Source organism: Paenibacillus sp. WLX1005 (assembly GCF_046603685.1).
In the GTDB taxonomy this organism is placed as follows: Bacteria; Bacillota; Bacilli; order Paenibacillales; family Paenibacillaceae; genus Saccharibacillus.
Genome location: NZ_CP176756.1, coordinates 2,439,359 through 2,670,044 on the forward strand (window position 1 = coordinate 2,439,359; position 230,686 = coordinate 2,670,044).

The window sequence follows — 230,686 nt, forward strand, 5'->3', positions numbered from 1 at the left end:
GACAGATCACACAGATTATTCAGGAAAATGGTACGTATCAGGTGCAATTGAAATCGCAACAGGGAACGTACCTACTCACAATGGACGGACGTAGTGGAGAGATGCAGACGATCAAGCAACTCGAAGCTGCTTCAACACCAGTAGCCGCTGACGCTAATGCAAACAGCAATAACGATACAACAGCGTCTGCTAATACAGATACGAATGGAAATGACAATACTGATGCGACTGGGCAATCAGGTACAACGGGGCAAACTAGCAATCCATCATCTTCGGATTCATCTGCCAAGGATACCAATGAATCAAGCTCATCGCAGGATGATTCCACATCCAGTACATCTTCCAATACAAATGGCAGCACAACTAGCAATTCCAACTCATCCGATTCCACAGATAGCCAGGATTCTAATTCTAAGCCATCCAGTAATACAGGAAGTAGCTCTAATCCACAGGGTTCATCAGGAACGAATACATCCAACAGTTCTCAAGAGGGTAGCAATTCCAAAGGCAATAGCAGTTCAGCAGCGAGTCCGACTCCGTCCGGTTCCAACAATTCAGCAAATCAGTCCAGTTCGTCAAGCAGTCCTGCAAAGGGCAATGCGGATAAAGGAAATTCGTCTAATTCATCCAGTTCCCAATCACCTACTGCCATTTCTGTAACTGAGGCACAAGCAAAACAAATCGCACTGAGTCAGGTGAAAGGCGAAGTGGATGATGTAAAATATGAACACAATTCCAAAAACGGTCAACAATATTATCTGGTCGAAATCGATACACCAGATGATCGCGAAGCTGTCATCCAAATCAATTCCATCACCGGCGCCGTCATGTCAGTTACTTGGGATGATGAAGACGATGATGATGATAAACAAGAATGATCGTGATGAATGAGTCATGATAAGTAGACCACAACTCAGTTGTATTGAAACCAGCTTGTATGACGTCATGTCAGCAGGCTGGTTTTTGATATTTAGCGCATAATCGCAATAGACAATAGTTGACTTCAAGTATGTAACCCACTGTATACACGTATAGGCAAGTATTACATCAAGGGGAGAATTAACGCTTTTCTAATGCTACTCACAATGCATGTAATCTTTCTCATCAATTTCTAATCTGATTATCAGAGTCATCTCATTTGCAGACTTTATATTTATATCATAGCCCGGCAGGCACAACCGGAACACACATCACTTCGGTTGCAGCCAGGCAGATCCAGGCAATAACTTGCAGCGTAACATGGCAGCATAGATAGGGACTTTATTTTACCAGCTTACAGAACATATCGGGTTCCATCGCTGGAGCAACATAAAGATACCATAACATCACGAACTGCCTGGTACAGCCATCAGACCGGCTGGAAAATCAAAAAAATTTAGAAGAATTTAGAGGAGGAACTACACAATGATGAACAAATGGATGAACCGCAAAGCAGGAATTGGCGTACTTACCGCAGCGATTACACTCGGTACAGCAGGTACTGTAGTTGCCGCAACGAATAATAACAATACATCAGGCACAACGCCTACGAACAGCAGTAACTCCACTAGCGTAATTGGCATTCAGCGTGCAGAATCAATCGCTCTGCAACGCGTACCGGGCGGTGTGGTAGACAGCATTGAATTGGAGCGCGACAACGGCAAACTGTACTATGAAGTAGACGTGGATCGCACGAATGCTTCTGATGTAGATGTGCATATTGATGCGCTGACAGGCAGTGTTATCCGTTCGGTAAATGACGATAACGACGATGATGATGCGTATGATCGCAATAACAGCAACTCGTCTGCTACAACAACCAACAATAGCAACCTGAAAATCAAAACTGCTGAGCAAGCCATTGCTGTTGCCAAAACAGCCGTGAATGGTACAGTAACCGATGTAGAGCGTGACCGTGAAAATGGACGCATTCAATACGAAGTAGAACTGAAATTCACTGGTGGTGAAGCAACGGTTGAAGTAGATGCTGCTACTGGTAAAGTCGTAACCGTCGATAAAGACTATGACGATCGTGATGACGACGATAACGACAACGATTAATAACAGTTAATCAAAATCGTATCTTGAGGTAAACATATCAGAGCCGTTGGGGTAACGGCTCTGATGTGCTGGAAGAAACGATACAGGGTACATCGTGAAATCATAAAAGCCAACATGTCGCTGGCAATATACAACAAACCCTCCATCATTGATGGAGGGTTATTTTAATATAACATCAGCAGATGATTATCGAAGGGAATGGTGTTCCAGCAAATCATAACGATTGCGCAACTCAAGGTGGAAACGAATACTTTCCAATAGCAACGGATTGTGTTCCTGTTCTGCTTCGGTCAGACGTTCTTCCTTGATGGAATCGGGGCTGCACAAAAATTGCGTCATCCACAGGGATAAATCAGTATCCTTTTTCATGATGGAGCCCTCCTCGTGATCAGAATCAATGCCGGTAGCGAATATCGCATAAGCAACCGGTACAGTATAGTTACAGATAGGGAACTAGTTGTAAAGGTTGAGGTGTCTGCCTGTCTGTTATTTGTATTGTAGCGCCTGATCTTTAATACAATGTGATGTACTGCTTAAAATTACATTAAAATATACGCATTTTTTTGTAAAATGGTATAGATCTATTGTTTTTGTTTCTATGTATATTGCTTTACGATACTAATCATGCAATCGAAATACATACAAAAGCATAAGAAGATCAAGAAGGAAATAACGAAAAAGCGTTCGCTTCTGTCTGAAAATTCAGAAGAAGCGAACGCTTAGAGATTGTAAGGTTAAGCAGTGTATATAATTCTTATTTCAATACATGTATTACAAATAGCTTAATGAGAATGTACCACTGCTATTACTAGATGTTACCTGAACTGTATAATTGCCTAACCAGCCAGTATTGTTATTGAAGAAGGTATATGAGCTGCTACCGCTATACACTTGATTAGCAACTCTATTTCCTGCACTATCAAATACTCGCAGATAGAATGTACCATAGCTGGATGGATTAACAGTAACAGCAAGTTCTCCACGCAATGTGACTGGAACTAATGCACCATTGACATTTCCTGTAGCCGAACCATTAACCGAAACAGAATCTTGTGAAGTGACCGGAGGGTTGTTTACAGTAACATTAGGTGATTCGGAACTAGCAAAACCTGTAGGTGCTGCGGTCAGAGTGACAGCCAAGGACAGAGCTGATAATAGTGCGATGTTTCTAGTTTTCATAATCATGTCTCCTTCATGTTAGATTTACAACCAACCCCATAATAACTTTAAATTTCATTAAATTCCACTAAATGGAATAATGTTCACATAATAGACAAAATTTTACAATGTGCATAAATGCGTCTATATATGAAGGGATTAACGTATACATTATATAAAAAATCAAATACCCTGATTCATATCCAACTCATAATTTGATAATTGGAATGCAATCAGGGTATGCACATAATCGCTAAATGATTGAAAAAATATTTTACGAAGATGGTTTTGTATCTGATGGAGAATAGATAGACGATTCGCGCAAAACGAGACGATGTGGCACAATATGACGTTGATATACGCGCTCAACATCATCCTTATGCTTGTCTTGAATCGCCTGAATGAGCGCCTGCGAAGCGGTATAACCAAGATGGTAAATACCGATATCGATACTCGTCAGCGGTGGTGAGGACAGCTCAGACAGTGCGATATTGTTAAAGCTTGTAATCGCAATATCTTCCGGTACTTTATACCCCAGCTCATGCAGTCCACGCAAAATACCAAAACTGACCACATCATCGACCACCACGAGTGCAGTGGGGCGTTCCGGTAAATTCATGAAAAAGGACATGGCCCGATAACCGCTTTCTTGCAGAAATTCGCCTTCCACGATCCAATCCTGACGGAATTCCAATCCGGCTGTCTGTAATGCGCGCTTGAAGCCTTCCATTCGGTCAAGCGACACGACCAGTTCCGGTGGTCCACTTACAAAGCCGATCCGTCGATGCCCCATCTGGATCAGATGGCGAGTAGCATCTTCAGCTGCCTGCACATTATCTGTATCGACAGTAATGATATTGTCATGCTGCTCACTGCGTCCGACCAATACCGCTGGAAACTGATTTCGACTTAAAAAGTCGACTACTGGATCGTTTTTACGTGAATACAGCAAGATCGCGCCGTCAATCCGTCCGCCATATACGAGCCGAGACACCGCATCTACTTCTTCCTGCTCGCTGGAGCCGGAGCTGAGAACCACATCATAGCCACTCCGATTCGCCTGCGCCACAATTCCACGAATCAATTCCATAAAGAATGTATTCAAAAATAGTTCTTCCGCCGGTTTTGGCAAAATAACACCCAAACTGTTGGTCGTTTTGGAAACGAGGCTTTTCGCCATAATATTCGGATGGTAGCCCATCTCTTCCATGATCGCCTTCACTTTCTCGGAAGTGGCATGGCTAATGCGTGGATGGTTGGACAACACACGCGATACAGTAGAAGGAGATACGCCCGCTCGTTTGGCAACATCTTTGATTGTAACTGACATATGTACCTCCTTGAATGATCATCTATCGTACATAGAGGATGCGAAGGAGCACACTCTACAACGGATTTGATATGCAAAAACCAACATGAACGTCTATCTTATTATCCTCATTTGACGCCAGTTCTGCAATTCATAATCTGCGAAAAGGGTGCGGGATGTGTTTATATGGTAATCGAAATTCCGTACAGGTGTAAACCTTCCATTTATCATAACCGGAATGCCGTAAAATGAAAATATATTGTATGCGAAGCAGATAGACAGAGCATAGTAGCGATTATCTGTATAAAATGAACATAAATCGCTATAAATGATTTGTGCAAACGTTTTAACAAAAATGAATTATGAGTTATGATGAATTTGCTTGATTAAGCGCTTCCAAAGCGGGATATACATATTTTAATTGGTATAAATGGAATTTTGTTGTCGGTTATAACAGGATACTTTTATTAAAATGAACAAACGTTTGCGCAAATGCTGACATAGACTTGGCTGGCAACGGTTTTGTGAGTCTAAAGCAGTAGCACAGCTTGTTCATTTATACTGATTTGTTCTGGAGTGCGTCAACATGTATACTCGCCATCTACCTGTGAGATACATGTTGCTGCAACGTATAACTGTATTCCATTTGCCGATTATCATCAAGATCATTGCTGGACTGCATACGTGGAAGCGCTACATCGATTACATAATGGAAGGATGAATGAATATGTTACGTCAAAAGTATGGTGCTCTGTTCAGTGCACTTCTCGTTCTGGTGTTGTTATTGTCTGCATGCAGTAGTGGAGGGAGTGGAAGTAGTACAACGTCCGATCCAGCGGCAGCGCCGGCAACAGGTGAGGATATGCAGGAGCTATTGCCTGAGGATGGAGCTAAGTTAACGGTATGGGATAGTGGGGATCAGAAAGCATTTATTGAAGAAGCGGCGAAGGCGTTTAAGGAAAAATACAATGTGGATGTCACGTTCGCGGAACTAGGACCGGACAAGTCGATGGGACAGATGGTTACGGACGGTCCGGCAGGTGTAGGTGCTGATGTATTCGCTGGTGTACATGACCAGATCGGACAAGGGGAATCGGCAGGTATCATCTTACCGAATGACTGGTTCGAGGAAGAGACACGTTCCCGCAATAGTGATCTGGCAATTCAAGCGCTGACGTACAATGATATTCTGTACGGATATCCGAAGTCGGTTGAGACGACAGCTGTATTTTATAACAAAGATCTGATCGACAGTGTGCCGGCAGATTGGGATGGCGTTATCAAATTCGCCGATACATTCAATGATGCCAAAGCGAACAAATTCGCAATCATGTGGGAAGTGGGCAACGGTTATTATGTATTCCCATTCTTGGGTGGATATGGAGCCTATGTGTTTGGCAGCAATGGTACAGATGCCAATGATATCGGTTTGAACAGTGAACAGGCGGTAGAAGGAGCGACCTTCATTCAAGGTTTGAATAAAATATTGCCACTCAAAACGTCCGACATTAACGCTGATATCAAAAAATCGCTGTTCACGTCGAACAAGCTGGCGATGAATATTAGCGGACCGTGGGATACCGGTTCACTCAAAGAAGGCGTGAAAAACCTAGGCGTAGGCATGTATCCGAATTTGCCAAACGGCAAGCCGATGACGCCATTCTCTGGTATTAAAGCGTACTTTGTTAACGCCTATACAAAATATCCGAATGCGTCCAAGCTGTTTGCCGATTTTATTACATCGGAAGAATGGCAGTTAAAAAACTTTGAGATGAACGGTGCGTTGCCTTCCAACAAAGAAGCTGCTGCCAGCAAAACGGTTCAGAGCGATCCGGTTGCATCCGTATTCCTGAAGCAATTTGAAAATTCCGTTCCGATGCCGTCGATCCCAGCAATGGCACAATTCTGGTCGCCGATGGAAGCAGCGATGTCGTCGATCTGGAACGATAACAAAGATCCCAAAGAAGCGCTGGACAACCTAGTCAATCAGATGAAAAGTAACATTACAACAGGGCAATAACGATGAATAAGGCAGCCATTCATTCAAAAGAAACTGCTGGAATGGGGAGCGCAGCGACAGCCGCTGTGCTCTCCGCTGTCATGATGGGTGCTGGGCAGATGTACAACCGACAGTGGATCAAGGGCGGACTGTTTCTGCTCGCTGGTCTAGTGAGTCTGTATCTCATTCTGAACGGGCTTGCCACCAATCTGTGGGGACTCGTTACACTGGGCGAACAGCCTGCTCATCTGGAAAAGGTCGGTCGATTGTATCGCAATGTGCCGGGTGACCATTCCATCTTTATGATGATCTACGGTCTGGTGGCGCTACTGTATATCGTGCTGCTGGCGTGCTTTTATGTCGCTAATATTAAAGACGCATATACCATTGGCAAAAAGCGGGAACGCGGCATACACGTCAACGGCTTTCGTCAGACGTGGCGGATGCTGGGCGATCAAGGCTTTCCGTATGTGCTGTTAGCGCTACCGACAATTGGGGTGCTGGTATTTACGATTTTGCCGATTATTTTTATGGTATTGATGGCATTTACGAATTACTCGGCACCAGATCATATTCCGCCCAAAAATCTGGTCGATTGGGTCGGGCTTCGTACATTTACCAATCTGGTGACGCTAGAAGCGTGGAGTCATACGTTTGTCGGTGTACTGACATGGACGGTGATCTGGGCAGTTGTAGCGACCGTTACGACTTACTTTGGCGGGATTCTGGTGGCATTGCTCATTGAGCAGCAGGGCATTAGGTTCAAGGGCTTCTGGCGGACACTGTTTATTTTGCCGTATGCGATTCCGCAATTTATTTCGCTGCTCATTATGCGCAATCTACTGAATTATCAGTTTGGTCCGGTCAATCAGTATTTGCGTATGCTTGGACTGGGTGGTGTGCCTTGGCTGAACGATGCCTTCTGGGCAAAAGTGACGGTCATTCTCGTGAATATGTGGATCGGAATTCCGGTATCGATGATTCTAGTACTGGGCGTATTGACGGCGATTCCGCGTGATCTGTATGAAGCGGCAGAAGTGGATGGGGCGACCGGTTTTCAGAAATTCCGTAACATTACGATGCCGTTCGTGTTGTTCCAGACTGCACCGATTCTCATTATGCAGTTTGCGGGCAATATCAATAACTTTAACGTGATCTTCCTGCTCACGAATGGCTTGCCAGCGAACGGGGATTATGCGTACGCAGGCAGTACGGATTTGCTAGTTACATGGCTGTATAAGCTAACGCTAGACAATCAGCGCTATAACTTCGCTTCGGCGATTGGCATTATTATCTTTATCATTATTGCGGCATTCTCTCTGTACAATTACCGACGTAGCCGCTCCTTCAAAGAGGAGGATATGATCCAATGAAGCAGAACAAACGTTTCAAGCTCGCGATCAGCTATATGTTGCTTGGATTGATCGCTATTGCCTGTGTATATCCAGCGATGTGGATCATTTTATCCTCATTTAAGGAAGGCGACTCACTCTACAGTGAAACGCTCATTCCGCAAAAGCTGACGCTTCAGCATTATGCCGATCTGTTCCGTACGCAATCGGATAAGGACTTGCCGTATGTGCAGTGGTATTGGAATACGCTGAAAGTGGCGGTTAGCAGTATGGTACTCGGTACGCTGGTGCAGATTTTGACCGCGTATGCGATGTCGCGTTTTCGGTTCAAAGGTAGACAGACGATGATGTCGGTCATTCTTATTCTCGGCATGTTTCCGGGCTTTATGAGCATGATCGCAGTATATGTCATCCTGCTGCAAATGAATCTGCTGAACTCGCCGTGGGCGCTTGTGTTAGTATACACATCAGGAGCGGCACTGGGGATGTTTGTCGCGAAAGGCTTTTTTGATACGATTCCGCGTGCGTTAGAGGAATCAGCGCTGCTCGATGGGGCGAGTCATTTTCAGATTTTCCGGAGAATCATTTTGCCGTTGTCTACGCCGATTATTACGTATATTGCGATTACGACCTTCACCGGGGCGTGGGTTGATTTTATTTTCGCCCGACTGATCTTGCGTTCGCGGGAAAATTGGACGCTTGCGGTAGGATTGTATGAGCTGGTAAGCAGTTATTCGAGTACGGAATTTACACTGTTTGCTGCGGGGTCGGTGCTGGTGGCGCTGCCGATCACAGTGCTGTATATGTTCTTGCAGCGATTCCTTGTGCATGGACTGACGGCTGGGGCGACGAAGGGATAAGCGAAGCCAAGCAAGCAGAGGTTAGAAGAAATCATAAGAAGTAAGAACAGGAAGAACGTTGTTTGTATGAAGCGGATCGTCAATATATTGGATGTTTGACAGTAATCCGTATCGAATGCAAAATAATAAATCGAAACTGTCTTTACATTGGAATCATACGATATACGATCGTTTTAAGCTTTTTTTGAAAAAGAAAACAAGCCTGCTCACAGCTGGAGGAGAGTATATCCTGTAGCTGTTGGAGCAGGCTTGTTTGTTTACTATTTACTTTGGTGGGCTGATACTTATGCTAGCAATCAGCATTTGCTAACGATTTTGTCCACTAGACCGTATTCGACTGCTTCTTCGGCACTAAAATAGAAATCGCGGTCGGTGTCTTTTTCGATCTTGGTAATCGGTTGACCGGTGCGGTCGGACAGCAGTTCATTTAACTTTTTGCGGCTGCGCAGTAAGCGCTCTGCATAGATCAACACGTCGGAAGCTTGCCCTTTTGCCCCGCCAAGCGGCTGATGAATCATAATCTCGCTGTTGGGCAGCGCTAGCCGTTTGCCTTTGGTACCACCAACGAGCAAGATAGTGCCAAAGCTTGCTGCCATACCTGTGCAAATAGTGGAGATGTCCGGTTTGACGAACTGCATCGTATCATAAATGGCAAAGCCCGCACTAACCGAGCCACCCGGGCTATTGATGTACATATGGATATCCTTTTTGTCATCCTCAGCTGCCAGATGTAGCAGCTGGGCGACGATCAGATTCGCCATCTGGTCTTCAATTTCACCGTTGATCATAATGATACGGTCTTTTAACAGGCGGGAATAAATATCATAGCTGCGTTCACCACGGTCGGTTTGTTCAATAACATAAGGGATCGTTGCCATATTGTTCAGCTCCTGATCTGCCTGTTATAGGCATGAAATGGGAAATGAACCATTCAGCAGATAATGCACATTTTATGAGTATCCTGTCTGTATTCGTACTTATGATAGCGAGGAGCCGTATAAGCAGTCAGATGATTCTATGCGGAATAGCGATAGTCGGTATGCTCAGCTCGAGTATAAACAGATTGCAAACGCATGGATGGAGTAGAGTCAAGGGCATTGCTGGATGGCGTAGGACCAAGAACACTACCCGACGGCGTACGTGTCAGTTGTCCAATCACAACTGGTGCGAGTGCGGCTGGATCGGCGGTTGTGCTCAGAATGAGCTGAATCAGTTCAGCCGTCTGTCCATTGCGAAAAGCAGCCAGATAATCGCGCAGTAGCTTGCCATTATGCGGTTGGACGTGTACGCTCGCGGCAGAAGAGGCAGGCTTCTTAGAAGATTGTTGCACCTCATCGTTACGTTGACTGTCGGCTGTAACATCCGTATCGTGGGCAGAACTGGATGCTTCGTTTCCGATAGCTTGCCGATTGCGCTCAAGTGTCATGCGTGCGCGCTTGAGTGCCGATTTGACTGCGCCTTCGCTTGTGTTCAACAACTGTGCTGTTTCTGCTGCGGTATAATTCAGCAGCTCACGTAGCACATATGCAACATGTTGAAGTGGAGAGAGCACATTCAGCAATTGCTGTACAGCCAGCTCTGCTTCCAGCTGCTGCTCAGCAACGTTGCCAGTTTCTGTCTGCTCTAGCGTTCCACCTAGCAGCTGCAACTTATGCTGCAATACGGTGCGACGTCGTATCGTATCTGTCCACAGATTGCGTGCAATTCGGATCAGATAGGCTTCCTGATACTGTGAAATGTCGCGACAATCGGACTTCTGACGTAACCAGGCACGCAGTAGCGTATCTTGCATCAGATCCTGTGCATCCCATTCGGAACGTGTCAGACTGAGGCAATAACGATACAGTGGTCTGATCATATCATTCAGCTCATCTTCTATAGATGTGGAACCGTCAGAAGATACAGCGACTTCGCCATACTGCTCATCTGTCATCGACACGCTGTAAGACATATGCTGCTCGCTATATTCAGCATTGGATACATCATTATGTGCATTCTGCTGATGGTTATCATAAGCAATAGCTTGTTCATGAATAGGGATAAGCAGCTCGTTATTGGGATTCTTTTCAACATACGATTGTGCATGTGACGAGGAAAAGGTTATCTTTTCCTGTATGATTTGCTTTTGCCTGAATATATCGCTGCGATCAATGATTACGGAGTTCACAAAGGCCATAGAGGGGGCCCTCCTTTGTTGATTCCGGTTACGGAATACGTAGTTGTATGCATCATAGCACGTTCAGCCGGCTGATACTCTGTAAACGAATAAATGTTGCAAAAGGATACGCCTGTGCCGATTGAATTGTTGTAATCGTTCTTCGCGCATATTTCCTTCCACACGACAGTTCTGGTAGTATGATAACAGATCAGCTGACGACTTGTTGGCTCAGGTAAGCGGCGAGATGTTGCAGGCTTGCTTATGACGGGTTAATGATAGGATAAGAACGTATTTGGCTGCAAACATACTAATACGATACACACCAATGTCTGTTATGATCCAGCATGGTGCAAGCGCTCCGAACAAGAGCGCTGAATGAGGAGGTCGTCGTCATGCCATCGTCCAAAAGAATACATATTGTCGGCGCACCTGGAAGCGGCAAAACTGAGCTGGCGATCCGCTTGTCGGATAAGCTGGGCATTCCATTTTACTCGCTGGAATCACTGCTGTGGACAAGAGACGGCAGGCGCAGACGCCGCAATACTCCGGCAGTACGACAGCGATTGTTAATGGATATCATTGCACAGGAAACGTGGATTGTGGAAGGGAATCTGATGGAGTGGCTTATTCCTAGCTTCGCGCTGGCAGATCAGATCATTTTCCTGACACCGTCACCATTTGTGCGAGACGGTCGGATGCTGCAACGCTTTTTACGGCAAAAAATCGGAACCGATCCAGATCGTGAACGAATCAATTTGCTGGAATTGATGGATCGATTGTACTGGAATCATCGGTTTGAGCGTGAATCCAAACCAGCTATTTTAAAAGTGGCTGAGCCGTACAAGCATAAGCTTGTTGTAACCCGGCAAGTCGACTGATGCAGCACAAAGCAGATAGCAACGCATAAGGCTGTACTGTTTATCGTGACAGGCATTGATTCCCCAATAGTATATCTGGATAGACAATCGTAACTGGATCAACAAGCAAAACGGTATGAATACATTCATACCGTTTTTGTTATGTCTATACAATTATTGTTCATACGCTTTGAGCACAATGACCGCATTGTGACCACCGAAGCCGAATGAATTAGACAGTCCAATCTTCACATCTGCGTGACGTGCAGTATTGGGCACATAGTCCAGATCACATGCTTCATCTCGGTGCTCCAGATTGATCGTAGGCGGAATCAATCCATGACGCAGTGTTTGTACAAGTGCAATCGCTTCTGCACCACCTGCGGCGCCTAGCATATGCCCAGTGATCGATTTGTTTGCGGTAACCGGAATAGTATAGGCGCGCTCGCCAAACAGTTCTTTGATCGCTTTGGTTTCTGAAATGTCACCCACGGATGTGCTGGTCGCATGAGCGCTGATTACATCAACTTCGTCTGGCGTAATACCGGCGTTTTTCAGTGCTTGGCGCATCGCTTGTACGGCACCGCGTCCTTCTGGATGAGTAGCTACCATATGGTATGCGTCTGAACTGGCGCCATAACCGATCACTTCCGCATAAATATGTGCTTGCCGAGCCTGCGCATGACGTAGTGATTCCAGTACGACGATCCCCGCACCTTCCGCCATCACAAAGCCGTCACGTTCCGCATCAAATGGTCGGCTGGCGCCAGCCGGATTATCATTGCGCTCGGACAATGCGGTAGCGTTGCTGAATCCGGCAAGAGCGACTTCATTGATCGCCGCTTCTGCACCCCCCGCAATGACCACATCGGCATCACCTGAGCGAATGAGTCGAAGCGCTTCGCCAATAGCGGTATTACCGATGGAACAGGCGGTGACCGGACAGAGCGTCGGACCCCAGCTTCCCAATCGAATGCTGATCGTCGCTGCTGCACTGTTCGCAATCATCACCGGCACTAGCAGAGGGCTGATACGTTGCGGTCCGCGTTGGGAGAGAATCGTTTGCTGGTCGATCAGTGTATCAATGCCACCGATTCCTGAACCTACATATACAGCGACCCGTTCACGATCGACTGATTCCATATCCAGCCCCGCATCTTGTACTGCCTGTTCAGCTGCCGCTACCGCAAATTTGGCGAATCGATCCATCCGACGTGCATCCTTGCGACCGAATAACGCATCCGCATCAAAGTCCCGTACAATGCCAGCAAATTTCGTTTTGAATCGTGCTGTATCAAAAACATCGATAGCAGAAATGCCGGACTGCCCGCTGCTCAATGCCTGCCAAAATGTATCCACATCGTTTCCAATAGGAGAGATGACCCCCATACCTGTGATGACTACCCGTTCCATATAACGTCCTCCTTGTATCGTACTAATGATGTCATCATGACATGTAAAATATCCTAGTACAAGTTATCGTTTATACTGGTATAATTTATAACAGGCTAACAGGCTAACAGGCTAACAGGCTAACAGGAGGCGTTATGAATCAGCAGGCAAGATTGCACGCACTATCCGACTTTTTAAAAGCAAGGCGTGCGCGGATTACACCACAATCGGTCGGACTGAGCGCAGGCTTACGACGACGCACGCCTGGACTTAGGCGAGAAGAAGTAGCGCAGCTCGCCGGAGTTAGTACGACTTGGTACACATGGCTGGAGCAGGGAAGAGACATTCAGGCATCTGCCTCTGTACTAGAAAATATCTCGTCCGCATTACAATTGACGAACGATGAGCGCAAATATTTGTTTTCACTAGCGATGGATAAGAGCGCTAGTATGGTGCCCGCTGTAGAGGAGATTCCGCAGATCAGCCCTTCGCTAGCAAAGATTTTGGAACAACTGCGGTACTGTCCAGCGATTATTTCCGACCGTCATTGCAATATCGTTGGTTGGAATGAAGCTGCCCGGCATGTATTTCTTGATTTTGAAAAGGTGCCGGAAGCGCAGCGCAATATGATTAGTTTGTTGTTTGAACGAAAGGAATTTCGCCGTCTGGCAGTGAATTGGAATGATTTTGCTGGTGATTTTCTATCGATTTTCCGAGCATATTATGGGCAATATGTTGATGATGAATGGTATGAGCGTTTTTTGGAAACGATGAAGGAGACGTATCCCGATTTCCATCCATTGTGGGAAGAGAGTAAGGTGAGTTCGGCGCCGCATGTTGTGTTGGAGTTCCGGCATGCTCGTGGTGGCAAAATGCTGTTTGAGCTTAGCTCGTTCATCGTACAGGGCAGTAGCGATCTGCGTTGCAGCATTTATACTCCTGTGCAGGATTCGGCAACAGAAGTCAAACTGATGGCGCTAATGGAGCGGGCAAGAGAATAAGTACAAGATAGTTTAGAAAATGGACGGTTGTTCTTATGTATATGTTCATACAGGGCGACGTTTGGGCGAACGCCGATTCGTGTAGTACAATAGAGAGATGCACCATACTATCTAAATGATGGATATGCACAACGACAACAAGCAAGATGAATCATTGTCGACATATCAGCACACTGTCGATGTTCATCGGAACAGGAGCAAGAACCTATGCAAATTATGCAGCATCTATCTTCGCATATTCATTATTTAACCCCTTATCAGGAAACAGATCGACCGATTCTCGCAGCGGTCACTGGTACGAAATCTACATTGCTAATTGATGCGGGCAATTCATCCGCACATATTCAATATTTTATCGATCAATTGGTCAAGCTGGATATATCGCCACGCTGTCTCGTATTGACGCACTGGCACTGGGATCATGTCTTCGGTATGAATCAGGCGAACACAACGATCATTGCACAGACGATGACGACCGAAGCGATCAAACAGATGCAGCAATGGAGTTGGAGTGACGAAGCGCTGGATCAGCGGGTGGAGGACGGCAGTGAGATTGCCTTTTGCGCCGATGCGATCAAGAAGGAGCATGTCGAGACTCGAGATATTTTATTGCCAACACCGGATATTACCTTTGAACGCAAACTGGAGATCGATCTGGGGCGTGTTCATTGTATTATCGAGCATGTAGGTGGCGATCATTCCGCAGATTCCACCATCGTATATGTAAAAGAAGATAAAATGCTGTTTCTCGGCGATTGCATCTATCCGAATATTCATGTAACCCCGAACGAATATACAGCCGAAGGTGCATTGCAGCTTGTACAGGCGTTGCGACAATATGATGTAGATACTGCTTTGCGGTCGCATCATACCGAGACGTGGGATGGCGAACAATTCCGCCATCAGCTGGGTATACTGGAAACGGTTGCTTTATTGGTGCGCGATGAGGACAACGATGAGGTATTCATACGTCGGCAACTACAATCCAAGCTAGAGCGTGAGCTGAACGAGGAAGAATTGGAGATCATTGAACAGTTTATAAACGGACGAAACCGTCAGCAGCACAACGGCTAATAGTAAGCGGCTCAGGTATTCTTTTGCCGTACTCTTTGCCGCCGTACTGCTTCAGCTTCATGATCGCGAAACAGATGCAGCTTGCCATTCTCAACCATTCGCATACGCGGACCGGTAAATCCGCGCTTGATCAGCTGCTTACGCATATACAGCATAAGTGCCCAATGGCTGACAATGAGAATATGCTCCGCTTCGGATGCGAGAATAACATCCAGCGCCCGATCGATTCGTGCGTTCGCTTCGGCAACCATACGCTTGTACCGTCTGCTTAATAACGGCGCGATACGAGCGAAAGCAGCCCAGCCGATAAATGGAAAACGCAGCTCGGTATTAAACGTAGGCGGTGTAATCTCACGCAGCTCTGGCATAATGATAATCTCGCCAGAATAAATAGACTGCGCTGTCTTGATTGCACGCGGCAGATCGCTGGCAAAGCATAGTTCCCAGTTCAGCCCGCGTAGATCCGTCGTGCCCAATTCGATCTCGGCTACATCATATTCTTCAAGCCAAGTGACCAGTTCGCTGACGGTGACCATCTGCCGGATCGGAAACTCCTTATTCACTTTGAAATGTCGGACAAGTCCAATAGTCTTCATTAGGGGTCGTGTGTAACTCCTTATTCGTAATATGCTACAATAATGATTATACCCATTTCCGATAGGAACCGTATAATTGCTTCAGAAAGGAAGATCATAACATGAGTCAATGGGAATATAAAACGATAAAATTGGAACCGGGTGGTTTTCTTGGTGGCAAAGTCGATATGGACGATCTGCAAGGAACGTTGAACGACCTCGGCTTTGACGGCTGGGAGCTGGTGTCTTCCTTTGATACAACCATTTCGCAAGGCAGCTCGCGTGAAGTTATTCTAATCTTCAAACGCAGTGCACTGCTGGATTAACTCTCGATAACGGTTACATAACCATATGGGACCTGTTAAAAACGTTAAAACGAAACATGACAACTGCGTTTGGCAATGACAAACGCCATACAGAGGAGGCAATCGCATGATCGGAACATGGATGGAAGAGATCAAATCCATTTTACGTACCGAGTTAAGCAGCCTGGAAGATTTTTTGCTGCCGCCTGCTGGCGATGTGGAAATTGCTCAAGTAGAGCAAGCGATGAATATTACATTTCCAGATGAATGGAAGCAGCTATATCATACGCATAACGGTGAATCCCGCAGCGGTCCAGGATTGTTTTTTGGGCTGCAATTTCTGAGCTTGAACGAAATGCTCAGCGAGTGGAAAATTTGGTCTGATTTGGAGAGTGATTATCAGGAGCTTGGTGATCATTATTCGATTCCTTCCGGTTGGGTCAAGGAGCAATATATTAACCGCAAATGGATTCCATTTTGCCATGATGGTGGTGGGAATCATCTTGGTATTGATCTGGACCCTGATGAGAACGGAGTTGTCGGTCAGGTAATTAACTTTGGGCGTGATGAAGAAACGAAATTTGTCATCGCTCATAATTTGGGTGAATTTATCCATTTCATGCGCAACACAGTGCGTGAAGGTAATTATACAGTCGAGCAAGAAGATGGCATGGGATACTGGATGTATGGACGCAATGATCAGGCGCGACTGTTGCGGGATGCTCAGCAGTTTGCACTGGGCGACGTAGTATCCTCGACATCTGTTCCTGCCTCGGCGACGGAATTTGCAGATTGGATGGGGCGCTTGTCTTTGCCATGGCAGGATTTGATTCGTATGGAAAATGCAGCTCCAGAAGACTTTGAACGTCAGTATCGCATCTATTTGACCGATGAAAATTTGACCGATGTAAGTGGATTGGAACGATGCAAGGAAGTACGTGAGCTGAGTTTGTCACGCAATCAGGTGACGGATATCCAGCCGCTTGTTCATTGCCGGGAATTGAAGAATCTGTATTTGATCAAAAATCCGATTAGCGATCTGCGTCCATTGTCTCGGTTGCCTTATTTGTATTATTTGAACATTTCGGGCACAGCAGTGAGTGATCTAAGCCCTCTGGCTGAACTGCCACGTCTTACGCAACTGGATTGTAGCGATACCCCTGTTGAAGACTATCGTCCGTTAACAGGGATCGCTACATTGACCGATTTGACAATCTCATCACCTTCGCACGAGACGGCGCAGATCATCAGTAGCATGCGTCAATTACGTCATTTAACGGTGAACGAAGCCTATGCCTGGCGATTGCAGGACTGGCAGCAGATTGCCACCTTACCGTTAACTTCCTTGAAGGTCAACGGTGCTGCTTGGAACGATGTCGAGCATCTACGTGCATTGGATCAATTACAGGAACTATCGTTACAAAATGTACGTCTGGATGACGCTTCTGCGTTGGCACATTTGCCATCTTTGCAAAAGTTAAGTCTGTTGCAAAATACGGATATAGGGGAATTGGTGAACATCACCTCCTCGCCGACACTGCGCAGTTTTCTCGGTAGCTTTGTACAATTCGATCAGGTAAAAGATGGCTTTGTGCAGAATGTCGATTTTTCCAGTTTGATTGGTGATGTAACCGATGAGCAGAGAGAAGTCTGGTCGAATTACAACCGCCGCTAAGTAAACAAATACCTGCCGGAGCACTCATTGTGCTTCGGTTTTTTGGCGTGTCTATCATATCCACGCAGAGTAGTATTTATGAATACATAGGCTTACAAATGACATTGAAAATAATGACATATCTTGTTTCATTCAGTTACGAAAACGATGCGTGATATGTTGAAACAAAATGTAAAAAGTGAGCAAACGCGAGCAAAACAGAGGAAAAACTAGCCTGCGATAGGTAGCAATTTACTAAAGTTTTAAAAATCAAACTTGCGGGCAAAAAGGGCTTTTTTTGCCTTTTTGATCCACTTTACTCTTGGGTGCGACAGGCGTAATATACATTTCAGGATTTAGAGATTCACCGGTAACGGGAATCGCTATTGTTCAGAATAAACCAACGTATAACAATGTTTCTTGTTCTTGTATTGCTGAGTTTCCGGTCATGCCGGAAAACGGGGGAACCAATCTGTAGTATGACGGAGGTGTGAGAGCCGCCGTTAGACTGCACGGGGTGAATCCGTCAGCACCGGTAACCATGGGACCGGCGCTGATGGTAGGGCGACTCTCACCGCCCGAATCCGACAGCTAACCTCGTAAGCAGAAGTCGAGAGAGGAGTGTGGAACTTGTGCCTACATGACACAGGGTAAACAAAGCTCTGTGTTTTCTTGTGCTCTTTTGGGAACATTCTGAACCTTGTACAATCAATTGCGCTTAATTTCCGAATGGTGGGCAGCTTCATCGTCTATCCGCCGGAAAGCGGGGGAACCAATCGTCACGCTGTATAGGCTGGTATTGCTTAGGCAACCGCTTTGTACAGTATAGACATGGGGTGAATTCCGGTAGTGACCGGAACGGGCAATCTTCCAGCCCGAACCCGACAGCTAACCTCGTCAGCGAATCAGGGAGAACTTATATCCGGCTTGAACCGGCGAAACGATTGCAGTCATCATGTTATGACTGTGCAGGTTTCGTGCGGTCCATAGGAGAAGCCCGGTGAAAAGTTCCATTTTACCGAGGCTTCTTTTTTTGCGCCCAATTTCCGGATATATACGATATTAACAAGTAATTAATTTGGATTGAAGGAGTTACGTACCATGCTAGATTTAATCATGATTGTGTTGATACTACTCATTGCATTCGCGCTTGGAGGACTGGGAGAATGGTCGTCCAGAGTGATCGGGGAAAGAGGGAAGGAACAATGACCTGGTTATTATGGATTATCATTGCAGGCGTACTGTTGTATCTATGTTATGCCCTGATCTATCCCGAGAAATTCTAAACCGAAACCAACAGAAGAGAGTGGAGTGAGTATGTTAGCATACATCGGAGTTGCTGTTACTTTATTAATCGCGCTGTTACTGGCTCGTCCAATGGGCTTGTATATGGCTCGCGTATTTGATTATAATCCGGGGCGTCTGGATCGCTGGTTCGGACCACTGGAGAAATTGATTTTTAAAATAGGCGGTATTCGCCAGAGCAACCAAACGTGGAAACAATACGCCGCAGCGTTGCTAGTGAGCAATACAATTCTGATTTTGATTGTATATATCGTTTTTCGATTGCAGGACAAGCTGCCGATGAATCCTGCGGGGATCGCAGCGATGAGCCCGGACTTAGCGTTTAACACGGCAATCAGTTTTATGACAAATACAAATTTGCAGCATTATAGCGGAGAAAGTGGATTGTCGCTGTTCTCGCAAATGACAGCGATCATTCTAATGATGTTCATGTCACCAGCTACTGGTATTGCTGTAGCAATCGCATTTATTCGTGGGCTGGCAGGCAAGCCACTTGGTAACTTTTTCGTCGATCTGACACGGGCAATTACACGCATTTTGTTACCACTGGCAATTGTGGCTGCGCTGGTATTTATCAGTCTGGGCGTACCGCAAACGATGCAAACGTCGGTTACTGCCAATACGATGCAGGGTGCACAGCAAGAGATTGGTATGGGACCAATCGGCAGCTTCCTAGCGATCAAAGAACTGGGCAACAACGGCGGTGGCTTCTTCGGTGCCAACTCCGCACATCCATTTGAGAATCCGAACGGTTTTAGTAATATGCTGCAAATGCTGTTGATGCTGCTTGTACCGATGTCGCTGCCTTTTACGTATGGACGTATGGTGAATAATCTGAAGCAGGGACGCGTATTGTTCGTTTCGATGGCGATGATGTTTATCGTTATGCTGAGCGTATCGCTATACGCCGAGCATCAGGGCAATCCGCTGATCAATCAGCTTGGATTGCAGCAAAGTGCAGGTTCGATGGAAGGGAAAGAAGTACGCTTTGGCGTAGAGCAATCATCATTGTATTCGGTCGTAACGACTGCTTCTGAAACAGGCGCAATCAATACGATGCACGATACGTTGACACCGCTTGGCGGCATGGTCACGATCAGCAATATGATGCTGAATACAGTCTTCGGTGGCTCTGGGGTCGGTATGATGAACGTACTCATGTATGCGATTATATCAGTCTTTCTGTCCGGTCTGATGGTTGGGCGTACACCAGAATTCCTCGGTCGTAAGATTGAAGGAAAAGAGATGAAGCTGATTGCGGTTACGCTATTAATTCAGCCACTACTCATTCTGGCACCTACGGCGCTGGCACTAACGTATTATCCAGATACAATCTCCAATCCGAGCTTCCATGGATTGACGCAGGCATTGTACGAATTTACATCTTCTGCGGCTAACAACGGATCAGGGTTCGAGGGATTGGGCGATAATACGCCATTCTGGAATATTTCGACTGGTGCAGTCATGTTTATAGCACGCTTCTTTTCGATGGTAACTCTGCTTGCCGTTGCTGGTTCGTTGCTCGCCAAGACGCCAGTTCCAGAAAGCAGCGGTACACTGCGTACCGATCAAGCGATATTTGGTGGTGTGTTCGTTGTGATCGTCGTGTTGGTTGGCGCATTGACCTTCTTCCCGGCGCTCGTACTGGGGCCGATTGCAGAACAATTGACCCTGTAATCTCATAACATGCTATATATCGCGCTGTATCCCACAAGCGATATCGTGATATCACCAACGTCGTTATATCATTAACGACATAGGCTGCGCCATGAATCCAAACATCAATACGTGTACATTCAGGTATGTCCATACAATAGAAATAAGTGACAATCAGGTGGAGGAATCAGCAATGAAAAATCAAGCTTCCGTGATGAACCGGGAACTGATAACGAAAGCATTACAGCAGTCGTTTGTAAAATTAAACCCGCTGCTTATGATCAAAAATCCGGTCATGTTTGTCGTCGAGGTTGGATTGGTGATCAGCATTCTGCTGATCTTCGTTCCAAACGCATTTGGCGAATCGGTATCGACTGGTTTCAATATTACCGTTTCTCTGATCCTGCTACTGACGATACTATTCGCCAATTTTGCCGAAGCACTCGCAGAAGGACGCGGTAAAGCACAAGCAGATTCACTCAAAAAAACGAAAAAAGAAATTACCGCCCACAAAGTCGATGGGGAACGCATCATCGAAGTACCGTCCACCGATCTGCGCAAAGGCGATATCGTCAAAATAACGCAGGGTGAAATGATCCCCGGTGACGGTGAAGTGATCAAAGGTCTGGCCTCTGTAGATGAATCCGCCATTACCGGTGAATCAGCACCTGTGATCAAAGAAGCCGGTGGCGACTTTAGCGCTGTGACTGGCGGTACCATGGTCATCAGTGACGAGATCATCGTGCGCATTACTAGCGATCCCGGTGAATCGTTTATGGATCGTATGATCAGTCTCGTGGAAGGTGCTGAACGTCAGAAGACGCCGAATGAGATTGCGCTCAATACCGTACTGATCAGCTTGACCATCATCTTCCTGATGGTTGTTGTAACCTTGCCATTTATGGGCAACTATCTCGGCATCAATCTGGCTGTACCGGTATTGATCTCACTGCTAGTCTGTCTAATCCCGACAACAATCGGTGGGCTGCTATCTGCAATCGGGATCGCCGGGATGGACCGGGTTACCCGCTTCAATGTACTGGCAATGTCTGGTAAAGCAGTCGAAGCATCCGGTGATATCAATACGATCATTCTCGATAAAACAGGTACCATCACCTACGGTAACCGGATGGCGAGCGAATTCGTTCCAACCGACGGTCATACCGCTGAAGAAGTCGGACAATGGGCAGCGATCAGCTCCGCCTACGATGAGACACCAGAAGGACGTTCCGTACTGGAATTGATGAAAAAGCAAGGCTGGACGTTTGATCAGGATGCATCTGTCGGTGCCGATGTGATTGAGTTTAAAGCTGAGACGCGCATGAGCGGTCTGGATTTAAACAATGGACGCAAAGTACGTAAGGGCGCTGTTGATGCAGTCCGTAACTGGGTGACCGCTCAGGGCGGAACGATCCCGCCATCGCTGCAAGCAAGCAATGACAAGATTGCTTCTGCGGGCGGTACACCACTCGCTGTTGCTGTCGATAACGAAATCTACGGATTGATTTATTTAAAAGATACCGTCAAAGCAGGCATGCGCGAACGGTTTGAACAAATGCGCAGTATGGGGATCAAAACGATCATGTGTACCGGTGATAACCCGCTGACCGCTGCTACGATTGCTCGCGAAGCAGGGGTAGACGACTATATCGCCGAAAGTACACCAGAAGACAAAATCGCTGTTATTCGCCGTGAACAAGCACAGGGGAAACTGGTCGCCATGACCGGTGACGGTACGAACGATGCACCTGCACTGGCACAAGCGGATGTAGGTATTGCGATGAACAGTGGTACAGTGGCAGCGAAGGAAGCTGCCAATATGATCGACTTGGATTCCGACCCATCCAAAATTATCGAAGTCGTCGCGATTGGTAAACAATTGCTTATGACTCGCGGCAGTCTGACGACCTTCAGTATCGCCAATGACGTCGCCAAATATTTTGCCATTATCCCGGCAATGTTTATGGTCGCTATTCCTCAAATGCAGCTGCTGAACGTCATGAATCTGCATTCACCAGCATCAGCGATCCTGTCCGCTCTGATCTTTAACGCGATCATTATTCCCATTCTGATTCCGCTGGCGATGAAAGGGGTCGCTTACAAACCGATGAGTTCCACCCGATTGTTGCGCCGCAATTTGCTCATGTACGGCGTGGGTGGTGTGGTCGTTCCATTTATCGGTATTAAGCTGATTGACCTTATCGTCCAATGGTTTGTCTAAACGACATCCTATCCAGCAAACCCCAATTTGAGAGGAAGACATTATCGTGAAAAATGTATGGATAACTTTGAGAACAACGGCGATCTTTTTCCTGATCTGTTGTGTCGGTTACCAGTTGATCGTGACTGGTATTGCCAGCGTCGCTCTGCCCAAGCAAGCGGCGGGCAGTCTCATTTACAACAAAGACAATCAAGTGATCGGATCCGAGCTGATTGGTCAATCCTTTACTGATCCACAGTACTTCCAAGGACGCGTATCCAGTGTGGAATACAATGCCAACGGTTCAGGCTCTTCCAACTTAGCGCCTTCCAATCCAGAGCTGATCAAACGGATGCAGGAGTCCATCGCTACTTGGCAGCAGCAAAATCCGAATGTACCGATATCTCAGCTGCCGATGGATCTGATCACCAACTCCGGTTCCGGTCTTGACCCGGATATTACCCCGCAGGCAGCACAGGCGCAGATTCCGCGCATTAGCAAGCTGACAGGCGTGTCAGAGCAACAATTGCAAAGTCTGATCACGCAACATACTACTTCGCCGCAACTGGGTATCTTCGGCGAACCGGCTGTGAATGTACTCAAGCTGAATATCGCACTGCAACAATTCAAAGCAGGTTCAGGATCATGAGTACCTTCCGGCGCAAAACGCCTGAAGAGCTGTTGCAGATGATCTCCAAGCTCAAACAGGGAAAACTAAAAATCTATATCGGAGCCGTTAGCGGCTCCGGTAAAACATACCATATGCTGCGTGAAGGCCAACTGCTCAAACAGGAAGGTCTTGACGTGGCATTATGTGCTGTCTCGACCTTACAGCGTCCAGAAACGGTGCAGCAATTGGGCGATCTGGAGCGTATTCCGAGTATCCACTGGATGAAGACGGACAAATCCGGTCAACCGGTCGAGCAAAAGGATCTGAATCTCGATGCTATTGTAGAGCGCAATCCAGAAGTATTGCTAGTCGATCATCTCGCTCATCGCAATCGTCCAGACGCAACTCATGAAACTCGCTGGGAGGATATCCAGTTCTTGTTGCAGCGCGGTATTAGCGTGATGGTTACGGTTAATGTGTATGAGCTGGAAGGAGCAGCGCAACTGGCACGGCATTATGTCGGTCGCGAAGTTGATTGTACTGTGCCGGAGGATGTGCTTGTGCAGGCGGACGAGGTACGATTGATTGACGTAACGCCGGAAGTGATCTTGCAACGTCATTCTGCCGGACATCTGTCAGGTAGCACAGATAGCGATTATTTTGAAAAAGGCAATCTGTCTGTATTACGCGAACTGGCACTGCGTACCGTAGCAGAAGGTGTGAGCGGTACATTGGAAAAGCATCGCGCCGAACAAGGCTTGAGCGGACCAACCGGTACAACAGAGCGGATTATGGTGCTGGTACAATATCATTGGAACGGTTCGATTTATATCCGGCGCGGGCAACAGATTGCGCGGCGTCTGAGCGGTGATCTGCTAGTCGTTTCCTTTCGCAATCGCGGAGTGAAACCAACGAATGAGGAAAGCACCTTTCGGCGATCTTTTCGCGATTTGACAGATCAGGTAGGAGGCGTATTTGAGGAGATTCTGATTCGCTCACGCTTTGATCTGTCCCGGCAAATGGTGCAATTCGCTCGTCAGCATCAGGTGACTCGCATCGTACTTGGTCATTCCCGGCAAAAGCGCTGGCAGGAGCTAATCAACAGTTCGGTGGTGAACGGATTGCTGCTGCATACACGGCATATCGATATTTTTCTGATGGCAGATCGTGCCGAACAGGAGGGAGAGCGCATTTTGCCAGCGCGCACTGCTGCTGTGAAAAAGCCGGAAAATTATCGTCGTCTGCCGTCCGATGAGATCAAACGCCAGATTGAGCACATTCAGCGTGGCACATTCAAAGTGTATGTAGGCGCAGCGCCCGGTGTCGGCAAGACATATACAATGTTACGTGAAGGCAGAGAACTGATGCGCCAAGGCATCGACGTAGTGATCGGTCTACTGGAAACGCATGGACGCAAAGAAACTGCTGAACAGGCAGAGACATTGCCCTTAGTACCACGTCAACAAATTCCATATGGTGAACGGATGCTGGAGGAAATGGATGTGGATGGTATTATCCGCCGCAATCCTGAGGTAGTACTAGTGGACGAACTTGCACACAGCAATGTACCGGGCAGCCGCAACAGTAAGCGGTACGAAGATATTCGCGAGCTACTGGATGCAGGGATTGCTGTGATTTCTACTGTGAACATTCAACATCTGGAAAGCTTGAACGATGCAGTAGAACAGATTACGGGGATCCGGGTGCGAGAAACGGTGCCGGATTATATTTTACATCTGGCAGACGAAGTGGAACTGATTGACGTAACACCGCAAACACTACGTCAACGGCTAAGTGAGGGCAAAATTTATGCCGCTACCAAGGTAGAACAGTCGCTGAACAACTTTTTCAAGCTAGGCAATCTGATTGCGCTGCGAGAATTGGCATTACGCGAAGTAGCGGATGATGTAGATGAACGTCTGGAGTCGTGGGAGCGCAGTGCATCATTACGTGGACCATGGCGCAGAGAGGAAGTGATCTTTGTCGGAGTGAAGCTGGATCATGAAGCCGAACGATTGATCCGCCGCGGATTCCGTACCGCCTACCGGTTAAAGGCAAAGCTGATCGTGACGTATATTCATACTGGTAGTGAACAGTCGCTGACTGAGGAGCAGCGAGTGAAAGCTGACAAATTCGGCAAATTAACCCGGCGACTGGGCGGACAATTTGAAGTACAATATCGCCCTCAATGCGTAGGCATGAAGCAGCTCGCACGCTGCATTAATGAAGAAGCAGTACGACACGAAGCGACCCAGATGCTACTCGGACAATCAAGCACACCACGCTGGAAACGGTGGGGTCGCGAATCGATTTTGAAAAAAGTACTGCGTGAATCGCGGAATATGGATGTGTTAGTCGTAGCCGACAGAGATTGAGTGCTCCTGTGCGGCTACGACTTTTTTGTGTTTTGTCTCTTCACAGTAGTATCGTTGTATACTCATGAACCGATACGGATATTCCCTGATGTCGAGCGGAGCTGAATCTCACTTTTGGGATTGATATTGTGCTGTGGAACCGTTACTGTACCGGATTCTGATTGTGCATCATATCCAGTAGAAGTAGCTGGAGGATGCGCAAGTGTAATATCGCCAGAATCAGTCGTAATCTGCAAGGATTTGTGTTTGGATGGATTCTCATTCTGATCAGTAAGCGTCATCTGATTAATGATAATGTCACCCGATTCCGATTGAAGATGAGCGGAACCATGCAACTGCTGTACATTCAGTTTGCCCGAGCCAGCGCTAGAAGTCAGTTCGCCTTGAATCGAACCGAGCTTCATATCACCGGAACCAGATTGTACATTTAGTGACGAGCCTTCCCATTGTTGCAATATCATATCGCCTGACGATGTTTTTAATGCTACATCACCATTCAGATGTTCTGCTTTGATTCGCCCAGACACGGACTGCACAGTGATCTGTTGTGCCTGTACATGATTCAGGTTCGTCTGCGCGGATGTAAGATGGAAATCGGCACTGTCCAGACTATCAGGATTGGCAAGTTGCACAGTAATATGCTGTACGTGCGGAGATAATTTGGGCGTTCGTAGCTGCCATGGCTTGCGCTGCAATTGCATCTCGATATTCAAAATTCCATTTTGCAGATTGGTTTGCTGCAAGTTGGTGCGAATAGCCGAGGTGACTTCACCTTCCAGCATAATATGATCCTGCTGATCTGGGCTGTCTGTAAATTGGACGGCAATCTCATAGCCGGATTGAACGCGTAAATGCTTGAACTCACCGCTCTTTGCTTGCCATTGCCGGGTATAGACTTCATTAGTTGGTGGACCATTCAGTTGTAGTGCATTCACGCCCCATATGCCTACTAATATGATCAGCAGCACGGGCACAAGTATGTAAATCCATCTATTTCGCATCGTTACCTCCTGCGGTGGATACGGGTTAGATTATCGTACCATTCCCGTTTTACGAAAGCAAAATGGACAAATAAAAACCGCTTCATGCCTGACTTGCAGACATGAAGCGGTGGAGTAAAGCGTCATATGTGGATCAATCATTGCAATGAGACGTAAATGAACTTAGTAATTAACGCGTGTACCGATACTGTTCAGCATCGCTTCGGTAAATTCACCAGTTGCTACATAGTTTACAGTTGTGATATCGGATTGAGTGCTATGCAGACCATTGTAGATTTGTACAGAAGCATCGTTAGTCAGACCTGCGCTCAGTGCTGGAATGATAGTTTGTTTGGTATCAACTGTATCACCAGCTTGTGCTTGGCTGATTACGCCGTCTTTGCTGTAAACCCAATCGATGTTGCGACCTAGTTGTTGATAATCAGCAACCGGAGTGATGAAGTTTACGGAAGAGCTGTAAGCTGCTACATTTGGCGTGGTACCTTCTGTGTTACTTACGTTGCTGTATACGCCAACAGTCAGATCTGGTTTGATTGTTTTGATGTCTGTGCTTACTTCTGTGATGTAGTTTGCCAGTTGATCGGATTTCCATTGATTCCATTGTGCAATTTTGGAGTTGCTGGAGCTTTTAGTGAAATCGATTTTTTTCGGATCAACATTGTTAGTGCTGCGGAACTGGCTGATCGTTGTTGTGTTCATATCAACACGATTCGTATCAAAGTCCATGCCGCTTAGTACAACACCGTCTACATTGTAGTTAGTAACTACTTCTTTGACGATGGAACGTTCGTAACTTTGAACATCAGCATCAAACGGATTTACATAGTAGCTGCTACCGTTTTGACCAGTGTAAGTGGAGATGTTGCCGTTATCGTTGATCGTACGCATTTGCCAAGAAGAGTTTACACCGATTGCGGCTTTATCTTGGAATTGTGGAATCCAAGCTTGTACTTTAATGCCATATTCATGTGCTTTTTCAATAACAGCTGCCAGAGCGTCAAAGTCAGTGTAACCTTCAGCTTCAGGAGCGATTTTGCTATCGTAGAACGCATAACCGGAAGAACCGTTTACGTCGCTATCTTGTTTTACGCTCATGTTGATGACGGATACGTGATTGCGAGCTGCTTGTATAACAAACGAGTTCACATCATCGGCATTTTTGAAATTGGCTTCGGTTTGGACGGTAACTTCTGTAGTGATTGGAGTGGTGGTTGTTACGACATCGGCTGCATTCGCAGTAGAGACTTGCCATGGCATAATAGTCAGGGCCAGCAGAGCGGCAGACAGGGAGTAAGCTAATTTTTTCATCATTGATCGCGATCCTTTCGTTATGAAAACATGGTGTATAAAAGTGGGCAAATTCTTAAAACGACACATTCTTACTTTTTACAACTGTATCATTATAATATGAATAAATAATGAACGGTAGCGACAGCAGAGCGTGTAACACAGAGCCAGCAGAAGAAAGACGGACGAAAGGTTGGAAACCTTACAATTTTGCCAGCAATAAACTTAATTTTAAAGAATTTTGCACTATTATATTAGGTATACTATATATTACGTAAGCTAAACAAAAAAAGTTGCATTTATTTTTAAAATATTTTGAAAAAAATAAATTTATTTTGAGAATCGGCATTTTATTAACGAAAGACAATTATTGGTTTACAAAATAGGTTGTTATTATTGGTTAGTTTGCAGATGATCGACAATGGGCAAAGTTTTAACTTGCCCGCTTTTCATGGTAAGGTAGAGAGGTGTCTCTATCAGAGGTATTATCCGTTTTATCGGCAGCGGTACAAAAGATTGAAGGGATTGGAACAACTTTTTGTAGAGATTCGCGTTTAACCACATAGAGACCAGATTATGAATGAATGCTCAAGTTTCTCCGCTGGAAGCTAAGCGGCTGTCTATTTGCTAGTGAACGGACAGTCCACCATCGCTGCATACATAAAGACAGACAGTGATATATCGGAATTCAATCGGTTATTGGCAGACATCAACTATCATTTTACGAACAGAAAGGATCGACATCATGAAGACATTCAAAACATTACTATCTCTTGGCTTGCTCGTAACTTCATTTACACCGGCATTGGCAGCACATGCAGAATCATCCACCACGACTCCGCAGGCAACGGTTCAGACAACGACTGCAACAACGGAATCAACCAATGATGCTTCAGCATCACAGAATACAGCACAGGAACAACCATCCATCAATTCGCAATTTTTTGCCAAGCAAAAAGCAGCAGTGTTACGCGATCTGGCTGGTAGCGATCCAGTAACAACTGCGGGTACGGAAGATCAGAGCACAACGAGCACAAGTCAACAATTGAAAAAAGCAGATTATACCTATATGACTGTTACCGGGGAAGTGTACAGTTCCCAGCGTGGTTATCTCGGTTCAGCGAAAAAGGATGACGAGACTGACAACTCACGTAGTGCCACCCAGTTTGATCCGAACAGTCCGATTTCGGTCAAAGATGTGAATGGTGGAACAACAGGTGCATTTGAACGTCGTCAGCTTGATTTTGAAGGCTTTGACAGTATTAACTCGGACATTACCTTGCCAACAGTAAGCGGATTGGGTGAAGGGGAGCAGCCGTGGGTATATTATGGTTTTGATTCGCAAAGCGGCAATGCGATCGAAGCCGGGTACGCATATCAAACGGGTACGCATCGCTGGTTGCCTTATATTCGATCCAATGGATTTTACTATGGTGATTCTACCGTACAGAAATACGACACCAACCAGATCAAAAATGTGAAATTCTATCTGGCAAAAACGGTTAGCTCGGATACGTATTACAGTGCCTATTTTGTCGTTGATAATGCGCAAATTCTGATCGCACCTACCAAATGGACAGATAGCGATACGAACTCGACTTCGGTCAAACGCGTAACGTCTATTGCCAAAAAAGCATTTGATGGCAGCAATATTCTAGGTCGTACGATGAATCAGCGTTACGAGAATGTACAGGTGTCTCGTTTTAATGAAGAACAGGCGTATCCATGGAGCCAGTACACCGAATATACGCAAAATCGTAACGGACGCTGGTACGGAACACTTGATAATTCACCGAAATATGTACATCGTGACTGGATTAATTCTTCTATTTATAGCGATAATTAAAAGACGCATCTACTATATGCTCCCAAATAAAACCAGCGTTTCCCTATATCTGCTAAGGGAAACGCTGGTTTTTCATGATGCTGCTCATTTTTAAGTGGAGTAGTGCAGTTAAATTTTCACGCTTGGCGCTACTTGTAACAGTTCCAGATGCACATCAACGGTATCTTCTTCATTTTCAAGCTTCGGCACCGAAGTGAAATAACTGTGTACCGTTGCTTGGAATGCAAGTTGACGGCCGGGCACCTGAACATTGATGACCGACTCATATAATGTAGAAGTGACATCATGATACTCCTGTTGACCTGTAATCACAAAGTCAAAAACAATCAGTGTACGTCCGGTTCCTCCATCTGCATCATTCAATTGGTCTTCCCGGTAATTCAAACCTTCTATTTGCAAATCGGCAATATGGATTAACGTGGATACGTCGGAAGTTGACATGGGATATCATCCTTTCTATGCACTACCTCATAATAAATGTTTGTAGTTCACGTTAACCGAATTGTTCATGATTCAATCAGTACTCATCCAATCTTCAGATATCTGCCATGGCAGTTAGAATAGATTATCGCTTGTGCTGAATTTCTTCCTGTGCGGCAGTGATCCATTCTTCGATTGCAATTGGCTGTTGCTCTGTCTCATTATAGCGGCGCACATTCACCAAACCGGATTGTTGTTCCTTTTCACCCACAACGAGAATGTAAGGAATCTTTTCCTGCTGTGCCTGACGCATTTTGTAGCCGAGCTTGTTGCCGGATAGATCGGCTTGTACACGAATATCGGCAGCTGCCAGCATTTGTTTCACCTCATGTGCATAATCGGCATAGTGAGGGGAGACAGGCAATACTTTGGCTTGGATCGGAGCAAGCCATAACGGAAAGGCACCTGCATAATGCTCAGTTAAAATGCCAAGAAAGCGGTCAATGGAACCATATACCGCACGGTGAATCACGACCGGACGATGCTTCATACTGTCTTCGCCGATGTAAGAAAGGTCAAATTTCTCTGGCATCTGAAAATCCAATTGAATCGTTCCACATTGCCAGCTTCGTTTTAGCGCATCCAGCACATGAAAGTCGATCTTCGGACCGTAAAAGGCACCGTCGCCTTCATTTAACCGATATGCCACTCTGCGTCGCTCCAGCACATTACGTAGCGCTTGCTCTGCCTGCTGCCACAGTTCCTCAGAACCCATAGAATCATCGGGACGTGTCGATAGCTCCACTTCATAATCAAAGCCAAACACTGCATACATCTCATCAATCAGATCCATCGCACGCCCAATCTCGTCTTCAATTTGCTTCGGCAATACATACAGATGCGCATCATCTTGGCAAAATGTCCGTACTCGCATCAGTCCGTTTAATGCCCCGGAAAATTCATGCCGATGCACCTGACCGAACTCCATCATCCGCATTGGTAGATCGCGATATGAACGCAGTTCGTTTTTATAAATTAACATATGCCCCGGACAGTTCATCGGTTTAAGGGCGAAGCTCTCCTGATCAACCTCGGAAAAATACATATTGTCCTTGTAATGATCCCAGTGACCAGATTGTTCCCACAACTCGCGATTCATCATAAACGGAGTACGCACTTCCTCATATCCGCGCCGCAGCTGAATATCACGTGAGAAAGATTCCAGCTGTGTACGCAGCGCCATACCTGCTGGCAAATAAAATGGCATGCCCGGCGCTTCTTCTGAGAACATAAACAACTTCAGCTCGCGACCAAGTTTACGATGATCACGTCGACGTGCTTCCTGCAACCATTGCAGATGCTCATCAAGCTGTGCCTTATGTGGGAAAACAACCCCGTATATGCGCTGCAAAACGGCATTGTCAGCATCACCACGCCAATACGCGCCAGCAACACTCATCAACTTGAAATGCTGCAATTTACCTGTCGATGGTAAATGTGGACCACGATCCAGATCGCTAAACTCTCCCTGTTCATAGATCACAAATTCATCATCCTGCTGATTATCCTCAATCATTTGCAATTTATAAGGCTCATCACGCTGACCGAAAAAGTCCAATGCTTCCTGCCGATTCAGTACACGGCGAGTGATAGGGAGCTGCTGCGAAGCAATGCGCCGCATCTGCTTTTCGATAGCGGCAAAGTCATGCTCTGACAATGGTTGCTCCAATGCAAAATCATAATAAAAGCCCTGATCTACAGACAGCCCGATCCCTAGCTTAACCTGCTGCTCGCCGTATAATTGCTTAACTGCCTGAGCGAGAATATGAGCGGCACTCACCTGATAAATCGGCAATGCGGCTGGATCGTCATCAGTGATAATTTCGAATGTGCCATTCGCGTGTACCGGAGTTTGCAGATCGACCATTTGCCCGTTCAACCAGGCAGCGACAGCACGTTTACCGAGTGAAGACTGGATAGAAGCAGCAATGTCATGCAGTGAAGTACCTTGTTCAACGATGCGTACTGAACCATTTGGTAATTTCAATTGAAGTGGATCTAACATAGTGAAAACCTCCCAATGAATACAATGATGAAAGCGCAAAAAAACACTCAATCCCAGTAGGGACGAGTGCGCTTAGCTCGTGGTTCCACCCTTGTTCGATCTGTTTCCGTAGTCACATGAAGTAATGATCCTGATAATTGCTTCCATGTCTGCCCGAAAGCAGATCCTCATTGGCATCCGTTAACGAGGATGAATCGGCAAAACCTAGACATACGCAGCGGACAGCGACAGGTAATGTTGCTTACTACAAACTGTCCGGCACATGTTCGGCATTGCAGCTACAGAGTGGTAATTCCTCAACCGTCGACTGGAGAAGTTCTCAGCAATCACTTCTCTCTCTGGACAGCGCATGAAGGGAATCCTGTCTCCGGTCATCGCCAAAATGTGTTATTGGTTCTCGATTATAGGAGTCGTTTGGAAAAAGGTCAAGAGGGGAATTGGAATTTATTTTTCAGAAGGAGTGTATGTGGAGATGAAAAGAGACAGGAATTTTCAAGAGAGATGATAACGTAAAAACGATTTTTCTGGTGAAGTTATAACAAGAGCAACAAGCGGAATTGTCCAGAAATGGTAAAGAAAAAAAGTAAGACATTACAATAAAGCAGGATATGAGAGTACAATATACAGATAAAAAGTTGTGAATTTCATGTTAAGCAAATTTTTTTGGAAAACAGCAAGTGAAATTACAGGGGTAGGCGATTTGTTTGCAGCAGGCTCCCAGCCGATGAGTGTAAGCAAGACAATATCCGCGCAAATAGCAAATAATTGAGATGTTGCTGAATTTCATGAGAAGGTCTATTATTCAGAAGAGATTGAGTCGATTCAAAATGATGCAATACGGCATATAGTTATTTGACAGTGATATTGATTATATTGATGAAGGAATGTCTGAAACTAGTAAATATAGTGCTGCTGCTATAGATCAACAAATGAACATGCATGGAAATTACTGAACTAGGAGAGGATACCAAATGACACTTCATTGCGCTATTTTGGATGATTATCAAAATGTTGCGTTTTCGATGGCGGATTGGTCTGTGCTGGACGATCAAGTGGAAGTCAGAAACTACAATCAGTATTTTCAATCCGCAGATGAACTTATCCATGCTGTGCAGGATTGCGAAATTCTAGTCATTATGCGTGAGCGAACCAAATTTCCAGCGGACGTGTTACAGCGTCTGTCCTCTCTAAAGCTTCTCGTGACGACCGGGATGCGCAATGCGTCTATCGATCTACAGGCAGCACACCAACTCGGCATCACAGTATGTGGAACAGGTGGCAAAGGTGCAGCACCAACTGAGCTGACATGGGCACTCATTCTCGGAATTACGCGTCATGTGGTGCAGGAAAATAACGCTTTTCGCCAAGGCGATGCATGGCAGAGTACCATCGGCATTGGTTTGTATGGGAAAACGCTCGGTTTGATTGGACTGGGCAAAATCGGTAAAGCTATGGCAACAATCGCGCAAGCGATGGGCATGTCTGTACTGGCATGGAGCCCCAATCTAACTGCTGAACGTGCGCAGAAAGCGGGTGTAACCTTGGCAACTTCCCTGCATGAATTGCTGCGTCAGAGTGATATTGTGTCAGTGCATATGGTGCTGAGTGAGACGACCCGGCATTTGCTTGGTAAGCAAGAGCTGGAGCAGATGAAACCAACCGCGTATTTGATCAATACTTCGCGATCTGGATTGGTTGACCAACAAGCGATGGTCGAAGCATTACAGCAGCACACAATCGCGGGTGCAGGATTGGATGTATTTGACGAGGAGCCTTTACCGCTGGATCATGTGCTACGGACATTACCTAATGTATTGGCAACACCGCATATTGGATATGTATCAGACGATAATTATCAGACATTTTATCAGGATGCGGTGGACGATATTGTGCAATTTTTGCAAGGAACGCCAGTAAGAGAGTTGAGGTAACTGCCAGAACATTGCCTGAATATCCAAACTTTGAATTTCAACCATTTGCCACATGCAGCTCGTATTCGTATGTGGCTTATATTCATATGTAGAACTCTTATTTACGTTTATACAACTCTCTACACTTTAATTAAAAAATCAATACGTGAAAAATTCATAATAGAAAACCACATATACAATATCTTGTTCATATGAACATTTGCACTGTATTGTGCACTCTACACCATAACAAAGTAACAATAGCGATAGTACTTCAAATGAAAAACAATACCAATCAATGCTATTTCCATCCAAGAACAATAGTATGCATTGAGTAAATGAACAGCGATACGATCCGTTGTTTGGAAGCAAGCCTTTATTGGCAAAATAACAACATGTATTCAACCTCTCCAATCGCAATTCCAGTTGAAATACATCAATATACAAAGAGCAGGACAGCTTCTAGTTCCAGAAACCATCCTGCTCTTTTATCAGGTTACGCCTGTGCGATATGCTGTTTAATAAACAATGCCGCCCGATCAAGTGCCTGATCCGCTTCGTCTAATATACCTGTGAACGCTTGAAACACATGTGGAACATCAGCGGTAATATCCAGAATCACATCGACACCTGCCGCGCGTGCACGCTCTGCAAGCATAGTCGAATCGTCCAGCAGCAATTCATTCGTGCCAACTTGAAGTAATAATGGTGGGAAGCCTTCGAGCTTGCCATACGTAGCCGGACTGACCCATTCATGACGAGGGTCTTGCCCTGCAAGAAACATAGCATCTGTATGATCAAAGTTCTCACGGGCGAAGAATGGATCGACATCTGCCTTGCTGCTCATGCTGGCACCAGAGTGCGTTTTATCCAACCCTGCCGAAAAGGTAATCACTGCCGCGGGTATCGGTAAACCAGCATCGCGAGCCATCATACATACAGCAACAGCAAGTCCACCCCCTGCCGAATCGCCAACCAATACGATATCAGTTGCATTCGTTCCGTTTGCCAGCAATTCGCGATAAGCCGCAAGACCATCTTCCATCGCTGCTGGAAAAGGATGCTCTGGTGCTAACCGATAATCGAGCGATACCGCACGAATACCGGTTCGGCTCACCAGACTACCTGTTAGCGACATTGCGGTAGTTGGAGAACCGACAACATAAGAACCGCCGTGAAAATACAGTATGATTCCGGCATGCGTATGTTGTTCATGATCCACCTGTATTGCCGGACTATTGCCAAGCGTAATCGGAGTTTGTGTAATCATAGTGGGCACATACATATTCGACATCAAAGCGGCGAATCCAGTACGCATTTGCTCTGGTGTTTGTGGGACGAAGGTGGCGGGGCGTTTTAGCTTTTGATTCAATTGGGTGCGTTGTTGTCGTGTCATGGATATACCTCCAGCATGAGTGATTTTGTACAATGCAGTATACTGCTTGTCATCTATATGCAGTATAGATCATAATAGTGACAGAAATTGTCGTAAATATTCATACATATAGAATCTATCCAGTTAACAGTGAAAGTGAAGTGAGCATATTGTCCAAATCAGATCTGTCCAAAGCACAGCGATTGATGCAATTGATGATGGCAGTCAATCGCAAGCGACAGTTCAAAGTTCGTGAGCTGGCAGAAGAATTTGAAGTGTCTACACGTACGATTTTGCGGGATTTGCAGGAATTGAGTGAACTGGGCGTTCCGCTGTATTCAGAGGTCGGTCCACATGGCGGCTACAAAGTACTGCGCGAACGTGTATTACCGCCTATTACGTTTACCGAAGTGGAAGCGGTAGCGATGTTTTTTGCTTCTCATGCGCTGCGTCACTATTCATCTCTACCATTTGAAGAGGAATCGGTGTCTGCACTGCGCAAGTTTTATTTACATTTACCTGGTGATGTACGAGACAGCATTGATCGTATGAAAAGTCGGCTTGATTTTACTGCGCCTACTAGGCGGCAAAATGCACCTTATTTGCCACTGCTGTTAGAGGCGGCAGTAGCGCAAAAAGTGCTAGATATTACTTATGAGCCAGAAGACCGTGCCAGTAGCCAACGAGCGATTCAACCGGTATTCATATATACCAATCAGGGATTTTGGTATTGCTCGGCGTATTGCTTTTTGCGTCAAGGGTATCGTCTATTTCGCTGTGATCGTATTCGAACGGCAGTGTATGATACATCCGGCTTGCAGCCATTGGAGTTAGAACCTTCGAGTAGTAGCGGCTGGTATGAGGAACCGTCTGTTCCACATTCATATCGTATTCAAGCCAAGCTGAGTCGACGGGCGGTGCAGCGTTGTGAAGCGGAGATGTGGATCTCACTAGATATACACGAAGATGGAAGCGGGCAATTGGATGCAATGGTGCCGGAAGAGGAATTGAGCTTTTATGCTAATTTTTTCATTGGTTTAGGTACAGAGGTGATAGTCGAACAACCAACAGAGTTAAAAGATGAGATTCGTCAACAGTTGTCTGATCTGGCTGCACATTACAAATAACCCCAGCATAACAGCGATAATACTGTTACACTGGGGCAGATTGGTATTATAAAATTGGGGATAACAGACGGGCGAACGATTCGACCACTTTGCGATACCATGGGCGATTCTCGTATGCTTCCAGTGTCAGCACATCACTATCACGAATATCTTGCAAGAACAATGCTTCCAATTGCTGTGCTGTCTCAGAATCGTATAACACCGCATTGATCTCAAAGTTCAGCTTGTAGCTACGAATATCCATATTGGCGGTTCCGACCGAGGCGATTTTACCGTCGATGACCATCGTTTTGGCATGTAAAAATCCTTTATTGTACAAATAGCAATGCGCATCCAATTCCAACAGCTCCTGCAAATAGGAGTACGAAGCCCAATACACCATCAGGTGATCCGGTCGTTTGGGAATCATCAGATACACTTCCACACCAGATAAAATCGCCGATTTGATCGCTGTAATCATACTCTCATCTGGGATAAAATACGGTGTTTGAATCATAACGCTACGTTTCGCTTCATAGATCATTTTAATATAGGAGTACTTGATCGTTTCCAGACTGCTATCCGGTCCGCTGGAAATAATCTGCATGCCGATATTACCGGAAAATGGCTTGGATACAGCAAACAACGAATAATCCTGATTCATATGCGTATTCAGTGCCAGATGCCAGTCACGTAGAAAATGCGCCTGCATTTGCAAAATCGCTGAGCCTTCTACCCGCAGATGCGTATCGCGCCAGTAGCCGAACTTTTTCACATGACCGAGGTATTCGTCACCAACGTTGAACCCGCCGATGTATGCGCACTCGCCGTCGATAATAACAACTTTGCGGTGATTGCGATAATTCATTTTGAAGTTGATCAACGGAATGCTAGGCGGGAAGAAGGCAGCTGCATGACCACCCGCATCTACAAAATCTTTGAGAAACTTCTTATTCACTTTGGAGCTGCCCCACGCATCATAGATCAGCCGCACGGTAATGCCCTGTTTAGCCTTTTCCGTCAGAGCAGCCAATAGCTGACGACCAAGATCATCGCGTTGAATGATGTAATACTGGATATGAATATATTCTTTGGCACGCGCGATATCACGGAACAGTGCATCGAACTTTTTCAATCCATCTGAGAAAATTTGTACACTGTTGTCCTGCGTATAGAGCGAGTAATTGCTGATTAGATGCATATGCACCAGTTCATGATACTTGTTGATCGACTTATCATTGAAGCTGAATGTGTAGTTATCAAATTCGGCAAGTTGATCATTAACTGCCGATTCAATAATAGAACGGAATTCCTTGCGTAGCCGAAAACGCTTGACCCGGCTCAGATTCTGACCGAGGAACAGATAAACGATAAAACCGACAATCGGGATAAATAGCAAGATCATCAGCCACGCCCATGTCGCTCCAATGTTGCGACGTTCCAGAAAGACGATAAATAGCGCCAGAAATAAGTTGATTACAAGTAATATCCAGGAAAAATGCGAGTAAAAGGTCAACATTCCCAGCTTCCCACCTTAATTAAATTGTCCATCATAAATAAGCACTTTACCAACAGCATACCAAAAAATACGAGATCACACACTACATGTTTATCATTCATATCACAAAATATGGTAAATAATATATTGACATCTTGAAATCATAACTTATTTGTCCATTTTTCATTGCATAAGCATCTATCGTAAACTATAATGATAATCATTATCAATTATGTTTTGCAGATATCATTTTACAACAAACTGCATGAGCAGTTATGTATACAGGGGGAGCTACATATGACACAACAAGGACAGCTGGAACTTTATGATGTAACGATTATTGGCGGTGGACCGGCAGGACTATACAGTGCCTTTTATAGCGGGATGCGTGATATGAAAACGAAGATTATTGAATTCAATCCGACACTCGGTGGCAAAATTCTACTGTATCCTGAGAAAATCATTTGGGATGTAGGCGGCGTGCCACCAATCAGCGGTGCCGGACTCATCCAGAATCTGACGGAACAGGCGATGATATTTGAACCTACGGTTGTGTTAAACCAGCAAATTACTGGTTTGGAGCGATTGGAAGATCAGACATTGCTGCTTACATCTAGCACAGGCGAACAGCATCATACCCGCACAGTTATTCTGGCGCTAGGTCATGGCATTCCGAAAATGCGCAAGCTTGAGATTGAAGGCGCTGATCGCTACGAAGTGACCAATCTGCACTACACTGTGCAGGAGCTGTCGATTTTCAAAGATAAGCATATCGTGATTTCCGGTGGTGGAGATTCTGCAGTGGATTGGGCGAATGCGCTGCATCCGCTGGCTGCGAGCGTAACCGTTGTACACCGCAGAGAAGAATTCGGTGGTCACGAACGTAACGTAATCAGTATGAAGCAAAATTGCAAAGAGATCATTACATCTTATGAACTGACAGGTCTGCAAGGTCAGGGCAGTCTGGTAGAGGAAATTACCATTTGTCATGTAGAAACGAAAGAAACACGTACACTTCCAGTAGATGCACTGATCGTCAATCACGGCATGACGAGCGATCTGAAACCGCTGCTGGATTGGGGTATGGAGCTGGGCGAATACAACAAGCCTGTCGTAGACGAACGTCGTCAAACGAGCATTCCGGGCGTCTTCGCCGCAGGAGACGTCGTTCAATATAACGGCAAATTGTATCTGATCAGTGGAGCACTCGTAGACGGTGCAACCGCAGTGAATAGCGCCAAGCAATATTTGGAGCCAGACGCTTATTCTCAGGCATATGTATCCTCTCACAACAAGAAATTTGAGGATAAAAACAAGGAACTGGAACAGCAAACAGCGCGCGTATAATATCGTTATTTGTAGATTGGTAATGACTGTAATGACTGTAATGACTGTAATGACGGTCATGAATCGCTAACAATGTTACTCGTTTAGAAATAATAAGGTCCGATGGCTCAGGTATATGCCTGAATCGCCGGACTTTTTTGTTGAAAATCAAGCACAATCTTCTCGGTTCAATGATCCTAAACCTTGTCATATAACCAAGTGAGTAGATAAGAATAATTGGCAAAATAAAACTAGACTGGTATGATACATACGAGTGTGATGAACAAAGTGAAAGCGGGGGATTCATGATGACCTATAGTTATGTATCGCATTTGCAATGTCCGGTTTGTCAAACACAGTATGATACGGAGCATATTCATCAGTTGTGCGCATGTGGTTCACCGCTGCTCGTAGAATACAATCTGGAACAGTTAAAACAAGAAGTAAAACGCGAAGACATTCAGCAGCGTAATCCGGATCTGTGGCGATATCATGAATTGCTCCCAGTGAGCAGTTCAGAACATGTTGTTACATTAGGTGAAGGGATGACACCATTATTGCATCTGCCTACACTTGGTGAGCGCTACGGCATCAACCATCTCTATATGAAAGATGAGAGCCTTGTTCCAAGCGGAAGCTTCAAGGCACGTGGTGCAGCTGTTGGTGTATCCAAAGCATTAGAGCTGGGCGTTGAGGAATTTGCGATGCCGACGAACGGTAATGCAGGTGCAGCATGGGCATTGTATGCTGCCCGTGCGGGTATTCGTGCGACGATTGTAATGCCGCAGGATGCGCCGCAGATTACACGTAGCGAGGTTGCTTTGGCAGGCGCGTCTCTTTTTCTAGTAGATGGATTGATCAGTGACGCTGGTAAAATGGTTGCCGAGAAAGTGAAGCAGGATGGCGTCTATGACGCTTCCACATTAAAAGAACCTTACCGAATCGAAGGCAAAAAAACGATGGGACTAGAAATTGCCGAGCAATTGGGCTGGCAAATGCCAGATGTGATTTTGTATCCAACTGGCGGTGGTGTAGGATTAATCGGTATTCACAAAGCATTGAAGGAATTGCAACAGCTTGGTTGGATTAGCGGTACATTGCCACGTCTTGTTGCGGTACAGGCAGAAGGCTGCGCACCTATCGTCAAGGCATGGGAGAATCGGCAAGAACGCTCGGAATTCTGGGAGCAGTCGACAACGATTGCGTTTGGTATTAATGTACCTAAAGCGCTGGGGGATTTTCTTGTGTTGCGTGCACTATACGAAACGAGTGGTGTTGGCATCGCAATATCTGATGCCGAGTTGTTAGAAGTACAGCGCGAAGTTGCTTCACTGGAAGGATCATTTGTCTGCCCGGAAGGTGCAGCCACCTTTGCAGCGGCGCGTAAGCTTGCCGCAGACGGCTGGATCAAACCTGATGAAACGGTTGTAGTACTCAACACGGGCGCAGGCATCAAATATCCAGACACTGTACAGACGGAAGCACCATTGCTGCAAATCGGGGACTCTATCGTTGGTCGCTAATTTTGTTCACTATTCGCAACATAACGGTGTGGAAATATCGTACACTCTATTTTTCATATCTCTGACATGGTACTCTAAAAGAACGAGAGCAGACACTGAAGCGGTACCATATATCATTCCGCGTTCAGATTTTCAACCTGCAAGATCGGCTGCTATCTAATATAATAGCCGATTTAGAGAGTATAGGAGGATTCATGTCCTGGAGTAAATTGAAGCAACAACTGGAAGGGTTTCTCAGCCCTGCATTGGTCGGCAAAGTAGAATACCGGGCGACCAGCTACCGATATTTGCCTGACAAAGCAGGGAACTGTTATATTGCCGTCAACAAAAAGAACGTATTGCAGATGAACGATGTGACTGGTCCGATTCGCTGGTATCAGTCAGAGCAAGAGATTAAGAGCGATCCTACTATTGATATTCCAGTTACAGCAGCGGACATCGAAGCTGTGCGTGTCACAATGGGCGAGAATGTTCCCGAAGATCGTTTACAGGTCATCGCACGCAATCGCAAATTAACGGAATATGCCAAAGAAATGATAGTGGTGCAGGCAGCATTGAGCAAATCGAACTTTACAACTGCTTCAACCCGCTTTCTAGCTACATCGATAGAAGAAAGTCTAGAAAGTAGCGATATGATGCTAAATATACTAGCTCTGATCGATCGTAGAGTAGGCAAAAAGCGGATTCTCAATATGAGTCAGACGATCAAGCTGAAGCATCCTGCTGTGCAATATTTTTACGAATTGCGGCGTAGTTATTCCTAAATCGTTGCCACAAGATACACATAGCCGCGTAAAATATTGTTGATGTTGATGTTGATGTTGATGTTAGTTTTAGTGATGGCGGTAGAATAAGAAGCGTTGTAGATGGCGCGTTTTATTTTATCGCCATCTTTTTGTTTTGCAAACTCGATGCATCTCTATGCCAGCAGAGTATCCACTCCACTTATTGACTCCACATCCAATCCCACTACATCATCTAATTCCTTGTTATAGAACGAAATAAATCGCTATCTATTATCATCTATGTAATTACATAACATCCATAGTATCCATACTCATTTCTATATTGACCTTAACGTTACGTCAATGATTATGCTGGTCATAGGCGGAACGGAAGATTGTCCATTCCGGTCATAATCATATTAAAACTAGAGGAGAATGCTGTGATGAGAATATGGATTAGAAATGCGATCATTATTACGATGGAAGACGGAGATACACCATTTAACGGCGACATAACGATTGAAGGCGATCGGATTACTGGATTGTATCGTGAAGAAGATGTTCATCAGCATCAACTAATTTCGCAACAGTTTGACCGCATGATTGATGCTAATCATATGATTGCAATGCCGGGGCTGATTAATGCGCATCAGCATAGTCCGATGAATCTGTTAAAAGCCTTTTCCGATGATCTGAAGCTGATGGATTGGTTGGAGCAGAAGATGTTTCCAGCCGAAGCACGTATGACCGCAGAAGATATTTACTGGGGTAGCAAAATGTCGATGGCAGAGATGATTCGTAGTGGTACAACGACATTTGCTGATATGTATATTCATATGAACGACATCGCTACTGCGGTAGAGGAGACGGGTATGAGAGCATCGCTGACGAGAGGGCTTGTATTTATCGACGATCAAGCAGAGCAGCGGCTTGTTGAAGCGGTAGATTTGGTTGAGAAATGGCATCATGCAGCTGACGGAAGAATCACAACTATGTTTGGACCGCATTCGCCGTATCTCTGCCCACCAGAACAATTGCGTCATGTGATTGAGCTGGCACAGCAATATAAGCGCCCGATTCATATTCATTTGGCTGAAACGAAGGAAGAGGTCGCTATTATGCGTGAACGTTACAATCAGACGCCAACGCAGTATTTGCATGAGCTGGGGCTATTTGAGAATGCACATGTCTTGCTGGCACATGGTATCCATTTGAATACCGAAGATATTCATGCGTTAACAGGTATGCGTGGAGGAGTGTCACACAATCCGGTTAGTAATCTGAAGCTAGGCTGCGGTATTGCCCCGGTCACGGAGTTGCAGCGTAACGGTATTACAGTTGGCTTGGGAACGGATGGTGCAGGGAGTGCAACGACGCTGGATATGTTTGCTGGTATCAAAACAGCGACATGGCTGCAAAAGCTGCATTACGGTGATCCCACTGTCCTACCAGCATACAAAGCAGTACAAATGGCGACACTAGACAGTGCGAGGTTGCTTAATATAGATCATGAGACTGGGTCATTGCAAGTTGGCAAAAAGGCGGATGTTATCTTGATTGATCTGGATAAGCCGCATGTACAGCCTGTACATGAACCAGTATCCTTACTTGCTTATGCGGTACAAGGAAGTGATGTGCATACAACGATTGTAAATGGACAGATTCTAATGGATAACCGTGAATTGGTCACGATGGATGAACAACTCGTGTTAGCGGAAGGAAAACAGCGGGCAAAGCGCATCGTAGAAGGTGTCTAATATTGGCGTGTGTGATTGTTGAAGCAGTCATGACATTTTACATTACATTTATACTGGTTTTACACAGAGTTGATATATGTCATGAACTGCTTTACAATTTTACAGGAAATCACACACGACAATACATACGCTGATTGCTTGATCAGCGGAGGGGAGTACATCATTGACTATGGAGCACATGGACGAATGGTTGTTTTTATGGATTAACGGTGGGGCAGAACAATTGGCATTTTTGAATCCGCTGATGATCTTTTTATCCAAATATGCGGTTCTGTTCTTTATGATCGGAGCGCTTGTATACTGGTTTACGAGAGCACGGGATAATCGGCGTATGATTGCGGAAGCGCTGCTGTCTGGGTTAATTGGAGTTACGGTAAACTGGATAATTGGAGAGATCATATACAGGGACAGGCCGTTTGTTACGCTGCACGCCATTCAACTGGTCGGTCATGAAGCCAATGCTTCGTTTCCCAGCACACATTCCCTTGGCGCATTTGTTGTTGCGATGACGATCTGGCAGTTCCGTCGTCGTGCAGGCTGGGTATGGCTGATTCTGGCTGCTGGTATCGCGCTCGGACGCGTCTGGACAGGTGTGCATTATCCAGGTGACGTGTTGGCAGGCGCATTGATCGGTATGCTGATCTCGGTGCTGGTGCATCGTTTGTTCACCCGCATCTCGCTGGCAAGCAATCTGATGGAGTTAGGCATTTATTGGTACGAACGAATGGAAAATAAAGTGTGGCCGCGTGCCAGCTACCGGAATCGCTAATTGAACGTATACAAAAAGAGCGCATCCTGCTATCAAAGCGGATGCGCTCTTTTGTATGTGATTGATTGGAATACAGGATTAACGTGCTTCCTGTGTATTTTTGACCATTTTAACAAGCATATGCGCCAGCTTGTGACGTTGTTCCTCGTCTCCCACTTTCCACAATTCATATAACAGTTTCTCTTCACTGTTTTGTGGCTGCTCATGGGTAGCAAGATAATCGGCGATTTTTTGTGTAAGCTTGGCAATATTTTCTTCACTTAATCCAATAATTTCTGCCATGTGGATACGTTTGCTCAGATACGAACGGAACGACTCAAAATCATCCAAGATCTGCTTTTTCTGCTCATCACTGATGCGGTTTAATGCCGCTTCGACTTTGTCTGGTTCGACCTGCCCCGATTTATTCACAATATGATCTTGTTCTGACATGATGTACTCCTCCTCGGTGTCTGTTAATGGCTTTGCTTCTACGTATTTAACCGAAAAAAATGAAATCAATCCTATATTTATCTTTGGATCAAATAAATATCGATTACACCATGTTATAAGCATTTTCAGACGTGTATCAATAGCACTTAATGATAGTTAGGGCTAGATTTTAGAACCTGGTATTAATTTTGTAAATGAGTATTAACATTATTGCAACCAATTCATCAAAAACAAGGTGTATAGTGAAGGAACAAAGCAAGCAATTCTACATCTTATCCGTTTCTGAACGACAAGATGTAAATACGAATTGGAAAATTTTTGAATGGTTCTTGCGTAAAGGTTTCTGGTTAATAACTTCTACACAGCAATCCATCATTGTACATATTGTACGGGGTGAATGCTGTAGGAAAGATCACAGAATATTGCCGGGCTTTGCAACAATTTGGGCGGACTCGTCGTTAGTAATAAGAACGACAATTCATCCGCACAGACAATGTCAACATAAGCACATTGCAAATGGTAAGCGAGTTTCCTGACATTTCGTCAGACCAACCGGCCATTTAGAGAAGGGGAGATGCAGCGATGATGAAAACAATGATGGGAATACTAGGAGCAGGTGCTGCTTCTTTAATCTTTCTGACCTCGGGAAGTCTGGCAACAGGGAATACCGTAGATTCCAGTACCAATGTCGCACAGGCGGCAACAGTAACAACCAGCGTTTACAAAGACACGTACAGCAGTACAACACCTGCTGACGGTACGTATACGGTATTTATTAATGATATCAAGCGTGATTCCAACGGTCAGTACAATCTAACCATTGATCCAATTAACTGGTACACTGGCGATGAAGCCAACAAAATCTTCGTCAAAGAAAATCCAGACAGTGGTCTGGACGGTGCACCAGATGGATATTACATCACGAATACAGATACCACCACATATCAATATGAAGCTCCAACCAGTGCTCAAGTATTGATGCAGATTTATGATCATACAGGCAACTGGGAAGACATCGACATCAATTGGAATGAGTCGATTACAATGTCCAAGTTGAATGCTATTTTCCAAAAACCGGATCTGCTTGATCCAACCGTTTTCCCTTATCATGTCACAGTGAAAAACGGTGAAATTGTCAAAGTCGTACAGCAATATATCCCTTAAATCACATTTATGACTGTACCGGGCATTATGCGTTATCAAAATAACCAACCATTGATCCAAGGGATTGCTGTTCCGGTGCAAGTTGCATGACCGGCGTAGCAGTCCCTTTTTGCATAGTGGCTATGTGTGAATCAAGGAAGAGCGGCGATATTTTATTCGCTGCTCATTATCTGGTATGATGCTAATGGATGTTGTTTTGCCTGGTTGCTGAATTTGAAGCAACTTTTGGCAATGTGATGCGTTACACTATTGAGGAGGTGCATTTACGATGCAACGAAATAACCAATCATGGATGAAACGGAGTCCACTGGCGATTCTGCTGCTGCTCGGGGTGATTCTGCTCGCGGCATGTGGCAACAATCAATCGCAGCAACCTGCGGCAGCACCTGCCGAGAATGGCAGTACGAGCACTGATACAGAAGTGACACAACCGCAGGATAACACAGAAACGACTCCTGCTGACAACGGTTCTACTGGAGAAGACAATATGGCATCTCCTGAAACGAATGAAGGTACGAGCAGTGAAGGTACAACCGAAGGCACTACAGATACCACTACTGGAGATGATCAAATGGCAACACAAGTCGCAACCGGTACATTCTCCGGTCTGGCTGATGAGCACTCCGCTGAAGTCATGGTAGACGGTAGCCCGGTTGTTTATCAACTCGATGACAGCGTCCGCGATGCTGCCAATAAGCTGAAAGAAGGCTCCGAGATTACGTTCAAGTATACCGAAAAAGCGATTCCTGGCGATGCTACAACTAAGCTGAGAACGATCGTTGAACTGGAAAGCAAATAATGAAGGCATAACAAAAGCCCGACTGCGGATCATAATGATTCGTAGTCGGGCTTTTTGCATACATGTTAGATTGAGTGTTGTAGGAAATAATGTTTTTATTACAAGCGAAGCGACAGATAAAATTTAGTTGATCTAGTTGATCTAGTTGATCTAGTTGATCTAGTTGATCTAGTTGATCTAGTTAAATCGTATGCTCCATTTTGCCAGGTTTACGCGATACGAGACGCACCAGATCGATCGTCAGGAACGGTAGCTGCATGCCTGCCGGGTAAGCGAGATAACGTGCTTCCCATTCGGGTGAGAATTTCTCTTTGTAGCGGCGTAGCCCTTCAAAGCCATACCAGTGTCCGCCGTATTGGAATACGAGTCGTGCAAGCTTTTCCTCGCGATGGGCATTGGCATTTTCACCAACGCTAGATAAAGGAGACATGCCCAGATTAAAGTAGGCATAGCCGGATTCTTTTGCCCATTCAATGAGGCGGACGAATAGTACATCCATCGTACCGTTTGGCGTTTCGTTCAGATGACGCATCAGATCAATCGAAACGATCCGGTTATTGTCGTATGCTGGTGCTAGTGTAGCAAAGGCGAGAATACGACCACTGGCTTCACGTAGCAGAGCAATCGGTGCGCGCTGGAGATACGATTCATGGAACCAGCCGAGAGAGTAGGCTTTTTCCTTGCGATCGCCCAGCCATTCGTTGGAGATTAATCGCAATTCGCTGATCAATTCAGCCGAGAATGGCGGTTGCAGAACCTCGAACAGCTGTCCTTCACGTTCAGATTTATTTTTGGCAGTACGTAGTCCTTGATTGCTTTTGCCAGATAGAGTGAATTTGTCTAGCGGCACCAAGGCTTCCTCACCAAGTTTGAAGAAGTTATAACCATTCTCATGGTAAATGGATAGATACTCTGGTGCTGCTTGGTAGAATACAACGGTTAGTGCAAAATGATCGGCATAGCGTTGAAACTCCTGAATGGCAGCGCCAGCCAGTGACTTGTCACCAATCGGATCGCCCAGCACGACCAGCTTATCACGGACACGGGAGTAAGGAATCAGAATCTTGCCTTCCTGTGCCCAGTATAATGTTTTGTCACCTAGATAGAGTAGGTGACTAAGCAGGTTCCCCTGTTGATTTTGCAAAAATTCATTTAATTTATCCAACTGCTCGGCATCTGGCAAATCTTCTACATGTCGGTTAGGACGAAGAGCAAAGATTGCTGCCAGTACGATCAGTGCACTAATAAAAGCAATCACTGCTGTTACGGCATACTCATGCGGATTAAGGAACCATTGCTGTGCTCGTGCAGGCAGATGGCGCAGCAGTGAAGGGTGAATCTGTGAACCAACGAGATAATAACACAGCGACGAGATAAAGGCGAGTATGACCCACACACCGATACTACGTGGCGACAAGCTGGCACTTTCCCGATTGAATTTGGCACGGGACACCCAGAGGATGATCGCGACGATCATCAGAATGATCGCTTCTTCATAATCAAAGCCCTTGGCAAACGTAAACACCGCGCCCGCAATGAGCAGCCCTGCCGTCCATACAAAGGCGCGGCGGATACGCAGCGAAATGCCGCGCGAAACGATAATTAGCATAATACCGATCACAACCGATAATTGCTCAGAAAGACGCATGATTGGCAAAGACAGAATATTTTCCATAAATCGCATACGTTCGATCAAGCCCGGCGTCGCTGCGGATAGCAGCAAGATGATTCCGCTCGCAAGTACAAGCTTGCCGAGCGCCCATGCACCCAGATCACCGAGCAGACCAAATTGCGAAGGCCAGCCCCAGAATTTGGTCCACGCATTACGCGATGAATCCAGTCCATTCGTAACCATATCCTTCATCTGTCGGCGGCTTGGAGTAATCTCGAAGGCTGCCAATACAAGACCGATCAACCAAGGAATCAAGAAGTAGAACATTCGGAACAATACGAGTGCCGTAATCGCGCGCGTTGAATCGACACCGATCGTTTGCAGACCGAGTAGCGCTGTCAAATCGAATGCGCCGATACCACCTGGCGCCATACTGATAATTCCGGCAATGGCAGCCACTACATAGATTCCGATTGCAGTTGCAAACGGCAGATGATCCAGATCATGATACAGAATTAGCCAGAATAATACAGCCGCACACGCCCATTCCAGAAACGACGCACCGACCGAAGCGATTACGATACTCCACGGCAGCTTGCCTTCGCCTTCTTTGTGGAACCATTTGGCGAATAAGGAGGAGCGCTGCATTAATAGGAAAAATGGCAAATACAGCGATACGCCCCAGACGGCAAATCGCAACCATGGATGTGCATCAAACATCGGCTCTACCGGGAAAATGCCGATAATCGTCAGCCAACCGAGTAGGGACAAACCAACCAGAATGATGGGTGATAGAAATAAAATGGCAGACCCCATCGTCTTGATCGGTACACCGCTCTTTTTGTATAGAATGGCACGTAGACCGACGCCAGTGAGACCAGCAAACCCAATCATATTGTTGAATGTATTGGCGATCCATGCGTAGCGGAAGGCAGCCTTCCATTCTACATCCAATTTAAAATGCTTACGTAGCAAATAATCATAAGTACTCATCGCCGAGACAGCGATGAAGGAAGCCAGTGAGATTTGAATAATTGCCGACACCGGCATACGGTGCAGCTCAAATAATACACGGCCCAGATTAATATGTTCAATTTCTTTGCGTCCTTGGATAATAATGATCACCAAAATAATAATGGGGATCAGAATTTTGATAATACGCGCTCTGAATAGAGCTGTCATCAGTTGAAGTATTTTAAGCTTGCGCAGCGTTTCTCTCATGTGATTATGAACTCCACCTTTGTCGATATAATGGGCGATTGCTGGATGATTCCATGATCGGAATTACGGTCTCTGCGTTGTCAAAAATCGCATTTACCCGGATCTGCTCAGATACTACATCGGTATATTGTGGAGCATTCATAAATGCTTTCCAAATAAATCCCATTACTATTGTATAACACCATTCCGATAAAGTTAAATGCGTTTACAGCAAAAAAGACGCCATCGCCGATAGAAATGCACATGCTCTATCATAAGGGAGGACGTCTTGTTATAGGATACAGGAATGTCATAAATGAGAATGCTGCGGCTAACTACGCTGTAAGTGAAGCTATTCAGAGATATTGTCGACCTTGGTATCAGGCTGATAGGACGTTTGAAAGTCTTCGTAATTGAAGTCAATCATCATGCCCATAGAAGCGTGGTGAAGCTCATGACAATGGAGCATCCAGTTGCCTGGATTGTTTGCGAGCAAGGCGATTTCGTACGTTTCTCCAGGTCGTACATTGAGTGTATCTTTCCATACTGGAGCACCGGAAGCCGCTTGGCCATTACGGGATAGCACCTGAAATACATGACCATGCAGATGCATCGGATGATCTTCATTACCGGAAGGAGCGGACAAGGTGATGTGTACCGTATCGCCCGTTTTGACAGTCAGTGCTTTGAGATGGTTGTAGGATTCGTCATTGATCGTATACGCCATTTTGCCATCGCTAACGCCCATAGACAACTTAAGATCGTAATTGCGATCATATTTCTGATTCCATGTAAATGTGGAAGCTGTTGGTTGTCCATAATTCATTAGATCCAGCTCTGACCAATGGGATGCGTTAGCTGCTGTTAGATTCTGTTGCTGACGCTTCACTTCATCAATGACTTGCTGCTGGTTAGGCTGCTGCCCACGATCAGATACCACAATCGGCAGACGCATGGAGCGTGCAAAGTCGGAATCGCCCACAGCTCCGATAGGAGTTACACCGTTGTCGGTAGCAGTAAAGGCGAGATCATACCGTTCGCCCGGAGCGATACGTAGCAGCCCTTTATTTAACGTCTGAGGCTGATAAATTTCTTCTCCATCTGTAGAGACGACGGTATAGGAAGATAGCGGAATGTACAACAATTGAGTCATATTACCTGCATTGACGAAGCGTAGACGTACATGCTGACCGTTGTTCACATATAGCGGATCAATCTGATCACCGCTGCGTCCATTAATCGTATACAGATTGTACGCACCCATATTGCTATTCAGCGCTGCCGTATTAGATTCCGTATTTGCCGGATGAGTATTAGGATCATTCCATTCGTCCAATACAAATGTTCGATCCACATCAGCAGTTGATGATTGTTTTGGATGAACAACAAATGTACCATATAATCCACGACCGATCTGATTCAGGCTATCCTGATGCGAATGATACCAATAGGTGCCAGCGTGTAGCGCTTGAAAAGTATACGTAAATGTTTGGCCCGGCTCAACAGCATCCTGCGTCACACCAGGAACACCATCCATATCGTTAGGTAGAACAACACCATGAAAATGAATCGATACCGGCACGTCCAGCTTGTTTTTCAAATGAACGGTAACGATATCGCCTTCTGTAACTTCGATTTGTGGACCAGGTACGGAGTTGTTGAATGTCCATACCGGCAAGTATTTTCCTTTTTCTACTTCCAGATACGAAGATTGCGCTGTTAATGTAACTTCCTTGCTATTCACAATCTGTTGATCTGTAGTAATGCTGTTCGGAATCGTAGACTGACTGCCTTCCGGTGCAGTCATATTGCTCATATCGCCATGATTCATCGTATGACCGGACGTTGCTGTGGCTGCATCCGTTTGTGTCATAGAAGAATCGCTTGAAGTCGTTGGCTGATGAGTATGACCGGTGTCGGCAGAGCTGGAAGATGATCCGCTGCATGCACTAAGAACCGCAATCATGCATAATCCTAGTACAACATATGAAAAATGAGAACAAAGCCGCAGTGGCTGAATGAATGTATATTTCAATGCAAATCTCTCCCAGATTCAGAATAAACAACAAAAAGGGACATAGAGTCTTATTTTATTATGCCGTAACCTGAGTGGATGTAGGTCTAATGGAATTGTCAGTTTGTTGACGATTGCATCTTATCGTCTATCTGCAATTGATGACAAAAATGTTATAATTTGAGCTTGGTAAGTGTTTTATTTGACATCGTACTGTTTAATAATGATGCACATGACTCAAACGTGAAGAGATTCACAGGATATGCATTTGTTTGCAAACGGTAATAATATACCAAACAAAGGAGGGAAAAGGTACACCCACACATAGAGTTCTGAGCCGAATACTTAGCAGCACGATTCAGCAACTAAGAACATATAACTAACACCCATATAAACGGAGGTAGATGATAATTATGATTACCATGTCCAAAAAAGCTTCATTCATGCTGGCTGCATCCATTCTGGCGAGTGGAGGTAGTCTGTTCGCTGCGCCAAGCGCACATGCAGCAATTCAGTCCAATGTGGTGACAAACGATATCGCGTGGACTAACACATCCGCACCGGCTGCACCTACGAATGTAGCTGCGCGTTCTGGTTCTAATCAAGTCGTATTGACTTGGTCTCCAGTTGAAAATGCAAGCAGTTATGAAGTACGACGTTATGATGTGATCAACAACACGTATAATAGCGTACAATCCAATACGTATACTGTACTGACTACAGGTGTCACAGATGCAGTATATGCGGATACATCTGTAACGAACGGCGAAGTGTACGGCTATGTAGTCAATGCAGTATTGGCTGATGGTCAAGTAACGCAAATGTCTTCACCTGTTGTAGGGACTCCAGTTACTCGCTCTGGCAATGTAAAACAGTCACTCATTTTGCAATACAAAGCTAACGGTAGCGGTTCCGGTGCGATTCGTCCAACGATCAACATCATGAACACTGGTACAGAAGATGTAAACTTGAGCGATATTCGTGTGCGTTATTACTTCACTGGCGGTAACGGTCTGACTGCACGTGATATATCGATAAACAGCGTACCATTCAGCACTAACAATGTAGAGGCTCATATCGTGAATATGGAGCAACCACAAGCTGGAGCAGATAGCTACGTAGAATTGATCTTCAATGCTGAAGCAGGTATTGTTCCTGCTGGTGGAGATAGCGGAGATATTAGCTTCACAGTACAGAGAACATCCGGCGGTAACTCCTCGTCCGATTACTCTTACAGCGACAACACATCTATGGCAGACAACAACAAAATCGTTGTTTACTATCAAGGTGGTCCAGTATGGGGCTCTGATCCGGGTGTAACCGAAGAACAATAATACGACCATCGGTACTATGCGAATGGTAATACACAAATCGTTGCATCATATAAGGATTCATGCGTAGCATAGTGGAAGATATAAAACGCAATACAACATGTAAACGAATCATAGAGCGGAAGTCGGATCACCATTGTAGCGGCAATGTTGATCCAACTTCTGCTTTTTGTATTCTAGATTTTACCGCTTGCATAGCTGCTTACAAAATGTTATTATAGTTACAAATAATAACTTAATTAACGAAAGGAACTTACCTTATGAGTACTTCCACCATTCATCCTGATCTTGAGATCGGACTTGTGAAAATTAAAGTGAGTCAATTGGAGCGTTCTGTTGCTTATTATTCTGACATCATTGGCTTGAAAGTATTAAATCAAACGGAAACTACTGCTGAAATGACGGCAGACGGTCAGAATCCGCTGCTTATTATAGAAGAAATTCCAAATGCAATCATCCCGCGCCGTCAATCCGTAGCTGGATTGTATCATTTTGCGATTCTGCTGCCTGATCGTACTAGCTTAGGATTAGCATTACGTAATCTGGCAGAGCATCGTCAGCCGATTGGACAGGGTGACCACCTTGTAAGTGAAGCGTTGTACCTATACGATCCTGATAATAACGGAATTGAAGTGTATGCCGACCGCCCACGTTCAACATGGCAAACAGATGAACAAGGCTACTACGTCATGGGTACTGAACCTGTCGATGTGGACGGGTTGTTAGAGCTGGCAGAAGGGAAACCATGGACTGGATTGCCTGCCGGCACCAAAATTGGACATGTGCATTTCCATGTATCCAATCTGGAAGAGGTGCGCAAATTTTATGTAGATATCCTTGGTTTCGAAATTGTCCTGACAGATAATCGTTCAGTGCTGTTCATTGCTGCTGGCGGATATCATCATCATATGGGGTTGAATATTTGGGCAGGTGAAGGTGCTCCCAAAGCGCCTGCTCACTCTACAGGCATCGATTATTACACGCTGCAATTGCCTGATCGTGCTGCGTTACAAGAAGTTGCTGACCGCATTACCGCAGCGGGCTTGCCTTTTGAACAAGGAACAGATGAATTATGGATTACTGATCCGTCCAATATTCGCGTTCGTCTGTATGTACCCGCATCATAATCTAGTAGTAGCTCATTCATTTGAATATGTACAAAAAAGGTTAGCGCCATACACGCCGGCGCTAACCTTTTTCTTGTGTGCTGCTATCATATGCTAGTATAGTACGCTATGTTTGTACTCATTTCATAAGGAAGCTAGAAATCTAATCAAGCTTTTGCAGTAGTCATACTGATGTTAGTAAAAGTCAGAAGTGCCGTCCTGCTGAAAAGTCGGTGCCCAAGAATCGGTGCCATTTTCTGAATATTCGCCCAATGATAACAGGATTGCAAAAACAATAAATACAATGACAGCCGTATGCAGCAGAAACCCGACGATGGCACAGATTAGTCCGCTAATTGCCATGCCTCTGCCGCCTTCCATGCGGCGGGGAATTTCTTTGAGAGAAAGAATACCAAAGATTACACCTAGTATGCCAAGAATGATACCAATGCCCGGTAAGAAGAAGAGCGTTACAATAGACGAAATACCCAGCACGAGTGCAGCAATGGCTTTGCCATTATTCGGTCGTGGAGCATAGGGATGGTAAGGATCATACTGACCGTAAGGCGGCTGTGAACCATACGGTGGCGGAGATTGATAGGGCGGGCGGTTCGGATCCATAGTTGTTCCTCCTTTATCGATATGTATATGCCGTAAGCGTGTTTGCTGCTATTCAGCTATATACTATGTATTCAACCATCTTTTCTATCATAGCAACATTTTTCAGAAAAAGCATAACAATAAATACCTTTTATTTAGTAAAAGGTTTCAAAAAAATCTGCATGGTAGGCATGATCAGGCGTAATGGTCATGCATGTACATAAAAACAGGACTTTCCGCAAAAGGGAAAGTCCTGTTGACAGCAGAGCGGTGCAAAGCGCGTCTGCCTGTGTAATCATTACATAGTGCTGGATACGGAACTTGGCAATGGACGAGTCATGTTCAGATAGGAAGCAGTCAATTCTTCGAACCATTGTTTGTCTTTGACGACCAGTGCCAGATCGATCATTGCTTTTAATTGCTCAGCTTCCAGCGCGACATGATCCTGGAACGAAATTTCAGCGGTGGCATACACTTCACCATCGGTATTTTGTTTCATGAATACGCGGATCGTGCTGTCCATATATTCTTGACGCAGGAAGTAGATTACTTCGCTCATGAGGATTGGACGGGAGTGAGTTGGATAGACGCAGTCCATTACTTTTACCCAGTAATGTTTGTTGGACAATTCGACTTCGCCTTCGGCATTGATGAGGCGGCTATCCGCTTCGATATGATAATTCAGTTCCATCGATTGTACTGGGAAGTTACGGTTCAATTGTTTATGGAGGACAGCATAAATTTGCTTTTCGTTTAATTGGATCATGCTAATCATTCCTTTTCTATATTATCGGATTATTCATTATGATGCCTGACGATTCATCGTGTGAGGCAGTGTCAGTCGCTGTCTGTCCATCAATCTCATTCAGCGTTTCAATTGTGAAGTGAATGTGTGTTTTACCTGTCGTTGAATAAATATATCGGTCAATAGTCACGGATATTGTATAGTGTTTATGTCGAAAAAGATAAAAAATTGCTGAAAATGTTAAATTTTATAGTACAAACCAATGGAGGAATCATCGTGCCCACTATTCCCGATCATCTGCAAAATCATCTTGATATCTTATTTGTCGGCTTTAATCCTAGTCTTCGTTCCGGGGAGGTGGGGCATCATTATGCGAATCCACGCAATCGGTTTTGGCAAATTCTATACCGTTCTGGTCTGACACCTCGTCTATACACGCCGGATGAAGATGGCGATCTACTGGAACTGAGTTATGGGTTTACGAATATCGTGTCTCGTCCAACGCGTGGTGTGGAGGATATTAAACCGGAAGAGTATGCACAAGGGCGAGTGGAGCTAAGAGCCAAGCTAACGGAATATCGCCCGCAGATTGCTTGTTTTGTTGGGAAAGGGGTATACACGCAGTACAGTAAAAAAGCAAAAGCACCGTGGGGATTTCAGGATGAATCCATTACAGAAGGTGTACGTGAATTTGTTGCGCCTTCGTCGAGCGGACTTGTACGTATGCCGCTGGACGATATCGTCGACATTTACCGTGAACTGAAAGAAGGATTGGATTTGTTAAGAGAGGGACAATCTTGAGAAGGTATCGTAAGTCTTGCTTGACGGCGGAGTTTACAGACATAAGATTCAAATTGACAATGGGATTATAATTTTCTGGTATAAGTTATGTATCGGTTTGCATGCAAGCATTTTAAATTGCAAATGAATTGACTTTTAAAATATTTTGCGTTTTAATTATATAGACCAATCGTTATAATTGGAGAGACGGAGAAAAAGGAGTGATTGGATTGGGCGAAAAGTCCAATGCAAAGGAGCAGATTGTTGATACGGCAGCGCGGTTGTTTTTCTCCCAAGGATATCATGCGACAGGACTCAGCCAGATTATCAAGGAGAGCGAAACGCCAAAAGGCTCGTTGTATCACTATTTTCCCAATGGCAAAGAACAGCTGGCCCTCGTGTGTATACAGGAGGCCAATAAGCATGTTACGGACAAGTTCCGGCGCACCTTTGGCAAGTATGACAAAACGGGTGACGCCGTTTATAACTTTGTGCATGATATGGCGTTGGAGACGGAAGCGTCTGGATATACCGGCTTTATTCCGTTTAGCTTCTGGGCAGCAGTAGAGACATCCTGCATTAGCGATACGCTGCGTACCGCGTGCAAGCAAGTATTTGCTGACTGGCAGCAAATTATTGCGGAACGTCTGCTGTTGGAAGGAGCAAGTGAGGAGCAGGCTCAGGATGGTGGACTGCTCACGCTGTCGATGATGGAAGGGGCGCTGATTATTAGCCTCACCAACCAGAACAACAAGCCGCTATTAACGGCTGCCAAATATTTGTCCATGGTTATGAAAAGCTATGGAAATCAGCCGGGTGAACAACAGGATTGATAACATAACGCCCGGCGACAAACAAACTACACATAGACAGAAAGATAGTCAAGGAGGATGGGCTCGTGGATGCTTCCATGAAAAATGATCCTGCACAGGGTCAACAAGAAACAACGCAATATAAGGTATTACCGATTTTGTTCGCTATGCTACTCAGTGGATTCATCGGTCTGTTCGGTGAAACTGCGCTGAACGTAGCGATTACACCGCTGATGGGTGTACTGGGCGTAGGCGCTACGACAATCCAGTGGCTAACGACGGGCTATTTGCTCGTTATGGGTATTCTCGTGCCTGTATCAGGCTTGTTGCTGCAATGGTTTTCAACGAGACAGCTGTTTACAACTTCGCTTCTATTCTCGATTGCAGGGACGATTGTAGCGGCGATGGCGCCAAGCTTTGAAATTTTGATGATTGCACGCTTATTGCAGGCAGTTGGTACAGCATTGCTGTTGCCGTTGATGTTTAATACGATTCTGGTTATTTTCCCAGTGGAGAAGCGTGGTTCGGCGATGGGATTGATTGGTCTCGTTATTATGTTTGCGCCAGCAAGTGGTCCGGCAATCTCTGGTTTGATTTTGGCGAATCTGACGTGGCACTGGATTTTCTGGATTTCGTTGCCGTTTTTCATTATCTCGTTGTTATTCGGTCTGAAATTCTTGCCTAACATCTCACGTTTGACTAAACCGAAGATTGATGCGCTATCGATTGTGTTATCGACGCTTGGGTTTGGCGGAATCGTGTATGGATTTAGTAGTGCTGGTGGACATGGCGATGCAGGCAGTGGTTGGAGCAATCCGATTGTTATTGCGACACTGGCAATCGGTATTATTGCGCTGGTATTGTTCAGTATCCGTCAATTGCGGATGGAGCAGCCGATGATGGATCTGCGTGCATTTAAGTATCCGATGTTTACGATTGGATTGATCCTTGTCTTTATTTGTATGATGATGATTCTGTCATCGATGCTGATATTGCCAATGTACTTGCAGCAAGGACTGGCGTTAACAGCGCTGGCAGCAGGTCTGATTCTGCTTCCAGGTAGTCTGCTTAACGGTTTCCTGTCGCCAGTTATGGGTCGTCTGTTTGATAAATTTGGACCCAAATGGCTCGTTACGATTGGTATGGCGCTGGTAGCGATTGTGCTATTTATTTATACAAGTATTGATGCGTCTACACCGGTTGGCTTGATCATTACGCTTCACATCTTTATGATGGTCGGCATTTCGATGATTATGATGCCTGCGCAGACGAACGGGCTGAATCAGCTGCCAAGTCACTTTTACCCGCATGGTACAGCGATTATGAACACGTTGCAACAAGTAGCAGGTGCGATTGGTACGGCACTGGCAGTGAGTATTCTGAGCGCTGGTCAAGCCAGCTATCTCAGCGGTGTTGCTGATCCGTCAAGTCAGGCGAATCAGGCAATGGCATTTACGACAGGTATTCAGCACTCCTTTATCTTCGCACTGGTATTGGCAGTGATTGGATTGGTATGCTCGTTCTTCGTTAAGCGTGTCATTGTGAGCAAGCAGGCAGGCGCGCAAGGTCCAATGCATTAATGAAATTGCAAATAGCCCCGGTCTTCAAATGATGAAGATCGGGGTTATTTTGTATGAAGATTGCAGTTATGTTTTGATATCAGCTTTTGTCTTGAAGCATAATGGGGAGAGTCTGCATTGATGCTTGCATCTAACGGTGATGGATAACCATTTCGCTGCACTCTGAATTCTGCTATGCTGAATCCACTTTTCCATTACAGGAGGTCTTCTTATGATTACGATTGATCCGCAATCTATTACCAGTGTCCAGAATTACAAGCTTGTGACCGGTGCTGTTATTCCGCGCCCGATCGCTTGGGTTAGTACGTTATCGGAAACTGGCGTGTATAATATTGCGCCGTTCAGTTATTTTAATATCGTCGCTTCTGATCCACCGATTGTATCGGTATCGGTTGCAAGACGTGAAGGTCAAATGAAAGACACAGCGCGCAATGTCATTGACAACGAAGAACTGGTCATTCATATTGTGAATGAAGAATTGACTGAGCAAATGAATATGACGGGCTCGACGCTGCCGCCGGATCAGAGTGAATTGGAATTAACGAATCTCACCACCGTACCAAGTGACAAGGTTGCTGTACCGGGGATCGCCGAGGCGCTTGTGCGATTTGAGTGCAAGCTGGAAAAGCATATTCCAATCAAAAACGATCAAGGCGAAATTGTACAGGATCTGCTGCTGGCGCGCATCATATGGTATCATTTTGATGAAAAGGTAATTCAAGCCGACAAGTTTTACATTCATGCCGCCGAACTGAAACCGGTAGCGCGTATTGCCGGGAATGAATATGCTCGTTTGACCGAGCCGTTTGTGGTGGAGCGTCCGCTATAATTCGTCAGGCAACAGGGCTACTGGAACCGTTTTGGCAAAACAGACAGAGGGGGAGCATGTTTTGGCCAGAGCAATGGAAGGAAAAACAATTGTTATCGCCGGTTCGCGTAAGCTGGACGAGATGACATCGCTGATTGCGAGACAGGGCGCACAGGTGGTCGTCCGCTCGCTTCAGGGAATGACTATGTTCAAAGAAGAAGAAATGGAGCAGGAGCTGCGCGAGGTTATCGCTCATCAGCCGGACTGGTTTGTATTTACAACAGGTATCGGTACTGCGGCATTGTTCGCAGCCGCTGATCGTCTCGGTATCGGGAAAGAGTTTCGTGAAACGGTACGAGGTGCGCGTATTGCGATTCGTGGCTACAAAACCTACAGTGCGCTCAAGTCTGAAGACCTTGCACCGGATGTGCGCGATTCCGACGGTACCGTCCGGGGACTAGAGGAACAACTGGAGGAAGTGAACCTACAAGGGGCGCGTATCTGGGTACAGCTACATGGTGAACCTGCGCCGAATCTTGTCTCTTTTCTAGAGCAAAAAGGGGCAGTCAGTGTGCATACACTGTTACCGTATCTGAGTGTTCCGCCTGAAATGGATACGTTGGAGCAATTGCAGCGAGAGATTGAACAGGAGACGGTGCATGCGATTTGCTTTACGACCGCGGTACAGGTACGACATCTGTTCGCTCATGCTAAGGAGCATAGTTACACAGAACAATTGCGTGAGAAGTTGCAAGGTCCGGTATTGGCAGTCTCTGTTGGTAAAGTAACTTCGGAAGCACTGCGCCAAGAACAAGTAACACGCATTGTTGCTCCAGAGAATGAACGGATGGGTGCAATGATTATCGAAATGACACGTTATTATGAGCAGCAGTCCTGATTTCCAGGGCTGCTGTTTGTTCATATTGTGCGAAATTGGGTTTTGCGGGTAAATGAAAGTATACTATACAGTAATGGAGCAATCTGCATTCGGTTCACACCAGAACGGATTGCAATCTGCCTTTCATCACAGTCAAATAGTAGCAGACATAATCACATGAGACGGGAGAGGATAGTATGAGTACACAATGGACAGCAAAGCAAATACCTGATCTTACAGATAAACAGGTGGTTATTACCGGTGGTAGCGGTGGGCTTGGACTGGAAACCGCAAAAGAACTTGCTGCACACGGAGCCAGCTTAGTGTTGGCTGTACGCAATCTTGAAAAAGGGCATCAGGCAGCAGCTGATCTGCTACGTCAATATCCACGCTCTAAAGTGGAAGTCATGCATCTTGACCTTGCTGATCTGCAAAGCGTGCATCAATTTAGCCAAACCTATATTCAGCGCCATACGTCACTCGACATCTTAATCAATAATGCAGGTGTTATGATTCCACCGCTGGGTCGAACCGTACAGGGCTTTGAGCTGCAATTTGGCAGTAATCATCTTGGTCACTTTGCATTGACTGGGGAACTTCTTCCTGTGCTGCTGGACACACCGGACTCGCGAGTCATCACTTTGAGTAGTATCGCTGCGCGTAGCGGATACATTTATTTCAATAATCTGAACGCCCAGATTGGCTACAGCGCGATGAAATTTTACGGTCAAAGTAAGCTGGCTAACCTGCTATTCGCGCGTGAACTGCAAAAACGTCTGCAAGCAACCGGCGCATCCACAATCAGCATCGCTGCTCATCCCGGTGTCGCCAACACCAACCTGATCTCCCGCGGCTCCGGTCAAAAAGCTGGCAAAGCTGCCAGCTTCATATGGAGCTTACTAAGCCAATCCGCCGAAATGGGCGCTTTGCCAACACTATACGCAGCTACCAATCCCTCTCTAAAAGGCGGCGAATACATCGGTCCTGACGGCAAAGGCAGCCGCAAAGGCTACCCACACATCGACCGTACATTTGATCACAAATACAACGCCAGCACCGCCGACAAACTCTGGAAACTCTCCGAAGACATGACCGGCGTCTACTACCAATTCCGCCAACCAGAAGCCATCGAAGAATAATTCCAAAGCCTACATTTCTACAAGCACCCATATAAAATATCAACAATGGCTGTACGATCAATTGAATCGTACAGCCATAAACTTTGCATCCTCAACTCTAGAGGGGCGGGAATCTTCATTCTTTCCTACATCCCAAAGATTCCCGCGGCTCCACCGGAGTCCCGTTGCCTAATCCCTTTCCGCAGCAAAGTACCTCCAACACGCCCTGCACCCAACCCACCCAGCATGAAAACAAATGGACTTTTCATGAAAACCTATATTCTCATGTCAGCTTGTGTTAAAATAAAGTCATATTAAGCGAAGGAGAATCACTCACATGACCATACCCAAAACGTTAACGATAGCTGGCTCGGATACGAGCGGCGGTGCAGGCATACAGGCGGACCTGAAAACTTTTCAAGAGCTGGGCGTATACGGCATGACTGTGCTGACTACTATTGTGTCGATGGAGCCGAAGACATGGAACCATCAAGTATTCCCGGTAGAGCTGGGCGTAGTAGAAGCTCAATTGCGGACTGTAATGGAAGGCATCGGTTTTGATGCAGTGAAGACAGGCATGCTCGGTTCGGTTGAAATTATTGAACTGGTAGCCAACTACCTGAAGCGTTTCCCACTGAACCGTATCGTCATCGATCCGGTTATGGTATGTAAAGGTACGGATGAAGTGCTGCAACCAGAAAATACAGAAGCGATGCTGGAGCTGCTGATCCCGGGTGCAGATCTGGTAACGCCAAACCTGTTTGAAGCATCTCAATTGGCGAAAACGCCATTGATTCGTACTGAGGATGAAATGAAGGAAGCAGCTGTGCGCATCTATGAGCGCGGTGCTAAGCATGTCTTGATCAAAACGCGCGGCAAAGTCAAAGCAGGCAAAGCACTGGATTTGCTATACGATGGTAAAGAGTTTGACTGGTTTGAAGTGGATGCAATCGCAACCGAGTTTACACATGGTGCAGGCTGTACGACATCCGCTGCGGTAACAGCAGGGCTAGCCAAAGGCTTGACTGTCAAAGAATCATACAGTGAAGCCAAAAACTTCATTACGCAAGCTATCGCAAACGGCTTCCGTCTGAATGAATTTGTCGGACCTACACTGCATGCGGCACATCGTCTGCAATTGAGCTAAAGATACGAAGTATCGATATGGCAACTGCAATCCTTTGAATCCTCCGAAGCAGGCTATATAGGCTGCTTTACCAAGATCACTTTTCGTTGAACGATGTGTTTAACATTCGCAAGCACTGGAAATGGAGGAACTCCGATGAATCGCTTAAATAAATGGGTGCTAGGGTCTGCGTTAGCGCTGATGATGATCATCGTCAGTGCATGTTCATCAGGCAATTCTGGTGAATCGGCACAGACACCACAGCAACCAACAACGAACAATGAATCTACCGGTACGACCGAGACCCCGGGAACGGACAATACGGGAACAGATGCAACTGGCGGTGGTGCAGGAGGTACGGACAATTCAACCGGCACCGACAATCAGGGATCAACTGAAGGTAATACTGGCAGCAACGAATCTGGTACTGGCACAACGCCGGGAACGGGAAATAGCGGTTCCGGCAATACGAATGGCGGCTCCGAAGTCAATAACAACGCAGATCCGGAATTAACTCCGCAAACGACAGAGCTGAAGATCAGCACAGTACAGCAAGGTCCGGGTCAAATGTTCCTGCGCGTGGAAAGCTTGCCGCAAGGGTACGGCGTTAGCCAGATGGAGTGGGAATCTAAAGGTTATACAGAATCAGCTACCTTTGATCAGGCAGTACAAAACGGAAAAAACGGCAAAGACGGTTTTTATGCAAGTAGTGACCAGCGTAATTTTGGTTTTATTTATAATCAGAGCCACAGTGGACAAACAGGCAAAATCACCCTGACGTTAAGCAATGCGTCAGGCGATGAATTAACCTGGTACGATGATGTGACCTTACAGTAAATAAAATGTCGAAACGCTCTTACCCGCACAAAAGCCTCTGCCGATAATAAAGGCAGGGGCTTTCCTACTGTATGGTAATATTTGTCGGAAATGATGATAAGAGCAAATCAATGATTGTAAACATTAAAATGTGGAAACAATGGAACATCGGTTGAAATTCTATACATGAACAAGGTATCATTTGCTTCGAAAAAAGGTAATGAATATCTATACCGCTTATTGAATATCGACACGTATCCATGATGAGAAAGGATATGAACAAAATGAGAGTACATCAATTTACGATTCAACACACCCTAGATCGCGCACATCTGCTGCGTATCGCCAATGAAGCATCCAGCTTCGCGTCCGATATCCGTATCGCTTTCGGTCCAGAACAAAGTCGTCGTGAAGTAGACGTGAAAAGCCTGCTAGGTATGATGCTGACTATTATTCATTCTGGCACGGAGCTGCTGTTGAGCACGCGCGGCAAAGATGAGCTGGAAGCACTGGAGCGCATCCAACTGCTGTTTGAACAACCAGTTATCGCACCAAGCATGTAGTTACAAGTAAAGTCATAGAGATGATGCTTCATGTATAGCATGGAGATCATTGCATAACATGGAATACAACAGCCCCTTTCGGTCTTACCACACAGTGTTTGTGCGGTGAGAGAGCGAAAGGGGCTTTTTGCTATTTTAGCGTTATGAATAGAATCAGCTATGATGATTACTATAGTTGCGAGAGTTCATTATATGATACAGACGTGCGTATACATTGCTTGATAGTCATCGCATTATAGCATTTGTAGCCGATATTTTTTGGGCGTAAAGCCACTATGCTTTTTGAACGCTTTGGAAAAGGAAAATACGTCTGGATAACCGATCGATTCGGCAATCTCGGATACGGGGTTGTTCGTATCAGTTAGCATGCGGCGTGCTTTTTCTAACTTGAGACTACGAATATATTCGGCGGGAGGGACTTTGTACTGCTGATGGAATTGTTTGCTGAAATGAGTGCGATGAATGCCGACGTGTTCAGCAACTTGATTCACGGTGATGCCCTGATGAAAGCGTGCATGAATATACTCAACCGCTTCTTCCATCCAGCTCTGTTCTTTCTTTTGCTCTGTATAATCGATCCGGCTACTTTCGTCGCTACACATCAGACTGAACAGGCGATAGATCATCTCCAAACGAGCAAGTTCGCAGCCGATCGTATCAACTTCCTGCTTTGTGTTTAATATAGTAGTGTAACAATGCAATAGCTTCTCAAACAGCTTGTCGCTGACTTCACTGTAACCATCGTGCATGCCGCTCTGACGAATCAATTCATCTGCCTGCGGACCGGTAAATCCAATGAAGAACGTTTCCAGCGGCTCATCGGTATTGTTAATATATTCAAGGGTGATGTGTGATGGCACACACCAGACGTTATTTTTGCCAAGTACATAATTTTGACCGTTTTTGATGATAATGCCATCCTGACGGGTGGCGACCCAGAAGGCAACATTGTTGCCGGAGAAAATGCGTCGGTTGTCGGGATTCAGCAGATAACGGCCTGCCTGCGTAATCCATAGACCACCGTTCTGGGTGAAGGCGGAAGGTGTCACAACGAAACGCTCTGCGCGTTCACGTTCTGTGACGATAGTTACGTCTCTGGTCATGCTTGAGAAATCATCCTTTCGTATTTGAGGGTACAGTTCCATTATACAACACATTTTGACAAATAAAAAAGAACACATATTGACATTGTTTGACAAAGTTAAAATTTGCTATGATTTAAATCACGGTATTCCCACTATAATAATAGGGATATGTTCGTGGATACACTCACTTGGCGGGTCTGGATTGTATCGCGGTAGAGTGGTGCAGTTATGAGTATGAATGTAGATAGCTAAGACATTCGTATCATGATAAGGAAACTGTCAGGCAATATGGCATGCCAACATATAATGGAGGATCGATCATGAGAACAATGACAACCAAATGGACATTTCTGCTAACGGCGGTACTGCTGTTATCTGGCGTACTCGCAGCGTGCGGCGGAGGCTCCGATAACGCAGCAGACGGCAAAGTTACGATCAGCTTCCTTCACTGGCGTGGAGAAGATACACAGGCATTCCAGAACATTATCGATCAATTTGAAGCAAAGAATCCGAATATCGTCGTTGATATGCAAACGCTGACGTCGGATCAGTATCAGACAACGGCACAGGCGAAGTTAACCGATGGCTCGGTCGGTGATGTATTTGCATCATTCCCGGGTTCCCAATTCGCAGCATTGTCCAAAGCAGGTCTGTTTACCGATCTGAGCAGTGAATCGTTTGTCAAAAACTACAACGAAAGTCTGATCGATGCAGGAAAGCAGGATGGCAAGCAGCTCGCTCTGCCATACCAGCTCGTATACAATCAGCCGATTTATAACAAAGCGATCTTTGAAAAATACAATCTGACACCGCCAAAAGATTGGGATGGCTTCCTGAAGCTGTGCCAGACGCTGAAGGATAACGGGATTATCCCGATTGCTTTTGCAGGTGGCGATATCGGTCCCGGTCAATTTATGAACACGATGGTGATGAACAATGAGCCAAGCGAAGATATTTTCACCAAAGTCGAAGCGGGACAGGCGAAGCTGACCGACGAATTCTGGGTGAAAACTTTGACACAGTTCCAAGAATTGAATGACAAAGGCTTCTTCCAATCCAACTCGCTCGGTACGAAAGATGCAGCAGCTGGTGCGCTATTCATTCAGGGCAAAGCAGCAATGCTGGCAAGCGGTTCGTACCAGCTGGCACAAAATGCAAAACAAAATCCAGAGCTGCAACAGGGCTTGCTGGCACCGATCACTGTTTCTGCTGATCAGGCAAAATATGAGGGCGTGCATACAAGTACATTTATGTTAGGCGTAAATAGCCGCTCCAAGCATCCAGAGGAAGCGAAGAAATTCCTTGAATTCCTGAGTCAGCCGGATATTGCAGCACAATATGCAAATGCTACTGGTCAGAATGTAACATTGAATGATGTAACGTATGACAGCCCGGAATTGAAAATTGTTCAAGAATGGGCAGATAAGAAGACGCTGTTCCAACCGCGTTTCACCATTCTGAATGCGGAAAATCAAAAAGCTGTAACCAACTCGATCCAAGCGGTACTCGGCGGTGCAACTCCAGAGCAAGCGGCTCAGGATGCACAGGCAATTGTGGATCAGCAGGTAGGTAAATAATTGAGCATTGCAGTACAAGGCAAATCCGGGACGGGCAATCATGCCGCCCGGAATTTTTGCCGCCAAGATGAAGTAAAGGGATACGGTAACGCTTATGATTAATCGTAAAATACTGTGGCTGTTCATGCTGCCAGGAATCGTACTGTACACAGGACTATTCGTATACCCGGCTTTATCGGGACTGTTTTATTCGTTTACGAACTGGGACGGGGTGTCCTCGGCGTATGATTTTGTCGGTATTTCCAATTACAAAGACAGCTTTGAGAGCATTACGTTCCGCAAAGCATTTGTAAACAATATTAAATTTATGGTCGTCGTCGTTGTGATCCAGACGGTCGTATCGCTTGTGCTGGCGCTGATTCTGGCACGTAATTCCAAGACACATGTCGTGTTCCGGGCGCTGTACTTTTTTCCGGCGATTCTGTCGTCAGTATCGGTCGGTCTGATCTGGTCATTTATCTATGATCCTTCGATTGGACTGCTGAATACTGCACTGCAACATGTCGGATTGGAGCAACTCGGCAAAAGCTGGATTGGTGACGCCAAGATTGCGCTCTACTCAATCGCCTTTGTACAAATCTGGGCGCATGCCGGTCAGATGATGATTATCTTCATCGCTGGTTTGCAGGCGATTCCGGGTGAACTGGTGGAAGCGGCGCGGATTGATGGTGCTACTCGCTTGCAAGTATTCCGCAAAATCACCTGGCCGTTGCTCGCACCATCCGCAGCAATCGTAATCTCGTATACGACCATTCAGTCGTTCAAAGCATTCGATCTGATCTTTGTCATGACGGATGGCGGACCGAACTACTCGACTGAAATCTTAACTACGTACATTTATCATCTGGCATTCTCGAATTATTCATTTGGACTGGCATCTGCTGGCTCAATGATCTTCCTAATTCTGCTCGGTATTCTGACCTTCTTCCAATTCCGGGCATTGCGCCGCGAAGGTGCACATGGATAATGTCAGTAAGATAACCAGTATGACCAATCTGATTAAACAAGCGGGGTGAATGGCTGCGATGAAATGGGTCGGACGCATCATTATGATTTTGTACGGGCTGCTAGTTGCAGCACCGCTCTACTTTGTTATTGTTTCTTCGTTTAAAACAAGTCAAGGATTTTACGCCAATCCACTCGGTTGGCCAGATCCATGGAGCTTTCAGAACTTTATTAATATTTTTGAAGCACAGCCGATGCTGCAATATTTCTGGAACAGTGCGCGTGTAACACTATTTACAGTAATACTGGTGCTGTTCTTAGGTAGTCTAATCTCGTATGGGATTGTACGGCTTGGTGGGCGACTTGGTAAATTTGCTTTTGCCTATTTTGTAGCTGGATTGATCATTCCGTCGCAGGTCATTATGCTGCCGCTCTATTCACTGGTGCGCAAGCTGGACTGGTCGGATAGCCTGACTGCGCTAATCTTCGTGACAGCAGCGGGGCTATTGCCATTGACGGTGTTTACGTTGACTGGCTTTATGGAGATGCTCAGTAAGGAAATGATGGAAGCAGGTAGTATGGATGGCGCAGGGGAATGGAAAATTTACTGGCGCCTCGTATTGCCACTATCTGGGCCATCATTGTCGGCGACGGCGGCATTCTTGTTCGTTATGGTGTGGAATGATCTGTTGATTCCGCTGCTTCTATTGAACAGTACTGATAAGCTGACTTTGCCGCTAGCACTGATGCAATTCCGCGGCGAGTATGTCACCGACTATACGATGCTGCTGACCGGAGTTATTATTACGGCATTGCCGATGGTTATCCTGTTCATGTTCCTGCAACGCTTCTTCGTAACCGGTCTGACGGCGGGTTCGGTGAAGGGTTGAGTAGGAAAGGATCTATGGAGGATGCCTAATAAGAATGGATTGAGGATTTAGATGATATGCGTTGAATAATAGATTGTGGAGTGGAAGAAACGACCTGCGGAAGTATACTTTTGCAGGTCGTTTTTTATAAAATAATACGTGGAGGATGGATGATGACAGATATGAAATCGAATCATTTGGAACAAGAGGTGTTCACGATTGATTGTGGTGAGATTATGTTGCGTGAATTTGTTAGTGCCGATCTGGATGAGTTTCATCGTCTGACCTGGCAACCGGACATTTATACTTACTTGCCGGGGTGGAATGTATCAAGAGAGCAGCGAGAAGAATGGTTTATCCATTATGAACTTCCTGAAAATCGGCAATTTTTAGAAGCAGTAGCAAATAACAACGATATAGGTGATCTTCGTTTGCGCTTGGCTATTATTCTTAAACAAACAGGAGCACTTATCGGCTGGTGTTGCTCGGGGATCAAGGAAGAATTGCCGGAGCCGAATCGGGAGATTATGTATGCCGTTTCCAAAGATTATCGAAGCAAAGGATATGCTACAACAGCATCGCAGGGGATGATTCGGTATTTATTTGACCATACCAGCATACATACACTCAGCGCTATTGCTCTGGTGGAAAACAATCCATCCAATCAAGTCATAACCAAGTGCGGATTTCAATTTCAATCTATCGTGAAGATAGATGAGGAGCAGTACCGTTACTACAAGCTAGATCGAGCACAATGGATACATAATGAGAAAGAACAGTAGTACAAGATAGGCAACAGCGTAAAATATAGAGTAGAAATGTAAAGTAGAAAAGTATACTATCTAACGTTCTTGGTTTCATCGTCTGACATTCTTAGCTGCATGTAGTACGATGGATGAGATGTAAAATGGATTATTTAGATATAGATGAAGAAAACGGAGAACACATATCATCTGTGTTCTCCGTTTTTAATTAGGAAATTAGCATGTTCAAGTGCCATCATAATACGGCAACCTGCACTTAGGCAGTTTGATCATTCACCATGCTGACTTATCGGGATGACGAATTATTTCACCATACCTTGACGAATCGCCACAACGGCTGCTTGCGTGCGGTCTTTGACACCGAGCTTCTGGATCAGATTGTGCACATGGGTTTTGACGGTGCTTTCGGATACATACAGTTCATCAGCAATCTCAAAATTTCGTTTCCCATAAGCGATCGCTTGTAATACTTCCAGTTCGCGCTCGGTCAGCGGTTCGATCAGCTCCAGTTGCGAACCTTGTGGTATACGGAAAGCGTTCGAATTCTCGCCTTGCAATGGCAGAGGACGACCGACCAGTTCGATTAGCGCGCTACCTGCATTGGTTGTATTGTACACGGCACCGCCTGCGCAGACGGAGCGAATGCCCTGAATCATCTCGCTCATATCGATATCTTTGAGCAAATACCCGGACGCACCGGCGCGGATACCTTCGATCACGTATTCTTGTACATCAAAGGTTGTCAGCAGCACGATCTTGGTATGGGGCAAGCGTTCCAGAATAGTACGTGTTGCTTCAATTCCTGTTTGACCGGGCATCTGGATATCCATCAGCATCAGATCGGGTTGGTATTGCTCTGCCAGCTGTACTGCTTGGTTACCATCGGAAGCTTCAGCTACTACTTGAATATCAGGCTGAAGATCAAGAATATAGCGGATGCCCTGCCGGATCAGCGCTTGATCGTCGGCAAGAATAATGCGAATCACAGAATCGGTTTCGTTCATAAGTGAACTCCTTTAGCGAGTAATGATCAATAGGTTACGAGGATGCTATCGCTGCGGGTGCAGTGAGCGGCAATTCTACTTCGACAGTCATGCCGCCGCCAGGTGTTTGCCGGAAGGAGCAGCTCCCATGTAATTCGGTACAGCGGCGGCTCATATTGTTTAGCCCGAATCCATGCGTTAACGTCTGTTCTTCACGATAGCTGCCATTGTCTACAACTGTCAACTGTACAGTTGTGTCGGATTGCTGGATGTTCACATCCACTTGCGTTGCATTGGCATGTCGTACAATATTCGTCAGCGACTCTTGCAATAACCGATATAACATACGCTCTATGATATCGCCCCAACTATCATGATCGCCTTCGGAATGAAAAGTTAGCTCCAATCCGGAACGCTCTGCCACCTGAGTAGCGAGCATTCGTAGCTCGTCATCCGTACGCTCACTGGCAGACCAATCCTTGACGACACTACGTACTTCAGCAAGACCTTGACGCGATACATCCAGCAGTTGATCGACCGTTTGCTCGGCTTGCTGTGGATTGGGACGGATCATCCATTTTAGTGCCTGTAGCTGCACAATAATAGAAGTAAAATGATGACCCAATCCATCGTGAATTTCACCAGCGATGCGCGTACGTTCAGTGAGTGCGGCGTAGCGGACGGATTGCAGTGCATTTTCCTGTAAAGCATCATGTGCGCTTTGCAGCTGGCTGTGTACTTTTTCCAATTCTTCTAGCTGTTCACGGTTGATGCGATTGATACGAATATAGCGGGAAAAGCTCGTAATCCCTACATACAGACTGACCAGCGAAATGCCCATACTATACGGCAAACTGCCATCATAGCTGAATATGAGCATAAGGATACCGGTAAGAATGAGCAGTACAGTTGCCAGATGCTGACGCATCGCAGAACGAACGGATAGAATCGAGAACCATGCCCAGAGTAGCGCAAAGTATTGATCAATCGCTGTATTCAAGTACTGACTGACACATGTCATCGTAAATAAGAAGAGACTAATGATGATCAGCATCCAGTTTTTCATTTGAAAACGCCACCAGAGAAAGGAAGCGAAAAAGCAAATCATGATCATATACACGACTGTGATCCAATCTGGATGCTGTATATAACTTTTGACCGCAAAATAGATCAAAATCAAGATGGCGCCTAACCGGAACCAAGGTCTGTTATTTTGAAGTCGTTCCAGCCGGGACGTATTCATGCACAACTTCCTTCTTTCGTATTCAGTAATGGATGCGTGGATCATGCATGGCAATGGATTAAAACGAACGACGATGTCGCACCAGTTGATTATATTGGATCAGTATAATGATGCGTGTGGTTACGATATTGGCAACGGCAGCTAGCAACAGTGCACCAGTCAACGCATTGCCGAGTGCAGCATGATGAGGCAACAGATAGCCTGCACCGATCATATACGATACGATGACGCGCAGTGCAATCAGAGCAACAATCGTTATGCGACTCATAATGGAAGCGCTAGTTACAATTTTACCACTGTCCGGGTCTTGATGAACAGTATGCCAGCGCGAACGGAACCAGCCCAGCATAATGCCGGCGATAGCTCCGCACAATAGCAGTAACTCAAGGACAATACTGCTCTGTAGTAGCGGCATAATTTGTGGAGATAGACCGATGATCAGAATAATAGGCAGAATGACTAGTGCGGTAGGGCGAACTTCTTTCGTTTTGGACATCATATTCACTCACTTTCCTGCGAATCCTAAGAACTCGCGGTTCGATTTGTTGGTTTTTTGAATTACATTCAGTATAGAAAAGATGGCATGACTCATCATCCGTATAGCGATGAAATATGCAGAAATGGTTCTCCATCCAGAGGTGGAGACGCGTGGAAAGAGCGTATGTATAGAACCTTTTAATACACATATAGAATTTATTGATTATCAGATGCGTTGACGCTGGTTCCTGCCGGATGCTAGACTGTATTCAAGTTTTAACCAACTTAAAAGGTCGGAATTATAAGATATTCAAAATTCCGCATGACACGGAACGCTAACGGTTATAACCAGACCTGATCATAAAGGAGTGTTGAACTATGATTACAGTAAAAGCACCAGCCGTATACCGGAATGAACGTGGACTGTTAAAACAAAGCGGTGAGCTAGTACACGCAATCGGGAACTATGCGCTAGTCATTGGAGGACGTAGAGCATTAGCAAGTGTCAGACCATCGCTATTGCCTTCATTGGAGCAGGCAGGTGTGCAGGTGCATGTGGAGACTTTTGACGGATATTCCACACGGCAGGAGATTGAGTCGTATACGAATATTGCTCGTCAACTTCAAGTGAATGTCATTATCGGTGTTGGCGGCGGGAAAGTACTGGATCTGTCCAAGGCAGTTGCGCAAGAGTCTGGTATTCCGATTGTATCGGTGCCGACGATTCCGGCAACATGCGCTGCGTGGTCGGCATTGACTGTACTGTACGATAGCGATGGTCAATCTGCTGGATACTTGCCGCTGAATCAATCACCTGTGCTTGTACTTGCTGATCCCGATGTGCTGTCACAAGCACCACGTCGTTATCTGGCAGCCGGAATCGGCGATACTCTAGTCAAATGGCATGAGTTTGCCGTCAACCTAAACGGGAATGCAGGTAGTCTTGCTTTGCGAAGCAGTGTAGGCACAGCCAAGCTCGCACTGGATATTTTGGAACGACACGCGCTTGAAGTATATGAGCAAGCAGGCAATGGACAGGTGACAGACGCTTTTACCGAAGTGACCGATTCGATTATCGTGCTTGCAGGGTTGGTCGGTACGATTCAGGATGGTTCCGCACATGCGGCGATTGCGCACGGATTGCATGATAGTTTGACCCGCTTGGAAGAAACGCATGACAGTCTGCACGGGGAAAAGGTGGCATTTGGACTGTTAACCCAGTGGGTACTGGAAGGCAAGGAGCCGCAAGAGCTGCACCGACTTGCTTCATGGCTGCATCAGTTGGATCTGCCAGTCACTCTGAATCAGCTAGGGATTGAGAGTGATCATGAGCAAGCGGCAACGATTATTGCGAATGGATTGGCACTGCGTGAAGGTGCAGCGCAAAATCTAGCTTTTGCCGTGGATGCTGGAAGTGTGAAGCAGGCAATTCTGCGAGCACATGAATTGGGACGCAGTTTACAGCAGCATGGAGATTATACAGCGGCTGAACAGGTGTTGCGCAGTATATCCAGCTCCCATTAAATGATCTGAATCGCTGTCGCTGTCGATCAATCCAGACAATCATTGTTACACGCCGCTACATAGCATGTAGATGCATATCTATTTTCAAAATCAGGCTTCACTATTAAAGGGGAAAAGGTGATGATTCATGAAACAACTGGTTAATCAGCGTAATTCAGCATTTGTAAGGCGCAAGTCCATATTCAAAATCGTTCCCGCACTGCTGCTTACTGTACTACTACTCGTAACAGCAGGCTGCTCCAAAGGCAGTCCAAACGCCGCTGCAGAATCGGCATCTGGCGGATCGGATAGTGGCGTTGTGCTGAAAGTCGGACAAACCGGATGGGGCAATCTGGAGCAAGGGCTGAAAGCAGCTGGACTCGATAATACGCCCTATAAGGTTGAATACAGCGTCTTCCAAGGTGGCAATCTGATTCTGGAAGCGATGGCTGCCAATCAGGTGGACTTTGGAACAACTAGCGAGATTCCGCCAATCTTCGCTTCACAGGCAGCGAATGGAGGCAATTTTAAAGTCGTTGCTGTGCAGGAAGGCAATACGCTGAATCAGGAAGTCGTCGTACCAAAAGATTCATCGATCCAAACGCCTGCTGATCTAAAAGGGAAAAAGATTGCATTTGTCAAAAATACGACCGCTCACTATTTCCTGTTAAAAATATTGCAGGATGCCGGGCTGACCTGGCAGGATATTCAGCCTGTTGAGTTGTCCACTGCGGATGGACTGAGCGCGCTGATCAGTGGCAAAGTTGATGCGCTGGCAAGCTATGGCAATGCGATTATCTCTGCGCACCAGAATGGAGCAACAACGCTGGCCAGCGCCAAGGACATTCTGTCCGGCAGCTTCCTCGTAACCGCTTCGGATAGCGCACTCGCCGATACCGCCAGAAAGGATGCGATCGCCGACTATCTTGATCGTTTGAACCAATTCTACGACTGGACACGCACACATCAGGAAGATTGGGCGAAGATCACTGCCGCAGCTACTCACCAGCCAGAAGATCAGGCATTAACGACGCTCAAAGAAGGCGAAGCACAACGCCCAAGCCATGTTGTCGCCACGTCCAAAGAAGCGATTGCTTCGGAGCAGGATGTCGCTGATACATTTACGGATGCAGGCGTATTATCTTCCAAAGTAGACGTATCCACTTTCTGGAGCGACGCGCTGAACGACAAGCTCAAAGCGCCGACAGCATCGAAATAAACGCGTGAATAAACATCGAAATAAACACACTGTACTCTGAATTACATTACAGCGATGGAATGATCATTGTAGGAGAATCTGCTCAGATTCTAGTCGAATCGCAAGGAACGGGAAATATAGTAGGGAGGTGGCACGAAGATGTCTTCCAAATTCATATCTTCAACTGCGTCTGCTCGTATGCAGGAACGTGCAGCAGCGCAGGACGCCGATGTTGAAGTTCAGCAATATCAAGCGGAAGCACCAGCCTCGTCGTCCGGTATTGTACAACAGCCGTCGACAGTCAGGACAACGACGAATGGTGGAACGGGTAGTCTGTTTCTACAGACGTGGGGCTCCCGTTTGCTACCATTCGGATTACCGGTACTGTTAATTATTGCATGGCAGTTGCTATCGACGACTGGCTGGATTACGAACAATATTTTGCCATCTCCAGCACAGGTGCTGGAAGCCTTCTTCCGGCTACTGGGTACAGGTGAATTGGTAGATAATATCGCTATCAGTACGCAGCGTGCCTTGAGTGGATTTGCCATTGGCGGTGGACTCGGCTTCTTGCTTGGTGCACTTAATGGCATCTCGCGCTTGTCGGAAAAGGTATCTGATTCATCGATTCAGATGATTCGCAATATCCCACATCTGTCGCTGATTCCTCTAGTCATCGTCTGGTTTGGAATCGGTGAAGAAGCGAAGCTATTTCTCGTCTCGCTAGGGGTATTTTTCCCAGTGTATCTGAATACGTTTCATGGCATTCGTTCCGTCGATCACAGTCTGATCGAGATGGGGCGTGTATATGGACTGAGCCGGTTTGCGCTGTATACGAATATTATTTTGCCGGGTGCCTTGCCATCCATTCTGGTCGGTATCCGCTATGCGCTAGGAATTATGTGGCTCACGCTCATCGTTGCCGAGACCGTTGCCGCTGACTCTGGGATCGGGTATATGGCGATGAATGCACGTGAATTTATGCAAATGGATGTGATCGTACTAAGTATTCTGCTATATGCACTGCTCGGCAAACTGTCCGACAGTATTGCGAAGCTGTTGGAAAAGCGCTGGTTGCGCTGGAATCCATCCTTATCACGCAAGTAAGCGTTACAGCAGATACGAAACGAAGAAACGCGTGCATACTATAAAATCCATACAGCAAGGAGGAAGTCAGATGACTGCATCTACAAGTGTCCCGTATTTGCATATCGACCGTATACAAAAGCAGTTCGGTGAGCGACTTATTTTGTCAGATATTGATGTACAGGTTCAAAAAGACGAATTTATCGCCATTGTCGGTCGCAGCGGCTGCGGCAAAAGTACATTGCTGCGTCTGATTGCCGGGTTAGAGCAGCCAACAAACGGGAACATCCATGTTCAGCAGGTATCCCAGTCTGCTGCCAAGGAACCGAAGCGGCAAGCTAAGCTGAGTTCGCGTCCCGGTGCGGACAGGCGGGGCAACATCAGTCGTCCGCGTCAAGTGGCGCGTCCGAATACCCGCTTCTTGTTTCAGGAGTCTCGATTGCTACCATGGAAAACGGTGCTGGATAACGTAAGGCTAGGCATTCCAGATAAAAACCGTGATACTGCCCGTGAAGCGCTGCAACAGGTCGGATTGGGTGATCGCGAAAAGGATTGGCCTGCTGTACTGTCTGGCGGTCAGAAGCAGCGTGTCGCTCTAGCACGCGCCCTTGCCAGTCATCCTGATCTGCTGCTGCTGGATGAACCGCTCGGTGCGTTGGATGCACTGACTCGCATTGAGATGCAGCAATTGATCGAACGGTTGTGGATTGAGCAGGAATTGACGATCGTACTCGTCACGCATGATGTGAGTGAAGCGGTCGCACTTGCCGACCGGGTGTTGTTGATCGAGAATGGGCAGATTGAGCTGGATGTGCGTATTACGCTGGATCGTCCGCGTGAGCGGGATAGCGGATTTGCTCATTTTGAAAATCTGATTTTACACCGTCTGCTGAAGCGTGAGGAGCATCCGCATCCATTGGAGCAGAAGCGCCAACCTAGCTTTTCGATCTGATATAGGCAGATGCCGTACGATACAGATGCAATGGATCAGGAACGATTCAACCTAGGAGGGGATACGATGGGTGATCTGTCATCTCGGGATTCGCAGCTTCCTGCAACCAGTCAGCTTGCCGATGGTGTGGGGAAGCATGCCGATCAGCAACTAACAGGGGATGGGCAATCGACGGAATTAGAACATCACCATCCGCTCGCGTATCGGCAGGCAATATTGGATGATACGGTTGAGCTGCATCAGGTGATCATCGATGCGTACGAACCGCTGCGACAACTACAGATTCCATTTCCGGCAGGCTATGCGACTGTAGAGGCGATTGAGCACAATATCGCTGCGCATGAGTGTTATGTGCTGCTGCGTGACGGTCAGATTGCAGCTACGGTCACACTGGATCGCGACGATCAGCCGCGCTTGAAGGCATTGAGCGATCTGCCATTTATTCGCTGGTTTGCTGTTGCTCCTCAGTTCAAAGGGCAAGGAGATGGCGCTCGTCTGCTAGATTGGGTTGAGCAGCAGATCATTCTGGGCAAACACAATCAGCCCGGCGTTATGCTGGCAACAGCATCGCGTCATCCGTGGCTGGCAGCAATGTATGAGCGCAAAGGGTATCGCATCTTTCACGATTATGTGAATAGTGGCGAGCATATTGTGTATATGGCAAAACAATTGAATCCTGAAGTGAATTTTCAATCCCTGCTGCATGTGTAGCAGAAGATAATGAGTATAGTAGAGTATCAGCAACGTCTGAAAGACAAATACATTTCATCTGTTTCCATTCCAAAGGAGGAACTTTATCATGTCCAATTCACATACTAACGCACAGGAATTTCAAGCAAACAACGGAAAAATCGTCGTCTGGAGCAAAACGGGTTGCCATTTCTGCCAGGAGATCAAAACGTATCTGGAAACAAACGGCTACGAGTACAGCAATCTGGAAGTAGCGGGCAACGATGTACTGCGCGATGTGCTGGATGCCAAATACGGTATTCGTCATGTGCCGGTCGTGGAAGTTGGTCATGGGGGCAGTTATACGGCGCTGCTGGAACCTGATCTTGAGAAGCTGCAACAATTGCTGCAACAACAGGCTCAAGTATCGGTGTAAGTAGAGGCTCGTTACCACGTACAATAGAGAGGATGAATGCAATGAGCAAGCGTCAATTGAAATTTGGAGCGATTATTCATGGCGTGGGCGGCAGTATGTCCACTTGGCGTCACCCGGAGGTGCTGTCGGATGCCAGCGTGAATTTTGACTTTTACAAGCGTCAGGCATTAAAGGCGGAAGAGGGCAAATTTGATCTGGTGTTCATCGCAGACGGTCTGTTTATTAATGAAAAATCGCTGCCGCATTTTCTCAATCGGTTTGAGCCGGTAACGATTCTGTCGGCGCTGGCGGGCGTCACATCCAAAATCGGTCTGGTTGGCACGATCTCAACTAGCTATAGCGAACCGTTTACGATCTCGCGTCAGCTGGCTTCGCTGGATCATATTAGCGGTGGACGTGCGGGCTGGAATGTGGTGACATCGCCGCTGGAAGGCACAGCGCTGAACTATAGCCGCGACCGTCATCCGTCTCATCCAGAGCGCTACAAGATCGCGTCTGAATATCTAGACGTTGCCAAAGGGCTGTGGGATTCGTGGGAAGAAGATGCGTTTGTGCGTGACAAAGAAAGCGGTGTGTTCTTTGACCCGGACAAGCTGCATACGCTGAATCATCAGGGAGAATACTTTTCCGTGCAGGGACCGCTGAATATCGCTCGTACGCCGCAGGGGCAGCCAGTGATTTTCCAAGCAGGTTCATCCGAAGATGGCAAAAACCTCGCTGCTCGCTCGGCGGATGCGATCTTCACTGGTCAGGAGACGCTGGCGGATGCACAGGCGTTCTATCAGGATGTGAAGACACGTGTAACCGGATATGGACGGGACGAGGAAGAAGTGAAGATTTTGCCGGGCATTACGCCTATTATTGGACGTACGGAGGAGGAGGCAGAGCAGAAGTATCAGGAGATCGCCAGTCTCGTGACGATCGACAAGGCGCTGCAATACTTGGGACGCTTCTTCGATCATCATGACTTCTCGCAGTATCCGCTGGATGAGCCATTCCCAGAGCTGAACGGCATCGGAAGTAACAGCTTCCGTAGCGGCACCGACAAGATCAAAAAGGATGCCAAAGAGCGCAATCTGACGCTGCGTGAAGTAGCACTGCAATCGGCAACGCCGCGCAGTAACTTTATCGGTACAGCCGAGCAGGTAGCTGACCGCATTCAAGAATGGTTTGAGCAAAAAGGGGCGGACGGATTCATTATTCATTCTGATCTGCCGTCGGGATTGCATGATTTTGTCGATCAAGTGGTGCCGATTTTGCAGGCGCGTGGCATCTATCGTGAAGACTATGAGCATACTACATTACGCGAGAATCTGGGTGTGCCCATTCCGCAAAATCGTTATGCTGCCAAGCCAGTGAACAGCTGAGCATAAGGTGATGACCAGAGTTGTATGATTTTCCCATTCTGGTGACAAGTGGCGAAAGTGCGCGTCCCGCCTGACTTTTTCTTTTCCAAAAGCTGGCGGAGCGCGTTCTGTACCCGCGAAACCCGTTGACAATGCACAGTTCACAACCTATGATACATAAAACCAAGTTAAATGATTGGTAAAATAAGATTTGGTGAATGCAAGCTATTTTCATACACTGATGAAAGGGGAATGCACCGTGAACATTGAGAATATGGAAGCTTTTGTGTACATCCATCATTACGGCAGCTTTAACAAGGCGGCAGAGATTCTGTTCCTGTCCCAGCCTTCCGTCACCGCGCGAATTCAATCGCTGGAGAGAGAACTGGGCTGCAAACTGTTCGAACGGCTTGGACGTCAGATTGTGCTGACCGAAGAAGGCAGACGCTTTTTGCCGTACGCTCAACAAGTATTGCAAGTGCTGCAAAAAGGTAGACAACGGATTCAAACGGTCAAGACAACACCAGAGGAGCTGACCATCGGATGCACCATTTCCGTATCCAATTATGTCATTCCGGAGCTGTTACCCCAATTGAAGTTGCAATATCCACAAACCAATTTTAAATTGATCACGGCAACGACCGACCAGCTCGTCAGCCGTCTATTGAATAAAGAAATTGATATTGGATTTGTACGCAAAATGATGCATCCGTCGATCCGTACCGTATCTTCCTACGAAGATCCGATTTCATTGTATGTGTATGCCGACCACCCGTTTGCGTATCGTCCGCCTACATCGATTGCCGCACTGGAACGCCAGCAGCTCGTCTTTTTCGAATGCGGCTCACTCGACTGGCTGCGCATCCACCGTGTATTCGAAGCGATGGAATCGCCACCAGAGATCGCATTTCAGGTTGATCACTCCGAAACCGCCAAGAAACTCGTTCTGCAAAAAGCCGGCATCGCCTTCTTACCCGGCTTGAGTGTACACGAAGAAGTCAAACAGGGTTTGCTCGTCCGTGTCCCATTACCGGAAATCGAAGGCATCTCCCTGCAAACGAGCCTGGTCACGCTAAAAGAACAACCTGCCCACATGACATCCATGATGGCTGACCTGCTGCGCGACGTCGACTACTTCCGCCGCCAAGAACAACCCGAAATCGCCGTCCCCGGTTAACGAGGACGACCATACCAAAGAGAAACATAATCACCAAGCTCAATAAAATAAACAAATCTATGCTACTGCACACCAGTCGACACATAACACCAACCCACCCATACATCACGCAACACCCGACAAACAAACTGCAACCCATACCAGCCAACGACACCACCAGCGGGGCGAGCCAACCAAAGCACGCCCCGTTTGGCATTGTAAAATCAATAGCTAACTAAATAACTAACTAACTAACTAGATATACCATTCACAACATCTTCCATATATATCAAAAGATTCACAAATAAATAGCTTGCATCAAATCGTCCAATAAAAAAAGCAAAGTAAAAATCAAGAACAGACACAGAAGAAACCAAAGAAATACTATAAACAAGAAATGAAATAGAGCAAATACAACACTATCAAAATGCCAAACCATGTTATATCATTTCATACCCTAATAACAAAAATAGAATTTGCCTATATCAACTCATAACAATTTTCTTAAAAAAATTCTATTGATTACTTGATACTCTATTAATCATTAAGGTTTCCATGTTTCCCACTGCCGCCTACCCAAAAGGTGGAGGTTGCACGGAACGGAGGGAAGGAAATAAGGGAAATGGAACGACCTTGGAGGTGCGAGAATCTACATGTAATCCTAATCCGTAGATTCTCGTGCCTCCACCGGAGTTCCATTCCCTTATTCCTTCCCGCAGTGGATTCAACCATCCACCTCCCAACCTATAGATTTGTTCAATACCCATATAGAATCTTTCGATTAAAACCTGCATTGACGCTACCCATCACAAGATGATAGATTTATCGCACATCCACTACATCCGGTTGCAACACACCAGTCGCTGGATAAAATCCGATTAAAAAGATAAGAATTTGGGGGAATAGGTAATGAACAACAAACAAAGCCAATTCAAGACATGGAATTACTTCACAAAAGGACCAGTATTCGTGCTGATGGCACTGATGCTCTTTTTATCCGGGTGCGCCTCGGTTAGCGAATCAAGCGGCGGTTCCGCAAGCAGTACGACAACCGCATCATCCGGTAATGCCGATGCAGCAAGCTCCAATGGCGTTCGCAAAATCATCGTCGGAACGGGTACGCAATTTCCGAATGTGTGCTTTATCGATGAGAATGGCAAGCTGACCGGTTACGATGTAGAGCTGGTACGCGAGATCGACAAGCGTCTGCCGGATGTGGAGTTTGAATTCAAAACGATGGAATTCTCCAACCTGCTGCTGAGTCTGGAAACGAACAAAATCGACTTCGTTGCCCACCAGATGGAAACGAACCCGGAACGTGAGGAAAAATATCTATTCAACAAAGTACCATACAGCATTTTCCTAAACCGGGTAGCGGTAGCGAAGGATAACAATACAATCCAAGGTCTGGATGATCTGAAAGGTAAAAAAGTACTGACTGGCGCAACAAGCAACGCCGCGTACTTACTGAATCAATACAACAAGACGCATAACAACGCGATTGATATAGTCTACACTAGCGGTGCAGCCAACGATACCGTACAGCAAGTCGTTTCCGGACGTGTCGATGCAACGATCACAACGGACTTTGCCAACCGCTTCAACACCGATGCAGACGGCAATGTAGCACTGAAAACAGTCGGTGAGCCATTGAACGAGTCCAACGTATACTTCGTCTTCCGCAAAGACGAGCAAGCACTGTCCGATGAGATCGACAAAGCCGTAACGGAAATCAAAGCCGATGGCACACTGAAAAAGCTGAGCGAGCAATGGCTGGGCGATGACTTTACCAAAACACTGGCTGAAGCCAAAGTGACAGGTCAATAAGGTTATACCTATGCATCATTCTAATTCTATTCATGGCAGGGAGGAGCAGACATGAGCAGACGTTTTGACATTAACTATGTGTTTGACTTTATACCGAAGCTACTGGCGTATCTGAACATCACGCTGCTCATCGTCGGCAGCTCGATAGCACTGGGGCTGCTGATCGGTTTGCTGGTCGCACTGCCGAGACTGTACAACGTGCCTGTATTGCAGCGGATGTCACGCATTTATGTATCGTTTTTCCGTGGTACGCCGATTTTGATCCAATTGTTTCTGATCTATTATGGATTACCGGAAATACTTGGTTGGCTGCATATCGATGTATCCCGCTTTTCCGTACTGTACTTTGTCATTCTGACGTATGCGCTGAACAGCGGAGCATTCATCTCCGAGATGATCCGGGCAGCTGTGGAAGCCGTGGACAAAGGACAGATTGAGGCAGCACAGTCCATCGGTATGAACGGGTATCAGACATTTCAACGTATTATTTTGCCACAGGCACTGGGAATCTCAGTGCCGCTGTTCGGCAATCTGGTGATCGGGAATTTAAAAGATACGTCGCTCGCCTTCACACTTGGAGTTATGGAGATGACCGGGCGCTCGCAAACACTCGGTACGGCGACTCAGCATTTTATCGAAACATATATCGCATTGTCATTGATCTACTTTGTCATCAGCGTCATTCTGGAACGCGGCTTTATCTGGTTGGAGCGTTATCTGAACCGGTATGCACGTACCGATCAGGTGGAACCACGTGCACGCTCTTTCCGGCGCTGGCAACTGCGACCCATTCCACTTAACGGAAAAGGAGGCAAAAACGGATGAGCTTTGATCCTTCATTTATGTGGACAGCGTTTCTCAGTCTATTCCAAGCGTTACCGACAACGCTGCTCATTACGGCAGTCTCTGTCATTGCTGGCTTCGTGATTGGCGGTGTGGTGGCATTGAGCCGGATTTACCGCATTCCGGTGCTGGCACAGCTGTCTGCGGCATATGTTACCTTTGTTCGCGGTACGCCGATGCTGATGCATCTGTTGCTCATTTATTTCGGGCTGCCGCTCCTGATCGACGGCATCGCCAAAGCACTGGGCAGTTCCTTCACATCGGCTTCGATTCCACTCATCGGCTTTGCTTGTATCGCTTTTTCCATTACAGCAGGAGCGTACATGTCCGAAGTCGTGCGCGCGGGTATTCTGGCGGTAGATCGTGGTCAGATAGAAGCGGCACATTCGATTGGGATGACAACGCCGCAGGCATTGCGCCGGATCGTATTCCCGCAGGCATTGGCAGTGAGTTTGCCCAATCTGTCCAACTCCGTAATCGGTATGCTGCATGGTTCCACACTGGCGTACACGATATCTGTCGTGGAGATTAATGCGCAAGCACAGGTCGTCGCTGCGGACAATTGGAAATATTTTGAGGCTTATGTGGCAGCTGCATTGTTGTTCTGGGGATTGACTGTCCTGATCGAACGATTGAGCGGCTGGCTGGAATATAGACTGAACAGCTTTCAACGAGGAGGTGCGCTATGATCGCGGTGGAGAAGATCAGCAAGTCGTTTGGCAAGCATGAAGTGTTAAAACAGATCGACCTGTCGGTGGACAAAGGCGAAGTCGTCGTAATCCTCGGTCCCAGCGGCTCTGGCAAAACGACGCTGCTACGCTGTATTAACTATTTGGAGCGTCCAGATCAAGGACAGATTCAGGTAGGCAAGCACAAGGTAAGTGGCAAGCATCCGTCACGCCATGACATTCACCAGCTACGTCAACAGACTGCGATGGTATTTCAACAATACAATCTGTTCAAGCACAAGACGGCACTGGAAAATGTGATGGAAGGACTAACGGTAGTACGCCGCATTCCACGCAGTGAAGCGGAAGAAATCAGCACCCGAATGCTGCAAAAGGTCGGTCTGAGTGAGAAGCTCAATCACTATCCAAGTCAGCTATCCGGTGGTCAGCAGCAGCGTGTCGGCATTGCCCGCGCACTGGCGCTCAATCCTGAAGTGATTCTATTTGACGAGCCGACTTCGGCACTTGACCCAGAATTGGTTGGCGAAGTGCTAGAAGTCATTCGGCGCATTGCGGAAGAGGGTATTACGATGATTATCGTTACCCATGAAATGGGCTTTGCCCGCGATGTGGCAAGCCGCGTCGTGTTTATGGATGGCGGGGTTGTAGTGGAGCAGGGCAAGCCGGACGAGATTTTCCAGCGTCCACGCGAGGAGCGTACCAAGCAATTCCTACGCCGCATTACGCCAGAAGCGAATTATTCGATCTAGTGATCGGATGTCGATGATCTGATCCAAAGAAATGATACAGCAAGCGTGTGAACATATTGGACACGACAGCAGATGAGCCTATATGCAACTTACTGAATCAAACAGATAAAGAATGGAGGATATGAGATGACTATACCTGTTGGAATATTGGATCAAACGCCAATTTATGAAGGGGAAACTGCCGAGCAGTCCTTTGCCCGTACGATTGAACTGGCACAGCTTGCCGAGCGACTCGGTTATCGACGCTTCTGGGTGTCGGAGCATCACGATTCGGCGAGCGTGTCTGGTTCCTCACCGGAGGTGCTAATCTCCTATCTGCTAGCACGTACCAATCATATTTTGCTCGGTTCTGGTGGAGTCATGCTACAGCATTATAGCCCGTACAAAGTTGCCGAGAACTTCAATGTGTTGGCGGCGCTGGCACCGGGACGGGTAGAGCTGGGCATCGGTCGTGCGCCGGGTGGACTGCCGCGTTCAACGCGTGCGCTGCAAGGCGAGCATGGAGATTCGCGCTCATTGACAGACAAGCTATTGGAGACACGTAATTATTTGCACAATCGGATAGCTGATGATCATGCGCTGGCAGGCATTCATGTCAGCCCGCAATCCGCACATCCGGCATCTATTTTTCTACTCGGTGCAAGTCGTGACAGTGCGGAATTGGCTGCACGTCAGGGGCTGCCGTATGTATTCTCGCTGTTCATTAACGGCGATGAAGAGGTAGCGCTGGAAGCGGTGCAGGCGTACCGTGCATCGTTCGTACCATCCGCCGAGCTGGCAGAGCCGCATGTCATTCTGGCGCTGTCCATCATCGTAGCGGATAGCGATCAAGAAGCGGATGAGCTGGCAGGCGAGAATTTGTCAGTCAAAATCCATCTGGAAAGCGGTCGCGTGCTCACCGTGGGCACCGTTGCGCAAGCCGAGGAATTCGGTCGCCAATCGAATGAAACGTTCCGCATCGAAGTAAAAGAAGCCAAAGTCGTCAAAGGCTCTCCCAATCACGTATATGAACAGCTATCTCATATCCGCGAACGCTTTGGCATTCAGGAGATTATTACACATACTGTAATTCGTGACTTTGATAAAAAAGTACGTTCGTTTGAGTTGTTGCAACAGGTATTCGTACAGCATGGGGAAGAGAATGGGTTAACCAACTCTACCTCTAAGCTGGACACATCGATAGCAGCGCGGTAGCATACCGTTATACATTTGCCATCACATCATGAGAGGAGCGGACTACCGATGACATTAACCGAAGCATTGCAGGAACGGCTGGTGGAGGTGCGCCGTCATCTGCACCGCCATCCTGAGCTATCTGGCGAGGAGATTGAGACGACAGCGTATATTCGCCAGCAGCTGCTTGCTGCTGAGATTCGTATTTTGGATACACCGCAGCTAAAAACAGGCATTATCGCTGAAATCGGATCTGCGAACGGTCCTATTGTAGCGTTACGTGGCGATATTGATGCGTTACCAGTGCAGGAGGAGACCGGGCTACCGTTTGCATCGGAAATTCCCGGTAAAATGCACGCCTGCGGGCATGACTTTCACACCGCATCGCTACTTGGTGCCGCCTATTTGCTAAAGCAACAGGAGGATCAACTGTCAGGTAAAGTGCGCTTGATTTTTCAACCTGCTGAGGAAAAGGCGAAAGGTGCTCAGCAAGTCATTGCTGCTGGTGCATTGGAAGGAGTATCCGCAGTATTCGGATTGCATAACAAGCCGGATCTGCCAGTCGGAACGATCGGTGTTAAGGAAGGCGCACTGATGGCGGCGGCTGACGGATTCCGTGTAGACGTGCGTGGCAAAGGCACACATGCTGCTGTTCCAGAAGCTGGACTTGATCCAATTGTAATTGCTGCGCATATCATTACCGCGCTGCAATCGATCGTCAGCCGCAGCATTAGTGCACAGGATAGTGCCGTCATTAGCGTCACACAGCTGAATAGTGGGCATGTATGGAATGTGATTCCCGACCTGGCTCGTCTGGAAGGAACGATTCGTACGTTTGATGAGAATGTACGCCGTCATGTACGTCAACAATTTGAGCAGGTGACTCACGGTGTAGCATCGGCATTCGGTGGCACCGTTACTGTCAAATGGATCGACGGTCCGCCGCCTATCCATAATGATGCCGAGTGGGTACCTGTGGTAGAGCAGGCTGTACAGGCTGCCGGGTTGCAGACGATTGTTCCAGCTGTATCACCAGCGAGCGAGGATTTTTCTTTTTATCAGCAGGAAGTGCCGGGTGTATTCCTGTTTGTCGGCACATCCGGTCCGCAGGAGTGGCATCATCCGGCATTTGATGTGGATGAACAGGCGCTGAGCAGTACTGCTGCTGTGCTAGCACAAACTGCGCAGCATGCGCTAAACAAACTATCCAGCTCCAATAACGTTCGCGTATAACATTTGGATCTGAACGATGTACAGTTTTCATATCAGAAAGGTGGTTATTCTTGTGACTCAACCTGTGTCGCAACCTGATCTGTCGCTGTTGTCTCGTCATATTCCATCAACACCGTCCATTGGTAGTACAACAGTTACGCATGAAGATCATGTGCATCTATCGTTCGGCTTTGCTGCACCGCATTTGTTCCCGATTGCTGAGTTGGAGCAGGCATCGGGGCAAGCGATCATGAGCCATGGGCGACAGGCATTACAATATTCGGGCGCACCTGGTCCTGAGTATATTTTGGAATGGGTATTGAACCGTGCGCAGCATAACGGTATAGAAGCGCAGCGCTCTGATGTGCTGATTACATACGGTGCCACACAAGGCTTGTCGCTAGCTGCGCAATTGTTACTGGAGCCGGGCGATGAAGTATGGACGGAAGCGCCGACCTTTTTTAGCGCTTTACAGGCTTTTCGTTTGTCCGGTGCGGTGATCTTTTCCTTTCCAATACAGGAGGATGGGCTGGATATCGACGCATTGGAAGAAGCGCTCATTCAGGCAAAAACCGAAGGTCGCGCGTTGCCGAAACTGCTCTATACGATGCCAACGTATCACAATCCTGGTGGTGTAACGTTATCGCTAGTGAAGCGCCATCGTCTGGCGGCACTGGCACGCGATTATAATTTCTACCTGCTGGAAGATGATGCTTACGCGGAACTGAACTTTACAGGCGAGTACTTGCCTACCTTGTATTCGCTCGCACCGGAGCGGACCATCTACCTGAATACCTTTTCCAAAATCATCGCTCCCGGCATCCGTCTCGGTTGGGCGATCGCGCATCCGCTGCTGATCGATAAGCTGCGCATCCTGATGCTTGGTGGCAGCACGGGCGTCTTCACACAGGAGATTTTGGCATCGTTGCTGTCGCGCTTGAACTTTGAACAACACTTGGATCAGCTGAACGATCATTACCGGACACAACGCGATATTATGGCGCATGCGATTGATCGTCATTTTGGGGATGAAGTCCATTATGTACTGCCAGAAGGTGGCTTCTTCCTATGGCTCACGTTCCCAGAGTCCGTCGATACGACCATACTTCAACAATTGGCAGCTAATCAGGGCGTGAGCATCGTAGACGGGCGTAGCTTCTACCCAGATCGTAACACGCACCACCACGTTCGCCTCTGCTTCAGCTATTGCACCAGCGACCAAATCGAAAAGGGCATTGTCCGTTTAGCAGCCGCCTACGCACAATACAAACAAAGTGCAACGACAAAATCAGATCAATCCATCTCAACCGCAACTATATAAGCATGTAAAGTAACTACAAATGATCGTGTAAATAAACCATAATAAACCCTTTGCCTATGCAAATGACTCTTATTTTTGACAAAGAGTGATGTACATATGTGGAAGGGTTTTTGTGTATCATTATACAAAGTCATTACTTCGTACGATGAATAAGAGAAATATATGCAACATATAGTAAGGAAATAAAATCTCAGATCTAATTTAAATTAACAACAAATTAATTGTTGACAATATATATCAATCCCGTTATGATAAATGCAAGCAAGAATCATGTATGCAAGGTATAATAACATTTAAATTAATTAATTTATTTAAAGGGTGAGAAAAGTGGATAATAAAGATACACTGGCACTGGAACAGCACCTCTGCTTTTCTCTTTATGCAGGTTCACGGGCAATCACGCGCATGTACTGGCCGATGCTTGAAGAAATGGGCATTACCTATCCGCAGTATCTGGCACTTGTCGTGCTGTGGGATAAACGCGAGTGCACCATTAAGGAACTGGGTAAGGAGATTTATTTGGACTCCGGTACAATGACATCGATGTTGAAACGGATGGAAGAAGCCGGATTGATCACACGTCAACGCTCGGTAGAGGATGAACGTGTTGTCAAAATTCGCATTACGGATAACGGTATGGAGCTGCGCGAGCGTTCTGCTTGTATCCCGCAATCGCTGCTGCAATCAACGGGATTGAGCCGCGATGAACTGGAAAATCTGAATCAACAAATTCGCCAGATTATTGGTAAACTGAAAGTATAAATAGATGCATAGATCGCAAAGGAACCGGGTTTCGGAACATTTGTTTCGATGCCCATCCTTTTGTTTACAAATTTTGTATACAAAATAATTGTTAAAAATGAAGAAATGGAAAGTAGTAGAAGTTGAAAATAGTGTTTGTATATTCCAGATTGCTCATGCTGTGGCAAAGCGGAGGCAGTCGTTTATATAAATGATCGTATGTGTACGCAACCGCTGCTTACTTTTTCCCTTTATCGCATCATTTATATATGGAAAAGCGCTTGTTCCGCAGGTGGAATAAGCGCTTTTGTATGTTGCGCCGGAATATTCTATTTATTCGCGAAACGAGTAACACCTGCCGGGTGTACAAAAAACAGTAACATGCTATGATAATTTACAGGAATAAGAAAGAGAGGGACAGGATGGAGTGTCAATATGAGATGTACGGCACTTTCCCGTATACTATTCCGGGGATAATGGTAAAGGACAAGTCAGCACAGGAGGGAACAGATATGGGTTCACGAATGATGCATTATTGTATTGCCGCACTGATCGAGAGCAGGTTAGGCTGGCATGACCGTCAGTTTATGCTAGGCAATCTGGCGCCGGATGTGGTGGAATACGCAGCCAATGACCGGAGCAAGCGCCGCTCTCATTTTATTCGGTTGGATTCGACGGGGGAAGGTTTTTTTGATCTGGAACGGTTTGCCGCTACGTATTTGCGAGAACAGCGCAGTCCATTTCATATTGGCTATTATTTTCACCTGCTGACCGATGATCTCTGGATCAAAAAGATTTATGCGCCGTATATTAGCAAACTTGCACCAGAGGACAGACAGGAAGCAAAAGAGAAATACGAACGCGATCTGTGCCGATTGGACAGCCAGTTGCCTGCTTATTATGGCGTTGTATATACACAATTGAACGATGAGGTTGTTGCCATGCCGGAAGCAGATCTGAAGCTGTTACCACTGCTGGTGAGTGATTTGGAAAATGAACTGCTGCATCCTGAAGATACGCCTGCGCCTGTGGAATCATTGGAATTGCTGCGATGGGATGACGTGATAGCAGTGCTGGAAGAAACAGTGCAAGCCTGTTTGACCCAATTACGCATGTGGGAAGAAGCAGATACAATGTTTTTCCGACACGGATATCGGCAGACGCTGGAAGGCAATCTGTAATGTTGTGGATTAGCTGGAAGTAGAGTATGAAGGTTGTTTATCTGCTGCTGGATTATTGATTTGGCAGCGCGTTTTACATAGGAATAGAGGGATACATGGACTTCAAACAATCTATAATCAGATACACAGAATGATGCATCGTTGATTAATCTGGTCAAAAGGAGTGAAGATTGTGGGCGATTTTTTATCTGAATCTAAGCAGCGTGATCCGCTATTGCTATCGTTTCCTCAACAATGGACAAGTGAGCGGTTGTTGATCCGTGCCCCGCGTCCGGGCGATGGTGCTGTTGTAAATGAAGCGATTGTAGAGAGTGAAGTGGAGCTGGCACCCTGGATGACTTGGGCTCATCCGCTGCCAACGGTGGAACAGTCGGAAACAAATGCGCGGCGCGGGCATATTAACTTTTTGGCGCGTGAGGATCTGGTGTTGTATATATTTAATCTGCAAACAGGTGAATTTGTCGGTAGCAGTGGGCTACATCGGATCGATTGGGAACTTCGCAGCTTTGAGCTAGGCTATTGGGTCAGATCGTCGCAGGCGGGACAGGGCTTTATTACAGAAGCAGTACATAGTATTAGCAATTTTGCGATTCGGTATTTACACGCCAATCGTCTGGAAATTCGCTGTGATGAGAATAATCATGCGAGTGTGGCGGTTGCTCGCAGAGCTGGTTTTACGTTAGAAGCCAAATTGCGTAATGCGAGAAGGGATCAGCAGGGTAATCTAGGCAATACAATGATATTCTCAAAAGTTCATGGTGTGGAATATGATCGGAATGAATGGGCGATGGAGGAATGAATATGACAACTATCAACATACGGCGTGCTCAGGCAGGAGATGCAGCAGAGATCGCCCGTCTGTGCGAGCAGCTTGGATATGCTGCAACGACAGAGGAAATTATAGAACGACTGACCGGATCGCTCAACAATGAGCAGCATGCAATCTATGTAGGCGAACTGGAAGCAGTTCCAACTAAGCTGGCAGGCTGGATTCATGTAGTGGGTAGATATTTGCTGGAATCGGCGCCTTTTGTAGAAGTTGGCGGTCTGGTCGTCGATGAACAAATCCGTGGCACTGGATTAGGTCGACGCTTGCTAGAGCAGGGCGAGCAATGGGGACGGGAGCAGAAGTATGAAATGATTCGTCTGCGCTCGGCGGGTTATCGGCTGGAGGCACATCAATTTTACAAACATGTCGGATATGACAATTTCAAAATGCAGCAGGTATTTCAGAAACGTCTGTAGATAGAGGCATGATAGCAAATCGTCGCTGAAAGTTCTTTGAACGTTAGCTGAGAGTTAGCAGAGGGTTTTTTGAACGTTCGTTGTCCGGCAGGAAAAGGTATCATAGGTTGACCCGCATCTTCTATAGAGATGCGGGTTTTTGGCATGTTGATCTGCTTTCTCATGAGCCGTCGCACATCATAAGCCGCAGCGCAGAGCTTGATGAGATAAGGCTTGATAAGGTTCGATAAAGCTCCACAAGGCTCATATTTGACATACCGGACGATATATATGCCATATTTACGCGCAATTGTGAACATGTGTAGAATGTACATAAGCAACAACGATAACAAATCCAATCCTGACAAGCGAGGTAATCTACAGATGAATCCGTTATCCCCAGTTCCCGAACCGAAGCTTGCTTTTCAACCGAAACATTATGTATGTCGCCGTGCCGTCGGACAGAGTGATTGGAGTGGCAGACTGGATCAGCCGTTCTGGCAACATGCGGAGTGGACGGATGAGTTTGTCGACATTGAAGGGCATCTTCGTCCGCACCCAACCAAACAAACGAGAGTCAAAATGTTATGGGACGACGACTATTTTTATATCGCTGCTGAGATGCTAGAGAACGAAATCTGGGCGTATCAGACAGAGCGGGATTCGGTTATTTTTTACGATAACGACTTTGAGATTTTCATTGATCCAGATGGGGATAGCCATCAATATTATGAATTTGAAATCAATGCACTTGGAACGGTGTGGGATCTGCTGCTGGTCAAGCCGTATCGAGATGAGGGACCACCGATCAACGGTTGGGACATTAGCGGTCTGAAGACTGCTGTACATATCGATGGACAATTGAATCAGCCGAATGCAGACAATCGGATGTGGTCGGTAGAGATTGCGATGCCATGGCGCAGCTTACAGGAATGTGCGTCTGACAAGCGTCCGCCGCTAGCTGGCGAGTACTGGCGCGTGAACTTCTCACGCGTGGAATGGCAAGTGGATGTGGTGGATGGACAATATGTGAAGCGCAGCGATCCAGCTACCGGCAAACCGTTACCAGAAGATAACTGGGTATGGAGCCCGCAAGGTGTCGTCAATATGCACTATCCCGAAATGTGGGGCTATGTGATCTTCGACGATGAAGCAGTAACCCAAACCACCGTATCTTCACATACGATCCATGCACCACAGCAGAATGAGCTGGAACAGCTGAAATGGACACTGCGCCGTCTCTATTACAAACAGCGACTATATGCGGAACAGCATGGTGTGTACAGCAATGACATACAGTCACTTCTGACGATTGGCGATACGAGCTTCCCGTTACTCGTTCCGTCACAGTTATCTATTCAAACGACAACTAGCCTATTCCAGCTATCTGCTTCCATGCGTGATCATCAGATGCTGGTCTGCATTCGGCAGGACGGTCTGATCTGGCAGGAACATACGAAGCAACATCCAACAACTGGCACCGGAGGGAATGCACAATGACAGTACAGCAGGAATATGGTCTGAATCGGCAGGACATCGCGGACAAGCTGGCATGGAAAAGACAGCAGATCAGCGGACGTAAACAGGAATTATTTGGCGTGTTGGAGCAACCGTTAGAGCCGGAGGAGCGCCTGCTGCTGGAATGGCTGTATGCCTACATGCCGCTGCATGATCTGGCAGATTATGATGGTGAATATTTTCTGAAGCATGTGCGCCATGTATTACAAGTACGTCAGAATATGCCGTGGGGAACAGATATTCCAGATGAACTATTTGTACGCTTTGTGCTGCCGTATCGGGTGAATAATGAGAATATCGATAACAGCCGCATCGTGATATACGATGAGTTGGCACCGCGGGTGCAGCAGTTGTCGTTGCATGATGCGATTTTGGAAACCAACTACTGGTGTCATGAACGGGCGACGTATATCGGCACGGATATTCGCACCGTTTCACCGCTGACGATTATGCGAACAGCGCTCGGACGATGCGGAGAGCAATCGACATTTACCGTAACTGCGCTTCGTAGTGTCGGCATTCCAGCGCGTCAATGTTATACCCCGCGCTGGGCGCATTGCGACTCCAATCATGCGTGGGTAGAAGCGTGGGCAGATGGACAATGGCATTACCTAGGTGCTTGCGAACCGGAACCGGTGCTGGATGAAGGCTGGTTCCGCTTACCGGCAAAACGCGCAATGCTCGTCAATACACGAATCGCTGGTCCAGCAGACGGTCCTGAAGAAGTTTGCTCTACCCATCCATGGTATAACGAAATTAATATGCTGGATCGATATGCGGCTACTCGTACTTTGACTGTTAGAACGGTGGATAATCATGGACAACCGCTAGCTGCGGAGGTGCAGTATCAGCAGTACAATGCTGCTGAATTTTTCCCATTGTCGATTCTGAATAGTGGGGATAACGGTATCGTGAGTCTGACAACCGGATATGGTGATCTGCTATTACATGCGCGTACAGTGGATGGACAGTTGTGGGGAGTGCAGTTGGTATCGGCGCAGGAGATGGATGTGACCTTGGTATTGACAACAGATGCCCAATTGGAGGCATCGCCGTTGAAGCAGTCTACCGGAACATTGCAATGGAAAATGTCGCCACCACCTGCACCTACTGCTGAAGAAGGACCAGCAGTGACGGATGCCCAGCGCGAACGACATGAACAGCGCGTACAGGAAGGCACTGCGATCCGAACTGCCTTTGAACAGACCTTTGTAACCGCAGAACAGGCAAAAGCAGCAGCGGAGAAATGGCAATTACCGGTGGCAGATATCCAATCGATTTTGCAATCAGCCAAAGGCAACGGGGCAGAAATTATGGCATTTCTGGAGCAATGTGCCTCAGAACATCGTGGATTGGCGCTACGCTTGCTGCAAAGTCTGCGACCCAAAGATCTACACGATACGTTTACAGTGTCGCTCCATGATCATCTGCTGGGAGCAGCGGAGTATGAAGGGCAATGGAGCAGCGACCGAGATACCTTTAATCAGTATGTGCTGTGTCCGCGTGTGCATTTTGAGATGATTGCGCCGTATCGGAGTTATTTTGGCAGTCTGTGGAACGAGCAGCAGAAGGCGGACTATCGTCAACATCCACAGCAACTGGCAGATGCGTTGCAGCAGCAAATTGTAGTGCTGGAGCAGATCGACCGTTATCCGGGTATGGCAACACCCGCCGGGGCGCATCGTCTCGGTGTGACCGATTCGCTGAGTCGGGATATTGTATTCGTAGCTGCTGCGCGCAGTCTCGGCATTGCCGCTCGCCTCGAACCGTTAAATCAGCTACCGCAGTACTGGCAGCAGCATGAATGGCATGATCTGCAAACTGGCGCAGCGGAACGTTATACTCAATCTGGTAAAGGAGTTGCCGAAGATGCAGCCAACGATCTGTTTACCGCGGTACCTTCGGCAGATGAGAATCCGACTGCTGTTCCATCGCACAACAACATTCTGTTAGCGGCAGATGATGGCAAAGGATATGTTGTATTCCGTCAAAGCACCGAAGGCGATTCGGCACAGGAACCGGTGTACTATCAGAACTTTACACTTGCTTTGCTAGAGCAGGGGTTGTATCGTACGCTGCATCTGCCGTATGGGGGCAAGCAGGTGTGCGACCATCCGTATGAAGTGCTGCCCGGTCAATATCGGCTAACGACAGGTACACGGCTTAGCGACGGCTCAGTGCTTGGACGATTTGCCTATTTTACCGTGACAGCTAGCGACACGGTAGAGACGCCGCTCGTCTTCCGTCCAGCACATGAAGAGGTGCCGATACTGAGTGAACAGTTGCCTGACAAAGTACGACAATGGATTGCACCGCAGCCGGAAGCGGTATTGCCAAGCAGTATCATTCTGGCATGGCTGGAACCGGAGCGTGAGCCGACCAAGCATCTGCTACGTGAATGGAGCGAATGGCAGCAGGAATGGAATCATCGACCAGAAGCACTGCATCTGCTTGTTCAGCATGAACGTGAGCGGGAGATGTTAATTACACAACCGTTGCCGCGTCAGTCTTCCATTGCAATTGATGAGCGGTTGGAAGCATTGGCGCAGTTGCCGGAAGTATTGGAGCAAGTGCGTGGTCAACAACGTCCGGTTGTGCTCGTCGTGGATGAGCAGCAGCGGATTCGTTTCTCCGTACAGGGATACAAGCCGGGGACAGCAAGCGATGTTGTGAAGATTCTGGATCAATTGATGCCTGCCAATGCTGAAAGCGACCATTGAAACGGAGTATGCAAGCATAGATACAATGATGATATACCAGTAGCAAAATGGTCATGTTAGCGAACAAATTAGCGGACGAATATAGAGTTAAAGCTAAGGAAGCCGTATGTAGCACGGCTTCCTTTTTTTTGGTTGAATGCGTTGTTCATGGTACAATAAATACGAACTTCTTACTTCCTACTACAACGTTATGCTACGAACATTTGCACTCAAGGTGGACTACATATGCTTGCATTCAACATTTTTAAACGTTGGCGTTACTCATACAATGCTTTCTTCCAGCGTCATCCGGTACTGAAATGGATGTTACGATCCGCATTCCTGCTCATTGTTACTTCGTTTGTACTAGCAGAAATACTTGTGCTATCGCGTTTCAGTGAAGAAGACGATGTGACCGTCGATGCGCATTATATCATTATCCTCGGTTCCGGTCTGAAAGGAGCACAACTGACCGACACGCTGCGTATGCGATTGGACGAAGGTCTATCATACTGGCAACAACATCGTGATCGCAAAATTATTGTATCTGGTGGGCAAGGGAAGGATGAAGATGTGCCAGAAGCGGTAGCGATGCGAGATTATCTACTTCAGCAGGGCATACCAGAAAACGCTATATTGCTCGAGCGCCGTTCAACCAGCACGTACGAGAATTTACTATTTTCCAAGCAAGTGATAGATCAAGATGGATATCATGCCGAACATGATGCAGCGGTGATCGTAACGAGTAATTATCATATGTATCGCGCTTGCTGGATCGGCAAGCAACTTGGGTATGATCCGGTATATGCTCGTACTAGTAAGGTTCCTTGGAAGGACTTGCCATACAATATGCTGCGCGAATATCCGGCGCTGATCAAAGCGCTACTGATGACCAGTTAGACAATGTTGAATCACAGGGATGGAAAGGGGATATGCGTATGAATACCTTACTTGTCAAAAATCCCAGCAATCGTTACGGACTGATGGCGGTGCTACTGAATATTTTCCTGATTGGCATTCTGTTCGGCAGAACGATGACTCCGCAAAATGAACAGAGTATCTGGTATTACGGTTTGGGCGCTGTGCTGATACTGTATGTAGTGTATGCCCTCATTTTGCTATTGCAGCAATTCAGCAAACCGAAGGAAATACATTTAGAGCCGACAGCGCTGCGCATTGGTGACCATCTGTTAGAGACGGTTGACATTGATGAGATCAGGGTAGGTGGACGCTTTGCGACTGTGATCGCTATCAAGCCAAAAGGGAAAAAAGTCGTGCCTTTGCGGTACTGCTTTAGCTTTGCCAATAATGAGGACGAGGGCATCGTCTCGCTCGGTACATGGGCGGAAGCACATCAGATAGCGATGATCAATCGTCAGTTCATGCGATGGATTTGAGTGAATTTGTTGGTGTTGCTTGTATATTACTTGTAAATATCACTACACGGACACCGACAATGATTTTGATGAAGGAATGAAGGAATGAAGCGGTATTGCAAAATAATAAAAAGTCCCGGTACAGCTCCAATTCGTAATGGAGCAAGCTACTGGGACTTTTATTGATGCTTTAGGTTGATCCAATATGATCTCCAGAATCATAATGAGCAACCGCCAGTTTGTGTTGTAATACCATTAACATCTTGTACAGCTAAAGTCGTCATATTTTAAAACCTTGCTGTCTTACTATCATCCTATACTTAACGTCGCAATTCACAAGAATGAGCAGGGATGCCTTCTGCAACTTCCTGACCGCGCATATCTCTAATTTTGACATTGTTACTGTATAGCATAGAATCGCTGCGCAGCTTAAAGGCGGTAAAATTCACTTCAGCGTCCAACGACATTTGTTTTTCGAAATAGATTTCTTGTTGAACATCAATCAGAATGGGCAGTGAATTGGTGTCGATCACATGATCATGCTCGCCCTGACGATCAACAATTAGCAGTACCGGAATACCGTCACAGCCACAGCCTTCACCTGTATCGTAAAATAATTTATAATGTCCACCTTGCTCGCCCAGTGCTGTTCTTAACTTCTGATCCGCAAGTTCCGTTACTTTGATGTTCATGATAGTCACCGTTCCTTTGATTGGAATAGGGCAAGAGAAGCGCCCACGAGAATGATGTATGCTGGGTTGAAGCTGCATTGTTTTGTTTACAAGATAAATATAGCACAAAATTATTTTGTGTGCAATGTAAATAAAGAAACAAATTTAATGAAAAGAAACAAATTCAATAAATGGTTTATTTTGTAACATCACATTTGAACGTCATCGTTTCCATGAGCGCAAATGTTCAACCCATGCTACAATATCTCTTATGATTACTATACCCGTACAGCCCACCGGCATATCAACCCGGTTGTACATGCAACTTACAGGACAAGGAGTCGGAACATGATACCAACACAGGAATATATGAAAGGTTATTTACAAGGCATTGCCCAGATGAATATGAGCGTCAATTGTTCGCTTGATTATGATCTGGATGAGATTCCAGCAACCGGAACGCTGGTGGAGAGTGTATGCAAATATATGCAGCTATCACCGGGTCAGGTTAGTCTGGATCGACTGCAACAATGGGAGCAACCGCTGCTGGATATGCTGCCACGTTGGTTGTTTTATCGGCTGCATGAGCGAGAGCTACCAGCAGCAGAACAACGTACGCTGCATTATGACGAAGAGCAAGCGAGTCGTCAATTTATACATATTCTGAAAGAATGGCTGAGTCGGGAAGGCAGTTCTGCAACCGTATTTCGGGTCAATAGCAAGCCGGATTCGTTTTATGAGCTGGAGTGGGACGACTATCTGTTTTTTACTAACGGTAAGCTGTATTTTTTGCATTTTGGGCGAAGTGATTAAGGGGGGATTGCTGCACATAGAGCAGTCATTCCAATTTATTATATAGAATGAAACAGGCTTACCCTGTAGTATGCGGGTAAGCCTGTTTTTGCGTGGGATGAAATGTTGGAAGCTGCGCTATTTTGACTCAGACCATATCTGTGACTTAACTGCCTGCTGGATTCCAATTGTCACTACCGCGCAGTACATTTTGCGGAGTCAGCTGGGCTGCTTGCTGGGCAGTGAGCTGCTTCGACCAGCTTACGCGCTTGCTTGTCGTGCCGCCGCTACCGGTGCTGCCATATTCGGAATAACGAGCAGTCTTCTCATTCTCGGCATTACTCCAGTTGTTCCATCCTTCTGGACGAATATGACTGTCCATACTGGAATTGAGAAAAGCAACCGAAGCGTATGGACGCCATGGACGACCCAGATACACACTGGCGTTAGTAACGCTGCTGGCACGCGTCAATTTGCAATTCCGAAACACGTAGCCGTATGTCTGCTCTGCTGCTGTCGATGCGGCGGTCACATACCCGTTACCTAGACTTTTCAATTCGCAATTGTTAAAGTACGCGGTGGCACTGCCAAACACAAAATCAACCGTTCCTTCGATATAGCAATTTTCATAATACTGTCGCCCTGTACCCGGAGTGTACAACGTATCTTGATTGCCGAGTATACGTACATTTTTGAAAATAGCCCGGTCTCCGCGTACATATAAAGCCACTGCTTGCCCCGCATCTTTGCCAGCGGTATTGGCAAAAGTAATAGTTTGCGCGGTGAAATGATCGGACATGACGAAGGTGCTGGAGCTGTTAGTTGTGCCGCCGGCAGATGCGGACGTGTCGTTATACGTGAGAATCGTCTTGTCTGCACTTTGCCCGGTTAGCGTAATGTAGGGCTTGTCCTGTGGAAACGTAAGCTTTTCGGTATAGGTGCCATTTTTGACATAGATATTAATCGGATTTTTGTTACCGCTTTCAATAGAGTTGATAGCAGCCTGAACAGTTGTGAATTGCCCGGAACCGTCTTTGGCAACTGTAATTGTCTGTGCTTGAGCAGCTTGTATCGATACGGTAGAGGTAGAATCCTGTGCATGAGCAGTTAGCGGTGATGCAGGCAATAGACTGAAGCTGAGCATACAAGTGCATGAGATTAGAATTGACTTTCTCCATGTTGGGAATAGCGACGATGTGGGATAGAGAATGGACGGCTTGTGCATTGGACGCAATTTGATATTCATTAGATCACTCCTTTGCTGGTGTACAGCGAATGGTTAGGCTACAGCCAGTATAGTATGTGCAGGACTGTAATATTTTGCTGTAATTGTCCGAAAATGAGATCGATTTTGCTGTGATTGTCTTCTGGTGAACGAATAGGGGCATGTGTGACGAATGAGTGACATGTGGAAAGAGAGGATGCAATTATGGCCACATTAGCAGAAATGAATTACAGTTTGGAGCCGATCCAGCCGCTACGCATTCATTATTTACGACAACATGGATATATGGCGATGCCGCGTTACCATGCACACGATTGTTATGAAATCTTTTATGTGCAGAGCGGCGAACGTAAATATGTAATTAATAACGAGATGTACTACGCTTGCGCGGGCGATCTGGTGCTGATTCGCCCGGATGATGTGCACCGGACGGTTAGTACAGAGGCATTGCAATGCGAGCGGATCTTGGTTCATTTTGGTGAGGATTTTGTGATGCAAGGCAGTGGATTGCAATTTTCGTTAATGGAGCTAGGCAAGCACCCGATCTTCTCTTTGCCACTGAGTGAGCGTAAGCAGGTGGAGCAATGCTTGCAAACATTACTGTCTGAAATGAAGCTGATGAAGCCGGGCTATGTGGAATTGAGTCGTTGCCTGCTGATAACACTGTTGATTGTGCTTCATCGGGTACGAACAAAAGAACAGAAGATGTCGCCGAAATGGAACGATATCGCAAGATATGAAGCTGCATCGGTGATAAGCATAGCTAATGTCGACACAATGATACACATAGAGCAGCAAGTAACAAACATAGATATTGAGCAGCAAGCGATGAAAGCCGCAAGCGCTGATAATGTGCACGCTGCACAACATGTAGTCGTGCAGTGCCCATCCCTTCATCCAATGGAAGCGCAAATGGGCGAAATTGTGAATTATATTCGACAGCATTACGCTGCTCCACTCAGTTTGAGCGAACTTGCCAGACAATTTTATATTAGTCCTGCGTACTTGTGTCGCATCTTTCCACGCATTACAGGATTGCATTTTCGCGCCTTTGTACAGTCTATTCGATTGCAGGAAGCATGTCGTTTATTGGTGGATAGTAGTCTATCGATCGGCATGATTGCAGAGCGTACTGGCTATACGCATACATCTAATTTTAGCGTCATTTTCAAAAAGATGATCGGGTGCACACCAAGTCAATATCGGCGCCAAAAGCAAGAGAACGCACAAGAACTATCTGTATCTACAAATGAAAACGGTTCATTTTAAAATGTGAACAAATAATTAAGCCTATAAGATAATATTCCGATAATTGTCATTGAGTCCTGTCGCATAGTAGGTTAGAATATAACTCTGTGCGTCAGGTTTGGATGAATTGTAAACGTCAGATCGTCATCGTGTGAACGAAGAAAATGTCCCTTTTGTCACACGTATACTTCGTCGCGTTGCCGTAAAAAAGAGAAGCGGTAATGACATGGCGAATGAATCGGCGGATACAACAATCCTCTTGTGCGTAGGGCATTACGGCTGACAAGATTGCAGAGATAGCGGAATCTGAACAGCCGGATGACAGACATAATCTAGCAGTGACTTATTGGAGGTTTACACGTTGGAGAAGAAAATACCGTTTTCGTTTATTATCGTCATTGGTTTGATGTTGTTCGCATTGTTCTTCGGTGCAGGCAACTTGATTTTCCCGACCATGCTGGGGCAATCGGCTGGTACGAATTTTTGGTCGGCTAATATTGGCTTTTTGATTACTGGTGTAGGGCTGCCGACGCTGGGTGTTATCGCACTCGGATTTTCCGGCAAAGATGATCTGCAATCACTCGCTAGCCGGGTACATCCAGTGTTTGGCGTTGTATTTACAACTGTGTTGTACTTGTCGATTGGTCCACTGTTTGCGATTCCACGGACAGGGAATGTGTCGTTTGAGATTGGTGTGAAGCCGTTTCTGACACCGGATCAATATACGGTAGCCGCAGCTATCTTTTCGATTCTCTTTTTTACAATCACTTGTTTCTTCTCGCTAAATCCGGCGCGGATTGTAGATATTGTCGGTAAAGTGCTGACACCGATCAAGCTCACCTTTATCGGGATACTCGTTATTACCGGTTTGTTGTTCCCGATTGGTGCATTGCAGCCACCAACGCAGCAGTATACGACACATGCGTTCTTTAATGGATTCCAAGAAGGCTATCTGACGATGGATGCGCTGGCAGCCTTCGTATTCGGGATTATCGTGATTAATGCGATTCGCAGTCGTGGCGGTACAAGCCGCAAGCAGATCGTTACTGTCTGTCTGAAAGCCGCTTGTGTTGCTGCGGTAATTCTGTCGGTATTGTATGTATCGCTATCGTATATTAGCGCATCCAGTGTGACTCAATTCGGTTATCTGGAAAATGGCGGTCAGATTCTGGCGCGCATGTCCAGTTACTATTTTGGTACATCGGGCGGGATCTTCCTCGGTCTGATGATTACAATCGCTTGTCTGACGACGAGCGTCGGTCTGATCACGTCATGCGCATCGTATTTTAACAAATTGTTCCCACGTCTGTCTTACAAAAAACTAGCTATCGGTATGTGCGTATTCAGCGCTATCATTGCCAATATCGGTCTGACTCAGTTGATCTCGATCTCTGTACCGGTACTGACCATTCTGTATCCGCTGGCGATTGTGCTTATGTTCCTGACGTTCTGTCATCCGTTGTTCAAAGGGGAACGTCTGGTGTATCAAGGCAGTATGCTGCTCGTATTCATTATCAGTCTGGCGGACGGTCTGGAAGCTACTCCTTTCCATATGGCATGGCTGGATCATTTCTTGGCAGGATATATCCCGATGTACAGCATCGGTCTTGGCTGGATTCTACCCGCGATTATCGGTGCATTTGGCGGTTATGTAATTAGTCATATGAGAAAAAATGAAGAAATTGCTAATCAGAAAATGTAGTAAAAATATGCAAAGCCCGCATCCATCGTCGGTATATGACATGGATGACGGGCTTTTTGTTGTAGAGAAGGTTTTAGCAGTGCAAATGGATCGCAGTAATACGAAGATACCAGATATTTTACATATAAATATAAGTTCGTCTATTATTTTGCTGTAAATAGGGTAATACTGTTACAGTGCATCGGACTGCCACATATCAGCAGTTCAAATACAGGCAAAGCGGAGGTTATTAATAATGGAACAACGCAAATACGGAAATACCGACATGAAGGTGAGCGTCTTGGGATTTGGTGCTTCGGAAATTGGAAGCGGTGTCTCACAGGCAGAAGTGGAAACATTGCTACATAGTGCACTGGACGCAGGCTTGAATGTGATCGATACGGCTGAATGTTACGGCGACAGCGAGGAGTTTATTGGTAACGCACTTGCTGGACGACGCAATGATTATCACCTGTTTACCAAATGCGGTCATGCTGCCGGGTTTGATTCTCCAGATTGGGATCGGCAGATGCTGGAGCAAAGTATCGACCGCAGTCTGCGCCGCTTACAAACCGATCACGTTGACGTTATCCATCTGCATAGCTGCTCGGAAGAAGTGCTACGCCGTGGTGAAGTAATCGAAGTGCTGCAAAAAGCTAAAAAAGACGGTAAAACGCGTTATATTGGTTACAGCGGTGATACGACCGATGCACTATATGCGATTGAAACGGGTGTATTCGACAGTCTGGAAACGTCTGTTAACATCGCCGATCAGGAAGCGATCTCGCTCACCATTCCACATGCACGCGATCGTGGCATGGGCATCATCGCCAAGCGCCCAATTGCTAATGCAGCATGGACAAAAGCAGAAGTGTCGCCGCAGGATTATGAATTTGTGTATTGGAATCGTCTACGCGACCTTCAGTATGATTTCTTGCAGGATGAGCAGGTTCAGAATAGTATCAAGCAGGCGCTGCGCTTTACACTGAGTATTCCGGGTGTAGATACGATGATCGTAGGTACAACGAAGCCAACGCGTTGGGCGGAAAATGCCGCTCTGCTGAAAGAGGGCGTGCTGGCAAAAGAAGACTTTGACCGTATTCGTCAACGCTGGTTCGAGATCGCCGAGTCGGAGTGGGTAGGTCAGATTTAACGAGGAATTGCTTGTAACTGTGTGATAAATGTACAAGAATATGTTCGATTATCATCATCCCCTCAAGATGGACAGTGAAAACAGACTTCAAAGTACGATGAAGTTAACACTGAACACTGGAGGGGATGTTTGAGTTTGAGTCTAATGACCGAATCCAGAGCAAAGACAGCAATGTACATAGCATCAGCCCTGTACGTTCTAAGTGTCATTTACATATTTATAAATAAAAAGGTTGTCAAAAAAATTGTCCTGTGTTATTTTATTTCTGTAACCGGTTACACATTGAGGTGAATTGAGTGACAACGATCAAGGACGTAGCAAAACATGCCGGGGTATCGGTTGCGACCGTTTCCCGTGTAATTAACGAAACCGGATATGTACATGAAGATACGCGGCGTAAGGTGGAAGAAGCCGTGCGTGCGCTCAACTATACGCCTAACGAAGTAGCGCGTTCGCTCTACAAACGCAAATCGCGATTGATTGGGTTGCTGCTGCCGGACATTACGAACCCGTACTTTCCACAGCTGGCACGCGGAGTCGAAGATCGGATGCAGGAAAGTGGGCTACGGCTTATTTTTGGCAATAGCGATGAGAGCAAGGAAAAGGAGCAGGATTACATCCAAACCTTTGTCCGCAACAATGTGGTTGGTTTGATCTCATCGACCAATTATCCGGGTAGCTCGACGTATCGCAATCTGTCTATTCCGGTTGTGTTTCTGGATCGCATCGCTAGTGATAGCCCTTCGGTGTATGCCGATGGGCGTGAAGGCGGACGGCTGGCAGCACGAGCAATCGTGGAGCGTGGCAGTCATACAATTACTATTTTGCAAGGACCGGAGCATATTCGGACGGCGCAAGATCGCTTTCAAGGTGCAGCCGAAGTGCTAAGCGATATGGGGATTCATTATGATGTAGTGCGTACCGGCTCGTTCTCATTTGATGAGGCAGAGCAATGGGCGCGTGAGCTATTCCGTCAATTTCCTAATACGGACGGAGTAATTGCCAGTAACGATATTACTGCTACAGCTGTCCTGCATGAAGCGCTGCGCTTAGGCAAGAAGGTACCGGAAGATGTGCAAGTTGTCGGCTTTGATGACATTCCGTTTAGCAGTTTGTTATCACCTGCATTATCTACGATTCGTCAGCCCGCGTACGATATGGGACGCGCCGCTGCTGAGCTGCTAATCTCGCTAATAGAAGATCATCCAGTGATTCAGAAAAATATCCAGATGCCGGTACAATTCATCGAGCGGCAAACGACACGGTCGTTACCAGATCAACCAAATTGAGTAACATTTCCGTTTCATAACGAAACTTAATAGCAACTTTCATACGAGCATACGAGGTACTTGATATGCGAGATTTCCCAAGCAGGCTTCGTGTAGAAATTTTGCATCATAAATATATATCGCAGTACCCTGCTAAGACTTAGATAACATTCTGTTTCATACACATACACTAACAGGAAATGAGGTAATTCCTATGACAACATCCTCTGCAAAACAAGCAAAAGTCTGTGTTGTTGGCAGCTGCTCGATGGATCTGGTCGTATCTTCATCCAAACGCCCGGCAGCTGGTGAAACCGTACTTGGCGAAAGCTTCAAAACGGTTCCCGGCGGTAAAGGAGCCAATCAGGCAGTCGCCGCAGCTCGTCTTGGCGCAGCAGTAACGATGATCGGTCGTGTCGGTGACGATCATCTCGGTGAAACGATTTTGAATAACTTTAAAGACAATCAAGTAAATGTGGAATATGTGAAACCGGTTACACATATGGAGAGCGGAACGGCACATATTATTCTTGCCGAAGGAGATAACAGTATCATTGTCGTCAAAGCAGCGAATGATGAAGTGACACCACAATATGTACAGCAAGCTGCCGATGTCATTCGTCATTCTGACATTGTGCTGATCCAGCAGGAGATTCCGCAGGAGACGATTGTGGAAGTAAGCCGCATCTGTGCCGAAGCCAATGTTCCTTTATTGCTCAATCCTGCACCTGCACGTCAGGTGGAAGCAGAAGTATTGGAAACGGTCGCTTATATTACACCAAACGAGCATGAAGCGGCTATCGTATTTGAAGGAACAGAACTGAAGGATGCGCTGCGTCAGTATGCCAACCGTCTGATCATTACCGAAGGCAGCAACGGTGTACGTTACTACGACGGAGAGCAGGAAGTCGTCGTGCCCACATACAAAGTCGAAGCCGTCGATACAACCGGAGCAGGCGATACGTTTAACGCAGCACTCGGCGTTGCCTTGGCAGAAGGTCAATCGTTAGCAGACAGTCTGCAATTCGCCAACCGTGCTGCATCCTTATCTGTAACCAAATTCGGCGCTCAAGGCGGCATGCCAACCCGCGCAGAAGTGGAGGCTGCCTTATCATGAAAAAGAACGGCATTCTAAACAGCCATATCGCCAAAGTACTCGCCGATCTGGGACATACCGATTATATCGCCATTGGCGATATCGGTCTTCCAATCCCAGACGGCGTTCCCAAAATCGATCTGGCACTCACCTACGGTGTTCCTAGCTTCCACGACGTCGTCGAAGCCATCGCCGCCGATATGCAAATCGAAAAAGTTGTAATCGCTTCCGAAATGACTGAACATAACAAATCGACCCACCGCTACATGGCTGGTCGCTTCGCAGACATCGAACTACAACAATGCAGTCACGAACATTTCAAACAACTAACACAAAACGCCAAAGTCATCATCCGAACCGGAGAATCCAAGCCCTACGCCAACTGCATCCTCCAATCGGGCGTCTATTTCGGATAAAAGGAAATAAGGGCAAAAGCTACTAAACCAACATTTGCACGCAATAAATACTCAACAAATCAAGCACTATAAACCATCACAATTCATAAACGAATCAACTAACAACCAAATATCAATAATGAAATATGTATCTATAATAAAACTCATTTCTTTATAACTGAAAACTACAAGCAAACCCAATCTTAAAACAAGTGCCAAATCTTTCTCTTAAGCAAACCCTAAATCTTTTAAAACTGCTACTACCCATCCAATACAGTAGGTACGGATGCAGGAAAAGGCTGCGAGCATTGCGGAACGGAGGAAAGGAAATAAGGGAAAAGGGACGACTTCTAGTGTTTGTGATTTTCAAACACGGGGTTCAATCAAAAGTGATTTTTGCGATAGCAAAATATCTTACTGCTTTAAAGGGGCGGGAATCTTCATTCCTTCTTACATTCAAAAGATTCCCGCGGTTCCACTGGAGTCCCGTTCCCTTATTCCTTTCCGAAGTGAATGATAATGCACAGCACCGTTTCCATTGCACCACCCCACCCATCCCAACCAAGAGGAGGTTACCCCATGCACATCCAAATGACTAATATCCACAAAGCCTTCGGCACCAATCAGGTACTGAGCGGCGTGGATTTCGAACTGCGTGAAGGCGAAGTTCATGCGTTGATGGGCGAGAACGGTGCCGGCAAATCGACGCTGATGAATATTCTCGTCGGGCTGCATGCCCGCGATGAAGGTACGATCACTATCGACGACAAGGAAACGTATTATACCGATCCCAAGCAAGCGGAAGAACAGGGAATCGCTTTTATCCATCAGGAACTGAATATCTGGCCCGAGATGACCGTACTGGAAAATCTGTTTATCGGCAAGGAAGTCACCACCTCCATCGGCTGGCTGGATTCCCGCAAAATGAAAGCGCTGGCACAGGAGCAGTTCCGCCGCCTCGCTGTGCATCTGCCTTTGCAACAGGAAGCAGGACAATGCTCGGTCGGTCAGCAGCAGATGATCGAAATCGCCAAAGCGCTTATGACTAACGCGCGCATCATCATTATGGACGAACCGACCGCCGCTCTGACAGAACGCGAGATTCAGAAGCTGTTTGAAGTGATTCGCGCTCTGAAAAAGGAAGGCGTGTCTATCGTATACATTTCGCATCGGATGGAGGAGATCTTTGCTCTTTGTGATCGGATCACCGTTATGCGTGATGGCAAAACCGTCGATACACAGGACATTCCACATACAACCTTTGACGATGTAGTACGCAAAATGGTCGGACGCGAGCTCACCGAACGTTACCCAACACGTCATCCGAAGCCGGGCGAACTCGTGCTGGAAGTGAACAATGCCAGCAAACGCGGACAATTTGAAAATGTCAGCTTCCATGTACGCTCTGGTGAGATCGTCGGCTTCTCCGGGCTGATGGGTGCTGGACGTACCGAGATTATGCGCGCGATCTTCGGATTGGATTCGCTCGATAGCGGTGAAGTCCGCGTACATGGTAAAAAGGTCAACATTCGTCGCCCGGACGATGCGGTACGTCATGGCATCGGCTTTATTACCGAAGACCGCAAGGACGAAGGATTAGTACTCGACTTCTCTATCCGTGAAAATATGGCGCTGCCCAATCTGTTCAGCTTCACATCCAAAGGATTCATTTCCGGCAAAAAAGAGCAGGAATTCGTCGATACATTGATCAAGCGTTTGCAGGTCAAAACACAGTCATCCGAAACGCCAGCACGCAGTCTGTCCGGCGGGAATCAGCAGAAGGTCGTGATCGCCAAATGGATCGGTATCGGTCCAAGCGTACTGATTCTGGATGAACCGACACGCGGTGTCGATGTAGGCGCGAAACGCGAAATTTACCAGCTCATGAACGAGCTGACCGACCGCGGCGTGGCGATTATTATGGTATCGTCCGAGCTTCCAGAAGTGCTTGGCATGAGCGACCGCATCATCGTCGTGCATGAAGGCAAATTAAGCGGCGAGCTGAATCGGGAACAGGCAACACAGGAAACCATTATGACATTGGCAACAGGAGGACAATAATTATGCAAACGACATCGCAAAGCAAGTCCGGCGCACTGAACGTTTCCGCTTTTACTCAGAAACTAGGTCCGCTGCTCGGTTTTATCATTCTCGTCGTGATCGTCTCTATTTTGAATCCGGCTTTTCTGGAACCGCTGAATATTCTAAATCTACTGCGTCAGGTGGCAATTAATGCGCTGATCGCATTCGGTATGACGTTTGTGATTTTGACCGGCGGTATCGACTTGTCGGTCGGCTCGATTCTAGCATTATCCAGTGCCTTTGTTGCGAACCTGATGCTGTCCGGTATGGACCCGATTCTGGCGATCATCGTCGGTTGTCTGGCAGGTGGAGTAATGGGGATGATCAACGGTCTGATGGTAACAAAAGGAAAAATGGCACCATTTATCGCTACGCTGGCTACGATGACCGTGTTCCGTGGATTGACCCTAGTGTACACAAACGGGAATCCGATTACAGGGCTTGGCGACAGCATGGCATTTCAGTTGTTCGGTCGCGGCTATTTCCTCGGTATTCCGGTGCCAGCGATTACGATGATTATCGCATTTGCGATTTTGTGGGTGATTTTGCATAAAACAGCGTTTGGTCGCAAAACGTACGCAATCGGTGGTAACGAAAAAGCCGCTATCGTGTCCGGTATCAAAGTGACCCGTGTAAAAATTCTGATCTACTCACTGACTGGTGCACTGGCTGCGCTGGCAGGTGCGATTCTTACATCCCGTCTAAACTCAGCACAACCGACCGCTGGTACATCATATGAACTTGATGCGATTGCAGCCGTTGTCCTCGGTGGAACAAGCCTTTCCGGTGGACGTGGACGCATTGTCGGTACATTGATCGGTGCGCTGATCATTGCAACCCTCAACAATGGTCTGAATCTGCTCGGCGTATCGTCCTTTTACCAGATGGTTGTCAAAGGTATCGTGATTGTCATTGCCGTTCTGATCGACCGTAAACGCTCGGCGTAACGAGATCGCACGTCAGGATGGAATATTGTAATATAGTCGAATGTTACAATTCTCGGTGACAATGAGTCAGTTAAGCATCTGTTTTGCCTACGTATTGCAATCATCCTATAGATGACCTCATCCACATAGGATACAACTGAGAGCCATATATATTACGCAGTCATTGTAGCAACACGATGACATATCAATTGCAAGCAAGCCTAGCGAAAGAAGGGAACTAACCATGAATACAATAAAACTATTGCTCGCCGCTATGCTAACCGTACTGCTGCTGGCTGGCTGTTCCATGCAGCCGCCTAACTGGGCAAAGCCGGAAAAAGCAACCACTACGGGCGAGATGATCATCGGTCTGTCGATCTCTACACTAAACAACCCGTTCTTCGTTTCACTCAAAGACGGTGTAACCGCAGAAGCGCAAAAGCTGGGCGTCAAAGTGATCGTTGTCGATGCGCAAAATGACTCTGCCAAGCAGAGCAACGATGTAGACGATCTACTGCAACAAGGCGTAGATGCGCTGCTAATCAACCCGACCGATTCCGCAGCTATCTCGGCAGCGGTACAATCGGCGAACGGTCTGGATATTCCGGTTATTACGCTTGACCGTTCCGCAGATAAGGGCGAAGTAAAAACGCTTGTCGCTTCTGACAATGCCAAAGGTGGACGCATGGCAGCCGACTACCTCGTCAAACAGCTAGGTGAAGGCGCCAAAATCATTGAGCTGCAAGGTGTACCGGGCGCTTCCGCTACTCGTGAACGCGGCAAAGGTTTCCACGAAGTCGCTGATAAGCAGCTGGACGTTATCGCGAGTCAGGCAGCCGATTTTGACCGTACCAAAGGGCTGAATGTTATGGAGAATCTATTGCAGGCGAATCCGGACGTACAGGGCGTATTCGCTCACAACGATGAGATGGCACTGGGCGCGATTGAAGCGATTGAAAGTGCAGGCAAGGACATTCCGGTTGTCGGTTTTGACGGTAACGAGGATGCACTCAACTCGATTAAAGAAGGCAAGCTGACGGCAACCGTTGCCCAGCAGCCTGACCTGATCGGACAAATGGCAGTAGATGCCGCACGCGATGTACTGCAAGGCAAATCCGTCGAAGCTTCCATTCCAGCACCGCTGAAGCTGGTAACCAAGGATGGCGATCAGCAGTAATATAAACGAGTAGTGAGCAAAAAATAGTAGTTTCCACTTCCATCATCTGCGTCTAAAGTTGAAGTGGAACATATCTGCTCAAATTACGTTTCAATTCAGCTAAATCATAGCGTATGGTATACAAAAACGGCGACAGCTAAAATCATGTCGCCGTTTTTGCAATGCTTCATTATAAAGTGAAAATCGTGCTTCATTACAAGTTCAACGGTGCTATACTACCGCAGCATGTTTTATATTTTATTCCAATATGAAGTACATGCAAAATACATATAGTTACACCTGTATACTCGTTATTCAGCCATTTCCACTAACCACGTTGCTAACGCCTCATGAGAATTCAATCGTTTTGCAATAATCGCGTTCGTCAATCGTTCTGCAAATGTCTCCATATGCGCACTCCTCCATTTTCCATCTTCGGAATCAAGTATAGTTCACCATGACAGTAATTCTATGTTTAGAAACGTTGGATGTTATTGATCATAATTCTCATCATAAAATACACTGCTGCTCTCCATGATATGTTATAATTCGGAGTTCATACATCCTAAAAGATACATGTATTAGTGTAATCGGACTCATCCGGTTGCTATAGAGGTTGTAAACGGTTTAAGAATACTATAAAAACTCAAGGGAGCATGATGTATGTTTATGATTTTGCTGTTGAGCTGCATCATTATCGGCTTGATTGCACTTGGTAAAAAGCTGCCTGCCGCACCGACAGCAGCAGGGAGTATGGTTATGGCACTTGGCATTTTTGTGCATGGCATCTGGCAACATCTGACCGGTCAGCCGCTGACCAGTCTTTCCGCTCGATTGCTGATTATTGGGATCGTACTTGTGTGGCTGTATTTGCTGGCAAGTTATTTGACCTCGATTCGTCGATCCACCTTTTACGAAGATCATGTTTCGCATCCGGTCGAACGCTTTGCAATCGGGACATGGGTAGCGGGTACTTCGGCGCTGCTTATGAATCTGTACACTGGATTCAATGCGGACTGGCTGAATGAAACGGTTCATATTATGGCGACGCTCAATCTGGGGTTGTGGTTATTTTATATGGGCATTGTGGTTCAGGGATGGTACAAGCTGGCGACAGATTCCCATTCACAGCGGATCGACAGTGTAATATTGCTGCCAGCAGTAGCAACCCAATCCATCGTACTCATGTGCCATCAGGTATTTCAACTGCCAGTCGGTGTATGGCTGAGTCGTACCTTTATTATACTGGGCTTGCTCTGTTATGTAATCGGTGTGGCGTTGATGGTATGGCGTTACCGCAGAATGGAGCAACGCAGCGTACAGAATTGGAAAATCACCTATTGCATCACCTACGGAAGTCTTGCGATTACCGGCGTAGCGATCAGCTTGACTGGTGCATGGAGCAGTGGAGTAAGTTACGGATTCTGGTGGGCAAGTCTGATTGTTCTTGTTATCGTCGAAAGTGCAGAGACAGTTCGCGCGATTTGGCGCATACGTGCTTATGGGTGGCGTACAGGGGTGGGACGATATCATACGGCGCAATGGACGCGCATTTTTACGCTAGGCATATTTTATTTTCTTACGATACAGACTGTGCAGACAGCGACTGGCAATGTCATCACAATGGGGCTGCACAATGTCATTTTGTCGGTCGGTACATGGATCATTGGCATTTTGCTGGTGATGGAGCTGATTGTCTGGTTCCAAAAATCGTTTATGTATCATCCTGCCGTGCCAGCGCCAGCCGCCGAGCATACGCATAGCCAAATCTAAACAACAAAGCCGAATCACATTCATCGAAAATGGAAGTCTGTTTGTAGTACAGCGCTCCATTTGATGATAGCGGATTCGGCTTTTTGTTGTGGATATTGATCCTATGCATAGGCATGATGAAGATTGTTATCCCTATCTGATGTAGCATGGCATAGTGACATTTACCGAGACTGAAACGCAGCCATACGTGCTTGCAAAGAATCCAGACGCGAAGGCAGCACTGGCAGTGTACAATCATCTACGTCATCTACATTCAGTCCGTATGACTCCTGCTGTGCATGTGGATGTTCCATGCTACCAGCAAGGATTTTGGAATCGATAAAATCAAGAATGCTTAGCAAGGAGTCCACTTGCTGCTGGATTTGCTCACGATGCTGAAGCAGGTGATCGTGCAATTCCGGTGCGTCATCCAAACTACCATGAATACCGCCTAACTGGATATACGGCTTCATTTCCTCTAGCGACATGCCGGTTTTTTTGAGACATTGAATCATTTTCATCTGGCGAATACTGTTACGGTTGTAGGTGCGATGACCATTTGCTTTACGAGTGGCAGCAGGCAATAATCCAGTTTTCTCATAAAATCGGATCGTATCTTCGGTCAATCCCGCCTGTCGCGCCGCTTCGCCAATAGATACGGGATCATTAGTAGGGGCAGCACTTGTGGCGGAGTTCAAGTTCGTGGAATTGAAAAGTTGAGTATTCATCATCATCACTCCTTGGATTATTTAGACTACGGGACTACAAGACTACAAGAGTGTTTTATTTTGCAAAAGAACATGGACGGATATTGAAGTTACCGCTTTATTGAGTGAATAAGATGCTCTATTGAATAGACAAGATGCTCTATAAAATCGTGCTTGCATTTGTATCGCTACCTCTATTGTAAAACCTGGAGTCAACTCCAAGTCAAGCCCAAACCAACCCCAAACCAACCCCAAACCAACCCCAAACCAACCCGTAAATTAACTTTCTATACTTCTATTCATTATTTATCCATTTCAGCGGTATAACTTTTCTAATCCAATCCCACATTTGCTACTTGACCTGGTGTCGACTTCAGGTTGTACGCTAGAATCCACTTCATCACGAGATGTTGGATGAAAGCATGCACATTCCGAGGAGGAAAATCATATGAGTACCGATTCATCTGAAGCTATAATGAATACCAGTCATATCGACACCAGTCATACTGACAGCAAGGCAACACAACAAGTTGCACTTGTCAGCGGTGCGAGTAGTGGGATTGGCTTGGAGTTAACTCGTTTGTTATTGAGCAAAGGCTACCATGTGATTGCGCTGAACCGGTCTGAATTTGAAAATAATGAGGACAATCAGGACATTCACCAAGCATTGCAGGAAGGGAGAATACGAATATACCGCGCTGATCTGAGCGATTTTCAGCAACTTCGAACAGCCTTGGAGCAGATTAAGGTGCAGGAGCAACGAACTGATATTGTATTCAACAATGCAGGTAATAGTCTGTCTCAACTAACGTTATCTCCGCAAGGACGAGAGCTGCATTTTGAATTAATGACCGTTGTGCCGTATATCATTACGATGGAATTGTTGCCATTGTTAAGTGCAGGGCAGGGAGGAACCGTCATCCATACATCGTCTGCTGCGTTTGACTATTTACAATCATTTGACGTCGATGAACTGGATCATCCGACTACATTCCGCAAGCTCATCGGTCCGTATGCGTCGTCCAAGTTGGCTTTAACATTGTGGGCGCGTGCCGCATCGTCTTCACTGGCAGCGCAAAACGTCATGATCCGTAGCGTTGATCCTGGTGGCAACAATACGCTACGCAAAAACAAACCGAGTGGATTGCCACTATTCGCGCGTGTATGGATGAAGTGGTTTATGGCACATCCATCAACCGGAGCAAGCAGGTTGTATAATGGGGCAGTTGGAGAATATCGTCAGCAAACCGGAATTTTGTTGAAAAAAGAGAAGCCGGTAGAGCCGCGTTTTATTGAAAAAGCTGAGGCAGTGTGGGAGAAAGTAGATCATATTTACCGTCAGGAATACTTGCCGATGTCTTAACAGGCAGTTACAATTTGATAGCCTGAGCCTGAGCCTGAGCCTGAGCCTGAGCCTGAGCCTGAGCCTGAGCCTGAGCCTGAGCCTGAGCCTGAGCCTGAGCCTGAGCCTGAGCCTGAGCCTGAGCCTGAGTAGAAACGAAAACAAAACAGGCGACAGTGCCGGATGAACCGGTGCTGTCGCCTGTTTCGGATGGTTGATGATTTATTTGGAGCCGAACGTTCCGTCATCCCCAATCGGGAGCGTCCAGCGTCAAACCTTGTATAGCTTATAACGTAACATGCAGTCTTACCATTCAATCTTGTGGATGAGATAAAGGACGATGCGAGTTTTACAGCTCTTCGCCGTTTGTTGCGATTACATTCTGATACCAAGCAAACGAATCCTTTTTGGAGCGTGCCAGTGTACCATTGCCATCATCGTCCTGATCAACGTAGATGAAGCCGTAACGTTTGGACATTTCAGAAGTGGACATACTAACGAGATCGATAGGCCCCCATGCGGTATAACCCATCAGTTCCACGCCATCACGAACCGCTTCTTTCATCTGCTCAATATGCTTGCGCAGATACTGGATGCGGTACGGATCGTGAATAGAACCGTCTTCTTCGACTTTGTCATAAGCACCGAGACCATTTTCCACGATAAATAGTGGTTTTTGGTAACGATCATACATCGCATTCAGCGTGACACGCAGACCGATCGGGTCAATCTGCCAGCCCCAGTCGGAGGATTCCAGATGCGGATTCACGACGCTGCCGGACACGAGGTTACCAACGCCCTCTTCACCAGTCGGGTTTTCCGAAACGGTGATTGTCATATAGTAACTGAATGAGATGTAGTCAACAGTGTACTGCTTGAGTAGCTCATCGTCGCCGTCTTCTTTTTGCAGTACGATATTGTTTTCTTCAAAATAACGATCCATGAACTTCGGATATTTGCCGCGTGCGTGCACGTCTGTGAAGAACAGGTTCATCTGATTGGCAACCTGTGCTTTGCGGATATCTTCTGGATTACAGCTGTTCGGGTACGTTTCCATACGTGCCAGCATACAGCCGATTTGTGCATCTGGAATGATGTCGTGACACAGCTTGGTTGCAATAGAGCTGGCAACGAACTGATGATGCAGCGCTTGATACATACCTTGCAATTTGTTGTCTAGACGATCTACGACAACGCCACCGCCAGTGAAGGCGCTAATAGTGATCACGTTGATCTCGTTGAAGGTCAGCCAGTATTTCACTTTGTCTTTGTAGCGTTTGAATACAGTCTCAGCATAGCGTGCATAATGATCCACAACGGCGCGGTCGATCCAGCCGTTATATTTTTGTGTCAGACCGAGTGGTGTCTCATAGTGAGACAGTGTTACTAACGGCTGAATGCCATGTTTGAGCAGTTCGTCAAAGACGTTATCGTAAAATTGCAGACCTTCTTCATTCGGCTGCTCATCATAACCGTTCGGGAAGATGCGCGACCAGTGAAGGGACATGCGGAACACTTTGAAGCCCAGCTCAGCGAACAGAGCAATATCTTCTTTGTAATGATGGTAAAAGTCAATACCGTCACGTTTCGGGAAGCGTGCTTCAAACGAACCATCTAGAATATCTTCGATTCGTTGGGAAGAGATTTCCATTGCATGGGACATATCTTTGCTGCGTTGGTCTTTCGGAATATAAGCGATCATATCAGCACTAGACAAACCTTTGCCGCCTTCATTGTAGCCGCCTTCCAGCTGATTAGCTGCGGTTGCGCCGCCCCACAGGAAGTTTTTCGGGAAACCTTTTGGTGCCATATTCATGACCTCTTTCTACGTATAGTATGGATTGACCGCTGAAACCAAAAAAAACCTAAACCGGAACAAAAGCAGCATCTTCATGCCGGTTTCGTTGCCAATTTAGGTTTTGCCTGCATTACCAGTAACAATCCTATGTTATGTTTTGCCTGTTTCATGTTCATTGTAAACGATGATAATAACGTTTTCAAGTTTTTCGTTGATGAAGTATTTTGAGAATGTGGCTGTTCACCGAATTGCCCTTGGTGCTGTCGAAATATGTCTTCTGCAAAGGATGTAAATAGTGTTATACTAAATGCAATCATCCGGATCGCCGACCGTTTGCGTATATGATGCTGTGGGCTGATCTGAGGATAAAGGAGGTGAATCCCTTTGCAGGACTTTCAAGACTGGTTACCTTATGTCATGTCACTGATGCTGATTATCGTGCTGACCTGTTCCCTGATTTTGCGTTTATATTGCGATGTGACACGCTTTTGGCTGATTGGCAGCCGTAACGAAGATCATCATTTCTTTCCGCTGATCCTGTCCATTACGAGCCATCCGGCACCGCTGCGCTTATCGCGTATGATCCGCCGGAAGGAAGCGCCGGACGATGATAATTCAGACTGTGTATCCTTGTTGACCTCATCCACTATGAATGATCAACAAGGAGGAACAACATGGAAGGTTTCAAGGGATTCACAATCGGTAAAAGAGGTCGTTTATACGGTCTGATTATTATGGCATTGATGGTGCTACTATTATCAGGATGCAGCAACAATGTCAGTTCTATTGATGCCACTACACCGGGATTTTTTAACCATTACGTCGTTTACCCGCTATCCTACAGTATGCAGCATATCGCTGGCTGGTTTGGCGGCAGCTATGGAATGGCAATTATCGTGCTTACGCTGATCGTGCGGCTCGTATTGTTGCCATTAATGATGAGACAAGCCAAGTCACAGCAGGGCATGAAGAAGATTATGAGCAAAATGCAGCCTGAGCTGGATGCTTTAAAGCAAAAATACGGCGACAAAAAAGACGCTGCTCAGCAACAGAAAATGCAGCAGGAAATGATGGAGCTGTACAAAAAGCATAATTTCAATCCGCTAAATATCGGTTGTTTGCCGATTCTGATTCAATTACCGATTTTGTCTGGTATGTACACAGCGATTCGTCTCACACCAGAGCTGTCCACGCATTCCTTCTTATGGTTCAAGCTGGGGCAGCCTGACTGGATTCTGGCGATTATCGTAGCGGTATTGTATCTGTTCCAAGCCAAGATTTCGCAGAAAACGATGACACCGGAGCAGCAAAAGCAAATGGCGATGATGGCGTACATTTCGCCGATTATGATGGCATTTTTCTCGTTCAGTGCACCGGCAGCGATGCCGCTCTACTGGATGGTAAGCGGTACGTTCCTGATTTTGCAAACACTGCTGTTCCAGCGGATGTATCCAGTCGATGCGGCGCCAATTGCTGAAGCGGCAGAGGCGGTGATCGAAGAAGAATTTGGTAAACCACAATCCAAAAAAACGTCTACATCGTCCCAATCTTCTTCGGTTTCGACTTCATCATCGAAATCGGCAGTGCAACTGAAGCAAAACGATGCGTCAGATGCGACAGCAATGCGTTCTTCAACAGCACCATCTTCAAACAGTAGCAAACGCAAGAAAAATAAAAAGTCATCTGTCAGCAAACCAGCCAATCCGGCAAAGTTGTAACATTGTTCCAAAGCAAGGGTTTGCACCAATCGCAATGACGCTCAGATCATCGTAAGATGCTATATTATCCTTTTCCAGCCATTTCCTATTCGAGGGAGATGGCTTTTTGCTATTGTTGGAAGGATGAACATGTGCTTCTCTGATATAAATTATGTTTGTATAGTAATCCATACAGGGATCATCAGGAATAAGCTGGATGATAAAAAGTGAAATAAAGCGCTTACCCAATTCTGTAATGGGAATTTGTCAGTTTTAGTATAGAACAGCTGTAAAATCTGGTAAGCTATATGTATAGAAATAAATACAGATAGATAACCATCAGACGATGGGGTGGAAGGGAAATGAGGCAATGAAGCTGTTTAAGATCATCATCCAGATTGCGCTGCTGTACGCATTCGCCTGGCTGGGCGGTATGATTCAACAGTGGCTGCATCTGTCGATCCCGGGTAGTATTCTTGGATTACTGCTGTTATTTGTATTGTTATTGTGCCGGGTCATTCCGGTATCGTGGATTGAGACGGGCAGCAATACGCTGCTTTTTTATTTGCCGCTCTTTTTCGTACCGGCAACGGTTGGTGTGGTCAACCATCTCGATCTGTTCGTCGGTAAAGGGCTATTGCTGGTTGCTGTTGTGATCGTTAGCACAGCGCTTACGATTGTGATTGCCGGTCATGTCAGTCAATGGCTAGCGATGCGCATGGAGCAGAAAACGGCTACTGTTATAACCGAAGTATCGGAAACGACGAAAGAAACCGAATGGTCGCGGAATGATTCTGGCGAACGTGTAATGAATCTGACGATGGATAAGCATACTAGCGACGATAATATCGCTGATCAGCGCAATCCTTTTAACCATGCGGAAGATCAAAGCAACCCATTGCATCCTACATCTAAGCAGAAGGCAAATATTCCTGCACGAAAATCGAGTAGCAGTGGCGGTTCAACAGGAACTGCTGTGTATCGAGAGAAGGGCGATCGCTTATGAATATTTTGCTGGCTGTCATCATTGTTGTACTGACAGTGTTCATCTATGCGGTAATGGCGATCATTTATAAAAAATATCGGTTGCCGTTTCTCATGCCTGCGCTGACAGGCACGGCGGGGATTGTTGTTTTACTCGTGTTATTTCATGTGCCGTATTCGACGTATATGGTTGGCGGGCAGTGGATTAATCAGCTGCTTGGACCGGGTGTAGTGGCGCTTGCGTATCCGCTATACAAGCAGCGGCAGCAATTGTTGAAAAACTGGCTGCCGATTGTCGGCGGATCGCTGGCAAGTGTATTTGCGGGAATGCTCAGCGGGATGCTGCTGGCGGTCATGTGTGGATTCAGCCGCAACTTTATTTTATCCGTCGTGCCCAAATCGGTCACCACGCCGGTAGCGATTCAGATCGTCAATCATCTGGGCGGCGACTCATCGCTAACATCGGTATTTGTGATGATCGCCGGATTCACTGGAGCGGTAGCGGGTGTCTATTTGTTAAAATTGTTCCGTATCCATCATATGATCGGTAGCGGCATCGCTCTGGGTAGTGCGAGCCATGCACTTGGTACTGCCAAAGCGCTAGAAATTGGCGAGCGTGCATCATCCATGAGTTCGATTGCAATGACGATTAGCGCAATTGTTGCTTCCATTATCGCGCCATTCGTTGTTTGGCTGGTGTTTCATTGACAAAAAGAGATCCCGTTTGCTGTTCCCAACAGCAGAGCGGGATCTCTTTTTGCTTATGCTTAATTGATTCCCCACTTTATACTGCGTCGCTCCTCGTGCAGGAGTGTGGATTGAAAGTTCGCGAAGAAGTTAGCCGGATCGGTCTTACTGCGTAAACTCTTAATATGCGTTACACTAGGAAAATTCCTGTTCATTTCTTGTATACCCTCTTGTATACTCTAACATTTATTTTTATTTCTACAGGTTGTCATTAGCAAATAGGAATACTATAATGAACATATGAATAATTGCTCATATGTTTTATTTTATGAAAATACGGATAATAATACTAAGAACGAATGCACAAGGAGCTGATACTATGTCTTCCCAATCTACCAAACCGAACAACCAACATAATAACGATGCACATCATGACCACACCCATGATCACGATGAAACTACCCAGCATGATCATTCGCATCAACATCATCATGATCACAGTCATCGCGGACATTCACATAGCCATGGACATTCGCACAATCACGGGCACGGGCATTCTCACGCCCACACAACGAACAAGAAATCGCTAACTATCGCTTTTTTCCTGATCGCCAGCTTTATGATCGTAGAAGTGATCGGTGGACTGGTCACTAACAGTCTAGCACTGCTATCAGATGCCGGGCATATGCTGAGCGATGCGGCGGCACTCGGCTTGAGTCTGTTAGCGATGATCTGGGGACAGCGGCAGGCGAATCGGGATAAATCGTACGGTTACAAACGATTTGAAGTGCTGGCAGCATTTCTGAATGGGATTGCCTTGACGGTCATCTCTATTTATATTTTCTGGGAAGCCTTTGAGCGGTTTGGCAATCCGCCGGGCGTAGCGAGTTCTGGCATGCTGTTGATTGCGATTATCGGTTTGCTAGTTAATATTGCTGCCGCTTTTGTATTAATGCGGGGCGAAGGTTCGTCGGACAATCTGAATATGCGTAGTGCTTTATTGCACGTATTCGGCGATCTGCTCGGATCGGTGGGCGCGATTGTTGCAGCGCTGCTCATCATGGCATTCGGCTGGAATCTGGCAGACCCGATCGCCAGTGTAATCGTGGCGGTGCTTGTACTGATCAGCGCCTACCGGATTACGCGTGATTCCATTCATATTCTGATGGAAGGAACACCAGCGAATATTGATACTGAAGACATGAAGCAACGTCTTGGACAGATTCCGCATGTGAACGGCGTTCACGATCTGCACGTCTGGTCGCTCACTTCGGAATTGCCGCTACTGAGTTGTCACCTGATGATCGACCACCGCGATAACGGCTCCTCCATTATGGAACAAGCTCGCGCTTTGTTACAAAAGCAGTACGACATCGGGCACATTACAATTCAACTGGAAACCCCTGATATGAAATGTGCGGGCAATGAACATTAAGCTATCCCATGACTACACTGCCTATACGTAAAAATGGATAGGAATCTAAATACCATACAGCAATGTTGATATGTTGATGTACAATCGTAATGTTCGTTTACACTCCTGTATATGATCAGGAACAAGTTTCATCCAAAATAACATGTATGCAAAAGCAAAAGCTCTCCATGTCCTGATCATACACAGGATGGAGAGCTTTTATTATTTATGGATCAAATGCTGATGCGTCTGTTTGAAAATCTCCTCAACGTGATGATCGTCCAGCGAATAAAATACCGTTTTACCTACTTTACGCGGTTTCACGATTCGCATATTACGCAAATACCGCAGCTGGTGCGAAACGGCAGATTGCGTCATATCCAATACGTCGCAAATATCATGCACACACAGCTCTTGCTGCAACAGTGCGTAAATGAGTCGTACCCGTGTCGGGTCGCCCAATGCTTTAAAAATTTCCGCCATCGATAGCGCGGTGTCGTCGCTGATCAGTTCTTGCTTGATACGAGCAAGTGTCTGCTGTGAAGCTTCACTGGCGTTCTCGCAATGACCGCATTCCTCGATAAGTGTTTCCTGCTTCACGAAATTCACCTTCCTCGTATAACGTCGTATCTACATTATACCAAAAATCGTTGTGATTACGAATAACAATTTTGCAAAGGAAAGGCTCTACTTTCCATTGTGTATATGGCATATGATTCATATGAACAGGAACGGTGTAAAAATGCTCGTTACGAACTGTCGGAATTTGGCGACTATGTGGTATGATCATCTTCTGTGGTCTGTACAATGAAACGAATGTGTTGCGGTTAACAGTAAGTTGAATATAAGTTCAGTTTGTATGACGACAACATTGTAAATGAAACGGATGTATGGTTTATTGTGCAAGCATAATCGACTTTGACGCTGTAGACTAAACAAACAACAAGACATGAATGTGCGAAAACAAACGGTGGATGAGCAATAGAGCTGAGTCTGCTAATATGTTGCACTGCCTGTAACTGGAGGATGTAGATGTGGTTGAAACGGTACTCGCTATTGCTATTTTTATTGTCACACTGACGTTTGTCATCTGGCAGCCTCGAAATCTGTCCATTGGTTGGTCGGCATGTGGGGGAGCGGCGATTGCGCTGCTGACCGGCGTTGTTGGCTGGCAGGATGTGCAGGATGTGACTAGTATTGTATGGAATGCGACCCTTGCTTTTGTAGCGATTATTATTATTTCGCTCGTGCTGGATCGGATTGGATTTTTTGAATGGGCAGCGCTGCATATGGCGCGGCTGTCGCATGGGAATGGGCTGCGGATGTTTATTTACATCTCGGTGCTGGGTGCGGTAGTCTCGGCACTGTTTGCCAACGATGGTGCAGCGCTCATTCTGACGCCGATTGTACTCGCAATGGTACGGGCGCTCAAGCTGGAAGAGAAGTATGTATTTCCATTTATTATCGCGGGTGGATTTATTGCGGATACGACCTCGTTACCGCTAACTGTAAGTAATCTGGTCAACATTGTCTCGGCGGATTATTTTGGTGTGACCTTTATGGAATATGCGGCACGCATGATTATTCCGAATCTATTCTCGCTAGCAGCGAGTATTCTCGTATTATATTTGTATTTTCGTAAAAGTATTCCGCATACGTTTGACGAAAGTCAGCTGAAGGAGCCGATTAAGGCGATTCGCGACCTCAAGCTGTTCAAACTGTCATGGTGGGTACTGGGATTGCTGCTGGTAGGGTATTTTGTCAGCGAATTTCTGCATATTCCGGTCTCAGTTGTGGCGGGTGTGATCGCGATCTTTTTCCTGATTATGGCGAATCGTAGCAGTACGGTGCAGGCGCGCGAAGTGCTGCGGAATGCGCCGTGGGCGATTGTCTTTTTCTCAATTGGGATGTATGTGGTTGTATATGGATTACGTAATGCGGGGCTAACATCGATTCTGGCAGAATGGATTCAAGCATTCTCGAATCATGGACTGCTGGCGGCGACGATGGGAATGGGTTTCCTGTCAGCAATGTTGTCATCTGTGATGAATAATTTGCCCACAGTGCTAATCAATGCGTTGGCGATTCATTCGTCCGGTGTACAGGGCGTCGTGCAGGAAGGTCTGGTGTATGCGAATATCATCGGCTCCGACCTCGGTCCCAAAATCACACCGATTGGTTCGCTTGCAACGCTACTCTGGCTACATGTGCTCGGTAACAAAGGCATTCGCATCACATGGGGTACGTACTTCAAAATCGGTCTGATTCTGACCATTCCGACGCTGTTCCTCACACTGCTTGGTCTATACTTGTGGCTGAGCATCTTGGGTGGTTAACGCATTTGATCAATAAAGGTACAAAAGAAACCGGCAAGTATACAAGATGTCAGCTACAGAGGCACATCTACTATACTTGCCGGTTTTTTGTATTTCAACATGATATCTACAGCTCTATCCTACTATCAATCTGTTAGTTTTATGATATTCTATCGCTTTTCAATGATTTATTAGGTTAAGACTTTATATTGCATTACCATAGCATATTGTACATTGATACTCTATTGCATGTTGATGCTCTATTACACGTCAATACCATTTTATACTACATTGCCAGATCACTATACTATGTTCAATTGGAAGTCCGCCAGCAGCCTTGCAATTTACGCAATAATACAATTTGCCCTGCATGATAGGCATCATGGATGATCCAACCGGCAAGCTGTTGACCACGGTTTATATCGGTATCTGGATAAGGGGCAGCAAGCGATTCATCGTCATACGCATCAATCATATCGCGCAATGCTAGCGATGTATCGGTCACATCACGAACAAGCTGCTGCCAGCCTGCTTCATCATATGGATCGCCCGGAGAACCAAAGGTTTGCAAATTATTTTCTGCTTCAGCACCCGGATCTTTATCCTGATGGCGATTCAATACACGCTGATTATAATGCTGAATATGATTGACGTACTGACGAATCGTCAAATTATCGCCTTGCGGTTGCCATGCCGCTTGCTGAGCAGTCAAGCCTTCCAAAGCTAGTGAGAGCGGAACAATCCAGTCTTCATCCTTCCAGATTTGATCCTTTTGCAGTAATAACAGATCCACTTTGAGCTTACTCATCATATTGCCTCCTTCGGGTTGTATCCCGTATAGTGGACGATCTGTGAAGCAGCAGAAGATTGGTGGAAACCTCATTTAGAAAATAGTAGCGACATTATGAGTGTAAAAATGGTGCTTACAGAGATGTTATGTGTAAATGTAGCTTTCTATCTCACTCATAGATCGTTACAATAGTATTAAACATAATAGAATATACGTAACCATCTATTTTATTTAAGATAGTTACGTCGGGTGTATCTATGACAGATGTATTGATGTATCTAAGACTAGTATATTGATGGATCTAACATATTTACATTGAATGCGTATGATCAAATGTTCCGCTAACTAGTAACATACACTAGTAAAGCATGAGCTAGTAAATAAAATTACAATCATATATGAGCAATAACGACAGGATAGGTGAATAATTATGGATATGATGTGGACTGATTTTTTGAATAGCGATTATCACGACTGGAAGGAAGGCAAGCATGACGAAGACAAATTGCCGCTACCTACATGGCAGCAGCGTTTTCTGGAGCAGCATCAGCTGAAGGCAGATGTACCGGCGAATGAGCAGCAACTAGCCATGTTATGTACATTACGTGCGCAACTAAGCAAAACAGCAGCAGAAGTGGCTACAGGCGAATCGTTGTCTGCCAAGCATATGCAGTATTTGAATGACATGTTGGCAGGTGTTTCGTTGCAACGACAACTACAGATGGACAAGGAGCAGCTAACGCTACATTATGTGTGTCAGCAGACAGGTTGGGATATGGTAGCGGCGGAGATTGTAGCTGATTTTGCAGCAACATTGTTACATGGCGATGCTCGGCGTATCCGTCATTGCGATAACCCGGATTGCCGTTGGGTCTTTTACGATGATACACGTAGCCGAACGAAGCGCTATTGCGATGACAAGTTATGCGGCAATCTGATGAAGGTTCGTCGTTTTCGAGCACGACAAAAGAACAAGAAGTCATAAAGAAGCTCCAGTCCTCATTATCCAATAGTTGCCAAACCTAACAACTGACAGTACAATAAAATCCATATTACATGCGATGATGAGAAGAGTAGACTTGATTTGCGCTTCAACAGAGAGCTCCGGTAGCTGAGAAGGGGTGAAAGCAATCCAGTCGAAACAAGCCTCTGAGCAGCATATCGGAACCGGTCAGCGGGGATGGTATGACAGGCGCTCCTGTTACAGAGCTGGGGTATAATCGGCGTTTCTTGTATCGCCATATGAGTCATATGGAATGATAGGCGGCACGACGACGTACCCGACAAGGCGGATGCAGTGATGCAGCCGCGAACTGGGGTGGCACCGCGATCACAATCTCGTCCCCAAGACAAATGTCTTGGAGGTGGGATTTTTTTGTTTTATGGCATGTGTGGAGACGAGTTCTTCACACGGTCATAGTGGATTGCCAATTGGGAAATCAATGAGTAGCAGTATGCCGTTCATATGTAGCTACCAATACGATTCATCGTTTCCTCACACTTGAAGGAGGTCACCCCATCATCATGTTAAATACGGATAAAACCCATTTTATCGAACACGAACCTGCTGAGCATGAGCATTTTATTACTCGCATCATAAAAGAAGATGTAGCAGCGGGCACATTCAGTCGCCCGATCGCCACACGCTTTCCGCCGGAGCCAAACGGTTATTTGCATATCGGCAGCGCCTTTGCCATTATTTTGAATGTGAGTATGGCGCAACAGTTTGATGGCAACTTCGTTCTGCGGTTCGATGATACGAATCCGCTCAAGGAGGATGAAGAGTACGTACACGCGATTATTCGTGATCTGGCATGGCTCGGTTATCGTCCAGCGGTGCATTACGGTTCCGATTATAGCGAGGAGTATTACGCTGCCGCGATACAACTGATTAACAAAGGAAAAGCATATGTATGCGACCTGACCCCAGTGGAAATGGCGCAATACAGGGGTACACTAACCGAAAAAGGAACAGACAGCCCCTATCGTAACCGTAGTATCGAGGAGAATCTGAAGCTGTTGTCTGCCATGCGTGCTGGTCAATTTGCTACTGGAGAAAAGGTGCTGCGTGCGCGTATTGATATGGGATCGCCCAATATGAATTTGCGTGACCCTGTGCTGTATCGGATCATTCATACTCCGCATTACCGTACAGGCAAAGAGTGGTGCATATACCCGATGTATGATTTTGCTCATCCGATTCAGGATTGGAAGGAAGGCATCACGCATTCGTTATGCTCTATTGAATTTAAGGAGCATCGACCATTGTACGATTGGGTGCTGCATGAGCTGGACATTGCCGAGCCGCCGAAGCAACGTGAGTTTGGACGATTGAATATTAGCGGTGTAGTAACGAGCAAGCGCTATTTGCGGCAGCTTGTGGAAGGCGGATATGTGGATGGCTGGGATGATCCGCGGTTGCCAACGTTACAAGGGATGCGTCGTCGCGGGTATACTGCGGATAGCATTCATGCCTTTTTTCGTGATGTTGGTATGATTCGGGCAAACACTACCGTAGATCTGGGCATGCTAGAGCATGCTGTTCGTCAGGATCTCAAGCCCAAAGCCATATCTGCCATGGTCGTTCTGAATCCGGTTAAAGTGATCATTACGAACTACGATGCAGCCGCTACGGAATGGCTGGAAGTAGAGAATCATCCGCAACAGGAACATAGGGGTACACGTCTGCTTCCATTCACACGCGAGATCTGGATTGAGCGCGAGGATGTGATGGAAGTGCCAGAGCGCGGTTTCCATCGGTTATCGCCGGGTGTGGAAGTACGGCTGAAAGGGGCGTATTTTATCCGCTGCCAACGTATTCTGCATGATCCAGACACAGGAGAAATCAGCGAAGTGCATTGTACGTATGATCCTGACACTCGAAGTGGAAGTGGCTTTGACGCACGTAAAGTAAAATCAACGATTCACTGGGTAGCTGCGCATCATGCAGTTCCGGTAGAAGTGCATGTATATCACTCATTGCTTACGGAAGAGAGTGAAGTGAAACACGATAGTAACACAAGCCAAGTTCTTGAAGGAAGTAAACATGTTAAAGTTAATGAGGATATCAATGTAGACGAAGGTGTGAAGCCAGATGCCGAATCTCATACAGAACATAATAAAGTTGAAGATGATCCATGGCATCATCGCGTTCGCTCGGATTCGCGTATTGTGATGAAACATGCTGTAGCAGAGCCGATGCTCCTTCATCCTGATCCTGAGGCACATTATCAATTTATCCGGCATGGTTATTTTGTGACCGATAGCCGATACAGCCGCGACGATCATCCTGTATTCAATCGTGTCGTATCCCTCAAGGACTCATGGAAAAGAAGCTGAGTGCAAAGAGGAATTACGATTCAATAGTCATCCAGCAGCATACAGATTGATTTCGATACAAAATAGAAGCTTAGGATGCACTACTATGTAACATTCCCTAATACGAAGCTGGCATATAGAATCTAGCATTTAATAGAACAAAGAGGATAAAGAGAACAAACAATAGGTCAGATCAGTATCATCACGATGCCGATCTGACCTGTTTTTGTCATAAATACCGTTTTGGCTTTGACATTAGGGTCGGTGAAACGTATACTGTACATAACATATGAACAATTACTCATGTATTGATAAAATAAAAAAATATAGCAAAGGCAGTAGGTAGATAAGATACAGCCTTTTCGCTAAAAGGAGGAATCAGCATGGGACAGACATCGTTACAGTTGACTACCCGTGAGCTGACATTAGACGGACTGCATTGTGCCAATTGTGCAAGGAAGATCGAGAACGGCGTTAGCAAAATCAAAGGCGTATCGTCATGCTCAGTCAACTTTGTCAACAAAACATTGACACTTGAAACGGAGCAAGAGCAGGCGGAACAAGTGGCTGGGGAAGCCGCACGTACTGTCAATCGGATCGAACCACACATACAGGTCAAGATCAAAGCACCCATCGCTCAGACAACTGCTGTCAACCAAAAGAATCGTATCCATGCAGATGGGTCTGCTTCACATACTCATTATGATCATCCGATGCTGGCGCCTGCGCAGAACGAGCGGATGAATGCTCCAACCAATACAGAGCAAACCCAGCAACATTCCCATGAATCCTTACACAATCACCAAGCACATAACCATGCTCATAACCACCAAGAACATACTCATGCTCATAGTAGTAATCAGCAACGGAATCTGCTTATCCGTTTGCTAGGCGGCGGTATTTTGCTGGCGGGCGGTTTGATCTTGCCAGTGTCTGGTTGGGCGGAGCTAACATTATTTCTGCTTGCCTATGTGATCGCTGGTGGCGATATTGTCTGGCAGGCAGTGCGCAATATTGTGCGCGGGCAAGTATTTGATGAGTATTTTCTAATGGCGATAGCGACGATTGGTGCGTTCTTGATCGGTCAATACCCGGAAGGGGTTGCCGTTATGCTCTTTTACCAACTCGGTGAGATGTTTCAGGGATATGCGGTAGAGCGTTCACGTCGCTCCATCGCTGAACTGATGAATATTCGCCCAGATTATGCTAATTTGCAAACGGCGGAAGGCATGTCTCAAGTCTCGCCAGAGACTGTACGGATTGGCGATCATATTATGATCAAGCCGGGGGAAAAGGTGCCGCTGGATGGTATCGTAGTTGAAGGTAGCTCTATGCTTGATACATCCGCACTGACGGGTGAATCGGTTCCACGTCATGCCCAGACTGGCAGCGAAGTACTGGCAGGCTTTGTGAACAAAAATGGTGTGTTAACGCTGGAAGTTAGCCGTGGATTCGGCGAATCGTCAGTCGCGAAGATTCTGGAGCTGGTGCAAAATGCCAGCAGCAAAAAGGCACAAACTGAGAAATTCATCACCAAGTTCGCCCGGTATTACACACCAGCAGTAGTTATGATCGCAACCTTGCTCGCTGTCGTACCGCCGCTGCTGATCAGCGGAGCGTCATTTACTGATTGGATCTATCGTGCGCTTGTCTTTCTCGTGATTTCCTGTCCGTGTGCACTCGTCGTTTCGATTCCGTTAGGCTTTTTCGGAGGCATTGGTGCTGCATCCCGTAACGGTATTCTCGTTAAAGGCAGTAACTATCTGGAAGCATTACATGGAGTCAAGTATGTCGTATTCGACAAAACAGGCACATTGACCAAAGGAACATTTGCTGTAACCGGAATGTATCCGGCAGACGGTACATCGTTTACACAGCAACAATTGCTGGAAATTGCCGCTTATGCAGAACTGCATTCCAGCCATCCCATTGCCGAATCGATCCGCGACGCTTATCCCCATGCCTTGCAGCAGGAACGTATTCGCGACTATAGTGAGCATGCGGGTTATGGCATTGAAGTGATGTGGGATGATCGCCAGATACTAGCTGGTAATCGACGACTCATGGAGCAGCATCAGATTGTTCCGGTTGAGTCAGCAGAGGCAGGAACGGTTGTGCATCTGGCTGTAGATGGAATGTACGCCGGGCATCTTGTGATTGCCGATGAGATCAAGCCGGATGCCGCCGCAGCTATCTCCATGCTCAAGCAACAAGGCATTCGCAAAGTTATTATGCTCACTGGCGACAATCGTCAAACGGCTGAACGAGTAGCGCATCAACTGGGGGTAGACGAGGTGTATTCCGAATTGTTGCCTCAGGACAAAGTAGCGCAACTGGAACGACTGAACGACCTGCGCGTACGCGGAGAGAAAATCATCTTTGTCGGTGATGGCATTAACGATACACCTGTACTTGCTCAGGCAGACATCGGGGTAGCGATGGGCGGTCTTGGTTCAGATGCGGCGATTGAAGCGGCGGATGTGGTCATTATGAATGACGAACCATCCCGTCTGCCAGCGGCAATTGGAATCGCTCGCCGTACCCGCCTTATTGTTTGGCAAAATATATGGTTTGCACTAGGTGTAAAAGTAATCTTTATGACATTGGGTGCTTTCGGTATCGCTACGATGTGGGAAGCTGTATTCTCGGATGTGGGCGTTACCTTACTGGCAGTATTAAACGCCATGCGGGTGCTGCGTATTAATATATCGTCTCTGTTACCGCCTATTACTACTGCATTTGCCCCTATAAAATCGGTGAAAAGTAACTGATTTGTTACTGCATTATGTATAAGCAAAGGCTGCACGACTGTGTGTAGCCTTTTTGCAGTACTATTTTTAATATCCAATATATGGGACAAACGACGTGAGTATGAGTAGATTCTTAACATAATTTCATAGTTAATCATTCGTAATACCTATCTGTAAGACGATATAAATACCCAATACATTACATCTTTTTCACAATTGCTTCATAATAAAAAGAAAGAAAACTAGTTCTTTTTAACCAAAAATCGACAAAATACATATTATCAACTTAGGTCTTTTGTGTTATGATATTTTTGAATCATTTACTTGCTTATATAAGTCATAAGCAGTCCAATTTTACAGTTTTGACTGAATTCTATCTAAAGCATGCAAACAATGGGAATGGACACTTGAGCATGACGCAGTTGCTGCATTTTAAACTAATATAATTCCTGCTGTATGGCTGTGCGATTACGTACAGACAGGTTAGAGATAAGGGGAACATGGTCATGAAATTGCAAAATTATATCTTTGGAAATCAATACTTGGATGTACAAGATGACGAAGGCAATATGTTTGTTGGTCGGGTAGAGGAATTTAACGAAGAGTTCATCATACTTGCTGATATTGCACGACTGGAGCATATCGCCCCGCGCGAGAAATTGCCTTTAAGTGAAATGATGAAAAAGGACGTTTTCGCCTTTTTTGTTGGTCAAAACAAGCTGAAATACCAGTTTAAAACGAGAATTACACGCAGTGATGAGAATCAAGTTCGTATCAAACTGCAAAGCCCTAACCCAGACGAGATCATCAAAATCCAAAACCGCGACTATTTACGGATTAGCACGTCACTACGCTGCGATCTACAGGTTATGGAAGAAGATGATCTGGAATTGCAAATTTACACACATGATATTAGCGGCGGTGGATTGTCCTTTTACAGTCGTCAACCGGTCAATTTCCAGAAATACGAAGGTACACTGTATTTGTACAAAGGCAGCAACGAAATGTCGCTACCGTTCAAAGCCGATCTTGTCTATATGAATCAACTGGAAGACCAGAAATACAAAGTAGCTCTTAAATATAGCGACATCAAGGAACAGCACCGGAACCATATTATTCGTTATGCTATTCAAGAACAGGTGCGTTTCCGTAAATAAGAAAGCAGATCGTTCCTATACATCCTGCCCCCGGTTGACACTGGGGAGCAGGATTTTTGCATTACAATGATCATAAATCAGTTTTTATATATGCGACGTATTAGCGTGTTTTTGACACGATTTTTTATCAGAAAGTTGATACATAAACCAATAATGCCATAATATTGATTATGGTTTTACGTTATTATCCATAAAAAGTTAAAAATATCAAAAAAATTTGCAGGTTCATATTTACGAAAAACGTCCTGCTTCTTCTAGTAGCAACTCGTTCTTTTGTGAAGTGTATACAGGAGAATATACCCTGCATCTGACTGTAGATTCCGACGAAATTTGACAAACAAAGGTCAAATGATTTAACCTGTTAAAGGTTACAAAATTTTAACAAGTGATTCATTTTACTACTTAATGGAATCCTAAACAGCTATGGAATACGTTCCACATGAGCCGTTTATCTGTTACCCGACGTTCTTGACACGAATTTATTGCACAGCGGGTAGGTTACTTAATGGGAAAAAGCTCTACATAATGAATGTTTGCTGCCCGTGTATACCTCTGAAATAACTCCGCAAGCACCGAAGGGAGAAGTATTTGTTTGAAGAAATTGATATTGTCTCTGCTGGCTGCGGCTGTGATCTGCACAGCACAACCGGACGGCGCATCTGCCAGCACACCGACATTTAAAAGTGAAATCAAAAGCCAAGCAACTCGCGTGATGGGTACACCTTATGTAATGGGTGGAACGAGTACACGCGGTTTCGACTGCTCCGGCTTTACTCGATATGTATATAAGAAGTTGAATAAATCTCTACCACGCACAGCGAGACAACAAGCCAAAATAGGCAAAGCAGTCTATAAGGGGAATTTGTCCGTTGGAGATCTGGTCTTTTTTAATACGATGGGATACGGAATCTCACATGTAGGTATCTATATCGGTAATAACAAATTCATCCATTCCGCCAGCAGCACAGGCGTAACAATCAGCAGCTTGTCTCAGTCGTATTACAAAAATCGGTATGTAACAGCGAGACGAGTTGTAAAATGAGTCGGTTGGCAATCGCTAGCTAACATGCAACATTGTACTGTAACGAGTCATACATGTACCAAACGATGCTTCCTGTTATAAAAGTTGACGATAGCCGGATCAACGAAAGCAGCATCGACAAAAAGCGTTCCCTTTTCCATGGTATCTACATGAGAAGGGAACGCTTTTTGTTTTGTATGACTAAGCTGAGCTGCCATACATTAGATAAATAGATTATGACTCGCTTGATCGGCTTGACCAAGATAATAGCCGACGCCGCCAATCGTTACATTGTCCAATAGCTCCTCGCGCTGAATGCCCATCACATCCATTGACATCTGACAGGCAACCATCTCGACGCCTTGTGCAGCTGCACTCTGGATCAGATCTTCCAGTGAGGCAATATTGCGATTGCCCATCACGCCGCGAATCAGACGCGGGCCAATGCCAAGCATATGCATACGGGACATGCCAAGTTTGCGGCTACCGCGCGGCATCATCAGCCCGAACATATGCCCTAATACACTTTTACGAACAGGTGGTTGTTGATGCTTCCGAATCATATTCAGACCCCAAAATGTAAAGAACATCGTCACCCGTCGTCCGCTTGCTGCTGCACCATTCGCAATAATAAAGGAAGCGATTGCTTTGTCCAGATCACCGCTGAATACGACCATTGTGCTAGCGCGATGAACAGGGGCAGAAGAATCAGCGATATATTGCTCCTGTTCAGGTAAAGTTTCAGCTGGTTTATGAATGACCGCTTCAATCGTACCACCAGGTAGATGCTGCAAATGAAGCAGAGAACAACCCGACATGGTGCACCATGCTCGAATATCTTCGTAAAATCCTGGATCGGTGGCACGAACAACCAGATTGTGTCCAGCAGGCAGATTGTCTATACTTTGCTTCACCTGAATCAAAGGACCGGGACAACTCAGACCGCATACGTCCAATTCTGTAGTGCTTACTGGATCAGGCGATGAATGAGAATATGATGGGGAAGTAGTAGCCGCTACGATGTCTGCTGGCCGCTGTTGACGTTCATTGGCTTGTTCTGCTTGAGGATCTGATGTAAAGGCTGAATGATGATCGTTGAATGGAGGTAGAGGTGTCGGCTGAAATTGTGCTTGCCGCCACGTTTTGTATCCGCCGCTCAAGTTTCTAACTTGGAATCCATGCTGCCGCAAAATCTGCGAAGCGGTATACCCTCTTAGTCCTACCTGACAATATACCAGAATGAGTTTGGAATGATCCAGTTCATTCAGCTGTTCGCGCAATTCATCAATCGGAATCGATAATGAACCCGGAATATGACCGTTTTCATGTTCCATCGTACTGCGTACATCGACCAACAATACAGGCTGTGCATCATCACGACGGATAGATTCCAGCTGATCATACGTAACCAGCTCTGCTCGTCCAGCAACAACATTATCCGCCGCATATCCGGCGATATTGACCGGGTCTTTGGCAGAGGAATATGGAGGCGCGTAACTCAGCTCCAGCTCTGCTAGATCGCTCACCTTCCCGCCAAAACGCATCGCAATAGCAATATCGTCGATCCGTTTATCCACACCATCATAACCGACTGCCTGAGCGCCAAGAATCTTTCCTTCCGGTGTAAATAACAGCTTCAACGCAATCGGACTGGCACCCGGATAATAAGACGCATGAGAACCGGGATGTACGATCAGACTATGATAATTGATGCCAAGTTGTCGCAGTGATTTTTCATTCTTGCCTGTCGAAGCGGCAGTTAGCTGAAATATTTTCAGAATAGACGTGCCTTGCATTCCTCGATACATGGCAGGTAAGCCAGCGATGCGATCCGCAGCAATACGTCCCTGTTTGTTGGCTGGGCCTGCCAGTGGGATCGCCATCACATGTCCCTCAGAAGTATGCAATTGGATTGCGTCGCCGACAGCATGAATATGAGGCTGATTCGTTTCCAATGCTTCATTCACAATAATATGACCGCGTGCGCTCAGTGCAATACCACTATCCTGTAGAAATGTAGTATCCGGTGTGACGCCGATTGCGAGAATGACCAGATTGGCAGATAACACAGTGCCATCACTCAACTGAACACCGACAGCGTTTGGCTGGTCAATAAATCCTTCCACGCGCTGTTTCAACACTAGCTGAATCCCATGCTGCTCCATATGTTGTGCAATGGATGCCGACATTTCTGGATCAAAAGGAGTTAAAATTTGCTCGTTACTCTCTATCAATGTGACGTCCATACCGGCTTCCCGTAGATTCTCTGCCATCTCCACGCCAATAAATCCACCACCAATAACAATTGATTGACCGTTGTTATTCGCATCTGAAAATTGTTTGATATGATCAATATCGATAACATTGCGTACCGTGCGAATGAGCGGATGATCGATACCGGGCAACGGTGGAACAACCGGGCGCGCACCAGGGGATAATAGCAACTCATCATACGATTCTTCATATATGCCTAGCTCACGGCTACGTACGGTAATCGTGCGCTGTTCTGGATGAACAGCAATCACTTCACTCTCTGTTCGTACATCAATACGGAAACGATCTTTCATTCCTTGCGGTGTCTGTACAAGCAGCCGCTCGCGCTCTATAATAGATCCGCCGATGTAATACGGTAATCCACAATTGGCAAACGAGATATGGGGCCCTTTTTCAAACATAATGATATTTGCATGCTCATCCAATCGGCGAAGCCGTGCAGCTGCGGACGCGCCGCCAGCCACACCGCCGACAATCAGTACTTTTTTGCTCATGATCTACATTCTTCCTCTCCGAATAAAATGGCGACAATAGACGCGATCCGTGGATCAGCCAGCACATAATTGACTTCCAGACCACTTCGTTCGGTCTTGACGATACCCGCACTACGCAGCTTTTGTAGATGCTGCGATACCGTCGATTGCGGCATGTCCAGACATTCCTGCATATAGGACACATTGCATTTCTTTTTGCGAATGAGGCCGCGTACAATACATAGACGAACCGGATGCGATAACGCCTTGAGAAGATTGGCAGGCTCGTCAAATACTTGTAAATCCCGTGCATCGAATGGAGCAGTATTCATATATAAACCTCCTGTAATTCATTGGAATGAAAGATGTACGAAAAGTGCATCTGTAATGTTATATCGTAATATTACGATATATTGATTTAATAGTCAATATGCATTGTTATACTCTGTACATAATCTTCGTCACATAAAACAGATAGTTCGGACTGCCAATATTACATGCTAAATTATGGATATTGATTTGATGTTCAATTATGCTATACTGATAACATCTTAAATTGTAAAGATTACAAATTAAGATATCTAGCAAGTATAATGTGAATGCCATGTGCAAGGAGGAATACCAATGATCAAAAGTTTACAACGAATCAATGAACTGGCCAAAAAGCAGCGTGAACATGGCCTTACCGATACGGAAAAAGAAGAACAGCATGTACTGCGTCAAGAGTATTTGCGCGAAATTCGCGGTCAGGTGCTGAGCACCTTTTCCCAATTGAAAGTAGTCGATGCCGAGGGCAATGATGTAACCCCGGAGAAATTACGAGTGGAAAAAGAAAAAGGATTTATGCTGGAATAGATGTACGTTGCAGGACGATTGGGTTCTGTATAGTCATGCCGCACAAGTAGCAATCGTATCGAAAATATAAAAGGAACGCCGCCAGATCCAGCCTGTTTCGCTGCATTTGGCGGCGTTTTATCTACTTGTAACTGTAACTGTAACTGTAACTGTAACTGTAACTGTAACTGTAACTGTAACTGTAACTGTAACTGTAACTGTAACTGTAACTGTAACCGTAACCGTAACCGTAACGTAGCGAATGCGACTTGGAAAGGATGCGTTGCGGATGGTCGTAACTAGTAGCCAAATCCCCATGCTATGCGGGGTGCCGGGTGTGCGGCTTGCATCTTGATTTGGAACGTGCCAGAATGGAAGTAGAAACCAATTACATCTGTCGTCACGCTTGATGCACATAGATAGTAATGATGCATATTCATAAACTTAGGTTGGCAATCAAAATAAATTTGTTGTATTTACTGAAATAGACCTTTTAGCTGTAATAGATATTTTATGTGTTCTGTTATCGTATGATAATCAGCTTTGTATCTATGGGTAAAAGGATAGTACAGCATGAATCTGTATAGGAGGTGAATATGTGAATCGGGTATTGGACAAAAGAAATCAAATTGTGGAGGCGGCGTTGGAGCTGTTTGCACAGCAAGGCTTTGACGCCACGACTGTACCGGAGATTGCCACGCGCGCTGAGGTTGGCGCAGGGACGATTTATCGTTATTTTACGAGCAAGGAAGCATTGTTAAATGCACTATTTCAGGACAAAATCGGTTGGCTGTATGAAGCATTCAAGCGGGATTTTCCGTATGATAGTGATATGAAGAGCCGATGGATTCACATTATTGACCGAATGCATCAAATGGCAAAGCTGGATTGGGATGCATTGCAATTTATCGATACACACTATTATGTCCGGCTGCTGGATGAGCAGAGCATTGCCATTCACAATCAATTGCTGGAATTTGTATCGCAGCATATTACGGCAGGGCAGCAGGCTGGCATACTGAAGCCAATGGAGCCACTGCTCATGATCTCTATCACATTCGGAGCTTTCCTTGGCATTCATAAATACCGTCATGGACAACGCACAGGTATGCCGCGTGATCACGAACAATTGCAATCCATCGCCAGACAGTGCTGTTGGGATCTCATTGCAGTACATGCGGAATGAATATTCATTCCGTTACTATAGCTTTAAGCGATCATTCCACAAGTCATTACGAATCAGGTAAAGGATAGGGAGGAACCATCATGTCAAAAGAAGCAACCATTCCGCAACCGAAAACGTACGGCCCACTGGGCAATCTGCCACAACTCGATTCTGAACAGCCGCTGCAAAGTATTATGAAGTTACTAGGCGAATATGGCTCTGTAATGAAGCTTGGTCTAGGTGGCAAAGAGCAAATCTACACTTGCGACCCCGAGATTGTGAAGCAGATTTCCGATGAACGCAAATTTGATAAAGAAGTATGGGCACCGCTGCAACGGGTACGCCCATTTACCGGGGACGGTCTGTTCACGAGCTGGACGGATGAGCCCAACTGGGGCAAGGCACATCGACTGCTGATGCCAAGCTTCAGCCAGCGGGCGATGCAGGATTATCATGACAAAATGGTCGATATTGCCGTGCAGTTGATCCAGAAATGGTCACGTACGAATGCGGATGAGACGGTAGATGTTGCAGAGGATATGACACGCCTGACGCTCGATACGATCGGACTGTGTGCGTTTAATTATCGCTTTAACAGCTTTTACAGCAAAGAGCCGCATCCGTTTGTAGAAAGTATGGTGCGTGCGCTGGACGAAGCGATGACACAAGGACAACGGCTACCGATCCAGAACAAGCTTGCCTTTTCCAACAAGCGACAATTCCAGAAGGATGTCGATTATATGTTCCAAGTAGCGGATAGCTTGATCGCTCAGCGCAAAGAAAATGGCGATCAGGGCGAGAACGATCTGCTCAGTCGGATGCTGGAAAGTAAAGACCCGGAAACAGGCGAAACACTGCCAGATGAGAATATCCGTTATCAGATGATCACTTTCCTCATTGCAGGTCACGATACGACTAGCGGATTGCTGTCATTTGCATTGTATTTCTTGTTGAATAACCCGGACAAACTGAAAAAAGCGCGTGCCGAAGTGGATCGGGTGCTTGCTGATCCTGTACCAACGTACAAACAGGTGCGTGATCTAAAATATATTCGTATGATTTTACGCGAATCGCTGCGTCTGTGGCCAACAGCGCCAGCATTTTCACGGTTTGCACGCGAAGATGTGATGCTGGGCGGCAAATATCCGCTCAAGGAGCATCAGAGTGTAAGTGTTATTTTGCCAGCACTGCATCGTAACAAGGAAGCATGGGGCGAAAATGCAGAGGAATTCGTGCCGGAGCGGTTTGAGGATGAATCGCAAATTCCAGAGCATGTATACAAACCGTTTGGTCACGGGATGCGCGCATGTATCGGTCAGCAGTTTGCACTATACGAAGCGACATTGGTGCTTGGCATGGTTGTGAAGCATTTTGACCTGATTGATCAGGAGAACTATCAGCTGCATATTCGGGAGGCATTGACGCTGAAACCGGATGAATTCCGTATGAAAGTCGTTCCACGCGTACCGGAGGTAGCGGTAGCGATTCCGGGCAATAACGAACAGTCAGCACATGGAGATGTACACATTTCCGAAGCGGTGAAACGTCATGATACACCGCTGCTGACTCTGTATGGCTCCAATCTTGGTACAGCGGAAGCAGTTGCACGCGAGCTGGAAGAAGGCGGACGCACGTATGGATTTGAATCGGCGGCGGCACCGCTAGACGATTATGCAGGCAATCTGCCTAAGGATGGTGTAATGCTGATTATTGCGGCATCTTACAACGGACGTCCAACGAGCAATGCGGAGAAATTCGTAGAATGGCTACAACAGGCGGACGACGATAGCTGCAAAGGTGTGAAATATTCTGTATTCGGCTGTGGTGACCATAACTGGGCAAGCACATATCAACGCATTCCGAAACTGATCGACGAGCTGATGGAGCAAAAAGGCGCAGAACGTGTTTATCCACGCGGCGAAGGCGATGCGAGCGATGATTTTGAAATGCAACTGGACGAATGGCGCAATGGATTATGGGAGCAGCTGTTCAAAACGTTCCATATTGAGATGGACGAGCAGCAATTGAAAAAGGAACATGCGCTGCAAGTACAATTTGTGAATTCGCCAGTTGGCAGTCCACTAGTGCGTACGTATAACGCAGTGGAATGCCAGATTACTGAAGCACATGAATTGCAGCAGCCGGAGAGCGGACGCAGTACGCTTCATCTGGAAATTGCTTTGCCACCGGGTGAGACGTATCATGAAGGCGACCATATGGGCATCATTCCACGTAATCCGCAGGCTTTGATTCAGCGAGTATTGCGCCGCTTCCGACTGGATGGCGGGGAACGCATCATTATTCAGGGCAAAGGCAGCAGTGCCGCTTATTTGCCACTGGATCGTCCGATCGCTATCATTGAGCTGCTAACACTGAGTGTGGAATTGCAGGATGTGGCAACTCGCGCTCAGATTCGGGCGATGGCAGAGAACAACCAGTGCCCACCGCACAAAAAAGAATTGGAAGCATTGCTGGATGACGAGACGTATCACCGTGAAGTATTACAAAAACGGTTAACCCTGCTTGATCTGATGGAGGATTATATGTCGTGCGAGATGAGCTTTGAGCAGTTTCTCGGTCTGCTGCCAGCGCTCAAGCCACGTTACTATTCTATTTCCAGTTCGCCATCGGTGCAGTCGGATCGCGTTACAATTACAGTGAGTGTGGTATCTGGTCCAGCGCGGAGTGGTAAAGGAGAATTTGCCGGTATTGCTACGACGTATCTGTCCCATTTACAAAAAGGCGATACTGTACTCATGTTTATTCGTTCGCCAAAATCGGGCTTTGAATTGCCGGAACATGCGGAAGTGCCGATTGTCATGATCGGACCGGGCACAGGCGTTGCGCCATTCCGTGGCTTCCTTCAAGCGCGCGAAGCCCAGCGTAACAATGGACAGCAAACTGGTGAAGCATGGCTGTACTTCGGTTGCCGTCATCCAGAACGCGATTATTTGTACAAAGAGGAACTGGAGCATTATGCTAACGAAGGATTGGTGCAGCTGCGAACTGCATTTTCTCGTCCAGACGATGGAAACAAGCAATATGTGCAGGATCTGATTCGTCACGATGCTACGCATGTCATGCGTTTGATTGATGAAGGCGCCAAGCTGTACATTTGTGGCGATGGCAATCGGATGGCACCGGAGGTAGAGCAAACGCTACGTGACATTTATGCGGAGATCAAAGGTGTAGATGCAGAGCAAGCAACTCAATGGTTCGATGAATTACAGCAAAATGGTCGCTATGTCAAAGATGTGTGGACAGGCATTTGATCATGAGTTAATATGCTGCTCATATTTCCTAATAAGAGCTGTATAGTCAATAACAAGCATAGTAAAATGGACAGTTGCGCATGATGCGGGCTGTCCATTTTATTACGATGTGAAGCATATCATCCCATCTTTTTATTAACAGATAGATGTCTTCTATCACCACCTATAGAAAAGTTCGATTAGTCATCAAGAAAATCAAATGTTAGATTTATATTCATATAATTACATCGATATAGTCGGAATAAGGAGTGCATAATGATGACTGAAATATACCGTCTTGCGACTGCGGACGATGCGCCGCGTGTGCAATATATAACGTATGAAGCTTATGTAACGATTCGGGAGTTGAAGCTGCAATGGCCTGCGGCATATGCGGATGTCGAGCAGATTCGCAACAATATTTTGAATAATAAATGTTATGTGTTAGAGCAGGATGAACAGATTCAGGCGACGGTTACGCTGGCGGATGCGGAGAAGCTGCAATTTCTCGGTAATGTGACAGATTTGCCATTTGTGATGTGGTTTGCGGTTGATCCGTATATCCAGAGCAAAGGGCTTGGACGTAAGCTGTTGAACTGGGTTGAGCAGCATGTCATTCGCGCGGAACTGAGCGCGCCAGCAGTCACGCTAGCAACAGCGGAAAAGCATCCATGGCTGTTGCCGATGTATGAGCGCTGGGGATATGAGCGTATTCATGCGTTTGAAGCAGGTGAGGATGGCGTGATGCATCTGCTCCGCAAAGTCGTAGACGAAGAGAAATTCGCTCGCTATGTACAATTGCAAAAGGAGCAACAGCAGATTGAAGACGGCGAAGCGGCAGAAGCACAGCCAGTCGGTCGTTCAGGCGTTAGAAGTGTACGTGAACAACTGCAATTCCGTCGTTTTTAGTCCAAGTCTCTATTGAGATCACTTTATGATGGATTAGAGCATATACGAAAATGAAATCTATAGCGTGATCATACGTGCAGTACGGTTTGGATCATCTACTGTTTACTATGCAGCCTACAGGGAGGAATACGATGAAATTTGCATTGTTTAGCCTGATGTCCAATATCCCACATGCCCTGACCGGCGAGCAGTTAACCGATCAGCAGAAGTTTAACAATGTATTGCGGCAAGCAGAATTGGCGGAGGAGCTCGGTTATGATGCGTATGGAATTGGGGAGCGTCATGGCGAACCGTTTTTGTCGTCTTCGCCAGCAATTGTACTCACTGCCATCGCTGCGCGTACATCACGCATTCGTCTATTAACGACTGTGACTGTGTTAAGTGTGCTTGATCCGGTCCGGGTGGCGGAGGATTATGCGACGCTTGATCATTTATCAGGTGGACGATTGGAGCTGATTATTGGCAAAGGTAATGATCCGCGCCATTATTCATTATTCGGTTTGCAGGAAGAAGAGCAATGGGATTCGATGGAGGAGCGCTATGAATTGCTACGCCGCTTGTGGCGGGAGGAGAAGGTGACATGGAACGGTCGGTACCGTCCGGCACTGCACCATTTCACCAGTCAACCACGTCCATATCAGCGCCAGATTCCGATCTGGCATGGTAGCGCGTCCAGCACACGCTCGACTGAGCTGGCAGCGCGCTATGGAGAGCCGATCTTTTCGTCCAATACGTTTCACCGGCTGGATAAATATCGCGATCTGATTGATCATTATCGCGAACGGTTAGCACATTATGGACATGATCCGTCTCAAGCGGTAGTTGGTGCGGGCGCTGGGGCGCTGTATTTGGCAGATACGTCCGAAGAAGCGGTTCGCCGTTATCGCCCGTATTACGATTCATTCCAAGGAACAGATGCCGCCAAGCATAACAACAGTCCGTTCAACGGATTGGAAGATAATATCGCTAATGGTCCTGCCTTGGTCGGCAGTCCGGAGCAGGTGATTGAGAAGATTCTACATTATTACCGAGCTTTTGGTCATCAGGTGCTCGGTTTGAGTGTGGACGGTCTGACCGAATCGGAACAGCATGAACAGTTGGAACGCTTCGCTACTGAAGTTGCACCGGTATTGCGTCGTGAGATTCCTTCTACAATATGGCAAAGCAAGCAGCTCATTTGAGCTGCTTTTTGTTATGAGACAGAATCGTATTGCCGTCAACTTTTTTGCCGATACAAGAAGGGGAATATTCCTATTCAGCGAATATCTTGTTTAGAAAGGATGGAAGTTCCAGATTTATATACATATTAAGAAGTGAGGTGAATGCATGAATGAATTTCATTGTATGAACCACCCGGATCGAGATGCGCTGCATCAATGCTCCCAGTGCGGCAAGCCACTGTGTGCGGAATGTTATGATGCCAATACAGATGAGTGTCGCAACAATGATCATGCGGCTGTTCATAGTGTTGTACCTACGCCTACCCATCCACCAACGCTACAACGTTCCCAAGCGCCAGCAACAAGTCGCAGTCAAGTCGTCTGGCAGATAGTAGTTGCATTACTCGCTGTTCTGGGTGGTCTTACGCTATTGCTGCTTGCGATTTGTGGAGCGATGATTTTTAGTTATTAAGTTCGTTTGGCTTCGGTTGGGATGGGGGTCAGAGTTGTAGCAGTAGAGGATTTGTACAATTTGTAACGTTTCTAGGGAGCAGGAGGAGTGCGATGGAGTTTCCGGTGTATATTCATCTCGGTGCGCTGCGGATTCACCCGCATGTGTTGTTTGAGACACTATCTTATTTTATCGGATTTCGGATCTATTTGTGGACGCGTCGTCCGAGTGGCATGCCCAAGCTGGTTAGTTTGCAGATTCTAGCGGGAACGATTCTTGGTGCGGCGCTTGGTTCCCGATTGTTATTCTGGTTCGAAGACCCGTCAGCCACATGGACACAGCTGAGTCAGGGACATCTGCTATGGGGAGGCAAGACGATTGTCGGCGGTCTGCTCGGTGGATTGATCGGCGTTGAGCTTGCCAAGCGCTGGGCAGGATGGAATAGCTCGACTGGTGACGATTTTGCCTATCCGCTTATTATTGGTATGGCAATTGGACGCATTGGCTGCTTTTTGACCGGGCTAGAAGATCGTACATATGGTGTGGCGACAACGTGGATAACCGGGGTCGATTTTGGCGATGGAATTATGCGACATCCGACGCAGCTGTATGAGATTGTATTTCTATTGCTGTTAGCGGTGATATTATATCCGCAATACAAGCGCAGCCGCTATTTACCACTCTCAGCGATGAATGAACATTGTTCAACTATGGCGCAGCCGGCTGGAGATGCTCATTCCAGTTCAAGTGCTGGCAATTACCAATCTGGTCGACTGTTTCAATGGTTTATGACTTCGTACTTGCTGTTTCGTCTATTGATTGAATTCATCAAGCCGACACCGCATCTGTACGGAGGATTGAACAATATTCAATTGGCGTGCATTGCTGGAATCCTGTATTACGGTTGGTTGTTAAGCGGCAGGGGCAAAGGCGGACGTCTGATTCGCCGTTCTCCGGCAGCATCCGGGGCTTTGAAATAAGCAACGTATATCACGTTCGACTAAGATCAAGGAGGACTACATCATGCCCAAAAATCGTCCGTATCTGTATCACGAACTAACCAATAGCATCTGCTCCACCTGTTACCGCAAGGTGGAGGCGAAGATTGTAGAAGAGAACGGTAGAATGTATATGTTCAAGCGTTGCCTGGTGCATGGACCGGAAAAGGTACTGTTATCAACAGATGTTGCGTATTATCATCGAACTCGCGAGTTCATCAAGCCTTCTGAGATGCCGCTCGTCTGGAACACACCAATCAAATATGGCTGTCCGTATGACTGCGGATTGTGCCCGGATCATGAGCAGCACAGCTGTCTGACACTGCTCGAAATTACCGATCATTGCAATTTGCAATGTCCAATCTGTTTTGCCGAATCGTCGCCACATCGCACATCCTATCGTACGTTGGAGCAGATTGAATTCATGCTGGATCGGATTGTGGAAAATGAAGGTGAGCCGGACATTGTGCAGATCAGTGGTGGCGAACCCACATTGCATCCGCATTTTTTTGACATTCTGGACATGTGTAAGGCACGTCCGATTAAGCATATTATGGTCAATACAAATGGCATTCGCATCGCGCGTGAACGTGAATTTGTAGCGCGTTTAGCAGAGTATATGCCGGGATTCGAGATCTATTTGCAGTTTGATAGCTTTGAAGCAGATGTACTGAAGGAGCTGCGGGGAGCGGATTTGCGCAGTATTCGCGAGCAAGCAATTGCGCATCTGAATGAATTCAATCTGTCGACCACACTGGTCGTGACATTAAAAAAAGATCTGAACGATCATGAAGTAGGCAAAATTATTCAATACGGATTGGAGCAGCAGGCAGTTCGCGGGGTGACGATTCAACCGATTCAAGCGGCAGGGCGTTTACAAGGATATGATCCCGCTACTGACCGATTGACAGTCAGTGAAGTACGGCAGATGATTATTGATCAGTCTGGGGTGTTTAATGCGGATGATATTTTGCCAGTGCCATGTCATCCTGATTGTCTGGCGATGGGCTATGCGCTCAAGCTGAATGGTGATGTATTGCCGCTGACGCGCATGATTGATCCAGAAATCCTGCTGGAAGGCGATAGCAATACGATTGTGTTTGAAAATGAACCTGCCATTCGTGGCAAGCTGTTCGAATTGCTATCGACCGGTCATTCGCCAGTATCCTCGGCGCTGTCGCTCAAAAGTCTACTCTGCTGTCTACCGCTTGCCGCCGTGCCAGAGCAGATCGTATATGATAATGTATTCCGCGTGATCATTATGCAGTTTTTGGATGCGTATAATTTTGATGTACGCTCAGTGAAAAAATCGTGCGTGCATATTGCTCATCCAGATGGACGAATTATTCCATTTGATACGTACAATATGTTTTATCGGGATGACAAGGAAAAGCTGTTGGAAGAGCGCAAGCGGGAGATCGTTACAGCTTGGGATTAACGACGTGAGACTATAGCATAGCAAGCATATGATATTGCAACGTAGAAGAAGTCGTATTGCAAAATAAGTGTGTGGAAGTATAGATGGTGGAGTATGCAGCTCCGGTACGCCTTTTGTTATAAAGGTGTGCTGGGGCTGATTTATGTTGCATAGAACATTTTATATAAGATACGAGGATAATGTGATTCAAAATCATACAAAAGCGAATATTTGAGACGAGAAGACGAGAAGACGAGAAGACGAGAAGACGAGAAGACGAGAAGACGAGAAGACGAGAAGACGAGAAGACGAGAAGACGAGAAGACGAGAAGACGAGAAGACGAGAAGACGAGAAGACGAGAAGACGAGAAGACGAGAAGACGAGAAGACGATAATTAAAAAATCAACATATGAAAAATTCATAATAATGATCTCATATTGAATTTGAAGTGATAGAACAATAGAAGGTTAATTTGAATGCAGAGCGTAATCTCTAACAAATTATTGTAACTGAGCAACTATCCAACTAGAAGCACAAGATCAACTTACTTAAAAGAAAGATTGAATTGTATTCATAAAATATTGAAATGTGTAGGAAGGAAAATAGAGCAGAAATAGTATTCTCAACATTCTATTTTCAAAATGAACAACAACCATTCCAACCTGACTAAAGAATTTCTTGGCAAAGAAGCGTTGACGAAGCGGTAATTCAATTAACTATGGGACAAAGAAAGCAACGACAAGCAATCAAGCATAAATAAAAAGTGAAATGGGAACCAGGAACCGACGAGCGATGAAAATTAAAAAATGATTCTTTAAAATACCTAGTTTTCGAAATACAATTACTCATGCTACTAAAATAAATATTTCAACATATGAAAAATTCATAATAATAAAACCTAAATCCGAAAAAAAGAAATTATAAAACCATCCAAGTCTACTGTCAAAAGGTATTTTTACTGGTATGCTTATTACTTATCGTCCGACGTTATCACAAGGAGGTATACTACATATGAATGCAACAGCTAGTCAGCTATGGCAAGCGATCCAACAACACGCAATGAATCTACATTCATGTACAGTCGGTCAACTAAACCTGATAGATGGGGCGACGTCTGAGCATTTTATTCAGTTGGAACAGAAGCTTGGTGTTACTTTGCCGGAGCCGATGAAGCAATTGCACAGTGTTCATGATGGTCAGGAAGAGACGATGGAAGTGCAGGTATTGCTGCGGAATCTGACTTTTTTGTCAGTGGAGCAGATAATGGAGACGTGGCAGTTTTTGCAGGAGGAGTTTGATACAGATGGATGGGAGCCAGAAGCAGGTAAAGGTGTAAAGCCATTTCTATGGAATCGGCGCTGGATTCCGTTTGCAACAAATGGGGCGGGCGATTACGTATGTATCGATACCGATCCGGCTGATGATGGTGTACATGGACAGGTCTTATATTTCTGGCATGATTGGGAAAGTCGTACAGTTGAAGCCGAAGATGTCTTTCAATTTATAGAGTTGTGCTTGCAAGAGGAAGATTAGATGGTAGGTAAGTAGTGATGTTATCATTTAAATTTAGAGTGTTACAGGCTTAATCGCCAGGTGATCCGTATAATAGAAGAACAATGTAACAAGATTCGGGATATCATAGCACGATATGATGAGCAGATCGATTATATGAAGAATGGAAAGATGCCATGTTTCGATACAAAAAGGAAGTATGGTTGGCAGATTCATTTTTTGATCGATGGAAGAGATATCGTTTCTTGCAATATTATGATCTATCGTCGTATCCCAATATTCATTTGGACATGGAAGTTATGGAGCAATTGCGAATTCATTTGCGGAAGTTGATCTGCGACTTGAACAAGCAGTATAGCAAATAACAAGAAAATAGCATATGAGCTAAAGTTCTATATTCAATATACCTTCCGTTATCGCCGATCATAGCGTCTCTATAAAGAAAGATCACATGATATGCCTGTTCGAAATGAATTGTGTAGTTGACAAACATTTCAAACAGGCATATATTGTTACATGTTAATCGTAATTATTACTATTTAATATATTGCAGGATGCTGCGGTCCGGAATGATGCAGCACTGCATAGATAACGATGAGGAACGGGGAGAATCAAACATGACTGGAAAACAGAAACCATTGCCGGTGACGGTATTGAGTGGCTATTTGGGAGCGGGCAAGACGACAGTATTGAATCATGTGCTCAACAATCGTCAAGGTCTGAAGGTAGCCGTAATTGTAAACGATATGAGCGAGATTAATATTGATGCTGCATTGGTTCGGGAGCAGGGTGGTTTGTCACGAACGGAGGAAAAGCTGGTTGAAATGTCGAACGGCTGCATTTGCTGCACCTTGCGTGACGATCTGTTGCAGGAGGTACAGAGACTGACGCAGGAAGGTCGGTTTGATTATATTCTGATCGAATCGACGGGCATTAGTGAACCAGTACCAGTGGCGCAGACGTTTACGTATGCAGATGAAGAGTCTGGTATTGATCTGAGTCAATTGGCGCAACTGGATTGTATGGTTACAGTGGTCGATGCTCATCGGTTCTGGCATGATTATCAATCTGGCGAAACGTTATTGCAGCGCGGACAGGCGACAGGTCAGGAAGATACGCGTGATGTGGTCGACCTGCTGATCGATCAGATTGAGACATGCGATGTACTTTTGCTGAACAAATGCGACCTCATGGAACCAGCAGAGTTGGATAAGCTGGAGAGCGTTATTCGTCAGTTACAGTCACACGCTCAGATTATTCGTACAGTGAATGGAGAGATTGATCCAGCGCGGATTTTGAATACGGGGTTGTTTGATTTTGAACGCACAAGTCAGTCGTCCAGCTGGATACGTGAATTGGAGCTGGACGAGCATACACCGGAAACAGAGGAATATGGAATTAGCTCATTTGTATATCGTCGACGTGCGCCGTTTCACCCGGAACGACTGGCAGAGTTTATGAGTTATTGGCCGGAAGAAGTTGTTCGTGCCAAAGGTCTTGTATGGGTAGCCGCAGAAGGCGATATGGCGGCAAGTCTGAGTCAGGCAGGGCCTTCGATTCAATTCGGACCCGCTGGGCACTGGGTGGCGGCGCTACCAGAAGATGAGCAGCATATTATTTTAGAAGAAGAAGACGATGTACGTGCACGCTGGGATGAACGCTGGGGCGATCGACTGACAGAACTGGTGCTGATCGGCATTGGCATGGATCGTCAGCAGTTGGAATCAGAGCTAGACGAATGCTTGTTAGATGAACAGGAAATGCAGCAGGATTGGAATAAATTTGTTAATCCGTTGCCATGGCCGGTACAGTTGCAATAGGAGTAACCACCACAGGATTGTAAGCCCTGTGCGTGTAGATGTGCATATTGTACTTAGACACACCTGTATATCCAGATCATCTATAAACGATATAAGGGATACTCGATCAATGTTTAGTATAGTTTTATAAGTTCTTAATAAAGTAAATACGTGCAACATCGTAATACTGTATTGTTAATTTTTTATGGGTATTTATTATTTTTAAATCGTAATAATTACGCATTTGGTAGAAGTTTAGGGTATCACCACTACTTAGATACAAGTCAATCAACAAACAAAGGACGGTGCATAACTATGACTATGGTAGAGCAGGATACACGTATTCCGGTGACTGTACTTAGCGGGTATCTCGGAGCAGGCAAAACGACCATCATGAATCATGTACTGAATAACCGCGAAGGTCTGCGTGTTGCGGTGATCGTTAATGATCTGGGGGAAGTCAATATTGACGCGGATCTGATTCGCGATGGTGGCGGATTGTCGCGTACAGATGAGAAGCTGGTGGAAATGTCCAATGGCTGCATCTGCTGCACACTGCGTGAGGATCTGCTGGTTGAGGTGGAGAAGCTCGCTAAGGAAGGCAAGTTTGACTATATTCTGATCGAATCGACGGGTATTGGCGAGCCAGTTCCAGTTGCACAGACCTTCACATATGTCGATGAAGAAAATGGAATCGATCTGAGCCGCCTGACCCGACTCGATACGATGGTCACGGTCGTCGATGCGCCGCAATTCTGGAAAGATTACTATTCCCGCGAAAGTCTGATGCAGCGCGGACAAGCAGCTGGTGATGACGATACGCGCGGTGTAGTGCATTTGCTGACCGATCAGGTAGAATTTTGCGATGTGTTGATTATCAACAAGGTCGATCTGGTAAATGAGGATGAATTGAAGCGATTGGAACAAGCGCTGCGTGCACTACAACCGGAAGCACGGATCATTCACTCCGTACAGGGCAATGTGCGTCCAACGGATATTTTGAATACCGGGCTGTTCGATTTTGACAAAGCAAGCCAATCGGCAGGCTGGATTCAAGAACTGCTCAAGGAAGAACATACACCAGAGACTGAAGAATACGGAATCAGTTCCTTCGTATATCGGCGCAAGATTCCTTTTCATCCTGAGCGACTTATGAAATGGGTGACCCAGTATCCGTCTGATATCGTCCGTTCCAAAGGATTGATGTGGCTGGCGACACGCAACAATATGGCGATCTCCTTTAGCCATGCTGGAACATCCAAGCAACTATCGCCAGCAGGATTATGGGTAGCGGCGCTGAGTCAGGAAGAGCTGGATTACCATTTTGGCGGGGAAGTACCGAGAACCCCAGATTGGGATGAGCAGTGGGGCGACCGAGTAACCAAGCTGGTCTTTATCGGGATTGATATGAATCGTGAAGCAATCGAACGTAGTCTGGACCAGGCATTACTGACACCAGAAGAAATGAACGGCAACTGGCGCGATCTGTACGATCCGCTGCCGTCGTTTGGTTGAATCCATACAGAAAGGATACATTCTAATGAGTAAAAATCGCCGTAACTATGGCAAAATGCCACTGACAAAAGGCATCGAGATGGCTTCGGTCTATAGTGTAAAAGAGTGCGGGCATCGTGCGCGTCATATCGTACTATCCCCGGAAAATCGCGTCATCACCGAGGAGTTCCTCAAGATCGTCAATCTCAAAGATACATTCGCTTTACACGATGTACCTGTTCCGAACAAAGTGATGATGTTCGGTCCACCGGGAACGGGGAAAACGCTGACTGCGTTTCATCTGGCGCATGAACTGGAATTGCCGCTCGTAACGGTTCGATTGGATGCGCTAATTCATGCGCATCTAGGCGAAACTGGTAGCAATGTGCGCAAAATCTTCGAGTATGCCAGACAGGAACCGTGCGTACTATTTATGGATGAATTTGATGCGGTGGCACGTACGCGGGACAATAACGATGAAGTCAAGGAAATGGCGCGTGTTGTGAATACGTTGCTACAATGTCTGGACGAGTTTCCCGAGCATTGTATTTTCATCGCAGCAACCAATCTAGAAACGGAGCTGGACAATGCAATCTGGCGGCGGTTTGATACGAAGATGGTATATGGCAATCCAGCGGCAGAGCTGCGGCTGGATTATATTACTCGATTATGTGGAGAGTTCCCACGAGAGCAAGGATTGGAGCATTGGGCAGCGGAATGGATGGACGGCTGTAGTTATGCTGATATCGAACAGATTATTTTAAAAGCGAAACGCAAAGCGATTATCGACGATATTCCGATGTCGCAGCTACTGATCGAGATGTCACTGCATGAGTACCGTCCGTATCATCTGCTAGTCAAGCTGAAATAAACAGGAGCTTGTTGATATAATAACTCCTTGGTAACCATGAACTCCAACAGAGCGAGCACAGATTGAAAATCCGCTGGCGCAATGGCCTGAATCAGCACCTGTGCTGACTCGCTATTGGTGTTGGCTGTAGCCTTGGCGAGTTGATGCAGAAAATGACGGAAGAAAGCAACGTCGATTTGCGAATAGTCATAGATGAATACTTCAACTGCGATGCCCGTGTCACTCGTGAATAGACAATGCTCACCGTGCAGATGAATATACCAGTCTTCATGTTCGTAAACGATAGCCGGATCGGTGTCGACATCCTGCTCATAGATCTGATCGAATAGCGCTTCGAAGGAAGTGCTATTTGGCATTGATTGCGTGGATTCGGTAAACGATTGCAAGTGGTGTGAAGACGCAAGAGTCGTACATAGCCCGTAAGACATTTTCGTATACAATTGTATAAGATCGTGAGCGAGCTGAAGGGTGGATTCGCGATAGCTGATCCCGGACGTATCGGGCATTTCATTAGAATTTTGGTCTGTAGTATACATGGTATGGTCCTTTCTTTTGCTCTGACAGCGATGATTGGTATAAGATGGTTGAGATGGAGTTGGTGCAGACGTAAACATATAGCTGCACAAAACGCCTATTCCAAATTCTAGCACAGTAGTAGCTAGGTATACCAAGATACGTATACTAAGAAAGGAAACCATCCATGGATTACATAACGTATAAACATAAAGTCAGGCAGGAAGTGGAGCGTCGTGGTCTAACGTCTATTATGAACGATACACGCTGGGAAAAATTAAAATTTGGCGTATATCACCAATTACCGTTTCCACCAGCATTTCAAGTGAAGTATGTTCTGTCTGCCGAGCCGCATCCTACCGCATTTGAACAGGACGTGAATTACAACGGTGATTGGACAGCGATTCTAGGTGATTTGTCAGATGACGCCCAATTTTGTAATTGGCAGCACCCATCCTTTAATGTGGAATGGGTTCGTGTCAAGCCAAGGCGATTGGAGTATCGTGGTCAATTGGTGGAGGATGAATGTATCGATATAGAAGCGCCGTTTGTAGCTTTGCTGCATGAGTGCAACATTCCTTATCTATGTAGGCAACATGATTACTGGATCTACGGATATGCCACCGCAACAGAGTTTGCACAGTTACGGACGTGAATTTCTGATATGGTCGCAGTCTGATAAGATCGCAAATAGTAGCATTTACAAGTATTAACTAGTAGCTTTGCAAGTACTAGATAACACTCTTATACGTATGGACATAGGATGAGCTTATATACATCATAACAAAAGCCTGTTTGCGCATCAGTATGCAAACAGGCTTTTGCAATAGCAAAGGAATTACTTGGTTAGGATTTTCACTTCTTTTGGTGCAAGCGTCACCGTGATGGAGCCGCTGTTCACTGTGACGGAATCCGTACCGAGTTGGTTTTTCAGCGCTGTACCATTGCCGAAGTTATCCAGATTCGGGATGGTGCGCGTTTCGCTGTTCCATGAGTTGTTAATGAGCACAACGACATCATCTGAACCGCTGGAACGCTGGAAGCCGTACACCGTATTATCTGACCATTTTTCCTTTTGCGTACCGTTTTGCAGTGCTGGATGGACATTGCGTACGGCGTTCAGTTTGGCAATATATTTGTACAGATCATTGCTCGTATCAAACGTCATATCTTCGCGGTTCGCCGGATCATCACCGCCGCTGAAGCCTTGTTCCGTGCCTTGATACACAATCGGAATACCGCGCGAAGTGAGCAGGAAGCCGAGTGCAGCTTTCAGTTGAGGCCATTTGTCATAGGTGGCTCCTGGTTTGCCAGATGCTTCGTTCAAGAAGCGTTTGACATCGTGATTATCGATAAAGGTGCCGTTCAGATTAACATTTTTGTAGCGGGAATCCTGTGCATAGCGATCCTTGATCAGATTCATCGAACCGTCTTTGGCAAATACATCGCGGATCGTGTAGTACATTGGGAAATCAAGCGCAGCATCGAGATAGTTGGTGTAATCACCAACATAGGCTGGATCGCCATTATACACTTCACCGATCGTGAAGGTGTTGACGGCAGTGTCGAAGTCTTTTAGGAACCATTTGGGTACGTGCTTCGCGGTATCCACGCGCAGACCGTCAACGCCGGATTGCTGGATGATCCATTTGCCCCAATTTTTCAATTCGGTAGCGACTGCGGTGTTTTCTTGCTTGAGATCGTCAAGACTGGCAACATCGCCATTCTCGATACGGGACTGGTTGTTTGTATTATAGTCATTTTGCGTAATGTCACCAGCGTTGTGATACCAGTCGGCATTGTCGAATGGTGCTTTGGCAGTGCCGTTGTTCGGACGGAAGTCACCGGTGTGGTTAACGACAACGTCGAGCATGATAGCGATGTTTTTGGTATGTGCGGTTTTGACGAGTTCCTGGAATTTTGCCATATTACCCAGATGACCGTCAACAGAATAGAAGTCGTACGTATGATAGCCGTGGTAAGCGGTCACACTTTTTTGCATTGTTACTGGTGTGATCCAGATCGCAGTGAAGCCCATATTTTTGATGTAATCGAGTTTATTGATAATACCTTGGAAGTCGCCACCGTGCCATTGACCCGGATTGCTTTTGTTGGAGTTGAAGCCGCCGTAGTTATCGTTGCTTGTATCGCCGTTGTTAAAACGGTCAGTCATGATGAAGTAGATACTACGCTTGCTCCAATCGACCGGTCCGAAGTTGTCACTCGGCGGAGTTGTTGGATCGGTTGGGGTAGTAGAACCGGACGGTGCACCTGATGTAATTGTGCCGACTGCACCGTTGCTGCCCGGCGTGAAGGTGGATGTGCCAGTGTTGAAGAAATAATTTTTGGAGTTGTTGTTATCCCATGTGCCGCTGCCGTTATTGAAGACAGCTTCGAGCTGCGTATACGAACCGATATTGATCGTTGTCTTCGTATAGCCGCTTACTTCAGCATCCGCCATTTTGATACCCGGTGCAGTCGTCCAATTCCCGTCCGCCTGATGATAATGTATGTACGGAGTGGTGAAGCCTTTTTTGTAATAGACGGTCACCGAATTGTCTGCGGCATGCGTAACCGGACCGAAACCGCCCAGCATAACAGCGAGCAGCACCAGCAAGGCAAGCGAAACGGAAAGCCATTTTCTGAATTGCGATTGAGCAGAAATCAACACAATCAATCCTCCCATGAGACGGTTTGTGCCGCCTTTGTAGTGTGGTCAATCTTTTGTGCAAACGTTTACGCAACTGATTATAAGATAACGCTTACAAAAATGGAAGAAGAAGTGAATATAATAATTTGGATACTGTAGAAGGAGTTAGTCATGGGATGGAGGGGCAGGAAAGGGAGACTGTAAAGTGTTATGTCAGCATGCTCACAGGCAACAGTCTCCCTTCAAGAACGGCGTTATTTACCAAGCCATATATTCGCCGTAAATATGAGCAGATGCAGGGGTAGGTGCGGTAGTTGTGATGCCGATTCGGTACACGCCAAGCTGCTCATAATAAGGGTCATTGAGGGTGAAATTATAATACGTTTTCGGTCCGCTGATCACAGTCGTATTAACCACATCCCAACTGTTGTTAGCTTCGTTATACCATTCATAAGTGAACGTCAGGCTTTCGCCAGCATTGAGAACAATGTCCAACCAGACGAATACATACCCGGTCGAAGCCAGTACTGGACTGTAATACGGCTCCGAATGATCCAGTACAAAATCATCTTCAAATTCGCCGAACAGCATCACCTGCATATCGGGATCAGGTTCATCGGCAGCATACGTTTGCGCAGGAGCAAGCGAGATTGTGAACAACATAGCAACCAACAGCATCATCGTTGAAACCGGTCTGATTCTCATGTAACGTTCTCCTTTGTCGTACTAGAGTATGAAATCATAAAACGGTCAAGATGAAAAAAGGGAACAGCAATGACTGGAATTACCAGGATTATAAGTAGTCACCTTTTCGATCATTTGTGATAACGCTTACATCATTCCTCTCTAATCTTCCTGATTAAAGCTACTTCGCATCGTCTGATCGTTTCTACACATGCGCATCAGCTTTGAAGATCACTTTTAATTTACCATTTATTTCTTATAAATATATAAATTACCACAAGTTACTTGGGCGTTACTTGGGCATAGCTCATATATCTACATATCAGGAGATTCCCCACCCAGAAAAGGGAATTCCCTAATGTCCACTACCCTATAAAGCTTTCATACTGTACATATAGAACCTGTTCAGACAAGACATATAGAGATTGGCTTTGTACCACCACTTTTCATTGAACTCCATGTTCGCATAGCCGAGCATCGGAAAAGGAGTGTTCATTTACATGAAACGAAAATACAAATTGAATTTCTTCAAGCCGATCGAGAGTTATTCCAACAACTGGTCCGTGCTGGAAGAGAAAAATAGAGACTGGGAAAACATGTACCGTCAACGCTGGTCACATGATAAAGTCGTCCGCACGACGCACGGCGTGAACTGTACCGGCTCTTGTAGCTGGAAAGTATTCGTCAAAAACGGCATCATCACTTGGGAAAATCAACAGATTGATTATCCATCCTGCGGTGCTGATATGCCAGAATTTGAACCGCGTGGTTGTCCACGCGGCGCAACATTCTCATGGTACGAATACAGCCCGCTACGAATCAAATATCCATATATGCGCGGGAAGCTGCTGCGATTATGGCGCGAAGCGCTAGCTCAGCACAACAACCCGATCGACGCGTGGGCAAGTATCGTAGAAGACCCCGACAAAGCACAGCAGTACAAAAAGGCACGCGGCAAAGGCGGTCATGTTCGTGTGAACTGGGAAGATGCGCTGTATCTAATCTCTGCACAGCTCATTTATACGATTCGCAAATATGGTCCCGACCGGATCGCAGGGTTTACACCGATTCCGGCGATGTCGATGGTCAGCTACGCATCCGGCGCCCGCTTCATCTCACTGCTGGGCGGACAGATGCTCAGCTTTTATGACTGGTATGCCGATCTTCCGCCCGCTTCCCCGCAAATCTGGGGTGAGCAAACGGATGTACCGGAATCGTCGGATTGGTACAACGCCGGTTATCTGATGATGTGGGGCTCTAACGTTCCGCTGACACGTACACCGGATGCCCACTTTATGACCGAAGTTCGCTACAAAGGAACCAAAATTGTATCCGTAGCACCCGATCTGGCGGAAAACGTCAAATTTGCGGACAACTGGCTTGCCCCGCATCCGGGTACAGATGCAGCAATTGCACAGGCGATGACACATGTCATTCTGGATGAATTTTACCAGCAGCGTCAAGAACCGATGTTCATCAATTATGCGAAGCAGTACACCGATATGCCGTTCATGATTCTACTCGAACCGCATGGCGATATGCTCAAAGGCGGACGCTTCCTGCGTGCTAGCGATCTAGGACAAGACAGCGAGCATGCCGATTGGAAACCGGTTATCTATGACGAATCTACTGCGGAACTGCTTGTGCCAAATGGCACAATGGGTCAACGCTGGGAAAAGGATGTCAAATGGAATCTGATCCTCGAACGCGAAGACGGCACGCGTATCGAACCAGCGATGAGTACAACTAGTCAGGAGCATGAATGGCTGGATATCGTATTCCCTTACTTTGACAATAACGGCAATGGTACATTCACGCGCACGATCCCAACTCGTAAAATTACACTGGCGGATGGCAGTGAACGCTATATTGCCACCGTGTATGATCTGATGATGAGCCAATATGGTGTTGCACGGATCGACAGTTCATATAATGCGAAGAACTACGAAGATGGCGAATCGTTCTATACACCAGCATGGCAGGAAAAAGTAACGGGCGTGAAGGCTTCTGTCGTCACACAGGTTGCTCGTGAGTTTGCACAGAACTCCCTTGATACTGGCGGTCGCTCGATGATTATCATGGGCGCAGGCATTAACCACTGGTTCAACAGCGATACCATTTACCGTTCGATTCTAAATCTGGTCGTATTGACCGCTTCGCAAGGTGTCAATGGTGGCGGCTGGGCGCACTATGTTGGTCAGGAGAAATGCCGTCCGATCGAAGGTTGGTCGACGGTTGCCTTCGCCAAAGACTGGCAAGGTCCGGCACGACTGCAAAATGCGACTTCATTTTTCTATTTTGCAACCGAGCAGTGGAGATATGAGGAGAGCGGCACGGATTTACTGAAATCGCCAACGAGCGGTGATGTGCATTATCGTCACCCGGCAGATTATAACGTACTGGCGGCGCGCCTTGGCTGGTTGCCATCGTACCCGCAGTTTAACAAAAATAGTCTGATGTTCGCCGAAGAAGCGGCACGCGCAGGCAAAACATCCAACGAGGAAATTATCAAACACTCTGTGGATGAAGTGATTTCTCGTGAAACGAAATTTGCGGTCGAAGATCCGGGCGCACCGGAAAACTTCCCACGCTCCTTGTTCATCTGGCGCTCCAATCTGATCTCCAGCTCTGCCAAAGGACAAGAGTACTTTATGAAGCATCTGCTCGGCGCATCAGATGATCTGATCGCCCGTCCGAATGAAGAAGACAAGCCGGAAGAGATTATCTGGCGCGAAGATGTAGAGGGCAAGCTTGACCTGATGGTCGCACTGGACTTCCGTATGACAACGACGCCGCTGTATGCAGACATCGTACTGCCAGCAGCAACGTGGTACGAGAAAACGGATCTATCGTCCACCGATATGCATCCATTCGTGCATCCGTTCAATCCGGCGGTCAACCCGCTGTGGGAATCGCGTTCCGACTGGGACATCTACCGCAGTCTGGCAGAGACATTCTCGGAAATGTCCAAAACCCATTTACCGGGTGTATACAAAGACCTTGTGACTGCACCGCTTGGTCATGACTCGATGGGTGAGATTTCGCAGCCAATGGGTATGGTCAAAGACTGGACACGCGGCGAAGTAGAAGCCAAACCGGGCAAAACGATGCCGAACTTCAGCATCGTCGAACGCGATTACACCAAAATTTACGATAAATTCACCTCGCTCGGTCCGAACCTGTTAACTGGTAAAGCTGGAGCGCATGGTGTCAACTTCTCGGTTGCCGAGGAATACGAAGAATTGAAGCTGCTCAACGGCATCCACTACGACGAAACGATCAAAAACGGACTACCGAAGCTACAAACGGCGCGCCAAGCGGCGGATACGATTTTGCATCTATCCTCTGCAACGAACGGACGTGTCTCGCAAAAAGCGTATATGCAGGCGGAAGAAGACCACGGCGTGCAGTTGAGAGATATCTCCGCCGATCGTGCTGCTGAGAAGATTACATTCCAGAGCATTACATCCCAGCCGCGCGAAGTCATTCCGACTCCGGTATTCAGTGGCTCGAACAAGCAGGGCAGACGATATTCACCATTTACAACGAATATTGAACGTCTGGTGCCGTTCCGTACATTGACGGGTAGACAGCATTTCTATATCGATCATGAAATTTTTGAACAGTTTGGCGAATCATTGCCGGTATACAAACCGACATTGCCGCCGATGGTATTCGGTCCGCGTGACCGTGAGATCAAGGGTGGTCAGGATTCCCTCGTGCTGCGCTATCTGACACCACACGGCAAATGGAATATTCACTCCACGTATCAGGATAATCAGCATATGCTCACGCTGTTCCGCGGCGGTCCAACCGTCTGGATTAACAATGAAGACGCCGCTGCCAATGATATTAACGATAATGACTGGCTGGAAGTGTATAACCGTAACGGTGTAGTCACTGCTAGAGCTGTCGTCAGTCACCGGATGCCACGAGGCACGATGTTTATGTATCATGCTCAGGATAAGCATATCAACGTACCGGGTTCCGAAATTACCGATACACGCGGCGGCAGTCACAACGCGCCGACTCGCATTCATATGAAACCGACCCAGATGGTAGGCGGTTACGCACAGCTGAGCTATGGATTTAACTACTACGGTCCAATCGGTAATCAGCGTGACGTATACGTCGCTGTCCGCAAAATGAAGGAGGTCAACTGGCTTGAAGATTAAAGCACAAATCGCCATGGTCATGAATCTGGATAAATGCATCGGCTGCCATACATGCAGCGTAACATGCAAGACGACCTGGACCAACCGCAAGGGCGCTGAATATATGTGGTTCAACAACGTCGAAACGAAACCGGGCATCGGGTATCCAAAACGCTGGGAAGATCAAAGTATTTATCGGGGCGGCTGGCAGCTGCGCAAAGGCAAACTGGAATTGAAATCTGGTAACAAGCTGTCCAAAGTCGCACTGGGTAAAATTTTCTACAACCCGGATATGCCGGAAATGAAAGACTACTATGAGCCGTGGACATACAACTACGAGAACCTCACTCAGTCGCCGGAGAAAAAGCACTCTCCGGTGGCACGTCCACACTCTGCCGTCACTGGCGAGAAAATGGAAGTTAACTGGGGACCGAACTGGGAGGACGATCTGGCTGGTGCCCACATTACCGGTCCGCTTGATCCGAATATTGAGAAGATTGAAGAAGAGATCAAATTCAACTTTGAAAAATCGTTTATGGTCTACTTGCCTCGTCTGTGCGAACATTGCCTCAACCCGAGCTGCGTGGCATCATGCCCATCGGGTGCGATGTACAAACGCGACGAAGACGGCATCGTGCTCGTCGATCAGGAAGCTTGCCGCGGCTGGCGTTACTGCATGACTGGCTGCCCGTACAAAAAGGTCTACTTCAACTGGCAGACGAACAAAGCCGAGAAATGCACCTTTTGCTTCCCCCGTGTGGAAGCTGGGCTGCCGACCGTCTGCTCGGAAACGTGTACTGGTCGCATCCGTTACTTAGGTGTCCTGTTATATGATGCAGATCGTGTACAGGAAGTGGCATCTATTCAGGATGAGCAAGCGCTATATGAAGCGCAATGCGGACTATTCCTGAACCCAAATGATCCTGAGATTATTGCCCAAGCGAGAAAAGACGGCATTACTGCCGATTGGATCGAAGCCGCGCAGAATTCGCCGGTCTACAAACTTGCTATCGAATACAAACTGGCATTCCCGCTGCACCCGGAATACCGTACATTGCCAATGGTCTGGTACGTACCGCCGCTTAGCCCGATCATGAACTACTTTGAAGGGAAAGATTCGATTGATAATCCCGATCTGATTTTCCCGGCGATTGAAGAGATGCGGACGCCGATTCAATATTTGGCGAATATGCTCACTGCTGGCGATAGCCAATCGGTAAAAGAGGCATTACAGCGTATGGCAATGATGCGTTCGTATATGCGTGCCAAGCTGACTGGCGATCATTTCGACGAGCAGCGTCTGGAACGCGTCGGACTAACTGCTCGTCAAACGGAGCAAATGTACCGTCTGCTGGCAATTGCCAAATATGACGACCGTTTCGTAATCCCAACCTCGCACAAGGAAGGTCATATGAATCCGTATCGTGCGCAAGGTTCGGCTGGCTTTGGCGATGTGATGGGCAATATGGGCGGCGGTATGGATGGCGGCTGTAGCGGTTGCAGCGCTGTCGATTCGTTCAGCCCAGGACGCGACAAGGATGGCAAAACGATTTATGAAGAAAACTTCTATGGAGGGATCTGGCGTGATTGATCTGGAGCAGCTATATGCCTATAAACCGTCGTTTCACTTTTTTGCCCGGCAGCTGATGTACCCGGAAAAGCTGGATTTTCATCCAACTCTGCTGGAAGAGTCATTTGCGCCGGATCATCCTGGCGCGGAGGAAGCGAAGCTGTATTGGGAATTGATGCACGAGCGCAGTATGGAGCAGATTCAGGAAATGTACACCGAAACGTTTGATTTTCAAAAGGATTGCGCGCTGTATATGACCTATTTCAAATTTGAAGATGCACGCGAGCGTGGACAGATGCTAGCGAAGTTAAAGCTGCTGTACGAAATGTTCGGTCTGGAAATGCCGGATGAGGAATTGCCAGACTTTCTGCCGCTTATGTGTGAATTCCTGTATGCTGCCGATTGGCGCGGGCATCCTTCCGCAGGCGAAAATTTTCGGATGCCGATGGCAATTCTCGAAGATGGTACGTACCATCTGCTTCAGGCGCTGGACAAGTACGGCAGCCCGTATGTCCACCTGATCAAAGGATTGCGGAATACGCTGAAGGTGTGCATCACACAGGGGGAGCCGGTGAGTGAACATGATTGAGCAATTTCTATGGGTGATTTTCCCTTACGCATGTATGGTTATATTTGTAGTAGGTCATATTTTCCGCTATCGTACGGATCAGTTTAGCTGGACAGCCAAATCCAGTGAGTTTATTGAAAAGAAACAGCTGATGATCGGTAGTATGCTGTTCCATATCGGGATCATTCCGGTCATTATGGGGCATGTAGTTGGGCTTGGTATTCCGGCTTCGTGGATGACTGCGATGGGCGTAAGCGAGCATATGTATCATCTGGGCGCAGTGTATGGCGGTGGATTGTTCGGTATTGTTACGCTGATCGGTATGCTTATTCTAACATCGCGCCGCTTCACGATTCGCAGTGTGCGTCGTCTGAGTAGCGCGTCTGATCTGGTTGTAAATACATTGCTGCTGTTTATCGTGTTCATGGGTATGTATGCGACGCTGTTCACCAATGCGGTGCAGCCGGATTTTGATTATCGGGAGACGATCTCGATCTGGTTCCGCGGGCTGTTCATCTTGCAGCCGAATGCGTCGCTGATGCACGATGTACCGTTATCGTTCAAAATTCATGCGCTAACTGGCTTCGCGATCTTCGCCTTCTGGCCGTTTACGCGTCTCGTGCATGTGTGGAGTGTTCCATTGAATTATATTGGCAGAAGTTATATTCTTTATAGAAGACATAAATCAAGCTGAGGAAAGTGGGCGACGCCTTCTTTCCCTCTTGCATTAGGAGCGCGAGCGAATGAACGATAAAGTGGATTACCAGCAGGAGCTGGATGAGATACGTGCACTATTCGGTTACGACTTTATGGCACTGGCGCTGGCGGAACCAGCGGAATACCATTATGTGATCAAATGGAAGTATGCTTCCGGCAACCTGAATGAACGCTTTAGAGACATCGTGCTGCAAAGCGGGCGGGGCGTCGCCGGTATGGTGTTCAAAACGGGCAAGCCGTTTATGTTTGCGTCTGTGCAGAATGATGTGCCTCGGGATGCGCTGTTTAACTATCCGATCATTCGTACCGAGCAATTAACCAGTCTGGGCGCTGTTCCCGTGTGGAACGATACGCGTGTTGCTGGTGTATTGCTGGGCGGATATCGGGATGAGCGGCGAGTAGATCGAACGATGATGCAGGCATTGAATGATCTGGCACATCAGGGCATCGGGGAGCTGAACGGAAAGGAGTATATGCCGAGTTGAAGCAAACCAACGAGCAAGAGCAGATTAATCAATGGATGAGCAAATTGTACAGTCAGAGCAGAGAAGCAATTTTCTTTTTCAATCATGGCGGTCGGGTGCTGTATATGAATCCGGCGGCAGAGAAGATCGTTGATAACGATGTACTCAAGCAATTGTATGAGGGACATGCGGAGACGATCTGCCGGGTATGCCGGGGGTATATGAGCGAGACAGAGCTGCGTACCTGTATCGCGTGTTATTTTACAAGCCCGGAATCGGAGCGTTTCTCTTCGTTTCAAGTGTATCTGGATACGGTCGGCAAAGGGGTTATTCCGTATGCCGCTTCATATCATACGCTGGATGAGACGGAAGGCGTGCATGTGCTGATGCTGCGCGATCTGTCGCAGCAGTTCAAAACGCAGGAAAGCTTTTATCAGAACAAAATGATGAAGCATGTCATTCATGCGCAAGAAAATGAACGGCGCCGCATCTCGCGTGAACTACACGACAGTGTAGCGCAGGAGCTGATGAGCGCGGTCATTGACCTGCGTGTGCTGAAATATATGACTGGCGAAGAGGAATTGTTGAAGAAGATGCGGCAGACCGAGGAATCGATGACTCGTCTGCTTGACGATATTCGCAATCTGGCGGTAGAGCTGCGTCCGGCGGCGCTAGATGATTTTGGATTGGAGGCGGCATTCCGCTCACATTTCAAACGGATCAAGGAAAGTTACGGCTTTGCGATCTGCTTTGACTCCAATCTGGATAATCAACGGTATGGTAGCGAGGTGGAGACGGTCATTTACCGGATCGGGCAGGAAGCGATTCTGAATGCGCTCAAGTATGCGGAAGTGGATATTCTCAACTTCGTATTGCGTGAGGAGAATGGTCATCTGCGATTGATGGTTGAGGATAAAGGCAAAGGCTTTGATCCCGACGATGATCCGATCGGTACGGGACTTGGTCTGTACGGCATGCAAGAACGGGCGGAGTTGGTTGGCGGTAGAGTTAGCATCCATTCCGAAAAGGGCAAGGGAACTCGTATTACACTGGATATTCCTGTTCCTGAGCAGGCATATGGAGGGGATTGGTCATGAAGATTGTCATTGCGGATGATCATGCGATTGTTCGAAGCGGGTTTGCGATGATTTTGAATTTTCAGCCGGATATGGAAGTGGTCGGCACGGCTGCGGATGGAATCGAAGCGTATACAGTAGTCGCGCGTCATCAGCCGGATATTCTGCTCATGGATCTGAGTATGCCACCGGGAGAAAGTGGCTTGATCGCGACCGGCAAGATCAAGGAGGATTACCCAGACACGAAGATTCTCATTCTGACGATGCATGATGATGAAGAGTATCTGTTTCATGTGCTGCGTAATGGCGCTTCCGGTTATGTGTTAAAAAATGCACCAGATGAAGAACTGCTATCAGCAATTCGTACGATTCATGAAGGTGGCACGTATATTCATCCCAAGCTTGCTACATCGCTAGTGCGCGAGTTTGTAAAGACGAATGCCGGAGTAGATTCGGAGGATGTGTACGAGGTGTTGTCGCGCCGAGAGCTGGAGATTTTGCCACTGGTGGCGAAGGGCTATAGTAACAAGGACGTCGCCGAGAAGCTGTTCATTTCTGTCAAAACGGTAGAAGCGCACAAAGCCAAAATTATGGACAAGCTGCAATTGAAAAGCCGCCCGGAGCTGGTTGAATATGCGCTACGGAAGAAGATTCTTGATTTCTGATCCTTGTAATCACTTAATGGAAACTGCAACTGTCTAGAGAAATGAATGATGCGATGTAGAGGATCGCATCTCCAATATAAGGTCATCTGAACAATAAAGGTGGACGATGATGAGAGTCGCCTGTTCCCAATGGAATTAGGGGGCAAAAGGCACAATTATGCGAAAGTCTGTATAGTTCAATCGTATAGAGTGAAGTAGAACCGCTGGTTGCAATCGGCGGTTTTTTTGCGTTTATAGCGTCGTGTACCATTCGCGCCAACTTCACTACTACAGGCTTCATAACTACAGATTAGACACCCTTGGAAGCACGATCTCCTTACTCCCTAATTGTATTCGGGGTTTCCCCGGGCATAGTCAGGGTACTCCCCTATATTCGGATTCGTCGTCAAAATTCTACAATAAAGGAGAAAAGAAAACAGGCATCTGGCAGCTCCTTCTGTTCCTACTTCATTCACTACTATCGCAGCATACTATGTGATCATTAGCACAAATACACAAAGGACCAGATACGCAGGATATATTGCCAGATGCCAAGCCGAACAGTTGACAGTAAAGGGTGAGTTGGATGATTAAAAAGATGCAGTTATCTTTGCAGACGTTAAATCTCGTATTGGGATTCATGGTCTGGGTAATTATTTCCTCGCTGATGCCATTTATTAAAGAGGACATCAGCATTCCGCAGGGCAGTCTGGCGATGGTTACCGCCATTCCGGTCGTACTCGGTTCGATCTTGCGGATTCCACTTGGCTATTATGCCAATATTGTGGGCGCACGAGTCGTATTTATGATCAGCTTTATTTTGCTGCTGTTCCCGGTGTATTACATCAGTACAGCAAGTACGATGTCCGATCTGATCATTGGCGGATTGTTCCTCGGGACTGGGGGCGCGGTATTCTCAGTAGGCGTCACATCGCTGCCGAAGTATTATCCACGCGAGAAGCATGGTCTGGTGAACGGCGTGTATGGGATGGGCAATATCGGTACAGCGATTACGACCTTCTCCGCACCAGTCGTAGCAACCCAGATTGGCTGGCAGTCAGCGGTACGTCTGTATCTGGTACTGCTACTAGTATTCATCGTGCTGAACTTCCTGTTCGGCGATCGCAAAGAAACCAAGATCAAAACCCCGATCATTGAACAGATCAAGGGCGTATACAAAAATGAAAAACTATGGTTCTTCTCTTTATTCTACTTTATTACTTTCGGTTCATTCGTTGCGTTTACCGTATATCTGCCGAACTTTCTAGTAGCAAACTTTGAACTGGATAAAGTAGATGCAGGATTGCGTACAGCTGGCTTTATCACACTAGCGACCTTTCTTCGTCCAGTCGGTGGTTGGCTGGCTGACCGTTTCCAAGCGTTGTTCTTGCTGATGTGTACCTTTGCCGTATATACACTGGCAGCGATTTTGCTGGCATTTTCACCATCGATTGGACTGTATACCGTCGGTTGTCTGGCGATTGCACTGAGTGCCGGTATCGGTAACGGAGTTATTTTCAAACTGGTGCCGTTCTACTTCAACAAGCAAGCCGGGATTGCCAACGGCATCGTGTCGATGATGGGCGGTCTAGGCGGATTCTTCCCCCCGCTTATGCTGGCGGCGATTCACGGATTGACCGGACAGTATTCAATTGGCTTCATGCTATTATCGCAGGTGGCATTGGCAAGTCTAATCATTGTCGTCTGGATGTATTATCAGGACAAATTAACGCTAGTATCCGAAGTGTTCAACTCGACCGCTCAGGGCATTCTCGTCACTGATCCACAAGGTCATATCAAAACCGTCAATCCGGCATTTACTAAGCTAACTGGGTATCGTGAAGATGAAGTGCTCGGTCAGCGTCCAAGCATTCTAAAATCAGAACGCCAACCTCAAGACTTTTACGAGAACATGTGGGCAGATATCAAGGCAAAAGGGTTCTGGCAAGGCTCCATCTGGAACCGCCGCAAAAATGGTGAGGAGTATGTACAATGGCTCAACATCAGCGCGGTCAAAGATGCAACTGGTGAAGATGTGCGCTATGTTGGCACATTCAGCGAGTTGACAGAGCAGCCCAACAAACCTTAACATCGCGCGTGCTAAGTGCTAAGTGCTAAGTGCTAAGTGCTAAGTGCTAAGTGCTAAGTGCTAAGTGCTAAGTGCTAAGTGCTAAGTGCTAAGTGCTAAGTATAAATTTTGAAATGTGTGTTTCTACCTGTTGCATATTACTATCAACACGTACACCTTCCATATGCAGCTGACTGCTATGTATATTACAAAATAAAGGGGACCTTATCATGAATCCGTCTACTGATCTGCTGGAGCGACCGCTGCGTGATCTGCGTATCTCAGTCACCGACCGTTGCAACTTCCGCTGCCGTTATTGTATGCCAAAAGAGATATTTGGTGACGATTATGCGTTTATGCATGGCTCGGAGCTGCTCTCCTTTGACGAAATCGAGCGGTTGGTATCCTTGTTCGTCGGATTGGGCGTACGCAAAGTACGCCTGACCGGAGGCGAACCACTGCTACGTCGGGGATTGCCGGAGCTGATCAGCCGGATTACTGCCATTCAAGGCGTAGAGGATCTCGGTCTGACAACGAATGGGCTGCTGCTTGGTTCACAAGCACAGCCACTGTACGATGCTGGTTTACGTCGTTTGAACATCAGCTTGGATGCTCTCAATCCGCGGCGATTCGGTTATATGAATGGTCGCGGCATCAAGCCCGAGCAAATTCTAAAACGCATCGATTATGCCCGTTCGATCGGCTACAAGATCAAGATCAATATGGTTGTACAAAAGGGCATGAACGATATGGAGATTCTGCCGATGGCAGATTACTTCCGCGAACGCGGGATTACTTTGCGGTTTATCGAATTTATGGATGTGGGCAACGACAACGGGTGGAGACAGGATTACGTCGTATCTCAAGATGCCATTTTGAAAAAGCTGCGTACCCGGTATGAGCTAGAACCGGTGCATCATGGGGTGTACGGCGAGGTGGCAAATTATTACCGGCATGCTGGAACGGATACCGAAGTCGGGTTTATCAGTTCGGTCTCAAATTCCTTTTGTTCCTCCTGTACACGCGCGCGATTGTCATCGGAAGGCAAACTGTATACCTGTCTGTTTGCGACCGAAGGGTATGATCTGCGTTCGTTAATGCGGCGTGGAGCAGATGATGCTGTATTGCTGCAAGCGATCAAGCGTACATGGGAGCATCGATTGGATCAGTATTCCGACGAACGCGGCGAAGATGATCAGCCACAGACTCGTAAAGGGAAAATTAACATGTCGTATATCGGTGGCTGACAGTTTAATCTGATGAATTAACGATTTAACGATCTGATGATTAACAGCAAGTCAATGAAATATGTAATATTCCCAGTCCAGTATTCCTCCTCAGAATACAATGTTGAATTCATCATAGAATGTGGAAATAATCATGTACGATTCAAGGAAGTCGAAAGGAGCGGACGTATGAACCGGTATATTCCGAATCAGCATGGAGCATGGGCGATGCTAGTTGTCCCTTTTCTATGCGGACTGAGTCTGTCTGGAGCAAGCTGGCTGCATGTGCCATTGTTTCTGTGCTGGTTAGTAATGTACCTGTTTAGCTTTCCGTTATTGCTCTGGATCAAAACGGGTCGAGCAGCGCGTTATCGGCAGCCAACCTTATTATATGGTGTGCTGCTCGTTCCATTGCTGACAACAATCGTCTGTATGGAGCCGCAGTTGCTCTGGTATAGCGTGATTTTACTGCTATTTTTTATTCCAAATATGTATTTTGCCCGCAAGCGTAAGGAACGTGCGCTGCTGAATGATGTGCTGGCGATTGTGTTGTTTTGTTCCTTTGTATTTCCGGCGGCTTTTGTCGGTAAGGATATGAACTGGGCGACAGCCAGCCATTTGTTTCTGATGCTAGTGCTGTATTTTTGCGGCACCGCGGTGTATGTAAAGACGATGATTCGTGAGAAAAACAATCGCATCTATTATCGTATATCAGTATGTTACCATCTGTTGCTATTACTGCTGGCAGGCTGGTGGAATGTGTGGCTGATGATCCCGGCAGCGATCCTGCTGCTACGTAGTATATGGCTACCACATCTACCTTTGAACATCAAAACCGTTGGCATGATCGAAATCCTCGGTGCGATGCTAGTCTGTGTCTCACTGATTGGCTTCAATAATTAATATGGCAACTCCAACAATCGGGAAGGGAGAGAGAACCATGAACACAACCATAGGCAAGCTGATCGTAACTTCCAGAGATTACAAGGTGAATCCCTTTATCGTCATCTGGGAAGTGACGCGTGCGTGTGCGCTAAAATGTCTACATTGCCGCGCCGAAGCGCAGTATCGTGCCGATCCTAATCAGTTATCTCACGAGGAAGGTAAGCAGCTGATTGACCAGATTGCGCAGATGCAGCATCCGCTGCTCGTGTTCACTGGCGGCGATCCGTTAATGCGACCAGATCTGTATAAGCTAATTCAGTATGCTGTGAATAAGCATGGACTGTCCGTTTCGATGACGCCCAGTGCAACGCCGCGTGTCACTCGCTCAGCAGTAGAGCAGGCAGCTATCGCTGGATTGTCACGCTGGGCATTTAGTCTCGACGGTTCATGTGATAAAATTCACGATTATTTTCGTGGTACACCGGGTTCTTTTGAGCGGACGATGAACGGTATTGGTTATTTGCAGGATATGCACATTCCGATTCAGATCAATACGACCGTTTCACGTTATAATCTGGACGATCTACCTCATATTGCCGAGTTGGTGGAAGAGATGGGAACCGTGCTGTGGAGCCTCTTTTTCCTTATTCCGACTGGACGTGCCAATGCTGACGATGTGATTACACCGGAGCAGCACGAACAGGTGATGAACTGGTTATGTACACTTCGTCAGAGTGTGCCGTATGGTATCAAAGCGACAGAAGCACCACACTATCGTCGTGTGCTGGTACAATACGCTGCCAAAGTCAAAGGAGCAATTGAACATCTACAACATGTGCCAGACAAGGAGACTATCACAAGTCAACTCAACCCCAAGCCGAACCATTTCGCTCTGCCATTATCGGCGTCTGCACCTACCTCTACTCATACACAGCTGAACACGAATATTGCAGCATCCGCATCATGTACCACTGCAAACCATCTGCCGCTTGAAGTACCAATGCCACGACATGTCGATGTGCTGGGGCGTGCGCCGCAAGGTGTGAATGATGGCGACGGGTTTGTGTTTATTAGCCATATCGGCGATGTATATCCTAGCGGATTTCTACCTTTGCAATGCGGCAATGTGCGTCAAACGCCGCTGGCTGATATTTATCGGCAATCGACCGTGATGCAGGAACTGCGCGACAAGCGATTGCTCAAAGGAAAATGTGGTGCGTGTGAGTTCAAGACGCTCTGCGGCGGTTCACGCGCACGGGCGTATGCGATAACAGGAGATTATTTACAAAGCGACCCTGCTTGTGCATATGTACCGGCGGGCTGGACAGGAGAAGATGCACAATGACAATCATAACAACCAACCCAACAACGCCGGTACGGGAACGTCCACAAACGAAAACGTACAAAGCCGTTATTCTTGGCGGTGGCATTACCGGTTTGAGCGCTGCCTTTTATTTGCAAAAGTATGCTACAGAGCAAGGGCTTCCACTGGAAATTACTCTTGTAGAAAAGAGTGACCGTCTTGGCGGCAAAGTCCATTCCGTACGCCGGGAAGGCTTTCTGATCGAAAAGGGACCCGATTCCTTTCTTGCGCGCAAACAGCCCATTCTCGATCTGACTCGTGATCTCGGTATGGAACAGCAACTCGTGCCCACCAATCCCAAAGCCGGTTCCACCTATATTATGAACAACGGCAAGCTGCACCAGATGCCGCTTGGTCTCGTACTCGGTATTCCGACACGCATTACGCCGCTCATTCGCACCGGACTGATCTCACCACTTGGCAAAGCGCGCGCCTTACTCGATCTGCTCATCCCGGCAGGTAAAGTAGACACCGACGAAGCGCTGGGCGATTTTATCCAGCGACGACTTGGACGGGAGGTGCTGGAGCAGATGACCGAGCCACTGCTTGCAGGTATTTACGCAGGTGATACGCGTCAGCTCAGTCTCGGAGCGACCTTTCCTCAGTTCAAGCAAATGGAGCGTCAGCACCGTAGCCTCATTGTCGGTATGGCACGCAGTATGCTACGCCGACCGACAACTACTAAGACTACTTCAACCCCGCCCAAAAAGAGTATGTTTCTGTCTTGCGAAGGTGGATTATCGTCGATCATTAATGAACTGGAGCAGCAACTCTCCCATGTAAACATGTTAAAGGGCACGCATGCTGTACAGGTGAAAAAGCATCCTGGGGAAGCTGCTTTTCCGTATATCGTTAAGCTGGATGACGGCAAAGCGCTGATCGCAGATGCGGTTATCTGTACAATTCCTGCATATGCGGCAGCAGAACTTTTTCAAGATATTCCACACGTATCCGAGCTGAAGCATATCCGTTATGTGTCGGTGGCGAATATTGCGTTTGGCTATCGGCATGATCAATTGCGTCAGGACTTTGAAGGTACCGGATTCCTCGTCCCACGTAAGGAAGGACGTACGATCACCGCGTGTACGTGGTCATCTACAAAATGGAATCATGCTGCACCTGAAGGGCAAACCCTGCTACGCACCTATATCGGTCGTGCAGGAGCGGAGGACTGGGTAACGATGAGCGATGACGAACTGGTAGCGGCAGTACGCAACGATCTGCGCGAATTGATCGGCTTCGATGCCGAGCCGGATCTGGTGGAGATTAGCCGCTGTTATCATTCCATGCCCCAATATCCCGTCGGTCATCAGCAGATGATGGAACGGATTCATACAGCGATGCAGCGCTGGCTACCCGGCATCTCGCTATGCGGCGCAGGTTATGGCGGCATCGGCATTCCCGATTGCATCCAACACGGCAGAGAATCCGCCGAACAACTGATTCAAAGCTGGAATCAACAAGCAGTATCGTTGTAACGGTAACGGTAACGGTAACGGTAACGGTAACGGTAACGGTAACGGTAACGGTAACGGTAACGGCGATGCGATTAACATCAATATGATCATTGTAAGGGAGAATAAAGCTTTTCATCTACGTTTGATACGTCTCTTTGAACAAGAGTGTATCTGGTGAATGAAAAGCTTTATTTGTCGTGTACGCTTGCTTGCTCCATATGTCGGAATGATGATAAGATGAACGCAAAGTTCGATCACCGTTAGTACATATGAATCTGCACACCAGTTAATAAAATAATGATTTTCACCTATCAACAAGTAACGATGTACCATAGCGAATATTTTAATCATCTGAATCGTTCAAATTCAAACAGGGAGAAGCCTATGGAATTGATCTTTGTTCGTCACGGGCAATCGGAGCACAACCTGAATACTCCTGACCGCTTGCAAAAAGTGCATCCGCATTTGACTGCACTTGGTGTACAGCAAATGCAAGCATTACGAACCAAAATTACGATTACTGCCCATGATCTATTTGTAATCAGTCCAACGATACGTACAATAGAGTCTCTTCGTCAGCTTGCAGGTGATCATGATCCTGATCTGGTATGGATTCATCCATTGTGCGGTCCGCGTATGTATCCGCAAAATCCTGATTGGTCTACATTACCTTGTGATCTCATTTTGACGATAGAAGCGGTATCTACTCATTGTCCCGATTGGCAGGTAATGAATGAGCAAGCGTTGGAGTTATGGAACGATGCAGTGAATACGATGCCACAATCACAATTTGAATATTATGCCCATCAATTGTTATCGCAAGTAAAACAAAGTGCTAACGCGAGAGCAATCACCATTTCGCATGACGGAACAATCAACAGCTATCGCGAATTACTTGGAGAGCAAGGATTGAGTCGAAATGATTTTCTTGGTGAAGCGGGACATTATTATACGACTCTTCACGAAACGAATAATTAATAAAAATCAATATCGACAACACCCATACACAATTCACAGCAAAGGAGCAGCACAATGTCACAACTACAATTAAAAAGTGGCGATATCGTCGCCTTGATCTCGTGTTCGGATGGAGTTGCTTGGGGGAATCGAAGCAGTGTAGATGAGCTGATTCATCGGCTGAGTGAGTGGGGCTTGCAGGTGCAGGAAGCAAAGACGTTAATGCAGGCGGAATATGGGTGGAGCGGCAGTCCGCAGGATCGGGCAGCGGAGTTGAATCGTTTGTTTGCTGACGATCAGGTCACAGCGATCTTTGATATTTCTGGTGGCGATTCGGCGAATGGGGTGTTGCCGTATCTGGATTATGATGCTATCACTCGTTCCAGCAAGCCGCTGTTTGGTATGAGTGATCTGTCGGTCATCCTGAATGCTATTTATGCGCGGACGAATGTATCGGGATATCATTATCAGGTGATGAATCTGGTGCGTCAGCACGGGGAAGTGCAGCGACAGAAGTTTTATCGTACCTTTTTTGAAGGTGGCAGCGATCTGTATGATCTGGAGTTTGAATTTTTGCGCGGTGAGGATTTGAATGGAGAGTTGATCGGTGGCAATTTGCGTTGTTTGCTGAAGCTCGCTGGGACGCAGTATTTCCCTCATGCTCGCGGACGAGTCATTATGCTGGAAGGGTTGAGTGGACGATTGAAACGCGTGATGTCCATGCTGGATCAACTGAATCAGACGGGACTATTAAATGAATGCTCCGGGCTGTTGATCGGTACATTTACTGAGCTAGAACAGTATGGGGAACAAAGCGCACTGCTAGAGTATGTGTTGAACATAACCGCTGAGCGCAGCATTCCAGTGGTGCATACAACACAACTGGGGCACGGCAGCGATTCCGGCTGCATGATCATTGGTTGAACGGCAAAACTGATAATCGTTCGATAGATAGCGTTCACTAGGTAATTCTATAAGTCTGGATCAATTGACGATTTCTCGACAGACTCCAACGAGATGCACTACGAGGAATAAAATTCAAAAAGATATAGCAAAAGCGCTCTTATCTGTTGGAGTAGATAAGAGCGCTTTTGCTATATTCTCATATCCATCTATGGTGCATGAAATCATCTATGCAATAGTTGGCAAAAGGGACTGTATCCCTGTTTCCACCAGATCAACTATTGATCGAACTGTGGTGGTCACCGTCTTTTGCCGATTTGAAGTTGCCTTCACCAACGAGGCGACGGATATCGTCCTCTGATAACTTTGGTGCGATAGGCTGCGTTGGAATATCGGTTGCACCGCCGGGAACTTCCTGCTTTTCCACACGGGCAAAGCCTTCATTGATCTGCCGTCCAACCTGCTCACGCTCCTGGCGATCAGGTAATTGCACCTTTTCTGGGAATTCTGCCATTATGAAGCCTCCTTGTGTCAAATGAAATGTAGGATCGTCATTGCGATATGACCTGTAATTGTACATGATTACCCGTTCTGTTCAAACTGCAATCATACTTCTAACAGAATGCGCATATCCTCATCTACCGTAGAGATGCCAGCGATGCCAAAGTTATCCACCAGCACCTGAACTACATTCGGAGATAGGAAGGCAGGCAAGGTTGGGCCGAGATGAATATGTTTGACGCCAAGATGCAGCAGGGAGAGCAGGACGATGACTGCTTTTTGCTCATACCAAGCGATATTGTAGGAGATGGGAAGATCATTAATGTCTTCCAACCCGAACATTTCTTGCAGCTTCATCGCAATCACGACGAGCGAGTAGGAGTCATTACATTGCCCGGCATCCAGTACACGCGGAATCCCGCCAATATCGCCAAGCGGCAGCTTATTGTATTTATACTTGGCACAGCCAGCGGTTAGAATGACGGTATCCTGCGGCAGTTCCTCGGCAAAACGAGTGTAATAGCTACGCGATTTCATTCGACCGTCGCAGCCCGCCATTACGACAAAGCGCTTGATTGCACCACTGTGTATCGCTTCAGCAATCTGGTCTGCCAATCCTAGCACCGTTTGATGGGCGAATCCGCCGATGATCTCGCCCTGTTCCAGCTCCGTCGGCGGCTCGCATTGCAGCGCCTGCTCGATGAGTAGGGAGAAGTCTTTCGGTGCACCGTTCTCACCATTTGGAATATGCTGCACACCTTCATATCCGGTATTACCGGTTGTGTACAGACGATGGATATAGCTGCTTTTTGGTGGCACAATACAGTTGGTCGTCATCAGAATCGGGCCGTTAAAAGATTCAAATTCACTCGTCTGCTTCCACCACGCATTTCCATAGTTACCGACAAAATGATCGTATTTGCTAAATGCAGGATAATAGTGGGCAGGCAGCATTTCGCTGTGGGTATACACATCAACACCTGTACCTTCGGTCTGTTTGAGCAATTGCTCCATGTCGTGGAGATCATGCCCGCTGATCAGAATACCAGGACGCTGACCGACACCGATATTGACTTTGGTTATTTGCGGATGACCATAAGTGCTAGTATTCGCCTGATCCAGCATTGCCATCGCATCGACGCCAACCTTGCCTGTTTCCATCGCCAGAGCGAGTAGTTCTGGTACGCCGAGTGCATTGTCCAGCGTAGCAGCCAGAACATGGCGCATAAAGCGGTCGATTTCGATATTGCTGTAATTCAGATGACCGGCATGATACGTGTAAGCTGCCATGCCTTTTAATCCATACATCAGCAGTTCCCGCAGAGAGCGGATATCTTCATCCACGGTACGTCGCACACCGGCAGTCATTGCCGCATGTTCCAGCTCCTGATCGGTATGCCCACTCCAGGTTGCTGCATCTGGAATAATCGTATTCGTTGTTGCTGCGGTACTATCATACTCGTGTCGTACGCGATCACGTAGTTCCAGAGCGGTGCGAATATGATTTAAGAAGAATCCTTTGTCAAAATTCGCATTGGTAATAGTAGTAAACAACGCATCTGTTATGAATAGAGAAACTTCCTGTTCCAGTACATCGGATAGACGTGCCTGTTCAGCTAACCACGAAATTCCTTTTAACGAATACAACAGCAAATCTTGCAAATTAGCAACATCGTACGTTTTACCGCAAACGCCTTTGATCGTGCAGCCTGTACCTTTGGCGGCTTCTTGACACTGAAAGCAAAACATCGGTGTGGAATATGGTAAAGTATCCTGAGCTTGCATGTTATGACCTCCTGATTGTGAACATATTTGTGTTCAACATGGACTGGTGTTGTACACATCGCAGCGCGTATCGCTGCATCCTGTATTCAGCATATCGTGTCCATAGCAGGTGCCGAGTGATTACAATCACTTTATGCAAAAAAGTAAAAAAGACTACCTTCATGTCATTGCAACATGAGGTAGCCTTTTTATTAATACAAATTAACATACATAATTAATGAAATCACCATGGATAAACTCCGTCTTCATCAAAAAATCCGCCAGTCGGACCGTTATCATCTAATGTAGCAAGCTGAATAATAATTTTAGCTCCATCCTTGCCTGTACGTTCACCCATATTATTACTAAGTGCACTATTTACCAATCCAGGATGAGCAGCATTGATTTTGATTCCTGTGTCACGCAACTCATCTGCAAAAATGATTGTTGCACCATTTAATGCAAGTTTGGATGTACAGTATGCAAAAGGTTTTGGAGAATTTACATCATTTAAATATTGAAAACTGCCAGCAGCACTGGATGTATTAACAACACGTCCAGCTTTAGACTGTCTTAGAAGTGGAATTGATAATTGTGTTAGACGAACAGCTCCAAGGAAATTTGTATCGAAAATTTTTTTTACAGATTCCATAGAAATATTAGATGCTGAAAAATTATGTGCATCACTATCTGAAGAAGCAATTCCAGCATTATTTACTAGTACATCAAGACGTCCATGTTGCTTCTGAATTGTATGGATAGCTGAAGTCATTGAATGTTCATTAGATACATCTAACTGTATAAAACGAACATCACCATCAGAATGTAGATCATTCGCTGCTTGTATGCCCATTTCTTCATTACGACTGCCCAAATATACGATCATACCCATTTGCGCCAGTCCACGTACGACTTCAAAACCAATCGATTTGTTTGCTCCACTGACTAATGCAATCTTTTTATCCATATAAGTATCCCCTTCACATGTATGTTATCCGTCAGGTGTTGTTTTTTGAATATATATGCATCATAATATTTTATGAAATGAGCTTCAACCATCAAATTATTTATAAAATGTTAGGTAAACAACACAAAACTTAATTTTTGTTGCGAAACGGGGAGGAATTATGATTCAAGAGGATCGTAGAATACGCAAGACTAAAAATGCATTGATTAAAAGCCTAATGATACTGTTAAACAATAGAGATATTAAAAACGTTACTGTAACAGATATTTGTGTTAATGCTGATATAAATAGAAGCACATTTTATCAGTATTATAATAATCCTTTTGATATGTTGGAACAGATCGAAGAAACTATATTTAAAGATTTTATCAACAAATGGGAGAAGTCTAAAATCGATAGTGAAATTCCAGACATTTCAGAATGGTTAGAAATTATTTATACTAATCAAAGTTATTGTAAGTTAATTTTTAGGAAGACTTATCATTCGAAAATGCTTATAAAATTACTGAGTATTTCAGACTACGAGTTTCAAAAAAATATAAAAAGTATGTATCCTAACTTAGAAAAAAGAGAAGTCGAGTATATATGTGATTTTTGTTCTTATGGTACAGTAGCGATTATTACAAAATGGATAGATGAGGGATTTATAGAATCTATTGAGCATATTGCAAATATGATTAGCAGGTTAACTAATAATGCACTTAGAATGTCTAAATGACAAAATTTTGTTCTTTATAAAGAAGAAATATTTTCTGATGGAGTATTGATTCTGAAATTATTATTAAAAATAGTAAAGAAACTACTCTCTTTACTATTTTTAATGGATTTATTTTAATGAATATATTACTAAAGCAAGTATGCTCCAATTAGTCTGTCGTCATCTGATTCTGCACTAGCTGGATAAACTGCTTGGCAGCGTAGCCGAGGAACTTGTCATTCCGGTGCATAATCCCAATATGACGGATAGGTGGAAAGTCCTCAATCTTGATCAACCGCAATGTTGGATCGTTAAATGATTTGGACAGCGAATACGGCTGTAGACAAGCGCCTACATTGGAGCGGACAAAGCCGTACAGAGAGGAGGCGGTGGACGTTTCCACAATAATATTCAAGTTCATCCCATGCTCCCGGCAATGCGTTTCGATCAGCTCGCGCGCTTTGAAGCCTTTTGGGTAGGCGATCAGTGGCAGGTTGCCCAGCTGCTCCAATGCTACCGACTTGCGTCCAGCCAGTTCATGTCGCTCTGACACTACAAGTACGAATTCCTCGGTATACAGCGGAATCGTTGTTAGTCTTGGATCGCTGAATTCGATTAGTGTAATGCCAACATCGACCTGATTGCTAATGACCATATCGGCAACCTCAATCGCGGAGAATATTTTCAAATGCACCTTCGGAAATTGATGGTGAAAATCGATCAAGATCGGCGTGACGCGATAATCCAGCTCTGCTGCCATCAGCCCGACCACCAGATTGCCACCATCATATTGGCGCAGTCCATTGATCTCATCATAGGTATCTTGTAGCTTCAATAAAATACTGCGCGCCTGCTTGAGCAGAATATAGCCTGCTTCGGTGGGAGTGATGCGTTTACCAATCCGGTCGAACAGCTGCATCCCCAGTTCTTCTTCTATTGTCCGAATCTGAATGCTTAGTGTGGGCTGGGTAATACCCAGCTTTTCCGCAGCACGGGTAAAATGAAGCTCCTCACAAACCGCTACAAAATACTCCAGTTGTCTTAGTTCCATTGCTCATTTCCCCTTATCATTGCTTTTGTCTATCATTATATTATTTTTGATTTATTTTTCCAATCTATCATATTCCGCGTCCAGTATACGAATTTTCGTTTTTTGGACACATGTAAGCGATATCTTAATTAAGAAAAAGGTTGTAAAAATGAAATAAATATTCTGTATTTTCATATTAATCATAGTTTTTGTCAATGATAAATAAGAAATTGATAGAAAATAAAAATATTCAATTTTAGCCTTTACAATATGTCAAAATGATACTATTATAAATATTGTGATTACTGTTGATTACCAAAAATAACAACTAGTAAAAAAGTAAGAAAGAAGGCTGTTAAAATGAACGCTTTTTATCTTGATCGTGATGGATCTCTACGTACTGTATTAAAAGGTAAAGATGTACTGGCTAACCCAACCTTGAATAAAGGGGTTGCCTTCACAGCGGAGGAACGCAAAGAACTCGACTTGAACGGAATTCTGCCTCCAACGATTTTGACAATTGAAGAACAGGTGAATCGCGTATACGAACAATTGCAAAACGAACCGAACAACCTGCGCAAAAATATTATGCTGAACGACCTGTCCAATCGTAACGTTGTATTGTACTATCGTCTGCTGAGCCAGCACCTGAGCGAAATGCTACCAATCGTATATACACCGACTGTCGGTCAATCGATTCAGGAATATAGCCAGCAATATCATAAACCAGGCGGCGTCTATCTCTCGATTGACAACATGGACGGCATCGAAGAAGCATTCCGTAACTCTGGTATGCAGCCGGGTGATGTGGATCTGATCGTAGCAACTGACTCCGAAAGTATTCTCGGTATCGGTGACTGGGGCGTTGGCGGTATCAACATCGCTATCGGCAAACTTGCTGTATATACCGCTGCTGTTGGTATCAACCCAAGTCGTGTACTGCCTGTCGTACTGGATGCCGGTACGAACAACGACAAATTGCTGAACGATCCGCTGTACATCGGTAATCGTCATGAACGTATCCGTGGTGAGAAATACGACCAATTTATCGACCGTTATGTAGAAACTGCTCGTAAGCTGTTCCCGAACGTACTGCTGCACTGGGAAGATTTCGGTAATGTGAATGCACGGAATATCATTAACAAATACGGTGATAACATCCTGACCTTCAACGATGATATTCAAGGTACAGGTGCAGTAACACTGGCAGCTATTATGTCCGGTGTACAAGTAAGTGGTACGCCGCTGCGCGATCATCGTGTACTCGTATTCGGTCCAGGTGCTGCCGGTATCGGTAACGCTGACCAGATTCGTGATGCAATGATGAAAGAAGGACTGTCTCAACAAGATGCAGAACAACGCTTCTGGGCATATGACTATCGTGGTCTGTTGACTGAACAAACAGAGGGTGTATTGGAATTCCAGAAACCGTATGTTCGTCAGCTATCCGAAGTGAGTGACTGGGCAACCGATGCAGATGGCAAAATCAGCCTGCTAGAAGTTATTCGTCAGGTGAAACCAACGATTATGATCGGTACATCCGGCGTAACCGGCGCATTCAGCGAAGCAATTATCAAAGAAATGGCGAGCCATGTGGAACGTCCCATCATTATGCCAATGTCGAACCCGACTTCGCTGGCAGAAGCTGTTCCTGCTGATCTACTGGCATGGACAGATGGTAAAGCGCTAATCGCCACCGGTAGCCCGTTTGCGCCAGTAGAATACAAAGGCGTTACGTACGAGATCGGTCAATCGAACAATGCGTTTGTTTTCCCAGGACTTGGTCTTGGTGCGATTGTTGCCAAAGCAAGCGTATTTACAAAAGGTATGTTTACCGCTGCCGCTGATGCGGTTGCTCATGCAGTCGATTCTTCTGCACCGGGCGCATCCTTGTTGCCACACGTCAAAGATTTGCATACGGTATCGTTTGCCGTGGCTGTTGCCGTCGCGAAAGCAGCGATTCAAGATGGTGTTGCGAATCATACTCCAGATGATGTGGAGCAAGCGATCAAAGACGCCATGTGGCATCCGGTATATCGTGATGTAAAAGTTGCCGAAATGTCTCAGGTCGGCTAATTCAGAGACAGGCATTGCTATAGAAAAGGTATTCAAAACGCGTCAAAGAGTGGAAGAGAAACGCTACAAAAAGAGAGAAACATGGAGTCAACGGAGAGAAACTGTAGAAGCATCGGAATACCGGGTATGGATGATGCCCGGAATCATTCCCTTACCGTATTGCCGCGGTTTGTAGATATGTAAGATGCAAACATGCTGTCAGCTGCCACATACACACAATTATGCGACTGACTTCCGTTTGCATCGCCCGGCTGCCTGTCCTTATGGATGGGCAGCCGCCCTTTTGGGCATTACACAACATAGCGCAACCATAAGATGGAGGTCCTGTAATCATGTCAGTCGGTCATATCTTTGTGATCTTAATTCCGATTTTCTTTGTTATTATTCTTGGGTTTCTGGGCGGACATTTTAAAATATTCAATTCCGCCTCGTCCAAAGGTTTAAATACACTTGTTACCAAATTTGCATTGCCTGCGCATCTGTTTATCGGTATTACAACAACGAGCAAACAGACGCTGATCGAGAAATGGCCATTTTTCATGACTATGTTTCTCGGTATTATCGGCTTCTATGTTGTGATGCTGCTAGTGATGCGTCTCGTATTCAAAATGGATCTGAACAAAGCATCCATTTTCTCACTCAACTCGACACAACCGTCGTTTGCTTTTATGGGGATTCCCGTTCTGGGCAGTCTGTTCGGAGCCGCGGAAGTTGCCATTCCCATCGCGATTACAGGGGTTGTTGTCAACGCACTACTTGATCCTATTGCCACCATCGTTAGCTCGGTCGGCAAGAAAACACAAGCAAATAGCGAAAAAGAAGGGCACAAAGAAGGTCTGCTGAAGCTGACTGTGCATTCGATTTTGCATGGTTTGCGGGAGCCGCTCGCTTGTGTACCGTTGCTTGGGGTAGTCCTGACGCTGCTTGGTTTCCAGGCACCACAATTACTGCAAGATTCCCTTGATCAGATCGGTGATATTACTTCCGGTGCTGCCCTGTTTGCTATCGGTGTAACTATCGGCTTGAACCGTATCAAATTTAGCGGTAGCGCTATTGGCATCTCGCTGTTAAAAGTGATTGCACTGCCAATTCTCACCTTTGCACTGGCGCTGGCGTTCGGTCTGTCGTCAAATGATGTAACGATGGCAGTTCTGCTCGTATCCTTCCCGGGTTCAGCTGTTGCTGCGATGATCGCAACTCGCTTTGAGACACTGGAAGTCGAGACAGCTTCATCCTTTGTCCTTAGCGCTGTCCTGTCACTGATCTCACTACCGATTTTGATCTCCATTTTGCTTTGACAGATGAGGTAGTTGCAATTTTAGATGATTTTTGGATAAACGAGATTTGAATGATTGTGCTACACTACTGAATATCGTTCTGGTAACTGTAAAGATTGTTTTATAGAGCTGGGAGATAAGCATCTTAGTGTGATATAGATAAACAAGCTGTCGTTGTTACGATATAGATGAAAAGCTGCTGTTGTATTGAAGGGATATACTTCGATACGATGGCAGCTTTTTATATTGCAGTATGGCTTTTGCATCGTAGACATGATGTTTATCTCGTTTTTATCTGATATCGATACATCACATGGTATACGTCTACGTATGCTTGTACAGATTCAGATGACGCATTATGATAGACATACTAACTTTTTACATACACAGACTACATGCACAGAGCCGGATACAACCGGTCATAGCGAAAAGGAGTGGTACGATGTCCAATCTATTGCGTATTCGTCCCTATGAACAGGATGATCTCGAACCTATTGCGGAGCTGATTGTGCATATTCAGCAGCAGGAGTATGGCATTGAGATTACGCGCGAGGATCAGCCTGATTTGGCGAACATACCGCAATTTTATCAGCAGCAGAACGGCAATTTCTGGGTCGCACTAGATGGTGAGCGTGTCGTCGGAACGATTGCACTGGTCGATATCGGTGGGCAGCAAGTTGCCCTGCGCAAAATGTTCGTGCATACCGATTATCGGGGCAAAGCTTGGAAAACTGCACAACTATTGCTGCAACAGGCAATCCAATGGGCGCAGCACAAGCAAGTGACCGATATCTATCTCGGCACCACTCCGCAATTCAAGGCAGCGCATCGCTTTTATGAAAAGAATGGATTTATAGAAGTGACAGAGCCGCAATTGCCGGAAGCTTTTCCAGTGATGAAGGTTGACAAGAAGTTCTATTGCTTGTCAATTTAAGATGCGAAGGAAGAAGCTTCAGAACGTGAACCAGGACGTGGATACAGTTGAAGTAGAGCTGTATTACCTACCTTGTCTGACAGTGACAGTACAGAGCAGACTCATCATGCTAGAAGTAAAAACAAACGCAAAGCTAAACAGAAATTTAACAGAAAACCTAAACCAAAGAAACTCACAAGAAAGCTTCACAGTTCACGCTGTGGAGCTTTTTTCTTCTTGTTATTCTGTATTCTTCGGCGTAATCTTCAGCAGTTCCATAGTTGACAAAAAGAACGATGAGGAATATATTGATAATCATTAATCGTAATTATTACGATTTAAAGTAATGGATGTGACCTTATCCATTACGAATACAGGAAGTACAGTCACAGAAGGTGGAGAAATGATATGGCATGGGAACAACGACTGGATTGCATTGTTGTAGGCGCAGGCGCTGCCGGAATCGGTATTGGCGCTGTGCTGAAGGAGATAGGATTAACGCGGTATTGCATTTTGGAAAGGGGAACGATTGGTTCGTCTTTTCGCGCGTGGCCAGAGGAGATGCGGCTGATTACGCCTTCATTTACCGGCAATGCGTACGGGATGCTGGATCTGAACGCGGTAACGCTGCATACGTCGCCTTCGTATACGCTCGGTACGGAGCATCCAACAGGTCGAGAATATGCGGAATATTTGCAGGCAGTTAGCGATTATCATCAACTCTCGGTACGTACTGGTGTTGATGTATTGGATGTACAGCGGCATGAAGATGGATTTCGACTGGATACATCCGAAGGAATGATGTACGCCAGATTCGTGATCTGGGCAGCAGGTGAATACCAATATCCGCGCGTCTTTTCTATACCCGGTAGTGAATATGGTATTCACAATAGTCAGATTGTGAGCTGGCAGCAGTTGGATGGCGATGATTGGGTCATTATTGGCGGGTATGAGAGCGGCGTTGATGCTGCCATTCATCTGAGTCGACTGGGGAAAAAGGTAACTATCCTGGAGCGGCGAAGTCATCTGCTGAACAAAGGCAGCAGTGATCCGAGCGTGAGCTTAAGCCCCTATACAAAAGATCGGCTGCGCGCTGAAATGAAGCATGATCGCATTACCTTTATCGGCAACTGCAATGTGCAGTGGATCGAACCGGCAGACGGTGGCGGTTATGTGATGTATTGCGAGGACGAGCACGGTGGGCGTCATCAGATCAATAGTCCGCAGCCACCGATTCTGGCGACTGGCTTTGATGGCAGCTTGCGGCGAATTGATCATCTGCTGCAACGTGATGAGCGCGGACAGGTGCTGCTTGGACGGGCAGACGAATCGATGGTGACGCCGGGATTGTTCGTTAGTGGACCGAATGTGATGCATGGGCAATTGATGTTTTGCTTTATTTATAAATTTCGCCAGCGCTTCGCCGTTATTGCTCAGCAGATCGGCAATGAATTGGGATTGGATGTCTCGGTACTGGAAACGTATCGGAAGGAGCATATGTTTCTGGATGATCTGTCCTGCTGCGGGGAGAGCTGTACATGCTAAATGAGCAACAACGAGACGCTTTGCACCAGCAGTCACTGCAACAGGCAGTGTTGATCGGATTCGAATCTGCTGGCAAATCGGCACTATTTCGCAGTTTGAGTGGTGAGCATACAGGTACAGAAGCGAATGTGCGCGGCTCCACAGTAGTAACGCGCCAGACGGTATTGCGAGATGAATCATTACGTCTGATCGATACACCGGGCATTCGAATACAGGACGATAGCGAAACGACCAGCTTGGCGCTACATACGCTGGCTACCGGAGATACAGTCGTGCTGGTTGTACGAAGTACACATGCCAACACCGAGCTACCGCTGCTGTTGAATATGTTAGATCTGGATGGCAAACATGTCGTTCTGCTACTTACGTTTGCTGATAAAACAGGGCAAATGGTACAGGAGCATGCAGATCATGTTCGGCGGGTGCTGGGTATCTCGGTATTAACTGCCGATTGCCGTAAGCTGGATTCGGAGCGTAGAGCATTGTTGATTCGAGCAATTCGGCAGGCGCGACCGATGAAGCGCAAACCGATTCTGGCAGATTTGCCATTACCCATCGGACAGCAACCGCAGCATACGTTGCTAGAGCATAGAATCATTGGGAAATGGCTGGCTGCCGCCGCTCTGCTGCTGTTATTTGCTCTACCAGTCTACATTGCTTATGTGCTATCCGGCTGGTTACAACCGCTGGCAGATACATGGGTGCTTGATCCGCTTCGCAGTAGCAGCGTACACTCTCAGGCATGGTTGAACACATTACTACTCGGTGATTACGGACTGCTTAGTCTGGGGTTGTACTCGTTTATTTGGGCGTTTCCAGTAGTGCTATGTATGAGCATCAGTGTAGCGCTAACGGAGGAGAGCGGGCTAAAAGATCGAATAACCGATGCGCTGGATAGCTCGATGCGGCGCATCGGCCTGAACGGTCGTGATCTGATTCCGGTATTGAGCGGATTCGGCTGTAACGTAGTAGCAGTATTTCAAAGTCGCGCATGCAGTCGATGTACACGACGTTCCTGCGTTTCGCTCATTACATTTGGTTCGGCATGTAGCTATCAGATTGGAGCTAGCCTGTCGATCTTCAGTTCAGGTGGCAGACCGTGGTTATTCTTACCTTATTTGATCACGCTTGTGTTCGTTGGTGCGCTGCATACGCGGATTTGGAATCGCAGCAGTGTACAGAATGCAGCACCGGTGTATCAAGGACAGACGTTTTTGCAAATGCCATCGTGGCGCGCAGTTCAGTGGCGGGTACGCGGAGTGATCAAACAGTTTCTCATGCAGGCGATGCCGATCTTTTTGCTAATCTGCGTGATTGCGAGTGGATTGCAGTGGAGTGGATTACTAACATGGTTAACTGCTGTCTGCGCACCGTTATTATCGTGGTTTCATCTGCCGGGTGGAGCGGCGGAGGGGATATTATTTTCCATTCTGCGCAAGGACGGTCTGCTGGTGCTCAATCAGGGCAATGGGCAGTTGATCGCCTCGCTTGGTGCAGCACAACTGTTCCTTCTCGTATATCTTGCGTCGACGTTGACTGCGTGTCTGGTCACGCTGTGGACGGTGGCGCGCGAATTGGGAGTGGCTTTTGCGATGCAGCTGGCTAGTAAGCAGATGTTAACTTCGGTAATAAGCGCGCTGCTGTTAGGTTGGTTGATGATCGGCTTGTAATACGACAATGGCAAATATGGAAACGGGAGCGTGAAGCAGATGACGATGGATACGTTCACTATGTGCCGAGTACGGCGGACGATAGACGGTTATATTCATGCCAAAGTACCTGCGCCAATGCGCACATCGGTACAGCTTGTTTACGATCTGGATGATCAGAGTCTGACATTGCATGAACAGTTGCCGGGAGTGGAACGTCAGATATGGGAAAGCACACCAGTTGCGCGCTTTGTACTGGTGGATGGATACTGGCATGTGCATGCATTTCAACCAAACTCGCAGCAATGGCGTCCTGTGGATGAGATTGCGCCGACACCTGATTTTGACCAGCAATTGCAAATGGTGGAGGAAGATGAACATCGGCTGTTCTGGCCGGAATGGACAGAAGAGGAGGAATTAGGATGAGACAAGATCAGTATGGTGATAGCACGTCGGATATAGCTGTAGCTGAATTATTGAATGGAGTACCGAATGAAATGCCGAATGAAGCGACACATACTTCGCTTGATACAGAGCAGCTCGGCGATCCACGGATTCCGGTTACGATTGTGACGGGCTTTCTCGGATCGGGGAAGACGACGCTGCTGAATCATCTGTTAACAGGCGACCATGGGCAGAAGATAGCAGTCATCGTTAATGAATTTGGCGAGGTCGGAATCGACAATGAACTGATCGTTCGTGCGGACGATGAGATCATTGAGATGAACAATGGTTGTATCTGCTGCACTGTGCGCAGCGATCTGGTGGATATTGCAGTTCAATTGCTGCATCGCAAATTTGGTCAATTGGATGAGATATCGAATGAAGAGAAGCAGGAAGCACCAAGCAAAGGAGACTTTGATCGTATTGTGATCGAGACGACGGGACTAGCAGATCCGGGGCCAGTCATTCAAACGTTTCTAGCGGAGGAGCTACTGGCACAATTCTACAAGCTGGATGCGGTATTGACGCTGGTGGATGCCTATCATGCGCATCTTAATCTGGATCAAGGGCCGGAAGCGAAGGCGCAGATTGCCTTTGCCGATGTGCTGCTGTTGAACAAGACCGATCTGGTAGCTGAACAGCAGTTGCAGCAGCTTGAAGCGCGACTGCGCCGCATGAATGCCTATGCACCGATTCATCGCACTCAATATTCAAGTCTGAATATTGAGCAATTGCTCGGCATCTATTCCTTTGATGTGGAGCAGAAGTTGGAAGTCAGTCCCGACTTTCTACATGCGCATCATCACCATCATGAGGACGAGGTACAGAGTATTGTGTTACAGGAAGATCGACCGCTGGATTTGCAATGTATCAACCGTTTTATCGACGAGTGGCTCATGCTGCATGCGGAGGATACGTATCGGTACAAAGGCATTGTGCATGTAGCGAATGTGGAGCAGCGAGTGGTGTTTCAGGGCGTGCATATGATGCTTGGTATCAATACAGATCGTAGCTGGCAACAGGACGAACCGCGCAGCAGTCGCATCGTCATTATCGGCAAGCATCTGGATGAAGCATGGTTTCAGAAGCAATTCGCGGATTGTGTAGCCGAACCAGCAACGTATAGCCCGCCATCCATACCACCACATCCTGTACATCCGTCATCTTTTACCTGATCTGCAAAGGAGTCAACGATGAATACGAAGCAGCAACGTATAACAACCGATCTGAACGATTTCCCTCACAAACGCAAACTACCAACCAAATCCGAGCGCCTGAGGTTGTTCGGTTCGGTAGAGCCTATGCATGGCAATAAGCCTGTTCGCAAGGAACAGATGCATGATCTGCAAAATACACATAACGACTTTCTATTTGCGCTTGAAGGGGTCGGCATCGGCAATTTGCATTATCCGCTCGTTGTTCAGTCTCTACTGGCACCGGAGCAGATGACGGTCAATGCTTGCTTTCAATTGACGACCAGCTTGCCATCGACTGCGCGTGGCATCAATATGAGTAGATTGACAGAGCAACTGGAGCAAGCGAGACGACGCGGATTGAGCGATCGTCTGCAAGAGCTGTGCGCATTGACTGCTGATCTGGCAAACGCCATGAATCAGCAGCATAGTCAATTGCATGTGACGTACGATTGGTTTTACGAGCAGGCTGCACCGATGACAGCATTAACAGGGCTTAACTCAGCAAAAGTCGGCTTGCACATCGCATATCATGATCATGCTGATCGCTCTACGACCATCGATCATCGTGAACAGCGATCATTTGATATACAAGCCAGCTTGCAGGTGCAGGTGACAACGCTCTGTCCGTGCTCCAAGGAGATTAGTGAATATAGTGCACACAATCAGCGTGGATACGTGGAATTTACCATCACGCCGATTCATAACCTTCCATACGATTGGAAGGAGCAGCTGTTGGAAGCGGCAACGAGCAATGCCAGCAGTTTGCCGTATCCGGTGCTCAAGCGTCCCGATGAGAAGCATGTGACCGAGCAGGCGTATGAGAATCCGCGTTTTGTAGAGGATATGCTGCGACTAACTGCCGCCGATCTGTATGAAAAGGACTGGGTGCAGTCCTTTGTCATCCGTTGCCGGAATGAAGAATCCATTCATCAGCATGATGCGGTTGGCACTGTCTCATATCGACGACCGGATGCAATGAACAATAGAAATCAGCAGTAAACAATAGAAACTAGTACAAACGATAACGTCTGACGATAAAGCCCATCATTGGAGTGAAGACAGAATGATTGCAATCAATGATCAGCTTACGCTGCTAGAGCTGGATATGGAATTTATGGGGAAGCAGAGCATCATTTATCCCCTGCTGATCAAGGATCGACAGTATCGTATGCTTGTGGATGCAGGGTTGCCGGGGCAATATGCCGAACTGTCGTATCAGCTTCAGCTGGCAGGTACATCGCCAGAATGGCTCGATAGTGTGCTGTTAACGCATCAGGATCTGGATCATATCGGCTGTCTGCCAGAATTGGATGTCGCCAATCAGTATGCCACCTTCTATGCACACGCACAGGATGCACCGTATATTCGCGGCGACATTCCGCTGCTCAAACATAATGTTGTGCCATGGCAGTCATCGTTGTCTGTCCTGCCGTCTGGACGAGTCGACCGTTATGTGACGGATGGGCAGAAATTCAATATAATGAGCGGAATTGAAGTCATTCATACACCGGGTCATACATCCGGGCATGTCTGCCTGCTGCTAGAGCGTGAGCACGCACTCGTAGCGGGCGATCTGGTCTTTTATATTGATGAGGAGTTAGTATTACCGCCAGTACAATTGACAGAAAACATGCCGCAGTCAATCGCTTCGCTGCACAAGCTGATGCAGTATGATTTTGACACATTGATCTGCTATCATGGCGGCATTTGTCATGATGGTAAGGCACAGCTACAACAATTATTGGATCGTTTGTCGATATATCACATGAACGGCTAGATTCCCTCCGTTTATTACTCGTTATTGTTGAAAAGGAAACAATAACGCCATATAATGGATGTATCAGGAGGGATCGTTTATGGACAAACAGGAACAGGTTATGCAGGAGTTCCGCGATTTATTTAACAAAATGGTGTGGCTCAACAAGAGCAAGATGGAAGTAAGCCTAAGAGGGCATACCTCATCGGAAGTGCACTGCCTTGAATATATCGGCAAATACGAAGACCCTAACGTGACCCGATTGGCAGAAGCTTTTTATATGACGCGCAGTGCAATTAGCAAAATGACCAAAAAGTTGATGGAAAAAGGCTTAATCGAGAGCTACCAGAAATCAGAGAACAAAAAGGAAATCTACTTCCGATTGACACCAAAAGGCAAAGCGGTCGATCAGATTCATGAAGAGCTACACCGGGAATTTCAGGAACGCGATCAACCGGTGTTTGAGCAGATTACAGATGCACAATATGACGGTATGCTTCGTTTTATCGATCATTATAGTCGGCATCTGGATGAACATATTCGCAAAGTGGAACACGACACCAAGCATATTATTTAATCTCTTTGGACACAATCAACAGCCATCCTCATACGAGGGTGGTTTTTTTATTTTGTGTTTTTGTTGACAAGGAAACAAAATAATTCTATGATATTGTCAACTAGGAAACAAAATAACCATTCAAGGAGAGATCAACTTGTCCAACTCAACATCCAATCCATCCAATCCAAACTCTTCCACACCGGAACCCGCTGTTAACAAACAGGCACTCGTATTCGGTCTGATCGCCGTATTTCTATGCGGGATCGGCTTTAGCATTATTATGCCAGTGGTTCCATTTCTCGTTCAGCCTTATGTTAGTTCGCCGGGGCAGCAGGCAACGGTCGTGACGTTACTGCTATCCGTATATGCCTTTTGCGTCTTCATCGCTTCGCCTGGACTCGGCGCACTGAGCGATCGTTTCGGTCGTCGTCCATTGCTGCTTATCTGCCTGTTCGGTTCTGCCATCGGTTATATCGTATTCGGTATCGGTGGCGCGCTATGGGTACTGTTCCTAGGACGCATCATTGAAGGTCTGACGGGCGGCAGTATCGGCACGATCTTCGCTTACTTCGCCGACATCACCCCGCGTGAGCAGCGTACCAAGTACTTCGGCTGGGTTGGCGCAATGACAGGCGTTGGTATCGTTATCGGTCCTACAATTGGTGGTCTGCTTGCTCATTTCGGCTATGCGGTACCGATGTACTTTGGCGCTGCTATCACGCTTGTTACGATGATCTACGGTCTGATCTATATGCCGGAAAGTCTGGACGTGCGCCATCGCTTACCTCGCATGACAGCATCTCGCTTAAACCCGTTTACCCAGCTGTTCACTGTACTGTCTATGCGGAATCTGCAACGTCTGCTGTTGTCAGCATTCTTGCTCTGGATTCCTAACGGATCGCTGCAAGCAATCTTCTCCCAATTCACAATCGATAACTTCCACTGGCAACCGACCGTGATCGGTCTGATCTTCTCCATCATTGGTATTCAGGATATCGTCTCGCAAGGATTAATCATGCCACGCCTGCTCAAAAAGATGAGCGATTCACAGATCGCCACACTAGGCATGGTTGCAGAGATTGTCGGCTATATCTTTATTGCTGCATCAGCGATCTTCAGCTTCTATCCGCTGCTCATTATCGGTATGCTTGCCTTCGGCTTCGGCGATTCGATCTTCGGACCATCCTTTAACGGGATGTTATCCAAATCGGCAGAGGCGAGTGAACAAGGGCGTATTCAGGGCGGTAGTCAATCCATCCAATCGCTAGCACGCATTATCGGTCCCATCGTTGGCGGTCAGATCTATGTATCGCTCGGTCATACCGCACCTGCCTTTATGGGCGTAATATTGATCAGTCTGGCAATTCTCGTCCTGTATCGCGGACGCAAGACATACCAATAATCGTCTCACCAAAAAGGGCATACCCAAAAGTACAATATACAACTGCCCACACCTGATATAATGGAGTAGACAGGTGAAAGGGTGAAACTATGCAGAACAGTCATCATTTTTCGGGAATCGCTCGTGAAGCCAGAAAGATTACGGTACTCTGGATATTCATTATCCAGATCGGAGTCAGCATTATCGTGACCGTTGCCAGACAGAGCGCGGTACATGTAGGCATTTTGATGTTGCTACTGTTTGCGTTTATGGTGATGAACTGGTTTTTTGACCGATTTTCGCAAAAATGGGTATGGCTTTATTTTACCGTTCAGGTATTACTGAGCGTATCCACTATTTATTTTTCCCATTATGGTTATGCGCTTGTACAGCTGGGCTTGTATCCGCTGCTAGCAGGGCAATTTCTATATGCGTATTATGACAAAGTGAAAATGTTCTTCTTCATGGCGCTCGGCTATGCGATCGTATTATGGTATACGTTGACGACGGATGGAGTAGCAGGACTAGCATTATCGCTATCGCTCGTAACCGTTATGAATATTATTGTCATCAGCATCGTGAATCTCATGCTGCGGCAGTATTATGCCCGCGTGCGTACCCAGAATTTCTTAGAAGAATTGGAAAAAGCCCATCGGCAGGTGGAAGAATTGACCGTTGCCAATGAACGTCAGCGGATGGCGCGCGATCTGCATGATACGTTGGCACAAGGATTGGTTGGTATTATCATGCAGTTGGAAGCGGTACATGTGCATCTAGGCAAAGACAATACAAGCCGTGCGCGTGAGATCGTCTCGTCTTCGATGGACAATGCGCGCACCACGCTGGCGGAAGCGCGTGAGGTGATTGATAATTTGCGGCTGCAATCGACGGATGATACCGATTTTGGTCATTTGCTGCAAAATGAAGTCAACCGCTTTCAAGCAGCGACAGGGATTGCGATGCATACTGAATTTACGATTCCGCAGGAGCTGTCTCCACTACAAATGGAGCATAGCTTGCATATTGTACGCGAATGTCTGACTAATATTGCACGTCATGCCGAAGCGCATTATGCCGCGTTATGGCTCGGTTTACAGGATGATCATATGCTAATTCGTGTCGTCGACGATGGACGTGGACTGGACACGTCGCAGATAGGCAAGCAGCCGGGTCATTACGGTTTGCTTGGTATTCGCGAACGGGTACGTATTATGTATGGGAACTTGAATATTATGCCGAATAAGCCGAAGGGCACAATTATTGAGATTGAGATTCCGCTCAGATAGGAGGGTGACATGAAATATAAAGTACTGATCGTTGACGATCACTTTGTCGTTCGTGAAGGGCTAAAGCTCATTTTGGAAACGAGCGACGATTATCAGGTTGTTGGCGAAGCAGAGAACGGGCAGGTTGCGGTACGGCTCGCACAGGAGCTACAACCGGATGTAATTCTGATGGATCTGAATATGCCGATCATGGACGGATTGGAAGCGATGGAGCAGTTGCAACAGCAGCAATGTACCGTTCCGGTTGTTATTTTGACCACATATAACGAAGACGATCTGATGGTCAAGGGGCTGGCGATGGGCGCGCGTGGCTATTTGCTGAAGGATTCTAAGCGTGAGAATCTGTTCCGTACGCTGGATTCAGCGATTCGCGGCGAGACGCTGTTACAGCCGGAGATTATGCAGACTGTCTTTCAGGCGCGCAGCAAAGCGATGACGCCGACACCGCCTGTACGCACTACAGCCAGTTCATCCGGCTATAGTGCTATCCTATTGTCTGATCGGGAAAAGGTTGTATTGCAGGCGATTGCACATGGACATCGGAGCAAGGATATCGCCTTCGATATGGGCATATCTGAACGCACAGTCAAGGCGCATCTGACGAACATTTATAACAAGCTGGGCGTCGATTCCCGGGCACAAGCGGTAGCGATTGCGATTGAAAAGGGCATCGTGCATCTGTAAATATACAATCTGGAGAGCAAGTAACATGCAAGGATCAAATGGACAGCTGAAAATGAATCCTGTCACCAATCATCGCTAACCATAACAGTCATAGCTCCAACCTGCGTTTACACAGCACACTCATCCTCAGGGATGAGTGTTTTTTGCGTACTGCTGCAAAAAGGGCAATCTGCAACTGCCCTTTTGGGCAGAAAAGTAAAAAAGGGCAATTGCACGTATGGACGATTCCGAATTTTGTCGATTTTGGTAGTGTGGAATACAGGAGTGCAGATCATATTAACGATTACGGGAGGATACTGGAAGTATGAATAGAAAATGGCCAATGGCCTTCACATCCGTGGTACTGGTTGCTAGTCTGGCAGCCTGTTCCAGCGAACCTGCGGCGGTAGAGCCGACAACAAGTACCGTGCAGATGACAACGGTCAAAGAACAGCCGCTCAATGCGAGTTATGATTTGTCCGGTACACTGATTGCTTATGAGCAGACCCCGGTGTCCTTTCAAACAGCTGGAACCGTATTAAGCGTAAGTAAGGATATTGGCGATACCGTTAGCAAAGGAGAAGTAATCGCTCGATTGGACACTGCCGATCTACAATTGTCTCTGCAAAATGCGCAAGAGGATGTATCCGCAGCGAATGCTTCACTGGCAAGCGCCAAAGCGTCCCTGAGCGATGCCCGTGCGGGACAACAATCTGCGGCAGCAGGTGTATCATCCGCGCAGGCGAAGCTGGAAAGCGCCCGCATCAGCGAACAGGACGTACAATCCGGCGCTCGTTCGCAGGAGCTTGCTCAGGCGCAAAATGCAGTCAGCCAAGCACAAACTGCTTACAATCAGGCGAAGACTGAAGCGACTCGTTCGCAGACACTGCTCGATAACGGTCTGATGACCCAACAGGATTATGAAAAAGCACAAACCGCGCTCTCCGATGCCCAAACTTCACTTAATGATGTGCAGGAAAAATTGTCCCTGACGCAGGAAGGTTCCAGTACCGCAGATCGTGCCAAAGCTGCTTCCGCTGTCAAAGAAGCAGAGGTTGGCATCCAGAGTGCGCAGGCAAGCGTCGAACAGGCAAATGCCGCGGTGAGTAAGGCGAATGCGGGTGTGCAGCAGTCGCAAGCAGCATATGATCAAAAAGTCGTCGCCGTGCAAACCGCAAAGCTGAACCTGTCTCGTGCGAGTATGAAGGCGCCCGCATCTGGTACGATTTTGGAGAAAAATCTGTCCGTCGGTCAATCGGTTAGTGCTGGCGGCGGTGGAGGTAGCAATGGCAGCTCTCCCTTGTTCCAGATCGGCGATATTAGCAAGCTGAAGGTACAGCTTCCAGTGGCGGACAGCGATATTGCCAGCTGGAAAGTCGGTCAGCAGGTAAGTGTGCAATTGTACAATGATGTGCGTACAGGCAAAGTAACAAGCCTGAGCCCGCAAACGAACGAAAATACCGGCTCGATTAATGTGGAGGTTGTGATTAGCAACCCGCAGCGCGACTGGAAACCGGGACAGGTTGTGAATGCATCTCGTCAAACTTCTGCACAGCAGGGCATTCTGTTACCAACCGAAGCTGTGATCAGCTCCGGCAACGATCCGTACGTATTCAAAGCAGTCAACGGCAAAGCGGTTCAAACGACCGTCAAACTGGGCGAAGTCTATAACAATCAATATCAGATTACTAGTGGTCTGAAAGTCGGCGACAAAGTCGTGACTAGCGGTGCCGACCGCCTATTTAATGGAGATGAAATCACCACCGGTGCATCTGATTCTAGTGCCAGCAACGGTTCAAGTACTACCGGAGCGAACGAAACCAGCAGCCCCGCAGCCTCCAACAATGGAGCTGGCAGTGAGGCTGGTGCACAATGATCAAATATTTTGTCCAAAAGCGTAAAATTACGATTTTGTTCTTCGTGATGCTGATTATTTTCGGCGTCGCACAGGTTAGCCAGCTACCCAAACAGCTGATGCCCGACGTTATTGTCAAAACAGCTACCGTCACAACTACCTACGCAGGTGCTACACCTGAGCTGATGGAGCAGACCGTAACGGAAGTGCTAGAGCAGAAGATCAAGGAAGTTACCGATCTCAAGACGATCTCATCGACATCCAGTAATGGCGTATCCCTCATTACCGTGCAGGCGGAGGATGATGCCGATGCAACGGATACGTGGAATGAGCTTCGTCGCAAAGTCGAGGACGCACAGGCGCAATTGCCACAGGATGCGGATGCACCAGTCGTCAATGACAATCTGACGCAATCGTTCGTCAAATCGTACGCTATTTATGCCAAAAATAAAGACGATCTGTACGCACTGAATAATCTGATGACCACTTGGCAAAGTCAGCTGCGCTCGGTTCCCGGCATTACGCAAGTATCCATCGCCGGTATTCCTGATCAGCAGGTGCGCATCAGTGTGAATATGTCCAAATTGCAGCAATACGGCATCTCGTGGGAAACAGTGCAGCAGGCAATTCAAGGAGAGAATAACCGCGTACCAACCGGTAATCTCACCTATGACGACCGTACTTACCAGATCACCGTAGATAAGTCGACTGATTACAATCAACTCCAAAATATTGTCGTTTCCCAAAACGATAATAGTATCCCTGTCTATCTGAAGGATGTCGCAACGATTGAGCTAGGTAAAGCAACCGAAACCCAGCTTAGCTATTACAACGGTAGCCCGGCAATCTCACTCGATATTAGCAGCCAGACTGGTTCTGACGTGCCAACGATGGAGGATCGCCTGAATACGAAGATGGCTTCATTGGAGAAAACATTGCCCGGCAATGTGAAGATGGAGCCGCTATTCGCTCAGAATGATGAAGTGGATCGCATTTTCAAAGATTTGATCAAGGAAATGATCATTGCGATCATCGCCGTTATTCTAATCTGTACGCTCGGTATGAACTGGCTGACTGCTGGATTCGTTGCATTGGCGATTCCAGTCTCGATTGCGCTCGGCTTGATCTTCTTGCCGGGATTGGGGATTACGCTCAATCAGATTACGATTGTGGGTCTTATCATCGTACTGGGGATTCTCGTCGATGATGCGGTCGTCGTGAATGACAATATCGAACGACGGCTATCCACACTTGGGGAGAGTCCGACCGACGCAGCGATCAATGGTACGAAGGAAGTATCCGTTTCGATTATTACGGCTACGCTCGCTACCATCTCGGCATTCGTACCTCTGATGCTGCTGCAGGGTGATATGGGCGCCTTTATCCGTCCGATTCCGACCGTTATCTCGCTCTGTATGCTGGCGTCGATGATTATGTCGCTCACGATCATTCCGATCTTCCGTCAGTGGTATGAAGAGCGTCAATTGGAACGTGGTAAGCGCCGTCTAGATCGTCCTGCCGGTATTCTCGGTCGTCAGATTCAGGCGATTAGCAATAGTTATGCGCATAAGCTAATGCCACGTGTATTGAAAAAGCCGCTTCTGATTGCATTGATCGGTCTGATTGTCAGTACTGGCATTTATGGACTGGCAGCAGCTACACCGGTCGAGTTGTTCCCAACTTCCGAAGACCCACGCATTACGATTAGTGTCTCGCTACCATCTGGCACATCATTGCAGGAAACGAATAAGGTCATGCAAAGTATGGCAACATGGGTTGGCAAACAAGAAGGAATTGAGAAAACTGCTTATGCAGCCGGCGGTGGAGCACCACTGTTATTCAGCGGCATTGGCGGCGGTTCAGGCGGTGGCACGAACACCGGTCAGATTCTGATTACCGGTAAGACCGGAATGGATGTAGAAAAAGTAACAGAACAATGGTCTGACCAGCTTAAACAGCTATATCCGGGTATTGAAATCTCGGTCAAAGGCGCAGCACTTGGCGTATCCGTCGGTAAGCCGGTATCGATTCGCATTGCTGGTGACGATCTGGATGAACTGCGCAGTCTGACCAATCAGATCAAGCAAATTATCAGCGAAACATCGGGCACATTCGGGATTACCGATACGATGGGCAATGACAACTACGCACTGGATTTTGTTGTTAATAAGCAGGCGATGGATCGTTATAAAGTCAGCTACAACGATCTGACTCAGACGCTGTTAATGATGGGAAGTGGCATTAATGTCGGCGACTTCGACAATGGACAGGATCTTGTGGATATCAAGCTGTATATGAATGATGCAGAGTCATCCAGTCCGAATAAGCTGCTACAACAGGTGAATGTCACCAATAGCGCAGGTACACAGGTACCATTGTCGCAAATCGTACAAATGAAGCCGGGCTTTACGATTCAGCAGATTGATCGTTACGATCTGCAACGCGTGAATACAATTGAAGCAGACGTAAATGGTCGTACCGCTACCGAAGTGATGGGAGACATTACACCGAAGCTGGAACAGATGAATTTCCCCGAAGGTTATACGTGGGAAGTAGGCGGGGAGACATCCGATCAGGCAGATACATTCGGCGATCTGGGGCAATTGTTCATCGTCGCGGTATTCATTATCTTTATCCTGATCGTGATTCAATTTTACTCATTATCAATTCCATTTATTATTATGACGACCGTGTATCTGGCGGCGGCAGGCGCAGTACTCGGACTGTTTATCACCCAGACGCCAATTGGCTTTATGGCGATCATGGGCATTATCGCACTCGCCGGTATCGTCGTACGGAATGGTATCGTACTGATCGAGTTTATCGAGGATGCACGGCGTGAAGGCATGGAGCTAAAAGAAGCAGTGATTCAGGCAGCGTCTGCACGTTTCCGTCCGATTCTGCTCACGTCATTAACCGCCATCGTCGGTATGATCCCAATCGCTACGATTGGTGAGCTGCTGTTCCGCCCGCTTGGCGTTGTTATTATATTCGGTCTGATCTTCTCAACGATTCTAACGTTGTTCGTCGTACCATCCTTGTATATGGTCGTTGCCCAGTGGAAAGAAAAGCGTCACATTCGCAAGGCAGAACGCAAGCAGCAACGGCTAGAAAAACGCAAGCAACAGCAGCTAACGCCTTGATTGGATAACGACTGCAAGCTGGAGGCAGATCTAGATTCTGCCTCCTATTTGTACACAATGAGAGGAGGGCAAGACATGACGACCAGGCATTCCTTTTCTGCGGAATCATTCTCAGTGGAGAAGGCAAAGGCCAAAGTAGATCGTGAGAATCCAGCGCATCGTTGGATCGCGGAAATTCAGCACACCATCTTCCAATTGTACGCCGATCACACTTTGGCACCACAGTACAAAATGGGCTGGTTGATTCAGCTCTACATGACGATTATGGATGATAACAAGAACAACGAGTATCTCTATGATACAAACGGAATATATACTTCTCACAAAGTGGATGCTCACAAAGTACATCACTACGAATATGATGATTATAACCAAGAGCAAAAGGAAACAGAGGGACAACAGCAGCAAGCGAAGCAATATGAATATTGGCTCAGTCAACTACTAATCGAAATGCTACAAATCTACATTCATGAACGTCACCACCATCAGGACTGCACGGATGCAACGCAGAAAGGAGAATGCGACGCCTTTACCGCTCATTTGCACCAATTCAAATTCAACCTGTCACCTTCCGCCAATCGTTTGCTAGACACCGGATTGCAGCGAGCCGCTTGTCTGTACACCGCGAAAAAGAAACTGCATAAGCACTACCTGTACCCGTCGCTCAGACAAAAGCGCTGGCAACAATTGCTGGATAGGGAAAGAGAGCAATTGCAGTCTTCTCATCGCGTGCAGCTTGTGCGGCTATGGCTGGATTACATGGAACAGCATCCAGAATTGCTGGATGAGTGTATGCAAATAAACGGACAGCCTGAGTCCATTTCTGTACTCGGCACTGGGCGTGTACATTGAATGAATATGAAATCAATTACATCAAAAAAGGCTGCACCGGAATATTCCAGTGCAGCCTTGCGTTTGTTAGTTAACGATTATCTCAGCCATTCTGCGATCAGCGAGAAGGCGATGATGATCAGAAACAGCAATGTAATGTGGTTGAGGGAGAAAATGAACATTTTTTTCGCCCATGGAGCAACATCAGTTTTATTATAGCTTTTGAAGCTGAATACGAGCCATGCGGTGCTGAGTACGAATGCAACACCAGCGATGTACGGGCTAAGCGGCCAGAACATGAAGCTGGACAGTACGAGCAATACGAGATAGAAATTCGTTTGTGCGTACGTGCGTTTCAGACCTTTGACAACTGGCAGCATCGGTACGCTGGCTGCTTTGTATTCGTCAAAACGGCGAATCGCAATGGCGTAGAAGTGAGGCATTTGCCATAGTAGCATCGTTACAACTAGTGCCCAGATTTCCCAATGCCCCAGATCGCTGGATACAGCAGCCCAGCCGATCAATGGAGGTACAGCGCCAGACAGGCTACCAACTTCGGTATTGTAGATCGTTTTACGTTTGGTCCACATGGTGTAAGGCACCACGTACAAGAACAGTCCGAGGAAGCCGAACAATGCTGCTAGCGGAGAGCTAACATACAGCAGCGCTACACCGCTCAGCGCCATTGTCGTTCCGATTGCTAGACCGTTCGGCGCATCCATTTTACCAGTTACGGTTGGACGCGTCTTAGTACGTTCCATAATCGCATCAATATCACGGTCGTACAAATTGTTAAATGCACCCGCAGAGCCGATCACGAGCGAAGAGCCGATAAATGCAAGAATGATCGCTCCGATATGCTCAAAAAAAGAAAGATGGAACACGTAGATCGCCATGCTCAACCCAGCGAACATTGCAATCAGATTGGATTTGATGATCCCCGTTTTGATCGTAGCAAAAAAGATGGCAGGCAGTGAATGTACCTGTACATTTGCATGTGCAACTTGACCTGTTTGATTTTTCATCTCTATATATGTCACCCGTTTCGATGTATTGTATGCGTTTATCATACCATTTATAAGGTACAAACACGCGTTGTAAATGATGATTTTAAAAATTAAGACATGAAATTGTGAAAACTTTATAACTTTTTTCACAAAAGTATAGGAATCTTTGTGAAAATATGTATGAACATTGATATCATATTAAGATAAATACACATTAGACCAGCAAAATAAACCATATCTTCGTAGAAAACGTTAATTGCCAGCAAAAAAGGCCGTTATGTGCGGCAACCGATGTTCGTTAGGGGGAAACAGTCGGTGAACCAGCCAACATAACGGCCAGCGTGAATTGGATGATGCTTTCTTGAGTAACAAAGCAATGGTTGCATCGCTTACGCGCGAGCTGCACTGGATTTGTCAGGAAGCGAGTTTTGTTGTTGCTCTGTCTGATGTTGATCTCGAATCGTCAAGCGACGATGGGCGACGAACAGGAAGGGCAGACCGACTGCGGTCAACAGCGCAAGTGGTACGAATACCATCCAACCACCCTGTGCAGCGTAGTGATCCAGTAGCAATCCGCCTGTGATCGGTGCCAGCACATTACCGATGTTGTTGAATCCAATCGTTCCGAAATACGTGCCTTTCCAATCGGGATGTGCAATATGATCGATCAATATATCCATCATGGTGAACATCAACACTTCGCCGACGGTGAATACGAATACACCAATCAGAAATGAGAACAGATTGTGTGAGAAGCCGAAGATGATTAACGACAATACGACGAGAATATTCCCCATAATCAACGGTACAATCGGGCGGAATCGGCGTGCTAAGCGTACAACCGGATACTGCACGATCAGTACAATCGCCGCATTGGCAGCCAGCATATAAGAGAAAATCGTACTGCCATTTTGCAGGTCAGGTGTCAGTGATAAATATTGAGCTAGTGTAGAGCTGAAGTGACCGTAACCAAGCACACAGAAGATCGTTCCGATCAATACAAACAGGAAGATGCGATCCGAGGTCGTCACACGCAAGGCTTCGCCAAGACGTGGCTTCACAACGTCACTGGATATGTGCACATTCGCCACATCGCGATGCGCGGCAAACTGTACGACTAGCACAACACCATACACAATATAGACGAACCCGGCAATGACAAAGGGAAAAGTCGATTGTGCCGAGCCTAACTGTAATCCGATGATCGGTCCGAATACGACACCGATATTGATCGCAGCATACCGAAGATTGAACACAAGCAGCTTATGCTCTGGCGGTGTCGTTTCCGACAATAATGCCCGTGATGCGGGTTCAAATACAGCGCGGCAGATTCCGTTAAGGACATTCACAACAAAGAACATCCAGATCTGATCCGCAGCAGCAAACCCGAAAAAGACAAGCGCCCAGAAAAAGGCAGAAAACAGCATTACTTTTTTGCGTCCAATCCGGTCGGATATGTATCCGCCGTAGAAACTGACAGCTACGCCTGCCAAGGAACTGGCAGCGATAATTAGCCCCGTTTCTGTAGCGGCAATGCCAAGCGTTGAAGTCAGATAGATCGCCAGAAATGGAATGCTCATGGAAGTGACAAGACGCCCGAATACCGTCCCAATAATGACGGTCCAAGCAAGTGGATGAATAGCGGTAAGATGTTTGGCAATCATGATCAACACTCCTAAGTTTTACAATACGTCAGATGAATTGTTATTATTGTAAAAAGAAAAAAGGAGAAGAAAAAGAGTAAGCTTTTATATGTAAGTTTCACCTTTTAGCGAAACTGACGAATTTATATATTCAATCGTCCTCAATTACGATTAACCCAGACCATGCGGACAATAGGAGAGGAGTGAGATGGATGGAGCATGAGGCGCTGCAATATATGCAGTTGTATGACCGACTGAACCATGAGCGTAACGTGCCATCGATCTGTAGAGCGACGATTGCTGAGCTGGCGGATATTCTGTACTGTACACCGCGAAATGTAAAGTTTGTATTGCGCAAGCTGGAGGATCGATGCTGGATTAGCTGGCAACCGGGGCGTGGGCGCGGAAATCACTCACAGCTTGAATTTCGGTGTCATCATCATGAATTAGTGGAGCAGCAGGTGGAGCAGCTGCTGAGTCGAGATCGGGTAAAGGAAGCGCTGGAACTGACAGGTCGTATGGAGAATGACGAGCCATTTCGGGAACGATTATGGCAGCGGATCAATATCTATCTTGGTCTGCATCGCGAACAAGAGGAGAGTAGTACGCAGGATGTGCTGCGCATGATTCGTTACCGACCGCTAGAAGAACTGAATACGGTCAAAGTATTTACTGCATTCGAGGTGTTTTTGCTGCGACAGTTATTCGATACGCTCGTCTGCTATGATCCACAGCACGAAGATTTTGCACCACGTATTGCGCATCGCTGGGAAGCGAATGAGGATTATACAGAATGGACATTTTATTTACGCAAAGGGATTCGTTTTCACGATGGCAGCTTGCTCACAGCACGAGATGTCTATGCTACCGTCCAACGTTTGCAGCAGCGCGGGCGTAATATCGGCTGGCTGTATAGCGATATTCGCGATGTAGTTGTGCATACCGACTATACATTGACCTTTTGCCTGGTGCAGCCGAATGCGATGTTTTTGCATTTATTAGCTAATATTTTTATGGGGATCGTACCGGAACATGAGCAAGGTGAGGAGACGATTAATGGCAGTGGACCATTTCGCATTGCTCGTCGTTCTGGCAGTAAGCTGTCACTGATCGCTTTTGACGGATATTATGGATATCGTCCGATGCTGGATCGAGTGGACGTATGGTTTATGCCGGAAGAAGGGCATAACAATCGATATTATCGACTGAGTAATGGCAGTGAGGAAGAGGAGCAATACAGCCGTCTAATCAATCAACCTGCGCAGGGCGGACGATATATGCTGTTCAATTTCCACATACCGGGTGTTCAGCACGAAGATAACTTCCGGCAAGCGATTCGTATGCTGTATGACCGGGAAACGATGCGGCGTGAGCTAGGCGGAGACCGAATCTCGTCGGCAGGCAGCTTTTTGCCGTGGCAGAGTGCGGAGATGTCTTTTCCAGAAGTATCGCTGGAGCAGGTGCGTCAGCAATTAGCACAGAGCAGCTATGCTGGCGAGATATTGACGTTAACATTTGTGGATAAATATGAGGAACGGCGCGAAGCGGAATGGTTGCAGCAGCGTGCCCAGCAGATCGGATTACAGCTGGAACTGGAGCCGCAGGAGCGCAAATTAGTCGCTGGCGGACATATGGTGCTCGCGGTGGAAGTATTAGAGGACGATTGGGAATGGGATCTGATCAATTATTTTTCGAATGAGGCGAATTATTTGCATCATATGCTGAATGCAGAGCAATTGCAGCAGATTCATGAGATGCTGTATGACATTATGCGCAAAGAGCAAGGAGAGCGAAGACAGCGGCTCACACAAATTGTTGATCGATTGCAGCAGGAAAATTGGCTACTGTTCGGGAATCATATTAATCAACGCGCATATTTTAACCGGAACTTGTACGGATTGCATCTTGATTCCTTTGGTTTTCCTAATTTGTCGGCGTTGTGGATCAAGAATCGGTAAGGAATCCGTAGAAAATCGTTTAGCTCGTATAAATATGCGTTACATGATGGTGTGGCAGACAAAATAGCTCAATTACGCGAAACACGCTTCGTTTTGGAAATGTGTGGGGTACTACTCCACCGGAATTAGAAAATCAACAGCGAAATGTACCGTACCATGTCGGAATGAGGAGATGGCGATGATCTATTTTGTACGTAAAACCGAATTGGACAAGCTGCCAGCAGGCGGGGATGAACTACAACGCTGTCTGCAACGAATGGTAGAGCACAATGAAGCGATTGGAATTGACCGAATGCCGGCTGAAATGCAAATGCAAAGCTTGCAGTTACTGTTGAGCAATCCGGCATTTGCGCTTGTACAGGTGCAGGGCGATTATGCGGATCGGTTTGTGCGTTCGCCGCTGCAAGGTCATGCAAACGAGGTATATTTGGAATCGTTGGAAGTGGTCACCGATTATATCCGCGAATTGCAGGACGAAATTATTCGTGGTGCCGAGTCGCTTGCGCGCTATCGGATTAGCGAACAGGATGCTAGTATGGAGCGCGCTGGACTGCGGCAAGCATTGATTGACCTGAGCGAACGACGTGAGATTTTGACGATGGTACTGCACGAGATTCGGCATCGCATCGACAAACAGATGGAAAAGGAAAAGATGCGCTCGACAGAACAGGCACTCGAAAGCGAATAATGAGCATGGTTTATTGCAAAGCTGCATCCGTTAGAACGATGGATTGCGGCTTTTTTGTCGTGGCATTTGTACGGAAATGCGAGATTTTTTGCTAAGCTTTCATAAGAAGATGGCAATATAATCGTTGCCCAGAAAGGCAAAATGCTGTACTTTTTAATTGAGAATAATTATCATTTGTAAAAAAAGGATATATTAATCGTTGCGTATATTACGATATGCAACCATATCACAATTGATCATCTCAACCGTACCATTGAAAGGAGCAGAGGAACATGAATGTCGATGAGAATCTGGAGCGGATCTATAGCCGTTTTTTCGATCATATACCGTTTACACAGCAGCAGAGGAAGAATGGCGTTCAATATACGCTGTCTCCGCAGCTGGGGAATGGCAGTATTCATCGAGTGACTACATATAGCGGATTGGAGCTGGCATATTGGGATTGTCATTACGATCAACCAAATCCGGGGCGATTCACATGTCAGGGGCAGATGGTGGAATTGCAATTTGCCTTTTCGGGTAAACGGTATGCGGCGATTGGTGACGTTTCGTATTGTATGGAAGAAGGCAAAGGATCATTGAATCTGCTGAGCGATTTTGCGATTGATTATGAGCACGGTACAACCGAGCGAATCGAGGCGTTTGGGATGGGAATTCCGGTATCCTTATTTCAGTATGCACTGCGCGGAATGGATCCGGCGGGCAAGCTGGATTTTGAATATTTGCGCAGTGGGGCGGCGTTTCGGCAAATGATATTTGATAACGGTCTACACGAGCAACGTCAAATACATATATTGTTAGATGCGCTTCGTAATGACGATTATCCGCCACTGCTGCTGGAATCGGCAGCGCTGGAGCTGCTTCAGCATTATATGTGTCAGCTGCTGGATCGACCGCGTTTGCCGAATGGGTTGTCGCGTGATGATCTGAGCAAGGTGAAGCGTGCGGCAGAAGTGCTTCAGTATCGCATGACAGAACCACCTTCATTGCTGGAATTATCACGACTCGTCGAGCTGAATGATTTTAAATTAAAAAAGGGCTTCAAAGCGTGCTATGACACGACAGTCTATGGCTATCTGCGTCAGATTCGATTGCAGCATGCGATGCAGCTGTTGCGTAGCGGTGAGATGAATGTAACTGGGGCGGCAACAGCAGTTGGGTACAGCAATATGAGTTCCTTTGCTGGTCAATTCATTCGACAATATGGGGTGAAACCGTCTTCGGTGCGCAAGCTCTACTAAATATATTAAATATACTGGATATACTGGGAATGATGTAGAAATACGGTAGAAATGATATAGAATAAAATCCGTCTTGCGTTCCTCTTATCCGTTACGCGGCGGTATGTGCATGAATTCTCTCTTATACTGCGTACAGAGCAGTCCATCATAACTGTAAACGGACTGTAGCAGGAAGGGAGAGAGCAGGATGAACAAGATTAAGATCAGTATCTTTTGCAGTGTATTCGTCGCCATGCTGGGACTGATGCTCATTGCGCCAATTATGCCTTCGCTCATTCGTGAGCTGGGCTTGCAGGAAATTCATTCCGGTTTCATTATATCGCTCGGTTCTGTCGCGATGGCGGTCATGGCGCCGCTATGGGGAAGATGGAGCGATAGGAAAGGGCGCAAACTAGTCATTTTGATCGGTTTTGCAGGGATGAGCATCAGCTGTCTATTATTTACATTGGTGCTGTATAGCGGTCTGCAAGCATGGTTGGGCGGAACGCTGCTTGTGGTGTTGTTGATCGTTACGCGTGCGTTGGTCGGAGCGTGTATTCCGGCGATCCTGTCGCCTTCACAAGCTTATATGAGCGATGTTACTTCAGAGCAGGAGCGTTCGTCTGGTATGGCGGTGATTGGAGCCGCGAATGGGATGGGATTGATATTCGGTCCAGCGACGGCAGGAGCGTTTATCTGGATTGGGCTGTTATGGCCGCTGTATTTTGGCATTGTACTGGCTGCGGCTGCTTTCCTGATGGTGCTCTGGATGATGCCACCAGCACCTGCGCCAGTTAGAAATGGCAAACCAGCAGCTATTCGTATGCTTCAACCGGGCTTGCGATTTTATCTGCTAACTGGGCTGTCAACGATGATCGGGATTGTGACATTGCAGGTTATTGGCGGATTTTATTTTCAAGATCAGCTGCAATTGTCGGCTACGGCTACGGCGCAGATGGTATCGGCGGGGTTAATGTTCTCCGGGGTTGCGATGCTGATCATGCAGATTGTACAGATGCGCTGGCTGCATTGGAATCCCGTATGTATGGTCGCTGTCGGGGGTGTCTTAATGCTGCTCGGTATCGTTTGCTTTGTGATCGGACGGCAGGCGATGGTGTATGATCTTGCCTTTTTCCTATTCGGACTGGGTGCGGGGCTATTGATGCCAGGCTTCATGGCGGGTGCATCGCTGTCGGTTCGTGCAGAGCAACAAGGAAGTGCCGCCGGATTCGTAGCGATGATGCAGGGAATTGCTGCGATTATTGCGCCGCTGTTGTCCACATTACTGTATGAGGTGAATCGGTATATACCATTCATGCTGATTGGAGGGCTGCTGATTATTGTACTGATTGCTGTTGCAGGCGTATGGCGCAGATCGGCACAACAACAGACAGCGACACGGTGAGAATGATCCCAATACAGTAATCCCATATTGTACGACCAGATAAAAGCATCCGTACCAACACGAAAACAATAAACAACTTAAAACGCGCGGGGACAGATTCACTTGTCCACCGCGCGTTTGATTGTAAAACGAAATGTACTGCCTTCTCCCGGACGACTGGTGACGCTAATCTTCTCACCGAGACTGTCTGCAATTTCACTCGCAATCGACAATCCCAAGCCGCTACCGTTGCCGGGATGAGATTTGTCACTTTTGTAAAATCGTTCAAAAATATACGGCAAGTCCTGCGATGCAATGCCTTCGCCGTTATCCGTAATCATAATAACAATCTGCCTCGCTTCCACCACGGCATCCAGCTGGATGACACCTTCCTCACCAACAAATTTCATCGCATTATCTAGCAAAATATTGAGCAGCTGAAGTAGCTTATCCCGATTGCCATACGCATCCGGTAATTGCAATGCCGACTTCGTTAGTTGAAAATTAATGCCCAAATCTTCCGCTAGAAAAGCGTACCGTTCCTGCACAAATTGCATACACGCTACCATATCAATCCGCTGTCGCTCCGGGCTATAGGGGTTATTTTGCATTCTGGATAATTCCAGCACATCGCCGATCAGTCGTTGCAACCGTCCACATTCCGTCAGGATGATGCTGTAATAATTACGCCGTTTCTCTTCTTGCTGCACCATGCCATCCGCCAGCGTTTCTGTCAGGGCTCGAATAGAGGCAATCGGCGAATTCAGCTCATGACTAATGTTGGCGACATAATCACTACGCAGCTTATCCAAGCGCCGTACTTCTTTGACATAAGCAGATAGAAAGTAGCCAATGACAATGGTACCGAGCAGCAGCGTCGCCGTGAATACGAGGTAAAACCCGTTCAGTACCGCCTGAAACTCGGCAATCGGCTGCAAGAGGAAGATAACGCCTATAGTCTGCCCATCCCGAACGACCGGAGCAGCAACTACGACCGAATCGCTCGGCAATCCACCGATATTGCGAATGATGGCAAAGGGCTGCTGCTGGATCACATCGGGAATATATGCAGTCAATTGTTGACGGAATTGTTCTTCGTCCAGCAGGAATAGCTTTGGTACTCGATTCGCTGCTGCGGTCGCTAGTGTTTGCCCGTCCAGCTGGTATGCTTTGACGATCATGCCCTGCGGATAGGTCACATCGTCCTCGTTTACCGCAATTCGCTGGGCAAGTGTAACTGCCTGCGGGTAGTTGTCCTTGAGTTTGTAATTTAAAAAGAGCTGTCGAATGACCAGCGTCCCGGTCAGTTGCCCGACGATAAACAGAATCAGGATGGCGATGTAAATACGCTTGCGATTGCTAAGCAGTCGTTTCATACTATGCTCTCCAAGCGATAGCCCATGCCGTACACCGTTTTGATCTCAAAGCCGGGCGATTGCTCAGGAAACTTCTTACGCATCCGCTTGATCAGATGATCGACAGCACGAATATCACCTGCATAATCATATCCCCACAGCTTGTTCAAAATCTGCTCTCGTGATAGCAGGCAGTCCCGATTAGACGCAAATAAAATGAGCAGCTCAATCTCACGCGGAGTAAAATCAGGCTTCTGCCCGTGAATTCTTACTTCAAACGCATGTCGGTCGATGATCATATCACCGACACGAATTTCTTTTTCCGGCGGGGTGGTCTGGGTATGACCATGTGTGCGTTTCAAGATCGTCTTGATCCGCGTCACTACCTCGCGCGGCGAAAAGGGCTTCGTAATATAATCATCGGCGCCCAGCTCCAGACCGAGAATGCGGTCGCTTTCTTCAGAACGAGCGCTCAGCATAATGATCGGAATCTCGCTCTGTTGACGAATACTACGGCAAATATCTGTACCAAATAGCCTCGGAAGCATCACATCCAGAATCAGCAGGTCAAAATGCTCGTTCTCTAATCGCCGCAGCACATCCTCACCATGAAAAACCGACGCAAAGCTCATACCTTCCGCCTGCAAATAAGCAGATATGCTCTCATGCACCGCAATATGGTCATCGCAAATCAAAATATGAACAGGGACAGTCATCATATCACCTTCATTCAGAAATGTAACAGTCATGCAATCGGAATGGAAGCTCAGCTCCATTCGTTTTATCCTATTGTATTTTTAACAGTCATCGAAAGTAAACCATATAAAAAAGTGAAAAAATTATTGTGTATATATTGACACTCGTTCTTTTGTTGTATACATTTGTATACATCAACGAAGCGTATACAAATGTATACAAAACCTAAGGAGGAACTACTATGCGTGAAGGAAAACATGAACATCGCGGACCACATCATCATGGGGAGCATCGCGGTCCAAGAGGCGGACGAGGCAGAAGTGAAGAGGATAGAAAGCATTTTCGCAGTGCACAAACGTTCCGGCGTGGGCGTGCAGTTGCTTTTCTGGAACGATTGGAAGTGAAGCGCAATACACTCGTACAACAATTGGAGCAGCCGGAATATGCAGAGATCAAATCGGTGATCAGTGGGGAATTGAAGGCGACAGATGCGATTATTCAGGAATTTATTCATATGTTCGAGCTACAGGAACCCCAAGAAGTAACAGCGCAGGATCCACAGACGGACGAAACCACCAGTGCTGAAACGTCAACGGATTCACCAGCGCAACAACAGACGGAACAACCATCTGCAACTGCTGAATCAGTAGCCACAGCATCAGCAGCTACAGAGCAAGAGAACGATACAGCTTCGACAGATAGCACGCCCAAATCAAACGATGAACAATAATGAATGTTGGCCGGTCGAGACAGCAGCTTTTGCATACACGTACCGGCAACATGCCGGAAAGAAGGGACAGTGAATGTGGAAACTGCGCGGGATGCTCAGACCGTACTGGGTATCAAGTCTGCTTGCACCGTTGCTGATGCTGTTAGAGGTTAGCATGGATCTGATGCAGCCAACTTTGATGGCGAGCATCGTGGACGACGGCTTAATGAAGAACGATCTGCATCATATTATTACGACCGGTTTGCTCATGCTTGGTGTGGCGCTGATCGGTCTGATCGGTGGTGTAGGTTGTACGATTTTTTCCAGTATGGCTTCGCAACATTTTGGCAATGATCTGCGGATTCGGTTGTTTGAGCATATTCAGACCTTTTCCAATCGTAATCTGGATACATTGCAAACCGGTTCACTCATTACACGATTGACCAATGATGTCGTGCAGCTACAAAGCTTTGTACAGCTGATTCTACGGACAGTGCGCTCGCCGATGCTGCTGATTGGCAGTCTGATTATGGCGATTGTGATCAGTCCGAAGCTGACGATCATTTTGCTTATTTCGGTGCCTGTACTGACGGCGCTGTTATATATATTGATCAAAGTATCATTTCCTTTATTCGCGCGTATGCAGGCGCGGCTGGATCAGGTGAATACCGTATTGCAGGAAAATCTCGCTGGTATTCGCGTCGTCAAAGCGTTTGTACGTGGCGCGCATGAGGAACGGCGCTTTGACGAATCCAACAGTGGGTATACTGCTGTCGCAATCAAAGCAGTACGCTTGCTGGCGCTCAATATGCCGCTAATGATGTTGATTCTGAATGTTAGTATTGTGGCGGTGTTATGGTTCGGCGGGATGCAGAGCTGGAGTGGTTCACTGGAAGTAGGGCAATTGGTCGCTTTCATCAACTATGTTACTCAGTTGCTCATGTCGATGCTAATGCTCAGCGGTCGCCTGACGATGATCTCGCGTGCTAGCGTATCTGCGAATCGTATCAATGAAGTGCTGGAAACGAACAGTGAGATCGTAAATCATCCATCTGCGGCTACTGATATCATTCGAGGGGGCGAGATTCAATTCCGTGATGTGTCCTTTGCCTATCATGCGGATGATAACGATGTGCTTCAGCATATTAGCTTTACCGCGAGACCAGGCGAGACGGTTGCTATTCTAGGCGCAACCGGTTCAGGCAAATCGACGCTCGTCAGTCTCATTCCGAGACTGTATGAAGTGAGCAGCGGTAGCATTCTGATCGACGGTACCGATATTCAGCAGATTGAGCTGGATCATCTGCGTAGCCGGATCGGTTTTGTCATGCAGCAAAGTATTCTGTTCAGCGGTACAATCCGCGACAATATCCGATACGGTCATCCGCAGGCAACCGAGGAGCAGGTCATCGAAGCGGCAAAAGCAGCAGAAGCACATGAGTTCATCATTCAACTCAGTGAAGGGTATGATACGGTACTCGGTCAGCGCGGCATCAATCTATCCGGTGGGCAGAAACAACGGCTATCGATTGCACGCGCATTGCTCATCCGTCCATCGATTCTCATTATGGATGACAGCACTAGCGCACTGGATGCTGTCACAGAATCGCGGATCCGCCAGCGGCTGCAACGCGGCACGCATGGCAGTACACATATTATGATTGCGCAGCGGGTATCGTCGATCAGCGACGCCGACCGAATTCTTATTTTGGAAAATGGGCAGATCGCTGCGCAGGGAACGCATGACGAGCTGATGCGAACAAGTGAAGCATACCGCGATATTCGTCAATCCCAGCTGCGTGAGGAGGAGGTACATCATGGCTGATTCGCAAAAATCATCTTCTCAGGCAGCAATGCCTCCAATGCCTGGTCCGGGCGGACGTGGACCGATGCGCGGCAATGTACCTATCGTTCGTGCCAAAAATCGTACCGCCACCATTCACAGACTGTGGAGCTATCTCAATCGTCAGCGCAAAGGCTTGATCGTTGTTTACATTTTTACCGTGTTGAATGCCATTCTATCGTTACTCGGACCATATCTGCTTGGACGCGTGATTGATCTGGCAGTTATTCCGCGTGATTACGCCATGCTGCTCAAGCTGGCGGGTATGCTGTTGACCATTTATGTGATCGGCAGCGCGGTATCATGGGTGCAAGCGTACGTAATGACGGGCGTATCACAGCGTACGGTGTACGATCTGCGCCGTGATCTGTTCAAGCAGTATCAGCAGTTGCCGATTTCCTTTTTTGATAAAAGGGCTAAGGGCGACCTGATGAGCCGGGCAACCAACGATATCGACAACGTATCCAATACGCTGAATCAGAGTGTGACTCAGTTGCTCAACAGCCTGATCATGCTGGTCGGTTCACTCATTATTATGCTGTCGCTCAATATTCCGCTTACGATTGTAGCATTGCTCACAGTACCGATGATTTTGCTGGCAAGTCGCCGTATTGCGAGAATGAGTCGTAAATATTTTAAAAGCCAGCAGCGGCATCTGGGTGAACTGAACGGTATGATCGAGGAGTCAATTGGTGGACAGAAGATCATTCGACAGTATCGCCGCGAACAAACGGAAGCAGCTACTTTCCGCCGTACTAGCGATGAACTGAATCAGGCAGGGATTCGGGCGCAGATCGCTTCCGGTCTGGTCGGACCTGTGATGAATATGGTCAACAATATCGACTTTGCATTGATTGCTAGCATCGGCGGCTGGATGGCTTTTCACAATCTGACGACGGTCGGGATTATCGTCAGCTTTCTGAACTATTCCAAGCAGTTTGGTCGTCCGATTGCCGAGCTGGCAGATCAGTACAATATGATTCAGTCCGCTATCGCTGGTGCAGAGCGTGTCTTTGAGATTATGGATACACCATCGGAATATGAGCAACGAACACATCAGCAAACAAGCGGTGTTTTGGCATCCACGCAGTCATCCCATACAAACGATACTGTGAAACTACATGGTGAAGTACAATTTGACGATGCGTGTTTCGGTTATGATCCAGAGCGTATGATTCTGAAGCATATTGACTTTACGGCTCAACCCGGCGAGAAGATTGCATTGGTGGGACCAACCGGAGCGGGCAAGACGACGGTCATTAATCTGCTGAACCGATTTTATGAAGTGAATAGCGGCACCGTGCGGATCGATGGACGTGATGTGCGTGAACTGGATAAAGATCAATTGCGCAGTCAGGTTGGTATGGTATTACAGGATGCGCATGTCTTCTCAGGAACGATTCGTGACAATATTCGATTGGGTCGACTGGATGCGAGTGATGCTGAGGTGGAAGAAGCGGCTCGGCTTGCGAATGCAGCGCCGTTTATCGCGCGCTTGCCGCATGGGTATGATACTGTGCTGGCAGCGGAAGGCAGTAATCTGAGTCACGGTCAGCGGCAATTGTTAACGATTGCCCGGGCGATCTTGGCGAATCCGGCGATTCTCATTCTGGATGAAGCGACCAGCAGTGTGGATACGCGTACAGAGATGCACATTCAACAGGCGATGAAGACGCTGATGAAAGGACGAACCAGCTTCGTCATTGCTCATCGGCTCAGTACGATTCGCGATGCCGACCGCATTCTAGTGATCCGCGAAGGTACGGTTGCCGAGCAGGGCAATCATGAGCAGTTATTGGAGCAGCGAGGAGCATATTACGAGCTATATCACAGCCAGTTCCAGCATGGCGTGCATCAGGAATCGTCCTGAATAATAGCACGGTAAAATGCGAAATCTGCATGCTATGCCATTTTTATGCCATATTTCCGATGTAGGATAGGACTGTTCATACAATACGGACACATTCCATACCTGATAACAAAGGAGATTATGTCACAATGAATAGCAAAAAATGGTTTGCCACCCTTGTCATGTCGTCTATGCTGGTCATGCCCTTGAACGGAATTACTGCCGAGGCAGCATCTACGACTGCAACAGGTTCGTACAATCTTGATTTTCATACAGCTAGCTATACTGAGAAGACCGCCACACTGGATGGCAAAACGATCAAATACCGGGCGTACGAGAAAATCGTTTATGTCAAACATCCTGTCGATACACAATACGAAATTATGAATATCTATGTACCGGAGCAGTACTATGAAGGGCAATCGATCGGTAGCTACAACGCAGATAACGCACCGATCTTCTTCCCGAACGCGATTGGCGGTTATATGCCTGCTGAGCCAGACAGCCCGGGACAGGGCATGGGTGGCGGTGATAATGCTGCCTTGATTGCACTTGCTAACGGTTATGTGGTCGCTTCTCCGGGTGCACGTGGTCGTACGGCTACAACGGGTAAAGCTCCGGCAGCAATCGTCGATCTGAAAGCAGCAGTACGTTATTTGCGTTACAACGATAGCGTGATGCCTGGCGATGCCGATAAAATTATCTCCAATGGTACAAGCGCAGGTGGTGCATTGTCCGCACTGCTAGGCGCTAGCGGTAACAATGCCGATTACGAGCCATATTTAACAGAATTGGGCGCAGCGGATGCGAAGGATGATATCTTTGCCGTATCGTCGTATACACCGATCACGAATCTGGATCAAGCCAACGATGCGTATGAATGGCAATTCAATGGTATCAACACCTATTCCAAGCTGGAAATCTCCACAGATACCGATTACCATATTCAGCGCAAAACAGTGCAGGGCACGCTAACTGCTGATCAGATTCAAGTGTCCAACGATCTGAGCGCAATGTTCCCGGCATACCTCAACAGTCTGAATCTCAAGGATGCAGACGGCAATGCACTGACTTTGAACAGTGACGGTACAGGCAGCTTCCGTGATTACATTCAATCGTTAGTGATAGCTTCCGCGCAAAGAGCACTGGATAACGGCACTGATCTATCAGACAAGAGCTGGATTACGATCAGCAATGGCAAAGTAACGGATGTAAACTATGATCAATATCTTGCGTATCTCGGTCGTATGAAAACGCCGGGTGCCTTTGACGCGCTGGACTTGAGCGCAGGGGAGAATCAACTGTTCGGTACGGCGACAACCGATACTAAGCATTTTACTCAATACGCACAGGATCATAGCACGGTAGAGGGCAGTAGCATGGCAGATGCTCAAACGATCAAGCTGATGAACCCGATGAATTATATCTCTACCTCTGGCACCGATACAGCGCCTAACTGGCGGATTCGCTTCGGTACGAAGGATAGCGATACATCGACCGCAGTTTCAGCGATGCTGGCACTGGATTTGCAAAATAAAGGCTACAATGTCGATTATGCACTGCCGTGGGATGTACCACACAGTGGCGACTATGATCTGGGCGAACTGTTCACCTGGATGGCAGGAGTAGCAGGCGGATCAACTGTCAATGCTACCGTTCCAGTAGCCGATCAGAGTACAACAACTGGCGGTATGAATATGGGTGGGGGAATGACGGGGAAAGCAGGGGCACCGGATGACAGTGGAACAGACAATACGTCTGCCCCTTCCGGTACATCTACCACAACCGGTAGCACGACATCACCATCATCCAACACATCGACAGCGCCGATATCTGCTACAACGACAGCTACCGCAGGCAAAGCAACAGTCAAAATCAACAGCAAAACTGCTACGTTAGCTAGCTACAATATCGCTGGCAGTCATTATGTGACCGCAGACGATCTTGCCACTGCACTGCAAGCAACAGACAAAGCGTTTACCGTTGCAGCAGATTCAGCAACAGGCTCCATATCGCTCACCAGCACGACAGCATCATCTGTATCAACTAGTAATACAACGAGCAGCAATCCAACCCGTTCTGCCAAAGCTTCGACAGCCAAGGCATCCGTAACCGTCGATGGCAAACAAGTACAAGTCACCGCCTACACGATTCAAGGCACAACGTATTTGAAACTACGCGATCTCGCTCAAGCGCTAGACGTCAATCTGAGCTGGCAATCAGTAACCCGTCAGCTGAACATCGATACGACAACAGGCTATTCAGCGGAACAGTAAGACGGTTCGTATACAGAAAACACAGCAACGATATGCGTGAGAGATAACCAGCCTTACTATAGGCGCTTGCTGAGTAATACATGTTCTTGTTCTTTTATGTATCGCATATGCGTATAGTCTCGCAATGGATTTTGAGCACATATATGAACATGTATATGTTGCAGGAATCGGTCTCGTAAATACTCTAAAACGCAACAAAAACCCCCTGTTCTCCAGTATTGGAGTTCAGGGGATTTTGTATATTCATAGTAGGCACAAGCTTCCTTATGATTCGAAATCAAAGAAACCTTCACAAGATTCCTTCAAAAGATCCCATCGGTTCAAATTCAATCTCACGACAATTGTACGCACATTTGAAGCAGTAACCTACAGCGTAGCTACGTCGATAACGAAGCGATAGCGTACATCACTGTTCAGTACGCGCTCATAAGCTTCATCTACCTGATGCGCATGAATCACTTCGATCTTCGGCTCGATACCATGCTCGGCAGCGAAGTTCAGCATTTCCTGTGTTTCCGCGATACCGCCTACGAGAGAACCGGCGATGCTACGACGACCCATGATCAGCGAGAATACGCTATATTGGTCTTGCTCAGCTGGTGCACCTACGTTTACAAGTGTACCGTCTACACGTAGAAGTGACAGAAGCGCATTCACATCCATATTCGCGGATACTGTATTCAGAATCAGATCAAATTGACCTGCCAGTTGTTTGAACGTCTCTGGATCTTCGGTTGCAAAATAGTGATCTGCGCCAAATTCAAACGCTTCATCCTTTTTGTTGACCGAACGACTCAATGCCGTAACTTCTGCGCCAAGTGCATGCGCGAATTGCAGCGCCAAGTGACCGAGTCCACCGACACCGATAACAGCTACTTTTTTACCCGGCCCTATATTCCAGTATTTCAATGGGGAATAGGTAGTGATACCTGCGCACAGCAGTGGGCTAGCTACATTCATTTCCAGCTTTTCTGGAATGCTAACGACAAAGCGATCTTTCACTACAATCTTCTGGCTGTAACCGCCGTATGTTGGCGTGCCATCATATTCGCGCGAGTTGTACGTCTGTACAACGCCTTGCGTGCAATATTGCTCGTCACCGCGTTGACAGTATTCACATTCACCGCAAGAATCTACAAAACAGCCAACACCGACACGGTCACCGACTGCAAATTTCGTTACATCACTACCGACAGCTTCAACAATCCCGGCAATTTCATGACCCGGAACCATAGGGAAAATACCGCCGCCCCACTCATCGTAAGCACTATGAATATCGGAATGGCAAATGCCGCTGAATTTGATATCGATCAAAATATCATTCGGACGAAGTTCTCTGCGCTCAATCGTTGTCTTTTCAAAAGGTGCCTTAGCATGCGAAGCACTCAATACTCGTGTTTGTACCATTTTCTCCACTCCCTATTCTGTATGTTTTGGTAAGTATCTAAACAAAGTGTTATCTGCTAATCAATGAACACTTACTCATTTATTATATACATATTTTTGATAGATGCAATTTTAGGTAGACAATCGGGTGCAATTTAATAGGTTACTGTTTAATAGCTTCATCGTGATTTGTGATTAGGAATATAGAGGTGGTATAGCTGAGTTGGTAGCGATTTGTAGCTGTGTTTTGCAGCTTTGTATGGTACATGTAAAGCAACTCACCTATAGACTTCATAATGTGAAGAACAACGTGAAAAAGGTTGTATATTTCTATTATTGTTCATTCGCCATACTTATGCCCTGTTCGGAAGCTGAACGATCTCGTAAAGTGTAAGTATCAGCAAGACGAACAATATGAACATCACGAACAACACAAATAGCACACAGGAATAAAGCAGCAGGCTATGGATCAGCTTCCTTCTACTCATCGGAGCCAGAACGGAGACTTGTCTCCCCTGGCATAATTCAGCTTTTCCGCTCTCTTGCAGCTTTATACATTCCAACATCATACATCAGCCGCAGGCTATCAGAACACTTCCTTCTAACCCAAACTGTCCTTTGTCAGTGTTCCGGCTCTCCTGCGGTTGTTGTATATACAGGAGGATTACATATGAATACGAATAGTTCCAAACACATAATACACCAGCAAGCACATAACAATACGCGTCCCATTCTACCTGCCTTTCAATGGTTGAATCCTATTTTGCTGCGACGTGTACAAAAGCTCATATTGCCTGAGTCGCAATCCCAACCATCTCATCCAACAGAGCCTGAACAGATCGACAATACAGCACCCATCAGTGACTTGATTACTGAGCATTCATCACCTAATGAACGTATGCTAGCAACGTTGCTCACACATATGGAACAGCTTGGCTACACATTTGACCATGATCTCCTGCAAGCTTGTCGTACTTTGCCAGTTACAGAACTGATTGCACTTCATCAACAGATTGTACCGACATTGCAGCATATGGTTGGCGATCATGTGAAGTATAAGCCGATGTATCCGAACTTCCCTGATGAAGTTATGGAGGCATCCCATGCACAGCTGTACCTGAATGCGATGCTGCATTACAGCTTGGGCACATTACCGGACAGTGCAGCGCAGACTCGTCCGTTGTTGCTGGACAATACCCAGCTTCGATTCATCTCGCTTGCTGAGGAATCCGCTGGTATATATATGATGCGGAATTTGGCAGCCGCCAATGGTTCACTGTCCGAACAAGATAAAGAAGATCTACGCATAGCATTGCACCATGTGGAGGACGTCGAGCAGCTGTTGCCAGAGCAGATTCCATATAAGGAAAATGCAGCTTATGTTGCAGCTGTATTGCTGGATAATGGACGTGCCAGCATTCAGCGATTGAGCGGTTATTTCCGCACCGCTACCGATGTCCTGCGTCTTGCGGCTGGTTTGTCCGGGCTAGATACCAGTCTGGCATGGGCGAAAAAGCTGCCACAGTTGACCCGTCCATTTGCCAATGTGTATAACATGAATCAGGGCATGAATGTGCAGGTGAACCATACATTGAGTGTGAATGGAGACAAACAAGCAGGGGCTGCCGATCCTGCAACTGCGTATCACTTTCGCAAGTTCAAACGGTCGGAGCGCAGACTGTTGCTCGGTTTGCTCGAATGTACTGTTCAGCCATTAGAAGATATGGTGCTGTACCGTGAGCAATGGAAGCGACTTGGTGAGATTCTACATCCGGGTGAGATGCGTAAGCAGTATCCGAATGCATTTGCAGCCTTTACCTCTTTGCGACGGGACAAGCATATCGTTACCTTTCGTAGTGAAATTCAGCATGGCTTGGCGAACGGCGATCCCGCTGTGATTGCCAAGCTAGGTACACGTCCGGGTGAACTGGCACGACGACTGGATATGCTGTTGCGTTCGCAGCCACAACGATCCACAGCTATTTTGGAGCAATTTGAGCAGCATATGAATGAGCTGTCTACTCCGTTACTGCTGCAAATGATGGCACATTTCAAGCATCGTCATGAACCGCGACGGTATCGTGTCTTTTTCCCGAAAGGTAATATGGGGAAAGTCGTTGCGATTCCGAATACTTTGCCTGTGCTGTCAGATGCAGTAACGGAGCGCCTGACACAAGGTATTGAACATGAACTAAGACGGCGTTTTGCTGAACAACCATCGCTTGGACGGGTATACATCGAACCGACGTTGCAGCAGATTCCGGTTCCACTATCACAGCGTTCAGTAAGTCGTGCGCTGCGTGCATTACCACGTGGAAGTCGAGTGGATATGCTGGATGGAGACACGGTGCGATTGTTCTGCTGGTGGAGTGATCTTCGGGAAGGGCAGCATACTCGTGTTGATGTCGATCTGTCCGTGATCCTGATGGATGACAACTGGAACCATGTCGATACGCTTGCTTTTTATAATATAAAAGCAGACTTTGGTGTTCACAGCGGTGATATTGTATCCGCACCCCAAGGCGCATCTGAGTTTATTGATCTGCATATTCCGGCTGTACTGGCACAGACTCGTGCACGTTATGCCGTTGTACAGGTGAATTGCTTTACTGGACAGGCGTTTGCGGAACTGCCGGAATGCTTTGCTGGCTTCATGATGCGCCAGCATGTTCAAACCGGCGAAGTATACGATCCACGCACCGTACAGTCCAAGTTTGACCTGACCGTTCAAGCCCAGCAAGCTGTACCGTTTGCACTGGATCTGCATACCCGTGAGATGATCTGGATGGATGCCGTGCTGAAGAATCGCAGTTTCCAGATTACCGCACAGGATAATATGACAGGTCTGCAAATGCTCGGTCACGCTTTCTCCGATCTGCGCCGACCGATGCTGTCTGAACTGTTCACATTGCATGCCCAAGCGAGAGGTACACTGGTGGAACGTATGGAGGACGCTGATACAATATTCGCGATGGAGCAGGGCATCACACCATATGAGACAGATATGATTCTAGCTGAATTTATGTGACAGATTGCGGTATGGGGGGGAATCTAATCTGGTAGAGAGGAAGAGTGCGATGGATTCCGATTCGGTAAAATATATAACGTATGATCAACGCCATATGGATATCATTCAAGCGGGGATTGAACCGATTCAAGTCTTTTTGCAAACGGAAAGCCAGCAGGAAAAAGACAATTTGCTATTCTGCATGGATCGATTTCTTGACCCGTGGTTTGGGTATCAACTTCCTCATCTGGAGCAGATCTTCGTCCTGTTACAGCAACATCTGTTTACAGAGGAAACAGTGGAGATCAATAATGTTATCTTGGAGCTACTGACGCAGTACGGAAGGCAGACACTGGATGTAATCGCCGATCAGATAGAGCAACTTGAGCCTGAATTGCTAGCAGACGCAGTGTATGCGCTCGGTATGACGTACAATCGTAAGTACATTGCGATTGTAGAGAAGTATCAATCTCACGATGATCCTGTTGTGCAAAAGGCTGCCAGTGAAGCGATACACGAATTGAATCTGTCTACATCGTGAATCTGAGGAAGTAATAGATTTTGGGTTGTACAAAATGAAAGAATAGTGATGGGACAAAAATAGAAAACAAATGGAAAACAACCTGCTAAATTGTGAGATTCAGTAGGTTGTTTGTATGTTTGATAGTTTATTCGCATTATTCGCATTATTCGCATTATTCGCATTATTCGCAAAGACTATTCAATCCATCTATTTTAATTTACATAATATTTATTATGTTAATATATTGTTTTCTAGTTTCGCTTTATAATTTCAAAATACAAAATGAAATCCTAAGATAACCAAAATAAATGAAGGAGAACATAGTTTGATCAAATGCTACTGTATAGTAGTTTCTGCCACAATATACTATAATTTATTCATATCTATGCGACAAACAACTTATTGCTATCAGTTGCAATACCTGTCAGTTTATTGCTTTGAAAATGTAGTTGCTTACATAACGAACAGTAGGCTTCGATAGTTGAACATGAGCAGTCAGCTCCAATACTTCAACTCATGCAAATAATTTATCTACCTGATCTATAAGTAACTCAGCCAATCTACAAGCAACCTATCCAACCTACAAGTAAGGAGTCGTGATTCAGATTGAATGATAAAGAGAAACAACTACAGGAGAAAAGAAAGTTCAGGCTGCAAGTCGTCGTTGTCATTTTTGGTTTTATGGCTGGTGGATTTATTTTGTTAAATATTTTGCTGGCGGGGATGCCTCTGTTTGCGCTTGCTTTTTGGTTTAAAGAAATCACTACTGATTACAGCGGAGCAGAACAAAGTATCATCCAACATTTGGAGAAAACGTACAACGAACCATTTGAACTGACCAATATCCAAAGCCCCCTTTTACCAGACGACTATCTTGCAAGCGCTCGTCCGATCCATCATACCGAAATCAAATTTGGTATCGAAGCTACTGTACGTAAGAGGGCAGTAGAAAGCTGGAAAGACGACTATCTCAAAATCAAATGGCAAGCAAAGGCAGAGCAGGAGTTTCAGAGCATTGCCAAGCAGGGATTGCCTGCTAATGCGGCTGCAACCATTCGCATCTATCAGGGGAAAAGCTATCCTACATACGATAAGCAGATCACGACGTTTAACGATTTTGTAAACCAATATCCTCAAACCTTCAACACTTATATTACGGTTGTTATTGCATCCAAGCAGGGTACACAACAAAACTATATACACGATATTGAACATTTGGTGCATGTACTGAAGCAGCATGGTTTTGGACCAAAGCAGTTAAAGTATGACCAATTGGAAGTTTATTTTATGGACGTAGATTCTTTGCCAAAGGGACGTGAATTCCAGCAAGTTGTTCAGGAGGAAGGTATCAAGCAAACCGTACTACATCATCACGATATTATTTTCAAAACGATTGTAGTTGATATGGACGATGATTATATAGACGAAATCAAACAAAAGCTTTTTATCGCAAAATAATTATTACCATAATAATAATTATGTAAACTAAATACGTTGTGAAAAATAATATTGTCCTAATGTATAGAAAGATTCAATTAAGGGTAAAGGTATTATTGGGTGTACAATGACAGGTAGGCACCATCCAAAAACGAGAGGAGCTTTTCATATGACAACCGAAAACCTGAATGCCGCCGCATCTGGCACGTTCAAGATTGGCGGCGATCTGGAAGTGAATCGTCTTGGTTATGGAAGTATGCAATTGACAGGCAAAGGAGTCTGGGGTGACCCGAAAGACCCTGACGAAGCGGTGCGCGTCTTACAGCGTGCAGTCGAGCTGGGCGTCAATTTTATCGATACTGCGGACTCTTATGGTCCATTTGTAGCGGAGCAATTGATCCGCAAAGCGCTTCATCCGTACAAGGATGATGTGATTATCGCTACCAAAGCGGGTCTGACTCGTTCCGGTCCGAACGATTGGCGTCCAGTGGGACGTCCAGAATATTTACGTCAGCAGGCAGAACTCAGTCTGCGTCATCTCGGTCTGGAGCGCATCGATCTGTTCCAATTGCATCGTATTGATCCGAAGATTCCGCTGGAAGAACAACTGGGTGAACTGGAAAAGCTGCGCCAGGAAGGCAAGATTCGTCATATCGGTCTGAGCGAAGTGGACGTCGATCAGCTACAGGCAGCTAGCCAAATTACCAAAATCGCTTCCGTGCAAAACCTTTACAATTTATCTACCCGCAAAGCGGAAGACCTGCTCAATGAAGCGGAAAAGCAAAATATCGCTTTTATCCCATGGTTCCCGCTGGCGACTGGTGAGCTTGCTCGCGATGGCGGTCCGTTGGATGAAATCTCCAAAAAGCTCAATGCCAAACCAGCACAGGTCGCTCTTGCCTGGTTGCTACGTCGTTCTCCAGTCATCCTGCCGATTCCGGGTACATCAACGGTATCGCATTTGGACGAGAATATTGAAGCAGCTACATTGCAATTAAGCGATGAGGATTTTGCCACATTGGATAAGCTGTCCGAATAAAGATGATGTTAGACGATATATAATCATTTCAACGCGAATACGCAATATAACAAAGCTGTAGAACGAGGCTTTAACGTATAAAACCGGATGTCTGAAATAGACATCCGGTTTTTGCTTTATTGATTTCATTTTATTGCTCTCATTTTGCTTGATTGCTCTCATTTTATTTTAGATCCGTCGCATTTTGTTTTACACTCATCCCATATTCATTACATACTTGCATTTACTGATCATCATTTACCGATTGTCAGCATCCACGCGTTCATCTAGCAGTTGTAGCAACTGCTGCAATGCCGTCATCGGGTGTCCACTACGTTGACCTTCCGCGAGAGAATAGCGCATAGATTCTGTATCCTGAGCCGCTACTTTGCCACCGTGATGAAATTGATTGAATGCCTGATAGTCCAGCGGTAACAGCTGTTGCTCCATATTCTGATGAATATACGCTGTTGTCTGCTCATTCATGGACTGAGCCATCTGTTGTCCTTCTGCTCCATGCTGCGGGAGAGAAGCAATCTCGGATTGTGCTGCACAAGCCAGTGTCCATACGTGTTGATTATGAACAACCTCGGCAAAAGGTCGCCATCCTGTGAGATCACAAGCCGCATAAACGGGAAACCCAATACTGGAAAATAGATCAAACATGACCGGACTCGCCTGACTACAAAGCGAAACCTGCGAGCGATTGTATAGATCGGTAAACTGCTGCGCCACCAGATCGTTGGCTGTTTCGATTCGGAATCCATGCAAGTCCGCTGGGTGTCGGTACGCAATGATAGATTGAGCAATCTGCTCTGCATCCGCTGGTTGATGCACAGGCAGTGGGGCATGGGATTGATGAGCTAACGTACCCAGCATACCGCGCAGTAGCTGGTGAGAAGGCAACCCCATTTGCTCCATGTAAAATGGTTTCAGCCCATGTCCAAAACCACACATAATCACGGGAGTTCCATGATGGCGTGCCATCGTCCCAAGCCCTGCTAACAATTCTTTCCCTGTAGATGTACGACTGTGATGCCCATCCAATGTGATGATAATAAAATCATACGATTGAGCAGCTACTTGTTCTACATGATCCACGACATCATAATGGTCAAAATCTTTTAAGGACACGTCATCATAACAATACAGCTTTTGTGGTGCTGCAACGGTAGCGGCACGTCCTGAACGGACAAGAAACGTAATCTTTGCGCCCGCTAGTGCCAGATGGTAACCGACGGAGAAGCCTGTAGCGCCTGCCCCAACGATCAATATGTTTGCAGAAGGGATGTTTGTAGTCATACACTATACTCCATTTCTCCGTTGATCATGAAATGAACAACTGTTGATTTTATATCATGGTGTTAGTATAATTTGCCCACAACCACGCTTACAATCATCAATTTAGAGACAATTGGTATGCAATCAACAGATCATGGATAACCTGTTGAATAGATGAAAGGAAGGACGCCAAATGGTCGGTATGAAGAACAATCGCCGCACTCAATATACACGAGAACATATTAAGAAAAGCTTTCTAACATTGCTACAGGACAAGGACGTTTCGCAAATTACAGTGAGTGAAATATGTAGATTGGCGGATATCAATCGCGGGACGTTTTATTTGCATTATAAGGATTGTTATCATTTGCTGGAATGCTTACAGCAAGAGATGTATCAACAGATTCGCGATATTATGACAGCGCAGCAGGAGTTTTGTCAGAGTGGCGGGGCGTTGACGAAGTTACTGCAAACGTTTCAGGAGCAACAGGCATTGTATCAATTACTTTTGCTGCGAGACAATGGCAGACAGCTGCTAACGCGGATTATTTTGGAGATGTACACGGTTAATCATTCTGCCCACCAGCCTATCACCGATGACGATCCCGATATATCAGTCAACGATACCAATGTGCAAATGGGGGATCTGGATTACCGTTTTACGTACATGGTGTATGGCGCGATGGGTGTGATCAATCAATGGCTGGAAGCTGGGGCGAAGCAAAGTGTGGATGAGATTGCTGACATTATAGCTTCCTTTTCCCAGTCGACTGACAAGCATGGAACGAAATAAGCGATATATGATTAGATGCTGCAATAATGTACTATAGCCATTTTCCGAAGACAGGTATATTGATGTAAAACACCGCCAACGTGCAGAGAGGGGTTTTTCCCATCAGTATCCTGTCTTTTTTGTTGTATTGTTTCATTATTACGTTCACGCCTGGACCTAGTAACATCGTCATTCTCTCGATTGCGCAAAAAGAAGGGACGCAGCGGGCGCTACGCTACACATATGGTGCGACACTCGCATTTGCCTTGCTGCTTGTGACCTCTGCTTTTCTGAATAGCATGCTGGCAATCGTCTTGCCGAAAATTATGATTGTAATGCAGATCATCGGTAGCTTATATATGCTGTATCTGGCTTATCAAATTTCGCGCAAATCCAAATCGTCCAAGTCCAGTACACTCAGTGGCATGGGAACATTTCACTCCGGCTTTATTACGCAATTCGTGAATCCGAAAGTAATTATGTTCACGATGACTGTCATTCCTACGTTTATTATGCCGTACAATTCAGCGATAACAGGATTGACAATCGGTGTACTCGTGATTACCTGCATCGGGTTTCTCGCCTATACAACTTGGGTGATGTTTGGTACAATTTTCAAACAGTTTCTACAGCGGCATCAACGGGCAGCGAATCTGATTATGACTTTGTTTCTGATTTATGCAGCCGTCATGATCTGGGTATAGGAGGAAGATCAATTGAATCCGACAGAGCATTTTGTATATAAAAAAGCAGCTGGTATTACGATGCTGTCCGCCAGTATCAACGAATTTACGTATAAGCGACATTCGCATCAGGAATATTCACTCGGCGTAACGTTGCGTGGGATTCAGCGATTCACGATGGATGGCAGTTTGCAGTTATCGCATTCTAGTGGTGTAATGCTGTTCAATCCTGAGCAAGCGCATGACGGTATGGCGAATGATAGAAGCGGGCTGGATTATGTTATGCTCTATGTCGATCCAGAGCTGATGAAGGAAGCGACTGGGCAAAAGGAGCTGCTGCGCTTCTCATCGCCGATTGTCTACGATCCTGTCTTAAACCGCAATATACTATCTTTATCCAAAGCGATGTTACATGATCAGGATGACGCCCTATGCAGTGAATTGCTCATTTCGTTGACCGACAGCCTTGCCCGTACCGATTGGACTTCACGTACTTCGCAGGATGTCGGACTGATCCGCAAAGCCAAAGATATGCTGCATGCTGATCTTGGCGGCGTGATGAAGCTGGAGCAGATCAGCGCGGAGCTAGGCTTGTCCAAGTTTCAATTCATCCGTATGTTCAAAGCACAGACTGGAATCTCGCCGTATCAATATTTTTTGAATCGTAAAATCGAGTATGCCAAGCAGCTGATTGAGCAGAACAAGGATGTGTACACCGCTGTAACAGAGTGTGGATTTGTAGATTTGACGCATTTGAATAAGCATTTTAAAAGTGTGTATGGTATTACTGCTTTTGAATATATGATGTATCTTGGATAAATATGAAATAACCAAAAGCCAGATGAACGCCGGAATATCCTTTCCGATGAGCATCTGGCTTTTGGTTATACGTGAGTCATATTAACCACACTGTATCTATCATACTGACGCATTCAGCGTCGTTCCGTACTTTTCCTTCAACTGCTTGATATCCGTCCGTGGCGGCGCTCCGAACAGACGCGCATACTCCCGACTGAATTGGGAAGCACTCTCGTAGCCAACGCGAAACGCTACATCTGCCGCATCCGCCGATTCTGCCAGCAGTAAGCGCCGTGCTTCTTGCAAACGGAGCTGCTTTTGGAATTGTAACGGACTCATCGCCGTCACTTCCTTAAAATTCCGGTGAAAGGACGACACGCTCATGCTCGCCAGCTCCGCCAATTCCTCTACTCGTAGCGGCTGATCATACTGCTGAATGATCTGCTCAATCACCTCACGAATACGATACGAACTACTACCTTCCAGCGCAATCTGCGCCAATGTTACGCCATATGAGGTCTGTAATAACTTGTACAGAATTTCTTTGGTAAATAGTGGCGCCAGAAATGGAATATCTTTGGGTTGCTCCAACAATCGTGTTAATCGCACTGCCGCATCCAATAGATGCTGCTCACTTTCGCCAACGAATAACGCACGTCTAGCATTATCTCGTGGCATTTGCGGCAGATCGGTATCGTTAAGCACCTCAAGAATCTGCGCTTGCGAGAATTCAAGCTTAAAGCTCAAATATGGTTCATTCACCGATGCCTGTACGACTTGACCGACAACCGGTAAATTCATAGAAGCAACCAGATAGCTAGCAGGTCCGTAAGCAAGATGCTCATTAGCGAGAAAGATATCCTTGGCACCACTGGCAATCATGCACAGACAGGGCTTGTACACGCGAAATGCCCGTTCCGTTGTCTGCCGATGATGAATGAGAAATAGCGAAGGCACAGCCGTTTCGAACAAGCCCTCACCCGGACAATGACGCTGAATCAGTGTTGCCAGTTCGGCATTCTGATGATGTAGATGCTGGATCATGCTATCTGTTCCTCCTCTGTACAGGCTAATGTGAAGCCTCCCTATGATTGCATTATATACCTGTGAACATACCGCTGTTAATGCCCGTAGGAGAAATAGGCAATCATTTAAGATGAATGAGATAACGGTTTTGTTTTTACTGCGGCATACTAAAAGAGTAGCTGCTGTGTGTCATCTGCATAGGCAGTCTGATGAACGAGAGGAAGGAGGTGACTCCAGCGCCGTGATCATAATGGAGAAATGGATTATGTATTTTGAGAAAAGTCTCATCCGTCGTCTGCATACATTAATACAGCATGAAAAGGAAGCCCCATTCCGCGAGCTGTATCGACAATCGTTGAATCAACTGGAGCGCAAATACCCTGAAGCTTCACCGTCCGCACGCACATCGTATCCGTGGCAAACACATTTTCGTACGCAATCTCAATAACAATACACACTAGAGGAGACATACCCTTATGGAATATACCAAACTTGGCAATACTGGTCTCGACATCTCACGCATCTGCCTCGGCTGTATGGGCTTCGGTGATGCGAGCCGCTGGGTACACCCGTGGGTACAGGATGAGGAAACAAGTCGCTCTATTATTAAAAGAGCATTGGAGCTAGGCATTAATTTCTTCGATACCGCCAACATTTATTCGATGGGCAGCAGCGAGGAATATCTCGGTCGCGCGCTCAAAGATTACGCTAACCGTGACGAGATCGTCATCGCAACCAAAGTATTCATTCGTATGCAAGAAGGTCCGAACGGCGCAGGTCTATCTCGCAAAGCGATCATGAGCGAGATGGATAAAAGTCTACTGCGTCTCGGCACCGATTACGTCGATCTGTATCAGATTCACCGCTGGGATTATACGACGCCGATTGAAGAAACGATGGAAGCTATGCATGATCTGGTCAAGGCAGGCAAAGTCCGCTATATCGGCGCCTCTGCTATGTACGCATGGCAATTTCAAAAGGCACTGTATGTCGCCGAAAAGAACAACTGGACGCGCTTTGTCTCTATGCAGAACCATTTGAATTTGCTATATCGCGAAGAGGAACGTGAGATGCTGCCGCTGTGCTGCGATGCAGGCATTGGCGTCATTCCATACAGTCCGCTCGCATCTGGTCGCCTCACTCGTGATCCAGAAGAACAAACTTTCCGCTCCGAAAGCGATCAGGTACAAAAATCCAAATACGACGCCACGCTCGACACCGACCGTGTGATTATCCAGCGCGTCGCCGAACTGGCAGAGAAATATGGCGTAACCCGCGCCAATATCGCTACGGCGTGGCTGCTGCAAAAAACACCGATCAGCGCACCAATCATCGGCGCAACCAAAATTTCACATCTGGAAGATGCCGTAGCGGCGCTGAATGTGAAGCTGACGGATGAGGATGTTGCTTTCTTGGAAGAACCGTATGTACCGCACCCTGTAGTAGGTGCGACCTGAATCTGTGTCTAGCAGTACCCGATGCATAGAAGCAGTTGATCCTAACAGATTATAATACTAAATATCCTATCCGATTCTGCCGCATGATGAATGGCGCAGGATCGGATTTTTATTATATATTGAAGGGAGTGAAGTACATAAGTATTCTTATCATGTTGCAATAAGATTCATAAAGTAACGATAATAGTCAACAAATAGGGGGATCTATGACAACAACTTTGTTTTATAAAGGAACATTAAAATCACACGATGATAAGCGTCTATTGCTAGAAAAAGTAAAGGCTTACGCCGAAAAGAAACATTGGTATTCTGAATATATCGATACCGAGGAAGGAAGCGGCTTACGCGTCAACATGCATCCAGATTCGGAGCAATTGAATTTTGTTTTCGATTCCGCATTGTATGTGGATGAGTTTGTGAAAGTAGGAGTTGTTCCAGAAGGGTTATATTTACAAGTCATTGAACTAATCTATTCACTAAAGCCCCATTTCAAAAATTTGAACGTCCTTGATGAATCAGATGAATGGGAGAAGTACGTTGAATCTCAAAATCCCCGCAAAAGAAAACCATTTGTATATGATGAAGTTCAACTAAACGATATGCAGAAGCAAGGTGTAGCAGATTGGATTCATACGCCAGAACCAGCTACCAATTGGTTAGAGATTGATTATACATTTTGGTGTATTCAGGAGCAGGATCAATTATCCTTTCAAGTTATTTGTAATAAAATCAGACAAGATCTTAGTAGAGATTACGATCACTTGTTGACTATCAACGAATTAAAAGAGCTGGCTATACGCGAGCATGATCTGTATTTTGAAGATCGCACTGGGATTCCTGAATTGGTTATTATTTCATTAGTCGAACTTTGGGTTTTGAGACGAACAACGATTGTGAATCGCAAGCCTAAGGTTATTAAGCAGCGTGGTATCATATTGGGAAGTATACTTTCTAATGCACTTTTTGGTTTCTTTGGCGGCTGGATTGATAGAACATACCACAAAGAAGCACAGCAATTTCTAGAAATGTTTATTCAGAATAATGAAGATTCCTCTCAACCATTGCCTACACTAACATGCTTCTATTCGTTACTTGCTCTATTACAATTAGAAGAAACGTAAATGATGTAGCAGGATTCCCCTAATGACAAAATACTTCTAACTTCAACAAAAACCTATTATATACGCTATCCGGTTCCAAGCTTAAAATCATAACAGATACAACGATCCAGTAAGGATCGATCTAATCCACCCGAGGTGATGTTATGAATAAATCGATCCAACTTCAATCGCTGCAAATGGGCGTCTGTTATTACCCGGAGCAATGGCCATCTTCATTATGGGAAGATGATCTGAAGCGGATGAAAGAAATGAACATGTCCTACATACGTATTGCCGAATTTGCTTGGACGGTCTTCGAGCCAGAGGAAGGCGTCTATCAGTTTGAGTTGTTTGATGAGGTGCTGGATCTGGCGCACAAGCATGGGCTTCAGGTTATTATGGGCACACCGACGGCAACACCGCCCGCTTGGCTAACACAAGCATACCCGGAAGTGCTAAATGCCACGCTGGAAGGCAATATGTATCAGCATGGTCTGCGTCGTCATTACAATTACAGTAGTCCCATCTATCGCAAATTGTGCGCTAATATTACGCGCAAGCTGGCAGAACATTATCATGATCATCCGGCGATTATCGGTTGGCAGATCGACAATGAATTTAATTGCGAGAGCAATGTATTTTATGCGGAGGCGGATCATATTGCCTTTCGCTCGTGGCTGCAACAGAAGTATGGGTCATTGGATGAACTGAATCGCGTCTGGGGTACGGTGTTTTGGAGTCAGATGTATACAGATTGGGAACAGGTGCATCTACCACGTCTGACACCAGCAGATTCGCATAATCCGCATCAGGTGCTGGATGAGAAGCGCTTTATTTCGCATAATGTGATTGAATTTGCGCGTATTCAAGTAGATATTTTACGGGAAGTGGCGCCGCATCATCAGATTACGACGAATGGATTGTTTGGACATCTGGACAGTCATACGTTAACCGATGAACTGCTGGACTTTTTCTCGTACGATTCGTATCCGCAGTTCTCGACAGTCTTTGCTGGAGATGATGAACAGCCGTTGTTAGATCGCAAATGGAGTTTGAATTTAAGCGTGACGCGGGATATTTCGCATAATTTCTGTGTGATGGAGCAGCAGGCGGGGCCGGGTGGCTGGTCTAATCGATTGGCGATGGCTTCGCCGCAGCCTGGACAATTGCGACTGTGGACATATCAGTCAGTGCTGCACGGTGCCGATCTGATCATGTACTTCCGCTGGCGCACGGTGACCTTTGGTACAGAGATGTATTGGCACGGTCTGAACGATTACCACAACCGTCC

General features: G+C 46.6%; 192 protein-coding genes, 2 pseudogenes, 2 riboswitches and 1 other annotated feature (2 of these 197 cut by a window edge). Of the genes and pseudogenes, 149 read left to right on the forward strand and 45 right to left on the reverse strand.

Going from position 1 to position 230,686, the window contains the following annotated elements; all coding sequences use genetic code 11:
• Both ACE3MZ_RS10565 and ACE3MZ_RS10570 read left to right on the forward strand, forming a co-directional pair.
• Positions 1 to 878 carry the 3' portion of a PepSY domain-containing protein gene (locus ACE3MZ_RS10565; protein WP_411346391.1) on the forward strand. Its footprint begins 154 nt before the window's first position, so the window shows 878 of its 1,032 coding nt (coding positions 155-1,032); its start codon lies beyond the left edge, outside the window; its stop codon occupies positions 876 to 878.
• Between the two features lie 526 nt (positions 879 to 1,404).
• Positions 1,405 to 2,040, forward strand: coding sequence for a PepSY domain-containing protein (locus tag ACE3MZ_RS10570; protein WP_411346392.1), 636 nt, complete (start codon positions 1,405 to 1,407; stop codon positions 2,038 to 2,040).
• 186 nt (positions 2,041 to 2,226) lie between these two features.
• On the opposite strand, the gene ACE3MZ_RS10575 is transcribed toward ACE3MZ_RS10570, so the two are convergent.
• From ACE3MZ_RS10575 to ACE3MZ_RS10585, 3 genes are all read right to left on the reverse strand, one after another.
• Complete coding sequence (locus ACE3MZ_RS10575) at positions 2,227 to 2,409, reverse strand: hypothetical protein (protein WP_411346393.1); 183 nt, start codon at positions 2,407 to 2,409, stop codon at positions 2,227 to 2,229.
• A gap of 402 nt (positions 2,410 to 2,811) precedes the next feature.
• Entirely contained in the window at positions 2,812 to 3,219 is a 408-nt protein-coding gene (locus tag ACE3MZ_RS10580) for a hypothetical protein (protein ID WP_411346394.1), read from the reverse strand.
• A 253-nt stretch (positions 3,220 to 3,472) separates the two neighbouring features.
• Positions 3,473 to 4,528, reverse strand: a complete 1,056-nt coding sequence (locus tag ACE3MZ_RS10585) for a LacI family DNA-binding transcriptional regulator (protein WP_411346395.1) — start codon at positions 4,526 to 4,528, stop codon at positions 3,473 to 3,475.
• Between the two features lie 706 nt (positions 4,529 to 5,234).
• Here ACE3MZ_RS10585 and ACE3MZ_RS10590 point away from each other — a divergent pair.
• From ACE3MZ_RS10590 to ACE3MZ_RS10600, 3 genes are read left to right on the forward strand one after another with little or no spacing between them, the layout of a single operon-like run.
• The gene (locus tag ACE3MZ_RS10590; RefSeq protein ID WP_411346396.1) at positions 5,235 to 6,527 is read left to right on the forward strand and encodes an extracellular solute-binding protein; all 1,293 of its coding nucleotides are present in this window, start codon (positions 5,235 to 5,237) and stop codon (positions 6,525 to 6,527) included.
• 2 nt (positions 6,528 to 6,529) lie between these two features.
• Positions 6,530 to 7,879 (forward strand): carbohydrate ABC transporter permease, encoded by a 1,350-nt coding sequence (locus ACE3MZ_RS10595; protein WP_411346397.1) that lies wholly within the window; start codon positions 6,530 to 6,532, stop codon positions 7,877 to 7,879.
• A complete protein-coding gene (locus ACE3MZ_RS10600) occupies positions 7,876 to 8,718 on the forward strand; it encodes a sugar ABC transporter permease (RefSeq protein ID WP_411346398.1) in 843 nt (280 codons plus the stop codon). Before ACE3MZ_RS10595 ends, ACE3MZ_RS10600 begins: the two co-directional genes overlap by 4 nt.
• Before the next feature lie 296 nt (positions 8,719 to 9,014).
• Here the strand turns inward: ACE3MZ_RS10600 and clpP are convergent, their stop codons facing one another.
• Entirely contained in the window at positions 9,015 to 9,596 is a 582-nt protein-coding gene (gene clpP / locus ACE3MZ_RS10605) for an ATP-dependent Clp endopeptidase proteolytic subunit ClpP (protein ID WP_411346399.1), read from the reverse strand.
• Positions 9,597 to 9,733: 137 nt separating this feature from the next.
• Positions 9,734 to 10,894, reverse strand: coding sequence for an RNA polymerase sigma factor (locus ACE3MZ_RS10610; protein WP_411346400.1), 1,161 nt, complete (start codon positions 10,892 to 10,894; stop codon positions 9,734 to 9,736).
• A gap of 374 nt (positions 10,895 to 11,268) precedes the next feature.
• Here ACE3MZ_RS10610 and ACE3MZ_RS10615 point away from each other — a divergent pair, with 374 nt between their 5' ends.
• On the forward strand, positions 11,269 to 11,754 hold the full coding sequence (locus ACE3MZ_RS10615; protein WP_411346401.1) for a DNA topology modulation protein FlaR: 486 nt from the start codon (positions 11,269 to 11,271) through the stop codon (positions 11,752 to 11,754).
• A gap of 153 nt (positions 11,755 to 11,907) precedes the next feature.
• On the opposite strand, the gene fabF is transcribed toward ACE3MZ_RS10615, so the two are convergent.
• The gene (gene fabF / locus ACE3MZ_RS10620; RefSeq protein ID WP_411346402.1) at positions 11,908 to 13,146 is read right to left on the reverse strand and encodes a beta-ketoacyl-ACP synthase II; all 1,239 of its coding nucleotides are present in this window, start codon (positions 13,144 to 13,146) and stop codon (positions 11,908 to 11,910) included.
• A gap of 134 nt (positions 13,147 to 13,280) precedes the next feature.
• Here fabF and ACE3MZ_RS10625 point away from each other — a divergent pair, with 134 nt between their 5' ends.
• A complete protein-coding gene (locus tag ACE3MZ_RS10625) occupies positions 13,281 to 14,126 on the forward strand; it encodes a helix-turn-helix transcriptional regulator (protein ID WP_411346403.1) in 846 nt (281 codons plus the stop codon).
• A gap of 207 nt (positions 14,127 to 14,333) precedes the next feature.
• Positions 14,334 to 15,200: an MBL fold metallo-hydrolase gene (locus ACE3MZ_RS10630; RefSeq protein ID WP_411346404.1), complete on the forward strand. Its 867-nt coding sequence runs from the start codon at positions 14,334 to 14,336 to the stop codon at positions 15,198 to 15,200.
• 11 nt (positions 15,201 to 15,211) lie between these two features.
• Here the strand turns inward: ACE3MZ_RS10630 and ACE3MZ_RS10635 are convergent, their stop codons facing one another.
• Entirely contained in the window at positions 15,212 to 15,763 is a 552-nt protein-coding gene (locus ACE3MZ_RS10635) for a histidine phosphatase family protein (RefSeq protein WP_411346405.1), read from the reverse strand.
• 134 nt (positions 15,764 to 15,897) lie between these two features.
• Between ACE3MZ_RS10635 and ACE3MZ_RS10640 the strand changes: the two genes are divergently transcribed.
• The 7 genes from ACE3MZ_RS10640 (at position 15,898) to ACE3MZ_RS10670 (ending at position 25,880) form a co-directional block, all read left to right on the forward strand.
• Entirely contained in the window at positions 15,898 to 16,101 is a 204-nt protein-coding gene (locus tag ACE3MZ_RS10640; RefSeq protein WP_411346406.1) for a DUF4177 domain-containing protein, read from the forward strand.
• 106 nt (positions 16,102 to 16,207) lie between these two features.
• Positions 16,208 to 17,755, forward strand: coding sequence for an SMI1/KNR4 family protein (locus ACE3MZ_RS10645; protein ID WP_411346407.1), 1,548 nt, complete (start codon positions 16,208 to 16,210; stop codon positions 17,753 to 17,755).
• 401 nt (positions 17,756 to 18,156) lie between these two features.
• A riboswitch (cyclic di-AMP (ydaO/yuaA leader) is annotated at positions 18,157 to 18,356 on the forward strand.
• 83 nt (positions 18,357 to 18,439) lie between these two features.
• Positions 18,440 to 18,652, forward strand: a riboswitch (cyclic di-AMP (ydaO/yuaA leader).
• Positions 18,653 to 18,939: 287 nt separating this feature from the next.
• On the forward strand, positions 18,940 to 19,020 hold the full coding sequence (gene kdpF / locus ACE3MZ_RS10650; RefSeq protein ID WP_367061244.1) for a K(+)-transporting ATPase subunit F: 81 nt from the start codon (positions 18,940 to 18,942) through the stop codon (positions 19,018 to 19,020).
• Between the two features lie 31 nt (positions 19,021 to 19,051).
• Complete coding sequence (gene kdpA / locus ACE3MZ_RS10655; protein ID WP_411346756.1) at positions 19,052 to 20,716, forward strand: potassium-transporting ATPase subunit KdpA; 1,665 nt, start codon at positions 19,052 to 19,054, stop codon at positions 20,714 to 20,716.
• A gap of 172 nt (positions 20,717 to 20,888) precedes the next feature.
• Positions 20,889 to 22,916, forward strand: coding sequence for a potassium-transporting ATPase subunit KdpB (gene kdpB / locus ACE3MZ_RS10660; protein ID WP_411346408.1), 2,028 nt, complete (start codon positions 20,889 to 20,891; stop codon positions 22,914 to 22,916).
• Positions 22,917 to 22,962: 46 nt separating this feature from the next.
• Complete coding sequence (kdpC, locus tag ACE3MZ_RS10665) at positions 22,963 to 23,544, forward strand: potassium-transporting ATPase subunit KdpC (protein WP_411346409.1); 582 nt, start codon at positions 22,963 to 22,965, stop codon at positions 23,542 to 23,544.
• The gene (locus ACE3MZ_RS10670; protein WP_411346410.1) at positions 23,541 to 25,880 is read left to right on the forward strand and encodes a histidine kinase; all 2,340 of its coding nucleotides are present in this window, start codon (positions 23,541 to 23,543) and stop codon (positions 25,878 to 25,880) included. Before kdpC ends, ACE3MZ_RS10670 begins: the two co-directional genes overlap by 4 nt.
• A gap of 62 nt (positions 25,881 to 25,942) precedes the next feature.
• Here ACE3MZ_RS10670 and ACE3MZ_RS10675 read toward each other — a convergent pair whose 3' ends face one another.
• Positions 25,943 to 26,881, reverse strand: a complete 939-nt coding sequence (locus tag ACE3MZ_RS10675) for a DUF4097 family beta strand repeat-containing protein (RefSeq protein WP_411346411.1) — start codon at positions 26,879 to 26,881, stop codon at positions 25,943 to 25,945.
• A gap of 162 nt (positions 26,882 to 27,043) precedes the next feature.
• Positions 27,044 to 28,192, reverse strand: coding sequence for a family 10 glycosylhydrolase (locus ACE3MZ_RS10680; protein ID WP_411346412.1), 1,149 nt, complete (start codon positions 28,190 to 28,192; stop codon positions 27,044 to 27,046).
• A gap of 721 nt (positions 28,193 to 28,913) precedes the next feature.
• On the opposite strand from ACE3MZ_RS10680, the gene ACE3MZ_RS10685 reads away from it, so the two are divergent.
• Positions 28,914 to 30,014 carry a hypothetical protein gene (locus ACE3MZ_RS10685; protein ID WP_411346413.1) on the forward strand — a complete coding sequence of 367 codons (1,101 nt, stop codon included), beginning with the start codon at positions 28,914 to 28,916 and terminating at the stop codon, positions 30,012 to 30,014.
• Between the two features lie 108 nt (positions 30,015 to 30,122).
• Here the strand turns inward: ACE3MZ_RS10685 and ACE3MZ_RS10690 are convergent, their stop codons facing one another.
• Both ACE3MZ_RS10690 and thrS read right to left on the reverse strand, forming a co-directional pair.
• On the reverse strand, positions 30,123 to 30,455 hold the full coding sequence (locus ACE3MZ_RS10690; RefSeq protein ID WP_411346414.1) for a DUF3219 family protein: 333 nt from the start codon (positions 30,453 to 30,455) through the stop codon (positions 30,123 to 30,125).
• Between the two features lie 124 nt (positions 30,456 to 30,579).
• Complete coding sequence (gene thrS / locus ACE3MZ_RS10695) at positions 30,580 to 32,499, reverse strand: threonine--tRNA ligase (RefSeq protein WP_411346415.1); 1,920 nt, start codon at positions 32,497 to 32,499, stop codon at positions 30,580 to 30,582.
• A 971-nt stretch (positions 32,500 to 33,470) separates the two neighbouring features.
• Here thrS and ACE3MZ_RS10700 point away from each other — a divergent pair.
• Entirely contained in the window at positions 33,471 to 34,430 is a 960-nt protein-coding gene (locus ACE3MZ_RS10700; protein WP_411346416.1) for a D-2-hydroxyacid dehydrogenase family protein, read from the forward strand.
• A 475-nt stretch (positions 34,431 to 34,905) separates the two neighbouring features.
• On the opposite strand, the gene ACE3MZ_RS10705 is transcribed toward ACE3MZ_RS10700, so the two are convergent.
• Positions 34,906 to 35,805: an alpha/beta hydrolase gene (locus ACE3MZ_RS10705; RefSeq protein ID WP_411346417.1), complete on the reverse strand. Its 900-nt coding sequence runs from the start codon at positions 35,803 to 35,805 to the stop codon at positions 34,906 to 34,908.
• 164 nt (positions 35,806 to 35,969) lie between these two features.
• Between ACE3MZ_RS10705 and ACE3MZ_RS10710 the strand changes: the two genes are divergently transcribed.
• Complete coding sequence (locus ACE3MZ_RS10710) at positions 35,970 to 36,911, forward strand: helix-turn-helix transcriptional regulator (RefSeq protein ID WP_411346757.1); 942 nt, start codon at positions 35,970 to 35,972, stop codon at positions 36,909 to 36,911.
• Between the two features lie 46 nt (positions 36,912 to 36,957).
• Here the strand turns inward: ACE3MZ_RS10710 and cls are convergent, their stop codons facing one another.
• Positions 36,958 to 38,409: a cardiolipin synthase gene (gene cls / locus ACE3MZ_RS10715; protein WP_411346418.1), complete on the reverse strand. Its 1,452-nt coding sequence runs from the start codon at positions 38,407 to 38,409 to the stop codon at positions 36,958 to 36,960.
• Between the two features lie 276 nt (positions 38,410 to 38,685).
• Here cls and ACE3MZ_RS10720 point away from each other — a divergent pair, with 276 nt between their 5' ends.
• The 5 genes from ACE3MZ_RS10720 (at position 38,686) to ACE3MZ_RS10740 (ending at position 44,488) form a co-directional block, all read left to right on the forward strand.
• A complete protein-coding gene (locus ACE3MZ_RS10720) occupies positions 38,686 to 39,735 on the forward strand; it encodes an NAD(P)/FAD-dependent oxidoreductase (protein WP_411346419.1) in 1,050 nt (349 codons plus the stop codon).
• Between the two features lie 287 nt (positions 39,736 to 40,022).
• Positions 40,023 to 41,237: a threonine synthase gene (locus ACE3MZ_RS10725; RefSeq protein WP_411346758.1), complete on the forward strand. Its 1,215-nt coding sequence runs from the start codon at positions 40,023 to 40,025 to the stop codon at positions 41,235 to 41,237.
• A 194-nt stretch (positions 41,238 to 41,431) separates the two neighbouring features.
• Positions 41,432 to 42,001: a hypothetical protein gene (locus ACE3MZ_RS10730; RefSeq protein ID WP_411346420.1), complete on the forward strand. Its 570-nt coding sequence runs from the start codon at positions 41,432 to 41,434 to the stop codon at positions 41,999 to 42,001.
• A gap of 404 nt (positions 42,002 to 42,405) precedes the next feature.
• Complete coding sequence (locus ACE3MZ_RS10735) at positions 42,406 to 43,719, forward strand: amidohydrolase (protein WP_411346421.1); 1,314 nt, start codon at positions 42,406 to 42,408, stop codon at positions 43,717 to 43,719.
• Between the two features lie 169 nt (positions 43,720 to 43,888).
• Positions 43,889 to 44,488: an undecaprenyl-diphosphatase gene (locus ACE3MZ_RS10740; RefSeq protein WP_411346759.1), complete on the forward strand. Its 600-nt coding sequence runs from the start codon at positions 43,889 to 43,891 to the stop codon at positions 44,486 to 44,488.
• Positions 44,489 to 44,566: 78 nt separating this feature from the next.
• On the opposite strand, the gene ACE3MZ_RS10745 is transcribed toward ACE3MZ_RS10740, so the two are convergent.
• Positions 44,567 to 44,920 carry a DUF3243 domain-containing protein gene (locus ACE3MZ_RS10745; protein ID WP_411346422.1) on the reverse strand — a complete coding sequence of 118 codons (354 nt, stop codon included), beginning with the start codon at positions 44,918 to 44,920 and terminating at the stop codon, positions 44,567 to 44,569.
• Positions 44,921 to 45,502: 582 nt separating this feature from the next.
• Between ACE3MZ_RS10745 and ACE3MZ_RS10750 the strand changes: the two genes are divergently transcribed.
• Together ACE3MZ_RS10750 and ACE3MZ_RS10755 are read left to right on the forward strand one after the other, a co-directional pair.
• Positions 45,503 to 46,084 (forward strand): hypothetical protein, encoded by a 582-nt coding sequence (locus ACE3MZ_RS10750; protein WP_411346423.1) that lies wholly within the window; start codon positions 45,503 to 45,505, stop codon positions 46,082 to 46,084.
• Between the two features lie 268 nt (positions 46,085 to 46,352).
• Positions 46,353 to 46,883, forward strand: coding sequence for a hypothetical protein (locus ACE3MZ_RS10755; RefSeq protein ID WP_411346424.1), 531 nt, complete (start codon positions 46,353 to 46,355; stop codon positions 46,881 to 46,883).
• 181 nt (positions 46,884 to 47,064) lie between these two features.
• Here ACE3MZ_RS10755 and mprF read toward each other — a convergent pair whose 3' ends face one another.
• A complete protein-coding gene (mprF, locus tag ACE3MZ_RS10760; protein WP_411346425.1) occupies positions 47,065 to 49,716 on the reverse strand; it encodes a bifunctional lysylphosphatidylglycerol flippase/synthetase MprF in 2,652 nt (883 codons plus the stop codon).
• Between the two features lie 331 nt (positions 49,717 to 50,047).
• Positions 50,048 to 51,661, reverse strand: coding sequence for a multicopper oxidase family protein (locus tag ACE3MZ_RS10765; RefSeq protein WP_411346426.1), 1,614 nt, complete (start codon positions 51,659 to 51,661; stop codon positions 50,048 to 50,050).
• 461 nt (positions 51,662 to 52,122) lie between these two features.
• Between ACE3MZ_RS10765 and ACE3MZ_RS10770 the strand changes: the two genes are divergently transcribed.
• Both ACE3MZ_RS10770 and ACE3MZ_RS10775 read left to right on the forward strand, forming a co-directional pair.
• Positions 52,123 to 53,043, forward strand: a complete 921-nt coding sequence (locus ACE3MZ_RS10770) for a cellulose binding domain-containing protein (RefSeq protein WP_411346427.1) — start codon at positions 52,123 to 52,125, stop codon at positions 53,041 to 53,043.
• A gap of 257 nt (positions 53,044 to 53,300) precedes the next feature.
• Positions 53,301 to 54,167, forward strand: a complete 867-nt coding sequence (locus tag ACE3MZ_RS10775) for a VOC family protein (protein ID WP_411346428.1) — start codon at positions 53,301 to 53,303, stop codon at positions 54,165 to 54,167.
• A 174-nt stretch (positions 54,168 to 54,341) separates the two neighbouring features.
• Here the strand turns inward: ACE3MZ_RS10775 and ACE3MZ_RS10780 are convergent, their stop codons facing one another.
• Together ACE3MZ_RS10780 and ACE3MZ_RS10785 are read right to left on the reverse strand one after the other, a co-directional pair.
• Positions 54,342 to 54,767, reverse strand: coding sequence for a DUF4190 domain-containing protein (locus ACE3MZ_RS10780; protein ID WP_411346429.1), 426 nt, complete (start codon positions 54,765 to 54,767; stop codon positions 54,342 to 54,344).
• A gap of 277 nt (positions 54,768 to 55,044) precedes the next feature.
• Positions 55,045 to 55,512, reverse strand: a complete 468-nt coding sequence (locus tag ACE3MZ_RS10785) for an IDEAL domain-containing protein (protein WP_411346430.1) — start codon at positions 55,510 to 55,512, stop codon at positions 55,045 to 55,047.
• 255 nt (positions 55,513 to 55,767) lie between these two features.
• Between ACE3MZ_RS10785 and ACE3MZ_RS10790 the strand changes: the two genes are divergently transcribed.
• From ACE3MZ_RS10790 to ACE3MZ_RS10830, 9 genes are all read left to right on the forward strand, one after another.
• Positions 55,768 to 56,292 carry a mismatch-specific DNA-glycosylase gene (locus ACE3MZ_RS10790; protein WP_411346431.1) on the forward strand — a complete coding sequence of 175 codons (525 nt, stop codon included), beginning with the start codon at positions 55,768 to 55,770 and terminating at the stop codon, positions 56,290 to 56,292.
• A 209-nt stretch (positions 56,293 to 56,501) separates the two neighbouring features.
• Positions 56,502 to 57,104, forward strand: coding sequence for a TetR/AcrR family transcriptional regulator (locus tag ACE3MZ_RS10795; RefSeq protein ID WP_411346432.1), 603 nt, complete (start codon positions 56,502 to 56,504; stop codon positions 57,102 to 57,104).
• A gap of 77 nt (positions 57,105 to 57,181) precedes the next feature.
• Complete coding sequence (locus ACE3MZ_RS10800) at positions 57,182 to 58,663, forward strand: DHA2 family efflux MFS transporter permease subunit (RefSeq protein WP_411346760.1); 1,482 nt, start codon at positions 57,182 to 57,184, stop codon at positions 58,661 to 58,663.
• Between the two features lie 211 nt (positions 58,664 to 58,874).
• Positions 58,875 to 59,492, forward strand: coding sequence for a flavin reductase family protein (locus ACE3MZ_RS10805; protein ID WP_411346433.1), 618 nt, complete (start codon positions 58,875 to 58,877; stop codon positions 59,490 to 59,492).
• A gap of 61 nt (positions 59,493 to 59,553) precedes the next feature.
• A complete protein-coding gene (locus tag ACE3MZ_RS10810) occupies positions 59,554 to 60,369 on the forward strand; it encodes a uroporphyrinogen-III synthase (protein ID WP_411346434.1) in 816 nt (271 codons plus the stop codon).
• Positions 60,370 to 60,545: 176 nt separating this feature from the next.
• A complete protein-coding gene (locus ACE3MZ_RS10815; protein WP_411346435.1) occupies positions 60,546 to 61,487 on the forward strand; it encodes an oxidoreductase in 942 nt (313 codons plus the stop codon).
• Between the two features lie 316 nt (positions 61,488 to 61,803).
• Positions 61,804 to 62,613 carry a bifunctional hydroxymethylpyrimidine kinase/phosphomethylpyrimidine kinase gene (thiD, locus tag ACE3MZ_RS10820; protein ID WP_411346436.1) on the forward strand — a complete coding sequence of 270 codons (810 nt, stop codon included), beginning with the start codon at positions 61,804 to 61,806 and terminating at the stop codon, positions 62,611 to 62,613.
• Between the two features lie 135 nt (positions 62,614 to 62,748).
• On the forward strand, positions 62,749 to 63,429 hold the full coding sequence (locus tag ACE3MZ_RS10825; RefSeq protein ID WP_411346437.1) for a hypothetical protein: 681 nt from the start codon (positions 62,749 to 62,751) through the stop codon (positions 63,427 to 63,429).
• 263 nt (positions 63,430 to 63,692) lie between these two features.
• The gene (locus ACE3MZ_RS10830; RefSeq protein ID WP_411346438.1) at positions 63,693 to 63,971 is read left to right on the forward strand and encodes an HPr family phosphocarrier protein; all 279 of its coding nucleotides are present in this window, start codon (positions 63,693 to 63,695) and stop codon (positions 63,969 to 63,971) included.
• Positions 63,972 to 64,204: 233 nt separating this feature from the next.
• Here ACE3MZ_RS10830 and ACE3MZ_RS10835 read toward each other — a convergent pair whose 3' ends face one another.
• Positions 64,205 to 65,074: a helix-turn-helix transcriptional regulator gene (locus ACE3MZ_RS10835; protein WP_411346439.1), complete on the reverse strand. Its 870-nt coding sequence runs from the start codon at positions 65,072 to 65,074 to the stop codon at positions 64,205 to 64,207.
• Positions 65,075 to 65,376: 302 nt separating this feature from the next.
• Between ACE3MZ_RS10835 and ACE3MZ_RS10840 the strand changes: the two genes are divergently transcribed.
• The 4 genes from ACE3MZ_RS10840 to ACE3MZ_RS10855 all read left to right on the forward strand — a co-directional run bounded on the left by ACE3MZ_RS10840 (position 65,377) and on the right by ACE3MZ_RS10855 (position 69,229).
• Positions 65,377 to 66,633, forward strand: a complete 1,257-nt coding sequence (locus ACE3MZ_RS10840; RefSeq protein WP_411346440.1) for an ABC transporter substrate-binding protein — start codon at positions 65,377 to 65,379, stop codon at positions 66,631 to 66,633.
• A gap of 94 nt (positions 66,634 to 66,727) precedes the next feature.
• A complete protein-coding gene (locus ACE3MZ_RS10845) occupies positions 66,728 to 67,600 on the forward strand; it encodes a carbohydrate ABC transporter permease (protein ID WP_411346441.1) in 873 nt (290 codons plus the stop codon).
• Positions 67,601 to 67,658: 58 nt separating this feature from the next.
• A complete protein-coding gene (locus ACE3MZ_RS10850; protein ID WP_411346442.1) occupies positions 67,659 to 68,468 on the forward strand; it encodes a carbohydrate ABC transporter permease in 810 nt (269 codons plus the stop codon).
• Positions 68,469 to 68,617: 149 nt separating this feature from the next.
• The gene (locus ACE3MZ_RS10855) at positions 68,618 to 69,229 is read left to right on the forward strand and encodes a GNAT family N-acetyltransferase (RefSeq protein ID WP_411346443.1); all 612 of its coding nucleotides are present in this window, start codon (positions 68,618 to 68,620) and stop codon (positions 69,227 to 69,229) included.
• Between the two features lie 284 nt (positions 69,230 to 69,513).
• Here the strand turns inward: ACE3MZ_RS10855 and ACE3MZ_RS10860 are convergent, their stop codons facing one another.
• Genes ACE3MZ_RS10860 through ACE3MZ_RS10870 form a run of 3 tightly spaced genes read right to left on the reverse strand, consistent with a single transcriptional unit; the run spans position 69,514 to position 71,936 of the window.
• Complete coding sequence (locus ACE3MZ_RS10860; RefSeq protein WP_411346444.1) at positions 69,514 to 70,215, reverse strand: response regulator; 702 nt, start codon at positions 70,213 to 70,215, stop codon at positions 69,514 to 69,516.
• A gap of 34 nt (positions 70,216 to 70,249) precedes the next feature.
• Entirely contained in the window at positions 70,250 to 71,437 is a 1,188-nt protein-coding gene (locus tag ACE3MZ_RS10865; RefSeq protein WP_411346445.1) for a sensor histidine kinase, read from the reverse strand.
• 58 nt (positions 71,438 to 71,495) lie between these two features.
• Positions 71,496 to 71,936: a hypothetical protein gene (locus ACE3MZ_RS10870; RefSeq protein WP_411346446.1), complete on the reverse strand. Its 441-nt coding sequence runs from the start codon at positions 71,934 to 71,936 to the stop codon at positions 71,496 to 71,498.
• Between the two features lie 356 nt (positions 71,937 to 72,292).
• Here ACE3MZ_RS10870 and ACE3MZ_RS10875 point away from each other — a divergent pair, with 356 nt between their 5' ends.
• From ACE3MZ_RS10875 to ACE3MZ_RS10985, 23 genes are all read left to right on the forward strand, one after another.
• Positions 72,293 to 73,438 carry an iron-containing alcohol dehydrogenase family protein gene (locus ACE3MZ_RS10875; RefSeq protein WP_411346447.1) on the forward strand — a complete coding sequence of 382 codons (1,146 nt, stop codon included), beginning with the start codon at positions 72,293 to 72,295 and terminating at the stop codon, positions 73,436 to 73,438.
• 127 nt (positions 73,439 to 73,565) lie between these two features.
• The gene (locus tag ACE3MZ_RS10880; RefSeq protein WP_411346448.1) at positions 73,566 to 74,636 is read left to right on the forward strand and encodes an ABC transporter substrate-binding protein; all 1,071 of its coding nucleotides are present in this window, start codon (positions 73,566 to 73,568) and stop codon (positions 74,634 to 74,636) included.
• 138 nt (positions 74,637 to 74,774) lie between these two features.
• A complete protein-coding gene (gene ssuC / locus ACE3MZ_RS10885) occupies positions 74,775 to 75,722 on the forward strand; it encodes an aliphatic sulfonate ABC transporter permease SsuC (protein WP_411346449.1) in 948 nt (315 codons plus the stop codon).
• 70 nt (positions 75,723 to 75,792) lie between these two features.
• A complete protein-coding gene (locus ACE3MZ_RS10890; protein ID WP_411346450.1) occupies positions 75,793 to 76,653 on the forward strand; it encodes an ATP-binding cassette domain-containing protein in 861 nt (286 codons plus the stop codon).
• A 66-nt stretch (positions 76,654 to 76,719) separates the two neighbouring features.
• The gene (locus ACE3MZ_RS10895; protein ID WP_411346451.1) at positions 76,720 to 77,364 is read left to right on the forward strand and encodes a GNAT family N-acetyltransferase; all 645 of its coding nucleotides are present in this window, start codon (positions 76,720 to 76,722) and stop codon (positions 77,362 to 77,364) included.
• Between the two features lie 88 nt (positions 77,365 to 77,452).
• Positions 77,453 to 77,758, forward strand: a complete 306-nt coding sequence (locus ACE3MZ_RS10900; protein WP_411346452.1) for a glutaredoxin family protein — start codon at positions 77,453 to 77,455, stop codon at positions 77,756 to 77,758.
• Positions 77,759 to 77,799: 41 nt separating this feature from the next.
• On the forward strand, positions 77,800 to 79,125 hold the full coding sequence (locus tag ACE3MZ_RS10905) for an LLM class flavin-dependent oxidoreductase (protein ID WP_411346453.1): 1,326 nt from the start codon (positions 77,800 to 77,802) through the stop codon (positions 79,123 to 79,125).
• 238 nt (positions 79,126 to 79,363) lie between these two features.
• A complete protein-coding gene (locus ACE3MZ_RS10910) occupies positions 79,364 to 80,281 on the forward strand; it encodes a LysR family transcriptional regulator (protein WP_411346454.1) in 918 nt (305 codons plus the stop codon).
• Between the two features lie 963 nt (positions 80,282 to 81,244).
• On the forward strand, positions 81,245 to 82,087 hold the full coding sequence (locus ACE3MZ_RS10915) for a transporter substrate-binding domain-containing protein (protein ID WP_411346761.1): 843 nt from the start codon (positions 81,245 to 81,247) through the stop codon (positions 82,085 to 82,087).
• A 51-nt stretch (positions 82,088 to 82,138) separates the two neighbouring features.
• Positions 82,139 to 82,912 (forward strand): amino acid ABC transporter permease, encoded by a 774-nt coding sequence (locus tag ACE3MZ_RS10920; RefSeq protein WP_411346455.1) that lies wholly within the window; start codon positions 82,139 to 82,141, stop codon positions 82,910 to 82,912.
• A complete protein-coding gene (locus ACE3MZ_RS10925) occupies positions 82,909 to 83,619 on the forward strand; it encodes an amino acid ABC transporter permease (protein WP_411346456.1) in 711 nt (236 codons plus the stop codon). The genes ACE3MZ_RS10920 and ACE3MZ_RS10925 overlap by 4 nt, the downstream gene beginning before the upstream one ends.
• Complete coding sequence (locus tag ACE3MZ_RS10930; RefSeq protein ID WP_411346457.1) at positions 83,616 to 84,368, forward strand: amino acid ABC transporter ATP-binding protein; 753 nt, start codon at positions 83,616 to 83,618, stop codon at positions 84,366 to 84,368. The genes ACE3MZ_RS10925 and ACE3MZ_RS10930 overlap by 4 nt, the downstream gene beginning before the upstream one ends.
• A gap of 126 nt (positions 84,369 to 84,494) precedes the next feature.
• Positions 84,495 to 85,562 carry an LLM class flavin-dependent oxidoreductase gene (locus tag ACE3MZ_RS10935; RefSeq protein ID WP_411346458.1) on the forward strand — a complete coding sequence of 356 codons (1,068 nt, stop codon included), beginning with the start codon at positions 84,495 to 84,497 and terminating at the stop codon, positions 85,560 to 85,562.
• 48 nt (positions 85,563 to 85,610) lie between these two features.
• Positions 85,611 to 86,774 (forward strand): amidohydrolase, encoded by a 1,164-nt coding sequence (locus ACE3MZ_RS10940; protein WP_411346459.1) that lies wholly within the window; start codon positions 85,611 to 85,613, stop codon positions 86,772 to 86,774.
• A 52-nt stretch (positions 86,775 to 86,826) separates the two neighbouring features.
• The gene (locus ACE3MZ_RS10945) at positions 86,827 to 88,074 is read left to right on the forward strand and encodes a PLP-dependent aminotransferase family protein (RefSeq protein ID WP_411346460.1); all 1,248 of its coding nucleotides are present in this window, start codon (positions 86,827 to 86,829) and stop codon (positions 88,072 to 88,074) included.
• Between the two features lie 327 nt (positions 88,075 to 88,401).
• Positions 88,402 to 88,836, forward strand: coding sequence for a MarR family winged helix-turn-helix transcriptional regulator (locus tag ACE3MZ_RS10950; RefSeq protein ID WP_411346461.1), 435 nt, complete (start codon positions 88,402 to 88,404; stop codon positions 88,834 to 88,836).
• A 491-nt stretch (positions 88,837 to 89,327) separates the two neighbouring features.
• Positions 89,328 to 89,996, forward strand: a complete 669-nt coding sequence (locus ACE3MZ_RS10955; protein ID WP_411346462.1) for a hypothetical protein — start codon at positions 89,328 to 89,330, stop codon at positions 89,994 to 89,996.
• Between the two features lie 172 nt (positions 89,997 to 90,168).
• Positions 90,169 to 90,795: a GNAT family N-acetyltransferase gene (locus tag ACE3MZ_RS10960; protein ID WP_411346463.1), complete on the forward strand. Its 627-nt coding sequence runs from the start codon at positions 90,169 to 90,171 to the stop codon at positions 90,793 to 90,795.
• A gap of 2 nt (positions 90,796 to 90,797) precedes the next feature.
• Positions 90,798 to 91,241, forward strand: coding sequence for a GNAT family N-acetyltransferase (locus tag ACE3MZ_RS10965; protein WP_411346464.1), 444 nt, complete (start codon positions 90,798 to 90,800; stop codon positions 91,239 to 91,241).
• A 363-nt stretch (positions 91,242 to 91,604) separates the two neighbouring features.
• Complete coding sequence (locus tag ACE3MZ_RS10970; protein ID WP_411346465.1) at positions 91,605 to 92,720, forward strand: carbohydrate-binding family 9-like protein; 1,116 nt, start codon at positions 91,605 to 91,607, stop codon at positions 92,718 to 92,720.
• A complete protein-coding gene (locus ACE3MZ_RS10975) occupies positions 92,717 to 95,458 on the forward strand; it encodes a transglutaminase-like domain-containing protein (RefSeq protein WP_411346466.1) in 2,742 nt (913 codons plus the stop codon). The genes ACE3MZ_RS10970 and ACE3MZ_RS10975 overlap by 4 nt, the downstream gene beginning before the upstream one ends.
• 225 nt (positions 95,459 to 95,683) lie before the next feature.
• Positions 95,684 to 96,337, forward strand: a complete 654-nt coding sequence (locus tag ACE3MZ_RS10980; protein ID WP_411346467.1) for a YdcF family protein — start codon at positions 95,684 to 95,686, stop codon at positions 96,335 to 96,337.
• A gap of 38 nt (positions 96,338 to 96,375) precedes the next feature.
• The gene (locus ACE3MZ_RS10985; protein WP_411346468.1) at positions 96,376 to 96,834 is read left to right on the forward strand and encodes a hypothetical protein; all 459 of its coding nucleotides are present in this window, start codon (positions 96,376 to 96,378) and stop codon (positions 96,832 to 96,834) included.
• 299 nt (positions 96,835 to 97,133) lie between these two features.
• Here ACE3MZ_RS10985 and ACE3MZ_RS10990 read toward each other — a convergent pair whose 3' ends face one another.
• Positions 97,134 to 97,505, reverse strand: a complete 372-nt coding sequence (locus ACE3MZ_RS10990) for an iron-sulfur cluster biosynthesis family protein (protein WP_411346469.1) — start codon at positions 97,503 to 97,505, stop codon at positions 97,134 to 97,136.
• Between the two features lie 327 nt (positions 97,506 to 97,832).
• Here ACE3MZ_RS10990 and ACE3MZ_RS10995 point away from each other — a divergent pair, with 327 nt between their 5' ends.
• Positions 97,833 to 98,297, forward strand: coding sequence for a hypothetical protein (locus tag ACE3MZ_RS10995; protein WP_411346470.1), 465 nt, complete (start codon positions 97,833 to 97,835; stop codon positions 98,295 to 98,297).
• 145 nt (positions 98,298 to 98,442) lie between these two features.
• Here the strand turns inward: ACE3MZ_RS10995 and ACE3MZ_RS11000 are convergent, their stop codons facing one another.
• Positions 98,443 to 99,420: a pectinesterase family protein gene (locus ACE3MZ_RS11000; RefSeq protein ID WP_411346762.1), complete on the reverse strand. Its 978-nt coding sequence runs from the start codon at positions 99,418 to 99,420 to the stop codon at positions 98,443 to 98,445.
• 285 nt (positions 99,421 to 99,705) lie between these two features.
• Between ACE3MZ_RS11000 and ACE3MZ_RS11005 the strand changes: the two genes are divergently transcribed.
• The 10 genes from ACE3MZ_RS11005 to ACE3MZ_RS11050 all read left to right on the forward strand — a co-directional run bounded on the left by ACE3MZ_RS11005 (position 99,706) and on the right by ACE3MZ_RS11050 (position 112,279).
• A complete protein-coding gene (locus tag ACE3MZ_RS11005; RefSeq protein ID WP_411346471.1) occupies positions 99,706 to 100,770 on the forward strand; it encodes an AraC family transcriptional regulator in 1,065 nt (354 codons plus the stop codon).
• Positions 100,771 to 101,110: 340 nt separating this feature from the next.
• On the forward strand, positions 101,111 to 102,451 hold the full coding sequence (gene brnQ / locus ACE3MZ_RS11010; RefSeq protein WP_411346472.1) for a branched-chain amino acid transport system II carrier protein: 1,341 nt from the start codon (positions 101,111 to 101,113) through the stop codon (positions 102,449 to 102,451).
• 235 nt (positions 102,452 to 102,686) lie between these two features.
• Complete coding sequence (locus ACE3MZ_RS11015; RefSeq protein ID WP_411346473.1) at positions 102,687 to 103,583, forward strand: aldo/keto reductase; 897 nt, start codon at positions 102,687 to 102,689, stop codon at positions 103,581 to 103,583.
• Positions 103,584 to 103,879: 296 nt separating this feature from the next.
• Entirely contained in the window at positions 103,880 to 104,872 is a 993-nt protein-coding gene (locus tag ACE3MZ_RS11020; RefSeq protein WP_411346474.1) for a LacI family DNA-binding transcriptional regulator, read from the forward strand.
• 193 nt (positions 104,873 to 105,065) lie between these two features.
• Complete coding sequence (gene rbsK / locus ACE3MZ_RS11025) at positions 105,066 to 105,968, forward strand: ribokinase (protein ID WP_411346475.1); 903 nt, start codon at positions 105,066 to 105,068, stop codon at positions 105,966 to 105,968.
• Positions 105,965 to 106,363, forward strand: a complete 399-nt coding sequence (gene rbsD / locus ACE3MZ_RS11030; protein ID WP_411346476.1) for a D-ribose pyranase — start codon at positions 105,965 to 105,967, stop codon at positions 106,361 to 106,363. The genes rbsK and rbsD overlap by 4 nt, the downstream gene beginning before the upstream one ends.
• A gap of 558 nt (positions 106,364 to 106,921) precedes the next feature.
• The gene (locus ACE3MZ_RS11035) at positions 106,922 to 108,403 is read left to right on the forward strand and encodes a sugar ABC transporter ATP-binding protein (protein WP_411346477.1); all 1,482 of its coding nucleotides are present in this window, start codon (positions 106,922 to 106,924) and stop codon (positions 108,401 to 108,403) included.
• 2 nt (positions 108,404 to 108,405) lie between these two features.
• On the forward strand, positions 108,406 to 109,371 hold the full coding sequence (rbsC, locus tag ACE3MZ_RS11040; protein ID WP_411346478.1) for a ribose ABC transporter permease RbsC: 966 nt from the start codon (positions 108,406 to 108,408) through the stop codon (positions 109,369 to 109,371).
• 223 nt (positions 109,372 to 109,594) lie between these two features.
• Entirely contained in the window at positions 109,595 to 110,527 is a 933-nt protein-coding gene (gene rbsB / locus ACE3MZ_RS11045) for a ribose ABC transporter substrate-binding protein RbsB (RefSeq protein WP_411346479.1), read from the forward strand.
• Positions 110,528 to 111,169: 642 nt separating this feature from the next.
• On the forward strand, positions 111,170 to 112,279 hold the full coding sequence (locus ACE3MZ_RS11050; RefSeq protein ID WP_411346480.1) for a hypothetical protein: 1,110 nt from the start codon (positions 111,170 to 111,172) through the stop codon (positions 112,277 to 112,279).
• A gap of 161 nt (positions 112,280 to 112,440) precedes the next feature.
• Here ACE3MZ_RS11050 and ACE3MZ_RS11055 read toward each other — a convergent pair whose 3' ends face one another.
• Entirely contained in the window at positions 112,441 to 112,986 is a 546-nt protein-coding gene (locus tag ACE3MZ_RS11055) for a MerR family transcriptional regulator (protein WP_411346481.1), read from the reverse strand.
• Between the two features lie 427 nt (positions 112,987 to 113,413).
• Between ACE3MZ_RS11055 and ACE3MZ_RS11060 the strand changes: the two genes are divergently transcribed.
• Positions 113,414 to 114,328 carry an SDR family NAD(P)-dependent oxidoreductase gene (locus tag ACE3MZ_RS11060; RefSeq protein WP_411346482.1) on the forward strand — a complete coding sequence of 305 codons (915 nt, stop codon included), beginning with the start codon at positions 113,414 to 113,416 and terminating at the stop codon, positions 114,326 to 114,328.
• A gap of 328 nt (positions 114,329 to 114,656) precedes the next feature.
• On the opposite strand, the gene ACE3MZ_RS11065 is transcribed toward ACE3MZ_RS11060, so the two are convergent.
• Entirely contained in the window at positions 114,657 to 116,123 is a 1,467-nt protein-coding gene (locus tag ACE3MZ_RS11065) for a glycoside hydrolase family 1 protein (protein WP_411346483.1), read from the reverse strand.
• 366 nt (positions 116,124 to 116,489) lie between these two features.
• On the opposite strand from ACE3MZ_RS11065, the gene ACE3MZ_RS11070 reads away from it, so the two are divergent.
• The 5 genes and pseudogenes from ACE3MZ_RS11070 to ACE3MZ_RS11090 all read left to right on the forward strand — a co-directional run bounded on the left by ACE3MZ_RS11070 (position 116,490) and on the right by ACE3MZ_RS11090 (position 120,908).
• Positions 116,490 to 116,834, forward strand: a complete 345-nt coding sequence (locus tag ACE3MZ_RS11070) for a hypothetical protein (RefSeq protein WP_411346484.1) — start codon at positions 116,490 to 116,492, stop codon at positions 116,832 to 116,834.
• Positions 116,780 to 117,571, forward strand: a pseudogene (yidC, locus tag ACE3MZ_RS11075) (membrane protein insertase YidC); the annotation flags it as partial. The gene ACE3MZ_RS11070 and the pseudogene yidC, both read left to right, overlap by 55 nt.
• Positions 117,572 to 118,172: 601 nt before the next feature.
• Complete coding sequence (locus tag ACE3MZ_RS11080; protein ID WP_411346485.1) at positions 118,173 to 118,808, forward strand: CidA/LrgA family holin-like protein; 636 nt, start codon at positions 118,173 to 118,175, stop codon at positions 118,806 to 118,808.
• Positions 118,805 to 119,494, forward strand: a complete 690-nt coding sequence (locus ACE3MZ_RS11085; protein WP_411346486.1) for an LrgB family protein — start codon at positions 118,805 to 118,807, stop codon at positions 119,492 to 119,494. Before ACE3MZ_RS11080 ends, ACE3MZ_RS11085 begins: the two co-directional genes overlap by 4 nt.
• Positions 119,495 to 119,852: 358 nt before the next feature.
• A complete protein-coding gene (locus ACE3MZ_RS11090) occupies positions 119,853 to 120,908 on the forward strand; it encodes a cation diffusion facilitator family transporter (RefSeq protein ID WP_411346487.1) in 1,056 nt (351 codons plus the stop codon).
• 201 nt (positions 120,909 to 121,109) lie between these two features.
• On the opposite strand, the gene ACE3MZ_RS11095 is transcribed toward ACE3MZ_RS11090, so the two are convergent.
• Positions 121,110 to 121,487 (reverse strand): ArsR/SmtB family transcription factor, encoded by a 378-nt coding sequence (locus ACE3MZ_RS11095; protein WP_411346488.1) that lies wholly within the window; start codon positions 121,485 to 121,487, stop codon positions 121,110 to 121,112.
• Positions 121,488 to 121,921: 434 nt separating this feature from the next.
• On the opposite strand from ACE3MZ_RS11095, the gene ACE3MZ_RS11100 reads away from it, so the two are divergent.
• Positions 121,922 to 123,223, forward strand: coding sequence for an arsenic transporter (locus ACE3MZ_RS11100; protein WP_411346489.1), 1,302 nt, complete (start codon positions 121,922 to 121,924; stop codon positions 123,221 to 123,223).
• Between the two features lie 292 nt (positions 123,224 to 123,515).
• Here the strand turns inward: ACE3MZ_RS11100 and ACE3MZ_RS11105 are convergent, their stop codons facing one another.
• Entirely contained in the window at positions 123,516 to 124,013 is a 498-nt protein-coding gene (locus ACE3MZ_RS11105; RefSeq protein WP_411346490.1) for a DinB family protein, read from the reverse strand.
• Positions 124,014 to 124,422: 409 nt separating this feature from the next.
• Here ACE3MZ_RS11105 and ACE3MZ_RS11110 point away from each other — a divergent pair, with 409 nt between their 5' ends.
• The 5 genes from ACE3MZ_RS11110 (at position 124,423) to ACE3MZ_RS11130 (ending at position 132,259) form a co-directional block, all read left to right on the forward strand.
• Complete coding sequence (locus ACE3MZ_RS11110) at positions 124,423 to 124,977, forward strand: CGNR zinc finger domain-containing protein (RefSeq protein ID WP_411346491.1); 555 nt, start codon at positions 124,423 to 124,425, stop codon at positions 124,975 to 124,977.
• A gap of 67 nt (positions 124,978 to 125,044) precedes the next feature.
• Positions 125,045 to 125,341: a binding site (T-box leader), on the forward strand.
• Between the two features lie 175 nt (positions 125,342 to 125,516).
• Entirely contained in the window at positions 125,517 to 127,331 is a 1,815-nt protein-coding gene (locus ACE3MZ_RS11115; protein ID WP_411346492.1) for a glutamine--tRNA ligase/YqeY domain fusion protein, read from the forward strand.
• A 362-nt stretch (positions 127,332 to 127,693) separates the two neighbouring features.
• Positions 127,694 to 130,081 carry a heavy metal translocating P-type ATPase gene (locus ACE3MZ_RS11120; protein WP_411346493.1) on the forward strand — a complete coding sequence of 796 codons (2,388 nt, stop codon included), beginning with the start codon at positions 127,694 to 127,696 and terminating at the stop codon, positions 130,079 to 130,081.
• A gap of 485 nt (positions 130,082 to 130,566) precedes the next feature.
• Positions 130,567 to 131,217 carry a flagellar brake protein gene (locus ACE3MZ_RS11125; protein WP_411346494.1) on the forward strand — a complete coding sequence of 217 codons (651 nt, stop codon included), beginning with the start codon at positions 130,567 to 130,569 and terminating at the stop codon, positions 131,215 to 131,217.
• Between the two features lie 592 nt (positions 131,218 to 131,809).
• On the forward strand, positions 131,810 to 132,259 hold the full coding sequence (locus ACE3MZ_RS11130) for a C40 family peptidase (protein ID WP_411346495.1): 450 nt from the start codon (positions 131,810 to 131,812) through the stop codon (positions 132,257 to 132,259).
• Positions 132,260 to 132,459: 200 nt separating this feature from the next.
• On the opposite strand, the gene ACE3MZ_RS11135 is transcribed toward ACE3MZ_RS11130, so the two are convergent.
• Complete coding sequence (locus ACE3MZ_RS11135) at positions 132,460 to 135,006, reverse strand: DsrE/DsrF/DrsH-like family protein (protein ID WP_411346496.1); 2,547 nt, start codon at positions 135,004 to 135,006, stop codon at positions 132,460 to 132,462.
• Positions 135,003 to 135,317 (reverse strand): ArsR/SmtB family transcription factor, encoded by a 315-nt coding sequence (locus ACE3MZ_RS11140; protein WP_411346497.1) that lies wholly within the window; start codon positions 135,315 to 135,317, stop codon positions 135,003 to 135,005. Before ACE3MZ_RS11140 ends, ACE3MZ_RS11135 begins: the two co-directional genes overlap by 4 nt.
• A gap of 292 nt (positions 135,318 to 135,609) precedes the next feature.
• Between ACE3MZ_RS11140 and ACE3MZ_RS11145 the strand changes: the two genes are divergently transcribed.
• From ACE3MZ_RS11145 to ACE3MZ_RS11180, 8 genes are all read left to right on the forward strand, one after another.
• On the forward strand, positions 135,610 to 135,840 hold the full coding sequence (locus ACE3MZ_RS11145; protein ID WP_411346498.1) for a DUF896 domain-containing protein: 231 nt from the start codon (positions 135,610 to 135,612) through the stop codon (positions 135,838 to 135,840).
• Between the two features lie 577 nt (positions 135,841 to 136,417).
• Positions 136,418 to 137,005, forward strand: a complete 588-nt coding sequence (locus ACE3MZ_RS11150) for a TetR/AcrR family transcriptional regulator (protein WP_411346499.1) — start codon at positions 136,418 to 136,420, stop codon at positions 137,003 to 137,005.
• A gap of 80 nt (positions 137,006 to 137,085) precedes the next feature.
• The gene (locus ACE3MZ_RS11155) at positions 137,086 to 140,256 is read left to right on the forward strand and encodes a bifunctional cytochrome P450/NADPH--P450 reductase (protein WP_411346500.1); all 3,171 of its coding nucleotides are present in this window, start codon (positions 137,086 to 137,088) and stop codon (positions 140,254 to 140,256) included.
• A gap of 255 nt (positions 140,257 to 140,511) precedes the next feature.
• Positions 140,512 to 141,144, forward strand: a complete 633-nt coding sequence (locus ACE3MZ_RS11160) for a GNAT family N-acetyltransferase (RefSeq protein WP_411346501.1) — start codon at positions 140,512 to 140,514, stop codon at positions 141,142 to 141,144.
• Positions 141,145 to 141,275: 131 nt separating this feature from the next.
• The gene (locus ACE3MZ_RS11165; protein ID WP_411346502.1) at positions 141,276 to 142,325 is read left to right on the forward strand and encodes an LLM class flavin-dependent oxidoreductase; all 1,050 of its coding nucleotides are present in this window, start codon (positions 141,276 to 141,278) and stop codon (positions 142,323 to 142,325) included.
• Between the two features lie 145 nt (positions 142,326 to 142,470).
• Positions 142,471 to 142,776: a hypothetical protein gene (locus tag ACE3MZ_RS11170; RefSeq protein WP_411346503.1), complete on the forward strand. Its 306-nt coding sequence runs from the start codon at positions 142,471 to 142,473 to the stop codon at positions 142,774 to 142,776.
• A 92-nt stretch (positions 142,777 to 142,868) separates the two neighbouring features.
• Positions 142,869 to 143,735 carry a prolipoprotein diacylglyceryl transferase gene (locus ACE3MZ_RS11175; protein ID WP_411346504.1) on the forward strand — a complete coding sequence of 289 codons (867 nt, stop codon included), beginning with the start codon at positions 142,869 to 142,871 and terminating at the stop codon, positions 143,733 to 143,735.
• A gap of 43 nt (positions 143,736 to 143,778) precedes the next feature.
• Positions 143,779 to 145,191, forward strand: coding sequence for a radical SAM protein (locus tag ACE3MZ_RS11180; RefSeq protein ID WP_411346505.1), 1,413 nt, complete (start codon positions 143,779 to 143,781; stop codon positions 145,189 to 145,191).
• Between the two features lie 192 nt (positions 145,192 to 145,383).
• Here ACE3MZ_RS11180 and ACE3MZ_RS11185 read toward each other — a convergent pair whose 3' ends face one another.
• Entirely contained in the window at positions 145,384 to 145,593 is a 210-nt protein-coding gene (locus ACE3MZ_RS11185) for a hypothetical protein (protein WP_411346506.1), read from the reverse strand.
• Between the two features lie 589 nt (positions 145,594 to 146,182).
• Here ACE3MZ_RS11185 and ACE3MZ_RS11190 point away from each other — a divergent pair.
• The 4 genes from ACE3MZ_RS11190 (at position 146,183) to ACE3MZ_RS11205 (ending at position 150,847) form a co-directional block, all read left to right on the forward strand.
• A complete protein-coding gene (locus tag ACE3MZ_RS11190) occupies positions 146,183 to 146,704 on the forward strand; it encodes an SMI1/KNR4 family protein (RefSeq protein WP_411346507.1) in 522 nt (173 codons plus the stop codon).
• A gap of 596 nt (positions 146,705 to 147,300) precedes the next feature.
• Positions 147,301 to 148,503 carry a GTP-binding protein gene (locus tag ACE3MZ_RS11195; RefSeq protein ID WP_411346508.1) on the forward strand — a complete coding sequence of 401 codons (1,203 nt, stop codon included), beginning with the start codon at positions 147,301 to 147,303 and terminating at the stop codon, positions 148,501 to 148,503.
• A 294-nt stretch (positions 148,504 to 148,797) separates the two neighbouring features.
• On the forward strand, positions 148,798 to 149,997 hold the full coding sequence (locus ACE3MZ_RS11200) for a GTP-binding protein (RefSeq protein ID WP_411346509.1): 1,200 nt from the start codon (positions 148,798 to 148,800) through the stop codon (positions 149,995 to 149,997).
• 25 nt (positions 149,998 to 150,022) lie between these two features.
• Positions 150,023 to 150,847 (forward strand): AAA family ATPase, encoded by an 825-nt coding sequence (locus ACE3MZ_RS11205; RefSeq protein ID WP_411346510.1) that lies wholly within the window; start codon positions 150,023 to 150,025, stop codon positions 150,845 to 150,847.
• Here ACE3MZ_RS11205 and ACE3MZ_RS11210 read toward each other — a convergent pair.
• The gene (locus ACE3MZ_RS11210) at positions 150,823 to 151,383 is read right to left on the reverse strand and encodes a hypothetical protein (RefSeq protein WP_411346511.1); all 561 of its coding nucleotides are present in this window, start codon (positions 151,381 to 151,383) and stop codon (positions 150,823 to 150,825) included. The two genes, ACE3MZ_RS11205 and ACE3MZ_RS11210, sit on opposite strands and share 25 nt — an antisense overlap.
• 164 nt (positions 151,384 to 151,547) lie before the next feature.
• Here ACE3MZ_RS11210 and ACE3MZ_RS11215 point away from each other — a divergent pair, with 164 nt between their 5' ends.
• Complete coding sequence (locus ACE3MZ_RS11215; protein WP_411346512.1) at positions 151,548 to 152,015, forward strand: DUF6678 family protein; 468 nt, start codon at positions 151,548 to 151,550, stop codon at positions 152,013 to 152,015.
• A gap of 183 nt (positions 152,016 to 152,198) precedes the next feature.
• Here the strand turns inward: ACE3MZ_RS11215 and ACE3MZ_RS11220 are convergent.
• Positions 152,199 to 153,917: pseudogene (locus ACE3MZ_RS11220) on the reverse strand (alpha-amylase family glycosyl hydrolase); the annotation flags it as partial.
• A 351-nt stretch (positions 153,918 to 154,268) separates the two neighbouring features.
• Positions 154,269 to 154,715: a hypothetical protein gene (locus ACE3MZ_RS11225; protein WP_411346513.1), complete on the reverse strand. Its 447-nt coding sequence runs from the start codon at positions 154,713 to 154,715 to the stop codon at positions 154,269 to 154,271.
• Positions 154,716 to 155,194: 479 nt separating this feature from the next.
• Between ACE3MZ_RS11225 and ACE3MZ_RS11230 the strand changes: the two genes are divergently transcribed.
• The 14 genes from ACE3MZ_RS11230 (at position 155,195) to ACE3MZ_RS11295 (ending at position 172,767) form a co-directional block, all read left to right on the forward strand.
• Complete coding sequence (locus ACE3MZ_RS11230) at positions 155,195 to 158,869, forward strand: nitrate reductase subunit alpha (RefSeq protein WP_411346514.1); 3,675 nt, start codon at positions 155,195 to 155,197, stop codon at positions 158,867 to 158,869.
• A complete protein-coding gene (gene narH, locus ACE3MZ_RS11235) occupies positions 158,859 to 160,439 on the forward strand; it encodes a nitrate reductase subunit beta (protein ID WP_411346515.1) in 1,581 nt (526 codons plus the stop codon). Before ACE3MZ_RS11230 ends, narH begins: the two co-directional genes overlap by 11 nt.
• Entirely contained in the window at positions 160,402 to 161,007 is a 606-nt protein-coding gene (gene narJ / locus ACE3MZ_RS11240; protein ID WP_411346516.1) for a nitrate reductase molybdenum cofactor assembly chaperone, read from the forward strand. The genes narH and narJ overlap by 38 nt, the downstream gene beginning before the upstream one ends.
• Positions 161,000 to 161,680, forward strand: coding sequence for a respiratory nitrate reductase subunit gamma (gene narI, locus ACE3MZ_RS11245; RefSeq protein ID WP_411346763.1), 681 nt, complete (start codon positions 161,000 to 161,002; stop codon positions 161,678 to 161,680). Before narJ ends, narI begins: the two co-directional genes overlap by 8 nt.
• A 49-nt stretch (positions 161,681 to 161,729) precedes the next feature.
• Positions 161,730 to 162,188, forward strand: coding sequence for a GAF domain-containing protein (locus ACE3MZ_RS11250; protein ID WP_411346517.1), 459 nt, complete (start codon positions 161,730 to 161,732; stop codon positions 162,186 to 162,188).
• Between the two features lie 35 nt (positions 162,189 to 162,223).
• Entirely contained in the window at positions 162,224 to 163,264 is a 1,041-nt protein-coding gene (locus tag ACE3MZ_RS11255; protein ID WP_411346764.1) for a sensor histidine kinase, read from the forward strand.
• Complete coding sequence (locus tag ACE3MZ_RS11260) at positions 163,261 to 163,908, forward strand: response regulator (RefSeq protein WP_411346518.1); 648 nt, start codon at positions 163,261 to 163,263, stop codon at positions 163,906 to 163,908. The genes ACE3MZ_RS11255 and ACE3MZ_RS11260 overlap by 4 nt, the downstream gene beginning before the upstream one ends.
• Before the next feature lie 565 nt (positions 163,909 to 164,473).
• Entirely contained in the window at positions 164,474 to 165,976 is a 1,503-nt protein-coding gene (locus tag ACE3MZ_RS11265) for an MFS transporter (RefSeq protein ID WP_411346519.1), read from the forward strand.
• Positions 165,977 to 166,185: 209 nt separating this feature from the next.
• Complete coding sequence (gene moaA / locus ACE3MZ_RS11270) at positions 166,186 to 167,202, forward strand: GTP 3',8-cyclase MoaA (RefSeq protein ID WP_411346520.1); 1,017 nt, start codon at positions 166,186 to 166,188, stop codon at positions 167,200 to 167,202.
• 168 nt (positions 167,203 to 167,370) lie between these two features.
• Positions 167,371 to 168,084: a YwiC-like family protein gene (locus tag ACE3MZ_RS11275; RefSeq protein ID WP_411346521.1), complete on the forward strand. Its 714-nt coding sequence runs from the start codon at positions 167,371 to 167,373 to the stop codon at positions 168,082 to 168,084.
• A gap of 37 nt (positions 168,085 to 168,121) precedes the next feature.
• Positions 168,122 to 169,411, forward strand: a complete 1,290-nt coding sequence (locus tag ACE3MZ_RS11280; protein WP_411346522.1) for a radical SAM protein — start codon at positions 168,122 to 168,124, stop codon at positions 169,409 to 169,411.
• Positions 169,408 to 170,907, forward strand: a complete 1,500-nt coding sequence (gene hemG, locus ACE3MZ_RS11285) for a protoporphyrinogen oxidase (protein ID WP_411346523.1) — start codon at positions 169,408 to 169,410, stop codon at positions 170,905 to 170,907. Before ACE3MZ_RS11280 ends, hemG begins: the two co-directional genes overlap by 4 nt.
• Positions 170,908 to 171,270: 363 nt before the next feature.
• Entirely contained in the window at positions 171,271 to 171,864 is a 594-nt protein-coding gene (locus ACE3MZ_RS11290; protein ID WP_411346524.1) for a histidine phosphatase family protein, read from the forward strand.
• A 54-nt stretch (positions 171,865 to 171,918) separates the two neighbouring features.
• Positions 171,919 to 172,767, forward strand: coding sequence for an LD-carboxypeptidase (locus tag ACE3MZ_RS11295; protein WP_411346525.1), 849 nt, complete (start codon positions 171,919 to 171,921; stop codon positions 172,765 to 172,767).
• A gap of 253 nt (positions 172,768 to 173,020) precedes the next feature.
• On the opposite strand, the gene ACE3MZ_RS11300 is transcribed toward ACE3MZ_RS11295, so the two are convergent.
• The 3 genes from ACE3MZ_RS11300 to ACE3MZ_RS11310 form a co-directional block, all read right to left on the reverse strand.
• The gene (locus ACE3MZ_RS11300; protein ID WP_411346526.1) at positions 173,021 to 173,260 is read right to left on the reverse strand and encodes a hypothetical protein; all 240 of its coding nucleotides are present in this window, start codon (positions 173,258 to 173,260) and stop codon (positions 173,021 to 173,023) included.
• A 92-nt stretch (positions 173,261 to 173,352) separates the two neighbouring features.
• Positions 173,353 to 175,032 carry a hydroxylamine reductase gene (gene hcp / locus ACE3MZ_RS11305; RefSeq protein ID WP_411346527.1) on the reverse strand — a complete coding sequence of 560 codons (1,680 nt, stop codon included), beginning with the start codon at positions 175,030 to 175,032 and terminating at the stop codon, positions 173,353 to 173,355.
• A gap of 223 nt (positions 175,033 to 175,255) precedes the next feature.
• On the reverse strand, positions 175,256 to 175,978 hold the full coding sequence (locus tag ACE3MZ_RS11310) for an SDR family NAD(P)-dependent oxidoreductase (protein WP_411346528.1): 723 nt from the start codon (positions 175,976 to 175,978) through the stop codon (positions 175,256 to 175,258).
• Positions 175,979 to 176,138: 160 nt separating this feature from the next.
• Here ACE3MZ_RS11310 and ACE3MZ_RS11315 point away from each other — a divergent pair, with 160 nt between their 5' ends.
• Entirely contained in the window at positions 176,139 to 176,696 is a 558-nt protein-coding gene (locus ACE3MZ_RS11315; RefSeq protein WP_411346529.1) for a TetR/AcrR family transcriptional regulator, read from the forward strand.
• A gap of 148 nt (positions 176,697 to 176,844) precedes the next feature.
• On the opposite strand, the gene ACE3MZ_RS11320 is transcribed toward ACE3MZ_RS11315, so the two are convergent.
• Positions 176,845 to 177,726: a LysR family transcriptional regulator gene (locus tag ACE3MZ_RS11320; protein ID WP_411346530.1), complete on the reverse strand. Its 882-nt coding sequence runs from the start codon at positions 177,724 to 177,726 to the stop codon at positions 176,845 to 176,847.
• A gap of 339 nt (positions 177,727 to 178,065) precedes the next feature.
• Here ACE3MZ_RS11320 and ACE3MZ_RS11325 point away from each other — a divergent pair, with 339 nt between their 5' ends.
• The 16 genes from ACE3MZ_RS11325 (at position 178,066) to ACE3MZ_RS11400 (ending at position 198,300) form a co-directional block, all read left to right on the forward strand.
• A complete protein-coding gene (locus ACE3MZ_RS11325) occupies positions 178,066 to 179,781 on the forward strand; it encodes an NAD-dependent malic enzyme (RefSeq protein ID WP_411346531.1) in 1,716 nt (571 codons plus the stop codon).
• A 332-nt stretch (positions 179,782 to 180,113) separates the two neighbouring features.
• Positions 180,114 to 181,079 (forward strand): AEC family transporter, encoded by a 966-nt coding sequence (locus ACE3MZ_RS11330; protein ID WP_411346532.1) that lies wholly within the window; start codon positions 180,114 to 180,116, stop codon positions 181,077 to 181,079.
• Positions 181,080 to 181,500: 421 nt separating this feature from the next.
• Positions 181,501 to 181,992 (forward strand): GNAT family N-acetyltransferase, encoded by a 492-nt coding sequence (locus ACE3MZ_RS11335; RefSeq protein ID WP_411346533.1) that lies wholly within the window; start codon positions 181,501 to 181,503, stop codon positions 181,990 to 181,992.
• A gap of 387 nt (positions 181,993 to 182,379) precedes the next feature.
• Positions 182,380 to 183,516 (forward strand): NAD(P)/FAD-dependent oxidoreductase, encoded by a 1,137-nt coding sequence (locus tag ACE3MZ_RS11340; RefSeq protein WP_411346534.1) that lies wholly within the window; start codon positions 182,380 to 182,382, stop codon positions 183,514 to 183,516.
• Positions 183,510 to 185,186: a nucleoside recognition domain-containing protein gene (locus ACE3MZ_RS11345; protein ID WP_411346535.1), complete on the forward strand. Its 1,677-nt coding sequence runs from the start codon at positions 183,510 to 183,512 to the stop codon at positions 185,184 to 185,186. Before ACE3MZ_RS11340 ends, ACE3MZ_RS11345 begins: the two co-directional genes overlap by 7 nt.
• Before the next feature lie 39 nt (positions 185,187 to 185,225).
• Positions 185,226 to 185,591, forward strand: a complete 366-nt coding sequence (locus ACE3MZ_RS11350) for a DUF3024 domain-containing protein (RefSeq protein WP_411346536.1) — start codon at positions 185,226 to 185,228, stop codon at positions 185,589 to 185,591.
• Positions 185,588 to 186,784 (forward strand): CobW family GTP-binding protein, encoded by a 1,197-nt coding sequence (locus ACE3MZ_RS11355; RefSeq protein ID WP_411346537.1) that lies wholly within the window; start codon positions 185,588 to 185,590, stop codon positions 186,782 to 186,784. The genes ACE3MZ_RS11350 and ACE3MZ_RS11355 overlap by 4 nt, the downstream gene beginning before the upstream one ends.
• Before the next feature lie 18 nt (positions 186,785 to 186,802).
• Positions 186,803 to 187,804, forward strand: a complete 1,002-nt coding sequence (folE2, locus tag ACE3MZ_RS11360; RefSeq protein ID WP_411346538.1) for a GTP cyclohydrolase FolE2 — start codon at positions 186,803 to 186,805, stop codon at positions 187,802 to 187,804.
• 64 nt (positions 187,805 to 187,868) lie between these two features.
• A complete protein-coding gene (locus ACE3MZ_RS11365) occupies positions 187,869 to 188,582 on the forward strand; it encodes an MBL fold metallo-hydrolase (RefSeq protein WP_411346539.1) in 714 nt (237 codons plus the stop codon).
• A 79-nt stretch (positions 188,583 to 188,661) separates the two neighbouring features.
• A complete protein-coding gene (locus ACE3MZ_RS11370) occupies positions 188,662 to 189,138 on the forward strand; it encodes a MarR family transcriptional regulator (protein WP_411346540.1) in 477 nt (158 codons plus the stop codon).
• Positions 189,139 to 189,274: 136 nt separating this feature from the next.
• Positions 189,275 to 190,522, forward strand: coding sequence for an MFS transporter (locus ACE3MZ_RS11375; RefSeq protein WP_411346541.1), 1,248 nt, complete (start codon positions 189,275 to 189,277; stop codon positions 190,520 to 190,522).
• A gap of 89 nt (positions 190,523 to 190,611) precedes the next feature.
• A complete protein-coding gene (locus ACE3MZ_RS11380) occupies positions 190,612 to 191,787 on the forward strand; it encodes a sensor histidine kinase (protein ID WP_411346542.1) in 1,176 nt (391 codons plus the stop codon).
• A 9-nt stretch (positions 191,788 to 191,796) separates the two neighbouring features.
• Positions 191,797 to 192,471 carry a response regulator gene (locus ACE3MZ_RS11385; protein ID WP_411346543.1) on the forward strand — a complete coding sequence of 225 codons (675 nt, stop codon included), beginning with the start codon at positions 191,797 to 191,799 and terminating at the stop codon, positions 192,469 to 192,471.
• A gap of 304 nt (positions 192,472 to 192,775) precedes the next feature.
• Positions 192,776 to 194,326 (forward strand): efflux RND transporter periplasmic adaptor subunit, encoded by a 1,551-nt coding sequence (locus ACE3MZ_RS11390; RefSeq protein WP_411346544.1) that lies wholly within the window; start codon positions 192,776 to 192,778, stop codon positions 194,324 to 194,326.
• Entirely contained in the window at positions 194,323 to 197,448 is a 3,126-nt protein-coding gene (locus ACE3MZ_RS11395) for an efflux RND transporter permease subunit (protein ID WP_411346545.1), read from the forward strand. The genes ACE3MZ_RS11390 and ACE3MZ_RS11395 overlap by 4 nt, the downstream gene beginning before the upstream one ends.
• A gap of 75 nt (positions 197,449 to 197,523) precedes the next feature.
• A complete protein-coding gene (locus tag ACE3MZ_RS11400) occupies positions 197,524 to 198,300 on the forward strand; it encodes a hypothetical protein (RefSeq protein WP_411346546.1) in 777 nt (258 codons plus the stop codon).
• Between the two features lie 77 nt (positions 198,301 to 198,377).
• On the opposite strand, the gene cyoE is transcribed toward ACE3MZ_RS11400, so the two are convergent.
• A complete protein-coding gene (cyoE, locus tag ACE3MZ_RS11405; protein WP_411346547.1) occupies positions 198,378 to 199,304 on the reverse strand; it encodes a heme o synthase in 927 nt (308 codons plus the stop codon).
• A 371-nt stretch (positions 199,305 to 199,675) separates the two neighbouring features.
• Positions 199,676 to 200,950, reverse strand: coding sequence for an MDR family MFS transporter (locus ACE3MZ_RS11410; protein WP_411346548.1), 1,275 nt, complete (start codon positions 200,948 to 200,950; stop codon positions 199,676 to 199,678).
• 191 nt (positions 200,951 to 201,141) lie between these two features.
• Here ACE3MZ_RS11410 and ACE3MZ_RS11415 point away from each other — a divergent pair, with 191 nt between their 5' ends.
• The 4 genes from ACE3MZ_RS11415 to ACE3MZ_RS11430 all read left to right on the forward strand — a co-directional run bounded on the left by ACE3MZ_RS11415 (position 201,142) and on the right by ACE3MZ_RS11430 (position 206,200).
• Complete coding sequence (locus ACE3MZ_RS11415; protein ID WP_411346549.1) at positions 201,142 to 202,887, forward strand: ABC transporter substrate-binding protein; 1,746 nt, start codon at positions 201,142 to 201,144, stop codon at positions 202,885 to 202,887.
• Positions 202,888 to 203,065: 178 nt separating this feature from the next.
• Positions 203,066 to 203,575, forward strand: coding sequence for a hypothetical protein (locus ACE3MZ_RS11420; protein ID WP_411346550.1), 510 nt, complete (start codon positions 203,066 to 203,068; stop codon positions 203,573 to 203,575).
• A 272-nt stretch (positions 203,576 to 203,847) separates the two neighbouring features.
• The gene (locus ACE3MZ_RS11425; RefSeq protein ID WP_411346551.1) at positions 203,848 to 204,816 is read left to right on the forward strand and encodes a helix-turn-helix domain-containing protein; all 969 of its coding nucleotides are present in this window, start codon (positions 203,848 to 203,850) and stop codon (positions 204,814 to 204,816) included.
• A 187-nt stretch (positions 204,817 to 205,003) separates the two neighbouring features.
• Positions 205,004 to 206,200, forward strand: coding sequence for an MFS transporter (locus ACE3MZ_RS11430; RefSeq protein WP_411346552.1), 1,197 nt, complete (start codon positions 205,004 to 205,006; stop codon positions 206,198 to 206,200).
• A 98-nt stretch (positions 206,201 to 206,298) separates the two neighbouring features.
• Here the strand turns inward: ACE3MZ_RS11430 and ACE3MZ_RS11435 are convergent, their stop codons facing one another.
• Both ACE3MZ_RS11435 and ACE3MZ_RS11440 read right to left on the reverse strand, forming a co-directional pair.
• Positions 206,299 to 207,555, reverse strand: coding sequence for a sensor histidine kinase (locus tag ACE3MZ_RS11435; RefSeq protein ID WP_411346553.1), 1,257 nt, complete (start codon positions 207,553 to 207,555; stop codon positions 206,299 to 206,301).
• Positions 207,552 to 208,310 carry a response regulator transcription factor gene (locus tag ACE3MZ_RS11440; protein WP_411346554.1) on the reverse strand — a complete coding sequence of 253 codons (759 nt, stop codon included), beginning with the start codon at positions 208,308 to 208,310 and terminating at the stop codon, positions 207,552 to 207,554. Before ACE3MZ_RS11440 ends, ACE3MZ_RS11435 begins: the two co-directional genes overlap by 4 nt.
• A gap of 161 nt (positions 208,311 to 208,471) precedes the next feature.
• Between ACE3MZ_RS11440 and ACE3MZ_RS11445 the strand changes: the two genes are divergently transcribed.
• The 4 genes from ACE3MZ_RS11445 (at position 208,472) to ACE3MZ_RS11460 (ending at position 214,907) form a co-directional block, all read left to right on the forward strand.
• Positions 208,472 to 208,960, forward strand: coding sequence for a hypothetical protein (locus ACE3MZ_RS11445; protein WP_411346555.1), 489 nt, complete (start codon positions 208,472 to 208,474; stop codon positions 208,958 to 208,960).
• A 73-nt stretch (positions 208,961 to 209,033) separates the two neighbouring features.
• On the forward strand, positions 209,034 to 210,764 hold the full coding sequence (locus ACE3MZ_RS11450; RefSeq protein ID WP_411346556.1) for an ABC transporter ATP-binding protein: 1,731 nt from the start codon (positions 209,034 to 209,036) through the stop codon (positions 210,762 to 210,764).
• Complete coding sequence (locus tag ACE3MZ_RS11455; RefSeq protein WP_411346557.1) at positions 210,757 to 212,652, forward strand: ABC transporter ATP-binding protein; 1,896 nt, start codon at positions 210,757 to 210,759, stop codon at positions 212,650 to 212,652. The genes ACE3MZ_RS11450 and ACE3MZ_RS11455 overlap by 8 nt, the downstream gene beginning before the upstream one ends.
• A 128-nt stretch (positions 212,653 to 212,780) precedes the next feature.
• Positions 212,781 to 214,907: a subtype B tannase gene (locus tag ACE3MZ_RS11460; protein WP_411346558.1), complete on the forward strand. Its 2,127-nt coding sequence runs from the start codon at positions 212,781 to 212,783 to the stop codon at positions 214,905 to 214,907.
• A gap of 366 nt (positions 214,908 to 215,273) precedes the next feature.
• Here the strand turns inward: ACE3MZ_RS11460 and ACE3MZ_RS11465 are convergent, their stop codons facing one another.
• On the reverse strand, positions 215,274 to 216,314 hold the full coding sequence (locus ACE3MZ_RS11465; protein ID WP_411346559.1) for an NAD(P)-dependent alcohol dehydrogenase: 1,041 nt from the start codon (positions 216,312 to 216,314) through the stop codon (positions 215,274 to 215,276).
• A gap of 649 nt (positions 216,315 to 216,963) precedes the next feature.
• Between ACE3MZ_RS11465 and ACE3MZ_RS11470 the strand changes: the two genes are divergently transcribed.
• The 4 genes from ACE3MZ_RS11470 to ACE3MZ_RS11485 all read left to right on the forward strand — a co-directional run bounded on the left by ACE3MZ_RS11470 (position 216,964) and on the right by ACE3MZ_RS11485 (position 222,299).
• Positions 216,964 to 219,321: a cytoplasmic protein gene (locus tag ACE3MZ_RS11470; RefSeq protein WP_411346560.1), complete on the forward strand. Its 2,358-nt coding sequence runs from the start codon at positions 216,964 to 216,966 to the stop codon at positions 219,319 to 219,321.
• Between the two features lie 49 nt (positions 219,322 to 219,370).
• Positions 219,371 to 219,841, forward strand: a complete 471-nt coding sequence (locus ACE3MZ_RS11475) for a hypothetical protein (protein ID WP_411346561.1) — start codon at positions 219,371 to 219,373, stop codon at positions 219,839 to 219,841.
• Positions 219,842 to 220,429: 588 nt separating this feature from the next.
• Complete coding sequence (locus ACE3MZ_RS11480) at positions 220,430 to 221,281, forward strand: hypothetical protein (protein ID WP_411346562.1); 852 nt, start codon at positions 220,430 to 220,432, stop codon at positions 221,279 to 221,281.
• A 148-nt stretch (positions 221,282 to 221,429) separates the two neighbouring features.
• On the forward strand, positions 221,430 to 222,299 hold the full coding sequence (locus tag ACE3MZ_RS11485) for an aldo/keto reductase (RefSeq protein ID WP_411346563.1): 870 nt from the start codon (positions 221,430 to 221,432) through the stop codon (positions 222,297 to 222,299).
• A 237-nt stretch (positions 222,300 to 222,536) separates the two neighbouring features.
• On the opposite strand, the gene ACE3MZ_RS11490 is transcribed toward ACE3MZ_RS11485, so the two are convergent.
• Positions 222,537 to 223,580: a 2-dehydropantoate 2-reductase N-terminal domain-containing protein gene (locus ACE3MZ_RS11490; protein WP_411346564.1), complete on the reverse strand. Its 1,044-nt coding sequence runs from the start codon at positions 223,578 to 223,580 to the stop codon at positions 222,537 to 222,539.
• A gap of 172 nt (positions 223,581 to 223,752) precedes the next feature.
• On the opposite strand from ACE3MZ_RS11490, the gene ACE3MZ_RS11495 reads away from it, so the two are divergent.
• From ACE3MZ_RS11495 to ACE3MZ_RS11505, 3 genes are all read left to right on the forward strand, one after another.
• Positions 223,753 to 224,352 (forward strand): TetR/AcrR family transcriptional regulator, encoded by a 600-nt coding sequence (locus tag ACE3MZ_RS11495; protein ID WP_411346565.1) that lies wholly within the window; start codon positions 223,753 to 223,755, stop codon positions 224,350 to 224,352.
• 101 nt (positions 224,353 to 224,453) lie between these two features.
• Positions 224,454 to 225,035 (forward strand): LysE family translocator, encoded by a 582-nt coding sequence (locus tag ACE3MZ_RS11500; protein WP_411346765.1) that lies wholly within the window; start codon positions 224,454 to 224,456, stop codon positions 225,033 to 225,035.
• A gap of 60 nt (positions 225,036 to 225,095) precedes the next feature.
• Positions 225,096 to 225,833 (forward strand): AraC family ligand binding domain-containing protein, encoded by a 738-nt coding sequence (locus ACE3MZ_RS11505; RefSeq protein ID WP_411346766.1) that lies wholly within the window; start codon positions 225,096 to 225,098, stop codon positions 225,831 to 225,833.
• A gap of 99 nt (positions 225,834 to 225,932) precedes the next feature.
• Here the strand turns inward: ACE3MZ_RS11505 and ACE3MZ_RS11510 are convergent, their stop codons facing one another.
• Positions 225,933 to 226,856, reverse strand: a complete 924-nt coding sequence (locus ACE3MZ_RS11510) for an AraC family transcriptional regulator N-terminal domain-containing protein (protein WP_411346566.1) — start codon at positions 226,854 to 226,856, stop codon at positions 225,933 to 225,935.
• 223 nt (positions 226,857 to 227,079) lie between these two features.
• On the opposite strand from ACE3MZ_RS11510, the gene ACE3MZ_RS11515 reads away from it, so the two are divergent.
• From ACE3MZ_RS11515 to ACE3MZ_RS11530, 4 genes are all read left to right on the forward strand, one after another.
• Complete coding sequence (locus ACE3MZ_RS11515) at positions 227,080 to 227,286, forward strand: hypothetical protein (RefSeq protein WP_411346567.1); 207 nt, start codon at positions 227,080 to 227,082, stop codon at positions 227,284 to 227,286.
• Between the two features lie 28 nt (positions 227,287 to 227,314).
• The gene (locus tag ACE3MZ_RS11520; protein ID WP_411346568.1) at positions 227,315 to 228,295 is read left to right on the forward strand and encodes an aldo/keto reductase; all 981 of its coding nucleotides are present in this window, start codon (positions 227,315 to 227,317) and stop codon (positions 228,293 to 228,295) included.
• Between the two features lie 206 nt (positions 228,296 to 228,501).
• Positions 228,502 to 229,416 (forward strand): hypothetical protein, encoded by a 915-nt coding sequence (locus ACE3MZ_RS11525; RefSeq protein WP_411346569.1) that lies wholly within the window; start codon positions 228,502 to 228,504, stop codon positions 229,414 to 229,416.
• Positions 229,417 to 229,559: 143 nt separating this feature from the next.
• A protein-coding gene (locus ACE3MZ_RS11530; RefSeq protein WP_411346570.1) for a beta-galactosidase crosses the window boundary here: on the forward strand, positions 229,560 to 230,686 show its 5' portion. 931 nt of this gene lie beyond the right edge of the window; only the first 1,127 of its 2,058 coding nucleotides appear in the window; the start codon lies at positions 229,560 to 229,562; its stop codon lies beyond the right edge, outside the window.

Bases quoted from the DNA above. Each gene is read 5' to 3' on its own strand.
- kdpB (WP_411346408.1), top strand. From the start codon at position 20,889: ATGAAAAATCAAGCTTCCGTGATGAACCGGGAACTGATAACGAAAGCA.
- ACE3MZ_RS10700 (WP_411346416.1), top strand. From the start codon at position 33,471: ATGACACTTCATTGCGCTATTTTGGATGATTATCAAAATGTTGCGTTT.
- ACE3MZ_RS10825 (WP_411346437.1), top strand. From the start codon at position 62,749: ATGAATCGCTTAAATAAATGGGTGCTAGGGTCTGCGTTAGCGCTGATG.
- ACE3MZ_RS10780 (WP_411346429.1), bottom strand. From the start codon at position 54,767: ATGGATCCGAACCGCCCGCCCTATCAATCTCCGCCACCGTATGGTTCA.
- ACE3MZ_RS10865 (WP_411346445.1), bottom strand. From the start codon at position 71,437: ATGAATACGTCCCGGCTGGAACGACTTCAAAATAACAGACCTTGGTTC.
- ACE3MZ_RS10995 (WP_411346470.1), top strand. From the start codon at position 97,833: ATGATACCAACACAGGAATATATGAAAGGTTATTTACAAGGCATTGCC.
- ACE3MZ_RS10590 (WP_411346396.1), top strand. From the start codon at position 5,235: ATGTTACGTCAAAAGTATGGTGCTCTGTTCAGTGCACTTCTCGTTCTG.
- ACE3MZ_RS11475 (WP_411346561.1), top strand. From the start codon at position 219,371: ATGGATTCCGATTCGGTAAAATATATAACGTATGATCAACGCCATATG.
- ACE3MZ_RS11140 (WP_411346497.1), bottom strand. From the start codon at position 135,317: ATGAATACTGCTCCATTCGATGCACGGGATTTACAAGTATTTGACGAG.
- ACE3MZ_RS11325 (WP_411346531.1), top strand. From the start codon at position 178,066: ATGAACGCTTTTTATCTTGATCGTGATGGATCTCTACGTACTGTATTA.
- ACE3MZ_RS11510 (WP_411346566.1), bottom strand. From the start codon at position 226,856: ATGATCCAGCATCTACATCATCAGAATGCCGAACTGGCAACACTGATT.
- ACE3MZ_RS11170 (WP_411346503.1), top strand. From the start codon at position 142,471: ATGAATGAATTTCATTGTATGAACCACCCGGATCGAGATGCGCTGCAT.
- ACE3MZ_RS11380 (WP_411346542.1), top strand. From the start codon at position 190,612: ATGCAGAACAGTCATCATTTTTCGGGAATCGCTCGTGAAGCCAGAAAG.
- ACE3MZ_RS11090 (WP_411346487.1), top strand. From the start codon at position 119,853: ATGTCTTCCCAATCTACCAAACCGAACAACCAACATAATAACGATGCA.
- ACE3MZ_RS10645 (WP_411346407.1), top strand. From the start codon at position 16,208: ATGATCGGAACATGGATGGAAGAGATCAAATCCATTTTACGTACCGAG.
- ACE3MZ_RS10965 (WP_411346464.1), top strand. From the start codon at position 90,798: ATGACAACTATCAACATACGGCGTGCTCAGGCAGGAGATGCAGCAGAG.
- ACE3MZ_RS10720 (WP_411346419.1), top strand. From the start codon at position 38,686: ATGACACAACAAGGACAGCTGGAACTTTATGATGTAACGATTATTGGC.
- ACE3MZ_RS11160 (WP_411346501.1), top strand. From the start codon at position 140,512: ATGATGACTGAAATATACCGTCTTGCGACTGCGGACGATGCGCCGCGT.
- ACE3MZ_RS11490 (WP_411346564.1), bottom strand. From the start codon at position 223,580: ATGACTACAAACATCCCTTCTGCAAACATATTGATCGTTGGGGCAGGC.
- ACE3MZ_RS11485 (WP_411346563.1), top strand. From the start codon at position 221,430: ATGACAACCGAAAACCTGAATGCCGCCGCATCTGGCACGTTCAAGATT.
- ACE3MZ_RS11390 (WP_411346544.1), top strand. From the start codon at position 192,776: ATGAATAGAAAATGGCCAATGGCCTTCACATCCGTGGTACTGGTTGCT.
- ACE3MZ_RS11430 (WP_411346552.1), top strand. From the start codon at position 205,004: ATGAACAAGATTAAGATCAGTATCTTTTGCAGTGTATTCGTCGCCATG.
- folE2 (WP_411346538.1), top strand. From the start codon at position 186,803: ATGAATACGAAGCAGCAACGTATAACAACCGATCTGAACGATTTCCCT.
- ACE3MZ_RS11135 (WP_411346496.1), bottom strand. From the start codon at position 135,006: ATGAGCAAAAAAGTACTGATTGTCGGCGGTGTGGCTGGCGGCGCGTCC.
- ACE3MZ_RS11460 (WP_411346558.1), top strand. From the start codon at position 212,781: ATGAATAGCAAAAAATGGTTTGCCACCCTTGTCATGTCGTCTATGCTG.
- ACE3MZ_RS11005 (WP_411346471.1), top strand. From the start codon at position 99,706: ATGGCCACATTAGCAGAAATGAATTACAGTTTGGAGCCGATCCAGCCG.
- ACE3MZ_RS10675 (WP_411346411.1), bottom strand. From the start codon at position 26,881: ATGCGAAATAGATGGATTTACATACTTGTGCCCGTGCTGCTGATCATA.
- ACE3MZ_RS10585 (WP_411346395.1), bottom strand. From the start codon at position 4,528: ATGTCAGTTACAATCAAAGATGTTGCCAAACGAGCGGGCGTATCTCCT.
- ACE3MZ_RS11455 (WP_411346557.1), top strand. From the start codon at position 210,757: ATGGCTGATTCGCAAAAATCATCTTCTCAGGCAGCAATGCCTCCAATG.
- ACE3MZ_RS11125 (WP_411346494.1), top strand. From the start codon at position 130,567: ATGAAATTGCAAAATTATATCTTTGGAAATCAATACTTGGATGTACAA.
- ACE3MZ_RS10785 (WP_411346430.1), bottom strand. From the start codon at position 55,512: ATGATCCAATTAAACGAAAAGCAAATTTATGCTGTCCTCCATAAACAA.
- ACE3MZ_RS10845 (WP_411346441.1), top strand. From the start codon at position 66,728: ATGATTAATCGTAAAATACTGTGGCTGTTCATGCTGCCAGGAATCGTA.
- ACE3MZ_RS10570 (WP_411346392.1), top strand. From the start codon at position 1,405: ATGATGAACAAATGGATGAACCGCAAAGCAGGAATTGGCGTACTTACC.
- ACE3MZ_RS10930 (WP_411346457.1), top strand. From the start codon at position 83,616: ATGATCGCGGTGGAGAAGATCAGCAAGTCGTTTGGCAAGCATGAAGTG.
- ACE3MZ_RS11470 (WP_411346560.1), top strand. From the start codon at position 216,964: ATGAATACGAATAGTTCCAAACACATAATACACCAGCAAGCACATAAC.
- ACE3MZ_RS11350 (WP_411346536.1), top strand. From the start codon at position 185,226: ATGACGATGGATACGTTCACTATGTGCCGAGTACGGCGGACGATAGAC.
- ACE3MZ_RS11060 (WP_411346482.1), top strand. From the start codon at position 113,414: ATGAGTACCGATTCATCTGAAGCTATAATGAATACCAGTCATATCGAC.
- mprF (WP_411346425.1), bottom strand. From the start codon at position 49,716: ATGAGAGAAACGCTGCGCAAGCTTAAAATACTTCAACTGATGACAGCT.
- ACE3MZ_RS11275 (WP_411346521.1), top strand. From the start codon at position 167,371: ATGAACCGGTATATTCCGAATCAGCATGGAGCATGGGCGATGCTAGTT.
- ACE3MZ_RS11165 (WP_411346502.1), top strand. From the start codon at position 141,276: ATGAAATTTGCATTGTTTAGCCTGATGTCCAATATCCCACATGCCCTG.
- ACE3MZ_RS10895 (WP_411346451.1), top strand. From the start codon at position 76,720: ATGGGTGATCTGTCATCTCGGGATTCGCAGCTTCCTGCAACCAGTCAG.
- ACE3MZ_RS11300 (WP_411346526.1), bottom strand. From the start codon at position 173,260: ATGGCAGAATTCCCAGAAAAGGTGCAATTACCTGATCGCCAGGAGCGT.
- ACE3MZ_RS10775 (WP_411346428.1), top strand. From the start codon at position 53,301: ATGAGTACTTCCACCATTCATCCTGATCTTGAGATCGGACTTGTGAAA.
- ACE3MZ_RS11250 (WP_411346517.1), top strand. From the start codon at position 161,730: ATGAACGATAAAGTGGATTACCAGCAGGAGCTGGATGAGATACGTGCA.
- ACE3MZ_RS10840 (WP_411346440.1), top strand. From the start codon at position 65,377: ATGAGAACAATGACAACCAAATGGACATTTCTGCTAACGGCGGTACTG.
- ACE3MZ_RS10765 (WP_411346426.1), bottom strand. From the start codon at position 51,661: ATGATTGCGGTTCTTAGTGCATGCAGCGGATCATCTTCCAGCTCTGCC.
- ACE3MZ_RS11110 (WP_411346491.1), top strand. From the start codon at position 124,423: ATGGATATGATGTGGACTGATTTTTTGAATAGCGATTATCACGACTGG.
- ACE3MZ_RS11190 (WP_411346507.1), top strand. From the start codon at position 146,183: ATGAATGCAACAGCTAGTCAGCTATGGCAAGCGATCCAACAACACGCA.
- ACE3MZ_RS10800 (WP_411346760.1), top strand. From the start codon at position 57,182: ATGAAAAATGATCCTGCACAGGGTCAACAAGAAACAACGCAATATAAG.
- ACE3MZ_RS10855 (WP_411346443.1), top strand. From the start codon at position 68,618: ATGATGACAGATATGAAATCGAATCATTTGGAACAAGAGGTGTTCACG.
- clpP (WP_411346399.1), bottom strand. From the start codon at position 9,596: ATGGCAACGATCCCTTATGTTATTGAACAAACCGACCGTGGTGAACGC.
- ACE3MZ_RS10955 (WP_411346462.1), top strand. From the start codon at position 89,328: ATGGGTTCACGAATGATGCATTATTGTATTGCCGCACTGATCGAGAGC.
- ACE3MZ_RS11215 (WP_411346512.1), top strand. From the start codon at position 151,548: ATGGATTACATAACGTATAAACATAAAGTCAGGCAGGAAGTGGAGCGT.
- ACE3MZ_RS10640 (WP_411346406.1), top strand. From the start codon at position 15,898: ATGAGTCAATGGGAATATAAAACGATAAAATTGGAACCGGGTGGTTTT.
- ACE3MZ_RS10625 (WP_411346403.1), top strand. From the start codon at position 13,281: ATGAATCAGCAGGCAAGATTGCACGCACTATCCGACTTTTTAAAAGCA.
- ACE3MZ_RS10630 (WP_411346404.1), top strand. From the start codon at position 14,334: ATGCAAATTATGCAGCATCTATCTTCGCATATTCATTATTTAACCCCT.
- ACE3MZ_RS10915 (WP_411346761.1), top strand. From the start codon at position 81,245: ATGCTCTTTTTATCCGGGTGCGCCTCGGTTAGCGAATCAAGCGGCGGT.
- ACE3MZ_RS10990 (WP_411346469.1), bottom strand. From the start codon at position 97,505: ATGAACATCAAAGTAACGGAACTTGCGGATCAGAAGTTAAGAACAGCA.
- ACE3MZ_RS11185 (WP_411346506.1), bottom strand. From the start codon at position 145,593: ATGAATTTTTCATATGTTGATTTTTTAATTATCGTCTTCTCGTCTTCT.
- ACE3MZ_RS11230 (WP_411346514.1), top strand. From the start codon at position 155,195: ATGAAACGAAAATACAAATTGAATTTCTTCAAGCCGATCGAGAGTTAT.
- ACE3MZ_RS10610 (WP_411346400.1), bottom strand. From the start codon at position 10,894: ATGGCCTTTGTGAACTCCGTAATCATTGATCGCAGCGATATATTCAGG.
- moaA (WP_411346520.1), top strand. From the start codon at position 166,186: ATGAATCCGTCTACTGATCTGCTGGAGCGACCGCTGCGTGATCTGCGT.
- ACE3MZ_RS10835 (WP_411346439.1), bottom strand. From the start codon at position 65,074: ATGACCAGAGACGTAACTATCGTCACAGAACGTGAACGCGCAGAGCGT.
- ACE3MZ_RS11120 (WP_411346493.1), top strand. From the start codon at position 127,694: ATGGGACAGACATCGTTACAGTTGACTACCCGTGAGCTGACATTAGAC.
- ACE3MZ_RS10740 (WP_411346759.1), top strand. From the start codon at position 43,889: ATGGAGCACATGGACGAATGGTTGTTTTTATGGATTAACGGTGGGGCA.
- ACE3MZ_RS11505 (WP_411346766.1), top strand. From the start codon at position 225,096: ATGCTGTCCGCCAGTATCAACGAATTTACGTATAAGCGACATTCGCAT.
- ACE3MZ_RS10925 (WP_411346456.1), top strand. From the start codon at position 82,909: ATGAGCTTTGATCCTTCATTTATGTGGACAGCGTTTCTCAGTCTATTC.
- ACE3MZ_RS10900 (WP_411346452.1), top strand. From the start codon at position 77,453: ATGTCCAATTCACATACTAACGCACAGGAATTTCAAGCAAACAACGGA.
- ACE3MZ_RS10730 (WP_411346420.1), top strand. From the start codon at position 41,432: ATGTCCTGGAGTAAATTGAAGCAACAACTGGAAGGGTTTCTCAGCCCT.
- ACE3MZ_RS11495 (WP_411346565.1), top strand. From the start codon at position 223,753: ATGGTCGGTATGAAGAACAATCGCCGCACTCAATATACACGAGAACAT.
- ACE3MZ_RS11400 (WP_411346546.1), top strand. From the start codon at position 197,524: ATGACGACCAGGCATTCCTTTTCTGCGGAATCATTCTCAGTGGAGAAG.
- ACE3MZ_RS11525 (WP_411346569.1), top strand. From the start codon at position 228,502: ATGACAACAACTTTGTTTTATAAAGGAACATTAAAATCACACGATGAT.
- ACE3MZ_RS11115 (WP_411346492.1), top strand. From the start codon at position 125,517: ATGTTAAATACGGATAAAACCCATTTTATCGAACACGAACCTGCTGAG.
- ACE3MZ_RS11365 (WP_411346539.1), top strand. From the start codon at position 187,869: ATGATTGCAATCAATGATCAGCTTACGCTGCTAGAGCTGGATATGGAA.
- ACE3MZ_RS10975 (WP_411346466.1), top strand. From the start codon at position 92,717: ATGACAGTACAGCAGGAATATGGTCTGAATCGGCAGGACATCGCGGAC.
- narJ (WP_411346516.1), top strand. From the start codon at position 160,402: ATGAAGAAAACTTCTATGGAGGGATCTGGCGTGATTGATCTGGAGCAG.
- ACE3MZ_RS11465 (WP_411346559.1), bottom strand. From the start codon at position 216,314: ATGGTACAAACACGAGTATTGAGTGCTTCGCATGCTAAGGCACCTTTT.
- ACE3MZ_RS10920 (WP_411346455.1), top strand. From the start codon at position 82,139: ATGAGCAGACGTTTTGACATTAACTATGTGTTTGACTTTATACCGAAG.
- ACE3MZ_RS10595 (WP_411346397.1), top strand. From the start codon at position 6,530: ATGAATAAGGCAGCCATTCATTCAAAAGAAACTGCTGGAATGGGGAGC.
- ACE3MZ_RS10580 (WP_411346394.1), bottom strand. From the start codon at position 3,219: ATGAAAACTAGAAACATCGCACTATTATCAGCTCTGTCCTTGGCTGTC.
- ACE3MZ_RS10935 (WP_411346458.1), top strand. From the start codon at position 84,495: ATGACTATACCTGTTGGAATATTGGATCAAACGCCAATTTATGAAGGG.
- ACE3MZ_RS10615 (WP_411346401.1), top strand. From the start codon at position 11,269: ATGCCATCGTCCAAAAGAATACATATTGTCGGCGCACCTGGAAGCGGC.
- ACE3MZ_RS10705 (WP_411346417.1), bottom strand. From the start codon at position 35,805: ATGACACGACAACAACGCACCCAATTGAATCAAAAGCTAAAACGCCCC.
- ACE3MZ_RS10685 (WP_411346413.1), top strand. From the start codon at position 28,914: ATGAAGACATTCAAAACATTACTATCTCTTGGCTTGCTCGTAACTTCA.
- ACE3MZ_RS11320 (WP_411346530.1), bottom strand. From the start codon at position 177,726: ATGGAACTAAGACAACTGGAGTATTTTGTAGCGGTTTGTGAGGAGCTT.
- cyoE (WP_411346547.1), bottom strand. From the start codon at position 199,304: ATGAAAAATCAAACAGGTCAAGTTGCACATGCAAATGTACAGGTACAT.
- ACE3MZ_RS10745 (WP_411346422.1), bottom strand. From the start codon at position 44,920: ATGTCAGAACAAGATCATATTGTGAATAAATCGGGGCAGGTCGAACCA.
- ACE3MZ_RS11420 (WP_411346550.1), top strand. From the start codon at position 203,066: ATGATCTATTTTGTACGTAAAACCGAATTGGACAAGCTGCCAGCAGGC.
- ACE3MZ_RS10985 (WP_411346468.1), top strand. From the start codon at position 96,376: ATGAATACCTTACTTGTCAAAAATCCCAGCAATCGTTACGGACTGATG.
- ACE3MZ_RS11415 (WP_411346549.1), top strand. From the start codon at position 201,142: ATGGAGCATGAGGCGCTGCAATATATGCAGTTGTATGACCGACTGAAC.
- ACE3MZ_RS10805 (WP_411346433.1), top strand. From the start codon at position 58,875: ATGATTACGATTGATCCGCAATCTATTACCAGTGTCCAGAATTACAAG.
- ACE3MZ_RS10830 (WP_411346438.1), top strand. From the start codon at position 63,693: ATGAGAGTACATCAATTTACGATTCAACACACCCTAGATCGCGCACAT.
- ACE3MZ_RS11395 (WP_411346545.1), top strand. From the start codon at position 194,323: ATGATCAAATATTTTGTCCAAAAGCGTAAAATTACGATTTTGTTCTTC.
- ACE3MZ_RS10690 (WP_411346414.1), bottom strand. From the start codon at position 30,455: ATGTCAACTTCCGACGTATCCACGTTAATCCATATTGCCGATTTGCAA.
- ACE3MZ_RS11225 (WP_411346513.1), bottom strand. From the start codon at position 154,715: ATGAGAATCAGACCGGTTTCAACGATGATGCTGTTGGTTGCTATGTTG.
- ACE3MZ_RS11180 (WP_411346505.1), top strand. From the start codon at position 143,779: ATGCCCAAAAATCGTCCGTATCTGTATCACGAACTAACCAATAGCATC.
- ACE3MZ_RS10905 (WP_411346453.1), top strand. From the start codon at position 77,800: ATGAGCAAGCGTCAATTGAAATTTGGAGCGATTATTCATGGCGTGGGC.
- ACE3MZ_RS10875 (WP_411346447.1), top strand. From the start codon at position 72,293: ATGATTACAGTAAAAGCACCAGCCGTATACCGGAATGAACGTGGACTG.
- ACE3MZ_RS11310 (WP_411346528.1), bottom strand. From the start codon at position 175,978: ATGGATAAAAAGATTGCATTAGTCAGTGGAGCAAACAAATCGATTGGT.
- ACE3MZ_RS11065 (WP_411346483.1), bottom strand. From the start codon at position 116,123: ATGAATATGGCACCAAAAGGTTTCCCGAAAAACTTCCTGTGGGGCGGC.
- ACE3MZ_RS10770 (WP_411346427.1), top strand. From the start codon at position 52,123: ATGATTACCATGTCCAAAAAAGCTTCATTCATGCTGGCTGCATCCATT.
- ACE3MZ_RS11315 (WP_411346529.1), top strand. From the start codon at position 176,139: ATGATTCAAGAGGATCGTAGAATACGCAAGACTAAAAATGCATTGATT.
- ACE3MZ_RS10815 (WP_411346435.1), top strand. From the start codon at position 60,546: ATGAGTACACAATGGACAGCAAAGCAAATACCTGATCTTACAGATAAA.
- ACE3MZ_RS11055 (WP_411346481.1), bottom strand. From the start codon at position 112,986: ATGAATACTCAACTTTTCAATTCCACGAACTTGAACTCCGCCACAAGT.
- ACE3MZ_RS11410 (WP_411346548.1), bottom strand. From the start codon at position 200,950: ATGATTGCCAAACATCTTACCGCTATTCATCCACTTGCTTGGACCGTC.
- kdpF (WP_367061244.1), top strand. From the start codon at position 18,940: ATGACCTGGTTATTATGGATTATCATTGCAGGCGTACTGTTGTATCTA.
- thiD (WP_411346436.1), top strand. From the start codon at position 61,804: ATGACCATACCCAAAACGTTAACGATAGCTGGCTCGGATACGAGCGGC.
- ACE3MZ_RS11080 (WP_411346485.1), top strand. From the start codon at position 118,173: ATGAAGCTGTTTAAGATCATCATCCAGATTGCGCTGCTGTACGCATTC.
- ACE3MZ_RS11145 (WP_411346498.1), top strand. From the start codon at position 135,610: ATGATCAAAAGTTTACAACGAATCAATGAACTGGCCAAAAAGCAGCGT.
- ACE3MZ_RS11260 (WP_411346518.1), top strand. From the start codon at position 163,261: ATGAAGATTGTCATTGCGGATGATCATGCGATTGTTCGAAGCGGGTTT.
- ACE3MZ_RS11105 (WP_411346490.1), bottom strand. From the start codon at position 124,013: ATGATGAGTAAGCTCAAAGTGGATCTGTTATTACTGCAAAAGGATCAA.
- ACE3MZ_RS11450 (WP_411346556.1), top strand. From the start codon at position 209,034: ATGTGGAAACTGCGCGGGATGCTCAGACCGTACTGGGTATCAAGTCTG.
- ACE3MZ_RS11345 (WP_411346535.1), top strand. From the start codon at position 183,510: ATGCTAAATGAGCAACAACGAGACGCTTTGCACCAGCAGTCACTGCAA.
- ACE3MZ_RS11370 (WP_411346540.1), top strand. From the start codon at position 188,662: ATGGACAAACAGGAACAGGTTATGCAGGAGTTCCGCGATTTATTTAAC.
- ACE3MZ_RS11440 (WP_411346554.1), bottom strand. From the start codon at position 208,310: ATGGAGCTGAGCTTCCATTCCGATTGCATGACTGTTACATTTCTGAAT.
- rbsC (WP_411346478.1), top strand. From the start codon at position 108,406: ATGCAAACGACATCGCAAAGCAAGTCCGGCGCACTGAACGTTTCCGCT.
- ACE3MZ_RS11015 (WP_411346473.1), top strand. From the start codon at position 102,687: ATGGAACAACGCAAATACGGAAATACCGACATGAAGGTGAGCGTCTTG.
- ACE3MZ_RS11425 (WP_411346551.1), top strand. From the start codon at position 203,848: ATGAATGTCGATGAGAATCTGGAGCGGATCTATAGCCGTTTTTTCGAT.
- fabF (WP_411346402.1), bottom strand. From the start codon at position 13,146: ATGGAACGGGTAGTCATCACAGGTATGGGGGTCATCTCTCCTATTGGA.
- ACE3MZ_RS11195 (WP_411346508.1), top strand. From the start codon at position 147,301: ATGACTGGAAAACAGAAACCATTGCCGGTGACGGTATTGAGTGGCTAT.
- ACE3MZ_RS11280 (WP_411346522.1), top strand. From the start codon at position 168,122: ATGAACACAACCATAGGCAAGCTGATCGTAACTTCCAGAGATTACAAG.
- ACE3MZ_RS11210 (WP_411346511.1), bottom strand. From the start codon at position 151,383: ATGTATACTACAGACCAAAATTCTAATGAAATGCCCGATACGTCCGGG.
- ACE3MZ_RS10750 (WP_411346423.1), top strand. From the start codon at position 45,503: ATGATGAAAACAATGATGGGAATACTAGGAGCAGGTGCTGCTTCTTTA.
- ACE3MZ_RS11340 (WP_411346534.1), top strand. From the start codon at position 182,380: ATGGCATGGGAACAACGACTGGATTGCATTGTTGTAGGCGCAGGCGCT.
- ACE3MZ_RS11330 (WP_411346532.1), top strand. From the start codon at position 180,114: ATGTCAGTCGGTCATATCTTTGTGATCTTAATTCCGATTTTCTTTGTT.
- ACE3MZ_RS10670 (WP_411346410.1), top strand. From the start codon at position 23,541: ATGAGTACCTTCCGGCGCAAAACGCCTGAAGAGCTGTTGCAGATGATC.
- ACE3MZ_RS10890 (WP_411346450.1), top strand. From the start codon at position 75,793: ATGACTGCATCTACAAGTGTCCCGTATTTGCATATCGACCGTATACAA.
- ACE3MZ_RS11000 (WP_411346762.1), bottom strand. From the start codon at position 99,420: ATGCTCAGCTTCAGTCTATTGCCTGCATCACCGCTAACTGCTCATGCA.
- ACE3MZ_RS11175 (WP_411346504.1), top strand. From the start codon at position 142,869: ATGGAGTTTCCGGTGTATATTCATCTCGGTGCGCTGCGGATTCACCCG.
- ACE3MZ_RS11155 (WP_411346500.1), top strand. From the start codon at position 137,086: ATGTCAAAAGAAGCAACCATTCCGCAACCGAAAACGTACGGCCCACTG.
- ACE3MZ_RS11255 (WP_411346764.1), top strand. From the start codon at position 162,224: ATGAGCAAATTGTACAGTCAGAGCAGAGAAGCAATTTTCTTTTTCAAT.
- ACE3MZ_RS11445 (WP_411346555.1), top strand. From the start codon at position 208,472: ATGCGTGAAGGAAAACATGAACATCGCGGACCACATCATCATGGGGAG.
- ACE3MZ_RS10725 (WP_411346758.1), top strand. From the start codon at position 40,023: ATGACCTATAGTTATGTATCGCATTTGCAATGTCCGGTTTGTCAAACA.
- ACE3MZ_RS11290 (WP_411346524.1), top strand. From the start codon at position 171,271: ATGGAATTGATCTTTGTTCGTCACGGGCAATCGGAGCACAACCTGAAT.
- narI (WP_411346763.1), top strand. From the start codon at position 161,000: ATGATTGAGCAATTTCTATGGGTGATTTTCCCTTACGCATGTATGGTT.
- rbsB (WP_411346479.1), top strand. From the start codon at position 109,595: ATGAATACAATAAAACTATTGCTCGCCGCTATGCTAACCGTACTGCTG.
- thrS (WP_411346415.1), bottom strand. From the start codon at position 32,499: ATGTTAGATCCACTTCAATTGAAATTACCAAATGGTTCAGTACGCATC.
- ACE3MZ_RS10870 (WP_411346446.1), bottom strand. From the start codon at position 71,936: ATGATGTCCAAAACGAAAGAAGTTCGCCCTACCGCACTAGTCATTCTG.
- rbsD (WP_411346476.1), top strand. From the start codon at position 105,965: ATGAAAAAGAACGGCATTCTAAACAGCCATATCGCCAAAGTACTCGCC.
- ACE3MZ_RS11265 (WP_411346519.1), top strand. From the start codon at position 164,474: ATGATTAAAAAGATGCAGTTATCTTTGCAGACGTTAAATCTCGTATTG.
- ACE3MZ_RS10880 (WP_411346448.1), top strand. From the start codon at position 73,566: ATGAAACAACTGGTTAATCAGCGTAATTCAGCATTTGTAAGGCGCAAG.
- kdpA (WP_411346756.1), top strand. From the start codon at position 19,052: ATGTTAGCATACATCGGAGTTGCTGTTACTTTATTAATCGCGCTGTTA.
- ACE3MZ_RS11335 (WP_411346533.1), top strand. From the start codon at position 181,501: ATGTCCAATCTATTGCGTATTCGTCCCTATGAACAGGATGATCTCGAA.
- ACE3MZ_RS11085 (WP_411346486.1), top strand. From the start codon at position 118,805: ATGAATATTTTGCTGGCTGTCATCATTGTTGTACTGACAGTGTTCATC.
- ACE3MZ_RS10755 (WP_411346424.1), top strand. From the start codon at position 46,353: ATGCAACGAAATAACCAATCATGGATGAAACGGAGTCCACTGGCGATT.
- ACE3MZ_RS11385 (WP_411346543.1), top strand. From the start codon at position 191,797: ATGAAATATAAAGTACTGATCGTTGACGATCACTTTGTCGTTCGTGAA.
- ACE3MZ_RS11355 (WP_411346537.1), top strand. From the start codon at position 185,588: ATGAGACAAGATCAGTATGGTGATAGCACGTCGGATATAGCTGTAGCT.
- ACE3MZ_RS10735 (WP_411346421.1), top strand. From the start codon at position 42,406: ATGAGAATATGGATTAGAAATGCGATCATTATTACGATGGAAGACGGA.
- ACE3MZ_RS11205 (WP_411346510.1), top strand. From the start codon at position 150,023: ATGAGTAAAAATCGCCGTAACTATGGCAAAATGCCACTGACAAAAGGC.
- ACE3MZ_RS10680 (WP_411346412.1), bottom strand. From the start codon at position 28,192: ATGATGAAAAAATTAGCTTACTCCCTGTCTGCCGCTCTGCTGGCCCTG.
- ACE3MZ_RS10575 (WP_411346393.1), bottom strand. From the start codon at position 2,409: ATGAAAAAGGATACTGATTTATCCCTGTGGATGACGCAATTTTTGTGC.
- ACE3MZ_RS10940 (WP_411346459.1), top strand. From the start codon at position 85,611: ATGACATTAACCGAAGCATTGCAGGAACGGCTGGTGGAGGTGCGCCGT.
- ACE3MZ_RS10850 (WP_411346442.1), top strand. From the start codon at position 67,659: ATGAAATGGGTCGGACGCATCATTATGATTTTGTACGGGCTGCTAGTT.
- ACE3MZ_RS11200 (WP_411346509.1), top strand. From the start codon at position 148,798: ATGACTATGGTAGAGCAGGATACACGTATTCCGGTGACTGTACTTAGC.
- rbsK (WP_411346475.1), top strand. From the start codon at position 105,066: ATGACAACATCCTCTGCAAAACAAGCAAAAGTCTGTGTTGTTGGCAGC.
- hcp (WP_411346527.1), bottom strand. From the start codon at position 175,032: ATGCAAGCTCAGGATACTTTACCATATTCCACACCGATGTTTTGCTTT.
- cls (WP_411346418.1), bottom strand. From the start codon at position 38,409: ATGTTGACCTTTTACTCGCATTTTTCCTGGATATTACTTGTAATCAAC.
- ACE3MZ_RS10860 (WP_411346444.1), bottom strand. From the start codon at position 70,215: ATGAACGAAACCGATTCTGTGATTCGCATTATTCTTGCCGACGATCAA.
- ACE3MZ_RS11520 (WP_411346568.1), top strand. From the start codon at position 227,315: ATGGAATATACCAAACTTGGCAATACTGGTCTCGACATCTCACGCATC.
- ACE3MZ_RS10980 (WP_411346467.1), top strand. From the start codon at position 95,684: ATGCTTGCATTCAACATTTTTAAACGTTGGCGTTACTCATACAATGCT.
- ACE3MZ_RS10970 (WP_411346465.1), top strand. From the start codon at position 91,605: ATGAATCCGTTATCCCCAGTTCCCGAACCGAAGCTTGCTTTTCAACCG.
- ACE3MZ_RS11435 (WP_411346553.1), bottom strand. From the start codon at position 207,555: ATGAAACGACTGCTTAGCAATCGCAAGCGTATTTACATCGCCATCCTG.
- ACE3MZ_RS11295 (WP_411346525.1), top strand. From the start codon at position 171,919: ATGTCACAACTACAATTAAAAAGTGGCGATATCGTCGCCTTGATCTCG.
- ACE3MZ_RS11035 (WP_411346477.1), top strand. From the start codon at position 106,922: ATGCACATCCAAATGACTAATATCCACAAAGCCTTCGGCACCAATCAG.
- ssuC (WP_411346449.1), top strand. From the start codon at position 74,775: ATGTCTTCCAAATTCATATCTTCAACTGCGTCTGCTCGTATGCAGGAA.
- ACE3MZ_RS11050 (WP_411346480.1), top strand. From the start codon at position 111,170: ATGTTTATGATTTTGCTGTTGAGCTGCATCATTATCGGCTTGATTGCA.
- ACE3MZ_RS10600 (WP_411346398.1), top strand. From the start codon at position 7,876: ATGAAGCAGAACAAACGTTTCAAGCTCGCGATCAGCTATATGTTGCTT.
- hemG (WP_411346523.1), top strand. From the start codon at position 169,408: ATGACAATCATAACAACCAACCCAACAACGCCGGTACGGGAACGTCCA.